Annotated in this window: 202 protein-coding genes, 1 tRNA gene, 2 rRNA genes, 8 pseudogenes and 1 riboswitch (2 of these 214 only partly in view); of the genes and pseudogenes, 105 read left to right on the top strand and 108 right to left on the bottom strand. The window is 70.2% G+C overall.

Features of this window, described 5'->3' with window-relative positions; genetic code table 11:
* Both OG883_RS30445 and rrf read left to right on the top strand, forming a co-directional pair.
* Positions 1-1,592 (top strand): 23S ribosomal RNA (locus OG883_RS30445); it begins 1,532 nt to the left of the window's first position.
* A gap of 79 nt (positions 1,593-1,671) precedes the next feature.
* A 5S ribosomal RNA gene (gene rrf, locus OG883_RS30440) occupies positions 1,672-1,788 on the top strand.
* A gap of 98 nt (positions 1,789-1,886) precedes the next feature.
* Here rrf and OG883_RS30435 read toward each other — a convergent pair.
* The 4 genes and pseudogenes from OG883_RS30435 to OG883_RS30420 all read right to left on the bottom strand — a co-directional run bounded on the left by OG883_RS30435 (position 1,887) and on the right by OG883_RS30420 (position 5,503).
* Positions 1,887-2,397 (bottom strand): annotated as a pseudogene (locus tag OG883_RS30435) (response regulator transcription factor).
* A 112-nt stretch (positions 2,398-2,509) separates the two neighbouring features.
* Positions 2,510-3,757 (bottom strand): annotated as a pseudogene (locus OG883_RS30430) (sensor histidine kinase); the annotation flags it as partial.
* A 25-nt stretch (positions 3,758-3,782) separates the two neighbouring features.
* Entirely contained in the window at positions 3,783-4,565 is a 783-nt protein-coding gene (locus tag OG883_RS30425) for an ABC transporter permease (RefSeq protein WP_266547421.1), read from the bottom strand.
* Positions 4,562-5,503, bottom strand: a complete 942-nt coding sequence (locus OG883_RS30420; RefSeq protein WP_266547418.1) for an ATP-binding cassette domain-containing protein — start codon at positions 5,501-5,503, stop codon at positions 4,562-4,564. The genes OG883_RS30425 and OG883_RS30420 overlap by 4 nt, the downstream gene beginning before the upstream one ends.
* A 131-nt stretch (positions 5,504-5,634) precedes the next feature.
* Between OG883_RS30420 and OG883_RS30415 the strand changes: the two genes are divergently transcribed.
* A complete protein-coding gene (locus tag OG883_RS30415) occupies positions 5,635-6,192 on the top strand; it encodes a GNAT family N-acetyltransferase (RefSeq protein WP_266547415.1) in 558 nt (185 codons plus the stop codon).
* A 51-nt stretch (positions 6,193-6,243) separates the two neighbouring features.
* Here the strand turns inward: OG883_RS30415 and OG883_RS30410 are convergent, their stop codons facing one another.
* The 8 genes from OG883_RS30410 to OG883_RS30375 form a co-directional block, all read right to left on the bottom strand.
* Positions 6,244-7,830, bottom strand: coding sequence for a hypothetical protein (locus tag OG883_RS30410; protein WP_266547412.1), 1,587 nt, complete (start codon positions 7,828-7,830; stop codon positions 6,244-6,246).
* A 133-nt stretch (positions 7,831-7,963) separates the two neighbouring features.
* Complete coding sequence (locus OG883_RS30405) at positions 7,964-9,949, bottom strand: type IV secretory system conjugative DNA transfer family protein (RefSeq protein WP_266547409.1); 1,986 nt, start codon at positions 9,947-9,949, stop codon at positions 7,964-7,966.
* A 1-nt stretch (position 9,950) separates the two neighbouring features.
* The gene (locus OG883_RS30400) at positions 9,951-11,366 is read right to left on the bottom strand and encodes an ATP-binding protein (RefSeq protein WP_266547407.1); all 1,416 of its coding nucleotides are present in this window, start codon (positions 11,364-11,366) and stop codon (positions 9,951-9,953) included.
* An 18-nt stretch (positions 11,367-11,384) separates the two neighbouring features.
* Positions 11,385-12,938, bottom strand: coding sequence for an SCO6880 family protein (locus OG883_RS30395; protein WP_266547404.1), 1,554 nt, complete (start codon positions 12,936-12,938; stop codon positions 11,385-11,387).
* Positions 12,935-14,260 (bottom strand): hypothetical protein, encoded by a 1,326-nt coding sequence (locus tag OG883_RS30390; protein WP_266547401.1) that lies wholly within the window; start codon positions 14,258-14,260, stop codon positions 12,935-12,937. Before OG883_RS30390 ends, OG883_RS30395 begins: the two co-directional genes overlap by 4 nt.
* Positions 14,250-15,107 carry a hypothetical protein gene (locus OG883_RS30385; RefSeq protein WP_266547398.1) on the bottom strand — a complete coding sequence of 286 codons (858 nt, stop codon included), beginning with the start codon at positions 15,105-15,107 and terminating at the stop codon, positions 14,250-14,252. Before OG883_RS30385 ends, OG883_RS30390 begins: the two co-directional genes overlap by 11 nt.
* Before the next feature lie 162 nt (positions 15,108-15,269).
* Positions 15,270-15,578, bottom strand: a complete 309-nt coding sequence (locus tag OG883_RS30380; protein WP_005315450.1) for a hypothetical protein — start codon at positions 15,576-15,578, stop codon at positions 15,270-15,272.
* A gap of 279 nt (positions 15,579-15,857) precedes the next feature.
* Complete coding sequence (locus OG883_RS30375) at positions 15,858-16,442, bottom strand: TetR/AcrR family transcriptional regulator (protein WP_266547394.1); 585 nt, start codon at positions 16,440-16,442, stop codon at positions 15,858-15,860.
* A gap of 99 nt (positions 16,443-16,541) precedes the next feature.
* On the opposite strand from OG883_RS30375, the gene OG883_RS30370 reads away from it, so the two are divergent.
* Positions 16,542-17,486 carry an NAD(P)-dependent oxidoreductase gene (locus OG883_RS30370; RefSeq protein ID WP_266547392.1) on the top strand — a complete coding sequence of 315 codons (945 nt, stop codon included), beginning with the start codon at positions 16,542-16,544 and terminating at the stop codon, positions 17,484-17,486.
* A gap of 117 nt (positions 17,487-17,603) precedes the next feature.
* Here the strand turns inward: OG883_RS30370 and OG883_RS30365 are convergent, their stop codons facing one another.
* Positions 17,604-17,768, bottom strand: coding sequence for a hypothetical protein (locus OG883_RS30365; protein ID WP_266547389.1), 165 nt, complete (start codon positions 17,766-17,768; stop codon positions 17,604-17,606).
* Between the two features lie 262 nt (positions 17,769-18,030).
* Here OG883_RS30365 and OG883_RS30360 point away from each other — a divergent pair, with 262 nt between their 5' ends.
* Entirely contained in the window at positions 18,031-19,050 is a 1,020-nt protein-coding gene (locus OG883_RS30360) for a bifunctional lytic transglycosylase/C40 family peptidase (RefSeq protein ID WP_266547386.1), read from the top strand.
* Positions 19,051-19,295: 245 nt separating this feature from the next.
* A complete protein-coding gene (locus OG883_RS30355) occupies positions 19,296-20,021 on the top strand; it encodes a phosphatase PAP2 family protein (RefSeq protein WP_266547384.1) in 726 nt (241 codons plus the stop codon).
* 84 nt (positions 20,022-20,105) lie between these two features.
* Here the strand turns inward: OG883_RS30355 and OG883_RS30350 are convergent, their stop codons facing one another.
* Both OG883_RS30350 and OG883_RS30345 read right to left on the bottom strand, forming a co-directional pair.
* Complete coding sequence (locus OG883_RS30350) at positions 20,106-21,680, bottom strand: FAD-binding oxidoreductase (RefSeq protein ID WP_266547381.1); 1,575 nt, start codon at positions 21,678-21,680, stop codon at positions 20,106-20,108.
* A 211-nt stretch (positions 21,681-21,891) separates the two neighbouring features.
* The gene (locus OG883_RS30345) at positions 21,892-22,056 is read right to left on the bottom strand and encodes a hypothetical protein (protein WP_266547378.1); all 165 of its coding nucleotides are present in this window, start codon (positions 22,054-22,056) and stop codon (positions 21,892-21,894) included.
* A 128-nt stretch (positions 22,057-22,184) separates the two neighbouring features.
* On the opposite strand from OG883_RS30345, the gene OG883_RS30340 reads away from it, so the two are divergent.
* Both OG883_RS30340 and OG883_RS30335 read left to right on the top strand, forming a co-directional pair.
* Positions 22,185-23,012, top strand: coding sequence for a hypothetical protein (locus OG883_RS30340; protein WP_266547375.1), 828 nt, complete (start codon positions 22,185-22,187; stop codon positions 23,010-23,012).
* Positions 23,013-23,087: 75 nt separating this feature from the next.
* The gene (locus tag OG883_RS30335) at positions 23,088-23,270 is read left to right on the top strand and encodes a hypothetical protein (RefSeq protein WP_266547372.1); all 183 of its coding nucleotides are present in this window, start codon (positions 23,088-23,090) and stop codon (positions 23,268-23,270) included.
* A gap of 167 nt (positions 23,271-23,437) precedes the next feature.
* On the opposite strand, the gene OG883_RS30330 is transcribed toward OG883_RS30335, so the two are convergent.
* Positions 23,438-23,782, bottom strand: a complete 345-nt coding sequence (locus OG883_RS30330) for a metal-sensitive transcriptional regulator (protein WP_266549597.1) — start codon at positions 23,780-23,782, stop codon at positions 23,438-23,440.
* A 194-nt stretch (positions 23,783-23,976) separates the two neighbouring features.
* On the opposite strand from OG883_RS30330, the gene OG883_RS30325 reads away from it, so the two are divergent.
* Together OG883_RS30325 and OG883_RS30320 are read left to right on the top strand one after the other, a co-directional pair.
* Positions 23,977-24,597, top strand: a complete 621-nt coding sequence (locus OG883_RS30325) for a DUF47 domain-containing protein (protein WP_266547369.1) — start codon at positions 23,977-23,979, stop codon at positions 24,595-24,597.
* 5 nt (positions 24,598-24,602) lie between these two features.
* Positions 24,603-25,601, top strand: coding sequence for an inorganic phosphate transporter (locus OG883_RS30320; RefSeq protein ID WP_266547366.1), 999 nt, complete (start codon positions 24,603-24,605; stop codon positions 25,599-25,601).
* A 228-nt stretch (positions 25,602-25,829) separates the two neighbouring features.
* Here OG883_RS30320 and pstB read toward each other — a convergent pair whose 3' ends face one another.
* From pstB to OG883_RS30285, 7 genes are all read right to left on the bottom strand, one after another.
* Positions 25,830-26,606, bottom strand: coding sequence for a phosphate ABC transporter ATP-binding protein PstB (gene pstB / locus OG883_RS30315; RefSeq protein WP_266547364.1), 777 nt, complete (start codon positions 26,604-26,606; stop codon positions 25,830-25,832).
* Between the two features lie 30 nt (positions 26,607-26,636).
* On the bottom strand, positions 26,637-27,710 hold the full coding sequence (gene pstA, locus OG883_RS30310) for a phosphate ABC transporter permease PstA (protein WP_266547361.1): 1,074 nt from the start codon (positions 27,708-27,710) through the stop codon (positions 26,637-26,639).
* The gene (gene pstC / locus OG883_RS30305) at positions 27,707-28,702 is read right to left on the bottom strand and encodes a phosphate ABC transporter permease subunit PstC (protein WP_266547358.1); all 996 of its coding nucleotides are present in this window, start codon (positions 28,700-28,702) and stop codon (positions 27,707-27,709) included. Before pstC ends, pstA begins: the two co-directional genes overlap by 4 nt.
* Before the next feature lie 104 nt (positions 28,703-28,806).
* On the bottom strand, positions 28,807-29,943 hold the full coding sequence (gene pstS / locus OG883_RS30300) for a phosphate ABC transporter substrate-binding protein PstS (protein ID WP_266547356.1): 1,137 nt from the start codon (positions 29,941-29,943) through the stop codon (positions 28,807-28,809).
* A 219-nt stretch (positions 29,944-30,162) separates the two neighbouring features.
* Entirely contained in the window at positions 30,163-30,591 is a 429-nt protein-coding gene (locus tag OG883_RS30295) for an NUDIX hydrolase (RefSeq protein WP_266547353.1), read from the bottom strand.
* 84 nt (positions 30,592-30,675) lie between these two features.
* On the bottom strand, positions 30,676-31,833 hold the full coding sequence (locus OG883_RS30290) for a CHAD domain-containing protein (protein WP_266549594.1): 1,158 nt from the start codon (positions 31,831-31,833) through the stop codon (positions 30,676-30,678).
* Positions 31,834-31,876: 43 nt separating this feature from the next.
* Positions 31,877-34,105, bottom strand: a complete 2,229-nt coding sequence (locus OG883_RS30285) for an RNA degradosome polyphosphate kinase (RefSeq protein WP_266547351.1) — start codon at positions 34,103-34,105, stop codon at positions 31,877-31,879.
* A gap of 344 nt (positions 34,106-34,449) precedes the next feature.
* Here OG883_RS30285 and OG883_RS30280 point away from each other — a divergent pair, with 344 nt between their 5' ends.
* Positions 34,450-34,707, top strand: coding sequence for a hypothetical protein (locus OG883_RS30280; RefSeq protein ID WP_266549709.1), 258 nt, complete (start codon positions 34,450-34,452; stop codon positions 34,705-34,707).
* A 242-nt stretch (positions 34,708-34,949) separates the two neighbouring features.
* On the opposite strand, the gene mshD is transcribed toward OG883_RS30280, so the two are convergent.
* A complete protein-coding gene (gene mshD / locus OG883_RS30275) occupies positions 34,950-35,873 on the bottom strand; it encodes a mycothiol synthase (protein ID WP_266547348.1) in 924 nt (307 codons plus the stop codon).
* 241 nt (positions 35,874-36,114) lie between these two features.
* Here mshD and OG883_RS30270 point away from each other — a divergent pair, with 241 nt between their 5' ends.
* Together OG883_RS30270 and OG883_RS30265 are read left to right on the top strand one after the other, a co-directional pair.
* Entirely contained in the window at positions 36,115-37,941 is a 1,827-nt protein-coding gene (locus tag OG883_RS30270; RefSeq protein WP_266547345.1) for a bifunctional UDP-sugar hydrolase/5'-nucleotidase, read from the top strand.
* A gap of 157 nt (positions 37,942-38,098) precedes the next feature.
* Positions 38,099-38,971 (top strand): phosphatidylinositol-specific phospholipase C, encoded by an 873-nt coding sequence (locus OG883_RS30265; protein WP_266547342.1) that lies wholly within the window; start codon positions 38,099-38,101, stop codon positions 38,969-38,971.
* Here OG883_RS30265 and abc-f read toward each other — a convergent pair.
* The 4 genes and pseudogenes from abc-f to OG883_RS30245 form a co-directional block, all read right to left on the bottom strand.
* Positions 38,952-40,576, bottom strand: a pseudogene (abc-f, locus tag OG883_RS30260) (ribosomal protection-like ABC-F family protein). The gene OG883_RS30265 and the pseudogene abc-f sit on opposite strands and share 20 nt — an antisense overlap.
* A 117-nt stretch (positions 40,577-40,693) precedes the next feature.
* Entirely contained in the window at positions 40,694-42,097 is a 1,404-nt protein-coding gene (locus OG883_RS30255; RefSeq protein ID WP_266547339.1) for a HAMP domain-containing sensor histidine kinase, read from the bottom strand.
* Positions 42,094-42,810, bottom strand: coding sequence for a response regulator transcription factor (locus OG883_RS30250; RefSeq protein WP_266547336.1), 717 nt, complete (start codon positions 42,808-42,810; stop codon positions 42,094-42,096). Before OG883_RS30250 ends, OG883_RS30255 begins: the two co-directional genes overlap by 4 nt.
* 56 nt (positions 42,811-42,866) lie before the next feature.
* A complete protein-coding gene (locus OG883_RS30245; protein ID WP_323181007.1) occupies positions 42,867-43,967 on the bottom strand; it encodes a trypsin-like peptidase domain-containing protein in 1,101 nt (366 codons plus the stop codon).
* A 313-nt stretch (positions 43,968-44,280) separates the two neighbouring features.
* Here OG883_RS30245 and OG883_RS30240 point away from each other — a divergent pair, with 313 nt between their 5' ends.
* A complete protein-coding gene (locus OG883_RS30240; protein WP_266547333.1) occupies positions 44,281-44,589 on the top strand; it encodes a helix-turn-helix domain-containing protein in 309 nt (102 codons plus the stop codon).
* Between the two features lie 218 nt (positions 44,590-44,807).
* On the opposite strand, the gene OG883_RS30235 is transcribed toward OG883_RS30240, so the two are convergent.
* Entirely contained in the window at positions 44,808-45,830 is a 1,023-nt protein-coding gene (locus OG883_RS30235) for a LacI family DNA-binding transcriptional regulator (protein ID WP_266547331.1), read from the bottom strand.
* A gap of 24 nt (positions 45,831-45,854) precedes the next feature.
* A complete protein-coding gene (locus tag OG883_RS30230) occupies positions 45,855-46,634 on the bottom strand; it encodes a response regulator transcription factor (protein ID WP_266547328.1) in 780 nt (259 codons plus the stop codon).
* A 219-nt stretch (positions 46,635-46,853) separates the two neighbouring features.
* Here OG883_RS30230 and OG883_RS30225 point away from each other — a divergent pair, with 219 nt between their 5' ends.
* The 8 genes from OG883_RS30225 (at position 46,854) to OG883_RS30195 (ending at position 52,131) form a co-directional block, all read left to right on the top strand.
* Positions 46,854-47,693, top strand: a complete 840-nt coding sequence (locus tag OG883_RS30225) for an alpha/beta hydrolase (protein WP_266547326.1) — start codon at positions 46,854-46,856, stop codon at positions 47,691-47,693.
* A gap of 43 nt (positions 47,694-47,736) precedes the next feature.
* Positions 47,737-47,991 carry a MoaD/ThiS family protein gene (locus tag OG883_RS30220; RefSeq protein WP_266547325.1) on the top strand — a complete coding sequence of 85 codons (255 nt, stop codon included), beginning with the start codon at positions 47,737-47,739 and terminating at the stop codon, positions 47,989-47,991.
* A 10-nt stretch (positions 47,992-48,001) separates the two neighbouring features.
* Positions 48,002-49,150, top strand: a complete 1,149-nt coding sequence (locus OG883_RS30215) for a hypothetical protein (protein ID WP_266547322.1) — start codon at positions 48,002-48,004, stop codon at positions 49,148-49,150.
* Between the two features lie 123 nt (positions 49,151-49,273).
* A complete protein-coding gene (locus OG883_RS30210; RefSeq protein ID WP_266547319.1) occupies positions 49,274-49,963 on the top strand; it encodes a DUF2993 domain-containing protein in 690 nt (229 codons plus the stop codon).
* A 343-nt stretch (positions 49,964-50,306) separates the two neighbouring features.
* On the top strand, positions 50,307-50,387 hold the full coding sequence (locus OG883_RS47040; protein WP_350310325.1) for a putative leader peptide: 81 nt from the start codon (positions 50,307-50,309) through the stop codon (positions 50,385-50,387).
* 138 nt (positions 50,388-50,525) lie between these two features.
* Entirely contained in the window at positions 50,526-51,365 is an 840-nt protein-coding gene (locus tag OG883_RS30205; protein WP_266547316.1) for a sulfurtransferase, read from the top strand.
* A gap of 31 nt (positions 51,366-51,396) precedes the next feature.
* Complete coding sequence (locus tag OG883_RS30200; RefSeq protein WP_150488563.1) at positions 51,397-51,684, top strand: DUF1416 domain-containing protein; 288 nt, start codon at positions 51,397-51,399, stop codon at positions 51,682-51,684.
* Positions 51,685-51,789: 105 nt separating this feature from the next.
* The gene (locus OG883_RS30195; protein ID WP_266547311.1) at positions 51,790-52,131 is read left to right on the top strand and encodes a DUF3099 domain-containing protein; all 342 of its coding nucleotides are present in this window, start codon (positions 51,790-51,792) and stop codon (positions 52,129-52,131) included.
* Positions 52,132-52,144: 13 nt separating this feature from the next.
* Here the strand turns inward: OG883_RS30195 and OG883_RS30190 are convergent, their stop codons facing one another.
* Positions 52,145-52,507, bottom strand: coding sequence for a DsrE family protein (locus OG883_RS30190; protein WP_266547308.1), 363 nt, complete (start codon positions 52,505-52,507; stop codon positions 52,145-52,147).
* A gap of 415 nt (positions 52,508-52,922) precedes the next feature.
* Here OG883_RS30190 and OG883_RS30185 point away from each other — a divergent pair, with 415 nt between their 5' ends.
* From OG883_RS30185 to OG883_RS30175, 3 genes are all read left to right on the top strand, one after another.
* On the top strand, positions 52,923-53,495 hold the full coding sequence (locus OG883_RS30185; RefSeq protein WP_266547305.1) for an FABP family protein: 573 nt from the start codon (positions 52,923-52,925) through the stop codon (positions 53,493-53,495).
* 148 nt (positions 53,496-53,643) lie between these two features.
* Positions 53,644-54,081 (top strand): Fur family transcriptional regulator, encoded by a 438-nt coding sequence (locus tag OG883_RS30180; protein ID WP_266547302.1) that lies wholly within the window; start codon positions 53,644-53,646, stop codon positions 54,079-54,081.
* Between the two features lie 10 nt (positions 54,082-54,091).
* Positions 54,092-55,057 (top strand): folate-binding protein YgfZ, encoded by a 966-nt coding sequence (locus OG883_RS30175; RefSeq protein ID WP_266547299.1) that lies wholly within the window; start codon positions 54,092-54,094, stop codon positions 55,055-55,057.
* A 161-nt stretch (positions 55,058-55,218) separates the two neighbouring features.
* Here the strand turns inward: OG883_RS30175 and dtd are convergent, their stop codons facing one another.
* A complete protein-coding gene (gene dtd, locus OG883_RS30170; protein ID WP_266547296.1) occupies positions 55,219-55,644 on the bottom strand; it encodes a D-aminoacyl-tRNA deacylase in 426 nt (141 codons plus the stop codon).
* 116 nt (positions 55,645-55,760) lie between these two features.
* Between dtd and OG883_RS30165 the strand changes: the two genes are divergently transcribed.
* From OG883_RS30165 to OG883_RS30155, 3 genes are all read left to right on the top strand, one after another.
* A complete protein-coding gene (locus tag OG883_RS30165) occupies positions 55,761-56,360 on the top strand; it encodes a hypothetical protein (protein WP_266547294.1) in 600 nt (199 codons plus the stop codon).
* A 57-nt stretch (positions 56,361-56,417) separates the two neighbouring features.
* On the top strand, positions 56,418-57,383 hold the full coding sequence (locus tag OG883_RS30160; RefSeq protein ID WP_266547291.1) for an asparaginase: 966 nt from the start codon (positions 56,418-56,420) through the stop codon (positions 57,381-57,383).
* 230 nt (positions 57,384-57,613) lie between these two features.
* Complete coding sequence (locus OG883_RS30155) at positions 57,614-58,858, top strand: GNAT family N-acetyltransferase (RefSeq protein WP_266547288.1); 1,245 nt, start codon at positions 57,614-57,616, stop codon at positions 58,856-58,858.
* Positions 58,859-58,993: 135 nt separating this feature from the next.
* Here OG883_RS30155 and OG883_RS30150 read toward each other — a convergent pair whose 3' ends face one another.
* The gene (locus OG883_RS30150; RefSeq protein ID WP_266547285.1) at positions 58,994-59,182 is read right to left on the bottom strand and encodes a hypothetical protein; all 189 of its coding nucleotides are present in this window, start codon (positions 59,180-59,182) and stop codon (positions 58,994-58,996) included.
* 279 nt (positions 59,183-59,461) lie between these two features.
* On the opposite strand from OG883_RS30150, the gene OG883_RS30145 reads away from it, so the two are divergent.
* From OG883_RS30145 to OG883_RS30135, 3 genes are all read left to right on the top strand, one after another.
* A complete protein-coding gene (locus tag OG883_RS30145) occupies positions 59,462-60,355 on the top strand; it encodes a winged helix-turn-helix domain-containing protein (protein ID WP_266547283.1) in 894 nt (297 codons plus the stop codon).
* 2 nt (positions 60,356-60,357) lie between these two features.
* Entirely contained in the window at positions 60,358-61,059 is a 702-nt protein-coding gene (locus tag OG883_RS30140) for an HAD family hydrolase (protein WP_266547280.1), read from the top strand.
* A gap of 158 nt (positions 61,060-61,217) precedes the next feature.
* Positions 61,218-62,441 carry a phosphotransferase gene (locus tag OG883_RS30135; protein ID WP_266547277.1) on the top strand — a complete coding sequence of 408 codons (1,224 nt, stop codon included), beginning with the start codon at positions 61,218-61,220 and terminating at the stop codon, positions 62,439-62,441.
* 76 nt (positions 62,442-62,517) lie between these two features.
* Here OG883_RS30135 and OG883_RS30130 read toward each other — a convergent pair whose 3' ends face one another.
* On the bottom strand, positions 62,518-63,489 hold the full coding sequence (locus OG883_RS30130) for a zinc-binding dehydrogenase (RefSeq protein ID WP_266547275.1): 972 nt from the start codon (positions 63,487-63,489) through the stop codon (positions 62,518-62,520).
* Positions 63,490-63,648: 159 nt separating this feature from the next.
* Between OG883_RS30130 and OG883_RS30125 the strand changes: the two genes are divergently transcribed.
* From OG883_RS30125 to OG883_RS30115, 3 genes are all read left to right on the top strand, one after another.
* Positions 63,649-64,269, top strand: a complete 621-nt coding sequence (locus tag OG883_RS30125) for a TetR family transcriptional regulator (protein ID WP_266547272.1) — start codon at positions 63,649-63,651, stop codon at positions 64,267-64,269.
* 43 nt (positions 64,270-64,312) lie between these two features.
* Positions 64,313-66,445 carry an AAA family ATPase gene (locus OG883_RS30120; protein ID WP_266547269.1) on the top strand — a complete coding sequence of 711 codons (2,133 nt, stop codon included), beginning with the start codon at positions 64,313-64,315 and terminating at the stop codon, positions 66,443-66,445.
* Positions 66,446-66,507: 62 nt separating this feature from the next.
* A complete protein-coding gene (locus tag OG883_RS30115) occupies positions 66,508-67,482 on the top strand; it encodes an SDR family NAD(P)-dependent oxidoreductase (RefSeq protein ID WP_266547267.1) in 975 nt (324 codons plus the stop codon).
* 101 nt (positions 67,483-67,583) lie between these two features.
* On the opposite strand, the gene OG883_RS30110 is transcribed toward OG883_RS30115, so the two are convergent.
* On the bottom strand, positions 67,584-68,471 hold the full coding sequence (locus tag OG883_RS30110; protein WP_266547264.1) for an NAD(P)-dependent oxidoreductase: 888 nt from the start codon (positions 68,469-68,471) through the stop codon (positions 67,584-67,586).
* Between the two features lie 48 nt (positions 68,472-68,519).
* Here OG883_RS30110 and OG883_RS30105 point away from each other — a divergent pair, with 48 nt between their 5' ends.
* A complete protein-coding gene (locus OG883_RS30105) occupies positions 68,520-68,870 on the top strand; it encodes a helix-turn-helix domain-containing protein (protein ID WP_266547262.1) in 351 nt (116 codons plus the stop codon).
* A gap of 811 nt (positions 68,871-69,681) precedes the next feature.
* Complete coding sequence (gene rox / locus OG883_RS30100; protein WP_266547259.1) at positions 69,682-71,121, top strand: rifampin monooxygenase; 1,440 nt, start codon at positions 69,682-69,684, stop codon at positions 71,119-71,121.
* A gap of 127 nt (positions 71,122-71,248) precedes the next feature.
* Here rox and OG883_RS30095 read toward each other — a convergent pair.
* Positions 71,249-71,848: pseudogene (locus OG883_RS30095) on the bottom strand (GNAT family N-acetyltransferase); the annotation flags it as partial.
* Positions 71,849-72,068: 220 nt separating this feature from the next.
* Here OG883_RS30095 and OG883_RS30090 point away from each other — a divergent pair.
* The 6 genes and pseudogenes from OG883_RS30090 to OG883_RS30065 all read left to right on the top strand — a co-directional run bounded on the left by OG883_RS30090 (position 72,069) and on the right by OG883_RS30065 (position 76,450).
* The gene (locus tag OG883_RS30090; RefSeq protein ID WP_266547256.1) at positions 72,069-73,055 is read left to right on the top strand and encodes a LysR family transcriptional regulator; all 987 of its coding nucleotides are present in this window, start codon (positions 72,069-72,071) and stop codon (positions 73,053-73,055) included.
* Between the two features lie 82 nt (positions 73,056-73,137).
* Positions 73,138-73,680 carry a DapH/DapD/GlmU-related protein gene (locus OG883_RS30085; protein ID WP_266547253.1) on the top strand — a complete coding sequence of 181 codons (543 nt, stop codon included), beginning with the start codon at positions 73,138-73,140 and terminating at the stop codon, positions 73,678-73,680.
* A gap of 93 nt (positions 73,681-73,773) precedes the next feature.
* Positions 73,774-73,973, top strand: a pseudogene (locus tag OG883_RS30080) (MFS transporter); the annotation flags it as partial.
* Between the two features lie 910 nt (positions 73,974-74,883).
* The gene (locus OG883_RS30075; RefSeq protein ID WP_266547250.1) at positions 74,884-75,387 is read left to right on the top strand and encodes a helix-turn-helix domain-containing protein; all 504 of its coding nucleotides are present in this window, start codon (positions 74,884-74,886) and stop codon (positions 75,385-75,387) included.
* Positions 75,388-75,412: 25 nt separating this feature from the next.
* Entirely contained in the window at positions 75,413-76,003 is a 591-nt protein-coding gene (locus OG883_RS30070; protein WP_266547247.1) for a hypothetical protein, read from the top strand.
* 111 nt (positions 76,004-76,114) lie between these two features.
* Entirely contained in the window at positions 76,115-76,450 is a 336-nt protein-coding gene (locus OG883_RS30065) for a DUF2516 family protein (RefSeq protein ID WP_266547242.1), read from the top strand.
* Between the two features lie 72 nt (positions 76,451-76,522).
* On the opposite strand, the gene OG883_RS30060 is transcribed toward OG883_RS30065, so the two are convergent.
* The 3 genes from OG883_RS30060 to OG883_RS30050 form a co-directional block, all read right to left on the bottom strand.
* The gene (locus OG883_RS30060; protein ID WP_266547239.1) at positions 76,523-77,845 is read right to left on the bottom strand and encodes a PP2C family protein-serine/threonine phosphatase; all 1,323 of its coding nucleotides are present in this window, start codon (positions 77,843-77,845) and stop codon (positions 76,523-76,525) included.
* 257 nt (positions 77,846-78,102) lie between these two features.
* Positions 78,103-79,185, bottom strand: coding sequence for an NlpC/P60 family protein (locus tag OG883_RS30055; protein ID WP_266547236.1), 1,083 nt, complete (start codon positions 79,183-79,185; stop codon positions 78,103-78,105).
* 239 nt (positions 79,186-79,424) lie between these two features.
* Entirely contained in the window at positions 79,425-80,207 is a 783-nt protein-coding gene (locus OG883_RS30050) for a trans-aconitate 2-methyltransferase (RefSeq protein WP_266547233.1), read from the bottom strand.
* Positions 80,208-80,368: 161 nt separating this feature from the next.
* Here OG883_RS30050 and mshA point away from each other — a divergent pair, with 161 nt between their 5' ends.
* Both mshA and OG883_RS30040 read left to right on the top strand, forming a co-directional pair.
* Positions 80,369-81,709 (top strand): D-inositol-3-phosphate glycosyltransferase, encoded by a 1,341-nt coding sequence (gene mshA / locus OG883_RS30045; RefSeq protein WP_266547230.1) that lies wholly within the window; start codon positions 80,369-80,371, stop codon positions 81,707-81,709.
* Between the two features lie 14 nt (positions 81,710-81,723).
* Positions 81,724-82,212 (top strand): YbjN domain-containing protein, encoded by a 489-nt coding sequence (locus OG883_RS30040; RefSeq protein WP_266547227.1) that lies wholly within the window; start codon positions 81,724-81,726, stop codon positions 82,210-82,212.
* A gap of 405 nt (positions 82,213-82,617) precedes the next feature.
* Here the strand turns inward: OG883_RS30040 and OG883_RS30030 are convergent, their stop codons facing one another.
* A complete protein-coding gene (locus OG883_RS30030) occupies positions 82,618-84,030 on the bottom strand; it encodes an MFS transporter (protein ID WP_266547224.1) in 1,413 nt (470 codons plus the stop codon).
* Between the two features lie 133 nt (positions 84,031-84,163).
* Between OG883_RS30030 and OG883_RS30025 the strand changes: the two genes are divergently transcribed.
* Entirely contained in the window at positions 84,164-84,922 is a 759-nt protein-coding gene (locus OG883_RS30025; protein WP_266547221.1) for a phosphoglyceromutase, read from the top strand.
* Between the two features lie 185 nt (positions 84,923-85,107).
* Here the strand turns inward: OG883_RS30025 and OG883_RS30020 are convergent, their stop codons facing one another.
* A complete protein-coding gene (locus OG883_RS30020) occupies positions 85,108-85,524 on the bottom strand; it encodes a hypothetical protein (protein ID WP_266547218.1) in 417 nt (138 codons plus the stop codon).
* A gap of 241 nt (positions 85,525-85,765) precedes the next feature.
* Between OG883_RS30020 and OG883_RS30015 the strand changes: the two genes are divergently transcribed.
* Together OG883_RS30015 and OG883_RS30010 are read left to right on the top strand one after the other, a co-directional pair.
* Complete coding sequence (locus tag OG883_RS30015; RefSeq protein WP_266547215.1) at positions 85,766-86,119, top strand: hypothetical protein; 354 nt, start codon at positions 85,766-85,768, stop codon at positions 86,117-86,119.
* A gap of 273 nt (positions 86,120-86,392) precedes the next feature.
* Positions 86,393-87,202 (top strand): MBL fold metallo-hydrolase, encoded by an 810-nt coding sequence (locus OG883_RS30010; RefSeq protein ID WP_266547212.1) that lies wholly within the window; start codon positions 86,393-86,395, stop codon positions 87,200-87,202.
* Between the two features lie 364 nt (positions 87,203-87,566).
* On the opposite strand, the gene phoU is transcribed toward OG883_RS30010, so the two are convergent.
* Positions 87,567-88,244: a phosphate signaling complex protein PhoU gene (gene phoU, locus OG883_RS30005; RefSeq protein ID WP_266547199.1), complete on the bottom strand. Its 678-nt coding sequence runs from the start codon at positions 88,242-88,244 to the stop codon at positions 87,567-87,569.
* A 198-nt stretch (positions 88,245-88,442) separates the two neighbouring features.
* Here phoU and OG883_RS30000 point away from each other — a divergent pair, with 198 nt between their 5' ends.
* Both OG883_RS30000 and OG883_RS29995 read left to right on the top strand, forming a co-directional pair.
* Complete coding sequence (locus OG883_RS30000) at positions 88,443-89,699, top strand: cell wall metabolism sensor histidine kinase WalK (RefSeq protein WP_266547197.1); 1,257 nt, start codon at positions 88,443-88,445, stop codon at positions 89,697-89,699.
* Positions 89,696-90,376, top strand: coding sequence for a response regulator transcription factor (locus tag OG883_RS29995; RefSeq protein WP_142217884.1), 681 nt, complete (start codon positions 89,696-89,698; stop codon positions 90,374-90,376). Before OG883_RS30000 ends, OG883_RS29995 begins: the two co-directional genes overlap by 4 nt.
* Positions 90,377-90,451: 75 nt before the next feature.
* On the opposite strand, the gene OG883_RS29990 is transcribed toward OG883_RS29995, so the two are convergent.
* Entirely contained in the window at positions 90,452-91,159 is a 708-nt protein-coding gene (locus OG883_RS29990; protein WP_266547194.1) for a DUF461 domain-containing protein, read from the bottom strand.
* Between the two features lie 668 nt (positions 91,160-91,827).
* Between OG883_RS29990 and OG883_RS29985 the strand changes: the two genes are divergently transcribed.
* The 6 genes from OG883_RS29985 to OG883_RS29960 all read left to right on the top strand — a co-directional run bounded on the left by OG883_RS29985 (position 91,828) and on the right by OG883_RS29960 (position 98,487).
* Positions 91,828-92,310, top strand: coding sequence for a CarD family transcriptional regulator (locus OG883_RS29985; RefSeq protein ID WP_003953493.1), 483 nt, complete (start codon positions 91,828-91,830; stop codon positions 92,308-92,310).
* A 311-nt stretch (positions 92,311-92,621) separates the two neighbouring features.
* Positions 92,622-93,368 carry a 2-C-methyl-D-erythritol 4-phosphate cytidylyltransferase gene (gene ispD, locus OG883_RS29980; RefSeq protein WP_266547191.1) on the top strand — a complete coding sequence of 249 codons (747 nt, stop codon included), beginning with the start codon at positions 92,622-92,624 and terminating at the stop codon, positions 93,366-93,368.
* Positions 93,358-93,843 carry a 2-C-methyl-D-erythritol 2,4-cyclodiphosphate synthase gene (gene ispF / locus OG883_RS29975; protein ID WP_266547189.1) on the top strand — a complete coding sequence of 162 codons (486 nt, stop codon included), beginning with the start codon at positions 93,358-93,360 and terminating at the stop codon, positions 93,841-93,843. Before ispD ends, ispF begins: the two co-directional genes overlap by 11 nt.
* Before the next feature lie 256 nt (positions 93,844-94,099).
* Positions 94,100-95,500 carry a cysteine--tRNA ligase gene (gene cysS / locus OG883_RS29970; RefSeq protein ID WP_266547187.1) on the top strand — a complete coding sequence of 467 codons (1,401 nt, stop codon included), beginning with the start codon at positions 94,100-94,102 and terminating at the stop codon, positions 95,498-95,500.
* Between the two features lie 104 nt (positions 95,501-95,604).
* On the top strand, positions 95,605-96,558 hold the full coding sequence (gene rlmB / locus OG883_RS29965; RefSeq protein WP_266547184.1) for a 23S rRNA (guanosine(2251)-2'-O)-methyltransferase RlmB: 954 nt from the start codon (positions 95,605-95,607) through the stop codon (positions 96,556-96,558).
* Between the two features lie 219 nt (positions 96,559-96,777).
* Positions 96,778-98,487, top strand: a complete 1,710-nt coding sequence (locus OG883_RS29960) for a DoxX family membrane protein (protein ID WP_266547181.1) — start codon at positions 96,778-96,780, stop codon at positions 98,485-98,487.
* A gap of 120 nt (positions 98,488-98,607) precedes the next feature.
* Here OG883_RS29960 and OG883_RS29955 read toward each other — a convergent pair whose 3' ends face one another.
* From OG883_RS29955 to OG883_RS29945, 3 genes are all read right to left on the bottom strand, one after another.
* On the bottom strand, positions 98,608-99,330 hold the full coding sequence (locus OG883_RS29955; protein WP_266547178.1) for a nucleotidyltransferase family protein: 723 nt from the start codon (positions 99,328-99,330) through the stop codon (positions 98,608-98,610).
* A 38-nt stretch (positions 99,331-99,368) separates the two neighbouring features.
* A complete protein-coding gene (locus tag OG883_RS29950; protein WP_266547175.1) occupies positions 99,369-99,791 on the bottom strand; it encodes a hypothetical protein in 423 nt (140 codons plus the stop codon).
* A 187-nt stretch (positions 99,792-99,978) separates the two neighbouring features.
* Positions 99,979-101,115 carry an ABC transporter ATP-binding protein gene (locus OG883_RS29945; RefSeq protein WP_266547172.1) on the bottom strand — a complete coding sequence of 379 codons (1,137 nt, stop codon included), beginning with the start codon at positions 101,113-101,115 and terminating at the stop codon, positions 99,979-99,981.
* Positions 101,116-101,293: 178 nt separating this feature from the next.
* On the opposite strand from OG883_RS29945, the gene OG883_RS29940 reads away from it, so the two are divergent.
* Positions 101,294-101,367, top strand: a tRNA-Thr gene (locus OG883_RS29940).
* Between the two features lie 92 nt (positions 101,368-101,459).
* On the opposite strand, the gene OG883_RS29935 is transcribed toward OG883_RS29940, so the two are convergent.
* The gene (locus tag OG883_RS29935) at positions 101,460-101,675 is read right to left on the bottom strand and encodes a tyrosine-type recombinase/integrase (RefSeq protein WP_266547169.1); all 216 of its coding nucleotides are present in this window, start codon (positions 101,673-101,675) and stop codon (positions 101,460-101,462) included.
* Between the two features lie 39 nt (positions 101,676-101,714).
* On the opposite strand from OG883_RS29935, the pseudogene OG883_RS29930 reads away from it, so the two are divergent.
* Positions 101,715-101,879: pseudogene (locus OG883_RS29930) on the top strand (GntR family transcriptional regulator); the annotation flags it as partial.
* Entirely contained in the window at positions 101,876-102,541 is a 666-nt protein-coding gene (locus OG883_RS29925) for a YdcF family protein (protein ID WP_266547166.1), read from the top strand. The pseudogene OG883_RS29930 and the gene OG883_RS29925, both read left to right, overlap by 4 nt.
* A 1,360-nt stretch (positions 102,542-103,901) precedes the next feature.
* Here OG883_RS29925 and OG883_RS29920 read toward each other — a convergent pair.
* Positions 103,902-105,295, bottom strand: a pseudogene (locus tag OG883_RS29920) (NAD(P)/FAD-dependent oxidoreductase).
* 90 nt (positions 105,296-105,385) lie between these two features.
* Between OG883_RS29920 and OG883_RS29915 the strand changes: the two are divergent.
* Both OG883_RS29915 and OG883_RS29910 read left to right on the top strand, forming a co-directional pair.
* Positions 105,386-106,270 carry an aminoglycoside phosphotransferase family protein gene (locus OG883_RS29915; RefSeq protein WP_266547163.1) on the top strand — a complete coding sequence of 295 codons (885 nt, stop codon included), beginning with the start codon at positions 105,386-105,388 and terminating at the stop codon, positions 106,268-106,270.
* A 4-nt stretch (positions 106,271-106,274) separates the two neighbouring features.
* Complete coding sequence (locus tag OG883_RS29910) at positions 106,275-106,769, top strand: GNAT family N-acetyltransferase (protein ID WP_266547160.1); 495 nt, start codon at positions 106,275-106,277, stop codon at positions 106,767-106,769.
* 64 nt (positions 106,770-106,833) lie between these two features.
* On the opposite strand, the gene OG883_RS29905 is transcribed toward OG883_RS29910, so the two are convergent.
* Together OG883_RS29905 and OG883_RS29900 are read right to left on the bottom strand one after the other, a co-directional pair.
* Positions 106,834-107,832 carry a zinc-binding dehydrogenase gene (locus OG883_RS29905; protein ID WP_266547157.1) on the bottom strand — a complete coding sequence of 333 codons (999 nt, stop codon included), beginning with the start codon at positions 107,830-107,832 and terminating at the stop codon, positions 106,834-106,836.
* A 59-nt stretch (positions 107,833-107,891) separates the two neighbouring features.
* Entirely contained in the window at positions 107,892-109,142 is a 1,251-nt protein-coding gene (locus OG883_RS29900) for an NAD(P)-binding protein (RefSeq protein WP_266547155.1), read from the bottom strand.
* Between the two features lie 142 nt (positions 109,143-109,284).
* Here OG883_RS29900 and OG883_RS29895 point away from each other — a divergent pair, with 142 nt between their 5' ends.
* Entirely contained in the window at positions 109,285-109,968 is a 684-nt protein-coding gene (locus OG883_RS29895) for a pentapeptide repeat-containing protein (protein WP_266547152.1), read from the top strand.
* A 41-nt stretch (positions 109,969-110,009) separates the two neighbouring features.
* On the opposite strand, the gene OG883_RS29890 is transcribed toward OG883_RS29895, so the two are convergent.
* From OG883_RS29890 to OG883_RS29875, 4 genes are all read right to left on the bottom strand, one after another.
* Positions 110,010-110,534, bottom strand: a complete 525-nt coding sequence (locus OG883_RS29890) for a hypothetical protein (RefSeq protein ID WP_266547149.1) — start codon at positions 110,532-110,534, stop codon at positions 110,010-110,012.
* A 13-nt stretch (positions 110,535-110,547) separates the two neighbouring features.
* The gene (locus tag OG883_RS29885) at positions 110,548-111,063 is read right to left on the bottom strand and encodes a hypothetical protein (protein WP_266547146.1); all 516 of its coding nucleotides are present in this window, start codon (positions 111,061-111,063) and stop codon (positions 110,548-110,550) included.
* A gap of 209 nt (positions 111,064-111,272) precedes the next feature.
* Positions 111,273-111,896: a response regulator transcription factor gene (locus tag OG883_RS29880; protein WP_266549591.1), complete on the bottom strand. Its 624-nt coding sequence runs from the start codon at positions 111,894-111,896 to the stop codon at positions 111,273-111,275.
* A gap of 5 nt (positions 111,897-111,901) precedes the next feature.
* Complete coding sequence (locus OG883_RS29875) at positions 111,902-113,098, bottom strand: sensor histidine kinase (protein ID WP_266547143.1); 1,197 nt, start codon at positions 113,096-113,098, stop codon at positions 111,902-111,904.
* A gap of 318 nt (positions 113,099-113,416) precedes the next feature.
* Between OG883_RS29875 and OG883_RS29870 the strand changes: the two genes are divergently transcribed.
* Both OG883_RS29870 and OG883_RS29865 read left to right on the top strand, forming a co-directional pair.
* Complete coding sequence (locus OG883_RS29870) at positions 113,417-113,974, top strand: heme-binding protein (RefSeq protein ID WP_266547140.1); 558 nt, start codon at positions 113,417-113,419, stop codon at positions 113,972-113,974.
* 296 nt (positions 113,975-114,270) lie between these two features.
* A complete protein-coding gene (locus tag OG883_RS29865) occupies positions 114,271-115,647 on the top strand; it encodes a M1 family metallopeptidase (RefSeq protein WP_266549588.1) in 1,377 nt (458 codons plus the stop codon).
* A gap of 135 nt (positions 115,648-115,782) precedes the next feature.
* Here OG883_RS29865 and OG883_RS29860 read toward each other — a convergent pair whose 3' ends face one another.
* The gene (locus OG883_RS29860; RefSeq protein WP_266547139.1) at positions 115,783-116,358 is read right to left on the bottom strand and encodes a TerD family protein; all 576 of its coding nucleotides are present in this window, start codon (positions 116,356-116,358) and stop codon (positions 115,783-115,785) included.
* 197 nt (positions 116,359-116,555) lie between these two features.
* Here OG883_RS29860 and arfB point away from each other — a divergent pair, with 197 nt between their 5' ends.
* Positions 116,556-116,990, top strand: a complete 435-nt coding sequence (arfB, locus tag OG883_RS29855) for an alternative ribosome rescue aminoacyl-tRNA hydrolase ArfB (protein ID WP_266547137.1) — start codon at positions 116,556-116,558, stop codon at positions 116,988-116,990.
* 105 nt (positions 116,991-117,095) lie between these two features.
* On the opposite strand, the gene OG883_RS29850 is transcribed toward arfB, so the two are convergent.
* The gene (locus OG883_RS29850; protein WP_266547135.1) at positions 117,096-117,650 is read right to left on the bottom strand and encodes a flavin reductase family protein; all 555 of its coding nucleotides are present in this window, start codon (positions 117,648-117,650) and stop codon (positions 117,096-117,098) included.
* Positions 117,651-118,034: 384 nt separating this feature from the next.
* Here OG883_RS29850 and cdgB point away from each other — a divergent pair, with 384 nt between their 5' ends.
* Together cdgB and OG883_RS29840 are read left to right on the top strand one after the other, a co-directional pair.
* Positions 118,035-119,690 (top strand): diguanylate cyclase CdgB, encoded by a 1,656-nt coding sequence (gene cdgB / locus OG883_RS29845; protein WP_266547133.1) that lies wholly within the window; start codon positions 118,035-118,037, stop codon positions 119,688-119,690.
* An 87-nt stretch (positions 119,691-119,777) separates the two neighbouring features.
* Positions 119,778-120,755 (top strand): CBM35 domain-containing protein, encoded by a 978-nt coding sequence (locus OG883_RS29840; RefSeq protein WP_266547131.1) that lies wholly within the window; start codon positions 119,778-119,780, stop codon positions 120,753-120,755.
* A gap of 148 nt (positions 120,756-120,903) precedes the next feature.
* Here the strand turns inward: OG883_RS29840 and OG883_RS29835 are convergent, their stop codons facing one another.
* From OG883_RS29835 to OG883_RS29795, 9 genes and pseudogenes are all read right to left on the bottom strand, one after another.
* Positions 120,904-121,083 (bottom strand): hypothetical protein, encoded by a 180-nt coding sequence (locus OG883_RS29835; protein WP_266547119.1) that lies wholly within the window; start codon positions 121,081-121,083, stop codon positions 120,904-120,906.
* A 70-nt stretch (positions 121,084-121,153) separates the two neighbouring features.
* The gene (locus tag OG883_RS29830) at positions 121,154-122,266 is read right to left on the bottom strand and encodes an IS630 family transposase (RefSeq protein ID WP_266540984.1); all 1,113 of its coding nucleotides are present in this window, start codon (positions 122,264-122,266) and stop codon (positions 121,154-121,156) included.
* A 365-nt stretch (positions 122,267-122,631) separates the two neighbouring features.
* Positions 122,632-122,796, bottom strand: a pseudogene (locus OG883_RS29825) (transposase); the annotation flags it as partial.
* Between the two features lie 19 nt (positions 122,797-122,815).
* A complete protein-coding gene (locus tag OG883_RS29820; RefSeq protein ID WP_266547116.1) occupies positions 122,816-123,082 on the bottom strand; it encodes a hypothetical protein in 267 nt (88 codons plus the stop codon).
* Positions 123,083-123,223: 141 nt separating this feature from the next.
* Positions 123,224-124,084: a class II fructose-bisphosphate aldolase gene (locus tag OG883_RS29815; RefSeq protein WP_266547113.1), complete on the bottom strand. Its 861-nt coding sequence runs from the start codon at positions 124,082-124,084 to the stop codon at positions 123,224-123,226.
* 36 nt (positions 124,085-124,120) lie between these two features.
* Entirely contained in the window at positions 124,121-125,047 is a 927-nt protein-coding gene (locus OG883_RS29810) for a 1-phosphofructokinase family hexose kinase (protein WP_266547110.1), read from the bottom strand.
* 128 nt (positions 125,048-125,175) lie between these two features.
* Entirely contained in the window at positions 125,176-126,357 is a 1,182-nt protein-coding gene (gene nagA / locus OG883_RS29805) for an N-acetylglucosamine-6-phosphate deacetylase (protein WP_266547107.1), read from the bottom strand.
* Positions 126,357-127,295 carry an ROK family protein gene (locus OG883_RS29800; protein WP_266547104.1) on the bottom strand — a complete coding sequence of 313 codons (939 nt, stop codon included), beginning with the start codon at positions 127,293-127,295 and terminating at the stop codon, positions 126,357-126,359. The genes nagA and OG883_RS29800 overlap by 1 nt, the downstream gene beginning before the upstream one ends.
* Positions 127,296-128,500: 1,205 nt before the next feature.
* Positions 128,501-129,397 carry an SIS domain-containing protein gene (locus OG883_RS29795; protein WP_266547101.1) on the bottom strand — a complete coding sequence of 299 codons (897 nt, stop codon included), beginning with the start codon at positions 129,395-129,397 and terminating at the stop codon, positions 128,501-128,503.
* 335 nt (positions 129,398-129,732) lie between these two features.
* On the opposite strand from OG883_RS29795, the gene OG883_RS29790 reads away from it, so the two are divergent.
* Genes OG883_RS29790 through otsB form a run of 3 tightly spaced genes read left to right on the top strand, consistent with a single transcriptional unit; the run spans position 129,733 to position 132,180 of the window.
* Positions 129,733-130,989, top strand: a complete 1,257-nt coding sequence (locus OG883_RS29790; protein WP_266547098.1) for an extracellular solute-binding protein — start codon at positions 129,733-129,735, stop codon at positions 130,987-130,989.
* A gap of 47 nt (positions 130,990-131,036) precedes the next feature.
* Complete coding sequence (locus OG883_RS29785; protein WP_266547096.1) at positions 131,037-131,300, top strand: DUF3263 domain-containing protein; 264 nt, start codon at positions 131,037-131,039, stop codon at positions 131,298-131,300.
* A 10-nt stretch (positions 131,301-131,310) separates the two neighbouring features.
* Positions 131,311-132,180, top strand: coding sequence for a trehalose-phosphatase (otsB, locus tag OG883_RS29780; RefSeq protein ID WP_266547093.1), 870 nt, complete (start codon positions 131,311-131,313; stop codon positions 132,178-132,180).
* A 262-nt stretch (positions 132,181-132,442) separates the two neighbouring features.
* On the opposite strand, the gene OG883_RS29775 is transcribed toward otsB, so the two are convergent.
* The 3 genes from OG883_RS29775 to OG883_RS29765 all read right to left on the bottom strand — a co-directional run bounded on the left by OG883_RS29775 (position 132,443) and on the right by OG883_RS29765 (position 135,371).
* Positions 132,443-133,900, bottom strand: a complete 1,458-nt coding sequence (locus OG883_RS29775; protein ID WP_266547090.1) for a trehalose-6-phosphate synthase — start codon at positions 133,898-133,900, stop codon at positions 132,443-132,445.
* A 77-nt stretch (positions 133,901-133,977) separates the two neighbouring features.
* The gene (locus tag OG883_RS29770) at positions 133,978-134,310 is read right to left on the bottom strand and encodes a hypothetical protein (protein ID WP_266547087.1); all 333 of its coding nucleotides are present in this window, start codon (positions 134,308-134,310) and stop codon (positions 133,978-133,980) included.
* A gap of 122 nt (positions 134,311-134,432) precedes the next feature.
* Positions 134,433-135,371 (bottom strand): glucosyl-3-phosphoglycerate synthase, encoded by a 939-nt coding sequence (locus OG883_RS29765; RefSeq protein WP_266547084.1) that lies wholly within the window; start codon positions 135,369-135,371, stop codon positions 134,433-134,435.
* A 144-nt stretch (positions 135,372-135,515) separates the two neighbouring features.
* Positions 135,516-135,643, top strand: a riboswitch (SAM riboswitch).
* Between the two features lie 17 nt (positions 135,644-135,660).
* On the opposite strand from OG883_RS29765, the gene thrC reads away from it, so the two are divergent.
* The 6 genes from thrC (at position 135,661) to OG883_RS29735 (ending at position 141,246) form a co-directional block, all read left to right on the top strand.
* A complete protein-coding gene (thrC, locus tag OG883_RS29760) occupies positions 135,661-136,947 on the top strand; it encodes a threonine synthase (protein ID WP_266547082.1) in 1,287 nt (428 codons plus the stop codon).
* 47 nt (positions 136,948-136,994) lie between these two features.
* Positions 136,995-137,270 (top strand): MoaD/ThiS family protein, encoded by a 276-nt coding sequence (locus tag OG883_RS29755; protein WP_266547079.1) that lies wholly within the window; start codon positions 136,995-136,997, stop codon positions 137,268-137,270.
* 461 nt (positions 137,271-137,731) lie between these two features.
* Positions 137,732-137,935, top strand: coding sequence for a cold-shock protein (locus OG883_RS29750; RefSeq protein ID WP_005315736.1), 204 nt, complete (start codon positions 137,732-137,734; stop codon positions 137,933-137,935).
* Positions 137,936-138,254: 319 nt separating this feature from the next.
* Complete coding sequence (groL, locus tag OG883_RS29745) at positions 138,255-139,877, top strand: chaperonin GroEL (protein ID WP_266547076.1); 1,623 nt, start codon at positions 138,255-138,257, stop codon at positions 139,875-139,877.
* A gap of 293 nt (positions 139,878-140,170) precedes the next feature.
* A complete protein-coding gene (locus tag OG883_RS29740) occupies positions 140,171-140,602 on the top strand; it encodes an RNA polymerase sigma factor (protein WP_266547073.1) in 432 nt (143 codons plus the stop codon).
* The gene (locus OG883_RS29735) at positions 140,599-141,246 is read left to right on the top strand and encodes a hypothetical protein (RefSeq protein ID WP_266547070.1); all 648 of its coding nucleotides are present in this window, start codon (positions 140,599-140,601) and stop codon (positions 141,244-141,246) included. Before OG883_RS29740 ends, OG883_RS29735 begins: the two co-directional genes overlap by 4 nt.
* Before the next feature lie 59 nt (positions 141,247-141,305).
* Here OG883_RS29735 and OG883_RS29730 read toward each other — a convergent pair whose 3' ends face one another.
* The 4 genes from OG883_RS29730 to OG883_RS29715 all read right to left on the bottom strand — a co-directional run bounded on the left by OG883_RS29730 (position 141,306) and on the right by OG883_RS29715 (position 144,277).
* Positions 141,306-141,965: a hypothetical protein gene (locus tag OG883_RS29730; RefSeq protein WP_266547057.1), complete on the bottom strand. Its 660-nt coding sequence runs from the start codon at positions 141,963-141,965 to the stop codon at positions 141,306-141,308.
* Positions 141,965-142,459, bottom strand: a complete 495-nt coding sequence (locus tag OG883_RS29725) for a hypothetical protein (RefSeq protein ID WP_266547054.1) — start codon at positions 142,457-142,459, stop codon at positions 141,965-141,967. Before OG883_RS29725 ends, OG883_RS29730 begins: the two co-directional genes overlap by 1 nt.
* Before the next feature lie 349 nt (positions 142,460-142,808).
* Complete coding sequence (locus OG883_RS29720; protein WP_266547051.1) at positions 142,809-143,294, bottom strand: Uma2 family endonuclease; 486 nt, start codon at positions 143,292-143,294, stop codon at positions 142,809-142,811.
* A gap of 332 nt (positions 143,295-143,626) precedes the next feature.
* Positions 143,627-144,277, bottom strand: a complete 651-nt coding sequence (locus OG883_RS29715; RefSeq protein ID WP_266549586.1) for a MerR family transcriptional regulator — start codon at positions 144,275-144,277, stop codon at positions 143,627-143,629.
* Between the two features lie 199 nt (positions 144,278-144,476).
* Between OG883_RS29715 and OG883_RS29710 the strand changes: the two genes are divergently transcribed.
* Complete coding sequence (locus tag OG883_RS29710; RefSeq protein WP_266549584.1) at positions 144,477-145,391, top strand: hypothetical protein; 915 nt, start codon at positions 144,477-144,479, stop codon at positions 145,389-145,391.
* Positions 145,388-145,870, top strand: coding sequence for an ABA4-like family protein (locus tag OG883_RS29705; RefSeq protein ID WP_266547048.1), 483 nt, complete (start codon positions 145,388-145,390; stop codon positions 145,868-145,870). Before OG883_RS29710 ends, OG883_RS29705 begins: the two co-directional genes overlap by 4 nt.
* Here the strand turns inward: OG883_RS29705 and OG883_RS29700 are convergent.
* A complete protein-coding gene (locus OG883_RS29700; RefSeq protein WP_266547045.1) occupies positions 145,857-146,120 on the bottom strand; it encodes a DUF397 domain-containing protein in 264 nt (87 codons plus the stop codon). The two genes, OG883_RS29705 and OG883_RS29700, sit on opposite strands and share 14 nt — an antisense overlap.
* Complete coding sequence (locus tag OG883_RS29695; protein ID WP_266547042.1) at positions 146,104-146,943, bottom strand: helix-turn-helix transcriptional regulator; 840 nt, start codon at positions 146,941-146,943, stop codon at positions 146,104-146,106. The genes OG883_RS29700 and OG883_RS29695 overlap by 17 nt, the downstream gene beginning before the upstream one ends.
* 116 nt (positions 146,944-147,059) lie before the next feature.
* Between OG883_RS29695 and OG883_RS29690 the strand changes: the two genes are divergently transcribed.
* Together OG883_RS29690 and OG883_RS29685 are read left to right on the top strand one after the other, a co-directional pair.
* A complete protein-coding gene (locus tag OG883_RS29690; protein ID WP_266547040.1) occupies positions 147,060-147,275 on the top strand; it encodes a hypothetical protein in 216 nt (71 codons plus the stop codon).
* Positions 147,272-147,493 (top strand): hypothetical protein, encoded by a 222-nt coding sequence (locus tag OG883_RS29685; RefSeq protein ID WP_266547037.1) that lies wholly within the window; start codon positions 147,272-147,274, stop codon positions 147,491-147,493. Before OG883_RS29690 ends, OG883_RS29685 begins: the two co-directional genes overlap by 4 nt.
* Positions 147,494-147,616: 123 nt before the next feature.
* Here OG883_RS29685 and OG883_RS29680 read toward each other — a convergent pair whose 3' ends face one another.
* The 5 genes from OG883_RS29680 to OG883_RS29660 form a co-directional block, all read right to left on the bottom strand.
* The gene (locus tag OG883_RS29680) at positions 147,617-149,326 is read right to left on the bottom strand and encodes a hypothetical protein (RefSeq protein WP_266547034.1); all 1,710 of its coding nucleotides are present in this window, start codon (positions 149,324-149,326) and stop codon (positions 147,617-147,619) included.
* Positions 149,316-151,052 (bottom strand): hypothetical protein, encoded by a 1,737-nt coding sequence (locus tag OG883_RS29675; protein WP_266547032.1) that lies wholly within the window; start codon positions 151,050-151,052, stop codon positions 149,316-149,318. The genes OG883_RS29680 and OG883_RS29675 overlap by 11 nt, the downstream gene beginning before the upstream one ends.
* A 241-nt stretch (positions 151,053-151,293) precedes the next feature.
* The gene (locus OG883_RS29670; protein ID WP_266547029.1) at positions 151,294-151,698 is read right to left on the bottom strand and encodes a hypothetical protein; all 405 of its coding nucleotides are present in this window, start codon (positions 151,696-151,698) and stop codon (positions 151,294-151,296) included.
* On the bottom strand, positions 151,695-153,188 hold the full coding sequence (locus OG883_RS29665) for a transposase (RefSeq protein ID WP_266541001.1): 1,494 nt from the start codon (positions 153,186-153,188) through the stop codon (positions 151,695-151,697). Before OG883_RS29665 ends, OG883_RS29670 begins: the two co-directional genes overlap by 4 nt.
* A gap of 105 nt (positions 153,189-153,293) precedes the next feature.
* Complete coding sequence (locus tag OG883_RS29660) at positions 153,294-154,292, bottom strand: alpha/beta fold hydrolase (protein ID WP_266547027.1); 999 nt, start codon at positions 154,290-154,292, stop codon at positions 153,294-153,296.
* A 66-nt stretch (positions 154,293-154,358) separates the two neighbouring features.
* Between OG883_RS29660 and OG883_RS29655 the strand changes: the two genes are divergently transcribed.
* The gene (locus OG883_RS29655) at positions 154,359-154,976 is read left to right on the top strand and encodes a TetR/AcrR family transcriptional regulator (RefSeq protein WP_266547024.1); all 618 of its coding nucleotides are present in this window, start codon (positions 154,359-154,361) and stop codon (positions 154,974-154,976) included.
* A gap of 167 nt (positions 154,977-155,143) precedes the next feature.
* Here OG883_RS29655 and OG883_RS29650 read toward each other — a convergent pair whose 3' ends face one another.
* Together OG883_RS29650 and OG883_RS29645 are read right to left on the bottom strand one after the other, a co-directional pair.
* Positions 155,144-155,842 carry a copper homeostasis protein CutC gene (locus OG883_RS29650; RefSeq protein ID WP_266547021.1) on the bottom strand — a complete coding sequence of 233 codons (699 nt, stop codon included), beginning with the start codon at positions 155,840-155,842 and terminating at the stop codon, positions 155,144-155,146.
* A gap of 157 nt (positions 155,843-155,999) precedes the next feature.
* Entirely contained in the window at positions 156,000-156,380 is a 381-nt protein-coding gene (locus tag OG883_RS29645) for a DUF6479 family protein (protein ID WP_266547018.1), read from the bottom strand.
* A 148-nt stretch (positions 156,381-156,528) separates the two neighbouring features.
* Here OG883_RS29645 and OG883_RS29640 point away from each other — a divergent pair, with 148 nt between their 5' ends.
* Positions 156,529-157,179 carry a hypothetical protein gene (locus tag OG883_RS29640; protein ID WP_266547016.1) on the top strand — a complete coding sequence of 217 codons (651 nt, stop codon included), beginning with the start codon at positions 156,529-156,531 and terminating at the stop codon, positions 157,177-157,179.
* Here the strand turns inward: OG883_RS29640 and OG883_RS29635 are convergent.
* From OG883_RS29635 to OG883_RS29625, 3 genes are read right to left on the bottom strand one after another with little or no spacing between them, the layout of a single operon-like run.
* Positions 157,167-157,802: a hypothetical protein gene (locus OG883_RS29635; RefSeq protein WP_266547013.1), complete on the bottom strand. Its 636-nt coding sequence runs from the start codon at positions 157,800-157,802 to the stop codon at positions 157,167-157,169. The two genes, OG883_RS29640 and OG883_RS29635, sit on opposite strands and share 13 nt — an antisense overlap.
* Positions 157,803-157,813: 11 nt before the next feature.
* Entirely contained in the window at positions 157,814-158,083 is a 270-nt protein-coding gene (locus OG883_RS29630) for a DUF4031 domain-containing protein (RefSeq protein ID WP_266547010.1), read from the bottom strand.
* Positions 158,080-158,439 (bottom strand): hypothetical protein, encoded by a 360-nt coding sequence (locus OG883_RS29625; RefSeq protein WP_266547008.1) that lies wholly within the window; start codon positions 158,437-158,439, stop codon positions 158,080-158,082. Before OG883_RS29625 ends, OG883_RS29630 begins: the two co-directional genes overlap by 4 nt.
* A 79-nt stretch (positions 158,440-158,518) precedes the next feature.
* Here OG883_RS29625 and OG883_RS29620 point away from each other — a divergent pair, with 79 nt between their 5' ends.
* On the top strand, positions 158,519-159,436 hold the full coding sequence (locus tag OG883_RS29620; RefSeq protein WP_266547006.1) for a MurR/RpiR family transcriptional regulator: 918 nt from the start codon (positions 158,519-158,521) through the stop codon (positions 159,434-159,436).
* On the opposite strand, the gene OG883_RS29615 is transcribed toward OG883_RS29620, so the two are convergent.
* Positions 159,433-159,639, bottom strand: a complete 207-nt coding sequence (locus OG883_RS29615) for a hypothetical protein (protein ID WP_266549706.1) — start codon at positions 159,637-159,639, stop codon at positions 159,433-159,435. The two genes, OG883_RS29620 and OG883_RS29615, sit on opposite strands and share 4 nt — an antisense overlap.
* Here OG883_RS29615 and murQ point away from each other — a divergent pair.
* Complete coding sequence (gene murQ / locus OG883_RS29610; protein ID WP_266549581.1) at positions 159,593-160,492, top strand: N-acetylmuramic acid 6-phosphate etherase; 900 nt, start codon at positions 159,593-159,595, stop codon at positions 160,490-160,492. The two genes, OG883_RS29615 and murQ, sit on opposite strands and share 47 nt — an antisense overlap.
* Before the next feature lie 105 nt (positions 160,493-160,597).
* Here murQ and OG883_RS29605 read toward each other — a convergent pair whose 3' ends face one another.
* Positions 160,598-162,643: a UvrD-helicase domain-containing protein gene (locus tag OG883_RS29605; RefSeq protein WP_266547003.1), complete on the bottom strand. Its 2,046-nt coding sequence runs from the start codon at positions 162,641-162,643 to the stop codon at positions 160,598-160,600.
* A 287-nt stretch (positions 162,644-162,930) separates the two neighbouring features.
* Between OG883_RS29605 and OG883_RS29600 the strand changes: the two genes are divergently transcribed.
* From OG883_RS29600 to OG883_RS29575, 6 genes are all read left to right on the top strand, one after another.
* Positions 162,931-163,125, top strand: a complete 195-nt coding sequence (locus tag OG883_RS29600; protein WP_266547001.1) for a hypothetical protein — start codon at positions 162,931-162,933, stop codon at positions 163,123-163,125.
* A gap of 161 nt (positions 163,126-163,286) precedes the next feature.
* Positions 163,287-164,387 carry a glycosyltransferase 87 family protein gene (locus tag OG883_RS29595; protein WP_266549579.1) on the top strand — a complete coding sequence of 367 codons (1,101 nt, stop codon included), beginning with the start codon at positions 163,287-163,289 and terminating at the stop codon, positions 164,385-164,387.
* Positions 164,388-164,529: 142 nt separating this feature from the next.
* Positions 164,530-165,039, top strand: coding sequence for a SigE family RNA polymerase sigma factor (locus tag OG883_RS29590; RefSeq protein ID WP_266546998.1), 510 nt, complete (start codon positions 164,530-164,532; stop codon positions 165,037-165,039).
* The gene (locus OG883_RS29585) at positions 165,032-165,670 is read left to right on the top strand and encodes a hypothetical protein (RefSeq protein ID WP_266546996.1); all 639 of its coding nucleotides are present in this window, start codon (positions 165,032-165,034) and stop codon (positions 165,668-165,670) included. The genes OG883_RS29590 and OG883_RS29585 overlap by 8 nt, the downstream gene beginning before the upstream one ends.
* Positions 165,671-165,918: 248 nt before the next feature.
* Positions 165,919-166,860 (top strand): NAD-dependent epimerase/dehydratase family protein, encoded by a 942-nt coding sequence (locus OG883_RS29580; protein ID WP_266546994.1) that lies wholly within the window; start codon positions 165,919-165,921, stop codon positions 166,858-166,860.
* Entirely contained in the window at positions 166,835-166,999 is a 165-nt protein-coding gene (locus tag OG883_RS29575) for a hypothetical protein (RefSeq protein ID WP_266546991.1), read from the top strand. The genes OG883_RS29580 and OG883_RS29575 overlap by 26 nt, the downstream gene beginning before the upstream one ends.
* On the opposite strand, the gene OG883_RS29570 is transcribed toward OG883_RS29575, so the two are convergent.
* From OG883_RS29570 to OG883_RS29560, 3 genes are read right to left on the bottom strand one after another with little or no spacing between them, the layout of a single operon-like run.
* Positions 166,989-167,486, bottom strand: a complete 498-nt coding sequence (locus OG883_RS29570; RefSeq protein ID WP_266546988.1) for a hypothetical protein — start codon at positions 167,484-167,486, stop codon at positions 166,989-166,991. The genes OG883_RS29575 and OG883_RS29570 overlap by 11 nt on opposite strands.
* Positions 167,483-168,994: a HAMP domain-containing sensor histidine kinase gene (locus tag OG883_RS29565; RefSeq protein ID WP_266546986.1), complete on the bottom strand. Its 1,512-nt coding sequence runs from the start codon at positions 168,992-168,994 to the stop codon at positions 167,483-167,485. The genes OG883_RS29570 and OG883_RS29565 overlap by 4 nt, the downstream gene beginning before the upstream one ends.
* A complete protein-coding gene (locus OG883_RS29560; protein WP_266546983.1) occupies positions 168,991-169,686 on the bottom strand; it encodes a response regulator transcription factor in 696 nt (231 codons plus the stop codon). Before OG883_RS29560 ends, OG883_RS29565 begins: the two co-directional genes overlap by 4 nt.
* A gap of 134 nt (positions 169,687-169,820) precedes the next feature.
* Here OG883_RS29560 and OG883_RS29555 point away from each other — a divergent pair, with 134 nt between their 5' ends.
* The 4 genes from OG883_RS29555 to OG883_RS29540 are packed head-to-tail and all read left to right on the top strand — an operon-like array spanning position 169,821 to position 173,459.
* Entirely contained in the window at positions 169,821-170,471 is a 651-nt protein-coding gene (locus OG883_RS29555; RefSeq protein ID WP_266546981.1) for a hypothetical protein, read from the top strand.
* On the top strand, positions 170,468-171,547 hold the full coding sequence (locus OG883_RS29550; RefSeq protein WP_266546978.1) for a peptidoglycan-binding domain-containing protein: 1,080 nt from the start codon (positions 170,468-170,470) through the stop codon (positions 171,545-171,547). The genes OG883_RS29555 and OG883_RS29550 overlap by 4 nt, the downstream gene beginning before the upstream one ends.
* On the top strand, positions 171,544-172,269 hold the full coding sequence (locus OG883_RS29545) for an ABC transporter ATP-binding protein (protein ID WP_266546976.1): 726 nt from the start codon (positions 171,544-171,546) through the stop codon (positions 172,267-172,269). Before OG883_RS29550 ends, OG883_RS29545 begins: the two co-directional genes overlap by 4 nt.
* Positions 172,266-173,459, top strand: a complete 1,194-nt coding sequence (locus OG883_RS29540; protein ID WP_266546974.1) for an ABC transporter permease — start codon at positions 172,266-172,268, stop codon at positions 173,457-173,459. The genes OG883_RS29545 and OG883_RS29540 overlap by 4 nt, the downstream gene beginning before the upstream one ends.
* A 129-nt stretch (positions 173,460-173,588) precedes the next feature.
* Here the strand turns inward: OG883_RS29540 and OG883_RS29535 are convergent, their stop codons facing one another.
* Together OG883_RS29535 and OG883_RS29530 are read right to left on the bottom strand one after the other, a co-directional pair.
* Positions 173,589-175,229: a DNA repair helicase XPB gene (locus OG883_RS29535; RefSeq protein ID WP_266546971.1), complete on the bottom strand. Its 1,641-nt coding sequence runs from the start codon at positions 175,227-175,229 to the stop codon at positions 173,589-173,591.
* 317 nt (positions 175,230-175,546) lie between these two features.
* Positions 175,547-175,831, bottom strand: a complete 285-nt coding sequence (locus OG883_RS29530; RefSeq protein ID WP_266546969.1) for a hypothetical protein — start codon at positions 175,829-175,831, stop codon at positions 175,547-175,549.
* 270 nt (positions 175,832-176,101) lie between these two features.
* On the opposite strand from OG883_RS29530, the gene OG883_RS29525 reads away from it, so the two are divergent.
* Positions 176,102-176,872: a VanZ family protein gene (locus OG883_RS29525; protein ID WP_266546967.1), complete on the top strand. Its 771-nt coding sequence runs from the start codon at positions 176,102-176,104 to the stop codon at positions 176,870-176,872.
* Here OG883_RS29525 and OG883_RS29520 read toward each other — a convergent pair.
* Positions 176,835-179,651: a helicase-associated domain-containing protein gene (locus OG883_RS29520; protein WP_266546965.1), complete on the bottom strand. Its 2,817-nt coding sequence runs from the start codon at positions 179,649-179,651 to the stop codon at positions 176,835-176,837. The two genes, OG883_RS29525 and OG883_RS29520, sit on opposite strands and share 38 nt — an antisense overlap.
* Positions 179,652-179,743: 92 nt before the next feature.
* Here OG883_RS29520 and OG883_RS29515 point away from each other — a divergent pair, with 92 nt between their 5' ends.
* Both OG883_RS29515 and OG883_RS29505 read left to right on the top strand, forming a co-directional pair.
* On the top strand, positions 179,744-180,850 hold the full coding sequence (locus OG883_RS29515; RefSeq protein ID WP_266546963.1) for a hypothetical protein: 1,107 nt from the start codon (positions 179,744-179,746) through the stop codon (positions 180,848-180,850).
* A gap of 485 nt (positions 180,851-181,335) precedes the next feature.
* Complete coding sequence (locus tag OG883_RS29505; RefSeq protein WP_266546960.1) at positions 181,336-181,971, top strand: HAD family hydrolase; 636 nt, start codon at positions 181,336-181,338, stop codon at positions 181,969-181,971.
* A gap of 22 nt (positions 181,972-181,993) precedes the next feature.
* Here OG883_RS29505 and OG883_RS29500 read toward each other — a convergent pair whose 3' ends face one another.
* Positions 181,994-182,230 (bottom strand): hypothetical protein, encoded by a 237-nt coding sequence (locus OG883_RS29500; RefSeq protein WP_266546957.1) that lies wholly within the window; start codon positions 182,228-182,230, stop codon positions 181,994-181,996.
* A 179-nt stretch (positions 182,231-182,409) separates the two neighbouring features.
* On the opposite strand from OG883_RS29500, the gene OG883_RS46855 reads away from it, so the two are divergent.
* Positions 182,410-182,793 (top strand): cold-shock protein, encoded by a 384-nt coding sequence (locus OG883_RS46855; RefSeq protein ID WP_323181004.1) that lies wholly within the window; start codon positions 182,410-182,412, stop codon positions 182,791-182,793.
* Between the two features lie 27 nt (positions 182,794-182,820).
* Here OG883_RS46855 and OG883_RS29490 read toward each other — a convergent pair whose 3' ends face one another.
* The 4 genes from OG883_RS29490 to OG883_RS29475 form a co-directional block, all read right to left on the bottom strand.
* On the bottom strand, positions 182,821-183,693 hold the full coding sequence (locus tag OG883_RS29490; RefSeq protein WP_266546954.1) for a 1,4-dihydroxy-6-naphthoate synthase: 873 nt from the start codon (positions 183,691-183,693) through the stop codon (positions 182,821-182,823).
* Positions 183,690-184,385: a futalosine hydrolase gene (locus tag OG883_RS29485; RefSeq protein ID WP_266546951.1), complete on the bottom strand. Its 696-nt coding sequence runs from the start codon at positions 184,383-184,385 to the stop codon at positions 183,690-183,692. Before OG883_RS29485 ends, OG883_RS29490 begins: the two co-directional genes overlap by 4 nt.
* A 16-nt stretch (positions 184,386-184,401) precedes the next feature.
* Positions 184,402-184,881: a DUF2771 domain-containing protein gene (locus OG883_RS29480; RefSeq protein WP_266546948.1), complete on the bottom strand. Its 480-nt coding sequence runs from the start codon at positions 184,879-184,881 to the stop codon at positions 184,402-184,404.
* A 424-nt stretch (positions 184,882-185,305) separates the two neighbouring features.
* The gene (locus tag OG883_RS29475) at positions 185,306-186,661 is read right to left on the bottom strand and encodes an MFS transporter (RefSeq protein WP_266546945.1); all 1,356 of its coding nucleotides are present in this window, start codon (positions 186,659-186,661) and stop codon (positions 185,306-185,308) included.
* Positions 186,662-186,984: 323 nt separating this feature from the next.
* On the opposite strand from OG883_RS29475, the gene OG883_RS29470 reads away from it, so the two are divergent.
* Together OG883_RS29470 and OG883_RS29465 are read left to right on the top strand one after the other, a co-directional pair.
* A complete protein-coding gene (locus tag OG883_RS29470; protein ID WP_266546942.1) occupies positions 186,985-187,929 on the top strand; it encodes a DUF3027 domain-containing protein in 945 nt (314 codons plus the stop codon).
* Between the two features lie 118 nt (positions 187,930-188,047).
* On the top strand, positions 188,048-191,218 hold the full coding sequence (locus OG883_RS29465; RefSeq protein ID WP_266546939.1) for a sacsin N-terminal ATP-binding-like domain-containing protein: 3,171 nt from the start codon (positions 188,048-188,050) through the stop codon (positions 191,216-191,218).
* Between the two features lie 19 nt (positions 191,219-191,237).
* Here OG883_RS29465 and OG883_RS29460 read toward each other — a convergent pair whose 3' ends face one another.
* The 5 genes from OG883_RS29460 to OG883_RS29440 all read right to left on the bottom strand — a co-directional run bounded on the left by OG883_RS29460 (position 191,238) and on the right by OG883_RS29440 (position 194,611).
* The gene (locus OG883_RS29460) at positions 191,238-191,624 is read right to left on the bottom strand and encodes a toxin-antitoxin system, toxin component, PIN family protein (protein ID WP_266546937.1); all 387 of its coding nucleotides are present in this window, start codon (positions 191,622-191,624) and stop codon (positions 191,238-191,240) included.
* Complete coding sequence (locus tag OG883_RS29455) at positions 191,614-192,270, bottom strand: DUF433 domain-containing protein (protein ID WP_266546934.1); 657 nt, start codon at positions 192,268-192,270, stop codon at positions 191,614-191,616. Before OG883_RS29455 ends, OG883_RS29460 begins: the two co-directional genes overlap by 11 nt.
* Positions 192,271-192,350: 80 nt before the next feature.
* Positions 192,351-193,331 carry a hypothetical protein gene (locus OG883_RS29450; protein ID WP_266546931.1) on the bottom strand — a complete coding sequence of 327 codons (981 nt, stop codon included), beginning with the start codon at positions 193,329-193,331 and terminating at the stop codon, positions 192,351-192,353.
* 274 nt (positions 193,332-193,605) lie between these two features.
* The gene (locus OG883_RS29445; protein WP_266549577.1) at positions 193,606-193,734 is read right to left on the bottom strand and encodes a DUF397 domain-containing protein; all 129 of its coding nucleotides are present in this window, start codon (positions 193,732-193,734) and stop codon (positions 193,606-193,608) included.
* Entirely contained in the window at positions 193,697-194,611 is a 915-nt protein-coding gene (locus OG883_RS29440; protein WP_266549576.1) for a helix-turn-helix transcriptional regulator, read from the bottom strand. The genes OG883_RS29445 and OG883_RS29440 overlap by 38 nt, the downstream gene beginning before the upstream one ends.
* Before the next feature lie 178 nt (positions 194,612-194,789).
* Between OG883_RS29440 and OG883_RS29435 the strand changes: the two genes are divergently transcribed.
* Positions 194,790-195,296, top strand: coding sequence for an ATP-binding protein (locus OG883_RS29435; RefSeq protein ID WP_266546928.1), 507 nt, complete (start codon positions 194,790-194,792; stop codon positions 195,294-195,296).
* A 338-nt stretch (positions 195,297-195,634) separates the two neighbouring features.
* The gene (locus tag OG883_RS29430; protein WP_266546927.1) at positions 195,635-196,207 is read left to right on the top strand and encodes a hypothetical protein; all 573 of its coding nucleotides are present in this window, start codon (positions 195,635-195,637) and stop codon (positions 196,205-196,207) included.
* Positions 196,208-196,390: 183 nt separating this feature from the next.
* On the opposite strand, the gene OG883_RS29425 is transcribed toward OG883_RS29430, so the two are convergent.
* Complete coding sequence (locus OG883_RS29425) at positions 196,391-196,771, bottom strand: hypothetical protein (RefSeq protein ID WP_266546926.1); 381 nt, start codon at positions 196,769-196,771, stop codon at positions 196,391-196,393.
* Between OG883_RS29425 and OG883_RS29420 the strand changes: the two genes are divergently transcribed.
* Both OG883_RS29420 and OG883_RS29415 read left to right on the top strand, forming a co-directional pair.
* Positions 196,742-196,960: a hypothetical protein gene (locus OG883_RS29420; protein ID WP_266546923.1), complete on the top strand. Its 219-nt coding sequence runs from the start codon at positions 196,742-196,744 to the stop codon at positions 196,958-196,960. The two genes, OG883_RS29425 and OG883_RS29420, sit on opposite strands and share 30 nt — an antisense overlap.
* A 439-nt stretch (positions 196,961-197,399) precedes the next feature.
* On the top strand, positions 197,400-197,813 hold the full coding sequence (locus OG883_RS29415; protein WP_266546920.1) for a hypothetical protein: 414 nt from the start codon (positions 197,400-197,402) through the stop codon (positions 197,811-197,813).
* Between the two features lie 226 nt (positions 197,814-198,039).
* Here OG883_RS29415 and OG883_RS29410 read toward each other — a convergent pair whose 3' ends face one another.
* From OG883_RS29410 to OG883_RS29395, 4 genes are all read right to left on the bottom strand, one after another.
* Positions 198,040-198,360 carry a transcriptional regulator gene (locus OG883_RS29410; RefSeq protein WP_266546918.1) on the bottom strand — a complete coding sequence of 107 codons (321 nt, stop codon included), beginning with the start codon at positions 198,358-198,360 and terminating at the stop codon, positions 198,040-198,042.
* Positions 198,357-198,848: a hypothetical protein gene (locus tag OG883_RS29405; protein ID WP_266546916.1), complete on the bottom strand. Its 492-nt coding sequence runs from the start codon at positions 198,846-198,848 to the stop codon at positions 198,357-198,359. Before OG883_RS29405 ends, OG883_RS29410 begins: the two co-directional genes overlap by 4 nt.
* A 126-nt stretch (positions 198,849-198,974) precedes the next feature.
* Positions 198,975-201,434 (bottom strand): HAD-IC family P-type ATPase, encoded by a 2,460-nt coding sequence (locus OG883_RS29400; protein WP_266546913.1) that lies wholly within the window; start codon positions 201,432-201,434, stop codon positions 198,975-198,977.
* Positions 201,435-201,568: 134 nt separating this feature from the next.
* Positions 201,569-201,937 (bottom strand): DUF2530 domain-containing protein, encoded by a 369-nt coding sequence (locus tag OG883_RS29395; protein ID WP_266546911.1) that lies wholly within the window; start codon positions 201,935-201,937, stop codon positions 201,569-201,571.
* A 214-nt stretch (positions 201,938-202,151) separates the two neighbouring features.
* Here OG883_RS29395 and OG883_RS29390 point away from each other — a divergent pair, with 214 nt between their 5' ends.
* Positions 202,152-203,609, top strand: coding sequence for an NCS2 family permease (locus tag OG883_RS29390; protein WP_266546908.1), 1,458 nt, complete (start codon positions 202,152-202,154; stop codon positions 203,607-203,609).
* Positions 203,610-203,621: 12 nt separating this feature from the next.
* Here the strand turns inward: OG883_RS29390 and OG883_RS29385 are convergent, their stop codons facing one another.
* Complete coding sequence (locus OG883_RS29385; protein ID WP_266546906.1) at positions 203,622-203,804, bottom strand: ribbon-helix-helix protein, CopG family; 183 nt, start codon at positions 203,802-203,804, stop codon at positions 203,622-203,624.
* Positions 203,805-203,937: 133 nt separating this feature from the next.
* Here OG883_RS29385 and OG883_RS29380 point away from each other — a divergent pair, with 133 nt between their 5' ends.
* A protein-coding gene (locus tag OG883_RS29380) for a MarR family winged helix-turn-helix transcriptional regulator (RefSeq protein ID WP_266546903.1) crosses the window boundary here: on the top strand, positions 203,938-204,035 show its start. 346 nt of this gene lie beyond the right edge of the window; 98 of the gene's 444 nt are visible here — the first part of the coding sequence; it begins with the start codon at positions 203,938-203,940; the stop codon falls past the right edge of the window.

Raw genomic sequence — 204,035 nt, 5'->3', positions numbered from 1 at the left:
CGCCCAATATCGAGCCCATTAATGCTAAGGCCGTGAAGCCGCCCTGGAGCCTTCGGGCAAAGGGGAGTGGTGGAGCCGCCGGTCCAAGGTGGTAGTAGGTAAGCGATGGGGTGACGCAGGAAGGTAGTCCAGCCCGGGCGGTGGTTGTCCCGGGGTAAGGGTGTAGGCCGTGTGATAGGCAAATCCGTCACACATTAAGGCTGAGACCTGATGCCGAGCCGATTGTGGTGAAGTGGATGATCCTATGCTGTCGAGAAAAGCCTCTAGCGAGTTTCATGGCGGCCCGTACCCTAAACCGACTCAGGTGGTCAGGTAGAGAATACCGAGGCGTTCGGGTGAACTATGGTTAAGGAACTCGGCAAAATGCCCCCGTAACTTCGGGAGAAGGGGGGCCATCACTGGTGAGAGGACTTGCTCCTTGAGCTGGGGGTGGCCGCAGAGACCAGCGAGAAGCGACTGTTTACTAAAAACACAGGTCCGTGCGAAGCCGTAAGGCGATGTATACGGACTGACGCCTGCCCGGTGCTGGAACGTTAAGGGGACCGGTTAGTCACATTTCGGTGTGGCGAAGCTGAGAACTTAAGCGCCAGTAAACGGCGGTGGTAACTATAACCATCCTAAGGTAGCGAAATTCCTTGTCGGGTAAGTTCCGACCTGCACGAATGGCGTAACGACTTCTCGACTGTCTCAACCATAGGCCCGGTGAAATTGCACTACGAGTAAAGATGCTCGTTTCGCGCAGCAGGACGGAAAGACCCCGGGACCTTTACTACAGTTTGATATTGGTGTTCGGTTCGGCTTGTGTAGGATAGGTGGGAGACTGTGAACTCTGGACGCCAGTTCAGGGGGAGTCATCGTTGAAATACCACTCTGGTCGTGCTGGATGTCTAACCTGGGTCCGTGATCCGGATCAGGGACAGTGTCTGATGGGTAGTTTAACTGGGGCGGTTGCCTCCTAAAGAGTAACGGAGGCGCCCAAAGGTTCCCTCAGCCTGGTTGGCAATCAGGTGTTGAGTGTAAGTGCACAAGGGAGCTTGACTGTGAGACCGACGGGTCGAGCAGGGACGAAAGTCGGGACTAGTGATCCGGCGGTGGCTTGTGGAAGCGCCGTCGCTCAACGGATAAAAGGTACCCCGGGGATAACAGGCTGATCTTCCCCAAGAGTCCATATCGACGGGATGGTTTGGCACCTCGATGTCGGCTCGTCGCATCCTGGGGCTGGAGTCGGTCCCAAGGGTTGGGCTGTTCGCCCATTAAAGCGGTACGCGAGCTGGGTTTAGAACGTCGTGAGACAGTTCGGTCCCTATCCGCTGCGCGCGCAGGAGTCTTGAGAAGGGCTGTCCCTAGTACGAGAGGACCGGGACGGACGAACCTCTGGTGTGCCAGTTGTCCTGCCAAGGGCATGGCTGGTTGGCTACGTTCGGAAAGGATAACCGCTGAAAGCATCTAAGCGGGAAGCCTGCTTCGAGATGAGGACTCCCACCTCCTAGAGAGGGTAAGGCTCCCAGTAGACGACTGGGTTGATAGGCCAGATGTGGAAGCCGGGCAACCGGTGAAGCTGACTGGTACTAATAGGCCGAGGGCTTGTCCTCAGTTGCTCGCGTCCACTGTGTCAGTTCTGAAGTAACGACCGTATTTGTAGCTGTTGCTCCGGTCAGAATTTCATAGAGTTTCGGTGGTCATTGCGTTAGGGAAACGCCCGGTTACATTCCGAACCCGGAAGCTAAGCCTTTCAGCGCCGATGGTACTGCAGGGGGGACCCTGTGGGAGAGTAGGACGCCGCCGAACAATCATTGTGGGAAAGCCCCGCACCTTATGGTGCGGGGCTTTTCTGCGTTCAGGGGCAATTCTGTGGCCCATTCCGGCAGGCGATGGTCGATTTCATCTCATGCCGGGTTCACCAGCCGGGCGTCGTACGCCAGAATCACTGCCTGCACTCTGTCCCTGGCGCCCGTCTTCGACAGGATTCTGCTGACGTGCGTCTTCACTGTCGATTCGGCGAGGTGGAGACGGGACGCGATCTCGGTGTTCGTCCAGCCCTGGCCGATGACGGTGAGGATTTCCCGTTCGCGTTCGGTGAGACCTGCCAGCCGTGGATCGGGGGACAGGGGCGCGTCCGGGGCGATCGGCAGATGATGGGCGTACATGTCGAGGAGACGACGCGTGAGGCTCGGCGCGACCACCGCGTCGCCGCTCGCCACCGCACGGATTGCCGTCCAGGCCCGGCATACGGACGTCCATCAGGACCACGTCCGGGTGGAGCCGGGACACCAGACGCACCGCCTCGGCGCCGTCCGCGGCCTCGCCGAGGAGCTCCATGTCGTCCTGGCTCTCGAGCAGCATGCGGAAGCCGAAACGCTGCATCGGCTGGTCGTCGACGATCAGTACGGTCGTCACGGGGTGGTGCCCTCCGGCAGAGGCGAGGGGTGCGAGGGATGGTGCGGGGGATGTGGCAGATGTGAGAGAGGCGGTAGGTGTGACAGGGGCGGGAGAGGCGAGTGCGGCAGATCATATGGACGCGCCAGCCGACGGCCGGCACCGGCAGCGGACCGGCCTCAAGTGTCCCGTCGTACAGGGCCGTTCGCTCCCGCATGCCGGTGATGCCGCGGCCTTCGACGCCACGGTTCGCACCTTCCGTTCTGCCGGTCCCCGTGTCCGTGACCGTCACCGTTACCCCCTCCTGTGCGTACGCCACTTCCACCTCCGCGGTCGCCGGCCGGCCCCCGTGCTTCAGGGTGTTCGTCAATGCCTCCTGAACAACCCGGTAGACGGTGAGCTGCATCCCGGCCGGCACCGAATCCGGGCTGCCCGTGACCGTCATACGGACCGGCAGGCCCGCCGCGTCCACTCCCTCCACCAACTGGTCGAGGTCGGAGAGCGAAGGCTGCGGGGCGAGTTCGGCTGTCGGGGAGTCCTCGCGCAGGACCCCCAGCAGTCGGCGCAGTTCGGAGAGGGCCTGCCGGCTGGTGGTGGCGATGGCGTCGAGAGCCTGTCCGGCGCGCTCGGGGTTCTTGGCCGCCGCGTAGGTGCCGCCGTCCGCCAGGCCCGTGATCACCGACAGGTTGTGGCCGATGATGTCGTGCATCTCCCTGGCGATACGGGTGCGTTCGGCGGCCGCGGCGAGCCGGGCCTGCTGGTCGCGCTCGACCTCGAGCTGGCGGGCACGCTCCACCAGGGAGGCGGTGTACTCCCTGCGCGTACGGACCGCGATGCCCAGCAGCGAGGCGATCACGGCCGACCACATCGTCGGGATGATCTGCTGGTCCCAACTGCCCTGCGGATGGCGCACCGCACCCACGATCAGCGGCACGGCAGCCAGCCCCACAGTCCAGGCCAGTACCTTCAGCGGCAGCCGCAGCGCGACATGGAACACGACCAGCAGCTGGATCAGAGCAGCCTGCAGGACGGCGCCGGTCCCGCTGTTGACCACCGCGAGCGGGGCCATGACGAGGAAGACGGCGAACGGGTGCGTACGCCGCCACAGCAGCGGCACGGTGAAGCCGACGGTCAGCACGGCCAGCAGCCAGGTCGGCGCATTCGGGTTCTGCGTGATGTTGCGCCAGCCGCCGCTGGTGAGGTCGATGCCCGCGACCGTCACATAGAAGCCGGTCAGCAGTACGTCCCAGACCAGCGGGCGGCGCCGGTCGAAGGTGCGTATGCGCTGGAGGCGGCCCTGGATGTACCGGGTGAGCGGCGGGGCGCCCGCGGACCAGTCCTGGTCCGGGGCGCCCCGGCTCTCCTCAGACTCGTGCGTCACGTGGCCATCCTCGTACGGGAGCGGGTCATACGTCGCGTCGTTTGAGCAGCAGCCCGGCCGCGCCCACCGCTGCCGCCGCCCAGAGAATCAGGGCGAGCAGCGCCGCACCCGGCGAGGCGGTGCCCGGCAGCTGCTGGGAGGTGGTGAGCGCCTCGACCGCCTTGGTGGGGAAGTACCTCATGGCGGTGCTCACGGCGTCGTACGGCAGCATGGCCAGCACCTCGGGCAGGATCAGTACGCCGCCGATGTAGGCGCCGATGGCGCCGGGCACCGACCGCACCAGCGCTCCGAGGCCCAGGGCCAGCAGACCCAGCAGAGTGAGGGCGGCCGCGCTGCCGAACAGCGCCCGTGCGATGCCGGGATCACCCAGGGAGCGGGCCTGTTCCGTGCCCGCCAGGAAGATCTGCGCGATGAGGAACGTGGCGAAGACCGTCACGAGGGACAGCCCGAACACGAGGGCGCCGAAGACCGCCGCCTTGGACCAGAGCACCGGCAGCCTGCGGGGCACCGCCATGAGGGACGCCCGGATCATGCCTGTTGAGTACTCGCCGGCGGTGACCAGGATGCCGAGCACCGCGAGGAAGATCTGTGCGAGCTGGGTGCCGAGCAGGACCAGGGTGATGGTGTCGACGTCGGAGTCGTCGCCGTCGTAGGTGGTGCCCATCAGGATGCCGATGCCGAGGATCAGCATGTACGCGGAGATCAGCGTGATCCAGGTCGAGCGCAGCGACCACAACTTGTGCCATTCGGAGCGCATGACCCGGGCGGGCGTCACACGGTAGGCCGTGGGGATGACCGGGGTGCTCATGTCGCTGCTCCCGTCAGGGCCGCGGTGGCCCGGTACTGGACCGTGTCGCGGGTCAGGTCCATGAAGGCCTGCTCCAGCGAGGCGGTGTGCGGGGTGAGTTCATGGAGCGGGATGGCGTGGGCGGCGGCGGTGCGGCCGATGTGCTCGCTGTTGGTGCCTCGGACTTCGAGGGTGCCCGGCGGGCCGCCGGCGATCTCGATGCCGGGGCCGGCGAGGAGCTCGGCCAGCAGGCCCGCCTCGGGGGTGACGACCTTGACCGCCGCGGCGCCGGATTCGCGTACGAAGTCCGAAACCGTGGTGTCGGCAAGCAGTCGGCCGCGGCCGATGATGACCAAGTGGTCCGCGGTGAGTGCCATCTCGCTCATGAGGTGGGAGGAGACGAGGACCGTACGGCCTTCCGCGGCAAGGGACTTGAGGAGGTTTCGGATCCACAGCACGCCCTCGGGGTCGAGGCCGTTGACGGGCTCGTCGAGGATGACGGTGGCCGGGTCGCCCAGCAGGGCGGCGGCGATGCCGAGCCGCTGGCCCATGCCGAGCGAGAAGCCCTTCACCCGCCTGCCCGCCACCTGGCTGATCCCGGCGAGGTCCAGGACGCGCAGGACGCGGCTCTTGGGGATGCCGTGGGTGTGGGCCAGCGCCATCAGATGATGGTGGGCGGAACGGCCCGGGTGGACGGAGCGGGCCTCGAGGAGCGCGCCCACCTGGTGCAGCGGCGCGGCATGGGTGACGTACGCGCGGCCGCCGATGGTGGAGTGGCCGCGGGTCGGCGCGTCCAGGCCGAGCAGCATCCGCATGGTGGTGGACTTCCCGGCACCGTTCGGGCCGAGGAAGCCGGTGACAGTGCCGGGCCTGACGGTGAAGCTCAGGTCCTGGACGACGGTCTTGTCGCCGTACCGCTTGGTGAGTCCGGCTGCTTCGATTCCGGGTGGCTTGATCATGTCTTCGACGCTACGGAGCGGGCGGCGGCGGGACATCCGACCGGGGGCGGGAGCGGGGTACGGCGAGTAGTACCGGGGTACGACGGCCAAACCGCGTTGCTCAGGGATGGGGTCCGGGTCAGTATCGGCGAATGGACTATGTCATCCGCGCCGTGCGCGCCGAGGAGTGGGCGAAGGCCCGGGAGATCCGGCTTGCCGCCCTGCGGGATCCGGCCGCGCCGCTTGCCTTCCTGGAGACGTACGAGCAGGCCGTCGAGAAGCCCGATCCGTTCTGGCAGGACCGGACCTCGGCGGCCGCTGAGGGGGTTGTGTCGCGCCAGTTCATCGCCGAGAGCCCGGATGCCCCGGACGGGCAGTGGGTGGGGACGCTCACCGTACTGGTCGAGCGGCCGGCCGGGGAGGTGCGGTTCGGTGAGGCGGCGAAGATGGACCAGACGCATGTGGTCGGGGTGTTCGTACGGCCCGAGGCGCGCGGCGCGGGTGTGGCGGAGGGGCTGTTCGAGGCGGCCCTGGAGTGGTCCTGGGCGCTGGAGGGGCCGCGTATCCAGCGGGTGCGGCTGTATGTGCACGAGCGCAATGCGCGTGCGGCCGCCTTCTACCGGCGCATCGGGTTCCTGCCGAGCGGTGATGCGGTTCCCATGCCGGGGGATCCCACGGCATGGGAACGGGAGATGGAGGTTCTGCGCTAGGGCGGCGTGCCGGCGAAGCCGTGTGCGCGGGCGTGGGCAAGAGGCGGGTGGCTAGCAGCAGGGGCGGAGGCCGGTTGCGGTGGCGGCGCCGGCGGGCGGCCGGCTCGCCGCCGCGGCCTTCTTGACCTGCGCCAGCAGCCGCCCGCGCTCCGTCCGGTCGATATAGCGGCCGGCGACGACCACCGAGTCGATACGGCGAGTGTGCCGGATGTCGGTGAGCGGGTTCGCGTCCAGCACCACCAGATCGGCCCTGCGGTCGTCGAGTCCCAGCATCCGGGAGGGCGCGGTCGTCGCGGACTCCAGCACCCGGTGGGCGGGCAGGCCGGCCCCGGCGAGCAGCGCCATCTCGTCATGGAGCGAGAAGCCGGGCACGAGATAGCCGGTGCCGCTGTCGGTGCCTGCCAGCAACTCCACGCCCGCGCCGTGCAGTTCCGCGACCAGACGCAGCCGGTGCGCGTAGATCTGCCGGATACGGGTCGCCTCGCGAGGGGTGCGGCCGCCGATCAGGGCCTCCCATGTGACCGGCCAGCTCTTCACCATCCAGGACGGCAGGTACTGCGACTGAGCCGTCCCCTCCTGCGTGGCCGGGAGCTCGTCCGGGCGCTCCAGGGTGTGGTGGACCGACAGGGTCGGCACGACACGGGTGCCGTTGGCGGCGAGGCGGTCGAAGAGGGCGCGGGCCCGGCCGGGGTCGTAGCTGCGTACGGCTTCGTACTCCAGCTCGTGCACCTGGCGGAACCAGGAGTTGTAGCGGGCCAGGCTGGAGGGCTCGTTCGGGTCGAGCCGTACGTCCGCGAGGCGGCGGCGGATCTCCTTCTCCTTCGAGGAGGTCGCCAGCAGGAGCGCGTGCAGATGCTCGATGGTCTGCTGCCCGGCGTCGCTGCACTCCGCGATGGTCATGGAGTCCGGGCAGTGGCCCGCGAACCGGATGCCCTGCCGGCGGGCCTCGTCCGCGAGGGCGAGGTAGGCGGGGCGCGAGAGGCGGGAGTAGACCTTGACGAAGTCCGCGCCGGCCCGCTTGACCTGTCGTACGGCGCGGCGGGCCGAGGCCTCGTCGCGCACCTCGATCACCGCGTTGCCGGTGTCCTGCGTGAAGAGGGTGGGCGGGCCGTCGACGAGCGGGCCGGCGATCACCCAGCGGGGGCCGAGGAGTTTGCCGCTGGTGACCCGCTGCCGCCACGCGTGGTGCTCGGGCGTGCCCCACATCTCCCGTACGGACGTGACGCCGGTCAGCGGGAAGAGCGGTGCGAGGACCTCTTCGGGGCCCGAGGTGTGGACGTGGGACTCGACCAGGCCGGGGATGACGTACTTGCCGCGCAGATCGACGGTCCGTGCGCTGCGCGGGACCACGACCTCCGCGCTGCTGCCGGAGCGGACGATACGGCCGGCGCGGACGAGGAGGGTCTGGCCGGGGAGGGTGCGCGCGCCCTCGACGAGCGTGGCGTGGGTGAGGGCGAGGAGCGCGTCGGGGTGGGGAGTGGTGGTCCCGGTCCCGGTCGCGGTCGCCGTTGCGGTGGCGGTCCCGGTCGCCGTTGCGGTGGCTGTCGCGGTCGCGGTCGCGGGGGTGGGCGTCCCGCCGACGAGCGCCGTGCCGGTCAGTGCGGCTGCGGTACCGAGGACTTGACGTCGAGTAGGCATGGGCGGGACCCCCTGAGTCGTAGTGCCGAGCGGGGCTTCGTCGCTGGGCTTGGCTATGACTCTGCCGTGCCGGGGGGCGCGGGTCAGTGGGCGTAGCAGGCAGGTTGGGGGGTGTCGCTGGCACCACCCCCGGCTACTGGTTGAGTGCCTCGCTCCAGCGGGCGCGCGCCTGTTCCGCGGAACGGAGCAGGACGAGGGCCGGCAGGCCGTGGTCCTGACCGGTTGCCAGCAGCTCCGGGAGACGGGGGAGGGGAGCCACGGCCGCGACGTCGTCGAGGACGAGCGTCATTGGTGGGTCGAGGCGACCGTCGGATGACCGTGCGGCCATGCGGCGGCCGCGCTCGACCACGTCTGAGGCGAGTGCGGTGAGCAGGGGCATCGCCCCGGGGTGCGCCCTGGGGTCCTCGATGGGTTCACCGACCACATAAAGCGTGCCCCCTTCGTTCACGAATGATTCCAGGATGAGCGAATCGGTTCGGTTCGGGGTGCACGCCTCACGGATGTGGACCGAGGAGAGCGCGGAGAGCGCGCGGACCACCAACTGCTGAGCGATTTCGCGGCGTTCGGGGTGCGCGGTGAGGGCGGACTCGAGCAGCCCGGCGAGTCCGGCGGTGGCCTTGGGGTGCGTACGGAGGATCCGTACGGCGTCATGGGCACTGCCGCCCTGCGCCCAGCGGTGGAGCTGCTTGAACGGACGCCCGTCCACGGCCGCGGCGTGCAGCCAGCAATGGAGGAGTGTTTCCGCCGTGTCCGCCATGGCGGCGTCGAGGAGGGCGCGGGGCCGTACGGGCGCGAGGAGGGCGTGGGCGCGTTCCTGGGCCCTGGCGGGGTCCTCGCAGTGCGCGGTGGGCGACCAGTGGAGGCGGGCGGGGGTGTCGCACAGATGCCCGGGGTCGTACACGAGGACGGGCCCGAGCTTGGCCCGCGCGTCCTTGGTCTCCGCCCACACCGTGGGGTCGGAGGTGACGACGAGCGCGGGTCCTTCGGCGTCCAGGACGGCCTGGACGGTGGCGGGGCGGCGGGTGGCGGGGTCGCCGTAGAGGACACGGGGGGCGCGGGGGGCGGGGACGGCGGGATGGGAGCCGAGGGGGTCCCGCGCGCTCGCCCCTTGTCCGGCGAGGGGGTGGGGGCCTGCGGTGGCGGAGTCCGCGTGGGTGCCGGGTCCGTGGGTGGCGGGTCTGTGGGCGCCGTGGGCGCTGTGGAGGCCCCGCCCTGCTCCGCGGTCGGCGAGCTGCGGGTGGCCTGCGGGCGCGGTGTACGGGCCGGGGTGGGCCGGGTCCGCGGGGTGCACGGACCCGTGGGTGTCGTTCAGGTCCCACCCGCTCGCTCCCTGTTCGGCGAGGGGCTCTCCGAGGGGGTGGGGGCCTGCGGAGATGCTCGGCCCGTAGGCGTCGTGGCGGTCCCGCTCGCTCGCCCCGTGGTCGGCCGTCCGGGGTTGGCGGGGGCTGTCACCCGTGTGCGCCGGGTCCGGGGCGGCGTCCTGTGGGTGGCCGGGGCGGCGTCCTTCTGAGCGGTACCCGCCGTCCGCGCCCGCGCCCGCACTCATGCCCGTGGCTGCGTCCCGGTCGGCCGTGGTGCCGGGCTCGGGGGCGGTGGGGAAGTCCCACTCGGCCGCCCGCTGCTCCGTGCGCGGACGGGCGGGGGCGCGGCGGTTCCGGCCGGGCGCCCCCTTCTTCGTACGCAGGCTCTCCCGCTTCGTGTGCAGGCTCTCCCGGGCCTCGGTTGGGACATGGGCGCCGGCGCGGGCCCGGACCGCGCGCCAGCGTGCCAGGGTGCCCAGGACGAATACCGTGAGGACCACCAGGACCATCAACTCGCCGATGGCCAGGCCCCAGAACAGCCCGTACCCCGACAGTTCTGCCTTGGGTGTGTTCGGCCAGGCGGACGCGAGGTCGTGGGGCTCGGACGCGAGCGCGCGCATCGCGGGCGGCGTGTTGCCGAACGTGACCCCCGCCGGCCAGGCGCCGTGCGACAGCACGCCTGCCAGCCCCGTGGCCGTCCAGACGAGCAGCGTCAGTCCGAGTACGAAGCCGAGCAGCCCCACCAACAGGCCGTCAGGGATGCCGCGCTCGTCGTCCCGCTGAGGGCGGCGGTCGTGACGGTTGTGACGTTCGCGCATGTCACGCCACCGTCGACTCGGAGGACTCCGCGTCCATCTTCTGCCGCTCGATCAGGGCCGCGCGCTCCTCCGCCTCCCACTCCGCGGCCGCTACGTCCTCGGGCAGCGCAGGTCCGGACGACTCCGTCATCGCCCGGTCGGTGAAGACCAGTGGTCGCTCCGCCTCCGTCACCAGGTGTTTGACCACTTGGACGTTGCCGTTGACGTCCCAGACCGCGATGCCGGGGGTGAGCGTAGGGATGATCTCCACAGCCCAGCGCGGCAGGCCGAGCACCCGTCCCGTCGCCCGGGCCTCGTCCGCCTTCTGTGCGTAGATCGTCCGTGTCGACGCCATTTTCAGGATCGCCGCAGCTTCCCGCGCCGCCGCCCCGTCGACCACATCGCTCAGGTGGTGGACGACCGCGACGAACGACAGACCCAGCCGGCGGCCGAACTTCAGCAGCCGCTGGAAGAGCTGGGCGACGAAGGGGCTGTTGATGATGTGCCATGCCTCTTCCACCAGGAAGATGCGTTTCTTTCGGTCGGGACGGATCCAGGTGTGCTCCAGCCACACCCCCACGATCGCCATCAGGATCGGCATCGCGATGGAGTTCCGGTCGATGTGCGACAGGTCGAAGACGATCAGCGGCGCGTCCAGGTCGATCCCGACCGTCGTCGGACCGTCGAACATGCCCCGCAGGTCACCGTCGACCAGCCGGTCCAGCACCAGCGCGACATCCAGGCCCCACGCCCGTACGTCGTCGATGTCGACGTTCATCGCCTCGGCGGACTCCGGCTCCGGGTGCCGCAGCTGGTCCACGATGTCGGTGAGCACCGGCTGCCGGTCGAGGATCGTCTCGTTGACGTACGCGTGCGCCACCTTCAGCGCGAAGCCGGACCGCTCGTCGAGCCCGTGCCCCATCGCGACCTCGATGATCGTACGGAGCAGAGCCAGCTGGCCGGTCGTGGTGATCGACGGGTCCAGTGGGTTGAGTCGGATGCCGCCGTCCAGCGCCGTCATGGGGTCGAGCCGGATGGGGGTTATTCCCAGCTCCTGCGCGATGAGGTTCCACTCGCCGACGCCGTCCTCGCCCTGCGCGTCCAGCACCACCACCTGGCGGTCCCTGAAGCGCAACTGCCGGAGGACGTACGTCTTCTCCAGCGCCGACTTGCCGTTGCCCGACTCGCCGAGCACCAGCCAGTGGGGGGCCGGGAGCTGCTGGCCGTACAGCTGGAACGGGTCGTAGATGTAGCCCTTGCCGCTGTACACCTCGCGGCCGATGATGACGCCCGAGTCGCCGAGGCCCGGCGCGGCGGTGGGGAGGTAGACGGCCTGCGCCTGCCCCGTGGACGTACGGACGGGAAGGCGCGTCGTCTCCACCTTCCCGAAGAGGAAGGAGGTGAAGGCATCCGTGAAGACGGACAGCGGATCTCGCATGGCGGACTGCCCTCTCGTTCAGCGTCGGATGCCGGTCGCGAACGGCAAGGTGTTCACAAAGGCACGGTGGTGCTCGCGGTCGCACCACTCCAGCTTCAGATAGGACTTGCCGGCCGAGGCCCTGATCGTGCGCTTGTCCCGGGCCAGGGCTTCGGGCGAACGCGCCGACACAGTGATGTACCCGACAAGGTTGACCCCCGCCGCACCGCTCGCGAGATCTTCACCCCGCTGGTCGAGCCGTCCGTGCGCGGCGATGTCGCGCGGGTCGATCGTCCGGTTCATCTTGGCGGCGCGGCTCGCGTCCGCCTCGTCGTTGGTCTTCTCGGTGAGCATCCTCTCGATGGCGACCTCGGTGGGCTCCAGGTCCATGCAGACCGCGACCGTACGGATCACGTCGGGGGTGTGAACGAGCAGCGGTGCCAGGAAGTTGACGCCGACCGGGGTCATCGGCCACTCCTTCACCCAGGCGGTGGAGTGGCACCAGGGCGCGCGGGTGGAGGACTCGCGGGTTTTCGCCTGGAGGTACGTCGCCTCCATGGCGTCCAGCTCGGCGGGCCAGGTGTTCCGTTTCGTCATCGCCTGGATGTGGTCGATGGGGTGGTCGGGGTCGTACATCGAGTGGACGAGGGAGGCGAGCCTGCCCTGGCCCAGCGGCTGGCGGACGCGGATGTCGGCCTCGGCGAGGCGGGCGCAGATGTCGGTGAGTTCGCGCGCCATGACGACGGCGAGGCCCGCGTCCTTGTCGAGCTTCTTGGTGCCGGCGGTGTGGCGGGCGGCGCGGGCCATGGCATGGGCTTCGGCCGCCAGTTCGCGGCTGTAGTGCATACAGGCGACGAGGTAGGCGCGGTGCTGCTCGCTGGAGGTGGAGACCATCGACTGAAGCTGGTCGTACGACTCGCGCAGCCAGCCGGGCGACTGCTGGTCGCCGCGCTGGGCGACGTCCTTGGCGTGTGCGTCGGGGTCGGCGGGGAGCGTACGGGCGAGCATCTGAAGGCGTGTCACGAAGCCGTCGCCGTTGGCCACATGCTTCAGCAGGGTGCCGAAACGGTCCACCAGGGCTTCCTGGTCCTCGCTGTCGCGCAGTCCGACGCCCGGGCCCTCGATCTCGATGGCGGCGGTGACGGTGCGGCGGTCGGCGTGCAGCAGGACGGCGATCTCGTCCGGGCCGAAGGGCGCGGCGAGCCAGTTGATCCGGCCGATGCCGGGGGGCGGGCCGACCTCGATCTCCCGGCCGTCGAACCGGGTGCCGGCTTCGGCGGCCGGGGAGCGGTAGAGGGTGCCGCTGCGCAGGGTGCGCTTGTAGCTGCGGTTGATCTCGTACCACTTGTAGAAGGTGCGGTGTTTGAACGGGACGTACACGGCGGCGAGCGCGAGGAGCGGGAAGCCCATCAGCAGCACGATCCGCAGGGACAGGACGGGGACCAGCAGCCCGCTCATCATGCCGAGGAACGCGCCGGCGATGATCAGCGCGATCTCGCCGGTCTCGCGGTTCTTGCCGACGATCGCGTTCGGCCGGGCACGGCCGATGAGATACGTACGGCGGGGCGTGATCGGTTGGGACTGGGTGGTCAACGCCCTCCACCTCCTGTGCTCTTGCGGTTGCTGTGCGGGGTGCCGCTGGTGGGACTGCTGCTACGCGGTGGGGGTGCGGCGGAGGGGGCAGTTCCGCCGCCCCCTCCGGGGGTGCGGTTGCTGTGCGCGGCGACGCCTCCGCTGAGGGGGTTGGAGGGGCGGCCGCTGCCGCTGTTGTTGCCGCCGCCGCCTTGGTTTCCGCGGCTGCTGTGGGTCTTGATGCCTTGGGAGACGAGGGCGGCGGGGGAGCTGATGACGGCGGCCGCGGCGTTCTCGGCGCCGTTCTGGAGGCGGTTGTTGCGGGAGTTGGCGATCTCGTCGCCGAAGCCGGGGACGAAACGGTAGATCATCGCGGAGGCGAAGATGGCGAGCAGGATGATCGCCAGGCCGGAGACGACCGCGGAGAAGGAGTCGGGGCCCTTGCCGGCGGAGAGCGCGCCGGCGAGTCCGAGGACGATCACGATCACCGGCTTGACCAGGATGATCGCGATCATGATCCCGGCCCAGCGGCGGACGTGCCCCCACATGTTCTTGTCGACGAGTCCGGAGTAGACGACGACGCCGAGGAGGGCGCCGACGTAGAGGAGCACGGCGCGGATGAACAGCTCGAGGTAGAGCACGCCGGCGGCGAGGATCGTGACGAGCGAGACGACGATCAGCATGATCGGCCCGCCGCCGATGTCGGTGCCCTTCTTCAGGGCGCCGGAGAAGTTCCCGAAGAACATCTCCGTCTGGCCGCTGGTGCCGCCGGCGATGACCTCGGTGACGCCGTCGGTCACGGAGACGAGGGTGAAGAGGATCAGCGGGGTGAAGGCGGAGGCGAGAACGGTGAGCCAGAGGAAGCCGATGGCTTCGGAGATGGCGGTGGTGAGGGGGACGCCGCGGATGGCGCGCTTGGTGACGGCGAGGAGCCAGAGGACGAGGGTGAGGATGGTGGCGGCGGCGAAGACGATGGCGTACTGGGAGAGGAAGGCGGTGTTGGTGAAGTCGACGGTGGCGGTGGACTTCACGGCCTTGGAGAGCGTGTCGACGGTCCAGGCGGCGGCGTCGGCACAGCCACGGGCGAGGGAGGCGAGGGGGTCGAGGGCGTCGGCGGGCTCGGGGGGGCCGGAGCGGGGGGCGCCGCCGGCCTTTTCGCCGTCCTCGCAGTAGTCCTTGGCGAGCCCGACGATGAGGTCGCAGGGGTTGTCGCTCTTGCTGGGGCTGGGCGTCGGGGGAGGGGTCGGTGCCGCTGAGGACCGCGATGCCAACAGGACGATTGACGTCGGAAGACTGGCCAGGGCGGTGATCGCGAGGGCACGGGGGTGCCGACTAGCGGGCATAGGTGAAGCCTCCGTATCCCTGGACAGCTCCCGCGATCTCGTCTGCGGAGGAGGCGCGGTTGTCGCCGTTGACCGGTGTCGGGCCTTCCTTCTGGCTCGACGACCCGATCTTCCAGTCGTTGCCGACCCACTTCAGGTTCTGGGTGATCGTGAACCAGGTCTCGGTCACGGGCTTGGTGGACTTCGGGCCCGCGAGCCCCACGAGGCCGGTGCACCAGACCTCGACGGTTGCCTTGTCACCGGCGAAACTTGTCGTCTTCGTGCCGACGGGCACGGTACGAGAAACGAAGGTCAGGCCGGCGGGCGCGCTGCCGTCTCCGGTCAGGCCGACGTTTGCCAGAAAGTCTGCGGAGTAGGCCTTGTCCAGATCACTCAGGAGGCCGTCGGTGACGGCGGGATCGTGAACGGTCTGCACGATGTCGCGTCTGGTCGCGGACTTGAACATGCCGTCAGAACCGAGCGCCACCGCGTAGTTCGCCGCCGCGCTCTGCGCCCCCTGCTCATCCTTTGCGTACCCCGTCGGAATCTGCCCGTTCTTCCCCGTCACCGGTTTCACCCCCGTCGCCGCCGTCGGTTGCGACCCCGTCCCCTTCGCCCCGTCCCCCGACGGGCCCTCCTCGCCCCCGCCCTGGTTCGCGAATGCGATAGCCGCGATCAGCAGCACCACGACGCCCACCACCGTGATGAGGGAGCGCGAGTTCCGCACGGGGCGGCGCGCTCCGCCGTAGACGTCGGTGTCGCCACCGCCGGGCAGGCGGGTGCGGGTCTGGCCCGAGCCGCCGAAGCTGTCGTCCGAACGGCGGTCGCCCGACTCGCTTCCGAAGCCGTGTTCGTCACCGAGGCTCATCTCGCGTACGCCCCCTCAACCCGTTGCAGTTCCGCGTAGTACGCCGCGTAGTACGACGGTAGTCGTGCTGCTTGCCTCGCGGGCGCGGTGTGGTGACTCGACATCAGGGAAACGCAACCTCAAAGGGTGGGCCGGGCGCGCCCGGAGAGGACTGGCGGGCGGCTAGACGGCCATCCCGTACACGATGGTGAACAAGGTCCCCAGTGAGCCGATGATGAAGACGCCGGTCAGTCCGGCGACGATCAGGCCCTTTCCCTGCTCTGCGCTGAACGTGTCACGCAGGGCCGTTGCTCCGATGCGCTGTTTGGCCGCGCCCCAGATCGCGATGCCGAGGCAGAGGAGGATGGCAATGGCCATCACGACCTCGATCATCACTCGAGCCTCGTTCCCCAGGCTCCCGAACGGCCCCCAGTTCGGGGCGATTCCGCCGATGATGGTGGTGATGTCGCCCTTTTCGGCTGCCAGGATCATGTAACTCACCGCCCCTGTTGGGTTGTTCAGTGCCCTTGCCCCTCGGCATGGGCTGTCGTTCTATCTTCGCTGATGAAATCGCCCGCGTATGCCGACTCGGCGGGTCTCTTTACCCGATCTCCGCACGTTTGACCGACCCCACCGTTCTGACCTGCGACGGCGCGGACCGGACCAGTACGGGTATGCCTATGGTAACTCTGTGTATCACGCAGGGTGACTCCGGGCAATGACTGTCGTTGTTCCACCTTTGGGGCCGCCGTATGCATGACGCCCCGCCGTTCAGCGGTACGAGCCCACCAGGCGCGCCAGGTGACGGCCCGCCAGGAGGAGAGGTTCCTCGCTGCGGTTGACCTGGGCGGTCACCTCCGCGCCCTCCAGGGTGCTGATCACCGTGCAGGCCAGGTCGCGCGCGACGGCCGCGGGGAATCCGCAGCGGAGCAGTTTGTCGGACACCATGTCCTGCCAGCTCTGCAGTGCCCGGGCGCAGGCCTGCTGGATCTCGGAGTCGGTGCCGAGCGTCTCCAGGGCCGCGGCCGTGACCGGGCAGCCGTCGGTCCAGCCCGATGCGCGCAGCCCCTGGGCGAGGTCGCCGGCGCAGGCCTCGATGGCGCGGGCCGGGTCGTCCTCGAGCTCCAGTGCCGTGTGCAACGTCGCCGCGAATTCCTTGCCGCTGTAGGTGATGGCCGCGACCGCGACGGCCTCCTTCCCGCCGGGGAAGAAGTGGTAGACGGAGCCGAGCGTGGCCTCCGCCTCCTTGGCGATCTGTTTGATGCCTGTGCCGACGTACCCCTGGCGCTGCAGCAGGCGGGCGGCGGCGATGACGATCCGGTCGCGGGTGCCCGGGCGTGGGGTGTCGGTCGGCATGCCGCGATCCTAATACCCAGTGAGTAGAGCGTTCGTTCTAGTGCTGTGTTACGTTTTCTTCGCTCTAGATAGAACGTTCTAGTCAATCGAGGGGATCCCATGAGCAGCAACGTGAGCCAACCGTCGGTGACCGTCATCGGGCTCGGGCCGATGGGGCAGGCCATGGTGAACGCGTTCCTGGACCGGGGGCACGGCGTCACGGTCTGGAACCGCACGGCGAGTCGTGCCGACGCGCTCGTGGCGCGCGGTGCGGTGCGGGCCGACAGCATCGAAGAGGCGCTTGCCGCCCACGAGCTGGTGGTGCTGAGCCTGACGGACTACGACGCGATGTACGCGATCCTCGGCTCCGTCGACCCGCAGGTGCTGGCCGGCCGGGTCCTGGTCAATCTCAGCTCGGACACCCCCGAAAAGGCGAGGGCGGCGGCACGCTGGGCCGCCGAGCGCGGAGCCGTACAGCTCACGGGTGGCGTGATGGCCGCGCCGTACATGATCGGGACCTCCGGCGCATCGACCGTCTACAGCGGCCCGCGCGAGGTCTTCGACGCGCACCGCACGACTCTGGAGGCGCTGACCGGTACGGACCACAAGGGCGAGGATCCTGGGCTCGCCGCGCTCTTCTACCAGCTCAGCATGGCCATGTTCTGGACGTCCATGGTGAGTTACTGGCAGGCGATCGCCATGGCGCAGGCGCATGGCCTGACGGCGGCGGACATCCTGCCGTACGCCAATAGCACGCTCGGCGGGATCGGGAGCTTCCTGGACCTCTATGCCGAGCGCATCGACGCGGGTGACCACCGTGGGGACGTGGACCGGCTGGCGATGGGTCTCGCGAGCATGGAGCACGTGGTTCGTACAGCGGCCGACGCGGGCGTCGACACGGCGATCCCGGCTGCGGTCACGGCGCTTGCCCGGCGAGGGCTGGACGCCGGACACGCGGAGGACAGTTTCTCCAGCCTGGTGGAGCTGCTCAAGGCGGTGCGTCCTGTGGATGCGGCCGAGCCGGAGGAGGTCGCGATGGGCGGCGCCGTGGGGCGCAAGCCGTAGCGGTCCCCATGAGGTGGGTCGTTGTGGCAGGGCAGGCGGCCGGACGGTTCGAGCGGGCCGGGGATTTCGGCCCCGGGCTCGGCCGGGTCGGGTGGCCGCCTGCCCGACAGCCGCTTGTCAGGCCAGGGTCACCATGTATCCGAGCAGAGCCACGGCAATGGCGATGAGTGCGATGAACGTCACTGTCGCCGCCGTACCTCCGGCGTCGCCGTTTCGGCGTGACGCCTTGCGCTCCCCGTTTTGTGTGCTCTCCGCGCCGGCTGTGTTCGCCAGGTTCTTCACGTGCTTCTCCTGTGTTGCTGTGTTGCTTGCCCCACCGTGGTCGCCGGTGGGGTTCTCGCCTCAGCCTTCCTGGCTGCGTGACACACAGTAGTCATGCCTGGTCCAGACCACTTGACGGGGGGTCCGTTCTCGGGCCGGATGCGCCCCCGCCCCCTCGTCCGCCCCTTGTCCGCCCTCTCGTCCACCCCCTGAACCCGCCGCCCCGCACCTACACTGTCTGACGTCTGACGGTGGACTGCCTTGAGGCGAAGGGTGGCTGACGGTGCGTAAGGCGTGGCTCGTCGGGGGAGCCTGCTTCGGGCTCTGCCTGAGCTTCGTCGCGCTGCTCGTCGTCGGGACCTACTCCGCGGCCGCGGGGCTGATCGGCGGAGCGAGCGGAGGCGGCGGACGAGCGGTCGGTCTGGTGAAGGGTGCCGTACCGGCGCTCTATCAGCCGCTCGTACAGAAGTGGGGCAATCTCTGCCCGGCCATCAACCCCGCGCTGCTCGCCGCACAGCTCTACCAGGAGAGCGGCTGGAACCCGAAGGCCCAGAGCCCCGCCGCCGCTCAGGGCATCGCGCAGTTCATCCCCGGCACCTGGGCCACGCACGGCGTCGACGGGGACAAGGACGGTGACCGTGACGTATGGGACCCGGCCGACGCGATTCCGTCCGCCGCCTCGTACGACTGTGAACTGGCCGGATACGTCAAGAAGGCGCCCGGCGACCCCACCGACAACATGCTCGCCGCGTACAACGCGGGCGCGTACGCCGTCATCAAGTACGGCGGCGTGCCTCCGTACCGGGAGACGAAGAACTATGTGAAGGTCATCCGCACCCTGGAGAAGAGCTTCGCGAAGCCCGTCGGCCGGGTCGAGCCGTCGCGGCAGGCCGCCGGGGCCATCTACTTCGCGCAGCAGAGGCTCGGTACGAAGTATCTGTGGGGCGGCAACGGAACGCCCGAGCAGGGCGGGCGGTTCGACTGTTCCGGGCTGACCCAGGCCGCGTACCGCACCGTGGGGATCGAGCTGCCGCGTGTCGCGAACGACCAGTACAACGCGGGCAAGCATCCCTCCCGCGACGAGCTGCTCCCGGGCGATCTGGTCTTCTTCTCGGACGACCTCACCAACTCGCGGGAGATCCGGCACGTCGGTCTCTACGTCGGCGGCGGGTACATGATCAACGCTCCGTACACTGGTGCCGTGATCCGCTTCGACAAGATCGACACCCCGGACTACTTCGGTGCGACGCGGGTCACCAAGGATGGCGCGAAGGCGTTGCCCACCGCCCGACCGGAAGCCTGACAGGGCGTCGGCGATGGCCGGAACTCTCCGCTGCGCCAAGCCTCTGAGCTGCGACGATGTGTCACTCTTCGATAACGTCATCGTGATCATTCGGTGGAGAGTGGAACGTACGCGGGGAATAGGCCGTTCCCTGGACAGGGACAGCCGCACTGACCATGCAGCAGACACCGCACTGACCACGGGGGTTGGTAGAGGCGGCGCACACGGAAGTGTGCCGCGCCAGGCAACAAGGCAAGGGGCAGCAGATGGCTGGACTCGCAGCGGATGGGTCGAACCCCGACGTCAGCCTGCTCTATGACATCAACGGTCTCGCCAAGGACGCGCCCCCGTGGCTCGACCGCACCATGGAGTTCATCGGCGAGTACGGAATCATGCTCGCGATGGTGCTGCTGGTGCTCTGGTGCTGGTGGAGCGTGCGCCGGCGCGGGACCACCGAGGACTCGGTGGCGGCCGTCGCCGGGCTGGTCTGGGCGCCGCTGGGTGCCGCGATCGCGCTGCTCGTCAACATCCCGATCCGCGGGTTCGTGGAGAGACCACGGCCGTTCCTGGACCATCACGGGCTCGAGGTCCTGGTGGCCGGCAAGACCGACTACTCCTTCGTGAGCGACCACGCGACGATGGCGATGGCGATCGGGGCCGGACTCTTCGTCGCGCACCGGAAGTTCGGCTTCGCCGCGATCGGGCTCGCGCTGGCCGAAGGCTTCTGCCGCGTCTACATGGGCGTGCACTACCCGACCGACGTCGTGGGCGGATTCGCGCTCGGTACGGCGGTGGCGCTGCTGCTCGCGCCCCTCGCGCTGGCCCTGCTGACGCCGGTGGTGTCGGCGGCCGCCGCGTCGGGGCGGATCGGCCGCCTCGTACGGTCAAGGCGGGTGGTGGCGGGCGGATATGCGGAAAGGCACGAGACGCTCGACATCCCGGAGCCGAGGACCGAGGGGGCCGGGAACGGGGAGAACGACCTCGCGGCCTGACCGTACGGCCCCGGGATGCGGGTACGCGTGCAGATGCGGGTACGGGTACCGGGCGGGCTACAGCGCCTGTACCGGGCCGGGCGGCTACAGCGCCTGCGGGAAGTCGAAGACCCTGCCCGGGTCGTACTGCTTCTTCAGGCGCGTGAGGCGGTCAGCGGCGGGTCCGTAGTACGCCCGTCGCCAGTCGGCGAGGGCGGGATCGATGTAGTTCTGGTACGCCGCCCCCGAGGCGTAGCGGCGCATGGACCCATGGGCGGTTTTCAGCCACGCCTGCTGGGCGGAGCCCGCGGTTCCCGGGCGCCAGGCGGCGATGTACTGCGCGAGCATCCGTGAACGCCGGTGCACGAACGACGTCGCGAGCGGGTCCACGCGGTTGATCGCGCCGCCGAGTGCGGTGAGCGCGACGGAACCGCCGCCACCGCCCTGGCCGGGCGAGATCCGGGTGAACGCCTCGACCGAGGAGAGCAGGGCGCGCCGCCCGGCGGGGGACAGACCGCGGTCGAAGAAGTCGGAGGCGGCGGCGTACGTCTCCCGCTGGAGCACGCCCTGGGGCGTACGGCCCGGAGTGGTGCCCGGCAGATGGCACTGGGCCTCGGTGAATGTCGAGCAGCCGGCGTAGAGGCGCATCGCCTCGAGGTAGCTGCGGCGGCGCACGGACACCGAGCGGGCGGGGGAGCCGGCCTTGTCGGCAAGGCGGTCGAGGGCGTTCTTGAGGTCGCCCTCGGTGCCGAGGGTGAAGGCGGAGACGGAGAGAGTGGGGGTCCTGCCACCCGGACCGGCGGCCAGGTGGAGCGCCGACCATATCTCGTCCGGCTGAGCCGGGCCCCACTGCTGCCAGGCGGCGAGTACGGCATCCGCCTTCGACCAGGGCCAGCTGAGGTAGGCGGTCACGCTCGGGGGCGTGGGATGCGTACGGAAGCGGAGGCGGGTCACGACACCGAAGTTGCCGTTGCCCGCGCCGCGCAGCGCCCAGAAGAGGTCCTTGTTCTCGGTGGCGCTCGCGGTCAGCTTCTTGCCGTCGGCCGTGACGATCGTGGCGGAGGTGAGGCTGTCGCAGGTCAGGCCGTAGGCGCGGGAGGTGACGCCATGGCCGCCGCCGAGGGTCAGGCCGGAGACGCCGACGGTGGGGCAGGAACCGGCGGGGATGGTGCGGTTGTGGCGGCCGAGGGTGTTGTAGACGTCGATGAGTTTGGCGCCGGCGCCGATGGAGCCGTCCGCGGTGACGCGGTTCAGCCGGGAGACGTCGATGACGAGACGGCCGTTGCCGGAGGACCAGCCGGCGTAGGAGTGGCCGCCGTTGCGGATGGAGACCGGGGTGCGGTGGGCCCGGGCGTAGGCCAGGCACTCCTTGACGTCGTCCTCGCCGGCGACATAGGCGACGGCGGCGGGCTTCAGGGAGTCGAAGCGGGTGTTGTAGAGCTGTCGGGCGGTGGGATAGGCGGCGTCGGCGGGCCGCACGAGCGTCCCGTCGAGCCCACGCCCGAGGGCGCCCCAGTCGGGAGCCGCTGAGGGTGCGGGTCCACGGGTGGGGGTGCGGGCGAGCGTGGCCGCGGGCGGGGGTGTGGCGAGGGGTGCCGCGGTGGCGCCGTCGCCGCCCTTGCCTGTGCAGGCGGTAGCGGTGAGGGCTACAGCGGTGGTGAGCAGTGTGCGCCGGTCCATGGGGCCTCCTGGAGAGGGAGACGGTTCCAGGGGGTGGGGGGTTCCGGGAGTGGGCGGTGTTTCCACTCCCGCGCCTTTGCGTGGCAACACTCTGCGGTTCCGCCGCGTGGATGGCGGCTCCGGTATCGGGTGGTTTGCCCCCAACTGCCCGCGCTGGGATGCGGAAGCGCGCGGGGATCCTCCACTGCCCTCGGGAGGGTCGCGGCGCAGGTCAGGGGGTTGATCCGTGCAACTCGGCGTCCGTACGTGCCCGTTCGCGGGAACGGCGGGCCGGGCCCGACCACCCGCAGGTGCAGCGGGCCGTGCAGAAGGAGCCGCGGTCCGTGGTGGTGGTGTGGTGGTGGCGGGCTTCGGCAGGCGGGTCTTGGTGGAGCACGTCTCCACGGTACTGGGGCGCGCAAGTGCGCGGGAGAGGCCGCGTGACGAGGGGCCACGGCCGTCGTTATGCGGGACGGGTGGGGGTCTCCGTAGACGCAGCCGTTCCGTGTTGGGGGTTGGCAGGTCATGGTGGTGCAGCAGCACAGGCGCAGGGACGGAGCGTTCGCCGTCGCGGCCGCCCTACTGGGGGTCGTCGCCGCCAGCGGATGCTCCGGCGGGGGCGCCGTCGCCGAGGACTGGCGGGTCGTCGGCTCCGTGGACCAGGTGCGCAACGCCGCCGACGCCCTCGCTGTGGCCGGGAGCTCCAAGGCCCGCACGTCCATGGAGATGGCCACCGGCGGGACCCGTGTGACCATCCGCGGCGAGGGCGCGTACGACTTCGAGCGGCGGATGGGCCGGCTCGTCGTCGTCCTGCCCAAGGATCCCGCCGGCGCGGACGAGCACCGGCCGGTCACCGAACTGCTGACCTCCGGCGCGTTGTACATGAAGAACCGCGGCGCGGGTGTGCCCGCCGACAAGTGGGTCCGCGTCGACACGACCACCCTCGAGGACGGGAACCTGGTCACCGGCGGCGCCACCGATCCCCTCGCCGCCGCCGAACTGCTGCGCGGCGCGCGTGACGTCACCTACCTCGGCGACGAGGAGCTGGCCGGGACCAAGGTGCGCCACTACCGCGGAACCGCCGACATCGCGTACGCCGCCCGTATCGCCGAGCCGCATGCCCGCGCTTCGCTCGCCGCCGCGGCGAAAGGGTTCGCCGAGGACACCGTGCCCTTCGACGCGTATCTCGACGAGGCGGGCCGGCTGCGCAAGGTGCGCCACGAGTTCAGCTTCGCCAGTCAGGGCCGTACGGCCGCCGTGACATCGACCACCCTGCTGTACGACTTCGGTACGCCCGTCGCTGTGCGTCTGCCGGAAGAACGGGACATCTACGCCGGGAAGATCAGGGCCTAAATGGTCCGGACGTGCCATGCGCGGTCCGTGCATCACTCCCTACGCTAGGAAGTCGACACCGGCAGGAAGAGGTGATTGCACGTGGCTCCGCCCAGTACGACAACCGTCCAGGACTACGTGGCCCTCGCCGAGATCGAGCTGTGTGGCGAGTTGATGATCGCGGCATCGGCCGCGGACGAGGATCGGCTCAGCCCGGACCGTATCGACGAGGTGCTGATGGTGGCAGCCGAGCGGTCCGTACTCCCACGGCAGGAGTGACGGGAAACACCGGCCGGGCGGCATGGCGGTCGGGCGGCATGGCGGTCGAGCAGCGGGGTGGCTGAGCGGCCCGGGCAGCCGGGCAGCTCAGCGGTCGCGGACGCCGGGCAGCCGGGACGCCGTCGGCGCGCCCCGGCGCTGCGGGAGGGGAGGTCAGGTGAGCGTGCTCACGTACGGAGAAGGCGGGCGATCGCCTTCGTCGCCTCCTCCACCTTCGCGTCGATCTCCTCGCCGCCCTTCACCGCCGCATCCGCGACGCAGTGCCGCAGGTGCTCCTCCAGCAGCTGGAGCGCGAAGGACTGCAGGGCCTTCGTGGAGGCAGAGACCTGGGTGAGTATGTCGATGCAGTAGACGTCCTCGTCGACCATCCGCTGCAGCCCGCGGATCTGTCCCTCGATCCGGCGCAGCCGCTTGAGATGCTCGTCCTTCTGCTTGTGGTAGCCGTGCGTCCCCCCGTCATGGCTGCCGGTGTGGTCCGTGCCCGGGGGGCCGGCCGCCTCGGTGGTCGTCATCGCGTCCTCCCGTTGTCCGCCAAGGGGCTTGATACCCCTCATGGGTATATGGTAACGAATCGTTTCGGATCGGGACGGGGCCCCGTGCTGATCCCTGTGCTCGATGGGCGACACTGAACAACGCCGGTTAGCCGTGGCCGGATGATGCGCCTAGCATCACCCTGACCGAATCCAGAGCACCCCGAGGACCCCACGTGCGATTTCGTCTGACCCCCAGGGAGACGAGCTTCTACGACATGTTTGCCGCATCCGCGGACAACATCGTCACGGGCTCCAAGCTCCTGATGGAACTGCTCGGGGCGGACTCCTCCGCCCGGGCCGAGATCGCGGAGCGGATGCGGGCAGCAGAGCATGCGGGGGACGATGCGACTCACGCGATCTTCCACCAGCTGAACTCCTCCTTCATCACGCCGTTCGACCGCGAGGACATCTACAACCTCGCGTCGTCGCTCGACGACATCATGGACTTTATGGAGGAGGCCGTCGACCTGGTCGTGCTGTACCAGGTCGAGGAGCTGCCCAAGGGTGTCGAGCAGCAGATCGAGGTCCTGGCGCGGGCGGCCGAGCTGACCGCCGAGGCGATGCCGCACCTGCGGACCATGGACAACCTCACCGAGTACTGGATCGAGGTCAACCGTCTCGAGAACCAGGCCGACCAGATCCACCGCAAGCTGCTGGCCCACCTCTTCAACGGCAAGTACGACGCCATGGAGGTGCTGAAGCTCAAGCAGATCGTGGATGTGCTGGAAGAGGCCGCTGACGCCTTCGAGCATGTCGCGAACACCGTGGAGACCATCGCGGTCAAGGAGTCCTGAACCACGTGGACACCTTTGCGCTGATCGTGACCATTGGTGTCGCGCTCGGATTCACCTACACCAACGGCTTTCACGACTCCGCGAACGCCATCGCGACCTCCGTCTCCACCCGCGCGCTGACGCCGCGCGCCGCCCTGGCGATGGCCGCGGTGATGAACCTCGCCGGCGCCTTCCTCGGCCAGGGTGTGGCCAAGACCGTCAGCGAGGGGCTCATCGAGACGCCCCAGGGCTCGCGTGGCATGGGCATTCTCTTCGCCGCGCTGGTCGGCGCGATCGTGTGGAACCTGGTCACCTGGTACTTCGGACTGCCCTCGTCCTCGTCCCACGCGCTGTTCGGCGGCATGGTGGGCGCGGCGCTCGCGGGCGGGACCGAGGTCATCTGGACCGGCGTGCTCGAGAAGGTCGTCATCCCGATGTTCATCTCGCCGGTCGTCGGCCTGGTCTGCGGCTATCTGGTGATGGTCGCGATCATGTGGATGTTCCGCAAGTCCAATCCGAGCAAGGCCAAGCGCGGTTTCCGGATAGCGCAGACGGTCTCGGCGGCGGGCATGGCCCTCGGTCACGGTCTGCAGGACGCGCAGAAGACGATGGGCATCGTGGTGATGGCGCTGGTCATCGCCGATGTCGAGGGCCAGGGCGACGCGATCCCGGTCTGGGTGAAGATCGCCTGTGCGCTGATGCTCTCGCTCGGTACGTACGCGGGCGGCTGGCGCATCATGCGTACGCTCGGCCGCAAGATCATCGAGCTGGACCCGCCGCAGGGCTTCGCGGCGGAGACGACAGGTGCGTCGATCATGTTCGGCTCGGCGTTCCTGTTCCACGCGCCGATCTCGACGACGCATGTGATCACCTCGGCGATCATGGGAGTGGGCGCCACGAAGCGGGTGAACGCGGTTCGCTGGGGCGTCGCCAAGAACATCATTCTGGGCTGGTTCATTACGATGCCGGCGGCCGCGGCTGTGGCGGCGATGAGTTACGGGGTCGTGTACCTGACCTTCGGCTGACGGCCGCGGGTCGGCACGCCCTTCGGGCGAGGACAGAGGTCCAGGAACAGGTGTGGGCCCGCCCCTCTGGGAGAGAGGGGCGGGCCCTTCGCCTTGCGGTGGCACCGCCATGCAGCACCGCGAGACGGCTTGGGGGCGCCGGAGGAGTTCGGCGGTCCGCCCGGGTGAACCCACCACCGGCAGTAACCGCCAACGCCCCCGGCCCGGGTCCACCACGGGACCGGCCGGTTATCCGAAGCGGCCCGAGATGTAGTCCTCCGTCGCCTGCACCGACGGGTTGGCGAAGATCCGCTCGGTCTCGTCGATCTCGATCAGCTTGCCGGGCTGGCCGACCGCCGACAGGTTGAAGAAGGCCGTACGGTCCGAGACGCGCGCTGCCTGCTGCATGTTGTGCGTCACGATGACGATCGTGAAGCGCTCCTTCAGCTCGCCGATGAGGTCCTCGATCGCGAGCGTGGAGATCGGGTCCAGCGCCGAGCACGGCTCGTCCATCAGCAGCACATCCGGCTCGACCGCGATCGCGCGGGCGATGCACAGACGCTGCTGCTGGCCGCCGGAGAGCCCGGAGCCCGGCTTGTTCAGGCGGTCCTTGACCTCGTTCCAGAGGTTCGCGCCCTTGAGGGACTTCTCGACGACGTCCGCCAGCTGGCTCTTCTTGTACGAGCCGTTCAGCCGGAGGCCCGCCGCGACGTTGTCGAAGATCGACATCGTCGGGAAGGGGTTCGGGCGCTGGAAGACCATGCCGACCGTACGGCGCACGGCGACGGGGTCGACGCTCGATGCGTACAGGTTCTCGTCGTCCAGCAGCACCTTGCCCTCGACGCGGCCACCGGGGGTGACCTCGTGCATACGGTTCAGGGTGCGCAGGAAGGTGGACTTGCCGCAGCCGGACGGGCCGATGAAGGCCGTCACGGAGCGGGGCTCCACGGTCATCGAGATGTCCTCGATGGCCTTGTGGGAGCCGTAGTACGCGGTGAGGCCGCTGACGTCGATGCGCTTGGCCATGTGAATCACTTCGCTTTCAGAAGGCCGCGGTCAGCGACCGGTCTTCGGGGCCTTCCAGCGGGCGATGCCGCGGGCCACCAGATTGAGGATCATGACGAAGGCGATCAGGACCAGGGCGGCGGCCCAGGCGCGGTCGACCGCTGCGTCGGTGCCGACGGCGTACTGCTCGTACACATACAGCGGCAGCGAGGACTGGGCACCTTCGAAGGGGTTGTTGTTGATCAGCTTCGTACCGAAGACGAGCAGCAGCACGGGGGCCGTTTCGCCGGCGATACGGGCCACCGCGAGCATGACGCCCGTCGTGATGCCGCCGATCGCGGTGGGCAGGACCACCTTGAGGATCGTGCGCCACTTGGGGATGCCCAGGGCGAGGGAAGCCTCGCGCAGCTCGTTGGGGACGAGCTTGAGCATCTCCTCGGTGGAGCGGACGACCACCGGCATCATCAGGATGGCGAGCGCCAGCGAGCCGGCGAACCCGGAGGGCCCGAAGCCCAGCATCAGGTTCCAGGTGGCGAGGATGAACAGGCCCGCGACGATCGACGGAATGCCGGTCATGACGTCGACGAAGAAGGTGACGGCCTTCGCGAGCTTTCCGCGTCCGTACTCGACCAGGTAGATCGCGGTCAGCATGCCGATGGGGGCGGCGATGACGGTGGCGATGAGGACCTGCTCGATGGTGCCGAGCAGCGCGTGGTAGATGCCGCCGCCGGCTTCGGCGTCGAGCACACCGCCCATCGAGTGACTCAGGAAGTACGTGTCGAGGACCTTGACGCCCTTGCTGATCGTGACCCACGCCAGCGAGAGCAGGGGGATGACGGCGAGGATGAAGCAGACCCAGACGAGGCTGGTGGCGAAACGATCCTTCGCCTGGCGGCTGCCCTCGACCTTGGTGGTGATCAGGTAGCTCGCGATCAGGAAGAAGAGCGCGGACAGAAGGCCCCACTGGATCCGGCTGTGCCAGCCGGCGGCGAGGCCGGCGCCGCAGCCCGCGGCGATCGACCCGGCGGCGATGGCGGCCGGGGCCCAGCGGGGGAGGCGGGCGTGGGACAGGGGGTCGTGGCGCACGACGGCAACCGGCCGCTTGTCCTGGACGACGTTGCTCATGCGTTGGCCCCCGAGTACTCCTTGCGGCGCGCGATGATCCACCGTGCCGCGCCGTTGACCAGCAGCGTGATGAAGAAGAGCACCAGACCGGAGGCGATCAGCGCGTCCCGGCCGAACTCATCGGCTTCGTTGAACTTCGCCGCGATGTTCTGGGCGAAGGTGCCGCCACCCGGGTCGAGCAGGTGGCCGGAGATGATGAAGCTCGGGGAGAGCACCACGGCCACGGCCATCGTCTCGCCGAGCGCACGGCCGAGGCCGAGCATCGAGGCGCTGATGATGCCGGAGCGGGCGAAGGGGAGCACGGACATCCGGATGACTTCCCAGCGCGTGGCGCCGAGGGCGAGAGCGGCCTCTTCGTGCATCTTCGGCACCTGGAGGAAGACCTCACGGGTGACGTTGGTGATGATCGGCAGGATCATGATCGCCAGCAGGATGCCCACGGTGAAGAGGTTGCGGGCGGGGCCGTCGGTGGCCTTGTCGAAGATGTACGTCCAGCCGAGGTACTCGTTCAGCCACTGGTTGAGGCCGTCGAGGTACGGGACCAGGAAGATGGCGCCCCAGAGGCCGTAGATGATGCTCGGTACGGCGGCGAGCAGGTCGACGACGTACGAGATCGGCGCGGCCAGCTTCCGCGGCGCGTAGTGCGAGACGAACAGCGCGATGCCGATCGCCACGGGCACGGCGAGGAGCATCGCGATGACCGAGCTGACGACCGTGCCGAAGGCCAGTACGGCGATGCCGAAGACCGGCGGGTCACCGGCCGGGTTCCACTCGGAGGTGGTGAGGAAGTTCGCGTCGTCCTTCGAGATGGCGATCGCGGCGCGGTAGGCGAGGAACCCCGCTATCGCGGCCATGATCACCAGCAGGGTGATGCCGGATCCGCGGGACAGGCCCAGGAAGATCCGGTCACCGGGGCGGGTGCTGCCCCTGGACGCGCGTGTGTCGCCGCGCCTGTCGGGCGGCGGTGTTTCGGTGGTGGTTGGTGTAACCATCGGGTCTCTCCGGTCTGCGGAGCCGGTGGGCTCCTGGCGGCGGTGCACCGGATGCCGAGGCCGGTCCGGCCCGTGCTGCGGCACGGACCGGCCTCGGCCGGAAATCAGGACAGGGTCGGGACGATCTCGCGGACCTTGGCCGCGATCTCGGCCGGGAGCGGGGCGTAGCCGGCCTCGGCGAGGACCTTCTGGCCGTCCTCGCTGACCGTGTAGTTCAGGAACGACTTGAGGGTCGGCAGGGTCTCCGCCTTGTTGCCCTTGTCGCAGGCGATCTCGTACGTGACCAGGACGATCGGGTACGCGCCCTCGGCCTTGGTCTTGTAGTCGAGGGACAGGGCGAGGTCGCTGCCGGTGCCCTTGACCTTGGCGGCGGCGATGGCCTTGGAGGCGTTCTCGGTGGTCGCCTCGACCGGGGCAGCGGCACCCGTGTTCAGCTTGACGGTACTCATCTTGCTGGCGGTCGCGTAGGAGAGCTCGAAGTAGCCGATCGCGCCTTCGGCGTCCTTGACCGCGGTGGCGACGCCGGAGGAGCCGTTGGCGGCCTGGCCACCCTCGGCCGGCCAGGACTTCGTCTTCGGGTCGTACTTCCAGTCGGCCGGGGCGGCCTCGCTGAGGTACTTGCCGAGGTTCTGGGTGGTGCCGGACTCGTCCGAGCGGTGGAAGGCCTGGATGCTGGTGCTGGGCAGCTTGGCGTCCGGGTTGAGCTTCTTGATCGCCTCGTCGTCCCACTTCTTGATCTTCGAGTCGAAGATCTTGGCGAGGGTCGGGGCGTCCAGGACCAGGTTGTCCACGCCGCTCAGCTTGTAGCCGATGGCGACCGGGCCGCCCACCATGGGCAGGTTGATGCCCTGGCCGGTCTTGCAGATCTTCTTCGACTCGGTGACCTCTTCGGGCTTGAGCGCGGAGTCGGAGCCCGCGAAGGCGACCTGGCCCTGATTGAACTTGGTGATGCCGCCGCCGGAGCCGATGGCCTGGTAGTTGATCTCCACGCCGGAGCAGGCCGCCTGGAAGTTCTTCACCCAGAGGTCCATGGCGTTCTTCTGTGCGGTCGAGCCCGCCGCGAGGAGCTGGCCCTTGGCGTCCTCGCACTTGATGTTCGAGGCGGCGCTGGTCTTGCTGCCGTTGCCGCCGGTGGAGCCGGCGTTGTCGTCCGAACCACACGCCGTGAGGACCAGGGCGCCGGAAACGGCGAGGGCGCCGAGCGCGGTGGCGCGAAGCCCGTTCTTGCTCTGAAGCTTCACTTTCGGGTGTTCCTTCCAGAAGCCGCCGGACGCTGACTGGGGTGTCTGAACGTTCCGTGGCGGCGTGTGATCGGGGTGGGGGGACCGACGCTGTGCCGGTCACCGTGTAGGGCCGAAATTAGGCAGATCAGATGAAGCGGCCAACGGGAGAGAGTGAACGGAAGGTGAACCGTGTCGGGCGGCTAAGTGCCACCCTTCGATCTGTACACCGTGTGTGACTCACCCGCCGTCCCAGGCCGAGTGCAGAGCCTCCAGCAGCGCGTCTACGAGGAGGCGGTCGCGGGGCTGGGTGAGCCGGTCGCGCGCGGCAGCAGGAGGCAGCCACAGCAGCCGGTCGACCTCCCTGTTCGGCTCGAACGAGCCGCCGGTGGCCTCCGCCGCCCAGTAGCGGACTTCCTTGGGCCGGCCCTCGGCCCGGTAGAGGACGGTGGGCAGCTCAGGTCCCAGGTCGCACGCCATGCCGGTTTCCTCCAGCACCTCGCGTACCGCTCCCTGCCGTGCGTCCTCGCCGCGCTTCAGTTTGCCTTTCGGGTGCGACCAGTCCGCCCATTTCGGCCGATGGACCAGGGCGAGCTCGATCCCGTCGACAGAGGGCGAGCGACGCCACAGCACGCAGCCCGCAGCGAGAATCACAGAGTCGTCGTTCATCCGGCTCCTCCCGACTGAAACCGCGCTTGGTCTGCGGCTTCCTTGATCGTGGTTACCGTCCGTGCGGAGGGTCGGTCCGCTCCCTCATGGGGCCGCCACCGCCGTCCGATGCCATACCTGCTGGAAGGCGAAGCGGGCCGCCTCGACCTCGTGCCGCTGGTCGGCGTGGAGCACCCCCAGGGCGTACGCCGTCGCCGGAGCGATGCGCGGGGTCCTGGCCGCGACCGCGGCCGCGGTCGCGGCCTCGGCGGCGTCACGGTGGCGGTCCAGGACCAGCCCCGCGTGGCGGAGCACCGGGTCCGCGTCCGGGTACAGCACCTCCTGTGCGTACCGGTGCAGCCTCAGCAGCAGCCGCACCTGGTGCCAGGGGGCATCCTGCGCCTCGCCGGCCGAGGCGGTGGCGAGACCGTTGACCAGGGCTTCCGCGTTGTACGGGTGGGCCGCGCGGCCCAGTGGCAGCGCGGCCACGGCCTCCAGCAGGCGCCGCTCGGCGGTCTCGGCGGGCAGCGAGAGGGTCTCGGCGGCCGGGGCCGCGGCCACGGCACCCAGGGGCAGCTCGGAGGCGAGTACGGCGACGGCGTCGGCGACCGCGTGGAACCGGGACGAGCCGAGCGCCTGGAGCGCGGCAGAGTGGGCGCGGGTCCGGGCGAGGGTCAGCTGCCGCTCCAGCAGGGCACCGGCCCGCGCGGCCCCCACGGTGAGCGCCCCCGTGGCCCGCCGGGCCTCGACGCCGTCGGCGGGGCTGCGGGGTCCGGCGGAGCTTCCGGGGCCGCCGTCTGCGGCCCGCCGGCCGGAGCCGGCCAGGGCGTCGGCGCTGCCGGGAGCGCCCGGCTCCACCGGCCCGCCTGCCGTTCCCGGGTCTGCCGGTTCGGCAGCCGGGCTGCCCGCCGTCAGTCCGCGGAGCTCTCCCCTCGCCGGGGGCAGCGGCGACGCCCCCGACAGGCGCGACAGCGCGTCCAGCAGTCTGGCCAGGCGTGAGGTGCAGGCGTGTTCCTGGGCCAGGGTGGCGGACAGCCAGGCCAGTTCGCCGCGCAGACCGTCCGCCCACGCCGGGTCGAGGAGCGGCCGGAACGTGTGCAGCGTTCCGCTGATACGGCGGGACGCCTGGCGCAGCGCGCGGGCCGCCTCCGCCACGCTCGCCGTGTCCGCGCCGCTCTCGCTGTGCAGTCGCAGGCTGCGCAGGAAGGTGCCCGCCTGCGCATGAAGATACCGGGCCAGAGCTTCGCCGGCCGTGACCGGCACCGCGAAGGCGGCCGGGACGGCGGCAGTGTCCTGCCGGGAGAGATCAGGGCTGTGCACGCCGGCGCCTCCGGGCGTCTATGAGCATCTCCTGTACATGCCGCTGCGGCTGGCCGTCCGGATCCGCGGCATGCCGGGTCCAGGCGCCGTCCGGGCCGAGGTGCCAGGAGGCGGTGGTGTCGGACATGCCCGTCTCCAGCAGCCGGGTGAGGGCCGCGCGGTGGGCCGGGTCGGTGACCCGTATCAGTGCCTCGATACGGCGATCGAGGTTGCGGTGCATCATGTCGGCGCTGCCGAGCCACACCTCGGGCTCGCCGCCGTTGCCGAAGGCGAAGACCCGGGAGTGTTCCAGGAAGCGCCCGAGGATCGAGCGGACCCGGATGTTCTCGGAGAGCCCGGTCACTCCGGGGCGTATCGCACAGATGCCGCGCACCCAGATGTCCACCGGCACCCCCGCCATCGCCGCCCGGTAGCAGGCGTCGATGATCGCCTCGTCCACCATGGAGTTGACCTTGAAGCGTACGTAGGCGGGGCGCCCTGCGCGGTGGTGCGCGGCTTCCTTGTTTATTCGCGAAATGAGGCCGTCCCGAAGGGACTTGGGGGCGACGAGCAGACGGCGGTACGTCTCGCGGCGCGAATATCCCGACAGCCGGTTGAACAGGTCCGACAGATCCGCGCCGACCTGCGGGTCCGCGGTCAGCAGCCCCAGGTCCTCGTAGAGCCTGGCCGTCTTCGGGTGGTAGTTCCCGGTCCCCACATGCGAGTAGCGGCGCAGTGTCTCGCCCTCCTGGCGGACCACCAGCGAGAGCTTGCAGTGGGTCTTCAGCCCGATCAGGCCGTAGACGACATGGCAGCCGGACTCCTCCAGCTTGCGCGCCCACTTGATGTTGGCCTGCTCGTCGAAGCGGGCCTTGATCTCCACGAGTACGAGCACCTGCTTGCCCGACTCCGCGGCGTCGATCAGCGCGTCCACTATCGGGGAGTCGCCCGAGGTCCGGTACAGCGTCTGCTTGATCGCCAGCACGTCCGGGTCGCCCGCGGCCTGCTCCAGGAAGGCCTGGACGGACGTGGAGAACGAGTCGTACGGGTGGTGCAGCAGCACGTCCCGCTCGCGCAGCGCCATGAAGATGTCGGGTGCGGAGGCGGACTCCACCTCGGCGAGGTCCCGGTGGGTGCCCGCGACGAACTTCGGGAACTTCAGCTCGGGCCGGTCCAGCGCCGCGATGCCGAAGAGACCGGTCAGATCCAGCGGCCCCGGCAGCGGGTACACCTCGGCGTCGGAGACCTTCAGCTCGCGGACCAGCAGATCGAGGACGTACGGGTCGATGGACTCCTCGACCTCGAGCCGTACCGGCGGGCCGAAGCGGCGCCGCATGAGCTCCTTCTCCAGGGCCTGGAGAAGGTTCTCGGCGTCGTCCTCCTCCACCTCCAGGTCCTCGTTGCGCGTCACCCGGAACATATGGGTCGCCAGGACCTCCATGCCGGGGAACAGCTCTTCCAGATGCGCCGCTATGACGTCCTCGAGGGGGACGTACCGCTGCGGCGAGGCCTCCAGGAAGCGGGACAGCAGCGGCGGGACCTTCACCCGGGCGAAGTGGCGGTGGCCGCTGACGGGGTTGCGCACGACAACCGCGAGGTTCAGGGACAGACCGGAGATGTACGGGAAGGGGTGCGCCGGGTCCACGGCCAGCGGGGTGAGGACCGGGAAGATCTGCTGCCGGAAGAGCGTGAAGAGGCGGGCCTGCTCCTTCTCGGTGAGCTCGGGCCAGCGGATGAGGTGGATGGACTCCTCGGCGAGTGCCGGGGCCACGTCCTGCTGGTAGCAGGCGGCGTGCCGGGCCATGAGCTCGCGGGAGCGCGTCCAGATCAGGTCGAGGACCTCGCGGGGCTGCAGGCCGGAGGCGGAACGGGTGGCGACACCGGTAGCGATACGGCGCTTCAGACCGGCCACCCGGACCATGAAGAACTCGTCCAGGTTGGACGCGAAGATGGCCAGGAAATTCGCTCGTTCGAGGAGCGGGGTGGCGGGATCCTCGGCGAGCTCGAGCACCCGCTCGTTGAACGCCAACCAGCTGCGCTCACGGTCCAGGAACCGCCCCGCGGGCAGCTCGCCGCCCTCTCCCTCGTGATCCTCCTCGTAACCGTCGAGGTCGGCATCGAGGTCGGGCTCCAGATCGGAGACGGTGGCCGCGACCGTGTGCGGCCGGTGCGCGGCTATGGAACCGACGGACGGCTGGGGGTGCTGGACCGGTACCTCGGCGGGCTGCTGGTTCATGGACCCATTCTTCCGCGTGGAAGGCAGAACGGGCGCGTCGGAGAGTGCCGGGGTGAGGGGGATTCTCCCATTGGCGAGGGGGACTCTCCCGTTGGGGGAGGCGGGCACAGCGGGCTGCATTGAGAGAGGGTCGCAAGGGTGTCTGAATGCCCGGTAACGACGACATGACATGCAGGCGCGGTCGGGATGAGCGGCGGTCGGCCGGATGGCTCCACGGACCCGGCCGACGTCCTTCCCGGGCGTGGAGATTCCCGTTCACCACGCCCGGGAAGGCCGCTCGGGCGTGGCGTCGGCGCAGAATCCGGAACGCCGCACCCACCACATCCGCCGCGACGGCCGGCCCGGTGCCCGTCTCGACCAGCTGGATCGGCCAGACGTGTGAGGCGGGGTGGCAGACGGCGTACGAGTCGGTGATCCCCGCCCCGGCCCTGCACCGCGCGGGCTCCCGCACGGTCTCCCGCGCGGCCTCCGGCCGTACCACTCCCGGCACAGGGGCCCTGGACGCGCGCCTGCCGGAGGTGGACACCTCGCCGTTGTCGAGCGGCCGGACGCTGCCGGAGGCGGCCGGACGCTGCTGGGCAGCTCGAGGCGGGTGGCGATGACGCGGTCCGCGGGCGCCCGCAGCAGCTCCCGGCAGCGGGCGGCGGCCACCCTCAGGAACCCGGTGACGAAGGCGAGCCCGCCGGCGGGCAGGGCGCGCAGCAGCAGGACCGGTTGAGCAGGGAAAGGGTGTGCAGGAGAGGGGCCGGTGTCAACTGCCACCGGCCCCTGGGCCGTTCGTCGGATCAGGCGATGTGCCTGGTGATCTGCCGGGCGTGTGCCGGGCGATGTGCCGGGCGCCCTGTCAGGACTCCGTGCGGTACATCAGGTCCACCTCGTGGGTGACGAAGCCGAGACGCTCGTACACCGTCAGCGCCGCCGTGTTGTCCGCGTCGACATAGAGCATCGCGGTGGGCAGGCCCTGCGCGGCCAGATGCCGCAGGCCGATGGCGGTGAGGGCCTTGCCGAGACCGCCGCCCTGCGCGTCGGGCCGGACGCCGACGACGTACACCTCGCCGAGGCGCTCCTCGGCGTGCACCTTCGTCCAGTGGAAGCCGACGAGCTCCCCGTCTCGCTCGGCGAGGAAGAATCCCTTGGGGTCGAACCACGGCTCGGCCTTGCGGTCGTCGAGGTCGCGCTGCGTCAGCGATCCCTGCTCGGGATGGTGCGCAAAGGCGAGGGCATTCACGGCGAGCCAGGCGGCGTCGTCCTGCCCGGGTACGAAGGTGCGTACGGTGACGCCGGCCGGGAACACCGGTTCGGAGATGTCCAGCGGGCTCAACGGCCGCCGCAGCTGGCGCAGTTCACGGAAGAGGGTCAGCCCGAGCACCTGGGCCAGATGCCGGGCGGCGGACCTCCCGCCGTGCGCCCACACCCGCAGCCGCTTCCCGGACGCCCCCAGCAACGCGGCCCCGAGCGCCCGCCCGTGCCCACGCCCCCGGTGCGAGGGATGCACGACGAGCTCGGCGGCCGGGGCCTCGACGGGGTCGGTGTCCTCGAGCTGGCCGTACCCGATGAGATCCCCGTCGACGGTGAGGAGGAAGTGGCGTACGCCCTCCCGCTTCCCGCCGCGCAGTTGCAGCCGCCCCTGCTCGGAGACGGCCTGCATCCCGTCGGACCGGGCGGCGTCACCGAGCATGCCCAGTACGGCCTGTGCCTGGTCGGCGGTGAGCTCGTCAAGGGTCTGAATGTGCCGGCCGGGCTCCAGGGCTGGTACGTCAATCGTCATGTGTCGAGGGTACGGCGGGGGTGGCCCGGCGCGGGATCTGCGCGGCTCGGCGATTGGCCCGCGCATGCGGTGGACGATCCTGCTCGTCCATGTCCGCCCCTGCGGGGGTGATACGCCAGGAACGACCCGTTGACGTGCGAAGGCAACCAGGTTGTAACCCGTCACCCCCTGTCGCGCTACGCGCGTTGACTCTAGGCTGCCGCTCGCACCCTCACGCCACGCTGAACTGACAAGGGGACAGATGTCAGCGACACAACAGAAGAACCGCGCGGCCCGGCGGACCCGGCGGATACTCGCCACCGCCGCGGGACTGGCCACCGTCGGCGCGCTCGTCGCCGCGATGCCGGCCGGTGCCACGGACGGGGAGCGTCACGGAGACCGGCACCACAAGCACAAGCCGCGCACCGTCGATGTGCAACTGCTCTCCTTCAACGACCTCCACGGGAACCTGGAGCCGCCCGCCGGCTCGGCCGGGGCGGTCAGTGAGACGCAGGCCGACGGCACGGTCAAGAGCATCCCGGCCGGCGGCGTCGAGTACCTGGCCACCTCGCTGCGCACCGCGCGCAAGGGGAACCCGTACTCCATCACCGCGGCCGGCGGCGACATGGTGGGCGCCAGCCCGCTGCTGTCCGGTCTCTTCCACGACGAGCCGACCATCGAGGCGCTCAACAAGATCGATCTCGATGTGACGTCCGTGGGCAACCACGAGTTCGACGAGGGCGCGGTCGAGCTCGCCCGACTGCAGAACGGCGGCTGCCACCCGGTCGAGGGCTGTTTCGAGAAGGGGAAGAAGTTCCGGGGCGCGGACTTCCCCTACCTCGCGGCCAACGTCACCAAGGAGAAGACCGGCAGGCCGATCCTCAAGCCGTACACGGTCTGGAAGAAGAACGGCGTCAAGATCGGCTTCATCGGAGTGACCCTCGAGGGCACCCCGGACATCGTCAACGCCAACGGCATCAAGGGCCTCGCCTTCCGCGACGAGGTCGAGACGATCAACAAGTACGCCCGTGAGCTGGACCGCCAGGGCGTGAAGTCGATCGTCGCGCTGATCCACGAGGGCGGCTCGCCCGCCTCCCCCTCGTACAACTACAACTGCGACTCGCCGGGCGCCGGTGACGGCATCTCCGGCCCGATCGTCGACATCGCCAAGGGCATCACGCCGAAGGTGGACGCGCTGGTCACCGGCCACACCCACCAGGCGTACGTGTGCACCATCCCGGACCCGTCCGGCAAGCCGCGCATGGTCACCTCGGCGTCCTCGTACGGCAAGCTCTACACGGACACCACCCTCACGTACGACCGTCGCACCAAGGACATCGTCCGTACGTCGGTGAAGTCCGCGAACCACATCGTCAGCCGCGACCAGGCCAAGGCCGCGGACATGACCTCCCTCATCGAGCGCTGGAGCAAGCTGGCCGCGCCGATTGCGAACCGCCCGCAGGGCTGGATCTCCGGCGACATCAACGGCCGTGGCTCGACGGCGCCCGAGAAGCCGCTCGGAGACCTGATCGCGGATGCCCAGCTCGAGGGCCTGGCTCCGGCGGACAAGGGCGGGGCGCAGCTCGCGCTGATGAACCCGGGCGGCATCCGGTCCGATCTGGTCTTCAAGGCGTCGGGCAGCGAGGGCGACGGGGTGGTGACGTACGGCGAGTCCTTCACCGTGCAGCCGTTCACCAACATGATGAACGTCGTCGACCTGACCGGCGCCCAGCTGATCACCACGCTCCAGCAGCAGGTCAGCGGCCCGAACGAGGCCTCGCCGAAGATCCTTCAGGTCTCGAAGGGCTTCACGTACACCCTGGACATGACGAAGACGGGCGCGGCCCGGATCGTCGTCGACTCGGTGAAGCTGAACGGTGAGGCGATCGACCCGGCGAAGACGTACCGCGTCGCGATGAACGAGTTCCTGGCGGGTGGCGGTGACGGCTTCCCCGTGCTGAAGGAGCACAAGAACAAGCTGGTCGGCGCTTCCGACCTGGATGTCTTCAACGCCTACCTGGCGGCGAAGTCCACGGCGGCCGCGCCGATCACGCCGCCGGTCGCGGACCGGATCACGGTGGTGAAGTAGGGCGCTGCCCGGCTTCACGGTGGTGAAGCCGGGCTGCCCGGCGGACAGTTGGTGGGGCGGTGGGCCAGGTGCCTGCCGCCCCACCGGCGTTGTGCGGGCGGGATTCCGTGGGTCGCGGCACTGTAGCTTTTGACGTGAACCCGCCATACTCCGGGCCATGGACCGACGGAGTTTTCTCGCGGGTGCGGCAGCCGTCTCCGCCACCGCCCTCATCGGCGCACCGGCCGCTGCCGCCGCGCCGCGGCGCACGCTGTCCGCACAGGACTGGATGGCGGGCGCCGCCGACGCGACCCCCCTGCAACGGCTGACGATCCCCGGCACCCACGACTCGGGCGCGCGCTTCGGCGGTCTGTGGGTGCAGTGCCAGAACATCACCATCGCCGACCAGTTGAACAGCGGTATCCGCTTTCTGGACGTACGGTGCCGGGTCACCGGCGACTCGTTCGCCATCCACCACGGGGCGTACTACCAGAACCTGATGTTCGGCGATGTCCTCATCGCCTGCCGCGACTTCCTCGCGGTGCACCCCTCCGAGACGGTCCTGATGCGGGTCAAGCAGGAGTACTCGGGGGACAGTGACGCCACCTTCCGGCGCATCTTCGACCTCTATCTGGACGGCAAGGGCTGGCGTCCGCACTTCCGGATCGGCGACGGGCTGCCGGCGCTGGGCGAGGCGCGCGGCAAGGTCGTGCTGCTCGGCGACAACGGCGGGCTGCCGGGCGTGCGGTACGGGGACGGGAACCTGTTCGACATCCAGGACGACTGGAACGCGGAGCCCGGCGCCAAGTACCCCAAGATCGAGGCGCACTTCCGCAAGGCGGCGCAGCAGCCCGGAAAGCTGTACGTCAACTACGTCAGCACATCCGCACTGCTGCCGCCCCGCTGGAACTCCGACCGGTTGAACCCGAGGGTCCACTCCTTCCTCGACGGCTCCGAGGCAGGCGGCTGGCGCGGGCTGGGGATCGTCCCGATGGACTTCCCCAACACCCGCTCCGGCCTGGTCGATTCACTCATTCGCCACAACCTGTGATCACCAGTTCCGAGCCGGTGAAGCCCGCCCGTATGCGCCGGTCGTGCGTGACGATCACCAGCGCCCCGGCATAGCCGGCCAGCGCGGTCTCCAGCTCCTCCACCAGGGCGGGGGAGAGGTGGTTCGTGGGTTCGTCGAGGAGGAGCAGGTCGACAGGTTCGACGACCAGCCGGGCCAGCTCCAGCTTGCGGCGCTGCCCGGTGGACAGTGCCCGTACGGGGACGGTGAGGTCCTCCCCGCGGAACAGGCCGAGGGCGAGCAGTTCGTCCACGCGGTCGTGGCCGAAGACCTCGGCGACCGTGCGCCCGTCGTCCGCCGGGGAGTTGTTCTGGCGCAGGAACCCGACCCGGGCCGGACGGCGGACCGTACCGGTCTGCGGGACCAGCTCTCCGGCCAGCACCTGGAGCAGCGTGGACTTGCCGGCTCCGTTCGGTCCGGTGATCAGCAGGCGCTCGCCCGGTGCGATGCGCAGTGCGTCGAGCGAGAGCCGGCCCGGGACACGTACACCGGAAAGCTCCACCTCGTGCGAGGTCCCGCCCTCGATACGGGCGGTGAAACGCAGCGGCTCCGGGGGCGGCGGCACCGGGTTCTCGGTCAGCCGGTGCACCCGCTCCCGGGCGTTGCGGATTCTGCTCATCGCGCCGTGCGCCCGTGACCTGGCCCGGAACGCGCCCGCACCGCTGAAGGCCGACGGGGCCTTGCGCGGGATCGCGGACAGCAGCCCGATGTTCGACTCGGCCAGCGCCGAGTGGCGGGCAGGTCGGCGCGCCACTCCTCGTGCTCCCGGACCCGGCGTGCACGGGCCGCGGCCCTGGCGGCGAGGAAGCCGGCGTAGCCGTTGCCGTACCGGCGTACCGTGCGCAGATCCTGGTCCACCTCCAGCACGGTGGAGGTGACCCGGTCCAGGAACGTCCGGTCGTGGGTGACCGCGACCACCGTGCCGCGGTGGGCTCTCAGCTGCCCCTCCAGCCAGCCGACGGCCTCGTCGTCGAGGTCGTTGGTCGGCTCGTCGAGCAGCAGCAGCTCGGGCGCGGAGGCGAGCGTCGCTGCCAGCGCGAGGCGGGAGCGCTGCCCGCCCGAGAGGGTGCCCAGCGGGCGGGTCCGGTCCAGGCGCTGCTTCTCGCCCAGCCGGCGCAGGGTGATCTCGACCCGCCGGTCGGCCTCGTGGCCGTCGCGCGCCTCGAACTCGGCGACGAGTTCCGCGTATTCGGTGTACGCCGCCTCGTCCGCCCGGTGCAGCTCCGCCTCCGCGGTACGGATCCGCCGCTCCAGCGCCCGCAGTTCGGCGAGTGCGAGGTCGACGGCGTCACCGACGAGAGCGGTGCCGGGAAGCTCCAGGGTCTGGGCGAGATGGCCGACGCCGCCGGGAGCGGTGACGGTGAGCGTGCCGTTGTCGGGCTGCTCCTGTCCGGCGAGCAGCCGGAGCAGGGTGGACTTGCCGGAGCCGTTGTCGCCGACGACGCCGACTTTCTCGCCCGGACGGACGGTGAAGGAGACCCGGTCGAGGACGACACGATCGTCGTAGCGTTTGGTGACGTCGGACAGGGTGAGCTGCGAAACGGCAGCGGCAGCGGTGGTGGCGGCTGAGGCGGTGACTGGGAACAAGTGTGTCTTCTTTCGTGGACGACAGGACGACAGGACGACGCGATGGAGACGGGACGTGCCGTCTCGTTGTATCGACCGTAGCGCCGCTTCCGATGTCCCGCAAGACGCACCGTCTCGTTAAATTCCGGAGGGGGGCGGAGTCGCCGCCCCCGGCAGCCGGATCACCGCCCGCGTGCCACCGTCCGCCGCCGGCCCGAGCGCGATCTCGCCGCCCGCCTGCTGGACCGTACGCGCCACGATCGACAGCCCGAGCCCCGAACCCGGCAGCGCCCGCGCGGACGGTGAACGCCAGAACCGCTCGAAGACATGCGGGAGTTCATCGGCGGGGATGCCGGGCCCGTGGTCCCGTACCGCCAGCTCGCCGCCCCGCAGGGACACCTCGATCGTCCCGCCCGGCGGGGAGAACTTCACCGCGTTGTCCAGGACGTTGACCAGCGCCCGCTCCAGCGCGGCCGGCTCCGCCCGTACGTACCAGGGCTCCAGCTCCGCCGCGATGGTCAGCTCGGGACCGCGCAGCCGGGCCCGCTCCAGCGCGGCCGCGACGATCTCGTGCAGGGCGATGACCTGCAACGGCCCCGGGCCGACGGCATCCGGCCGCGACAGCTCCTGCAGGTCGCCGATGAGCGCGGCCAGTTCGGTCATCTGCGCCGTGACCGAGGCCAACAGCGCCGCACGGTCCCCGGGCGGGAGCGCCCGGCCCGTCTCCTCGCTGCGCGCCAGCAGCTCGATGTTCGTACGCAGCGACGTCAGCGGCGTACGCAGCTCGTGCCCGGCGTCCGCGATCAGCTGGGCCTGGCGGTCGCGGGAGGAGGCGAGCGCGGCGGTCATCGAGTTGAAGGAGCGGGACAGACGGGCGATCTCGTCCTCGCCCTCGACCGGGATGCGTACGGTCAGATCCTCCGTCCTGGCGACATGCTCGACGGCTCCGGTGAGCCGGTCGACCGGCTGCAGACCGGTCCGCGCGACCCACAGGCCGGCCGCCCCGGCGCCGAGCACACCGATCCCGGCGAGCACGGTCAGCACCAGCGCGAGCCGGTTCAGGGCGGAGTCGATCTCCTCCAGCGGGCGGGACACGGAGACGGCCACCGGCTGCGGGCCGATGTCGACCACCGTGGTGTGGACGCGCACCAGGTCACCCCGGTCGGTGGTGCTGTCGTGCAGGGTGTCGTGCCGGGTGAGCAGCGCGACGTCGATGTCGGGCTGCTGGACCTTCACCGGCTGCGAGTCCGGGGCGACGCAGCGGTTGCCGGTCGGCCCGACGATCTGCACATAGGCGAAGCCGGAGCCCTTCGTCGACCTGCTCTCGCGGGCGCCGCACGTGGCCAGCGCCTGCTGCACCGCACTGGGCGGCGCGCTGGTGTTCTGCAGCGAGGTGTCGAGCTCATCGTGCAACTGGGCGCGGGTCAGCAGCCAGCAGGCGACGGACACGGCCGCGACGGCGACCGCGACGGCCGTGGCCACCAGCAGTGCCAGCCGGGACCGCAGGGGCAGCGTACGGAACCGGCTGACCAGGCCTCTCACGCCTCACCGCCGGTGCGCAGCGCGTACCCCACGCCACGCACCGTGTGGACCAGGCGCGGCTCTCCCTCGGCCTCCGTCTTGCGGCGCAGATACATCACATACACATCCAGCGAGTTCGAACTCGGCTCGAAGTCGAAGCCCCAGACGGCCTTCAGGATCTGCTCCCGGGTGAGCACCTGGCGCGGATGCGCCAGGAACAGTTCGAGCAGCGTGAACTCGGTACGGGTCAGCTCGACCCGGCGCGTGCCGCGGTGGACCTCGCGGGTCGCCAGGTCCATCCGCAGATCGGCGAAGGCCAGTACGTCGTCGTCGTCGGCGCCGCCGCCGCTCGCCGTCGTGTACGAACTGCGCCGCAGCAGCGCCCTTACCCGGGCGAACAGCTCGTCCAGCTCGAACGGCTTGACCAGATAGTCGTCGGCACCCGCGTCCAGACCCGTCACCCGGTCGCCGACCGTGTCCCGCGCGGTCAGCATCAGGATCGGCACCCTCGACCCGGTGGCCCGCAGCCGGCGGGCCGCGGTCAGGCCGTCCATCCGGGGCATCTGGATGTCGAGGACGATCAGATCGGGTGCGTACGTCTCCGCCCGGGTGAGGGCGTCAATGCCGTCGACGGCGACCTCGGTCCCGTACCCCTCGAAGGCGAGACTGCGCTGGAGCGCCTCGCGCACGGCGGGCTCGTCGTCGACGATCAGGATGCGCTCGGCGGCACTCATCTGCGGTCTCTCTTCGGGTGCGGGGGGTTCTCTGCCTGCCTCAGCCTCGCACGGGCTCAGCCGGTGCCGCCGTCACGCAGCTCGCCGAGGACGTCCTTGACCGTGTCGACGGGGATGGCGAAGCCGAGACCGACGCTGCCGGCCGTCGATCCGGTGGCCGAACTGGGCGAGTACATCGCGGAGTTGATACCGATGATCTCGCCGTTCATATTGATGAGCGCGCCGCCGGAGTTGCCGGGGTTGAGCGAGGCGTCGGTCTGGATGGCCTTGTACGTCGTCTTCGACGATCCCGTGTCGCCGTTGAACTCCTGCCCGCCGAACTCGAAGGGCCAGCCGCCTCCGCCACCCTGCTGCTGACCCTGACCCTGACCCTGACCCTGACCCTGACCCTGCCCCTGACCCTGGCCCTGGTCCTTCGCGACCGTGACGTCGCGGTCGAGGGCGGAGACGATCCCACTGGTGACGGTGCCGGTCAGCCCCTCGGGAGAGCCGATTGCCACGACCTCGTCACCCACCTTGACCTTGCCCGAGTCGCCGAGGGCCGCCGCCTTGAGGCCGCTCGCGCCCTCCAGCTTGATGAGGGCGAGGTCCTTGCCGGGGTCGGTGCCGACAACCTCGGCGGTGTAGGTCTTGCCGTCGCTGAGCCGCACCTTGACGGAGTCGGCCCCGGAGACGACGTGGTTGTTGGTGATGATCTCGCCGTTCGCCGTGATGATCACGCCGGAGCCGGTGGACTGCCCGGAGGCGGAGCTCGCGCTGATCTCGACGATGCTCGGCGACACGGCCTGAGCGACACCGGCGACGCTGCCCTTGCTGCTCTGCGCCACGGTGGTGCCGGTCACGCCGTTGCCGCCGGCGCTCGTACCGCCCCCGGTGAGCTCCCCGACGAGCACGGAGGCGCCGCCGCCGATGAGGGCGGCGGCGATGGCGACGGCGACGATCAGCGCAACGGGCCGCCTGGTCCTGGCCCGGTGTCCGGGCGCCCCGGCGGCCTGCACGACCCCACCGGGGGGCGTGTACCCCGCCCCACCGCCCCCCGGCCACACGGTGACCGGAGGCCTGGGGGGCTCGAAGGGAGGCGGGGGCGGGTAGGCACCCGTCTCGTACGGCTGCTGCTGGGTTCCGTCGTCGCCGCTTCGGCGGTGGTGGTCGGTCATGGGAACGACTCTCGGGCCTGGAGATGAGAGGGGTCTGAGGGAGCCCTGAGAAGCCCGACAGAACAACGTATGCCCGACATGAAGGAGCCGGTGGGGGCTGACGCCCAGGCACCCCGCCACTCCAGCGGATCTGCCGCGGAGCCCGAGAAGCGGGCCGATCACCGGTGCCGTGCGGCGGCTTCGGGCGGCTCCGGTGGCGGGCCGGGGGTTGTTCCCCGGACCACCGGAGGGGGAGGGAGAGGTGGGGCCGGCCTGCCGCCCCACACCCCACCGCTCCGGCGGCTACGCCGCGGGGCCCGAGAAGCGGGGTCGCGTGCAGAGCCGCGTGTCGCTGGGAGCGTTGGCGCTGCTCGCACAGGTACCCCAGGACATCGCGCGAGACAACGCCGACGTGGCCGCGATCGCCCGCATCGCCGGCAATCCGGAAGATCTGGAGACCCTGGACGCCTACTGCGCCACCGGCTCCCTGCGCCGGGCCGCCGACCTCCTCCATCTGCACCACAGCAGCGTTGCCCGCCGGCTCGAACAGATCGCAAAGACCCTGGGCATCGAACTCACCGAACCCACCGGACTGATACGGGCCGGGCTCGCCCTCACCGCATGGCGGCTGCTCGACGACTGAGGAAGATCCGCCTCGCCACTCCGGGAACCCGAGCCACACGCCCGAGCCACACGCCCGAGCTACACGCCGGAGTGACCCGCATTCCGCGCCAGGGTGGGAACCCACGCCAGGGCGGGAACCCGCGCCAGGGCGGGAACCCGCGCCACGGGCCCGAGCCGCAGGCGCCCGCACCAAGCACGGGCCGAGGTCACACGCGTCCGCGTCCTCGCCCGGGCGGCTCAGCCGCAGCCGCAGGAGCGGCGGATCACCAGGCCCGAGGGGAACTGCTTCACCCTCTCCCGGCGCGAACCCGCCACCCTCAGCGCGTCGTCCAGGACCAGGTCCACCGCGGCCCGTGCCATCGCCGGGCGGTCCGAGGAGACCGTCGTCAGCGGCGGGTCTGTGAGCGCCGCCTCCTTGACGTCGTCGAAGCCCGCCACCGCCAGCTCGCCCGGGACGTCTATCCGCAGTTCACGCGCCGCACGCAGGACGCCGATCGCCTGGTCATCCGTCGCGCAGAAGATCGCCGGCGGACGCTCCGGGCCCGAGAGCAGTTTCAGGGCGACGAGATACGCGTCGTAGCGGTTGAACGGGGCCTGAAAGAGCCGGCCCTCCACCGGGCGGCCGGATTCCAGCATCGCCCGCCGCCAGCCCTCGACGTGGTCCGTCACCGGGTCACCGACCGCCGGGGTCGACTCGATGCCGCCGAGGCAGGCGACATACGGGTGCCCGTGCTCCAGCAGATGCCGCGTCGCCAGCTGCGCGCCGCCGATGTCGTCGGTGACAACCGCAACGTCATCGATGGCCTCCGGGCGCTCGTGCAGCAGCACCACCCGCGCGTCCCACGCCTCGATCTCCGCGGCCGCCCGCTCGCTCGGTCCCTGGCTGACCAGGATCAGCCCGGAGACCCGCATCCCGAGGAACGCCCGCAGATAGTGGACCTCGCGCTCGTCGCGGTAGTCGGAGTTGCCGACGAGCACCATTTTTCCGCGCTCGGCCGCGGCCTGTTCGACCGCGTGCGCCATCTCCGCGAAGAACGGCTGCCGCGCGTCCGGCACGATCATGCCTATGAGGTCGGTCCGCCGCGACGCCATGGCCTGGGCAACCCGGTCGGGCCGGTACCCCAGCTCCTTGATCGCGGCGAGTACCCGCTCGCGCGTGGCCGGGGCAACCGGCCTGGGTCCGTTGTTGATGACGTAGCTCACGACCGCGGTCGAAGTTCCCGCCAGTCGCGCCACATCGTCCCGCGTCACCTTGGCCACGCGCGGCAGTCTACGCGGGGTGACCTACCTCTGGGCAGGGCGTACGGCCTCTTCCTGTACGTCGGTCGTGTGCTCCGGACGGGCTACCGACGCTGCGGCCTTCGCCTTGGCCTCCTCGGCCGCGCGTTCGACCTTCTCCGGGGTGACGAAGCGGTATCCCACGTTGCGTACGGTCCCGATGAGCGACTCGTGCTCGGGGCCGAGCTTCGCCCGCAGCCGCCGCACATGGACGTCGACCGTCCGCGTGCCGCCGAAGTAGTCGTAGCCCCAGACCTCCTGGAGCAGCTGGGCCCGGGTGAAGACCCGGCCCGGGTGCTGCGCGAGGTATTTCAGCAGCTCGAACTCCTTGAAGGTCAGATCCAGGACCCGGCCCTTCAGCTTCGCGCTGTACGTCGCCTCGTCGACCGACAGATCGCCGTTGCGGATTTCCATCGGGCTGTCGTCCGAGGTGATCTGCTGGCGGCCCATCGCGAGCCGCAGCCGGGCCTCGACCTCGGCCGGACCGGCCGTGTCGAGCAGTACGTCGTCGATGCCCCAGTCCGCGGTGACGGCGGCGAGCCCGCCCTCCGTCACCACCAGGATCAGCGGGCAGCCGGGTCCGGTGGACCGCAGCAGCTGGCACAGCGACCGCACCTGCGGCAGATCGCGGCGGCCGTCGATCAGGATGACGTCGGCACCGGGGGTGTCGACGAGGGCCGGGCCCTCGGCAGGCGCCACCCGTACGTTGTGCAGCAGCAGTCCGAGGGCGGGAAGCACCTCCGTCGACGGCTGGAGGGCATTGGTCAGGAGCAGCAGAGAGCTCATCGCGCCCCACCTGCCCGGGTCGTCCTTCTGTCGTGCACGGTTCGCTCGCCCATAACGTCGGTTCCTCCTCGGTCCCTGCGAGGACGTTGCGGCACTGCTTCGTACGGTGGCGGCCCCGCGCCCTGGGTCCGCCGTTCACCTGCCTGTAACAACGGGCAGAAAACACAAAAGGACCCGGGGGCTTCGTTGCCCGGATCCTCTGCAAGCAGAATAACCCACATGAGTTCCGTGTCAGAGGGATCTTTCCGCAGATCATCTGTTCCCTCGCTCACGCCGGCACCCCGCCGCACCCTGCTCCGTACGGACGACGGCGTCCGGATCGAGGCGGTGTACGCGCCGTGTACGGCAGGTGCCGGGGGTACCGCGATCGTGGTCGCGCACGGTTTCACGGGGTCCGTGGACCGCCCGGCCGTACGCCGCGCGGCGCAGGTGTTCGCACAGCGTGCAGCGGTAGTCACCTTCTCCTTCCGAGGTCATGGCGGCTCGGGCGGCCGCTCCACGGTCGGCGACCGCGAGGTGCTCGACCTGGCCGCGGCGGTGGCATGGGCGCGTTCCCTCGGCCACTCCCGGGTGGTGACGGTCGGCTTCTCGATGGGCGGCTCGGTGGTGCTCCGCCATGCGGCGATGTACGCCGCGCAGGGCGCGGTGCAGGGCACGATGCACGGGGGGCGCACAGAAGCGCGCACCGATGCCGTGGCCGCTGTCAGCGCCCCCGCCCGCTGGTACTACCGGGGTACGCCCCCGATGCGACGCGTGCACTGGGTCATCACCCGCCCGCTCGGCCGGATCGTCGGCCGCTACGGCCTCCGCACCCGCATCCACCACGAGTCATGGGACCCGGTCCCGCTCTCCCCGGTCGAGTCCGTCCCGCTCATCGCCCCGACCCCGCTGCTCATCGTCCACGGCGACCGGGATCCGTACTTCCCGCTGGACCATCCGCGCATGCTGGCGGCGGCAGGTCCGGCCGAGCTGTGGCTGGAGCCGGGCATGGGCCACGCCGAGAACGCCGCGGACGACGAGCTGCTCGGCCGCCTCGCGGACTGGCTGGCCGGCGAGTAGCCCATCATGGAAGCCGACGAATGCCGAGGAAAGGAGTGCCGCCATGGCAGCGGGAACCATCCGCTACTGGGCCGCGGCCAAGGCAGCAGCCGGGATCGCCGAGGAACCGTACGCCGCGGGAACGCTCGCCGAGGCGCTCGATGCGGTACGCGAACGGCACCCCGGGGAGCTGACGCGTGTACTGCAACGGTGTTCGTTCCTCATCGACGGTGACCCCGTCGGGACCCGCGGCCATGAGACCGTACGGCTTGCCGAGGGCGGCACGGTCGAGGTGCTCCCGCCGTTCGCAGGAGGGTGAACCGCACAGCATGAGCAGCGATCAGCAGTATCCGTACGGGCAACCGCAGCAACCGCAGCAGCCGTACCAGGAGCCGCAGCAGCAGTACCAGCAGTACCAGGAGCCGCAGCAGCAGGCCTATCAGCAGCCGCACCAGCAGCCGTTCCACGACCCCGGCGCGACGCAGACCTGGCAGGCCGAGACCTGGGACACGCAGTACCAGCCGGTCGTGCAGCCGGAACAGCCGCAGCCGCAGCATCCCTACGGGCAGTCGCAGCCGCAGCAGCCTGTCGTCTCGGCGGACACCGCGTATCTGCCGCCTCAGCACGCGTACCCGCCGCCGACAGCCCCGGTGGACACGGCCCCCGCGCCCGACGCCGCGCCCGACGGGTACAGCGCTCCCACCACCCTCGGCAACGCCCGCATCACCGACGCCCAGCGCGCCCGCGCCGAGGGACGTTCGCCGATCATCGCGCCCGGTCTGCAGCCCGCCGGGCTGACCGCCGCTCTCGGACTGCTGCTCGCCGTCGGCGCGGCCGTGGGCCAGTACGCCCTGCTCGTACCGCTCGTTCTGCTGCAGGCCGTCACCGCCGCCGGATGGTTCCGGCTGAACGGCATGTGGCCCGCCCGGCAGGGCATCGCGCTGGCCTTCGCGGGCGGCCTCGCCGCGGACGTCGTACTGCTCGCCGTCGGCCGGGAGAACGCCCCCGCCGCGATCATCGGCACGCTCGGGGTCTGGGTACTGCTCACCCTCGTACTGCAGCTGCGCAGCCGGGCGGGCGCCGACGAGCGGATGTACGGCCTGATGGCGACCGTCGCGTCGGCCGCCCTCGCCGTCCTCGCGACCGGGTATCTCGCGGCCGCCGCCGACGCCGTGGTGGTGGGCGGCATCGCCGTCGCCGTGGCCGTCGTGGCCCGCGCGCTGCCGCTGCCGGGCGTCGCGTCCGTCGTACTGTCGCTGCTGGCCGCAACCGGGGCCGGTATCGCGGCGGGCGGCCTGACCGGCATCGGGCCGCAGGGCGCGCTGCTCGGCCTCGCCGCCGGCGGGTGTGCGCTGATCGGCCTGCGGGTGGCCAGCTACGACTACCCGTCCCGCTTCGTCCACATGACAGCGGGTGTGGCCCTGCCGCTGACCGCCGCGGCGCCCGCGGTCTATCTGATCGGCCGCGCCCTGGTGTGACCCGGCCCGGAACCAAAGCCCCCACCCGGACGTCGATCATTTACGAAGAGGCGTCGTCCGGACTGGTTTAGGCTCGCGGGCGTCACGGGGGCCGGATACACCAGGGTGGGGGAACACCGAGCAATGCGTGCACTGCGAATACTGCTGATCATCGCTGTGATCCTCGGCGGCATTTTCGTCGCCGTGGACCGGATCGCGGTCAACATGGCCGAGTCCAAGGCAGCGGACCGCATCAAGTTCCAGCAGGGGACGGCCGGTTCGACGGAGGTCTCCATCAAGGGCTTCCCCTTCCTGACCCAGGTTGCGGGCAAGGAACTCGACGAGGTCGGGATCGAGTTGACCGGGATCGAGACGAGCGCCGCCGGCCGCATGGTGCGGATCAGCGAGATGTCCGCCGATCTCTTCCAAGTGCGCCTGGGTGAGGGCTACTCCAGCGCCACCGCCGCCCGTGCCGAGGGCACCGCCCGGATCTCCTACGAGGACCTCACCAAGGCCTCGGACGACGGTGTCACCGTCGCCTACGGGCAGAACGGCAAGCTCAAGGTCACCGGCACCGCCGAGATCCTCGGCCGGACGGTCACGCGCAGCGTCTTCTCCACCGTCAGCCTCGTCGACGGCGACACGATCCGGGTACGGGCGGACAAGGTCCCGGGTGAGGACATCCCGGGGCTCGAGAACCTGATTCGCAAGAAGACCGACTTCGACCGCCAGATCGGCGGACTGCCGACCGGGCTGAAGCTCGAGAAGGTCGAGGCGAAGTCCGACGGCGTCGTCTTCACCGTCACCGGCAAGGACGTCGCGCTCGCCGGATAACCGCTTTCCACCGCGCCCGGCCTGCCGCGCCTGCCGTGCCTGCCGTGCCTGCCGCGCCTGCCACGCATGGCGCGCATGGCCCGCCGGGCGCGACAGGCGCGGACCGCTTTCCCTGCCTGCCCGGACCGCCCCTTCCGTGTCCGCCCCGGACCGCCTTCCGCGTCCGCCCGGCCACATGCTGAGACGGCCGAGTCCGCTGAGCAGAAGGCAGAAGCGCGCAGACCACCGGGGAAACGGGGAGGGGCCGTCCGGGGCACCCATCCGTCCCGCATAGTGGACGATCGCGTCTCAGTATGCGACACGCCGGTGACATTGTCGTCGTTTCGTCCCTACGATCGGACGCATGAAGCGACAGGCGGATCTCACGAAGCGGCGGGCAGTAGACCTGTGCCGCGTCGCCGCCATGCTCTGTCGCACCTTCTGAGCGGGAGCTCGACTTCCGTATCCCCCGGGCCCTTCGACCGTTTGTCAGGGCCACCGTGCACGTACGCCGCGCGTTCCGCGTACCCCGCACACCTCTCTTCGCACCACCCGCCGCACACTGCCCCGGAGGAGAAAGCGCATGAGCCGCAGCGACGTCCTGGTAGACGCCGACTGGGTCGAGGCCCACATCGACGACCCGAAGGTCGTTATCGTCGAGGTTGACGAAGACACCTCGGCGTACGAGAAGAACCACATCAAGAACGCCGTACGGATCGACTGGAAGGCCGACCTCCAGGACCCGGTCCGCCGCGACTTCGTGGACCAGGAGGGCTTCGAGAAGCTCCTCTCCGCGAAGGGCATCGCCAACGACGACCTCGTCGTCCTCTACGGCGGCAACAACAACTGGTTCGCCTCGTACGCCTACTGGTACTTCAAGCTCTACGGCCACGACAGCGTCAAGCTGCTCGACGGCGGTCGCAAGAAGTGGGAGCTCGACTCCCGCGACCTGGTCGCCGAGGTGCCGCAGCGCGCCGCGACGGAGTACAAGGCCAAGCCCCAGGACACCTCGATCCGTGCCTTCCGTGACGAGGTCGTGGCCGCGATCGGCAACCTGAACATCGTCGACGTCCGGTCGCCCGACGAGTTCAGCGGCAAGCTGCTCGCCCCTGCCCACCTGCCGCAGGAGCAGTCGCAGCGCCCCGGCCACGTGCCGAGCGCGCGCAACATCCCCTGGTCCAAGAACGCCAACGACGACGGCACCTTCAAGTCGGACGACGAGCTCAAGGCCCTCTACGAGGCCGAGCAGGTCGATCTGTCGAAGGACACCATCGCCTACTGCCGCATCGGCGAGCGCTCCGCGCTGACCTGGTTCGTCCTGCACCAGCTGCTCGGCCAGGAGAACGTCAAGAACTACGACGGCTCGTGGACCGAGTACGGCTCCCTCGTCGGCGTGCCGATCGAGCTCGGCGCCAGCAAGTAACCCCTCCTCCCGACCCCGAAGGACTACCCCTATGTGTGGAGCACAGGCCGGCGGCCCCGACGCTTCGACGATCAAGCCCGGTGAGACCACCATCCAGGGCAGCGTGACCCGCGACGGCGAGCCCGTCACCGGCTACGTCCGCCTGCTGGACTCGACCGGCGAGTTCACCGCCGAGGTCCCGACCTCGGCGACCGGACAGTTCCGCTTCTACGCGGCCGAGGGCACGTGGACGGTGCGCGCACTCGTCCCGGGTGGCACGGCGGACCGTACGGTCGTCGCGCAGACGGGCGGCCTCGCCGAGGTCGCGATCGCCGTCTGAGTTTTCGACGCCCCCTCGCACCGTTCGGTGCGGGGGGCGCGTCCCGGGCTTCGAGCCGCTGCGCCGGACTCTGTCCGTCGGATCCCACGCAGCTCGTAGCTCTGTTTGCCGGCCGCAGGGCCGCACCCCAGGGGTTGGACGCTCACTGGTAGGGGTGCGGCCCTTCGGTCGTACGCTGGAGACATGTACGAGCGGCGCCGGCGCCGGTACTTCCTGATGATGGGCGGATGCGTCTTCCTCTTCGTCTCCGCCTGGGGTTTCGTACGTCTCTGGTCGATACCCGTCGCCGTCGGCATGTGCGTCGTCGCCATGGTCATCCCGCCGCTGGCCGCGATGCTCGCCAATGCGCGCGGGCCCGACGACCGCTGGTGGGACGATCCGTCCGGGGATCCGAAGTCCGACGAGTGGTGGGACGAGCTGGACGGCAAGAAGCGCCGCCAGCCCTGAGGCGTGTCAGGTGTCAGTAGACGAGAGCCTGGACGCCGTCCGCCATGATCTCGCTGACGAAGACCTGGGCACCCGCGATCCGTACGCCGTCCAGCACGTCCTTCTCGGTGATGTCGCGACGGGCCGCGCACTGCGTGCAGAGGGTGATCAGCCCGGCCGCCCGGATCGAGTCGAGCAGATCGGGCAGCGGCGCGGCATGCGGCAGCTCGAACTCGGCCGCGCGGCCCGGCAGTGCGAACCACGCGGACTCGCCGGTCAGCCAGAGCGAGACCTCCACGCCGCTGGCCACGGCAACCGCCGCCACCGTAAAGGCCTGTGAGCAGCGCTCGGGTGCATCGGTCCCGGCGGTCACCTTGATCACGAGCTTCTTCGCCATATGCCGAACTGTAATGCGCGGCGTGACGACGGCCCCGTCTGCTGGAAGGGGACCTCGGCCGCGCCGTCCTTCTTGGCGTGGCCGACCGGCGCGAGGGTGTCCCGGGCCAGGACGTGCGCCTGCCGGACCTGCTGCGCGTCGTACGGCTTCGGCTCCCCGCAGACGCCGATCCTCCGGAACCAGCTGCTGGGCCGACCTCACAGAGAGAGCCGGGGCCCCAGCCTATTAAGCTGGGGCCCCGGCCCGTTCTGCCTTCACGCTCATTCGAGGAGCACTCCCGTGATCGTTTTCTTCGAAGCCCTGCTGGTCCTGGTCTGCGTCGGCGTCCTCGCCTTCACCGGACTGGCCGTGAAGAAGCTGTACCAGGGCCAGCGCTAATCACCACTCGTCTCCCTACGGATCGACAGAGCTGCTCATGATCGAGATTCCGTCCGACCTGAACCCGGACCTCGTCCCCCTCGCCTTCCTTCTCGGTACCTGGGAGGGTGTGGGCGTTTCCGACTTTCCCGGCGCCGAGAAGTGCAACTTCGGCCAGGAGGTCACCTTCAGCCACGACGGGCGGGACTTCCTCGAGTACGTCTCGCACTCCTGGGTGCTCGACGCCGAGGGCAAGAAGGTGCGCCCCCTGGAGTCCGAGTCCGGCTACTGGCGTATCGACTCCGACCGCAAGGTCGAGATCGTCATGGTGCGTGACCAGGGCGTCGTGGAGATCTGGTACGGCGAGCTCGCCGACCAGAAGCCGCAGATCGACCTGGTGACGGACGCGGTGGCGCGCACCGCGGCCTCCGGCCCGTACAGCGGTGGCAAGCGGCTCTACGGCTATGTGAAGAGCGACCTGATGTGGGTGGGCGAGAAGTCCACTCCGGAGATCCCGCTGCGGCCGTACATGTCGGCGCATCTGAAGAAGGTCGTCTCCGCGGAGCAGGTCGAGGCGTGGGCCAAGGACCTCGGCGACCTCCCCGACGACGGCATCGCCTTCTTCAAGTAGCCTCCGGCCTCCTCACGTAACCCCGGCATCTGCACGCAACGCCGAGCACAACGCCGAGCGCACGCACTTCGAAGCCTTCTGCGCCCCCAGTGGCAGGAACACGCCCACAACCGCCCCGGCGGCCAGGGTGCCTGCCTACACTGGGGGCGTGGTGAGCATCGACTGGAAGAGCGATCTGCGGCAGCGCGGCTACCGGCTGACCCCGCAGCGGCAGCTTGTCCTCGAGGCCGTCGACACGCTTGAGCACGCGACCCCCGACGACATCCTCTCCGAAGTGCGCAAGACCGCGTCCGGGGTGAACGTCTCCACCGTCTACCGGACCTTGGAGCTCCTGGAGGAGCTGGGCCTGGTCTCGCACGCCCACCTCGGCCACGGCGCCCCGACCTACCATCTCGCCGACCGCCACCACCACATACACCTGGTCTGCCGGGACTGTACGAACGTGATCGAGGCGGATGTCGGCGTCGCCGCGGACTTCACCGCGAAGCTGCGCGAGACCTTCGGTTTCGAGACGGACATGAAGCACTTCGCGATCTTCGGCCGCTGTAAGAAGTGCGCCGCGGATGCTTCAACTACCGGGTCGTAGGCTGGACGGCATGAAGAGCCCCCTGCTGTTGCTGCCCGGTGCCGTCGCTGCCGAAGGACGTGACGAAGGAGTCGCTGCGCACTACGGCGATCTGTTTCGCGAGCAGCGCGCTCTCGCGGACGGCACCGGCCTTGTCGATCTCTCGCACCGCGGTGTCGTCTCCGTCACCGGCGACGACCGGCTGAGCTGGCTGCACCTGTTGCTGACCCAGCATGTGAGCGACCTCCCCGTGGGGCAGGCGACCGAGGCGCTGATCCTGTCCGCGCACGGCCATATCGAGCACGCCCTCTATCTCGTCGACGACGGCGAGACCGTCTGGGCCCATGTCGAGCCCGGTACGCAGGAGGCGCTGATCGGCTATCTGGAGTCGATGAAGTTCTTCTACCGGGTCGAAGTGGCGGATCGCACAGAGGAGTTCGCGGTCGTACACCTGCCCGCGGGCTCCATCGCCGAGGTGCCGGAGGGCGTGGTCGTACGGGAGACCCCGCACGGCCGCGATCTGTTCCTGCCGCGCGCCGACCTCGAGTCGTACGCCGCCCAGAGCGGCCCGGCCGCCGGGATCCTGGCCTACGAGGCGCTGCGGATCGAGAGCCACCGCCCCCGCGTCGGTTTCGAGACCGACCACCGCACCATCCCGCACGAGCTGGGCTGGATCGGCAGCGCGGTCCATCTCCAGAAGGGCTGCTACCGCGGTCAGGAGACCGTCGCGCGCGTCCACAACCTGGGGAAGCCGCCGCGCCGCCTGGTCTTTCTGCACCTGGACGGCAGCGAGGTGCACCTGCCGGGCCACGGCACCCCGGTCCGGCTCGCCGCGGACGGCGAGGACGGCCGCCAGCTGGGCTTCATCACCACGTCCGCCCGCCATCACGAACTCGGCCCGATCGCGCTGGCGCTGGTCAAGCGCAATGTGCCGCTGGACGCGGAGCTGCTGGCGGGGGACACGGCGGCGGCGCAGGAGCCCGTGGTCGAGCCCTGATCCGTACGCCCCCGGAGCCGTACACCGCCCCCTGATCCGTAGGCCCCCTGCCCGTATGCCGCCCGGATCCAGACCTTCCTGGGTCTGGGCAGCGGGGCCCCCGGAGCCAGGGGGTGTCGTTTGGATCTTGCCGGGCTCGCGTGCCCCTGGCACGACACCCCCTAGACCTCCACGATCACCGTGAACGGGCCGTGGTTGGTGAGCGAGACGCGCATGTCCGCCCCGAACCTGCCCGTTTCCACCTGCGCTCCCAGCGCCCGCAGTTGCGCCACCACCTCGTCGACGAGCGGCTCGGCCACGTCGCCCGGCGCCGCGGCGTTCCAGGTGGGCCGGCGTCCCTTGCGGGCGTCCCCGTAGAGAGTGAACTGTGAAATCACCAACAAGGGTGCATTCACGTCCGAGCAGGACTTCTCACCGTTCAGAATCCGGACCGACCAGAGCTTGCGCGCCAGCTGCGCCGCCTTCTCCCCGGTGTCCTCGTGGGTGACTCCCACCAGCACACACAGTCCTTCGCCGACAATTTCGCCGACCGTTTCGCCGGCCACGACGACGCTCGCGCCGTCGACTCTCTGCACCACTGCACGCATACAGGCCAACCTATCTGCGGCTGAACGGGTGCAGAGCAACTGCGTCGGGACCTTCCGGAGTGGCACGATGCACGGAGGCGGTGCGCCGCACCGGTCGAGGGGACGGACAAACGCATATGAGTACATCTGGAGCCGGGCGTCCGCCCGGTCCCGTAACCACGCCCGCATCTCCGGTCACTACTGCCCGACCCGTGTGGCCGCCCCCGCAACGGTCCACCGGAGTCCCGTCCCAGGACTCGCAGCACGACCTCGCCGCGCTCCGCCTGCCGGAGCTGCGCACGCTGCGCCGCGACTCGCAGCGCGACGAGGCGGACCTGAGCTATGTACGGCGGCTGGTGCAGGGCCGGGTCGACATCCTGCGGGCCGAGCTGGCCCGGCGTACGGCCCCGGAGACGCCGGTCGTCGACCGGCTCTCGGAGATCCTGGCCGACGCCCCCTCGCAGCACCGCTCGTCGGCCCGCCATGTGACGCTCTCCACGCCGCACAGCGAGGAGTACCGGCGGCTGGCCGCCGACATGCTGGCCGAGGTCGAGCTCTCCGACCTCGATGCCCGTACGGACGAGGAGCTGCATACGGCCATGGGGCGGCTGATCCGCTACGAGCAGCAGGTCTCGCGCGGGCGCCAGGTGCTGCAGCGGACGGCCGACGATTGCAGTGCGGAGATCGCCCGCAGGTACCGTGAAGGCGAAGCACAAGTAGACGACCTGCTCACCTGAAGCGATGGTGTGAACCAATCCTTCCGGGAGTGGGCCCACGCCCCGGAAGGCCCCGCGATGAGCGCCACCCCCGCCAGCACCGCCATACCCCCGGTCCTCGCCGAAGTCGTACGTTCCGGCTTTGTCGAGGGCCATCACCGGGGATCGCTCGTCGTTCTGGCGGCGGACGGCAGTGTGGAGCTGGCGCTCGGAGACCCCTCCGTGCCGGTCTTCCCGCGCTCCAGCAACAAGCCCATGCAGGCGGCGGCGGTGCTGCGCGCCGGGCTCGACCTCTCCGGGGAGCGGCTGGCACTGGCCGCCGCGAGCCACTCGGGGGAGGGCTTCCACCTCGATCTCGTACGCACGATGCTCGGGGAGTACTCGCTCGAGGCCGGGGATCTGCAGACTCCGCCGGACCTGCCGCTGGACCCGGCGGAGGCGGAGACGTATCTGGCCGCCGGCCATGTGCGGGACCGGGTCACCATGAACTGCTCCGGCAAGCACGCGGCGATGCTCGCGGCCTGCGCCCTGAACGACTGGGATCTTGCCTCCTACCTCGCCCCGTCCCACCCCCTCCAGCAACTGGTCCACGAGGTGGTCGAGTCCGCGTCCGGCGAGCGGGTCACCGCGGTGGGTACGGACGGCTGCGGCGCCCCGCTGATGGCGATCAGCCTGACCGGCCTGGCCCGCGCCTTCCGCCACTTCGTACTGGCCGAGCCGGACTCCGCCGAACGCCGCGTCGCGGACGCGATGCGCGCCCACCCCGAGTACGTCGCGGGCACGCGCCGCCCCGACACCTGGCTGATGCGCGAGCTCCCGGGCACGCTCTCCAAGATGGGCGCGGAGGCGGTCCAGGCGGTGGCCCTGGCGGACGGCCGCGCCCTGGCTTTCAAGGTCGACGACGGCGCCACCCGCGCTCTGGGCCCGGTCCTGGCGCGCGCGCTCGAGCTGCTGGGCGTGGATGCTCCGGTGGTGACCCGCATCGGACACACGCCGCTGCTGGGTGGCGGCACCCAGGTCGGCGAAATCCGCGCGGCGTTCTGACCCCGGGCGGGCGGCATTCCGGCCCGGGACCGGCGGGATTCCGCTCTGGGGCCGGCGGGATTCCGACCCCGGGGTCGGCGGGGTTCCGACCTGGGACCGATGGGATTCCGACCCCGGGAGCCTGACTCTTTCCCCCACCCGGGGGCACCCCGTACCCCCGGGGAAAGGGCGCGACGGAGTGGGAAGAAAACCGGGTGCGGGGGCGTCGGCGGGGCGCATAGCGTGGGCGGATGAGCGTTGAAACCCGTACCGTCACCGCGTCCGAGTTTCCCGACTGGCTGCGGGCTCTGGCCACCGGGTTTCTGCGGCCGCCGGTCGTCTCCGACGAGGAGGCCGCCGAGCGGCTCGCGCACATTGATCTTCCCCGGGTCCGCGGCGCCTTCGACAGCGGACGGTGCGTGGCCACGTTCCGTTCCTTCGCGCAGCAGCTCACCACGGTGGGCGGCGCCGCGCTCACCGCGAGCGCCGTCTCCAATGTCACCGTCTCGCCCACGCACCGCCGCCGCGGGCTGCTCAGTACGCTGATGACCGCCGACCTGGCCGAGGCCAAGGAGCGCGGCGACGTCGTGTCCACGCTGATAGCCGCCGAGTACCCCATCTACGGGCGATACGGCTTCGGCCCCGCCGCCCAGACCACCGAGTGGGCCATCGACGTCCCGCGCGCCGGCCTCGACCCGCGCTGGTCGGGCCCGGGCGACGGCGGCCGGATCGAGCTGGTCGACGGCTCGGACGTACGCAAGCTCGGACCCGAGCTGCACGAGCGCCTCGCCGCCCGGCAGCACGGCGTCGTCAGCCGTGACGAGCTCTGGTGGCAGGTCAACACCGGCGAGACGCAGTATCCGAGCCAACCCTGGACGGAGCCGTTCTACGCGGTCTACCGCGCGGCGGGCGGAGAGATCGAGGGCCTGATGGCCTACCGGGCCGACGACAAGTGGGGCGATGCCAAGCAGCCGCTGAACACCGCGTCCGTGCGCGACTTGATCGCGCTGACGCCCGCGGCCGAGCGTGCGCTGTGGCACTACGTCTGCTCGGTGGACTGGATCACCACGGTGAAGTCCGGCTACCGCGCCCCCGACGATCTGCTCCCCCTCCTCCTCCCGGACCCCCGCGCCGCCAGGATCCTGACCCAGGCGGACTTCCTGTGGGTCCGCATCCTGGATGTCGTACGAGCTCTGGAAGCACGTACGTACGCGACGTCCGCCACCCTCGTCCTCGAGCTCCACGACGCGGCGGGCCTGGCCGGCGGCCGCTTCCGGCTGGACGCCTCGCCCGACGGGGCGGTCTGTGCTCCATCGGCACAGTCGCCCGATCTGACTCTGGACGTGCGGGAGTTGGGGACTCTCTACCTGGGCGACGAGTCGGCGGTCCGCCTCGCGGCGCTGGGCCGTATCGAGGAGGAGGCGCCGGGCGCGGCGGCCGTCGCGGACGCGGTGTTCCGTACGTCCAGGCGCCCGTGGTGCCCGGACGTCTTCTGACCCGGACGTTTTCCGACCCGGACGTTTTCCGACCCGTCCGTCTGTTGACCCGTCCGCCTGTTGGCCCGTCCGCCTGTTGGCCCGTCCGTCTGTTGGCCCGTCCGTCTGTTGGCCGGAGGCCTTCCGGTCACTGGGTCACTGGCCGGGTTGTGCCAGCAGCAGGACGAGGATGACCGCTCCGATGCTGGTGCAGGTGGTGTTCCTCGCCTTGACGCCGATGGTCAGCATGGCAAGCCCCACCACGCCCATGGCGCCGAACTGCCATTCGATGAGCTGCTCGAAGCCGAGGGCGAAGGTGGCGAGTACAAGTGCGAGCAAGGGCATGGGGGTCCCCTCCTTCAATGGGCGGGGAGCGCCTGTGCCCGCACGTCGTTGTACCCGCTCGGGCGCCCCGTGAGAGAGCCGGTCAAGCGGTCAACTTGCAGACAAATTAGTCTGGTTGACCTGTCTGTTGTCTTCCCGTTCGCCAGGTACCGGCAAACTTGTATGACTATTGGTCCGGATAGTTGACCGGAAATTGTCCGGTCGTCCTGAAGTGGCTCGAACATGTCTGTCGTGACAGGTCAATTACGCTCAGAGGTAGGGGAGTTGTACGGTGGGGCGGTGGCAACTCGCGAACCCGCAGGCGAAGACGGCAGGAAGTACGAGATCGTCGCTGCCCGGCTGAGGGAGGGCATCGGCAGCGGTGAGTACGGAGCGGGCAAGCTGCTGCCACCGCAACGGGAGTTGAGGGAAACCTTCGAGGTGTCCCGCGCGACGGTGACCAAGGCCCTGGACCTGCTCAAGGACGAAGGTCTGATCGAGTCACGTCAGGGCAGCGGCGCGCGGGTGCTGCCCGCCGGGGGGCGACCCGCCGGAGCCGTCCCGCCGGCCGGACCGGCCACCGCGCGGCCCGCCCTGGAGACGCTCCAGCCCCATCTTCAAGCAGCCTTCGAAGCCGATGACATCACCATGGACGTCTTCTCCCTCACCTCGGAGACCATGAATCGGCAACTGGGGGCGCAGATCACCCGCATCCACGACGGCAGGATCCGGCCGCGGAGCATCTCGCTGCGCCTGATGCTGCCCGACCCCGACATCAAGCTCGCCTTCCCCGTATCCCTGCACGACCCTGGTGACGAGCGGCCGCGTCTGCGGCACCGCGACACCCTGATCAGCTGTTCCAAGTCGTTGCGCCACGAATTGCGTACCCTCAAGCGACAGCGGCTCGTGCCTGCGGTCTCGGTCCAGATCAGGACCGTACGCCTCACGCCGACCAGCAAGATGTATCTCCTCAACAACGATCTGCTGCTCGAGGGCTACTACACCCTGGAGGAGACGGATCCGGATCCTGTCGAGGGAGAGGAGCAGGAGGGCACAACCCTCAACTCGCTCGGTCTCGGCGCCACGCTCTTTCCGTACTCCAAGCCTGACCAGGCACTGAAGGTGGAGACAGCGCAATCGTTCTTCGACTCCTACTGGGACCTCCTGGCCCGAGATACGGACTTTGGCGACTGATCGTGTTGCTCACCTCCCCCACCCAGTTGCGGGATCTGCTGTCCCGCGCCTCCCTTGTCCTGTGGGACTTCGACGGTCCTGTCTGTGATCTCTTCGCGCACCGCGAGGCCTCGAGCATCGCCGTGGCGCTGCGCGACATCGTCGGCGCCGCCGCCGGCCCGAGCATCGGCATCGAGGGCGTGACAGACCCGCTCGAAGTGATGCTGCGGACGTACGACGCCTGCCCCGACGACCCGCTCGGCCTGGTCAGAGCGGTGCGCAAGCACCTCGAGGAGGCGGAGACCGAGGCCGCCGATACGGCCAGGCCCACCGCCGCGGCCGAGCCGCTGATGGCGCAGCTGCGCGGCGAGGGCAAGCTGCTTGCCATCGCCTCCAACAACTGCGAGGCGGCGATCCGTGCCTACCTCCACCGCCAGGGCATCCAGGAGTACTTCCAGGACCGGATCGTCGGCAGGCCCGACGATCCCGCCCTGATGAAGCCCGACCCGCACAGTCTGCTGCGGCTGCTCCACGGCACCGGTACGGCCGCCGGGGACAGCGTGATGATCGGCGACTCGCCCGCCGACGCCCGGGCGGCCGCGGCGGCCGGCGTCCCTTTCATCGGGTACCACCCGGACCGGAAGAAACTTCTGCGGCTCAAGGCGGCCGGAGCCGCACACTTTGCTGCGGATCTGAGCGTCATGCAGGTGGCCGCCGTCGGGTAGGGATGACAGACGGGTCCGGTCGTTCGGCAGCAGGGTGGCGTCAACTTTCCTTCACCGCAAGGGGTTTGATGCTGTCACTACTCTTGGGTATGAAGGTGAGCGGCGGCCCGGGACGTGCCCGTCCGTTGTGTCTTCGGCCTCGAGAGCGCAGGAGCCGCATGCCCGATGTAGCCCGCAGCGCCTCCGGCCGTGTCGTCGACAGCTGGGAGTCGCTGTACCGAGCAGCCGGTGAGGGGGCACCCCTGACCGGCTACTACCACCGCAACTACTGCGTGGAGCTGCCGCATGCGCTCGCGGCGTCGGTCTCCCTGCCCGCGGGCACGCCCGTGAAGCTCCGGGCCCCGATCACCGATGCCGTGCAGTTCAATCTGCGGATCTGGCCCGAGGGGGAACTGCTCGGCGCCATCGCGGGCCGGGTGAACGGAAGCCCCCGGGTCCTGGCGGACCGCCCCGGCTTCACCGTGCACTCCTTCGCCGAGGGCGATCCGCTGTCGGAAGCCGTGGGGCATGAGGGGCCGGTGGGGCTTCCGTACATCGACTCGCTGGGCGAACTCTTCCGGCAGACGACCGCCGTCCCGTCCCGGCTGCTGCCGCCCTGCCCCGAGGACTGGCCGGTGGACGGCGACTGCCCGGGCTTTCTCCATACTCTGGTCGACTTCACCGTGAGCGAGGTGAAGGGGCGTCACGGCAAGGAGTACGAGTCGCTGTTCGCCGCACTGAAGGTGCCGGACGACGCGTTCGGGCGGCTGAAGGAGCGTGCGGAGGGGCTGGGAGAGCGGCCGTTCGTCCTTCTTCACACCGATGTCCACCGGGGCAATCTCATCGCCGGCGCGGACGGCAGGCTCTCCCTGATCGACTGGGAGCTCGCCCTCTTCGGCGATCCTGTCTACGAGATCGCCTCGCATCTGTCGCGGATGCGTTACGCGAAGCGAGCCGAGCGGCGGGCGGCGCTGCGGGCCTGGTGTACGGCCGTCGCCGACAGCCGTCCCGCGGCCCTCGCCGGACATCGCGACGCGCTGCGGATCTATCTGGACTTCGAGCGGCTGCAGTCGGTCTACATCGATGTGATCCGGCTGGCGCTCGCTTTCGCGCGCCATCCCGACCGTGCCGGGCTCGAGCGGACCGCGTCGGGGATCGAGGCGGTGCTGCGCGCGGCGCGCCGGCCGCTCGGGCTGCGGCGGGTGCCGAGCGCGGGGCGCATCACGTCGGCGTGTGTCTCCTGGCGGCACGCCGCGGAGGCGGGGCGGGACTCGGGGCCGGACTCGGGGCCGGACTCGAGGGCGGGAGGGGGCGCAAGGACGGGCGCGGACCCGGGCGAGAGCGGGTCGGCGGGGACCGGGTCGGGGGAGAGCGAACCGGACGCGGCGCGGCGCGTGGCATGAGCCGCTGCCGGCCGGGGGCCGTAGGCCCTATGCCGTACGCCCCCTGAACAGCACCCCCGTCTGAACAGCACCCCCGTCAGATCGTCAGCAGGACCTTGCCCAGCAGCGTCCGGGCCTCGATCGTGCGGTGGGCCTCCGATGCCTGGTCCAGCGGGAACGTGCCGCCGATCACCGGGTGCAGCCGCCCCGTGGCCGCCGCCTCCAGAGCTTTCGCCGCCAGGCGTGTGTAGTCCTCGTCCGACAGCTGCAGGTCGGCGATGCCGGTCAACTTGATGCCCCTGCGGTCGGCCTCGTCCGTGTCGACCGGGGCGAAGCCGCCCGTCGACGCGCCGTGGGCCGAGAAACGCCCGCCGTCGGCCGTCAAGGCGAAGGCAGCCAGGCCCAGTTCGCCACCGACCCCGTCGAGCACCACATCCGCGCCGGCCGGGCCCAGCGCGGCGCGGGCCTGCTCGGTCCAGTCCCCGTGCGTGGCGTCCACGACGGCGTCCGCGCCCAACTCCCGTACCAGGGACGTTTTCCGCTCGCCCCGCGCCACCCCGACCACCTGCGCGCCCGCGGCCTTCGCCAGCTGCACCAGCAGGGTGCCCATGCCGCCCGACGCGCCCAGGATCAGGACACGGTCGTCCGCGCCCAGGCCGGTGGCCTCCAGCAGGGCGGTGGCGGTCACGCCGTCGTGGACCAGGGCCGCGGCCTCGCGCAGTGCGAGCCCGTCCGGGACGGGGACCAGCTTCTCGGCGCGGGCCGCCGCCTGTTCGGCGTACCCGCCGGAGAAGCCGAGCGCGGTGACGACGCGGCGGCCGATCCACGCCTCGTCCACCCCCTCGCCGACCGCCCGCACCGTGCCGGCGATGCCGCCGCCCGCTACGTACGGCGCCTGGATCGGGAAGTGGTCGCTGAACGCACCCGCCCGCACCTGCGTCTCCACGAAGATCGTGTCGACCGTCGAGACCTCGACCACGGCCTCGCCGGGACCCGCCACGGGATCCGGCACCTCGACCGTGACCAGCACCTCCGGGCCGCCGAACTCCGTCACCTGTGCCACGCGCATGCCGTCCACACCCCATCTGTCCGGGCGTTCCCGGCCTCTCCGGCGCCCGTGGTACGAGTCTGGAACCTGAAGTCCGGTTGAGGTCAAGCGGCCACCGCTCCGATGCCGTCGCTCCGATGCCGTTGCTCCTGCCGTCGCTCCGATGCGTACGCTCGGGGCATGAGCACGAGCATGGGTCTGCGGGAGCGCAAGAAGCTGCTGACGTACCGGGCGATCTCCGACGCCGCCATCGCGCTCTTCCTCGAGAAGGGCTTCGACCGGGTCTCGGTCGCCGAGGTCGCGGCCGCCGCGGACGTGTCCAAGCCGACCCTCTTCCGGTACTTCCCGGCCAAGGAGGATCTGGCCCTGCACCGGTTCGCCGACCATGAGGACGAGGCGGCCCGCGTGGTGGCGGCCCGGCCGGCCGGGGTGTCCCCGCTGGATGCCCTGCACCGGCACTTTCTCGACGGTCTGGAGCGGCGCGACCCGGTGACCGGGCTCAATGACCACGCGGCCGTACTCGCCTACCACCGGCTGCTGTACGGGACGCCGAGCCTGGTGGCGCGGCTGTACGCCTACCAGGGCAGGTCGGAGGAGGCGCTCGCGCAATCGCTGGCCGAGGCGCGGCCCGATGGCCTCGGGGCGCGCCTCGCCGCCGGCCAGATCGTCGCCGCGCAGCGCATCCTCGCCGAGGAGAACTGGCGGCGGATCGCGGCGGGCGAGAGCGCCGACGACGTCCACCAGGATGCCGTCACCGCCGCCGATCTCGCCTTCGCGCAGCTCCGCGGCGGCCTCGAATGAGTCTCGGTTAAAAATGTAACTCGGTTACGTTATTCTCGATGGAATGACGTCACTCGAGCACGCACTCAGCGAGGAACGCGACTACCACGACGCCTGCCGCACCGCGATGACCGGCATGGTCGACGGCGCGGCCCATCACGTCGTCACCGGCGCGGACGTCTCCGCATCCGGCGCCGACGCCGAAGCCCTCGGCCACTACCTGCGCAGCTACGCCAAGGAACTGCGCGAGCTGCCCGACAGCCCCCTCTTCTTCGGCCGCCTCGACTTCGGACGTGACGCGAGCGCCCGCGACCACGCCGGGCAGAGCTACCACATCGGCCGGCGCCGCATCACCGAACAGTCCCGACACGGCACAGCCCCGCCCCTCGTCGTCGACTGGCGCGCCCCCGTCTCGCGCGCCTTCTACCGGGCGAGCGCCCGCGACCCGCAGGGCGTGGCCGTACGCCGCCGCTTCGGCTGGGCGCCCTGGAGCAAGGGCGACTCCGGCGACCTGACCAGCCTCGAGGACGAGCACCTGGCCGCCGGTGAGCCCAACCCGCAGCCGACGTCGGCGTCGGACCCGGTGTCCGTATCGGCGTCGGACCCGGCATCCGACCCGGCGTCGGCGTTCGTCTCGGCCCCGGCGCCGACCGGGAGCCGGATCCTGGCCGGCGAGATCGAGCGGCCCCGCGTCGGCCCCATGCGCGACATCGCCGCCACCATCCAGCCCGAGCAGGACGACCTCGTACGGTCTCCACTCGCCGAATCCGTCTGTGTCCAGGGCGCCCCCGGTACGGGGAAGACCGCCGTCGGTCTGCACCGCGCCGCGTACCTCCTCTACACCTACCCCCAGCGCATCCAGCGCCGCGGACTGCTGATCCTCGGCCCCAACCGCACCTTCCTCTCGTACATCTCCGCGGTGCTGCCCTCCCTCGGTGAGATCGACATCAGGCAGTCGACGGTCGACGACGAGATCGCACGCCATCCGGTGCGTACGCGGGACAGCGAGGAGGCCGCGGCCGTCAAGCACGACGCCCGTATGGCAGCCGTTCTGCACCGCGCGCTGTACGCCAGGGTGTCGCCGCCCGCCGAACCGGTCGTCGTCCCCGACGGGTCGTACCGCTGGCGCATCCCGCTCGACGAGCTCGAGCGGATCGTCGCCGAAGTGCGCGCCGAGGCGCCGCCGTACGCCGTCGGCCGTGAACGCGTCCGCACGCGTGCCGTGCGCGCCCTCCAGCTCCAGGCGGAACGGCGGGCCGGTCCGGTGAGCAACTCCTGGGTGCAGAAGGCCGGCCGGGCCCGCGCGGTCTCCGCCTTCGTCGACACCGTCTGGCCCAGGACGCAGCCGGAGGAGGTGCTCGCCGCGCTGCTCACCGACCCCGCCGACCCCCTCCTCGCGCCGGCGGAGCAGGAGGCGATCCGCTGGACGAGGCCCCCGCGGTCGTACAGGTCCGCGGGGTGGTCGGCGGCCGATCTCGTCCTCCTCGACGAGCTCGCGGGCCTGATCGAACGCCCCGACGGCTACGGCCATATCGTCGTCGACGAGGCGCAGGACCTCTCCCCGATGCAGTGCCGCGCGATCGCCCGCCGGGCCGGCTTCGGCTCGCTGACGGTGCTCGGCGACCTCGCCCAGGGCACGACGCCGTGGGCCGCCCGCAACTGGCCCGAGCAACTGGCCCACCTCGGCAAGGAGCAGGCCGCCGTGGTCCCGCTGACCGCCGGGTTCCGTGTCCCGGCCGCGATCGTCGCCCTCGCCAACCGGCTGGTCGCCGCGCTGGACGTCGACGTACCGCCCGCCCGGTCACTGCGCAGGGACGGTGAGCTGACGGTTCGTGAGGTCGGCGATCTCGCCGCGGCGACGGTCGGCGCGGTACGGGCGGCGCTGACCCACGAGGGCTCGATCGGAGTGATCGCGGACGAGCCGGACACGGCCCGGCTCCGCGCGGCTCTCGCCGCGGCGGGCATCGCAACCGCCACGGCGGACGACCTCACGGCCGAGGCGCGGGTCACGGTCCTGCCGGCGAGCATCGCCAAGGGCCTGGAGTACGACCATGTCGTCGTCGCCGAACCGGCGGCGATCGCCGGGGCGGAGGCGCGCGGACTGCACCGGCTGTACGTCGTCCTCACCCGCGCGGTCTCCCGGCTGGACGTACTGCACAGCCGCCCGCTGCCACCGGAGCTCGGCTCGCCGGAGTGAACCCGGCGAGGGCTTGGCCACGTGTTCGATGCCGAGCGCGTTCCGACTCGTAGCGTGGAAGCATGGCAACTCCTCAGCGCATGATCGGGTCAGGCTTCGGAGCCCGGAGCACCACGGAGGAGGTCCTGCGCGGGATCGACCTCACCGGAAAGCTCGCGATCGTCACCGGCGGCTACTCGGGCATCGGACTGGAGACGACGCGAGCGCTCGCCGGCGCCGGCGCCCATGTCGTGGTGCCCGCCCGTCGCCGCGCGGCCGCCCAGGAGGCGGTCGCCGGCATCGACAGCGTGGAGGTCGACGAACTGGATCTCTCCGACCTCGAAAGTGTCCGCGGTTTCGCCGAACGCTTCATCGCCTCCGGCCGCAGCATCGACTTGCTGATCAACAACGCCGGGATCATGGCCTCGCCGGAGACACGAGTCGGACCGGGCTGGGAGGCGCAGTTCGCGACCAACCACCTCGGCCACTACGCGCTCGTCAACCGGCTCTGGCCGGCGATCGCGCGGGACGGGGCGCGCGTCGTCACGGTGTCCTCCAGCGGCCACCAGTTCTCGGGCATCCACTGGGACGACGTGCAGTTCGAGCACGGCTACGACAAATGGCAGGCATACGGGCAGGCGAAGACCGCCAACGCACTGTTCGCCGTACAGCTCGACGCGCTCGGCCGGGACGCCGGTGTGCGAGCGTTCTCGGTGCACCCCGGCGCCATTGCCACCCGGCTGGCGCGCCACGTCCCCAGGGAGGAGATGCTCGCCGCCGGCTGGATCGACGAGGACGGCAACCCGACGAACGCCGGGTTCAAGACCCCGGGCCAGGGAGCGGCGACGCAGGTGTGGGCGGCGACGTCCCCGCAGCTGGCGGGCATGGGCGGCGTCTACTGCGAGGACTGCGACATCGCGGAGCCCGCGGGCGAGGGTGAGCTCTCCGGGGGCGTACGCGCCTACGCGACGGACCCCGGGCAGGCGGCGCGGCTGTGGCAGCTCTCGGCCGAGCTCACAGGTGTCGACGCGTTCGCGGCAACTGACCCGTCTCAGTGAAGGTGAACCAGCGTGATGCTGTGACCTGTGGTGTTCGGATCGACTGAGACAGCGGCTGCTCGGCTGTCTCAGTCAATCCGAGTAGACCCGCGGGGTTTTCCTCAGCGACGACCCAGCAGCTCGGTGATCCGGATGAACCCGTCAGCGCCGTGGCCCTGTCCGATGGCTCGGCGGGCCAGACCTTCCGCCGCGCGCATCACGCCCGCGTCGATGCCGTGGGCCTCGGCGGTGTGGACGATATGGGCCATGGACGACGCCGCTGAGGTGAGAGGGTTGCCCTCGCCGGAGAACGTTCCGTTGTCCACTTCCTCCGCGAGCCCTTCGAAGATCGGCGGGAGTATGGCGCCGATACCCTTGGCGAACGGTGTCAGCTGTCGCGCGGTGACCCCTTCCGCTCGCGCCACCGCCAACGCGTGGGCATAGCCCGTCATGGCGGTCCAGAAGATGTCGAGCAGCGCGATGTCGTATGCCGCCGCCCGGCCGATCTCCTCGCCGAGGTGGGTGTGGGTGCCTCCCAGCGCCGCCAGGACGGGCTGGTGCTCGTGGTAGAGACCTTCCGGGCCGCTGTGGATAAACACTGCGGCCGGAGTGCCGATGGTCGTGATCGGCGTCATGATCGCACCGTCCAGGTAGCGAACGCCGTGCTCAGCCGCCCACGCTGCGGTATCCCGGGCTCGGTCCGGCGTGTCTGCGGTCAGGTTGACCACCGTGCGCCCCTTGAGCGCGTCGGTGACCGCATCGCGCCGCAGAATGCCATCCACCGCGTCGTAGTTCAGCACGCAGACCACGGTCAGCCTGCTTGCGGCAACCGCTTCCTCGGCCGACTGGACGCTGACCGCGCCCCGCTCGACCAGCTCCCGGTCCCGGTCGGGCGTCCGGTTCCAGACCGTGGTTCGCAGGCCGGCATCCAGGAACGCGCCCGCCAGGGATCGGCCCATCGGGCCCAAACCGAGGACGGTGACGGCAGACTGTTCGGCGTGTAAGGACATGGCTCAACTCCAAAGAAATATCGGCAACATGCAAGGAATGGGGTGGATGTGACACGCAGTCGTGCCCAGGACCCGAATGTCTGTGGGGTAACCGCCGCGATCGCTGTGATCGACGGAAAGTGGAAGACGATTCTGCTCTGGCTGCTGGAATCCGGTCCGCACCGCCCGGGCGAGCTGCGTCGGCGGCTGCCGGGCCTCAGCGAGAAGGTGCTGACTCAGGCGCTCCGCGAGATGGAGACCGACGGATTGGTGCACCGGGAGGTGCACGACGTGCTTCCGCTGAAGACCATGTACTCCTTGACCGAGTTCGGTCGAGAACTCTCCGAGGCCTTGGCTCCCCTCTCCGACTGGGGCCACCGCCGCCTGGAGAAGCTCACCGACGCCCAGTCAGCCTCCTGACGCATCGCACAGCCACCCATGTCTCACCCCGATCCGGTGGCCGTCCGACCGGCCTTCACCAGGATCGGTCCGTCGCTGACCGCCGCCAAGTACCCACAAAAAGGTGGCTACTGCGGGTGGCGAGGGAGTTCACCAGGTTGCTGAGCTCGACCCGCTGAGCTCGACCCACACCCGCCGGCCCCGCCGGCCCCTCCGGCCTGACCGGCATCGTTCGACGTCTCCACGACGTGGCGCTCGTCGACGGCCGACAAGAGGTCGCCAACGTGTCGACCTACGCCTTCGGCGATGCGACCTGCCCGGACTGCGGGGCGGACTTCTCAGTGGCTGCTCGGATCAGCGCCGACCGGTCGGCCGCGCTGGGATGATTCTGCCGCTGCTTCGATGCGCATGGCGGTTCGCTCGTGTTCGAGCAGATCCTCGGGAGCGCTGCTCCCCGGCCTCAACCACGTGGTTACCGGGGCACTCCAGCCGCCGACGGGCTTGGTCACTCTGGCTGAAAGCCTGGCCGTGGTCGCCCGCGACGAGGGCAAGGAGGCTACCCACTCCTTGCCACTCTCAACGTATAGCGCACCAGGGGGCTTGCGGCAAGACCCGGGTCGTACCGCAGAATCGTCGGCCAAGGCCAGGACCTGCGGAAACAACAGATTCGCGAAGTGCGTGTGTGGTTGTCGACGTAGGGGTCGCGCGGGGACGCCGAACCGACGGTGGGACTCGCGGTGCGGTTGCGGGCACTCGGCGCGGAGGTGCGGTCTGCGCGCCGCCGGACTGCGCGCGGCCGGCCGGAATTCAATATCGTTAAATGGGGGTTTTCATGATTGACGTGATCGTGGTCGGCGGCGGACCGACCGGCTTGATGCTGGCCGGCGAGTTGCGGCTGCACGGTGTGCACGTGGTCGTGCTGGAGAGGTTGACCGAGCAGACCGAGCAGTCCCGCGGGCAGGGCCTGCACACGCGCAGCGTCGAGATGATGGACCAGCGCGGCCTGCTGGACCGGTTCCTCGCGGTCAGTGAGAAGTTCCAGGTCGGCGGTCTCTTCGGCGGCATCCTCAAGCCGTGGCCGGACCGGTTGGACACGGCTCACCCGTACGGCGTCGCCAGCCCGCAGCCGGTCACCGAGCGGCTGCTCAACGAGCGTGCCCTCGAAGTCGGTGCCGAGATCCGGCGCGGCTGCGAAGTGGTCGGGCTGAGCCAGTACGAAGACGGGGCCGGGGCCGGAGTGACCGTCGAGCTGGCGGACGGGACGCAGCTGCGCTCGCGCTACCTCGTCGGGTGCGACGGCGGCCGCAGTGCGGTGCGCAAGCTGCTCGGCGTCGGTTTCCCCGGCGAGCCCGCCAAGGTCGAGACGCTGCTGGGTGAGATGGAGGTGACCGAGGATCCGGCGACGATTGCCGCCGTCGTCGAGGAAGTCCGCAAGACCCAACTGCGGTTCGGCGTCAGCCCCGCCGAGGACGGGGTGTGCCGCGTTGTCGTGCCCGCCGACGGGGTGGCCGAGGACCGCGCGACCGAGCCGACCCTCGAGGATTTCAAGCAGCAGTTGCGGGCGTTCGCCGGCACCGACTTCGGCGTGCACTCGCCGCGCTGGCTGTCCCGGTTCGGCGACGCCACCCGGCAGGCCGAGCGTTACCGGGTCGGCCGGGTGCTGCTGGCCGGCGACGCGGCGCACATCCACCCGCCGACCGGCGGGCAGGGGCTCAACCTCGGCGTGCAGGACGCGTTCAACCTCGGCTGGAAGCTGGCCGCCGCGGTCAACGGCTGGGCACCTGAGGGGCTGCTGGACAGCTACCACGCCGAACGGCACCCGGTGGGCGCCCGCGTGCTGGACAACACCCGCGCGCAGATCGCCCTGCTGGGGACCGATCCGGGTGCGACCGCGCTGCGGGAGCTGTTCTCGAAGCTGATGGACTTCGCGGAGGTGAACCGGTACGTGACCGAGATGATCACCGCGGTCGGGGTCCGCTACGACTTCGGCGAGGGCCACGAGCTGCTCGGCCGACGGATGCGGGACGTGGGGCTGAAGCGGGGGCGCCTCTACACGCTGATGCACGGCGGCCGCGGCCTGCTGCTCGACCAGACCGGCCGGCTGTCGGTGGCGGGCTGGGCAGATCGGGTCGACCACGTCGTCGACGTCAGCGAGGAACTGGACGTGCCCGCGGTGCTGCTGCGGCCGGACGGCCATGTGGCGTGGGTCGGTGAAGATCAGCAGGATCTGCTCAGCCGGCTGCCCAAGTGGTTCGGCGCTGCCGTCGGCTGAGCGCGCGGTAGTGGCCCGAAGGGGTGGGCCGTTGTGATCGCGTGAGACGGGACACGACAGGTGTTCTGCACATACGACACCTGTCGTTGTCCTGTCTCAGACAACTGTGGGCATGGTGGGGGACGAGCTACCGAGGCGGCTCGCAGCCTTGGCTGTGCCTGTCGCGTTCCTGACTGACTTCGGGTTCGGCATCCGCGAAGTCGTACACGGCCCAGTCGGTGAGCGGGAGGCAACCGATTCGTTGGTAGAGGGCGTTGCTGGTGGGGTTGGCCGGGTTCGCGTACAGCACGACCTCCGTGGCACCTGCGGCGAGCGCGGCCCGGCTCACCTCGACCGTTACGGCGCCCGCGTAGCCGCGACCGCGTAGGTGGGCCGGGGTGTAGACGGGGTCCACCCGGATCTGGCCGCCGACCATCGAGGTCGCGCCTGCCATGGAGACAGGAGTGCCGTCCGGGGTCTCCCAGAAGGTGAAGTGTTTGTCGGCGAAGCGTGTGTCGGCCCAGGTGTCGGCGTCTATGGAGACGATTTCCCCGACGTCAGTGGCGAACTCGCGGAGCCAGACCATGAGTTGCTCACGGTCTTGCCCGCCCATGAGTCGACCCCGGCCCGCTGGGACAGGCTGCGGTGGGGTGAGCGTGCCGAGGCGGTACAGGCGGAGGCGGTCGCGGAGTGTCGGCGTTGCGCCTGTGTGCCGCTGCCAGGCCCCGGCGAAAGCAGTGGCTGTGTCGTGGGCCGCGCGCTGATGGCAGCTGCCGGCGAGGGCGGCGCTGAAAGACGATGCACGGTTCGAACCAGGCGACCCGCGGCCCGAGTGTTGACCGCGACGATCGCGGCAACGGCAAGGCCGGCAGGTTCCAGGAGCGAGAGGGCAGCCACGCTGGAGCGTGATCGGACAACCGATCCTCGGCGAGCCACAACGATCAGTTGTGCACACCTAAGGTGAACCGGTGGACACCGAGGCATTGCGATCGTTCGTCCGGGCGGCCGAGCTCGGACAGTTGCAACATGCGGCCAATGAGCTGGGTGTGACGCAGCAGGCAGTCTCCAAGCGGATCGCCGCCCTGGAGCGCGAGCTGGAAGTCCGTCTGTTCACACGGACCGCCCGAGGAGTTGAGCTGACGCTCGATGGCCAGGCACTTCTCCCCCACGCGCGGAGCATCGTCGCGGGTGTCGAGCGCGCCATCACCGCGGTCAGGCCGGGCTCCCGGGCCCTTCGGATCGACGTTCTCGGCCTGCGAAGCGCACAGGCCGTTGTTCTGCACGACTATTGGCGGTCGCATCCCGAAACCAACCTCGACGTGGTGACCCTCCGGGTCAACGACCCACGCGTGGCGGTCGCCGCCGTCGAAGCAGGCGATATCGACGCCTCGTTCCGTACCGTCACTGCCCCGGACACACTGCCGCCCGACGTGCAAATGATTCACGCGTTCGACTCTCCGCTGGAACTTCTCGTCGGCCCGAGACATCCGCTCGCCTCCGCGCGAAGACTGACGCCACCGCAGTTGCGTAAGCACCGGATATGGGTGCCGGGTATCACGCCCCGAAGCGAATGGGCAGAGTTCTACGATCAGCTCGTCACCGAATTCGACCTACGCATCGACGCGGCAGGCCCGCACTTTGGAGACGAAGTGCTCCTGGACACCCTCGCGGATTCCGCGGACGTGGCCACCCTCGTCGGGGCACGCGACCGGTACATCTGGCCGACGAACTACGACCTACGCCGCATCCCTATCGTGAATCCGACCCTCGCATACCCACTCTCTCTCATCCTCCCCAGAACGAATCCGCATCCAGGACTCCGTGGAATCATCACCCACCTCGGAAGCCTGCCAAGGCTCCCTGAGACGGTCTGGCTCCCGTCCTGGGCAACGACGCCACGGCGCGGCGACAGCGACATCGCAAATGCTCACAGGTCCCAACCCCGACAAAGGTGACTCGACCGGCTGCTGACAGCAGCGTCCACCAGCGCCTGGTGAGTCCTACCCAGTCACCGGTACACCAGAAAGGGATCGTGGCATGTCCAGCGACCGTCTCATGCGCATCCGTAGCGCCGAGTTCCAGGCCATGGCCGAGAGGGTCCTGCGGGTCACCGAGCTCACCTCCCGCCTGAACGTCCTGCCCTTCGAGCACGAAGCGGGCAGGGCGGAACTGTTCGAACAGATCCTCGGCAGGCCGCTGTCGACGAGAGTCACGATCTATCCGCCCTTCTATACGGACCACGGCCTTCACCTGGACCTCGCGGAACGCGTGTTCATCAACCAGAACTGCACGTTCCTGGACTACGCCGGCATCCGGCTCGGCGAGCGCGTGATGGTCGGACCAAAGGCCACGTTCATCACCGTCGGTCACCCGGTCGATCCTGAGGAGCGACGGGGGTGGCTGAGCGGCGCGCCCATCGATGTGGCGGAGAACGTGTGGATCGGCGCCGGTGCCACGATCCTTCCTGGCGTCAGCATTGGCCGTGACGCCGTGGTCGCCGCCGGCGCGGTCGTGACCGATGACGTTCCGCCGGCAAGCCTGGTGACCGGCAGTAAGGCAACCGTGCACCGAAGGTGGTGACGACCTCTCCGGGGCCACACCGAGCCACGGACTACGGGCAGTCATCAACCACATCGGAAGCGAAGGCGGCCGGTGATGCGGGCACGGGGCGCTGTCTTCGGGACCTTCAGACAGCTGGTGAATGTCACGGTCATGGCCGTCCGGCAGACCGTCGCTCCGGACGGGATGCAAGGCTGCGCGGCCGCGACGATCAATTTTGTCGGCATGGGCTGACCTCGCTCGGCTTGCTGCTCGGCGGCTTTCTCGCGGAAGTGTGGGGGACGCGCACCAGCCTCCTGGTAACAGCGGCTGGATGCTGCTACCCAGTGTCCGGGGAGGGTGGCGCAGAGCGACTCCAGGTCGGCCGGCGTCCTTCCCCGGACGTGCAGCCAGCTGTGGTCACTCAGGCCGTCGAGCCGCAGGAGCTTCCCCGGTGCGGAGAACCAGCACACGGGTGACTCTTCCTTCCGGGTCCACATCGGGTACTCGGGAAACTCCACCCGCGAGAACTGGCTCGGCAGCTCTCGGATCAGTCCGGCGGGTAGTTCACAGGCGTTGTAGAGCCGTTCTTCGCGGCCGAGTAGCGTCTCGCTGAGGACGAGCTCGACCCAGGCCAGGGAAACTCGCTCCAGGAAGAGAACCCAGCCGTCCCGCGACTGGACGAACACCGGCGGATCGTCCTGGTCGAGATCCCGCAGTCGGACTCCCCAGAATGCGCACCCCTGGTTCTCGCTGCGGAAGACGAGCACTCCGCCGAACTCGTCATGCACGAACAATTCGGAGGGCCGAAGCAGAGGGTCCTGGTTGCCGGTGAGATCGCGGCGCGTGCCGAGAAGCAAGTAGGCCTCACGCAACGCGGTCGGCAGTGCGAGCCCCAGCGTCTCTTCGGCTCGCTCCAGCTCCTCCATTCGCGCACCGGTGTCGTCGGCGAGCGGCTCCGCCCACGTTGCGGCAAAGTCCCGAACGAAGGCCCAGGCTCGCGCCCTGTCGGGTACCCCGCCGCGCAGAGCTTGAGCCACATCGAACTCGTCAACCATGCGGTGGACCGTACAGGCCGGCTTCGCCGGGACTCCGCCAGGTCGTCTGCCAGAACCACTGGGACTCGCCACATCTGCTGAGAACGGACAGTTGGCGTGACGAGTCACATTGCCTCGGCATGTTGGATGGAACACTATTGCAAGCGTCTGCTTGCAATAGTTAGCGACGATGCGGCAGTATCCGGGTATGGCATCACTCAACGTCGGCAATCTCGGTGAGTACCTGCGCGAGCAGCGGCGCACTGCGCAGCTCTCGCTCCGGCAGCTCGCCGAAGCCGCCGGGGTGTCCAATCCGTATCTGAGCCAGATCGAGCGCGGGCTGCGCAAGCCGAGCGCGGAGGTGCTGCAGCAGGTCGCCAAGGCCCTGCGGATCTCCGCCGAGACGCTGTACGTCCGCGCCGGGATTCTCGATGAGCGGGAACGGGACGAGCTGGAGACGCGTGCCGTCATCCTCGCCGACCCCTCGATCAACGAGCGGCAGAAGCAAGTTCTGCTGCAGATCTACGAATCCTTCCGCAAGGAGAACGGGCTCGAGGACGGGAACGGACTCGAGCACGAGGCCGGATCCGATGCCGTGGCCGAGGCCGTGACCGAGGTCTCGGACACCGCGGACATAGCGGATACTACGGACGCCACCGCTGACGGCCCCCGCACGGCCGACGGCAGTAATGCCGGACAACCCTCAAACTGACCTGCGATCCGGGAGGACCACAGTCATGGCCATCACCGATGACCTGCGTAAGACCCTCACCGACCCCACCCCCCTCTACTTCGCCGCCGGTACCGCCGACCTCGCCGTACAGCAGGCGAAGAAGGTGCCCGCGCTGATCGAGCAGCTCAAGGCCGAGGCCCCGAGCCGTATCGAGGCCGTGCGCAACACCGACCCCAAGGCCGTGCAGGAGAAGGTGACCACCCAGGCCAAGGAGGCCCAGGCCACCGTGCAGGCCAAGGTCACCGAGGTGCTCGGGACCTTCGACACCGATCTGAAGAAGTTCGGCGAGACCGCCCAGGACATCGCGCTGCGTGGCGTGGGCGTGGCCGCCGAGTACGCGGTCAAGGCCCGTGAGACGTACGAGAAGGTCGCCGAGCAGGGCGAGCAGGCCGTGCGGTCGTGGCGCGGCGAGGCGGCCGAGGAGATCGCCGAGATCGCCGTCGCCGTCGAGCCGGACGCCCAGCAGGCCAAGCCGGCCGGGAACGGGGCGGCGGAGGAGCCGAAGGCCGAGGCCAAGAAGTCCGCTCCGGGCCCCCGCAAGGCCCCCGCCCGCAAGGCGACGGCGAAGAAGCCCACCTCGCAGTCCGCCAAGTAGGCAGGTCACGCATCGAGGAGAACGGGCCGGGCACCAGGTGAGGTGCCCGGCCCGTTATCCCGGTACCTTGGCCGCGAGGCGCTACAAACCACTCATTAGGCGGTGTTCAGCATGCGCGAGGGATTCGACCTCACACTCTGGCTGGTCCTCGACGTCGTCTTCGTCGTCTCGTCCGTGACCGCGCTGATCCTGGCGGCCATGGCGCGCGAGGACGCCTACCGCGCCGCTGACAAGAAGACCAAGTCCTTCTGGCTGATGATCCTGGCTGTGACGGTCGCGCTGAACCTGTTCGTCGAGGTGCTGTTCCTGTCGCTCGCCGGGCTGATCGCGACCATCGTTTTCTTCGTGGACGTACGTCCCGCCCTCAAGAAGGTCTCCGGCGGCGGTGGCCGCCGCGGCGGCTCCAGCAGCGACGGGCCCTACGGTCCGTACAACGGCGGACGCTGACCAGGGGACCGGGCAAACAAGCACACCGCCGGCACACCGCCGGCACGCAGCAAGAACACGCAGGGGCACGCGCTAGCCGCGGGCCCCTGCTCTGCTGAGCAGCAGCACCGCCACATCGTCGGTCAGGTCCCCGCCGTTCAGATCGCGTACCTCCGCGACCGCCGCCTCCAGCAGCGCCTCGCCGTCCAGCCCCGCCGCCAGCTGCCGGTTGATCATCTCGACCATGCCGTCCTGGCCCAGACGCTGTCTGGTGTCCGGCCCCTGCCGGCCCTCGATCAGCCCGTCGGTGTACATCATCAGGCTCCACGCGGAGCCCAGCTCCACCTGGCGGCGCGGCCAGCGGGCGCGCGGCAGCAGGCCGAGCGCCGGGCCGCCGTCGTCGTACGGAAGCAGCTGCGCCGCGCGCCCGTGCCGGGCGATCAGCGGCGTCGGGTGACCCGCCAGGCAGAGGCCGGCCCGCCGCCCGTCCGGCGCGATGTCCACCGTGCAGAGCGTCGCGAAGATCTCCTCGCTCTCCCGCTCGTGCTCCAGGACCTGCTGCAGCGTGGAGAGCAGCTCGTCCCCGCACAGGCCCGCGAACGTCAGCGCCCGCCAGGCAATCCGCAGCTCGACGCCGAGCGCCGCCTCGTCCGGGCCGTGCCCGCAGACGTCGCCGATCATCGCGTGGACCGTGCCGTCGGGGGTACGGACCGTGTCGTAGAAGTCCCCGCCCAGCAGCGCCCGTGAGCGGCCCGGCCGGTAACGCGCGGCGAACCGCAGATCCGAACCGTCCAGTAGGGGAGTGGGCAGCAGACCACGCTCCAGGCGGGCGTTCTCCTGGGCGCGCAGCCGGGACTCGGCCAGCTTCACCTGGGCCGTGTCGGCGCGCTTGCGCTCGACGGCGTACCGGACAGCGCGGCTGAGCAGCCGTCCGTCCAGTTCGTCGCGCAGCAGATAGTCCTGGGCCCCGACCCGTACCGCCGCTGCCGCCCGCTCGCTGTCCGCCTCGGAGGTCAGTGCGAGGACGGCATGGCGGGGCGCGAGGCGCAGGACGTGCCGCAGCACGCCCAGCTCGTCGTCGTCCTGCCCGGACGTGCCGGACGGGCCGGACAGCGCGAGGTCCACGAGGATGCAGTGGACATCGTCCGTGAGCAGCCGCTCCGCCTCGGTCAGATTGCGGGCACTGCGGATACGGACCCGGGTTCCGGCCGCGTCCAGCAGCTCGGGCACGGTGAACGTGCCCGCCGGGTCGTCCTCGATCACCAGGAGCGTGAGGTCGCCGCCGCTGGTGCTCCCGCCGGTGCTCCCGCCGGATCTGGCGCCGGCCATGCCACCGGAGCCCACGCCGGGGCGGGTGCTCCCACTGGTGGTCTCCGCGGCGGGGACGCCCCTCTGTCGCGGTACGGGTACGGGCATCGGTCTGGGTTTCCTTCCCTCCCCCCGAGGGCGCGGTGGAGCGACGATCGACGCCCCACCAGACCGGGACCATAGCGGTACACGACGTCCGAACGGAATGCTGTGACGCGAAGAGCCACTGTCATATGCCGCGCATGGGGAGGTACTTGCTCAGGGGCCCATGACGAACATCACGCCATCGTCACCCCGTGGTCACATTCCTTCACACCTGCCCGTGCGGCGTGGGTCACTTCTTCACATCCGCCGTGCGACGTGGGTCACTTGTCGGGGCGTACGACACCGAGAATCGCCATCGAGCCCGCCCCCGCAATCGTCACATTCCGCCCAGGGCGCGGTGCGTGCACGATCGCGCCGTCGCCGATGTACATCCCGACATGGCTCGCGTCGGCGTGATAGATGATCAAGTCGCCGGGGCGCATGTCCTTGACGTCGATCCGGGGCAGCAGCCGCCACTGCTCCTGCGAGGTGCGCGGGATGGTCCGCCCGGCCGCTGCCCAGGCCTTCGATGTCAGCCCCGAGCAGTCGTACGATCCCGGGCCCTCCGCTCCCCACACGTACGGCTTGCCGATCTGCGCCGTCGCGAACTCGATCGCCTTCTTGCCCGGCTCGCTCGCGTCGGCACTGATGTCCTTCAGTACGCCCGAACTCAGCCAGGACGTCTGCGCCTTGTACTCGGCCTGCTGCTCCAGCTTGATCAGGCGGGCGCGCTCCGCCTTCTCCAGCCGGTCCTCCAGCTTCTTGGCCGCGGCGATCCGGTCGTTGATCTCCTTCTTGGCCTTCTCCCGCTTGACCCGGCTCGCCTCGAGCTTCTTCCACTGGGAGCCGGCGTCCTTGCTGTACGCCGCCAAGTCGGCCTGGGCCCTGGTCAGTTCTCCGAGGAGGTCCTTGGTCGCCTTGTGGCCCTGCTGGATCCGGCCGGCGCCGTCCAGGAAGAGCTGCGGGTCGTCGGTGAGCACCAGTTCGGCCTCGGGCGGCAGTCCGCCGCCGCGGTACTGGGCGCGGGCCGCGGCGCCCGCGCGGTTCTTGAGGTCGTCGATCCGGGCCTCGCCCTTGACGATCTCCTGAGCCAGTCTGACGATTTCGGCCGACTGCTTCTCGGCCCGCTCCTCGGCGAGGTTGTACGCGTCGGTCGCGGAGGCGGCCTTGCGGTAGAGGGCGTCGATCTCCTTGCGCACCTCTTCGAGCGACTTCTTCGGCGCGCCCGGCGTACCGGGCGCCGTGGCGCCAGTTCCCGCCGTCGGTGGTGGCTCCGGGGCCGCGAAGGCCTGGCCGGTCGACGCCAGCACGGTCAGTGCGCAGACCACAGTGATCGCAGCAGTGGCACAGCGGCGTCGGTTCACGACTCCCCCTCCGGACGAACGCCAGGACACGTGAAAGTGATTTACCGTCAGTAACTTATTGCCGACGCCGAGATGGTGCCACGGTGTCCGCAAAAGCGACAGGGCCAGTCGGCGGATCCCGGCAGATCCCTGTTGCCCCGCCCGTCCCGCTCTCGCCCCGGCCTTCCCCCGTCCGGTCGATCACTCTCACCCGTCTGGGACGAACAAGGTCCCGCCCGCGTTCCCTTGTTCGCTCCTCTTCATCCGGAATTGGGTGCGAGTGCCGCCCAGTTCACCGTGACTTCCCCCTGCCGCCACCGCCGCGGGTCGTCCGTCAGCGGCCAGTCGCCCGCCAGATCCCGTACGGCTCTGATCCAGCGCTGCCGTGCGCCCAGGGAGGCGTACGGAGCGGCTGCCGCCCAGGCCCGGTCGAAATCGCGCAGGAAGGCGTGCACCGGCTCGCCCGGCACATTGCGGTGGATCAGTGCCTTCGGGAGGCGTTCGGCAAGGTCGGAGGGGCGCCCCAGGGAACCGAGCCGGGTCGCGAAGGTGACCGTGCGCGGACCCTCCGGTCCGAGCGCGACCCACACGTGCCTCCGCCCGATCTCGTCGCAGGTGCCCTCGACGAGCAGCCCGCCGGGGGCCAGGCGGGCGCAGAGCCGCGCCCAGACGGCGGCGACCTCGCCCTCGTCGTACTGGCGCAGCACATTGGCCGCCCGGATGAGCGCCGGGCGTGTCCGGAGGGGGATCTCGAAGCCGCCGTGCCGGAAGGTGAGCCCCTCGCGCTCGTACGGCTTCGCGGCCGCGACCCGGGCGGGGTCGATCTCGATGCCGACGACCTCGCAGCGAGGCTCGGCGGTGCGCAGCCGGACCAGCAGCTCCAGTGCGGTCCAGGGGGCGGCCCCGTAGCCGAGGTCCACGGCGAGGGGACTGCCGGAGCGGCGCAGAGCCGGGCCGTGCGTGGCGGCGATCCAGCGGTCCATGCGGCGCAGGCGGTTGGGGTTGGTCGTCCCGCGGGTCGCGGTGCCGACGGGGCGGGTCATAAAAGGGAGCGTATGCGGTCGCGACACGACCTCCGAACGGCAATGATTTGGCAAAGCGGAAGTGGGCCGGAAATGGAAGGGCAGGGTCCACTGTTGTGAGCCTGTGCAGGGCCGCTTACGCCCCGCAACTTGTTGTGCCCGAAGCGAGGAGGAACGCCGACGTGAGCCAGTACGTCTCCCGCCTCGGCGGCAGCCTCGTGGCGCCGCGCATCCGGTTTCCCGGTGGCCACCGCAAGCCCCGCAGGATCGCCATGCTCAGCGTCCACACCTCCCCGCTGCACCAGCCGGGTACGGGCGACGCGGGCGGCATGAACGTCTACATCGTCGAGCTCGCCAAGCGCCTCGCCGCCCTCAACATCGAGGTCGAGATCTTCACGCGGGCGACCGCGGGCGGCCTGCCGCCGGCCGTGGAGCTGGCGCCCGGCGTGCTGGTGCGGCACGTCGACGCCGGGCCGTACGAGGGCCTCGCCAAGGAGGAGCTCCCCGGCCAGCTGTGTGCCTTCACGCACGGCGTGATGCAGGCCTGGGCAGGTCACCGCCCCGGCTACTACGACCTCGTCCACTCCCACTACTGGCTCTCCGGCCATGTCGGCTGGCTCGCTGCCGAGCGGTGGGGCGTGCCGCTCGTCCATGCCATGCACACCATGGCCAAGGTCAAGAACGCCGCCCTCGCCGAAGGGGACACCCCCGAGCCGGCCTCCCGCGTCATCGGCGAGACCCAGATCGTGCGCGCCGCGGACCGGCTGATCGCCAACACTGCGGAGGAGGCCGACGAGCTCGTCCGCTTCTACGACGCCGAATCGGCGAAGGTCGCCGTCGTCCACCCGGGCGTGAACCTGGAACGCTTCCGGCCCGCGGACGGCCGGGCCGCCGCCCGGGCCCGCCTCGGTCTGCCCCAGGAGGCCTTCGTGCCTCTCTTCGCGGGCCGCATCCAGCCGTTGAAGGCCCCGGACATCCTGCTCCGCGCGGTCGCCCTGCTGCTGGAACGTGAACCTTCGCTGCGCTCCCGGGTCTTCGTCCCGGTTGTCGGCGGCCCGAGCGGCAGCGGCCTCGCCAAGCCGGAAGGCCTGCAGAAACTGGCCGCGCGCCTCGGTATCGCGGACGTCGTCCACTTCCAGCCGCCGGTGGACCAGGACCTGCTCGCGGACTGGTTCCGGGCCGCGTCCACGCTCGTCATGCCCTCGTACAGCGAATCCTTCGGCCTGGTGGCGATCGAGGCCCAGGCGGCCGGCACCCCGGTGGTGGCGGCAGCCGTCGGAGGGCTCCCGGTCGCGGTGCGCGACGAGCTGAGCGGCTTCCTGATCCCTGGCCACAACCCGCAGGACTACGCGGATGCGCTGCACCAGTTCGTACGCGACCCGTCCCTGTCCGACCGGATGGGCGCGGCGGCGGCCCGGCACGCCCAGTCCTTCGGCTGGGACACGGCGGCGTCGGCCACGGCGGACGTCTACACGGCGGCGATGTACGAACACCGCCGCCGCGGACACGCGCACCACGGCTGACGTACGCTCGCACCATGGCTGACGTACAGCAGGCTGCCCAGGTCATCGAGCAGACCCTCAAGGACGCAGAGCTCGAGTGGGAGAGCCCGCAGCCCGGCTCGTACGTGGTGAAACTCCCCGGCACGCGCAAGCTGTCGACGACGTGCTCGCTGCTCGTCGGCAAGCACTCGCTGTCGGTCAACGCGTTCGTCATCCGCCATCCCGACGAGAACGACGCGGCGGTGCATCGCTGGCTGCTGGAGCGCAATCTGCGGCTGTACGGCGTGAGTTACGCGATCGACCGGCTCGGCGACATCTACCTGGTCGGCAAACTTCCGCTCTGCGTGGTCACCCCGGAGGAGCTGGACCGCCTCCTGGGCACGGTCCTGGAGGCGGCGGACGGCTCGTTCAACACGCTGCTGGAGCTGGGGTTCGCGAGCGCGATCCGCAAGGAGTACGCGTGGCGGGTGTCGCGGGGGGAATCGACGCGCAACCTGGACGCGTTCACGAACCTGACCAAGTAGGGGCGTTCCCGCACCCCCACCGCTCCGGCGGCTTCGCCGCGGAGCCGGAGCCGGAGCAACGGCGCCGGGTGCGGCTTCGAGTTCGACCAGATCGACGTACCGGGCTCCGGGCCTCACCGGCCCGCTCGGCTCGCGCGTCGAGGCGTACGGACAGCCGGGCGGGGTGCGTCCGGGCAATCCGTGCGAGGCCCAGCGGACGCTCGACGCCTGACGAGTGCGCCCTGGACAGCCCAGCGGATCCGGCCGGATCGCGCAGCCCGTGCGCGAGGCGATGGACGCGATCCGGCTGGACTTCGCCGAGGCCGACCAGTGGGTCGTTCTACGGAGTGGCGGGCGCGCCGGCCGTGGCCTTCGTGTGCTCGCTGCTGCACCCGGGGACGCGGGTGACGGCGGCGCCGGCGGACGCTACGGAACCGCGGCAGACGGAACCACGGCGGGCGCAACCGCCGCAGGCGGAGTGACGCCAGACGGAGTGACAGCACCGGCGGCGGGCACCTTGGCGGGCACGTCGGCGTCAGGAACCTCGGCGGACACGTCACCACCGGACACGTCACCGCCAGACACGTCACCACCGGACACGACGCCGGCGGCCACCTCGTCCGGGGCGGCCTCCGCCGGAAGGTTCCGCATCAGCAGCCAGTAACCGAGCCCCGCCACCGTCCCCAGCACCGCGCACATGCCCCACAGCCACTCGGCGCCGTACCGGTCGATGACGAACCCGGACATCAGCGGGGCGACGAGCGCCGCCACCGACCAGGACAGGGTGTACATGCCCTGGTAGCGGCCGCGCCCGTGCAGCGGGGAAAGCCGCACCACGAGCCCGGTCTGCGTCGGCGCATTGACGATCTCGGCCAGGGTCCAGACGCAGACGGTCAGCGCGTAGATGCCGATCGACCCGGCGAACGCGGTCAGCCCGAAGCCGTACCCGGCCAGCAGCGAGGAGATGATCAGCAGCCGGCGGGGATCGCGGTGCTCGATGAAGCGCGTGACGGGGATCTGCAGGGCCACGATCAGTACGCCGTTGACCGCGATCGCCATGCCGAAGTCGGCGCTGGAGAAGCCGTCCGCGCCCATTGCCAGCGGCAGTCCGACGTGCCCCTGCATAAAGATCAGCGCGATGAGGAACGACAGCCCGACGACGCTCATGAAGCGCCCGTCGCGCAGCACGGTTCCCAGGCCGACCTCCGGCTCGGCCGCCTTGCCTGCCGGGCTCTTCGCGCGCTCGGGCCGCGACTCGGGCAGTTTGACGAAGATGACGATCGCGCAGATCAGGGTCATCGCGGCCTCGCCCAGGAAGCCGGCGAGATAGCTGTACTCGGCGATGAAGCCCGCCGCCATGGAGGAGGTGGCGAAGCCGAGGTTGATCGCCCAGTAGTTGAGCGAGAACGCCCGTACCCGGTCCTCGGGCCTGACGATGTCGGCAATCATCGCCTGCACGGCGGGCCGGGAGGCGTTGGACGCCATGCCCACGACGAAGGCGACGGCCGCGATCGCGACGGGGTGCTGCATGAAGCCGAGCACCGCCACCGAGACAGCCGTCGAACTCTGCGCGATCAACAGGGTGGGCCGCCGCCCGAGCCGGTCGGCCATCACGCCCGCGCCGAGCGAGGAGACAACGCCGCCGAGCCCGTGCAGGGCGGCCACCAGCCCCGCGTACGAAGCCGAATAGCCCCGGTCCAAGGTCAGATACAGCGCCATGAAGGTCGCGACGAACGCCCCGAGCCGGTTGACCAGCGTGCTCGTCCACAGCCACCAGAACTCACGGGGGAGCCCCGAGACGCTCTCTCTTGCGGCACGTCTCAGACCGGCGACGGACATACGGATTCCCCCAGGGGTGTAAGTGCCTTGACGGGCATCCGCAAGTTACATACGCCCCGGCCCCGGTCGCCAGTCAATTGACGCCCACCGTCAACTGTCGTCCACGTCCATAGCCTCGGATAGGCTCGGACGCATGGCCGACGCACCGTACAAGCTGATCCTCCTCCGCCACGGCGAGAGCGAGTGGAATGCGAAGAATCTGTTCACCGGATGGGTGGACGTCAACCTGACGGAGAAGGGCGAGAAGGAGGCAGTCCGCGGCGGTGAGCTGCTGAAGGACGCCGGCCTGCTCCCCGACGTACTGCACACCTCCCTCCAGAAGCGCGCCATCCGCACGGCGCAGCTCGCGCTGGAGTCCGCGGACCGCCACTGGATCCCGGTCCACCGCTCCTGGCGGCTGAACGAGCGTCACTACGGTGCGCTTCAGGGCAAGGACAAGGCGCAGACGCTGGCCGAGTTCGGCGAGGAGCAGTTCATGCTCTGGCGCCGCTCGTACGACACCCCGCCGCCGGCCCTCGAGGACGGCACCGAGTTCTCGCAGAGCGACGACCCGCGCTACGCCACGATCCCGAGCGAGCTGCGTCCGCGCACCGAGTGCCTCAAGGACGTCGTCGAGCGCATGCTGCCGTACTGGTACGACGGCATCGTCCCGGACCTGCTGACCGGCCGCACCGTTCTGGTCGCCGCCCACGGCAACAGCCTGCGCGGGCTGGTCAAGCACCTCGACGGCATCTCCGACGCCGACATCACGGGCCTGAACATCCCGACCGGTATCCCGCTCGTCTACGAGCTCGACGGCGACTTCCACCCCCTCAAGCCGGGCGGTACGTACCTCGACCCGGACGCGGCCGCGGCGGCGATCGAGGCGGTCAAGAACCAGGGCAAGAAGTAGCGACAAGGCGCGATCAAGCCCCCTACCTGCGTTTTCTCCGGAGGGTAGGGGGCTCGTCGCTGTCCTGGGGCTGTTTGTGGGCCGTTTGTGGGCCGTCTGTGCGTTCTCCGACGCCCTGCGAACGTTCCTGATGCCGGGCGCGTCCCATGGACCACGGCGTCAGCCAGCTGTCCTGCGGTTCCTGCTCAGCGGCGACCGGGGGGCCCTTCTCGTTTCACAGAGGTGATCACAGAGGCGGTCACGGCGGCAACGAGGGCGGTCACGGCGAGGCTCCCCACCATGACCATCCCCACGCCGACCACAAAGAGGCCGCTGGAGTCGTCCGACCAGTCGTAAAAGGCGGCCGCGGTCAGGCCGACCGGGACGCCGAGCACAGCGCCCGCGAAGTAGCGCCGGGATGCCGCCCAGTACACCGGCGCCAGCAGAGTCAGCACCAGCCCGATCACCTGCCACGCCTCGTACGGGCCGGTCGTCGTTCCATCGGGTTGCACGTCACGATGCTGGTCCCAGCCCAGCCAGGCAGCCCACACCGCCAGCGTCACCAGAGCCAGCACGAGGACCGCCAACAGCTGGGGATCGAGTTTCGGTAGTCGTTGTCGCATGGCCCAAGCGTTCCGCCTCACGCCATGACCGACCAGCGCGCAAGTACTCAGCCCTGCCTGAGTGCTTTGGCCGAGTACGGCCCCTTCCTCGCAGGCCGGCACTCCCGCAGCTCGGGCAGGAACCGCGTACGGGGTCTTCCGAACTGGTCGTCCAGGACCCGCGCGGTTGCGCTGGACCGGGCACCTGAGACTCCACCGACCTCCCGCGTGCGCGAACGGCCGGCCTGGCAGCATGCTCACCATGGACCAGGCATTGAAGACACTGGAGCACGAGTTCCGTTCCGAGCCCGGAAGCTTCTTGCTGGGACTGCGCAGTGATCTGGTCTGGGACCAGGACGCATTCTCTCGGTTGGAGAGGGCCATGCGCACTGTCTGCGAACGCTTGCAGGAGGCAGAGCAGCTTCCTCGATGGCTGGCAGAGGGGTACTACCACGTTGCCACCGACGTGCCCTCATGGACGACCCATCCCCACTTCCCCCGGCCGGAGCCTGACGACTACTACGCCGCGTGCACAGAGCGGCTGACAGATCTGACGGACTGGTTCTTCCGTGGAGAGCATGCCTACCTGGAGCCGCACACCTGGGTGGAGCTGTAGGTCTGGGCCGTCTGTGGGCCGTGGGACGGTGACCATCGGCGACCAGCAATGGCAATCACTGACGGCGAGACCGCAGGTCAGAACAAGGGCACCCGGTGGTGCGGCAGAACGCAGCCCCTCGACGTCAAGGCCCCCACCTGTGGGTTTTCCGCCGGGTAGCGGGCCCCGCGTGCGTCAGCTCCCGGACTGCTCCACTGTGGAGGTAGTGGAGGTAGGTGCTTCACCGACGGCCGCGACCCTTCCCTGCCCCGGGGGGACTCAGGGAGGTCCACCATGAGCACTCACAAGGTCGGAAGCGACGTCACCGTACTCGGCGACTGCATCGAAGTGCCCGGGATCGGCTTCCTCCCCGTCAACGCCTTCGTCCTGCACGCCGTCCAGCCGGTTGTCGTCGACACCGGCCTCGGGCTCCCCGACCGGGACTTCCTGAACACGCTCGGTTCGGTCCTCGACCCCGCCGATGTGCGCTGGATCTGGCTCACCCACCCCGACCGCGACCACACCGGCGGGCTGTTCGATCTGCTGGCCGCGGCTCCCCGGGCGCGCTTGGTGACCACGTTCATCGGCGCCGGGATCATGTCCACCGAGCGGCCCCTGCCGCTCGACCGTGTCTACCTGCTGAACCCCGGCCAGACCCTGGACGTCGGCGACCGCACTCTCAGGGGCTTCCGGCCGCCGCTGTACGACAATCCCGCCACCGTCGGCTTCTACGACGACCGGTCGCGGGCCTGCTTCAGCTCCGACTGCTTCGGCGCCCCCATGCCCAGCGCGGAGCTCGCCGTCGGCGACGACGCCGGTGCCGTCACGGACGACGAGCTGCGCGACGCCCAGCTGCTGTGGGCCTCCGTCGACAGCCCCTGGGTCCACTCCGTCGACACCGACAAGTTCCTCGCCAGCGTGCAGCCCCTGCAGGCCATGGATGCCGACGTCATCCTCTGTACCCATCTGCCGCCCGCCACCGGCCTCGGCCCGCAGATGCTGGCGACGATCACGACGGCGCCCGACGCGGACCCCTTCGTCGGCCCGGATCAGCAGGCGCTGGAGCAGATGCTCGCCGGCTTCGAGCCGGGCGGCCATGTGTGACCAGGGCTCCCGGCACGTACGCACGCAAAGGGCCCCGCCCCCCGTGGACGGGGCCTTTCGCGTACGTACGAAGGCTCGGCTACCGGTGCTACGCGCAGCCGCCGCACTGGCACGGCCCGCCGGACTGGCAGCCGCAGCCGCAGCCCGGGCCGCAGCTGCAGGCACCGAGGACGGGCAGAAACACCACTTCAGCAGGGGTGACCTGCTGAGGTTCGGACGTGGGGGATTCGGCCATGGGTCCCTCCTCATGGGCGTACAGGACGTGCCGCCTCTGCCCATTGCATGCCCACTGCGGCAGGCGCATCAACAGCGCGCGGAGGCACGCGCCGGATGCGCCGCTCGCGCCGGCTGTGCCGAGCCGGACTTATGCGCCCTCCACCTGGGTCGGAGGCTGGAGCTCGTCCGCGTGCTCGCCCGTGACCAGATACACGACTCGCTTGGCCACCGACACCGCGTGGTCCGCGAAGCGCTCGTAGTAGCGGCCGAGCAGCGTCACATCCACCGCCGTCTCGATGCCGTGCTTCCAGCGGTCGTCCATCAGGTGCTGGAAGAGCGTCCGGTGCAGCAGGTCCATCTCGTCGTCGTCCTGCTCCAGCTGGAGCGCCAGGTCGACGTCCTTGGTGATGATGACCTCGGCGGCCTTGGCCATCAGCCGCTGCGCCAGCTGCCCCATCTCCAGGATGGTGGCGTGCAGGTCGTTCGGTACTGCCTTGTCGGGGAAGCGGAGCCGCGCCAGCTTGGCCACGTGCTGGGCCAGGTCGCCCGAGCGCTCGAGGTCCGCGCTCATCCGCAGGGAGGTCACCACGATCCGCAGATCCGTTGCGACCGGCTGCTGCCGGGCCAGCAGGGCGATCGCCCGTGCCTCGAGGTCGTGCTGCAGATCGTCGACCTTCTGGTCGGCGGCGATCACCGTTTCGGCCAGCTTGAGGTCGGCGTCGAGCATGGCCGTCGTGGCGCGCCCGATCGCCGACCCGACCAGCCGGGCCATCTCGACCAGGCCCTCGCCGATCGAGTCCAGTTCCTCGTGGTACGCGTCCCGCATGGGTGTCCCTCTCTAGATGCGACCGGGGGTCCGGGTGGGGCTCGGACCCTCACGCTCCCACGTTCTGTCCGTTACGCGTCCGCCGCCTCCCGCTCAAGTGAACCGGCACTTTCCCCTTGGTGAACTCTGGGCGACGACTGTTCGAGCTGCCACCCGTTTGGCTGGGAGAGTGTCCGTGGCCCCGCATAACCTTGAGGCATGGACGTGAACGCGGCGGTTGCCGCAGCGGCAGCGATCGCCGGGCTGTGCACCGGTGTGATCGCCATGCTGGCGTTCCGCTGGAGCGAACGCGACCAGGCGAGACCCACCCGCACCTCCCTGCACACAGACGCCGTACTGCCGCCCGGCGTCGATACTGTCCTGTCCGTACTCCGCTCCTCCGCGGTCGTCCTCGACGAGAGCGACTCCGTCGTCAAGGCCAGTTCCGCGGCGTACGCCCTCGGTCTGGTCCGCGGTGGCAAGCTCGCCGTCGAGCCGATGCTGCACATGGCCCGCGACACTCGCCGTGACGGCGAGATACGACAAGTGGAACTGGACCTGCCGCGGCGCGGCACCGGCCGTGGCGAGGCCCTCGCCGTCTCCGCCCGGGTCGCTCCCCTCGGCTCCCGCCTCGTCCTGCTTCTGGTCGAGGACCTCACCGAGGCCCGCCGTATCGAAGCGGTACGGCGCGACTTCGTCGCGAACGTCAGCCATGAGCTCAAGACCCCGGTCGGGGCGCTCTCCCTGCTCTCCGAGGCGGTCATGGACGCCTCGGACGACCCCGAAGCGGTCACCCGCTTCGCCGGCCGGATGCAGATCGAGGCGACCCGGCTCACCAATCTCGTACAGGAGCTCATCGACCTCTCCCGGGTCCAGAACGACGACCCGCTGGAGGACGCCGAGCCGGTACGGGTGGACGAACTGGTCGCCGAGGCCATCGACCGCTCCCGGCACCCCGCGTCCACCAAACAGATCACCATGGCCGCGGGCGGCACCGCCGATCTGCGAATCTGGGGTCATCGTGGCCAGCTCGCCGCGGCCCTCGGCAACCTCGTCGAGAACGCCGTCAACTACTCTCCGGCCCGCACCCGGGTCGGTGTATCAGCGCGCCGGGTCACCGCGCCCGGCGGTGATCTGATCGAGATAGCCGTCACCGACCAGGGCATCGGTATCTCCGAGAAGGACCGTGAGCGGGTCTTCGAGCGGTTCTACCGCGTCGATCCCGCCCGCTCCCGGGCCACCGGAGGTACGGGCCTGGGACTGGCCATCGTCAAGCATGTGGCCGCCTCGCACGGCGGGGAGGTCACCGTGTGGAGCTCCGAGGGCCAGGGCTCCACCTTCACCCTGCGGCTGCCCGAAGCGGGTGCCGGCCGGGACCGCTCAACCACCGGACCGGATCGCGTCGACGAGGACGACGACCGGCCTTACGACACCGATCCCAACGCCGAAATCCCTGCCCCGGAGGTCCTTCCGTGACCCGAGTGCTCGTCGTCGAGGATGAGGAATCCTTCAGCGACGCCCTGTCCTACATGCTCCGAAAGGAGGGCTTCGAGGTCGCCATCGCGACCACGGGGCCCGAGGGGCTCGACGAGTTCGAGCGCAATGGCGCCGACCTCGTCCTCCTCGACCTGATGCTGCCCGGCCTGCCGGGCACCGAGGTCTGCCGTCAGCTGCGTGGCCGCTCGAATGTCCCGGTGATCATGGTGACCGCCAAGGACAGCGAGATCGACAAGGTCGTCGGGCTGGAAATAGGAGCCGATGACTACGTCACCAAGCCCTTCTCCTCACGGGAGCTGGTCGCCCGCATCCGCGCGGTCCTGCGCCGCCGCGGCGAACCGGAGGAGGTCACCCCGGCGGCACTGGAGGCAGGGCCGGTCCGGATGGACGTGGACCGCCATGTCGTCACTGTCTCCGGCGGCAAGGTCGATCTCCCGCTGAAGGAGTTCGACCTGCTGGAAATGCTGCTGCGCAACGCGGGCAGGGTGCTGACCCGTATGCAGCTGATCGACCGCGTCTGGGGCGCGGACTACGTGGGCGACACCAAGACGCTGGACGTCCATGTCAAGCGGCTCCGCGCCAAGATCGAACCTGACCCGGGCGCACCGCGCTATCTGGTGACGGTCCGCGGCCTGGGCTACAAGTTCGAGCCGTAAACCGGCGACACACGACGAGGGCGCCCTACCGGAAATCTCCGGTGGGGCGCCCTCGTCGTGCTGCTCGCGCGTGTGTCAGTGACCCGCGTCCGCACCCGCGTCGTGCGAGGCCGAGGCCGCGTCCGACGGCGTGCCCGCGGCACCGGACTGGCCGTTGCCCGGCGTGCCCGCCTCGGCGTTCGCCGCCCCTGACGGGGAGCCGGACGGGGAGCCGGACGGGGTGCCGGACGGGGTGACCGACGGCTTCTGGGCCGGGGGCGTGGGAAGCGCGCTCGGTCCGTAGGCCGCGAAGTAGCCGGACGCCGGAACGACGAACGCGTCCAGCTTCACATCGCCGGTCTCGCTGAACCGGAAGACGACCTCCTGCACGTCGCCGCCCTTCGAGGCCTCGCGGCCGTTCTCGATCTCGGCGGAGGCGTTGCCCGCGCCGCCGATGACGACCGAGCCCTGGGCCGGCACGGTGATCGGGCCGGCCGAGCCCTTGGCGGGGCTCAGCTTCACCTCGAGGTTCGTCCCGGGCAGCGTGATCGAGTCGAGGGTCTGACTCTCGGTGCCGTCGTTGAAGAGCGTCGCGGAGACGACCGCGGGTCCCTCCGCTTCCAGCTTCGGCTGGGTGATCACCGTTGCGTTCTGGACCTTGAGGCTGTCGACCGACGTGGCGGCGTTGTCCGGCTTGACGCCGAGGGTCTGCGCGTCGTTGCCCGCACCGCAGGCGGAGAGCGAGGCGATCGAGAACACGATGGCAGTGGCGGCGAGGGCGCCGCGTCGAAGGCTGCGGCTCACGGCGGCGGCATCTCCTAGGACGTACGGATGGCTACGGACGGGCTTCGGAAGAACTGAGCGCGGGCCGAAGGGGTGTCAGCTCGCGGTCGGATCGCGCTTAGGTTACCGAGCCGCCGTCCTCGCCCCGCACCCGACCCGCCCCTTCACCCGCCCGCGCCGCCGGCCGCCCTCCCGGCCGGTGCGCAGGGCACCCCGCACGGCAGGCCGTCACGAGATCCCCCGCCGGTCCGTCAGCACGTCCGCAACGTGATCTGCGACGCGGCCCGATCCTGTCGTTTCGTACTCCGTTCACATAAGCACGGTGATCAATTCCCCGGGTCGCCACACATTCCTTACGAATACCCTCTGATGATCAATTCCGGATTCGGCGGCACGTCCGTCCGTACGGGTGACCGGCCGCCGAACGGAGTACGGGAAGTTCACCACTTGGAACCCGGCAAATCGGGACGTTCGCCCTCCTGGAGGGGGGTTGTGTTGCGTGTATCGTGCGCGTTTCCGTCCGCCCGCGTAGCCGCTCCGACCTGCGAATACCCCCCTCCGGAAGCCCTCCGCAGCACGTTCGTGTTGTCGTTGTCAAGCCCCGAGATGCGCCCTGACCTGCGAAAACGCCATTCAGAAGAAGCCGTTCTCGTGTTACTCTGGATAGCCACGGAAGGGGTACCTGTCACATGACGTTCAAGGTTGGCGACACCGTGGTCTATCCCCATCACGGGGCCGCGCTGATCGAGGCCATCGAAACTCGCCAGATCAAAGGCGTGGACAAGACCTACTTGGTGCTCAAGGTCGCCCAGGGCGACTTGACGGTTCGCGTGCCAGCGGACAATGCGGAGTTCGTCGGCGTACGCGATGTGGTCGGTCAGGACGGGTTGGACCGGGTCTTCGAGGTGCTGCGCGCACCGTATGCAGAAGAGCCGACGAACTGGTCCCGTCGCTACAAGGCAAATCTCGAGAAGCTCGCCTCCGGCGATGTCATCAAGGTCGCCGAAGTAGTGCGTGACCTGTGGCGTCGTGAGCGCGAGCGTGGGCTTTCCGCAGGTGAGAAGCGGATGCTCGCCAAGGCGCGCCAGATCCTGGTGAGCGAGCTGGCTCTCGCGGAGAACACCAACGAAGACAAGGCCGAGGCTCTGCTCGACGAGGTCCTCGCGTCCTGACGCACCGGCGTTGGATTCAGCAGTCTTGGATTCAGCGGTGTCGGATTCAATAATGTGCCGCGGTGCCCGCTGACATGCTGTGAAAACAGTCCTTGTCGCCGGGCGCTGCGGCATGTTCGTCTCTGCTCAATGTTTGCCTGCCCACAGCACGCCCCCCAAACCTGTGATGTGACGCACCCCCGAACTCGCGACGTGTCCGGGCGGCTGGCGCAGACCAGTTGTCACGGAAGGGTCCGGTCAAGGCGTCGCGCCCGGCACGCTGTGGCCATACCCATGTCGGCCGAGGAAACAAACCTGCCGGAGTGCAACCGATGTCAGACCAATCGCGCCCGTACCGCACCGCCGCCGTGATCCCGGCCGCCGGGCGGGGTGTACGGCTGGGGCCGGGCGCCCCCAAGGCGCTCCGCGCGCTGAACGGCACGCCCATGCTCATCCACGCCGTACGCGCCATGGCGGCCTCCCGGGCCGTATCCCTCGTCGTGGTGGTGGCCCCGCCGGACGGCGCCCCCGAAGTGAAGAACCTCCTCGACGAGCACGCCCTTCCGGAGCGCACCGACTATCTGGTCGTGCCGGGCGGCGACACCCGGCAGGAGTCCGTACGGCTCGGCCTCGAGGCGCTCCCGGACAACATCACCGTCGTTCTCGTCCATGACGCGGCCCGCCCGCTGGTGCCCGTCGACACGGTCGACGCGGTCGTCGAGGCGGTACGGGACGGGGCTCCGGCGGTCGTGCCGGCGCTGCCGCTCGCGGACACCGTCAAGCAGGTCGAACCGCGGCCGAAGGGCGAGCCCGAACCGGTCGTCGCCACGCCCGAGCGGGCGCAGCTGCGCGCCGTGCAGACCCCGCAGGGCTTCGACCGGGACACGCTCGTGCGCGCGCACGAGACGGTCGCGGTCGACGGCGAGGGCGCGACGGACGACGCCGGCCTGGTCGAGCGGCTCGGTGCGCCCGTCGTGGTCGTGCCGGGCCACGAAGAGGCGTTCAAGGTGACCCGCCCCCTCGATCTCGTACTGGCCGAGGCGGTTCTTGCCCGCAGGAGGGCCAACGATGGCTTCTGACATTCCCCGTATCGGCATCGGCACGGACGTGCACGCCTTCGAGGCCGGGCGTGAGCTCTGGTGTGCCGGTCTCCTCTGGGAGGGGGAGGACGGCCTCGCCGGGCACTCCGACGGCGATGTCGCCGCCCACGCCGCGTGCGACGCACTCTTCTCCGCCGCCGGGGTCGGTGACCTCGGCGCCCACTTCGGCACCTCCCGGCCCGAGTGGTCCGGCGCCTCCGGCGTCGCCCTGCTCGCCGAGGCGGCGCGGATCGTACGGGCCGAGGGCTTCGAGATCGGCAATGTGTCCGTCCAGGTCATCGGCGTACGCCCGAAGATCGGTAAGCGGCGCGACGAGGCGCAGAAGGCGCTCTCGGCCGCGGCCGGCGCGCCGGTCTCCGTGTCGGGGACGACGACGGACGGCCTTGGTCTGACCGGGCGGGCCGAGGGGCTGGCCGCGATCGCCACGGCGCTGGTGGTCCGCGCGGCCGGCTGATGCTCCACGCCTCCCGCCGACCCTGCGCGTCGCTGTCCGGATCACCCCGTGAACGGCCGTCCCGATCACTCGCGAACGATTGTCCGGATCACCCCGTGAACGGCTGTCCCGATCACTCGCGGACCGCTGTCCGGATCACCCCGTGCAAGGTCGTCGGCGGGATACGGCTCAATTCCGACTCGTAGCAACGTCACAAACTGGTCCCGCGGCCCGGAAGGGTCGCAGGGCACTGGTATTGGGCCACTACCCTTGATGCGTGACTATTCGCCTGTACGACACCAGCGCCCGGCAGATCCGTGACTTCACCCCGCTCGTGCCGGGTTGTGTCTCGATCTACCTGTGTGGCGCCACGGTGCAGGCTGCCCCGCACATCGGGCACATCAGGTCCGGTCTGAATTTCGACATCATGCGCCGCTGGTTCGAGCACCGCGGCTATGACGTGACGTTCGTGCGCAATGTGACGGACATCGACGACAAGATCATCAAGAAGTCGGGGGAGCAGAAGCGCCCCTGGTGGGCTATCGGGTACGAGAACGAGCGTGCCTTCAACGCCGGTTACGACGCGCTCGGCTGCCTGCCCGCCACGTACGAACCGCGTGCCACCGGTCACATCACCGAGATGGTCGAGTTGATGCGCGGCCTCATCGAGCGCGGGCACGCCTACGAGGCCGACGGCAACGTCTACTTCGACGTGCGTTCCTTCCCCGGCTATCTGGAGCTGTCCAACCAGGACCTGGACGATCTGCGCCAGCCGTCCGGCGACGGCGAGACCGGCAAGCGGGACCCGCGCGACTTCGCCATGTGGAAGGCCGTGAAGCCGGGCGAGCCGAGCTGGGAGACCCCCTGGGGCCGCGGCCGGCCGGGCTGGCACCTTGAGTGCTCGGCGATGGCGCACAAGTACCTGGGCGCCGCGTTCGACATCCACGGCGGCGGGATCGACCTGATCTTCCCGCACCACGAGAACGAGATCGCGCAGGCCAAGGCCTTCGGTGACGACTTCGCGAAGTACTGGGTGCACAACGCCTGGGTCACCATGAGCGGCGAGAAGATGTCGAAGTCGCTCGGCAATTCGGTGCTGGTCTCCGAGATGGTCAAGCACTGGCGTCCGATCGTCCTGCGCTACTACCTGGGAACTCCGCACTACCGCTCGATGATCGAGTACAGCGAGGAGGCCCTGCGGGAGGCCGAGTCCGCGTTCGCGCGGATCGAGGGCTTCATCCAGCGCGTGGTGGAGAAGGCCGGGGGTCCGGTCGAGCCCGCCGCCGAGGTGCCACCCGCCTTCGCCGAGGCGATGGACGACGACCTGGGAGTGCCGCAGGCGCTCGCGATCGTGCACACCACGGTCCGGCAGGGCAACTCCGCACTCGCCGCCGACGACAAGGAAGCGGCCATCGCCCGGCTGGCCGAGGTACGGGCCATGCTGGCTGTCCTCGGTCTCGACCCGCTGGACGAGCACTGGGCGGGCGAGAGCGACCGCGGCGACGATCTCCACGGGGCGGTCGACACGCTGGTGCGGCTGGTGCTGCAGCAGCGCGAGGCCGCCCGCAGCCGCAAGGACTGGACGACCGCCGACGCCATCCGCGACCAGCTGCAGCAGTCCGGTCTGGTCATCGAGGACGGTCCTGAAGGGCCGCGGTGGACACTCGGCCCCCGATGAGCCCACGGGTTGCCCCGGAGGAAGATGTGCCGCCCGGACGTCTGGGCGGCACACTTTCCATTACGTACATACTTTTGAGCGAGCTTTACAGAAACAGGTAGGTCATGGCCGGGAACAGCCAGCGCAGGAACCGCCGTACGTCCAACAAGAAGGGCGCGCAGGTCGGCAGCGGTGGCAAGCGACGCCGCGGGCTGGAGGGCAAGGGCCCGACGCCGCCCGCGTCCGAGCGCAAGGGACACAAGAAGAACCGGGTCGCCAACGCCCAGGCGAAGCAGGCCGCGGCCCGCCGCCCGGCACCGCGCCGCGGTGGCGCCAAGGGCACGTCCGAGATGGTCGTCGGCCGCAACCCGGTCTACGAGGCCCTGCGCGACGGCGTCCCGGCGACCACGCTGTACGTCCAGCAGTACATCGACAACGACGAGCGGGTGCGCGAGGCGCTCCAGCTGGCGGGCCAGCGCGGCAACATCAATCTGATGGAGGCCCCGCGGCCCGAGCTCGACCGGATGACGAACGGGCTCAACCACCAGGGTCTCGTCCTCCAGGTCCCGCCGTACGAGTACGCGCAGCCCGAGGACCTCGCGGCCGCCGCCTACGACAACGGCGAGGATCCGCTGATCGTCGCCCTCGACGGGGTCACCGACCCGCGGAACCTGGGCGCGATCGTCCGCTCCGTCTCCGCCTTCGGCGGCCACGGTGTGGTCGTGCCGGAGCGGCGCGCGGCCGGTATGACGGCCGGCGCCTGGAAGTCGTCGGCGGGCACCGCGGCCCGTACGCCGGTGTCCCGCGTCACCAACCTCACCCGCGCGCTGGAGAGCTACAAGAAGGCCGGCATCACGGTCGTGGGCCTGGCGGCGGACGGCGATGCCACGGTCGAGGACCTGGAGGCCCTGCACGGCCCGGTCGTCATCGTCATCGGCAGCGAGGGCAAGGGCCTGGGCCGCCTGGTCGGCGAGACCTGCGACCACCTGGTGCGTATCTCGATGCCGGGCGGCGCGGAGTCGCTGAACGCGGGCGTCGCGGCGGGCATCGTGCTCTACGAGGCGGCCAAGAGGCGCTGACGGACTGCGGCGCCGGCGGTCGGCGGTCGGCGGTCGGCAGTACGTCCGGGCAGGGCGGGAACGGGCATGGGTCCGTTCCCGCCCTGCCCGTCTGTCCGGCTGCCTGTGTGCCTGTGTGCCTGTGTGCGGGGTCAAATCGGAAGAATTTGGCACGCTTGACGGGTCTCGGACAGATCGGGTCCGTCAGGGCAGTGTCCTAAACACGAGTCACTCGGTTAGATGAGTGTGGACACCAGAACGCCCCGGCCCGGGTTCGATGATCAGCCTGCGCTGAGCACGGTCAAGGTGGACTGCGATCCCGCGCAGGTCATCGTGAACCACGCCAGCTTCCGGGTGCGGCTCGCCCAGAGCCCGCGCCCCGCACGTGCGCTGGCGGACACTGCACGGATTCCCGCCGTCGGCGGAGCGGGGACGGCGGTGCGGCGGCGAGCGCCGGTTGTGTGGAGCGGCAGGTCGGCGCCCGGGGACATCGGTGCGACCGGGCTGCTCCAGGCCGTGCGCAACTCCACCGCGGAGCGCGACACGTACGACCGCGACACGTACGACCGCGACACGTACGACCGCGAAAGCTACGACGCGAGGGCCACTCAGGTCATCCCGCGGATCGATCTGGCCGACGACACCGCACAGACGCCCGTCGTCGGCGGCCCCGGCGGCCCGCGCGGCTCCGGCAGGCCGTTGCTGCCGCCGATGCGACAGGCGGTCGGCGCCTACGACTCGTACCCCTCTCCCTCTCCCGCCCCCGCTCCCTCCTACGGTGACCAGGAGCCGTACGAGGACGAGGAGTTCGAGGACGAGGAGACCGAGGGCGAGGTGCGCGCCCGGAGTCAGCACGCCGACGCGGTGCGCCACGCCTACTACCCCGGGCGGCGGATGAACCTCGGAGTGGTGCTGCTGCCGCTGCGCGTGTTCCTCGGCTTCATCTCCATCTACGCGGGCATGGGCAAGCTCTGCGACCCGGTCTACTTCGACGGCGGCGACCGCGGCTCCATGGTCAAGTGGCTCAACTCGCTGCACCCGTGGGCACTTGCCGAGCCGCTGCGCGACTTCGCGCTCTCCCACCCGGTGGGGGCGGGGCTCACCGTCGCCTTCCTCCAGGTGGTCGTCGGCGTGCTCACGGTGCTGGGGCTCTGGCAGCGGGTCGCCGCGGTCATCGGCGTGCTGCTGTCGGCCTCGCTGATGCTCACGGTGACCTGGAAGACCGTACCGGCGTACGACGCGCCCGACATCATCTACCTCGCCGCCTGGTCCCCGCTGATCATCGCGGGCGCCCCGGTCTACTCGGCCGACGGCCGTCTCGCGGGCGAGGCATGGCGCAAGCTCGGTCCGCGCTCCGAGCTGTGGGAGCTGCGGCGGCGCGTGCTGCGGCGCGGCAGTGTCGTCGCCGCGGTGGTGGTCGGCCTCACTCTGCTGATCGGCTCGATGCTCGGCGGGGCCGTACGTTCCACGGAGATGGTGACCGTACCCGGACCGAACGGGGACCCGACCAACCACCTGCCCGGGTCCTCGCTCCCGCAGGAGCCCGGCGGCGAGCGCAGCTCCGCGAGCAGCCGCGGCGAGGACGGGAAGCCGTCACCGTCCGCGACCCGCTCCGACACCCCGAAGGCCGAGGAGTCCACGCCGGCCGGCGAGGCGGTCCGTGAGACGGGCCAGGTGGACGCAGGACAGCCCAGCCAGACCCAGGGCACGGGTCAGCAGCCTCCCGGGCAGTCGCAGCCCGTGCAGCCCCCTTCCAGCAGCTCCGGTCCCTCGTCGAGCGGCGGCTCGGGCGGCGGCGGAAGCGGCGGTGGCGGCTCGGGAGGCGGCTCCGGCGGCGGTTCCGGCGGCAGCGGGAGTGGTGGCGGCAGCGGGAGCGGCGGAGGCAGCGGCGGCGGGAGCAGCAGTGGCGGCTCGGGCGGCGGCCGGGTGATCGGCGGCCTGCTGGGCTGAGTACGGAAGCGAGAGGGGCGGCCACCGGTATCCGGTGGCTGCCCCTCTCCGTACGGCGACGCGTTCGTACGACGACGCGCCCGACTGACGACGCGGCTCGTCAAGGCCCGTCAGCGCACGTCAACGGACTTGCGTCGAAAGCTCCTTGGCGGCCTCGGTGAGGTCCTTGGCGGTGTCGATCGCCCGCCAGTACGCGCCGTTCGGCAGCGGGAAACCGGCCAGCCGGCGCTCGCGGGCGAGGCGGGGGAAAGTGGTGCGCTCATGGTCTCCGCGGTCGGGCAGCAGCGTGGTGAAGTCCGAGGAGAAGACGTACACACCCGCGTTGATGAGGTACGGCGACGGCGGGGACTCGATGAAGTCCGTGATGTGGCCGAAGGCGTCCGTCTCGACGGCGCCCCAGGGGATCCGGGGGCGGGCGAGGGCGAGGGTGGCGGTGGCGTCGCGTTCGGCGTGGAAGGCGGCCATCTCGCGCAGCGAGAAACGGGTCCAGATGTCGCCGTTGGTGGCGTACCAGGGCTGGTCCGGATGCGGGAGCCGGGCGGCGGCGTACTTGAGGCCGCCGCCGCGGCCCAGCGGCTCCGTCTCGACGACGGTGGTGACGCGCAGGGGCAGCACGGCGCTCTCCAGCCACTCCTGGAGCACCTCGGCCAGATGGCCGCAGGAGACGACCGCGTCGGTCACACCCTCGGCGGCCAGCCAGGAAAGCTGATGGCCGATGATCGGTGTCCCGGTTCCCGGGATCTCGACCATCGGCTTGGGGCGGTCGTCGGTGTACGGGCGCAGCCGAGAGCCCTGGCCGCCCGCCAGGACCACGGCCTGCGTCGGATACGTAGGCGTATGCATGCCGTGAACGATATGCGGCGCGGGCCGGGACCCGGAGGTCAGCTCCCCTGGGCCTGCTGGAACACGCCCGTGGCGAAGGAGGTGTCGCAGACGGGGCGCGAGAAGGACTGGGCGCGGACGGGGCCGAACTTCTCGACGGCGGCGCGGCCGAGGGCGCGGGCGATCGACATGCAGTGCCTGGCGAGCGAGGGTCGCTCCTCGACCGCGCGCTGGAGGTGGGTGAGGGCGACGTCCGGGTCCTGCTCCTGCAGTTCGGTCAGCAGCCGGTCGCGCAGAACGTCCTGCGGGGTGCGGGGCTTGGCGCGTACGGAGACATTCTCCGAGGAGGCGGTGAGCATCTGCGACTCGGTGGCCCGGCCTGCCCACGGCACGCTGGTGACGGCGAGGGTTCCGGAGAGCACCAGAACGACGGGCAGAACAAGGGCGAGAGTGCGGCCGATTCGGCGGGCTGAGTGGGTCACGCGAGCGAGCGTAGCGGGCAGTGATGATTTGGCGACATTTAGTCACTCGTGCGGGGGATGGTTCGACGAACCTTTTCGAATCGGGCGTTGACGTACAGAATCGAAATGACGGGTCTGTCAGGGTATTTATCGACATACGAGAAAAGCCCCGCACCGAAGTGCGGGGCTTTCCGGGGGCGATGTGACGTCAGTCGCTCAGGCGCTCGCCCGTGGAGGTCGAGAACACGTGGATCTCGCCCGGACGCGGCACGACGTGCAGCTCGGCTCCCTTGGCCGGGACGGAGCGGCCGCCGACGCGGACGACGAGGTCCTTGTGCTCACCGCCGACCTGGGCGGAGCCGTAGACATAACCGTCGGCGCCGAGCTCCTCGACGACATTGACGGAGACGGCGAGCCCGGCCGGGGCGTCCTCGGAGTCCTTGGAGAGGGACGCTGCGGCGGAGCCGCCCAGCTCGACGACGTCGAAGTGCTCGGGGCGGACGCCGACGGTGACCGTGGTGTCGCCCTTGTCGGCGGCGGCGCTGAGGGCAGCGCGGGAGACCGGGACGACGCTGTTGCCGAACTTCACGCCGCCGTCGGTGATCGGGACCTCGACCAGGTTCATGGCCGGGGAGCCGATGAAGCCGGCGACGAAGAGGTTGGCGGGCCGGTCGTACATGTTGCGCGGCGAGTCGACCTGCTGCAGCAGCCCGTCCTTGAGGACCGCCACCCGGTCGCCCATGGTCATGGCCTCGACCTGGTCGTGGGTGACGTACACCGTGGTGATGCCCAGACGGCGCTGGAGGCTCGCGATCTGCGTACGGGTGGAGACACGGAGCTTGGCGTCGAGGTTCGACAGCGGCTCGTCCATGAGGAAGACCTGCGGCTCACGGACGATGGCACGGCCCATCGCGACACGCTGACGCTGACCGCCGGAGAGGGCCTTGGGCTTGCGGTCGAGGTACTCGGTGAGGTCGAGGATCTTCGCGGCCTCTTCGACCTTCTTGCGGATCTCGCTCTTGTTGACGCCGGCGATCTTGAGGGCGAAGCCCATGTTGTCGGCGACGGACATGTGCGGGTAGAGCGCGTAGTTCTGGAACACCATGGCGATGTCCCGGTCCTTGGGCGGCAGGTGCGTGACGTCGCGGTCACCGATGCGGATGGACCCGCCGTTGACGTCCTCGAGACCGGCGAGCATGCGCAGGGAGGTCGACTTTCCGCAGCCGGAGGGGCCGACGAGTACGAGGAACTCGCCGTCCTCGGTCTCGATCTCGAGCTGGTCGACCGCGGGCTTGGTGGAGCCCGGGTAGATCCGGGTCGCCTTGTCGAACGTGACTGTAGCCATGGTGATGTTCTCCTTCACCGGCAGGAACGTGCCGGACGATCCGAGTAAGGGAGTGGTGTAGTCCACCTGTGTGAACCTGTCGCGACGCTACCGGGCGTTGTCCGATCTGTCAGTAGCCGTAGGGCAACGAAATTTTCGACCGGGGCGCGCGATGGATCCGGTTAGACTGCTCGGACGCGCCTCCTTAGCTCAGCTGGCCAGAGCAACGCACTTGTAATGCGTAGGTCGTCGGTTCGAATCCGACAGGGGGCTCTTCGCGAAGAAGCCCCGGTCTCGTTTGACCGGGGCTTTCTCACTTGACGCGCCGGCGACGGCGAGCGCGCGCTGCTCTGCTGTCCGTGGTCTCAGTTGAGGGAAGGCGTCTCCCATGCGGCGCTGTGCCTGAGGATCTCCATGATGGTCGGCATGCCCACGCCTAACTCGTTCAGGATCGTGCCTGCGGTGTGGCGGCTGCCGTCGTACGACCGACGATCACTGATACCGGCCTCTTCGAGCAGCTCCTTGAGCTCTTCCCAGTCGGCCCGGGGGTCGAGCGGCCGGCCGTCCGGCCTCGTGAACACTGCGTTGTGCTCTTGCCACGCCTCTCCCGCAGTGGCCCGCAGCTCTCACCTGGGGAGTGGATTGTGGAGCTGCACCGCACCACGTACACCGCCGACGGGACTGTGATGGAGTTCGCTGTCGAGGTTCGCGCCGCCGCGCGCTTCTCGTGGATCTACGACTTCAAGGTGCCCGACTCGGCGAACGCGGAAGGCGAAAGCAAGTGATCTCTGCGCAGGCGTGGGCGGATGCACAACGGCTCTGGGACTTCCAACAGATGGGCCATGAGCCGCGCCCCTGCTCCGTGGCGATCGGACTCGGCAGTCACGACTTGGGGGTGGCCGACACCACGGTCGACCTGTACCAGCGCGGGATGATGCCGCTCATCGTCTTTACCGGGGCGACCAGCCGTACGACGCGCGAGCGCATGCCCCGTGGTGAAGCCGAGCACTACCGAGAGCGGGCGATCGAACTGGGTGTCCCCGCGGACGCCATCATTGTCGAGCCGCAAGCCCAGAACACGGGCGAGAACATCCGCTTCTCTCGTGCTCTGCTCGAAGACCGGGGCGTCCCCGTGTCCTCGGTCCTCTTGGTCAGCAAGCCGTACGAGGAGCGACGTGCGTACGCCACGGCGCGGAAGCTCTGGCCGGATGTCGAGTGGGTGAGCGCATCCACCCCCATGACGCTTGCCGAGTACGTCGATTCGATCCAGGACCCGCGTCTCGTCATCGACATGCTGGTCGGAGCCCAGCAGAGGCTCATGGTGTACCCCCGGCAGGGGTTCATGATCGAGCAGACGGTCCCCGACGATGTGGCGGCGGCGTACAAGCGCCTGGGCGCTGAAGGCTTCACCAGTCGTCTCCTGGCGGACAAGGCGACTCGAGGCTGACGGCCACTCATGGGGCCCTTCGCGTACCGGCTGCTCATGGATTCGATGATTGCGCAGGTCCCCGCCACCAGATCCTCGTGCGTCCGCCGAGTGATGTGTGAATGGCGGGCCTGCGCCGATCCATCCATGTGCCCCATGACGCCTCACGGGCTGCGTCACAGGCACAAGACGGTCATGGAGGGGTTCCGCATTCCGCCGAACTCATGGATGAGGCAGCAGGCCTGAATCTAGGCATTTCTCGGAACGCCAAGTGCCTAGAGCGCCTAACCTCCCGTAGGCCGTGGAGCTGGGTTCGTGCGGACTACCCGACGGGGGCTCAACTTACGACGACTGCGCTTTGCGATTTCGCGGGTTATTACGCCACCCTGCAGGCGAGAAAACGGGTGGCAAAAGTCACACGTGCATTCTCAAGCAAGTCCATGCACCTGCCATTGGGTATCGATCCCCAAGTGGGTGCAGCCTGATTGCAGGCGTCTCTCGTTTTCGGCCCTACGGGATAGCCGGCGTCGGCAACATGTTTGACGCACTCGCTCTGAGTGGCCGATGCCGGCGTGGCGGTTACCAGTGGCACTGCGGCAACTGCTGCAGTCAGGCAAAGCGTTGAAACGAGGTGGCTGACTTTCGAACGAGCCATCAGAATATTCCATTCGTAAGTGGTTGTTTGGTTGCAGCTAATTCGATCATGTGGGGACAGCTGTTGCCATGGCTCACCAAAAAGTTGGCTGGAATTGTGTGCTCTGTCGTGCCAGTCGCTATTCGTCCCCACGCAACCGGGCGTCCCGTCGTATGCAGCAACGCCTCCTTGTGCAGCAGGGAAATGCAGTGACCACTACGAGCGCTGGCGGCCCGTGGTAGCTCCAGGAGAACGGTTGCCGAGCCAAACAATCTGAGGTGGCTGTCCCACCGGTAGTTGGCATCGAGAGGGCCAGCCGTGCCAGAACTGGCGGCGAACCACGGGGAGCGCTGGGAGTGAGCGGGGAGTGGATCTTGGAAGGCGCGCCTTTCCGTACCTAGTTCGGGACGAAGGCGTCGTAGTCTCATTTGTAGTCTCAACGAGTGCTCGTTCGAGGGTGATCCGCTGATGTCTACGGAAGTCCGGCAGGCGCTCTGACCAGGTATGCGAGGCGCACGGCGGACGCTCGTGGATGTACCTGGACCAAGATCGGACAACTTGTAACTTGTAATGCGTAGGTCGTCGGTTCGAATCCGACAGGGGGCTCTTCGACGCCGAGGCCCCGGACTGCTGTCCGGGGCCTCAGCTGTTCTGACCGGCGATCAGTGCTCATTCAGTGCTCATTCGCGACGAGCGCTCAGTGGCGACGAGTGCTCGTTCGCGTGAGTGCTCAGTGGCGGTGCGCCCTCAGTGGCGGCCGGAGACGCGGTCCGCGAGTTGGGCGATGCGGTGCGTTTCTGCCGTCCGGCCGGTGGCCTCCTGGCGGTCTGCGGTGCGGTAGGCCGCGTACATGCCCTGCACGCCCAGCCAGCGCAGCGGCTCCGGTTCCCATTTGCGGACCTTGTGGTTCACCCAGGGCAGGGCGGTCAGGTCGGTGGGGCCCGACTGGCCCGAGTCCTGTTGGAGCAGGTCGCGCAGGGTGCGGGCCGCCAGGTTTGCGGTGGCCACGCCGGAGCCGACGTAGCCGCCTGCCCAGCCCAGGCCGGTGGAGCGGTCCAGGGTGACGGTGGCGCACCAGTCGCGGGGGACGCCGAGTACGCCCGACCAGGCGTGGTCGATGCGGACGCCCGCGGTGGTCGGGAAGAAGCGGATCAGGATCTCGCGCAGTTCCTCGATGGTGGCCGGCTGGGTGCGGCCGTCGTTGTCCGTGCGCGAGCCGAAGCGGTACGGGACGCCTCGGCCGCCGAGGGCGATCCGGTCGTCCGCGGTGCGCTGGGCGTACATATAGGCGTGTGCCATGTCGCCGAGCGTCTCGCGGCCGTTCCAGCCGATGGTGTCCCAGACGGACTGGGGGAGGGGCTCCGTCGCGATCATGGAGGAGTTCATCGGGAGCCAGGAGCGCTTCTGGCCCTTGAGGCTCGCCGTGAAGCCCTCCGTGCAGCGCAGGATGTACGGGGCGCGGACCGTGCCGTAGGCGGTCACCGCGTGCTTCGGTCTGATCTCGGTGACGGGTGTCGATTCGTGGATGGTGACGCCGAGCGCCTCGACGGCTGCCGCGAGGCCCGTGACCAGCTTGACCGGGTGCGTGCGCCGTGCGGGGTCCAGCTGGAGGCGACGGCGCCGGTGACGCGTACCCGCTCGGCGGTTTCACGGGCGCCGAGCATGACCCGGTCCTTCTCGCCGAAGGCGATCTCGACGGCGTGGAAAGCCTTGAGGCGGGTCAACTGGGCGGGGGTGTTGGCGACTTCGAGTACGCCGCCCCGGTGGATGTCGGCGTCGATGCCTTCGTCCTCCGCGACCCGTACGACCTCGTCGACCGTGTCGTTCATGGCCTGCTGGAGGCGGACGGCTGCCTCGTGGCCGTGGAGTTTTGCGTAGCGGCCGCGGCCGGCGATGCCGTTGTAGAGCCAGCCGCCGTTGCGGCCGGAGGCGCCGTAGCCGCAGAACTTGGCTTCCAGGACCGTGATGTTCAGGAAGGGGACGGCCTTCTTGAGGTAGTACGCAGTCCATAGACCGGTGTATCCGCCGCCGACGATGCAGACGTCCGCGGTGGCGTCGCCGGGGAGGGGCTCGCGCGGGGCGGGGACGCCCTCCTGCGCGTACCAGAACGACAGTCCGCCGTTGACGGTGCTCGTGCTCATGATGCCCCTGCTGCTCTGGTGAATGCGTGTGGCCGGAGGCTACTCGCACGGGCTCGGGCAGGGGCAGTGAGGGTCCGTACGATCCGCATTGTGATCGATATTCCGGAAGAGCTGGCGGCCTCACAGATCAAGTACAACGGGGAGGCCGGACGGGCCTTCGTCGACGGGCTGCCGGAGCGGGCCGCGCAGTTCCTGGAGCGCTGGTCGCTGCGGCGCACCGGGCCCTCGATGCATGGGATGGCCTCGCTCGTCCTGCCCGTGGAGCGGGCGGACGGGACGGCTGCCGCGCTCAAGATGCAGCTGCTGGACGAGGAGAGCGAGGGGGAGCCGCTCGCGCTGCGGGTGTGGGACGGCGACGGGGTCGTACATCTGCTGGAGCACGACCCGGAGACCGGCACCATGCTGCTGGAGCGGCTCGACTCCTCACGTCATCTGTCTGCCGTGACGGACGCGCGCGTGGCGGTGCGGATTCTCGCGGAGCTGCTGGCGAGGCTGGTGGCCGTTCCCGCGCCCGAAGGGCTCCGGCGGCTCGGCGACATCGCGGCCGCGATGCTGGAGGAGGTACCGCGGGCGGTGACCTCCCTCCCGGACGAGGGCGAGCGGCGGCTGTTGCTGGACTGTGCGGCGGCGGTACGGGAAGTGGCGGGCGAGCCCGGTGACCGCCTGCTGCACTGGGATCTGCACTACGACAACGTGCTGGCGGGCGGGCGTGAGGCATGGCTGGCCATCGACCCCAAGCCGCTGGCCGGTGACCCGGGGTTCGACCTGATGCCCGCGCTCGCCAACCGCTTCGACGCCTCCGAGGTGCTGTGGCGCTTCGATCTGCTGACCGAGGTGCTGGGGCTGGACCGGGAACGGGCGCGGGCCTGGACGCTGGGGCGCGTACTGCAGAACAGCCTGTGGGACGTGGAGGACGGGGAGAACCGGCTTCAGGAAACCCAGGTGCTCGTCGCCCGGGCGCTGCTGGCACGCTGACCTCATGATTCGTACTGCCACATCTGCCGATGTCCCCGTGATGCACACGCTGGTCCGCGAGCTCGCCGCGTACGAGAAGTCCCTGGCCGAGGTCCGGCTGAGCGAGGAGCAGCTGCACGAGGCACTGTTCGGGGAGCGGCCCGCCGCCTTCGCGCACATCGCGGAGACGGCGGACGGGGAAGTGGCGGGCTTCTCGCTCTGGTTCCTCAACTTCTCGACGTGGCGCGGGACGCACGGCATCTATCTCGAGGATCTGTACGTACGGCCCGAGCAGCGCGGCGGCGGCCACGGCAAGGCGCTGCTGGCCGAGCTGGCGCGGATCTGTGTGGAGCGGGGCTATGAGCGCCTGGAGTGGTCCGTCCTGAACTGGAACACCCCGTCGATCAACTTCTACAAGTCGCTGGGCGCGAAGCCGCAGGACGAGTGGACGGTGTACCGGCTGACCGACGAGGCGCTCGCTTCCCTGGGTGGTGCGGTTCAAGGACCAGGGCAGAGCTAGGCCGGAGCCAGGCCAGGGCCGGGAGGGTTCAGGCAAGGCCGGGGGCTCGGGCCAGGACCAGGGTTCAGGGAACGAGGACGACCTTGCCGACCGTGCCGCGGGACTCCAGGGCCCGGTGGGCTGCCGCGGCGTCGGCGAGGGCGTAGCGCTGTACGGCGGGGCGCAGTCGGCCGGCACCGGCCTCCGCGAGGGCGCGTGTCTCGAGGTTGCGTACGTCGCCGCCGGCCTTCTGGAGCATGGCCGGGCCGAGTACGTCCTCGGAGGTGATGCCGCGCTCGGCCAGCTCCTCTTCGGTGAAGGTCAACGGGGAGTTGCTCCGCAGCCCCTGGCTGGACCAGCCGAAGACGATGTGCCGGCCGCCCTTGCCGAGCAGGTCGACGGCCGCGCGGCCGGTGTCTCCGCCGACCGAGTCGTAGACGATGGTGGCGCGCCGGTCCCCGAGGTAGGCGCGGACCTGGCCTGCCCAGTCGGCCTGCTGGTAGTCGACGGCGAGGTCGGCGCCGTTCTCGACGACACGGGAGACCTTGGCGGGGCCGCCCGCAAGGCCGATGACGAGGGCGCCGGCGTTCTTCGCGTACTGCACGAGGAGGGTGCCGATGCCGCCGGCCGCGGCGGGGACGATGACGATGTCGTCGGTGCCCAGTTCGGTGAACTGCACGATGCCCATCGCCGTACGGCCGGTGCCGATCATCGCGACCGCCTCGCCCGCGTCGAGACCGCCCGGGATCTCGTGGAGTCTTCCCGCGTCGGTCACCGCGAGTTCGGCGTAGCCTCCCGGGACCATGCCGAGGTGGGCGACGACGTGCTTGCCGAGCCAGTGGGCGTCGGTGCCCTCGCCGAGGGACTCGACGACGCCGGCCACCTCGCGGCCGGGGACGGTGGGCAGTTCGGCGGGGGCGGGGAAGGGGCCCTGCATGCCCTCGCGCAGGGCGGTGTCGAGGAGGTGGACGCCAGCCGCGGCGACGGCGATCCGCACCTGGCCCGGGCCGGGGAGCGGAGTCTCGGTCTCCTCGTAGGTGAGGTTCTCGGCGGGGCCGAACGCGTGGAGGCGGATGGCGTGCATGGCTGACTCCCCTGGGCTGTACCGGTGATCTCTGCGGCTACGAGGGACACTCTTCAATCTCAAGTGCGCTTGAGGTCAAGGGGACTCCCTGCCTCTGCTGCCCGTGCTGCCGCTGATGCTTCCGCTGCCGCTGACGCTTCTGCTGCTCGGCCCGCAACGGCTGCGTACTTTGCGGTACGCAGGGCCAGCGAGACGGCCTCGAGCCCGCTGTTGAACGACACCTCCGAGAGCAGGCCGGGTGCCGCGACCTGGTCGCCCGCGAGATAGACCCCCTCTCCGCGGTCGATCGCGGGCCGGTCCCGCCAGGTGGTGCCCGGCAGATCGACCGCTCCCGTACGCCCCTGGGCGAGGGCTTCGCGCCGCCAGACGGTGCGCTCGCGCCAGCCGGGGAAGCCCAGGTCGAGCAGGGCCTCGGCGTGCGCGATGCCGTCGGCCTTGGACTGGCCGGGGGTGATGGGGAGTTGGCCCTGGACGAGCTGCTGACCGGACGGTGCGAGCGAGGGGTCCTGGGCAGTGAACCGCTCCAGCCAGCCCGGGGCGTCGAGGTCGGACACGGCGAACGGGTCGCCCTTGCGGGTACGCAGCGCCAGATCGATCAGGGTCGTACGGCCGCTGTCCCAGCGGAGTGTGCCGTCGCCGAGGAGGTGGCGTGCCGCGTCGAGGGAGGTGGCCACGATCACCGGTCCGCGCCGCTCGGGGAGTGCGTCGACGCGGGACGTGGTCTCGATCCGTACGCCCAGATTCCAGGCGTGCCCGGCCATCCGGTCGATGACCTCGCCCCAGCCGCCGCGCGGGTAGCGGGCCTCGGGCGGGAGCGCGGTGGCGCGCCGCAGCCGTTCCTGGACGAACGCGGCCGAGAGCGAGCCCGGGTCGTGGTGGAAGAGGGCGACGCCCATGAAGTGGGCCGCGGCGCGCGCGCCTTCCTCCCCCACCTGGCCCGTCGCCCAGGTCAGGAAGTCCGTGTCCACCGGGGCCTGTTCGGCCTTGCGGCGGGTGAGCCTGAGCATGGCGAGGGGCGGGGTCCTGCGCAGTACGCCGCCGCGGCGGAAGCGGAAGCGGGCGCCTTCGAGGGGCGGCAGAGAGGCTAGCGGGCCGAGGAGGTTGCGCTGCTTGAGCCAGGTCCAGTGGGGGCCGCGGCAGTAGAGGGCGTGCGGGCCTTCATTGGTCCGGTACGGGCCTTCGCCGGTGCGGGCGCGGCCGCCGAGGGTGTGGTGGGCCTCGTACAGGGACACCCTGGCGCCCGACTCGGCGGCGGTGATGGCGGCGGTGAGCCCGGCGAAGCCGCCGCCGATGACGGTGATCTCGTGCATGGCTGTCTCTCCCTTGGTTCGCTCTCAGGGAGGGGACGGATCGCGGCTCCCGGTTTGTGACATGCGGCTTCGGCGGGGCTTCCGGGGCTTCGGCGGTGCTCCGCCAGGGGCGTTGTCAGTGGGAGGGGGCACGATGGGGGACATGGCACGGAAGTCGGAGAAAACGCAGGTGGCGGCACGGCGGCCGGAGGTGCGGCTGCCTCCGCTCGTTCCGTTCGACGGCGAGGACGGCGGCGTCGGGCTGGAGCCGGACGGCGACTACGACGGAGTGGAGTTCAGGGACCTGGACTTCGCCGGGCAGTCGGGGCGCGGGGCCCGGTTCATCGACTGCGCGCTGCGCGAGTGCGGTCTTGACGAGACCGAGCTGCTGCGCGCCCGCTTCATCGACTCCGTGCTCAGCGGCATCCGGGGTGTGGGCACCGATCTCGCGGGTGCCTCGCTGCGCGATGTGGAGGTGACGGACGCGCGGCTGGGTGGGGTGCAGCTGCACGGCGCCGTGCTGGAGCGGGTGCTGATCCGGGGCGGGAAGATCGACTACCTGAATCTGCGCACGGCGAAGCTGAAGGACGTCGTCTTCGAGGGGTGTGTGCTGACGGAGACGGACTTCGGGGGTGCGCAGCTGGAGCGGGTGGAGTTCCGCGACTGTGTGCTGCGGCGGGCGGACTTCAGCGGGGCGCAGATGAAGAACGTCGATCTGCGGACGGTCGCCGAGCTGGACATCGCCCGGGGCGTGGACCGGCTGGCCGGTGCGGTGATCAGTCCGGCCCAACTGCTGGATCTGGCGCCGGCTTTCGCGGCGCAGATCGGAGTGCGGGTGGAGGGGTGACGTAGGGCGCCCGCCCTCGTGGTGCCCCCGCCGAGGGGCTTTCAGCCGCGGCGGCCGCGCTTTCGGACCGGCATACGGGGGAAGCGGGCCTGCAGATCCCAGACCACCGGGTTGTCGGCGAGGCCCTCGTGCATGTCGGACAGGTCCGCGATCAGGTCGTGCAGAAAGTCGCGGGCCTCGTGGCGCAGCTCGCTGTGGCTGAAACTGAGCGGCGGCTCGTCGCCCGGCATCCAGTCGGACTCCACGTCCACCCAGCCGAAGCGGCGCTCGAAGAGCATGCGGTCGGCGGACTCGGTGAAGTCCAGCTCGGCGTACTGCGGATTCGCGGCCCGGCCGCCGAGCGGGTCGCGGTCGAGCTGCTCGACGATGTCGCACAGCGCCCAGGCGAAGTCCAGCACCGGAACCCATCCCCAGCCTGTGGACACCTCGCGGTCCTCCTTGGTGTCCGCGAGGTACACGTCGCCGCAGAAGAGGTCGTGGCGCAGCGCCTGGACGTCCGCGCGCCGGTAGTCGGTCTGCGGGGGGTCGGGGAAGCGGCGGGAGAGGGAGTAGCCGATGTCGAGCACGTGCTCGATGGTGTCATGCCCGGTGCCGCTTCCAGTACGACCGGGTCACGGCCCCGAGCAGCGGGCCGATGACGAACAGCGGAGCGAAGACGAAGCCCGCCACGGTGTTCGCGGTGTCGGACATGAAGGTCTGGCTCTCGACGGTGAAGTAGACCACCACCTGGCTCAGTGCCAGCAGGGTTGCGAAGGCCGAGGCGGAAGCGGCCGTGATGGCGACGGCCTTCGGGCGGCGGAACCGCCGCCGGTCGGTGACGAGGAGGAGGGGCAGCAGAGAGGCGATCTCCTGGAGGACGGTCAGGCCGACGACGTACGCGATGCCCCAGCCGGGGATGCCGAACTCGTCCCGCAGGACCTCGTCGCTGTAGCCCACGTAGATCCCCGAGGCCATCGCGAGGCGCCACAGTCCGGAGGGGAGGGCGCAGAGCGCGATGGCGTGTGCGGTCCGGCGGGCCCAGCGGGGGGCGGGAGCGGGAGTGGCGGTGGCGGCGGTGGTGGTGGCGCTGGGTGAGGGCGCGGTCGCTGGCGTCATGGAGAACAGACTGGCCGTGGACATGGCGCCGTCGCGTCGGCGCCGAGGGCGGACCGTCTCCGCCGCGCGGGGGAGGTGGAACGGCCGGCGGGTGGAGGACCGGCCGCCGGACGCCGCCGGACGCCGCCGGACGCCGGAGGACCCGGGCTCCGCGGCAGCCGCCCGCGCCGCGGACAGCCGCGGCCGGACACCAGAGGCCACGATCGGACTTACGGCAGAAGGCGCTGTTCCTTCGCCACCGCCACCGCGCCCGCCCGCGTGTCCACGCCCAACTTGGTGTAGATCCGGCCCAGATGGGTCTTCACCGTCGCCTCGCTGATGAACAGCGCGCGGGCGATCTCGCGGTTGCCCAGGCCCCGTGCCAGCTGGCCCAGAATGTCCTGTTCCCGCTCGGTCAGGGCCGGCCGGCCCGTGCCCCGCATCCGGTCCATGACGCGGCTCGCGACCGGAGGCGAGAGCGCCGTGCGGCCCTGCGCGGCCGCGTGGATCGCCGAGAACAGCTCCTCCGGGCGCTCGGCCTTCAGCAGATAGCCGGTCGCGCCCGCCTCGATGGCACGGGTGATGTCGGCATCGGTGTCGTACGTCGTCAGGACGAGGACGTGCACCTCGGGTGTCGCGATACGGCGGGTGGCCTCCACCCCGTCGATGCCCGCGCCCAGCTGGAGGTCCATCAGTACGACGTCCGGCTTCAGCTTGCCGGCCATCGCGACCGCCTCCTCCCCGCTGCCCGCCTCGCCGACGACCTCGATGTCGCCCTCGCTGCCGAGGAGGGCGAGCAGCCCGGCACGTACCACCGCGTGGTCGTCGCAGAGCAGGATGCGTACGGGGGGCACAGCGTTCACGGGGCGGGCTCCAAGGGGATCGCGGCGGACAGGACCGTGCCCTCGCCCGGTGCGGACTCGATGGTCAGGGTGCCGCCCAGCTGCCGTACGCGGGCGCGCATCGCGGGCAGTCCGTGGCCGCGTACGCCGGAGGTCTGTGGCGAGTCCGGCACGAGGCCGCGGCCGTCGTCGGCGACGTCCAGCACCACCTGGTCGTCGAGATGGCTGAGGGTGAGCGCGGCGGTGGTGGCGCCGGCGTGTTCCCGTACGTTTGCCAGCGCGCCCTGGGCGATCCGCAGCAGCGCCGACTGGACCCGGTCGGGCAGCGGGGCCGGCGCCCCGTCCAGATGGAAGTGGACCTGGAGGGAGCCGGTGGACTCGCGCTCGGCCAGCGTACGCAGGGCCTCGGCCAGGCCCCCGCCCTCGGCCAGATCGGCCGGGGCCAGGTCGTGCACGAAGCGCCGCGCCTCGGCGAGGCTGCGTTCGGCGATCGACTCGGCGGTACGGACATGGCGGCGGGCGGCCCCCGGGTCGCTGTCCCAGGTGCGCTCCGCGGCCTGGAGCAGCATCTGCTGGCTGGACAGGCTCTGGGCGAGGGTGTCGTGGATCTCCATGGACAGCCGCTGGCGTTCGGCGAGGGTGCCCTCGCGCCGCTCGGTGGCCGCCAGTTCGCGGCGGGTGCGGGTCAGATCGTCGACGGTCCCCCGCAGCCGGTCGGACTGGCGCCGCATGTAGAGGAAGACGGTGGTGGCGAGGACCGCGACGGTCGGGGGCAGCAGGAAGAGGTTCGGGTCCACCCCGTCCGCCAGCCGCCACTCCGCGATCATGACCAGGGCGCAGAGCACCGCGACGAGCGCGACGGCGGCCCGGGTGGGCAGGGACCGCAGAGAGGTGTAGATCAGCGGCACGGCGCACCAGGCGAAACTCGGCGCGAGCAGAACGATCACGACCCAGCACCCGACGACGGAGCCGAGCAGGAACAGGCTGCTGCGGCGGCCCGGTCGCTGTCCCCGCCCCAGCCAGTGGCCGGCGAGCTGGAGTGCGGCGAGCGCGATGCTCAGGCCGACGACCCACGGCAGCCGGGGGCTGTCCGGATGCTTGAGGAGGTAGCGCAGGAGGGAGCCGGCGAGGAGGGCGAGGAAGGCGGTGTTCATCACCGTCACCAGCCACCGGGCGTCCGGATCCCGGTCGGCGTCGGACAGTGGGGCGGCCATCTTCTTCTCTCCCTGAGCGGTCTCTGGGCGGTGCCTGAGCGGTCTCTGGGCGGTGCCTGAGCGGTGCCTGGGCGGCGCCTGAGCGGTCCCTGGGCGGTCGCGTTCTCTCCCCGAGCGGTCGCGCGCGCCGGGTCTTCCTCTGCATCGTGACCCGGCGGGACCACACCCGCATCAACCGATCGGCTGACCCGGCCGTCCACCATCATGCCTGCGCCGAGCAGCCGGTACGTCGACCGTCCGGCCCCGGATCCGGCCCCAGGATCGGTGGCAGAGCGGGAACGCAGCAGCTTCCCGGACCAGCCCAAGGAGTCAACGATCATGAAGAAGATGTCTCTGCGCGCCCGTGTCCTGACCGGTGCTGTCGCCGCTGCCGCGCTGGGCGCCGGCACCTTCGGAGCCGTGTCCGCCAACGCTTCCGCCCCCGCCGCGGAGTCCCTGGCCGCGGTCGGGGCCGACACCGCGAACGGCAATCTCCAGCAGTCCACCCACCTGACCGTGGCGGCCGCCACCAAGGCCGCGCAGGCCACCCTGGACGCCGCCGAGAAGGCGAACCAGCGGGTCACCGTCGCCGTCGTCGACCGCAACGGCAACACCATCGTCACCCTGCGCGGCGACGGCGCCGGCCCGCAGTCGTACGAGTCGGCCGAGAAGAAGGCGTTCACCGCCGTCTCCTGGAACGCGCCGACCTCCGAGCTCGTCAAGCGCCTCGAGCAGGCCCCGAACCTGAAGGACATCCCCGGCACCCTGTTCCTCGGGGGCGGCGCGCCGGTGCAGGTCAAGGGCGCTCCGATCGCGGGCATCGGCGTGGCGGGCGCGCCGAGCGGTGCCCAGGACGAGGAGTTCGCGAGGGCGGGCGTCGCGGCGCTCGCCCGGTAGCGCCGTAACGCCCCGACGGACGCCCCGACGGACGCCCCGACGGACGCCCCGACGGACGCCCGGACGGAGGCCCGGACGGGACGTACGGGACGGGATGTACGGACGGGATGTACGGACGGGGACGGGACGTACGGACGGGGACGGGATGTACGGACTCCGGGCACGAACGTACGGATGCCGGGCCGGCCCGGACCGTTGGGCACGCTCCGCGGTACCGGAGATCACCCAGGGCCCGGGGAGTCCGCCCGCATAGGATCAAGGATGTGGACCAGCGAACTCTCGTACGCATACGTGCCCTGGCGCCCGCCGCCGCCCTGCTGCTCCTGACGGGCTGCACGGACGGCGCTACCGGCGTCCAGGGAAAGCCGGGCGCCGCGGGCGTCCGCGATCCGTACTTCCCCAAGCTCGGCAACGGCGGTTACGACGTCCAGCACTACGCCCTGACCCTCGACGTCGACCCGGACACGGGCCGTCTGAAGGGCACCGCCGAGATCACCGCCCGCGCCACCCAGGACCTGAGCGCCTTCAACCTCGACCTGCACGGGATGACGGTCGACGGCGCGACCGTCGACGGTGAGAAGGCCGCCGCCAACCGGGCCGGCGACGAGCTGACACTGCGCCCGCACCGCGACCTCGACAAGGGCAGGACCTTCCGCACCGTCGTCCGCTACTCCGGCGTCCCGAAGACGATCACGGACGACGACGACACGGAGGAAGGCTGGCTGAAGACCGCGGACGGCGCGCTCGCGGTCGGGGAGCCCACCGGGTCGATGGCCTGGTTCCCCGGCAATCACCACCCGTCGGACAAGGCGACGTACGACATCACGGTGACGGTGCCCAAGGAGCTGGAGGCCATCTCCAACGGTGAGTTGAAGAGCCGGCGGACGAAGAGCGAGGGGGCGAAGGGCGAGCGCACCACCTTCGCCTGGCACACGGGGGAGCCGATGGCGAGCTATCTCGCCACGCTCGCGATCGGCGACTACCGGGTCAAGGCTTCCCGTACCCCCGCCGGACTGCCGGTCCTCACCGCCGCCGACCCGGCCGTGGCCGGACGCAGCGCGGCTCTCCTCGCCAGGATCCCCGAGATCATGGAGTGGGGTACGGAGAACTTCGGCCCGTACCCCTTCTCCTCCACCGGCGCGATCGTCGTGCCGGACGGCGAGGTCGGCTACGCCCTGGAGACCCAGAACAGGCCCGTCTTCCCCGAGGGACAGTTCGACACCGAGACCCTCGTCCATGAGCTGGCCCACCAGTGGTACGGCAACTCCGTGACCCCCGAGTCATGGAAGGACATGTGGCTCAACGAAGGCTTCGCCACCTACGCGGAGTGGATCTGGGCCGAGGACTTCGAGGACGTACCGGCCCAGAAGAGCTTTGACAAGGAATTCGCAAAAGCGGACAACTGGGCTTTCCCGCCCGCCGATCCGCCCACCGCGGCGGACATCTCCGAGTCTCCGGTGTACGGGCGCGGCGCGATGGTGCTGCACAAGGTGCGTCAGGCGGTCGGTGACGACGCGTTCTACGAGATCCTGCAGGGCTGGGCGAAGAAGAACCGCCACGCCAACGCCTCCACCGACGACTTCACGGCGTACGTCGAGGAGAAGGCCGGCAAGGATCTGACCGGGCTCTGGGACACCTGGCTCTACGGCAAGGACAAGCCGGAACAGCCCTAGGGAATGACAGGGCCCCGGCCGCCGCGTCTCCGTGGCGGCCGGGGCCCTGTCACCGATACGTCTGTCTGTACGTCGATCTGTGCCTCGACCGGTACGGCGCAGGCGTCAGACGTGTCAGACGTTGACTCGGACGGGTCAGAGGTTGACGCCGAAGTCGCGGGCGATGCCCTCCAGGCCCGAGGCGTAACCCTGGCCGACGGCACGGAACTTCCACTCCGCGCCGTTGCGGTAGAGCTCGCCGAAGACCATCGCGGTCTCGGTGGCGGCGTCCTCGCTGAGGTCGTAGCGGGCGAGCTCGGCGCCACCGGCCTGGTTGACGATGCGGATGTAGGCGTTCCGCACCTGGCCGAAGTTCTGGCTGCGGGTCACGGCGTCGTAGATCGAGACCGGGAAGACGATCTTGTCGACGTCGGCCGGCAGACCCGCCAGGTTGACGTTGATCTGCTCGTCGTCGCCGCCGCCCTCGCCGGTGCGGTTGTCACCGGTGTGGACGATGGTCTGGTCCGGCGTGGCCTTGTTGTTGAAGAAGACGAAGTGGGCGTCGGAGGCCACCTTGCCGCCGGGGTTCACACCGATCGCCGAGGCGTCGAGGTCGAAGTCGGTGCCGGTGGTGGTGCGGACGTCCCAGCCGAGGCCGACCGTGACGGCGGTCAGGCCCGGTGCCTCCTTGGTGAGCGAGACGTTGCCGCCCTTGGACAGGCTTACTGCCATGGGGAAGTCCCCTTCGTGATCGAGTGCGCGGGCTATGAGCCCTTTCCGAAAGCTACCGTCACCCGTCATAACGCAGGCAGGGGACCGCGAGGTTCCACCCCGTCTTTGCTTTCTTTACCGGGCTTTCGGGGTGTTCCGGTCTATTTTGGCCGGGAGTGCCGAAAAGAGAGTGACGCGAACGGCGCGGGCACGCGACCATGGGACACATGTCCGGGCCCTACATCATCCGCGGTTCGGTCTCCCTGCCGGAGGCCGAGCTCATCTGGCGTTTCTCGCGGTCGTCGGGGCCCGGCGGCCAGCACGTCAACACCAGCGACTCGCAGGTGGAGCTCCGCTTCGACCTCGCCAGGACCGAGGCGCTGCCGCCGGTGTGGAAGGAGCGGGCGCTGGAGCGCCTCGCGAGCCGGCTGGTGGGTGGGGTCGTCGCCGTACGGGCGTCGGAACACCGCTCCCAGTGGCGCAACCGTGAGACCGCCGCGGTCCGACTCGCCTCGCTGCTGGCCGAGGCGACGGCGCCGCCGCCGCGGCCGCGCCGCCCCACGAGGATCCCGCGGGGCATCAACGAACGCCGCCTGCGCGAGAAGAAGCAGCGCGCCGAGACGAAGCGCGGCCGCACGGGCCGCGACTGGTAGCCGGGTCCGCACCGGCCCTACTCCGCACCGGCCCACCCGCACCGGCCCCCCGCGGCCGGGAGCCTCACCCGCGGTCGGCCGAGTCCGGCCGGGCTCGCGCGAGGCTTACCCCAACTGCCGGTACCGGCCCTGGAAATACGTCAGCGGGCCGCCGTCCCCGCTCGGCAGGTCCACGTTCAGCACCCGGCCGATCACCAGCGTGTGGTCGCCCGCCTCCATCCGCTGTTCCGTACGGCACTCCAGCGTTGCCAGCGCGCCCCGGACCAGCAGTGCCCCGGACACCTCGCCCCTTGTGTACGGGATGTCCTCGAAGAGCAGCCGATCGCTGACCCGCCCCTTCATGGAGAAGCGCCCGGCGATGTGCCGCTGGCTCTCCGAGAGCACCGAGACGCCCCACAACGGCTGTTCGGCCAGCAGGTCGTCCATGCGGGAGCCGTTGCGCAGGCTCACCAGCACCAGAGGTGGGTCCAGGGACACCGACATGAACGCTGTCGCGGTCATGCCGGCGTCCGCGCCGTGCGGGCCGTCGTCGGGGTCGTGCGCGGTCACCAGCACCACACCGGCGGCCAGTCGCGACATGGCCGCGCGGAACTCCTCGTTGCTCACCCCCTCAGCATGGGGGATGGCAACAGGGGCGGGAGTGGGGGTCGTCTGCAACACACGAGGAACGCTAGTCCCGGCCGTCCGGCGCCCGCATCGGGCCAGGGAACCAGCCGGGTCCTAGGACCAAGGGCACGCCCCGGCCGGACCACAGGCACGCGCCCCGGCCGGACCAAGGGCACGCCCCGCCGGACAACGGGCACGCGCCCCGGTCGTGCCCTCGTACTGCCCCGGTATCGTTTCGCGTTCAAGAAACCGATGGAGCGCTCCCATGTGACGCTCGCAACCCTTCATCATCTGATGTGACTTGAGTCACAGAGTGCGGTAATTGTTGACCCTGTGTACCGAGTGAGCAGCTCGCTGTGATTCAGTGGCCGTGATACCGCATCAAGAACGCTGATGAGAACCCTGGAGTTGCTGTCGAGGTCTCGGGGAGAGCGAGCAATGGAGACCGAGTCGGAGCCCTACGTCCGTCTTGCGACCCTGCGGCAGCTGCATCAGGTCGTCGCTGAGCTCAACACGGCCCGGAGCCTGGCCGACACTCTGCAGACCGTCGCCGACGGCGTCATCGCCGGACTCGGCTACGAGCTGGCCTGCGTCAATCTCGTACGCCCCGACGGCGATCTCGTGGTCGCCGCGTTCGCCGGCAGCGCCGCCGCCGAAGCCCTGATCACCGGACGCGTCGGCTCCCGCCCCTCCTGGGAACGCCGTCTGTCCATGGGCGAGGCCTGGGGCGAGCTCCGCTTCATACCGCACACCGAGGGCTGGGTCCTCATAGAGGACGACGTCCCGCAGTGGCACACCGAGGGCCCCGACCCCCGCTTCGAGGACGAGTGGCACCCGCAGGACCGTCTCTACGCCCCCATGTACGCATCGGGCGGCGGCCGTGAACTGCTCGGCGTGATATCCGTCGACCGGCCGCGCAACGGCCGCAGGCCCGGGCCCTGGGGTCAGGAAGCGCTCCAGATGTACGCCTCCCAGGCGGCGATCGCGATCAGCAACGCCCGGCTGCGCTCCAACATGCAGCGCGCCCTGGTCCGCCTCGAGCGTGAGCAGCAGGCTCTGCGCGCCAGTGAGGAATCCTTCCGCCAGGCCTTCGAGTACGCACCCAGCGGTATGGCCATCGCCGAGATGGGCGGCGACCAGCACGGCCGGCTGCTGCGCACGAACGACGCGCTCTGCCGGCTGCTCGGCCGCCCCGCCTCCGCGATGCGCCGCTACTCCTTCGCCGACCTCGTCCACCCCGAGGACGTCGGCACTCTGCTGCGTACGTCCGCCGAGGGCGGGCGTGCCGAGCTGCGTCTCGGCCGCCGCGACGGCACCTATGTCTGGGTCTCGCTGCGCAACTCCGTCGTCGCCGACACCGCGGACGGCCCCCGGTTTCTCCTCACCCACGTCGAGGACATCGAGGAGCGCAAGCGCCACGAGCTGCAGCTCGCCCACCGTGCCTCGCACGACTCGCTCACCGGCCTGCCCAACAGCGCCGAGCTGCGCGCCCGGCTCAGCTCCCGGCTGTGCGAGCGGCCGCACGCGGCCCGCGCCACGGCGATCGAGGCGCTGGACGCGGCGTACGACGGGTACGACGGCGCGGATGCCGCTGACGGCGGGCGCATCTTCCGCAGTGACGGATTCGACATCGAACCGGCGGGTCCGTACGACCATGTCCACACCGTCGCGCCCGACACCGAGGTGGACGACGGGGCCAAGGGGCTCGCCGTCCTCTTCTGTGATCTTGACGGCTTCAAGTCGATCAACGACCGCTTCGGGCACCAGACGGGTGATGCGGTGCTGGTGGAGGTCGCGCGCCGGCTCACCACCGGCGTACGCGACAACGACACCGTCGCCCGGCTCGGCGGTGACGAGTTCGTCGTTCTGGCCGACGGCCTGGGCGCGGCCGACGCCGCCGACCTGGCAGTACGTCTGCGGAACGCGATCATCGTGCCGATCAGGGTGGGCGGCCGCGGAGTCCGGGTCGGGGCCAGCTTCGGTATCGGATGGGCAAGTTGCGGGATGTCCGTCGAGGAGGTCCTGCAATCCGCGGATCAGCGGATGTATATCGAGAAGCGATCCCGGGCGAAGGTGCACCGGCGGGCGGGCTGAGGCCGACGCCACCCTTTTGCTTACGCCGAACCGGGTAGGCTCGCCGCGTCGGCGATGTGCTGACGACATGGTGAGGAGTGACTAGGGATGACGGCCGCGAACAACGGCGCGAGCACGCCCGAGGACGACGATCCGTTCGGCTATCTGTACGAGGACGGGCAGGCGGCGGGCGCAACACCGCCCGGCCAGGGCCGCGGCTACGGCTACCCGGGTCCGGCAGCGCAGCCGGGGGTCCCCAGAACCTCGTACAACCAGGTACGGACGGTCGGCGAGCGCCAGTACGGCGGTCCGCAGCAGCAGTACGGCCAGCAGGTCCCGCACCAGCAGGCCTACGGCCAGCAGGGTGCCCAGCAGCCGACCGCGCACTACGCGGCACCCGAGACGTACCCCGGTGGCGCCCCCACCCGCCAGACGCCGCAGCAGCAGGGCGGTGGCCGCAGCGGCGGCCCCAACACCAGGGGCCTGCTGATCGGCGCGGTCGCGGTGGTCGCGGTGGTCGTCATCGGCATCGCCGCGGCGCTCATGACGAGCGGCGACAAGGACGACAAGGGCGGCGCCCAGGCCGGGAACACCGGCGGGGGCTCGACCGCGGGCCAGTCGGTGAAGCCCAGCGACAAGCCGAAGCCCGAGGAGAAGCCGCAGGAGCTGCCGAAGCAGGACGCGGCGACGCTGAAGCTGGGGCCGCCCGCGGCCCTGGCGACGGACATCAAGGGCGCGGAGGGCGCGGACGGCGCGTATGTGACGTTCAACGGGGTCGGCGGCTCGGCCAGCTGGTCGGTCGACGTGCCCGAGGCGGGCGAGTACACGATGTTCATCACGTACAGCGTGCCGGGCAAGGATGCCAAGACCTCGCTCACGATCAACGGTCAGACGCCCCGCTCCATCAACATGTCGAATTTCGCGAAGGCTGCAGAGGGCGACTGGGAGAAGGGCTGGACGCGCACGTACGCCTACGTGAACCTGCAGCAGGGGAAGAACGACCTCAAGATCTCCTGCGAGCAGGGTGATCAGTGCGAGGCCTTCCTCGACCAGGTCGCCCTGAAGCAGGGCCAGGTCGGAAGCTGAAACATCACTCGGTGAGTGCGCGGAAGCTCGGTTGCCCCGTCGGGATGTACGGACGGGGCAACCATGAGCACTGAGGATGTTGCGAACGAGCTCAGTCGGTAGTGCCTGAGCTCCCCTTTTCCCGCTACCCCGTTTTCTTCGCTGGTGTCTACCAGTCAGTGCAGTAGTTCACGAGCTTGTCCCCCTTGAACCGGGCCGTCTGTACTCCGATGACGAAGAGGCCTCTGTCATAGGAAGCCGTCGTCTTCCATCTCTTCGTGGTGTCGGTGGCGCCGGTGTTGGAGCGCCACGGCCAATTCTTGACGGTTCCCCGCACGTCCTTGGACACGAGGCGAACTCGAACGTGAGCCCCGTCGGCCGTCGTGTCGGTCGCGTAGTGTCTCGTGATTCTGTTCATGTCAGTTCGAGTTGTTATTGACGAGTTTCTTCACGTTGGTCGCGACGAGTCGGACCTTCGCGAGGACCTCGCCGGAGGTCGCGGTCCAGGTGAACGGTTTCGCTGTCGTGTTCCAGGAGTTGATGTAGTCGCGGATCTGTTTGATCAGGACGTTGACGCTGGAGAACGTGCCGCGGCGGATGGATTGCCGGGTGAGGATTCCGAACCAGATCTCGATCTGGTTCAGCCACGAAGAACCGACGGGAGTGAAATGGAAGTGGACTTGCCGGTTCTTGACCAGCCACTCCTTGACCTCGGGTGTGGTGTGCGTCGAGAGGTTGTCCAGGACGACATGGATGTCCTTCCCGGCGTACGGTTTCACCGCCTTCTTCAAGAAGGCCAGGAAATCCTTGCCGTTCCGGGTCGGCCTGCACTCGCCGAGCACTTCACCGGTGGTCACGTTCAGGGCGGCGAACAGGTTCGTGGTGCCGTGCCGGACGTAGTCGGCGGTGCGCTGCTCGCTCGCCGCGAAGGCGACCGGCAGCACCGGCTGGGTCCGGTCCAGAGCCTGGATCTGCGTCTTCTCGTCGATCGAGAGGACCACCGCGCCACCCGGCGGAGCCAGATACAGGCCGATCACATCGGCCACTTTCTCCGCGAACGCGGGGTCTTTGGAAATCTTGAAGGTACCCAACCGGTGCGGCTTCAGGCTCTCCTCCCGCCAGACGCGCGCAATGTAGTGCCAGGACACGGTGATGTTCTCGGCCCGCTCCAGATACTTCGCCAACTCCCGCGTGGACCAGTGCGAAAGCCCCGTACGGTCCGGCGGCGTCATGCGCGTCAGCGCAATCACCCGGGCCCGCACCCGCGCCGGCACCTGCTCCCGCGCGCCACCAGGACGCTCACCTTCCAGCCCGGCCAGGCCCTGCTCGGCATAGCGGATCTTCCAGCGGTCCACGGTCGGCAGCGACACCCCGAGCAGCTCGGCAATGTCCTTGCGCCGACGCCCCTCACTCGACCACAGCACGATCCGGCCCCGCGTTGCCATGTCCGCAGGAACATCCCGACTGTTCACCAACTCCCGCAACTCGGCGGCCTGTTCCACGGAGAGCTCCACACCAGAAGACCCTGCCATACAAGATCAAGTAACGCTGACGGAATCACGAGACAGTAGATGGAGAGGTTTATCTTGGCGTCCGGCCCGTGCCAATTGCTGAACTCGTAGCCGCCGGAAGCGCCCGTTGTGCTGCACCCCCGGTATCCACTGAATCCCGCCGCCTGGGCGGAGCCCGCCATTGACACGGTCAGCGCCAACGCCGCAGTGGCCGCTGCTCCCGCTGTGAGGACTTTCCCGCGCATCAGTTCCCCTTGGTAGAACGCTTGGTCGATCATGATCCTATTGGGAAGATCAAATGACACGTAACTGTTTAGGGGTTTGAGCTGGTTGCGGGCAGCATCCATGGCTATCCGGCGGACAGGCCGCGTAGGGCGGTGAGGGGGGTTGATGCCGTGTTTGCGGACGGTGGAGATGTGGGAGCGGATCCGGGCGAAGCGCCTGGCGCCGGTCAGGGTCCGCCAGGATCCGGAGATCTTCTGTTGTGTCTTGATCATCCGTAGATCGCGTTCGGCCTGGTTGTTGTCGAAGGGGACGGTGAAGTCGGTCATGCCGGGTGGTGATCGAGTATCACGTCGGGATCGGCGACCTGCTCCAGCCAGCCGCCCGGATCGCCCTTGGCCCGGCCCGGTTTGCAGCCCGAACGATGCCGCGGAGATTTCGGCGCGGGCTTCTTGCCGAGCCCGTCAAATGGACGGCGGCTTGGAGGAGTTGCGCGAGAGCCGATGCGACCTGCCGCTCCAGCTCCGCGATCCGCTCCGCCTGCTCGGCGTTCCTCGCGGTCAGCTCCGCGATCGTCGCCGCTTGGGCGGACACCAACAGCTTCAGCTCCACCACCAGCGCGGCAAGCTCCTCGTACGAGGGCGGCGGCGGGGCCTACCCGACCGTCAACAACTTCCTGACACCGCATCACCTCAGCTCATACGCGGTCCAAAACAGTCACAATGACACCGCGTCCGTAAGCGGGGCGGCGAGTCCTCAGCGATGGAGCCCTGGGAGCAGCGCCAGGAAGCCCGCCACCGTCCCGGCCATCGCCTCGCGAGCCGGGACGAGGTATTTCCGGGGGTCGACCGTCGAGGGACTGGCCTCCAGGTAGGCCCGTACGGCGCCGGTGAAGGCGGTGTTCAGGGCCGTACCGACGTTTATCTTGACCATGCCGGCGGCGACCGCCTTCCGGATCTCCTCGTCCGGTACACCGCTCGAACCGTGCAGCACCAGCGGTACGGGGACGGCGTCGCGCAGCTGGCCGATCAGTGCGTGGTCCAGGGCCGCCGTGCGCTCCGTCATCGCGTGCGAGGAGCCCACCGCGACGGCCAGGGCGTCCACACCGGTGTCCGCGACGTAGGACACGGCCTCGTCCGGGTCCGTGCGGACGCCCGGGGTGTGGGCGTCCAGGGGTGCCTCGCCCTCCTTGCCGCCGACCTTGCCCAGTTCCGCCTCGACCCAGATGCCGCGCTCGTGGCCCCAGCGGACCGCGTCCGCCGTGGCCTTGATGTTCTCGGCGTACGACAGCCTCGAGGCGTCGAACATCACCGAGCTGAAGCCCGCGTCGTGTGCCGCTCGCAGCAGGTCCGCGGAGACCACATGGTCGAGGTGGAGGGAGAGCGGGGCGGAGGAGGCGCGGGCGACCGCGGCCATGGCGGCGGCGATCGCGGAGAGGGCACCGCCGTGGAACTTCACCGCGTTCTCCGACACCTGCAGGATCGCGGGTGCGCCCGCCTGCTCGGCGCCGGCGGCGATGGCCTCCGCGTGTTCGAGCGTGATGACGTTGAACGCGGCGACAGCGCGGGATTCGGCCGCGGCGGCAGAGACGAGGTCACCTGTGCTGACGAGTGGCATGGCGCCTTCCCATTCCGGGGCCGTACGGCCCCCTTGTCACGCTGCTTCCGCGTGCTCGGTCACCGCGATGCGCGGCAGCAGGTCCTCGTACGCGGCGAGGTCGAACTCGCCCGCCGCCGGGGCCAGTACGGTCGCCGCCGACAGTGCGACCGCCCGGGAGAGGCGTTCGGGCCAGGGGAGTCGTTCCACCAGCCCGGAGAGCAGACCGGCCACCGCGGAGTCGCCCGCGCCCGTCGGATTGCCCTTCACCGGCGCGGGCGGGACCGCCTGCCAGACGCCGTCCGGGGTGGCGGCGAGTACGCCCTGCGGGCCGAGCGAGGAGACGACCGCGTGCGCCCCGCGGCGGCGGGCGTCGCGGGTGGCGCGCAGCGGTTCGCGGGAGCCGGTGAGCTGGGCGAGCTCGTCGGCGTTGGGCTTGACCAGGTCCGGGCGGGCGGCGATGCCGCGGCGCAGCGGTTCGCCGCTGGTGTCGAGGAGCACGGGGACGTGTGCGGCGCGGGCCCGGCGGATCAGGTCGGCGTACGCGCCCACATGGATGCCGGGCGGCAGGCTGCCGCACAGCGCGACGGCGTCGGCCTCCCGCAGCAGCGATCCGTACGTCTCCAGGAAGGCGGCCCACTCCTCGGTGGTGACGGTGGGGCCGGGCTCGTTCAGCTGGGTGGTGTCGCCGCTCGCGTCGTCGACGACGGCCAGGGTACGGCGGGTGCTCCCGGCGATCGGGACGAGCGCGTCATGGGGTGCGAGAGGGGCCAGCAGATCGCGCAGTACGGCCCCGGTGGCCCCGCCGGCGTAGCCGGTGACGACACTCTCGTGGCCGAGCGCGGCGAGCACACGGGCGACGTTGAGGCCCTTGCCGCCGGGGCGCTCGCGGACCTCGCGGACGCGGTGGCTCGCGTGCGGGGTCAGCGCGGGGACCCGGTAGGTGATGTCGAGAGCGGTGTTGAGCGTGACCGTCAGGATCACCCGTAGACACCCCCCGGAGACGTGCTGGCCGTGTTCGTACGGGGCCTGATCATGCCAAACGGAAGGCGGTTGGCCCAGCCCCCGACGCAGTCCCGGTCCAACCCGCCTTGCCCTAACATGCCGCTAAATCACCCTACTTGTGGGTCAATCACCCATTCGCCCTTGCGCATCACGCCCTTGAGCGTGAACGTCGCGTCGAGAACCACCAGGTCGGCGTCTTTGCCGGGCTCCAGTGAGCCGACCGTGTCGTACATGCCGAGCAGCTTCGCCGGGTTGGCGGAGATGGCCCGGACGATGTCCTCGACCGGCAGCCGGTCGATGGTGGCCGCGCGCCTGAAGGCGGTGTCCAGGGTGAGCGTGGAGCCCGCGATCGAGCCGCCCTCCACCAGCCGGGCCACCCCGTCCTTGACCTCGACGGCGAGCGGGCCGAGTTCGTAGCGGCCGTCGCCGAAGCCCGCCGCGTCCATGGCGTCCGTGATGAAGGCGACCCGGCCCGCGCCCGCGCGGTGGAAGGCGAGCTCCAGGGCGGCGGGGTGCAGATGCGTGCCGTCGTTGATCAGCTCGACCGTGATCCGCTCGTCCTCGAGGAGCGCGGCGATCGGGCCCGGCGCGCGATGGCCGAGGGCGGGCATCGCGTTGAAGAGATGGGTCGCCACGGTCGCGCCCGCGTCGATCGCCTCGACGGTCTGTTCGTACGTCGCGTCCGTGTGGCCGATCGCGGCGATCACGCCGTGCTCGGCGAGCAGCCGTACGGAGTCGATGCCGCCGGGCAGTTCGGTGGCGAGGGTCACCATCCTCGCCGTACCGCGCGCCGCGTCGATCAGCTTCCTGACCTCCGCCGGGTCGGGGTCGCGCAGTAGTTCCTCGCTGTGCGCGCCCTTGCGGCACGGCGAGATGAACGGTCCCTCGAAGTGGATGCCCGCCAGGTCGCCCTGCTCGACGAGCTCGGACAGGAATCCGGCCCGGTGGGCGAGGAAGTCCATCTCACCGGTGACGGTGGAGGCCACGAGGGTGGTGGTGCCATGCTCGCGGTGGGTTGCCACGCCCTTCAGTACGTCCTCGGCGCCGCCGGAGGTGAAGGAGGCGCCGCCGCCGCCGTGGTTGTGGATGTCGACGAAGCCGGGGACGACCCAGTGGCCGGACAGGTCGCGGGCGGGGGCGTCGGCGGGCGCCGCGCCGACGATCTTCCGGCCTTCGACGATGACCCGCCCGTTCTCGACGACCCCGGTCGGCAGTACCACCCGGGCGCCGGCGAGAACGGTGCTTCCGGCGCGGGCGGCGCTTGCGGCGCGTGCGGCGCGTGCGGCCATTAGTCGGTTACCTCCGAGTCGATGGCGAGCAGATCCCAGGCGAGCAGCCCTGCGCCCAGGCAGCCGGCAGTGTCCCCGAGGGCCGCCGGGACGATGGCGGGCAGCTTCTGGAACGTGACTCGCTCCTCGACCGCGGCCCGAAGTGGTGTGAACAAGGTTTCCCCTGCCTCGGCGAGACCGCCACCGATGATCAGGGTGCGGGGGTCGAGGAGGGTGAGCGCGGTGACGAGCCCGTCGGCGAGGGCGCCGATGGCGTTCTGCCAGACCCGTACGGCCCTCTCGTCGCCCGACGCGACGGCCTTCGCGCAGTCGGCGGCGTCCGCGTCCGCGTCGCCGGAGGCCTCCGCCCAGGCCTTTGTCACCGCGGCGGCGGAGGCGAGGGTCTCGAGGCAGCCGCGTTGGCCGCAGCCGCAGGCGGGGCCCTGTGGCCGCACCACGATGTGGCCGATCTCGCCGGCAGACCCGTGGGCGCCGGCCTCGATCGCCCCGGCGACACCGATGGCCCCGGCGATGCCGGTGCCGAGCGCCACGAACAGGAACCGGTCGGCGCCCTTGCCGGCCCCGATCCGGCCCTCGGCGAGGCCGCCGGTCCGGACGTCGTGCCCGAGGGCGACGGGTACGCCGCCGAGCCGCTCGGCGAGTTGCGCTCTGAGCGGCACATCGCGCCAGCCGAGGTTGGCGGCGTAGACGGCGATGCCGCGGTCGGCGTCGACGATGCCGGGGACGGCGACTCCGGCGGCCTCGGCGGGCTCGCCGAGGTGTTCGGAGCCGTGCGCGTGCAGCTCGGCGGCGAAACCGAGGACGGAATCGACGACGGCGTCGGCCCCGCGCTCCCGCCCGGTCGCGCGCCGCGCCTCGTACAGCAGCGTCCCGTCCACCCCGACGAGGGCGGCCTTCATCCCGGTGCCGCCCACATCGAGGGCGATGACGTGTCTCACGTGCACAGTCTGGCGCGTACACCCAGGAAAGGTCTAGTCCACTACGACGGATTGTTGCGGACGCATACAAAACGGGGCCCTGGAGGGGGAAGCGTGTTCGGTGACCGTGGGCTTGTTCCCCCACCCCGCCCCTTCCCGAACTGGGGGCGGTGCCCCCAGCCCCCCGTGGGGGTGCGGGGGCTGACGCCCGCACCCCCACCGCTCCGGCGGCTTCGCCGCGGAGCCCGAGAAACAGGGGCCGCTGGTGCCGTGCGGCGGGGCGTGGCGGTTGACGCTCCCGCACCCCCCACCACGCTGCGGCTTCGCGTCGCCGCATCCGGCTCGGCGGGGACTTTCGAGGTGTGAGGGCTGCCGGACCCGCACCACAGGGGCGGGCCCACACCCATTTCCCGTTCTGGTAGGGAGGGGCCGTGGAGGGTCGTCCCCGCAGGGGATTGGCGGCAGGACCGGGCCCACTAAGACAGGGCCCTGTATGCCGCCGACTCCGAGGAGTCGAGCCCGGAGGGGCCCCGGAGCCCGCACTGGACAGGGCCCCGCGCCACGGGCCCGAGCCACCCGCGCCCGCGCCAAGGCAGGCCCCCGAGCCACGGGCTGGCCCACGCCCGTCCCGTTCCGCTGGGGGAGGGGCCGTGCAGGGTCGTCCCCGCAGGGGATTGGCGGCAGGACCCGGCCCGCGAAATCGGGGCCCTGTATGCCGCCGACTCCGAGGAGTCGAGCCCGGAGGGGCCCCGGAGCCCGCACTGGACAGGGCCCCGCGCCACGGGCCCGAGCCGGATGCGCCCGCGCCAAGGCAGGACCCCGCGCCACAGGCCCGAGCCACCCGCGCCCGCACCGGACGGGACCCCGCACCACGGGCCCGAGTCACATGCGCCCGCACCGGACAGGCCCCCGAGCCACGGGCTGGCCCACGCCCGTCCCGTTCCGCTGGGGGAGGGGCCGTGCAGGGTCGTCCCCGCAGGGGATTGGCGGCAGGACCCGGCCCGCGAAATCGGGGCCCTGTATGCCGCCGACTCCGAGGAGTCGAGCCCGGAGGGGCCCCGGAGCCCGCACCGGACAGGACCCCGCACCACGAGCCCGAGCCACCCGCGCCCGCAGCGAGCAGGGGCCCGAGCCGGATGCGCCCGCGCCAAGGCAGGACCCCGCGCCACAGGCCCGAGCCGCACGCCGAAGGGACCCGTGCCGGAGGCCGCCCGCGGCCCCCGTGCTCAGGAGGTGAGGATGACGCTGCGCGTCAGGTTGCGGGGGTGGTCCGGGTCGAAGCCCCGCGACTCCGCAAGCGTCACCGCCAGGCGCTGCGCGCGGATCAGGTCCGCCAGCGGGTCCGCCTCCTGGCGGGCCACCAGCGTGCCGCCCACCCGGGCCACATCCCCGGCCAGGCCTTCCGGAAGCGGCCCGAAGACCCAGGTCACCCGCCCCGGGCCGGTGATCGAGATCGGGCCGTGGCGGTACTCCATCGCGGGGTACGACTCCGTCCACGCGCCCGCCGCCTCGCGCATCTTCAGGCCCGCCTCCAGCGCCAGCCCGTACGTCCAGCCGCGGCCCAGGAACGTCCACTGCTCCGCCGCCACGACCGCTTCCGGCAGCGGCTCGGTGATCGCGAGCTCCGCGTCGACCGCCGCGTCCGTGAGGGACTTCACGCCCGGGATGTCGCCGAGCCCCGCCCGCAGGAACGCCAGCGCCGTCGTCGCGAACCGGGTCTGGACGACCGACTCCTCGTCCGCCCAGTCGAGCACCGCCACCGCGTCCGCCGCCTCCATGACGGGCGTCTTCGGATCGGCCGTCAGGGCCAGCGTGGGGACCTTGCCCCGCAGGGCGTCCAGCAGCTCAAGCACCTCCGTCGTGGTGCCGGAACGGGTGATCGCGACGACCCGGTCGTAGGACCGGCCCGCCGGGAACTCGGACGACGCGAACGCGTCGGTCTCCCCCTGCCCCGCAGCCTCACGCAGCGCCGCGTAGGCGATCGCCATGAACCAGGACGTCCCGCATCCGGTGACGGCCACGCGCTCACCCGGCTTCGGCAGTCCCTCGAAGGCGGCGGCGGCCTCGGCCGCTCGGCGCCAGCAGGTGGGCTGGGTGGCTATCTCTGCTGCGGTACGGGACATGCGGCAAGACTCCTAGCGATGTACGCGTAACTCAGGGACTCGGGACTCGGGACTCGGGACTTGGGGCTCGGGGCTCGGGGCTCGGGGCTCGGGACTCAGGACGGGCACCGCCCACTGCGTGCCGGGACGGGACGTGCTTAGCAGCCCGCGCCGTACGCGGGCAATGCCGCCCCACTTTGGTGGTGACGTTGCAGAAGTGATACCACCGGTGGTGTAGACCTCATACCCCGTCATGAGGAAATATCGCAGCTCATCTCACAGGACGTCACGGGGGACCCTGGAACAAACGGGCAATCAACAGCAGAGGGTGGGGAAGAGCTGTGCAGCGGCGCTTCTTGGGTTTGACCGCGGTATTCGCCGCACTGGGTACGACGGTGGCGCTCTCGGGCTGTGGCAGCTCGAGCGGCTCCGGCGAGGTCACTCTCAAGTTGGTGGCGGCCGACTACGACGTGGCCGGTGGCGAGAGCAGCAAGAAGTACTGGGCCGATCTGGCCGGCGCCTTCGAGTCCGAGAACCCCGGCATCAAGATCGACGTTCAGATCGAGTCCTGGAACGACGTCGACCGCAAGGTCGCCGAGATGGTCAAGGCCGGCGACGCCCCGGACATCGCTCAGATCGGCGCGTATGCCGACTACGCCGCTGCGGACAAGCTCTACACCGCCGACCAGATGCTCTCCATCCCGGTGCAGTCCAACTTCCTCGGCCCGCTCGTCGACGCCGGCGAGCAGCGGCGCGTGCAGTACGGACTGCCGTTCGTCGCCTCCACCCGGCTGCTCTTCTACAACAAGAAGCTCTTCACCGAGGCCGGTATCACCGAGGACCCCGAGACCTGGGACGACCTGCGGGCCGACGCCGAGAAGCTGAAGCTGAACACGGACGTGAAGTTCCCCTTCGCGCTGCCGCTGGGGCCGGAAGAGGCCCAGGCCGAGACCATGATGTGGCTGCTCAGCGGCGGTGACGGGTACACCGACGCGGTCGACAAGTACTCCATCGACTCGCCGCAGAACATAGAGACCTTCGACTGGCTGAAGGACAACCTGGTCGACCAGAAGCTCACCGGCCCGGTCGCTCCCTCCAAGCTGAACCGCAAGGATGCCTTCGCCGCCTTCACCCGCGGCGAGGTCGGCATGCTCAACGGCCACCCCTCGCTGATGCAGGCCGCCAAGAAGGCGGGCGTGGAGGTCGGCAAGGTGCCGCTGCCCGGCAAGGAGGGCGAGGCCAAGGCGGCGATGGGCGTCGCCGACTGGATCATGGGCTTCAAGCAGAACGACCACCGGGCCGAGATCGGCAAGTTCCTGGACTTCGTCTTCAGTGACAAGAACGTCCTGGAGTTTGCGGGCCAGAACGACCTGCTGCCGGTGACGATCTCCGCGTCCGAGGCGATGGAGAAGAACCCGGAGCACAAGGACCTGAAGAAGTTCCTCGAGGAGCTCCCGACCTCGGTGCTTCCGCCGGTCGGCAAGACGTCGTGGGCCGCGGTCAGCGAGAACATCAAGAAGAACATCGGCACTGCGGTGGAGAAGGACGGCAGCCCGGCGGCCACCCTGGGCCGGATAGCCCGTGACGCCACCGCCGCGGAGAACGCCGAGTAGGTCAGCGGCAGGGCAGCGAGCCTCGCCGCGCGGATATGTTGGTTCGTATGACCGATGAGCCGGCCGACGAGCAGCGGGCCGACAACGAGGTGCTCTCCGAGCGCGACCGTGCCGTACTGGCCATGGAGCGTCACTCCTGGCCGGGGCCCGGCGCGAAGGAGCGGGCCATCAGGGAGCAGCTCGGCATCTCCCCGGTCCGCTACTACCAGCTCCTGAACGCCCTCATCGACGACGAGCGCGCCCTGGTCCACGATCCGGTCACGGTCAACCGGCTCCGCCGTGTGAGAGACGCGCGCCGAAGTCGCCGATAGGGTCGGGTGCATGGGCAGCTCCCCGTACGCGCACCCTTTGCCGACGCCGTCCACCCCGGCGGGCCGTGACGGTCTGGCCGCACTTCTTGCCCGGCCGGGCACAGCCGTCGTCGCCCTCGACTTCGACGGCACCCTCGCCGAGATCGTGCCCGACCCCGAGCGGGCCCGCGCCCACCCCGGTGCCGTTCCCGCGCTCGCCGCGCTCGCGCCGCAGGTCGCCTCCGTCGCCGTGGTCACCGGCCGGCCCGCCGGTGTCGCCGTCCGGTACGGCGGCTTCGCCGGGGTGCCGGGCCTCGATCACCTCGTCGTCCTCGGCCACTACGGCGCCGAGCGGTGGGATGCGGTCAGCGGCACCGTCCGTACGCCCACTCCCTTCCCCGGGGTCGCGGCCGCCCGCGCCGAACTGCCGGGGTTCCTGGACCGGATCGGGTCCTGGAGCGGCACCTGGATCGAGGAGAAGGGGCAGGCCGTCGCGGTCCACACCCGCCGCGCGTCCGACCCGCAGGCCGCCTTCGAGGCCCTGCGCGAACCGCTCGCCGCGCTCGCCGCGCGCCACGGTCTGATCGTGGAGCCGGGCCGCATGGTCCTGGAGCTGCGCCCGCCCGGCATGGACAAGGGCGTGGCACTGCTGGAGTACGTACGGGAGGTGGACGCCCAGGCCGTGCTCTACGCCGGGGACGACCTCGGCGACCTGCCCGCCTTCGGGGCGGTCGAGAAGCTTCGCTCGGACGGCGTCCCCGGCCTGCTGGTGTGCAGCGGCAGCGCGGAGGTCCCGGAGCTGGCGGACCGCGCGGATCTGCTGCTGCCGGGCGGCCCCGTCGCGGTGGTCAAGTTCCTCGCGGCGCTGGCGGCGGCCATCTCGCCCCCGGCCCGGGGCTGACCGCGCCCGGCGCCTGCCACCGCGCACGCGGCCCGGCGCCGGCCGTCTCCCACCGCGCCGTTCGCCGGGGCTGGACCGTCTCCCACCGCGCCCTTCGCCGGGGCTGGACCGTCTCCCACGCCGCCCGCGGCCAGGAGGTGTGTTCGCCTTGCGACGGACGCACCACGCCAGATCCCGCTCACTGATCCGGCACGCTGCCGAGGACACCCCGAGGCACCCGCAAGACACTCGAAAGCACCCGCAAGACACCCGAAAGACACGCCTACGCGCGCAGCGCCTCCAGCTGCTCCAGGAACCACCGCTGCGGTGGCAGCGCGGTCGCCGCCGCGGCCAGCCGCTTGGTGTGTTCCGCCCGCTCGGCCTCCGGCATGGTCAGGGCCTTGTGGAGCGCCGCCGCCGTGCCCGTCACGTCGTACGGGTTCACCGTGATCGCGTCCTCGCGCAGCTCCTCGTGGGCGCCCGCCTCGCGCGAGAGGACCAGGGCGACGCCGTGGTCCGAGACGATCGGGATCTCCTTGGCGACCAGATTCATGCCGTCGCGGATCGGGTTGACCAGGGCCACGTCCGCCAGCCGGTATGCGGCCAGCGAGCGGGCGAAGTCGTCCTTCACATGGAGGACGACCGGGGTCCAGTCGCCCGTTCCGTAAAGGGAGTTGATCTCCTCCGCGACCCGGGACACCTCGGCCGTGTACTCCCGGTAGACGGCCAGGTCCTGCCGCGACGGGTACGCGAAGGCGACATGGACGACCCGGCCCCGCCACTCGGGGTGGTCGTCGAGCAGGGCCCGGTAGGCCAGCATGCCCCGCACGATGTTCTTCGACAGCTCCGTACGGTCCACCCGGACGATCGTCTTCCGTCCCGGGCCCACCTGCTCGCGCAGCGCGGCCAGCCGCTCCTCCACATCGGCCCGCCGCGACCGCTCCCGCAGGAAGTCCGCGTCCGCGCCGAGCCCGTGCACGCCGATCACCGTCCGCTTGCGCTGCTGCCCGTGCGGCCGGAACTCGACGCTGGGCGGCTCGTCCTTCGGCCAGTACGTCGTCACGTCGTGCGCCGTCAGCGCCGCCCCGCAGCAGCCCTGGAACGCCTGCGCCCACCGCCAGGTCAGGAATCCCACCCGGTCGGCGCCGAGCATTCCGAGCAGCAACTGCTCGCCGATGTCGTCCGGCAGCATCCTGAAGTACTCGATGGGCGCCCACGGCGTGTGCGAGAAGTGCCCGATCCGCAGGTCGGGCCGCAGCTCCCGGAGCATCCCCGGGACCAGCGCCAGGTGGTAGTCCTGCACCAGGACCGCCGCGCCCTCGGCCGCGCTCTCGGCCAGCGCCTCGGCGAAGGCCCGGTTGTACGTCTCGTACGCACCCCACTGCCGCCGGAACTCGGCGTCGAAGACCGGTTCCAGCGGGGTCTGGTACAGCATGTGGTGGACGAACCAGAGCACGGAGTTCGCGATGCCGTTGTACGCGTCGGAGTGGACGGACGCGTCGATGTCGAGCATCCGCACGCCGGGCTCGCCGACCCCGCTCCGGACCGCCTCGCGGTCTCCGTCGCTCAGCGCGGCGCACACCCACAGCGCCTCTGCTTCGGAGCCGATGGCGGAGAGTCCGGAAACCAGCCCGCCCCCGCCGCGGCGGGCACCCAGCGAGCCGTCCTCGCTCAGTGTGTACGAGACCGGGCCGCGGTTGGACGCGACGAGGACCTGGGCAGCAGTGTGCTCGGAGACCATGTGCCGAAACCTAGCCCGTCCCGTAAACCCTCAAACGTGCGTGCGGCTCTCAGGGGGCGACGATCGTGGCAAACAGGTCATGGGTTGCGGCGCACGCGCGTGGCGGCGATGGCGACCACTCCGGCCGCGGCCAGGCTCAGCGCCACACCGCCCAGCAGCCACAGCCGCTCGGCCGCGCTGCTGCTCCTGGCCATCTCGCCGGCGGGACTCGGCGCGGGCAGGGGAGGGGCGTTCCGGCCCGGGACCCGGTCCGAATCCGAATCAGGGACCCGGTCCGAATCCGAATCCGAATCAGGTTCCGGGACCGGGTCCGGCGACGCGACGGCGGGAGCCACGCGGCCGCCGAGGGGGGAGACGACCTCGGCCGCGGCCTGCCCCGGAACCACCACCCCGGTCACGGCGGTGGTCATGACCGCCAGGGCCCCGAGGAGTCGGGGCAGCCCGGCACTGCGGCGCGGAGCGCCCGTACGAAGTCTCAAGCCTCTCAAGCCCATAAATGCGAAATTAAGACAGAAAGACCGAATAGATACGGTTAGGCCGCGCGACGCGCCGCGTACTCACCGATCTCGCGCATCGGCGGCCGCTCCTCCGTGTCCACCGGGTGCGTCCGCGGTACGAAGCCGTCCTCGCCCCGCTCGAACTGGATGAGCGAAGGCCGCACCAAGTGGCCCCGGGAGAGCCGCAGTTGGGCCGTACGGTAGATCGCGGCGGCCATCCTGCCCAGCGCCTGCCCGTCCTGGTGGCGGTGCTTGCGCGAGCCGACGTCCACCTGGGCCAGCGCGTCCAGGCCCACCGTGTGCAGCGCGTCGACGAGCAGGCCCAGCTCCACGCCGTAACCGACCGGGAAGGGCAGCCGCTCCAGCAGCGAGCGCCGCGCCGCGTACTCACCGCCCAGCGGCTGGACGAACCCGGCCAGCTGCGGCCAGTGCAGATTGAGCAGCGGGCGGGCCACCAGCTCGGTCACCCGGCCGCCCTGACCGGCCACGTCCCCCAGCGGCCGGTCGTACATCGCCTTGACGAACTGCACCTCGGGGTCGGTCAGCAGCGGCCCCACGATCCCGGAGACGAAGTTGGCCGAGAACTCCCGCAGATCCGCGTCGATGAAACAGACGATGTCGCCGGTGGTCACCATCAGTGACCGCCACAGCACCTCGCCCTTGCCGGGGACGGCCGGTATCCGGGGCAGGATCACGTCCCGGTGCACCACGCGCGCGCCCGCGGCAGCGGCCACCTCGGCCGTACGGTCGCTCGAGCCCGAGTCGACGACGACCAGCTCGTCGACGAGCGGGACCGCCTCCATCAGCTCGCGGCGGATCGCGGTGACGATGTCGCCGACGGTCGCTTCCTCGTCGAGCGCAGGCAGGACGACGCTGACGGTCGTGCCGCGTTTGGCGGCCATCAGCCGGTCGAGCGGGCGGTCGGCCGCCGACCAGGAACGCCTGGTCAGCCAACGCTCCACCTCTTCCAGCACGTGCGCGTCTCCCTTGACATCCGGACCTTGTGATCCATCTCGCGGTTCGGACGACTATCTCAAGCGTCCGGGCCTTCGGTTACAGTCTTGAACAACGCGGATGACCGTCGCATGTCGGGGGTCTTCACGCTGATAACCGAATAGCGCTCATCCAGAGGGACAGAGGGAACGGCCCGTTGAAGTCCCGGCAACCCTCCCGCCGACCGCGAGGTCACGGTGGGGAAGGTGCCAATTCCGTCTTGTGGCGAAATGCGTCACGAGGAAGATGAGGAGAAAGGGCCTCGCCACCATGGCTGTGCAGACTGTTTCGAGCACCACGACCCCTGTGAACCTGGGTCCCGCCGCCGCACTCTCCTGCCGCGAATGCGGAGAGCGATTCGAACTCGGCCCGATCTTCGCCTGCGCCCTGTGTTTCGGGCCGCTCGAAGTCGCGTACGACCTGCCGAGCGGCAACCCGGAAGAGCTTCGCAAGCAGATCGAATCGGGCCCCGACAACATCTGGCGCTACGCCCCGCTGCTGCCCGTCCCCGCCGACGTGGCCGACAAGCCGAACATCAACCCCGGCTTCACCAAGCTGGTCAAGGCCGACAACCTCGCCCGTGAACTGGGTGTCACCGGCGGCCTGTACGTCAAGGACGACTCCGGCAACCCGACGCACTCCTTCAAGGACCGTGTCGTCGCGATCGCCGTCGAGGCCGCCCGCGCCTTCGGCTTCACCACCCTTTCCTGCTCCTCCACCGGCAACCTCGCGGGCGCGGTCGGCGCGGCCGCCGCACGCGCCGGCTTCCGCTCCTGCGTCTTCATCCCGCACGACCTGGAGCAGGGCAAGGTCGTCATGGCCGCGGTGTACGGCGGTGAGCTGGTCGGCATCGAGGGCAACTACGACGACGTCAACCGCTTCTGCTCCGAGCTCATCGGCGACCCGCTCGGCGAGGGCTGGGGCTTCGTCAACGTCAACCTCCGCCCGTACTACGGCGAGGGCTCCAAGACGCTGGCGTACGAGATCTGCGAGCAGCTCGGCTGGCAGCTGCCCGACCAGATCGTGATCCCGATCGCCTCCGGCTCGCAGCTCACGAAGATCGACAAGGGTCTGCAGGAGCTGATCAGGCTCGGGCTGGTCGAGGACAAGCCGTACAAGATCTTCGGCGCCCAGGCGGAGGGCTGCTCGCCGGTGTCGACGGCCTTCAAGGCCGGGCACGACGTCGTACGGCCCCAGAAGCCGGACACCATCGCCAAGTCGCTGGCGATCGGCAACCCGGCCGACGGTCCGTACGTGCTGGACATCGCGCGCCGCACCGGCGGTGCGGTCGAGGACGTCGACGACGAGCAGATCGTCGACGCGATCAAGCTGCTGGCCCGCACCGAGGGCATCTTCGCGGAGACCGCCGGCGGCGTGACCGTGGGTGTCACCAAGAAGCTGATCGACGCGGGCGTGCTCGACCCGACGCTCACCACCGTCGTCCTCAACACCGGCGACGGGCTCAAGACGCTGGACGCGGTGGCGCCGACGACCGGTCCGACCGCGACGATCCGCCCCAGCCTGGACGCGTTCCGCGACGCCGGCCTGGCCCGCTGACCACCCGGGACTCCCCGGACTCCTGAGACTCAAGGAAGGCACGCACCATGAGCGTCAACGTCCGCATCCCCACCATTCTCCGCACGTACACGGGCGGCAAGGCCGAGGTTCCGGCTCAGGGCGAGACCCTCTCCGAGGTGATCGCGGACCTGGAGAAGAACCACACCGGTATCGCCGCACGCGTCCTGGACGACCAGGGCAAGCTGCGCCGCTTCGTGAACGTGTACGTCAATGACGACGATGTGCGCTTCGAGCAGGGTCTGGAGACCGCGACCCCGGACGGGGCCGGCGTCTCGATCATCCCGGCCGTTGCCGGAGGCTGATCCCCCCTCAGGCGCCTCAGGAGCCTCACGCGCCTCAAGCGCGGCCCCGACGGATGCTACGCAGAGTTATACGAATTGCCCCCTCCGCAAGAGAAGCGGAGGGGGCAATTCTGTATGGTTGAGCGCGGTACAGTTGGGGAAGCCCCCTCCGCTGCTTGTGCCGCGCGCATATGAGAATGCGCCCGGGCGCGACAAGAAGCAGCCAAAGTACGCGATCGAATTGCCTCTTAGGCGTCATTTGCCGGGCCCGACTTGCCCCGGAATTCACTGAATTCAGCGTAATAATCCGTTCTCGCGTGCTCGGATTTCTCGTCCGACTGACCTGTTGCAGAGGGCAGTTGGGCAGATACATTCAGCCGCGGTCGACGCGTTCCGGCGCACACCCCTCCTGTCGGGGTGAGGTCTGACCCGGGTCCGCGAAGTGCGGTCCTGCGCAAGGGCCAGTAATAGGGGAGTTAGGCATGGCTCAGGGCACCGTCAAGTGGTTCAACGCGGAGAAGGGGTACGGCTTCATCGCGGTCGACGGTGGTGCGGATGTTTTCGTCCACTACAGCGCGATCCAGATGGATGGGTACCGCACCCTTGAAGAGGGTCAGCGAGTCGAATTCGAGATCTCGCAGGGCCAGAAGGGTCCGCAGGCGGACATGGTCAAGCTCGCCGTCTGATTCTCGGCGCGATCGGCCACCGACGCACTCACGCCGAGGGGCCCGCATCCCACCAGGGATGCGGGCCCCTCGTGCGTCTGCGGACCGTCTGCGGACTGTCTGCCGACCGCCGCCGGTCCGTGAGAGCCGCTTGCACTCTCATGGGTCGAGTGCTAATCATTGGCGTTAGCACTCTGCAGGTGAGAGTGACAACTTAAGGACCGGGTCGGTGAGGCCCGAAGAGCCGCCGGGGCAAGGAACCGTACGGCTCTCAGGCCGTCCGTCGCGGGCGCCAGCGCGGTCCGGAGCAATCCACCCCAGTCCGGGAGGACCACTTCACATGGCCAAGATCATCGCGTTCGACGAGGAGGCACGGCGCGGTCTCGAGCGCGGGATGAACCAGCTCGCCGACGCCGTCAAGGTCACCCTTGGCCCCAAGGGCCGCAACGTCGTCCTCGAGAAGAAGTGGGGCGCCCCCACGATCACCAACGATGGTGTTTCCATCGCCAAGGAGATCGAGCTCGAGGACCCGTACGAGAAGATCGGCGCCGAGCTGGTCAAGGAAGTCGCCAAGAAGACGGACGACGTCGCCGGTGACGGTACGACCACCGCGACCGTCCTGGCCCAGGCGCTCGTCCGCGAGGGCCTGCGCAACGTGGCCGCCGGCGCCAACCCGATGGCCCTCAAGCGCGGTATCGAGAAGGCCGTCGAGGCCGTCTCCGGTGCCCTGCTCGAGCAGGCCAAGGACGTGGAGACCAAGGAGCAGATCGCTTCGACCGCCTCCATCTCCGCCGCCGACACCCAGATCGGCGAGCTCATCGCCGAGGCCATGGACAAGGTCGGCAAGGAAGGCGTCATCACCGTCGAGGAGTCCCAGACCTTCGGTCTGGAGCTCGAGCTCACCGAGGGTATGCGCTTTGACAAGGGCTACATCTCGGCGTACTTCGCCACCGACATGGAGCGTATGGAGGCGTCGCTCGACGACCCGTACGTCCTGATCGTCAACTCCAAGATCGGCAACGTGAAGGACCTCCTTCCGCTGCTCGAGAAGGTCATGCAGTCCGGCAAGCCGCTGCTGATCATCGCGGAGGACGTCGAGGGCGAGGCCCTGTCGACCCTGGTCGTCAACAAGATCCGTGGCACCTTCAAGTCCGTCGCCGTCAAGGCCCCGGGCTTCGGTGACCGCCGCAAGGCCATGCTCAACGACATCGCCATCCTCACGGGCGGCACGGTCATCTCCGAGGAGGTCGGTCTCAAGCTCGAGAACGCCGGCCTGGACCTGCTGGGCCGCGCCCGCAAGGTCGTCATCACCAAGGACGAGACCACGATCGTCGACGGTGCCGGTGAGAGCGACCAGGTTCAGGGTCGCGTCAACCAGATCCGTGCCGAGATCGAGAACTCCGACTCGGACTACGACCGCGAGAAGCTCCAGGAGCGCCTCGCGAAGCTGGCCGGCGGCGTGGCCGTCATCAAGGCCGGCGCGGCGACCGAGGTGGAGCTCAAGGAGCGCAAGCACCGCATCGAGGACGCGGTGCGCAACGCCAAGGCCGCCGTCGAGGAGGGCATCGTCGCCGGTGGTGGCGTGGCTCTGCTCCAGGCTTCCTCGGTCTTCGAGAAGCTCGAGCTCACGGGCGACGAGGCGACCGGCGCGAACGCCGTGAAGCTCGCGCTGGAGGCCCCGCTCAAGCAGATCGCCGTCAACGGTGGTCTCGAGGGTGGCGTCATCGTCGAGAAGGTGCGCAACCTGCCTGTCGGCCACGGCCTGAACGCCGCGACCGGCGAGTACGTCGACATGATCGCCGAGGGCATCATCGACCCCGCGAAGGTGACCCGCTCTGCTCTGCAGAACGCGGCCTCCATCGCGGCGCTGTTCCTCACCACCGAGGCTGTTATCGCCGACAAGCCCGAGAAGGCCGGTGCCCCCGCGGGCGGCGGCATGCCGGGCGGTGACATGGACTTCTGAGCCTGACGGCTCGGACCCGGTCCTGACCGAGGGCGGCACCCCCACTTCCAGGGGGGTGCCGCCCTCGGGCGTTTTCGGACGCGCGTGCACGGCCAACGACTGACGACCGACGGCCAACGGCCCTGCCGGGCAGGTGAGGTGACGAGGCGTGAGGAGGGTGAGGAGAGAGGAGAGTGCGCTGTAAGGATCTGCCAGGCGCATGACATATACAGGGTGTGGAGAGCATTCAGACCGGGAGCGACCGGGACCGCGCCGCGCGGTTCACGGCCTTGTACGTTCGTGAGTACCCTCGCGTGTCCGCCTTCGTCTACCGAAGAGTGGGCGACCGAAGTGCGGCGGAGGAAGTCACCGCGGAGGTCTTCCGGATCGCGTGGGAGCACGCCCTCGGCGGCGGAGACAGCTCGGCGGGCCGGCTCTTCGTCACCGCCCGCAACCTGCTGAGCAACCACTACCGCGCCATGGCACGTCTGAGAGAGCTGCACGGCCGTATCGGCGAAGAGCTGGACCGTATGCCGGCGGCCGTACAGGACTCCACCGTTCTCGACACCCTCGACCGTCTCCCCGCCCCGCACCGGGACGTACTGCTCCTGAGCTACTGGGACGGCCTCAGTGCCGCCGAGGCCGGCGAGGTACTTCAGTGCAGCGCGCCCGCCGTCTGGGTCCGGCTGCACCGTGCCCGCAAAGCGTTCCGTGAGATCTACACCTCGCCCGAGGAGTCAGCATGATCCGTGTGAAGTCCCTGATCAAGCGCGCGAATCCGGTCCCGGACACCACGGCGGACGGCATGCCGGCGCGCGCGTCCGACGAGCTCGCCTCTCTGGTCGGGTCCGGTCCGGCGCTTCCCCTGCCGAGCCGCCGCTCACCCCGGCGCAGGCTCCTCCTGGCCGCCGCCGTCTGCGGTGCCGCCGCCGTGGTCGCGGGCGTCGCCGTCCTGACCCTGCAAGGTCCCGAGGAGCCGGGCGGCGGGCGACTCGTCGCGGACGAGCCGTACTACGGAAGCACGGCGCAGCTGGAAGGGGCGGCCGACCTGATCGTCCGGGCGCGGCTCGGTGCCGGACGCGAGGAGAGTGCCGACGACTACAGCGAAACCGTTGCCGCGGCGGATGTGCTGGCGATCGCCAAGGGCGAAGCCCCGGGCCGTTCCATCGAACTGGCCTACACGACCCCCGGGTCCGGGCCCGAGACGGCCGCGCTGACCGAGGGGAAGGAGTATGTCTTCCTGCTCGAGCGGCAGGACGACGGGCGTTTCACCCTGGTGAACAGCACGCAGGGCTCGTACGGGATCGAGGGTGGCCGCGCCCGCGCCGGAGCCGACAACGACGTGGCGCTGAGCGAGAAGGCACGCACGGCGCTGCGGCTGGAACGCTGACAGGGCGGGCCCCGCGGACGATGATCCGCGGGGCCCGCCTTCTCGTCCGGCCCGGCAGGCTACCGGCGGTCCGACTTCTTGATCTTTTCGGCCTTGGCGGCCAGTCGGCCGACCTCGCCCACGTTGTCGAATCCTCCCTCGGACACCGGCTCGACCCGGGCACCGGGCTTGACGGTGTAGAGCGCCTGCTCCGGGTTGAGCAGGTCGTACGGAGCCTTGCTGCCGTGGTCGGCGAGCAGCAGCACGTACTCGGTGCTGCCCTTGGCCAGGAAGGTGGTCGTCTTGTCCCGGTACGTGACGCCGCCGAGGGTGCCGCCGAGCTGGCTGACTTCGACCGTGTCTCCGACCGCTACGTCTCCGGACAGCACTGCGGAGACCTTGACGGTGGAGACAGTGACGACGACCGGTTCCGCTTCGGCGGCTTCTTCGGGAGAAAGCCCGGCCTGCGGATCGGAGGCCGGGTCGCCGCCGGTCGACGCCTCGGGCCGCATCTCCTCGACACGGGAGCCCATGACGGTCCCCCTGACGATGACGTCGGACTTCTTGATGACCTCGTCGATGGAGTCGAAGGAGGGGTAGTCCGCTTCGTAGGCCACGACGTCCGGCTCGCCCTTGGGCTCGGACGTGGCCTTGGACGCGCCGTTCGTGGAGCAGCCGGCGGCGGCGAGAACGGCGATCAGCGCCGATCCGCCGACGAGGGCCTTCCGTATCGCGCTCATCAGTAGATCCTCTTCACTTCGGCCACGTCGTATGCCAGGGGCTTTTGTACTGTCGCCCGGTTCCTGCTGTGCTTCATCAGCGACGCCTTACGCGTGCCCGGGTTGTCATCGAGGCTGAGCGCGTGCCCCAGCTCGTGCGTGACGGTGCTGCGGCACCACTCGGTCATCTTCGAACCGGAGTCTCTGTCCAGCGTCCTCGCGTTGACCTTGATCTTGAAGACGCGGTTGATCGGCCGGAGGCCGGACGGCGAATACACGCCGTACCAGCTGGCGTTGTAGCGTGCGGCCGTGAACGTGGCCTTGGCGCTGGACTTGCGCCCGATGTTCGCCCCGGCGCCGGAGCCGTTCCAGTTCTTGCGCCCGGTGTCGAGGAACCCGACCCAGGTGGGGTTGATGCCGACGGCCTTGACGTTGAACGACCGCCCCGGCATGCCGCCGCTGTAGTAGTCGGCCTCGGCTGTTGTTGCTCCACCCAGGGCTATGGCGACGGCCACAGCGGTACAGGACGCTACTCTTCCAGTTGCGCGTGCGTATTTGCTTGTCAAAGTGTCTTCCCCGTGCGATCGGCGCGCGGCAGGGCCGCGCGCATCGTCGATTCCCTCGTGGCTGGAGCATGGGTGGTCGATCCATGTCCTGGAAAAACCGCATAAGGAGGCCGGATTGCGGCATCTCCACCGCATCCGTGAACGGGCTGAACTCCCCCTCGTCCCCAGTCAGCCAACGGGTTCGACCGTATGATCGAATGTGTACGGGGTCAATATGTTTGCAGAATGAAATTCTCTGAATGTAGGGGAGTTGTACGGGAGCTGTAGGGAAGCCGGTGGGCCGGAGACGCCCTGGGGGTCAGTGGGCGTAGCCCTTGAGCCTCTCGGTTTCCAGGGTGACGGCGACCGGGTGCGGAATCCTGACCGTCGCTCCGTACGAGTGCTCGGGGTTGTGCCGGTACACCCCGTTCTCCGGATCGCTGTACACGGTGAGCGTCTCCTTGTCGCGGTCGACGAGGAGGAACACGGGGATGCCCGCCGCCGCGTAGGCCTCACGCTTCTCGGTGTCGCACCGGCTGTCGTCGCCGGAGTGGGGGGAGGTGACTTCGACGACCATGAGGACGCCGTCCGGGTCGGCCCACTCGCCGGGCTGCTTCACGAAGTGATCGAGTGGCGCGAGGGCGCCGTCCGCCCGGGTGCGGCCCTCGCGGTAGGTCTTGATCGTCAGGCCCTGCCCCGGATACAGCGCGAGTTCGGGCCGCTGGTGCATGCACTGGCGCAGAAGCCACATGATGATGGCCCCGTGGAGCTGGTCCGGCAGGGGCTTGGCGGTGCTGGGGGTCATGGCGTCGCCTCCTCCCCTTCCATCGTGCCCCGCTTCCGGAGTGAGTGAGCCGAATTGTCACGCATGGACCCTTTGGGGTGCCTTGGGAAGAGGTTCGGGGCTCGGGGCTTGAGCGCGGGCCGTCCGGTGGCTGGTCCGGTTTCGTTCGGGTCGGTCAGGTGCATGGTCGCGGTCTTCTCGTAGCGTGCCGCGATGCCGCGATGCCGCTTCAAGTGGTTGATGCACCGTTCGGCGGTGTTGCGTTGTTTGTGTGCCCGTTCGAAGGCGGGTGGCCCGCCTGCGCGTTCCCCACCGCTGGGGACCGCCCCCACCCGACCCCCAGTGGGCCGCGCTCAGTCGGCCGGCCTGCCGCCCTCGTCACCGAAAGCGCGTGCCGAAACGTCGACGTGGGCCAGACGGCGCAGGGATGCGAATACCGCGTCCCCCAGCACCGTGCCGATCACCGCCCGCTCCACCACGTCGTCCCGGCCCGCCCAACGTCCGACATACGCGATGTCGACCCCCGCGACCTGTTCTGCGGCGTCCGCGTAGTCGTCGAGCAGCCCGGTGAACTCCCCGTGCCCGACCCCTTCCAGCGCGGCCAGCGCACCCGCGAGCGCCTCTGCGGCCGGGTTGTCGTGGTCGACCCGCCAGCCGCGCCGCCCGATCAGCTCGGACACCTCCTCGCGGGCGGCCTCCAGTTCCTCGTCCTGCGCGCTGTCGCCGTACCGCGGGACGATCCGGTCCGTAGCCGCGCCCAGCACCTTGTGCACAGACCTGCCGGGGTCGTCGATCGCCGCGAGGACCGCCGCGACGGCCGCCACCTTGAGCCCGCCCACCTCCAGCAGCGCGCGGATCAGCCGCAGCCTGCGCTCGTGCGCGTCGTCGTAGCTCGCCTGGTTCGGGCTCGTCAGCCGCCCTGCCGGGAGCAGTCCCTCGCGTACGTAGTACTTGATCGTCGGCACCGGAACCCCGGTCCTGCGACTCAGCTCTCCGATGCGCACCGCGTGTTCACCCTTCACCTTCGGTCATCGCCTTGGCCGGTCTCTGCACTTGCCAGCCTCGCGCTCATCATAGATAGTTCCACTATCGGATAGCGGAGAGTGTCACTATCCATAATGCTCTGGGGGTAGCTCTATGTCCTCGCGGACCTCGAACTCATGGATGTCCTGGCACCGGCCGCTGATGGTCTTCGCGGCGTCGATGGCCGTGCTGGCCGTGATCTCGGCCGTCGGCATCGTGGTGGACGACCGGGTCCTGGTGGACTCGCCGATCTGGTCCAAGCCGTTCAAGTTCTCGGTGTCGTTCGTCGCCTTCTCGCTTGCCCTGGCCTGGATGCTCTCGCTGCTCACCCGCGCCCGGCGGGCCGGATGGTGGGCGGGCACGGTGGTCGCCGGGGCGAGTCTGATCGAGATGATCGCCATCACCGGCCAGGTGGTCCGCGGCAAGCGCAGCCACTTCAACCAGGAAACGCCCTTCGACTCGCTCGTGTTCAACGTGATGGGCGCGTCCGTCGTCGTCCTGTGGACCGGCACGCTGGTCATCGCGCTGCTGCTGTTCCGGGCGCGCATCGCCGACCGGGCGTCCGCCTGGGCGGTACGGCTCGGTGCGGTCCTCGCACTGGTCGGCGCGGGCATCGGCTTCCTGATGACGCGGCCCACGCCCGAGCAGGCGGAGGCGGCCGAAGCCGGCGTCGCCGATGTGATCGGGGCGCACAGCGTCGGCGTGGCGGACGGCGGGCCGTCGATGCCGCTGACCGGCTGGTCGACCACCGGGGGCGATCTGCGCATCCCGCACTTCTTCGGCATGCACGCGCTACAGGTGCTCCCCTTTCTCCTGCTCGCGCTCCTCGTCCTGGCGCCGCGGTTCGCCCGACTGCGCGACGAGCGCATACGGCTGCGACTGGTACTGGTGGCCTCGGGGACGTACGCCGCCGTGCTCGCCCTCCTCATCTGGCAGGCGCTGCGCGGTCAGCCGCTGATCCACCCGGACGGCGCGACGCTCGGCGCCGCCGCGGTGATCCTGGTCGGCTGCGCCGTCGGCGTACTCATGGCGCTGCGCACACCTCCCGCATCCGCAGTCACAGACGTCGACCACGGCAAGGAGCTTGTGGCATGACCGGCTTCCTCTTCGAACTGGCCTTCTGGCTCGCCGCACCCATCTGGCTGCTGCTGATCCTCGCTCCGCACGCGCGCGTCACGGCACGGATCGCCGCCACACCACTGACCGTCATCCCGGTACTGGTCGTCTACTTCGCCATGGCGATCCCCGTGTTCCCCGAACTGTGGGCAGCCGTACGCAGCCCCGATATCGACGGATTCCGGGATCTGGCGATCCTGGCCAACGGCGCCGGGGCCGTCTGGGCCCAGATCATCGCCTGGGACCTGCTGCTCGGTCAGTGGATGTTCCTCGAGGCGCGGCGGCTGGGGATCCATCCGCTGGTGATGGGGCCGCTGTTGGTCGCAACGATCCTGCTGTCGCCGTTCGCGCTGCCCGTTTTCCTGGTGGTGCGCGCGGTAAAGACCCGGTCCGTGGCGGAGCGGCCGGAGCCGGGGACCGGGTCTTCGGCGTCCCTCGAAGGAACTAGCCGTGCTTGAGGTCCGTGACGAATGTGGACCAGGAGGCTGTCCGGAACACGAGCGCCGGGCCGTCGGGGTTCTTCGAGTCGCGGACGGGGACGACGCCGGGGTGGCCGTCGGCGACTTCGAGGCAGTCGCCGCCGCTACCGTCGCTGTGCGTGGACTTGCGCCAAGTGGCGACCTCCAGGCAGTCGCCGCCGCTGCCCCCGCTGTAGCTGGACTTGTGCCAGGTCACCGTGGTCAGGTCGTACTCAGGGCTGATCTTCATGCGCGTAATCCTCCGCCACTGATCCGATCAGGGCCAGGGATTCCTTGGGTGACAGCGCCATGGCCCCGACCAAATCGTATGTCAGTTCGTGGCGGGCGACGGTAGCCGGATCGTCCTCCAACTGACCTGTACCCAGGCCTTGGAGGTAGGCGAGCGGGGGTCCGTCGGAGAAGGTCATCAGCTTGAGACCGCCCTCTAGTGCCGCGTGACCGCCTGCCTCGAACGGCAGCACCTGCACGATGACGCGATGACGCCGGATCATCCCCGCCACACGGCGCAGCGCCTCCGCCATCTCCGCGGCGCCGCCGACCTCGCGTCGCAGTACCGCCTCGTCCAGCACCGCCCACAACAACGGCGTTGTTGGATCGTCGAGGAGACGCGCACGCTCCAGTCTGGCCGCGACGAGTTCGTCGATGACGTCCTCCGTCGCCGTCGGCTGATACGCCCGGAAGATCGCTCTCGCGTAAGCCTGCGTCTGCAACAGCCCGGGAATCAGCAGCGGCGCGTACTCCTTGATCGTCGTCGCGGTCGCTTCCGCCTCCGCCGCCACGGCGAAGTGGTCCGGATACCTCGATCTGCTCGACGCTGTGCAGTTCCGCCTGAAGAACCCGTTCGTTCTCAGGATCTCGTCTATCTGCGCGGCGTATTCCGGCATCATCCGTCTCGTGCCGGCCTCCAACTGGCCGATGAACGAGCCGCTCACGAAGAGCGGTCTGCCGAGTTCCTCCTGCGTGAGGCCCGCATTTTCGCGGGCGTGGCGCAGTTCCGCGCCGAGCAGCGCGCGCGGGGACGACGACGGATCCAGATCCTTGGGACCGGGCATATGTCAACTCCGGTTAGGACAGATGGGGTTGTTGGGCGTCCGTTACTGGCCAGGCTAGCCCGCACTCGACCACTCTGTGTAGAGAAAGCACACACTCAGCGTGGAGGTGCCTGATCATGGTGGTGCGAGCGGCGGAGCGGCTGCGGACCGCGGAAGAGGTGGTGTCCCAACTGCGGGACGGGCTGGGTGTGGTGGCGGTGACTCTGCCGTCCTTACGGGTCGACCCGGTGTCGCTCGCGAGCGACACGCCCTATCCGCTGGTGGATCTGGGGCGGTGCAACCTCGATACGGCCTTGCGGCTGGCCGCCGCGCTCGAGGGGCTGAGGCCATGACGGGGGACGGGGTGCCGGATACGGGGACGTACGCCGTCGACGCCCGTGACGGGCGCCTCGGACAGGTGATGGGGCATGTGGGTATGTACATCCAGCTCCGGCCGCCGGGCGGGGGCAAGGAGTGGGACTGTCCACCCGGGGACGTGCGGCCGGCTCCGCCGGGGGAGGTGCTGCGGGCACGGGTGCGGGAGATCAACGCTGCGCGGCGATTGCCGTGAGGGCGGCACCCCCATTCCACGGAGGTGCCGCCCTCTCACGGTCGGCCTCACGGTCGGCGTGCGTCGGCGTGCCTCGGCGTGCGTCGGCGTGCCTCGGCGCGCGTCGCCGCGCGCCGGGGCGGGTCAGCGTACGTCGACGAAATCGGCGGTCGCCGTGCTGTCGAAGTGCGTGCCGTCGCCCAGGTAGCGGATCACCCAGGAGCCGTCCTTGCTCGCCTTGCCCTTGAGCGTGGCCTTGCCGTTGGCGGCGGTCCTGCCCGAGGCGACCGGGGTCCAGGTCTTGGAGCCCTTGGCCTGGAAGTAGAGCTTCACCGGCTGGGACGCGTACGCCTTCCAGCTCCCGGAGTTCTGCTGGAGCGTGCCCGTGACCGTGACGGTGGCGCCCTTCTTCACCGGCTCGGGAGCGGCGTTGACCGATGTCACGCGGGTCTGGGTCCGGGTGAGGCGGGCGACCGGGCCGAAGCTCTCGGTGAACGCGTTGTTGAGCACGTGGTGCACCCGGTAGTAGCCGCCCGTGGTGGTCGTCGTGTTGAGGGTGAACGTCGAGTAGTAGTAGCTCGGCTTGGCGCTCGCGACCTTCTTCCAGCCGGACTTGCCGTCCGTGGAGAACTCGAGCTGGACCGGCTCCGCGTCGAACCGGTCCTCGCGGTCGTACCTGTTCCGGAACGTGCCCGTGACCGTCACCTTGCCGTTGGCCGCCAGCTTGGAGGTCACGCCGTCGATCCGCGACTCCGCGGGCATGACGAGCGGCCCCGACGTCGCCCCGGAGACGTAGAACTCGCTCGCCTCCGCGACCCAGCCATTGAGCCGGACACCGGGTGTGCCGGTCAGTTTCGCCGTGAACCGGCCCTCGGCGTCCGTGGTGACCGTCTCGCCCCACGGGGTCCCGCGGCCGTCGGTGCCGAGGCTGACGCGGACCGTGGTGCCGGGCACCGCCGCCCCCTCGTGTGTCACCCGGCCGGTGATCGTGACCGTCTCGCCGGGCAGGGCGCGGGTCTTGTCGGCCGTGGCGGTCACGGTCACGGGGTACGACTGCCAGGCGTACGACGCGTACTCCTCGCCGGCCACGCCGCGCACGGTCGTGTTGTTCTCGGCGAACGCGGCCTTGAAGGTCGCGTGTTCCGGCAGAGCGAACACCGGGCTGAGTACGTTGCCCTGGTCGTCGCTGAGCGCGGACTCGGTGATCGTGGCGGAGCCCGGCTTCTTGAACGTACGGGTGAAGTCCACCGTCCGGCCCGCGAGCGGCACCAGGTCGCCGCTGCCGGGCTGGACGGCCCGGAGCTGCGTCTTCATCCGCACGTTCGGGTTCTCCCGGCTGGGGAGCGCGTCGTGCGTCATCGTCTCGAAGTACGGGCGCAGCGTGAAGTCGAGGACGCCCGCGCCCTCGCGGGTGGTGGTGCCGCCCTTGCTGTCGGTGGCGGTCACGTCGATCGTGTACCGGCCGAGCTCCGGGATGGTCCCGCCGTCCTCGGTGAGCTTGAGGAGGGCGCTGTCCGGCACCAGGAACCTGCCCTTGTTCCAGGACTGTTCGGTCAGCGAGGGCACTTCGGAGACCACGGTGCCGCCCTGGCGCACCTTCGCGGAGACGGACACGATGTCCGCTCCCGCGGTGTCGGTCCAGGCGGTCACGGAGAACTGTCCGCGCTGGGTGTCGACCGTTCTGGCCGGGCCGATGCCGACCGGGGAGGCGTCCGCGGCGAAGGCGGCCGGGGCCAGTGGGCCGAGCGGGAGTACGGACACGGACATCGCCGCGACCGCGGTCAGCAGGGTGAGAGCGCGCTTGGGCACGTGGGTGTTCTCCGGTCGGGGAAGGCGGTGGCGGTCAGCGGACATCGACGTACTTCATCTTCGACTCGCTGTAGAAGTGCTTGGAGTCCGGCTGGAGAGCCATGGCCCAGTGGCCGTCGCCGTATGCCGTGCCCTTGAGGCTGTACTTGCCGCTGCTGCCGGTGGTGCCCTTGGCCACCCAGTACCACTGGTTCTCGCCCTTGGGCTTGAAGAGCAGTGTCACCTTTGCGCCCTTGTAGCCCTGCCACTTGCCGCCGGTGTGCTGCTGGAGCGTGCCGGACGCGGTGAACCTGGCGTCCTTGTGCGGGCGGGTCGGGGAGACCGAGAAGGACGAGAACCGGGTGAGGGTGCGGGTCAGACGTACCGGCGCGCTGTTCTGGGCGAGGAAGTTGTCGTTCTCGGCGTGCGCGATGCGGTAGTACGCGTTGACGAAGCCGTCGTTCTCGATGGTGAAGGGGCAGTATCCCGCGGTGCCGCCCTCGGCGACCCCGTGGCGCAGGTTCACCCACGTCTTGCCGTCCGCCGAGTACTGGAGGGTGACCCGCTCGTCCCAGCACCAGTCGGCGGCCAGCCGGCCGGTGGCCCTGACCTTGCCGTACGGGCTGAGCTCGATCTTGACGTTGGTGTACTTGAACGCCTTCGGGACCGCGATGTCGCCGCGGTCGTACGGCAGGTCCGCGTAGTACACGCTCGGCTTGAGGTAGGTGTGGACGCCGGTCGTGTACGCGGCCTTCGCCGGGTACGTGAACGTGCCGTCCTCGCCGACCGTGGAGCTGCCCATCACGGTGCCGACCTCGTGGCGCGAGGTGTCCGGCTCGCGCGGGGTGGAGATCACGGTCGCCCCGGTGAACGGCTTCCAGCCGCCCGGGGTCAGCCGCTCGGCGCGGCCGGTGACCGTGACGGAGTCGCCCTTGTGGACCCGCTTCTTGCTGAGGTCGGCGGAGATCCGGTACTTCGTCTTGGAGATGGGCAGATCGGGGACCTCGGCCGCGTCGTCCGGGTCGGTGTCGGCGGTCGCCTCGACGGTGGCCCCGCCGCCGCGCACGTCGGCGCCCGGAGTGAGGGGCAGTGAGAAGCCGCCGCCGTTCCCGGTGACGGTCGCCGTCTTCGCGAGATCCGTCCAGTCCGTCCCGTACATACGGAAGCCGACCTTGACCTTTGTGCCCTCATGGGCCGGTGTGCGCAGGCCCGTCGACGGGTCGAGGGTGGTCGCGGTGCCGGTCAGGACGGCGTCGCGGTGCTCGTAGTCGGTGGACTCGCGGTCGAAGGCGAGGCCGGAGACGCCGGTGTGCAGCCGGTAGCTGAGCTTGCCGCCGCCCTCCCAGTGCTGAATCGTTCCGCCGGGCATGCGGTAGTCCACGGTCACCGGGTAGTCGCCGAACGCGCTGCCTTCGGGCAGCCGCAGCGGCTGGTCGGTGGCCCAGCCACCGGGCCTGCTGCTGGTGTAGTCGTGCCAGGACAGCTCGTCGGTGGAGAGCAGCGGCGCGGCGCCGGGCTGCTGCCCGGGCGCGAACACATTGACCTTCACCCAGAGGGCGTTGTACGGAAGGCCGATGTCGAGCCGGCCGTCGTCGAAGGTGTCGGTACGGGTGACCGGCACGGGAGCCGCGGCGGCGGCCCCGGCAGTCCTGGCGGCCGTGGTGGCAGTGCCGGTGCCGACCGCGAAGGCGGCGGGTGCCGTCGCCAGGGCGGGGAGCGTCAGCCCCGCCGAGAGTGCGAATACAGCTGCCGCACGCACCGAGGCATGCGGAAACAGGCGCGCTGGGCGCATGAAAGGGACCCCCCACAGGTCATGAAGCGGTCGCCGGGAAACGGCACACCGCGAGCGATGCTGAGTGATCGCGTAGGGAGGCAGAATAACCGGCCGCGCGGCCGGGCTGCCAGATGAAATCCGGGCACGGCATCCCAGTTGTCTCTCGTCCCTTTGGTGAACACTCGGTGGCTGTACCTGGCGCAGGGCCCAGGCGGCTTCGAGCGTTCGTCCGCCGATGCCGGAGACGGGCGGCAGGTCTTCACTTGTGGTCGCGCAGGAAGGCGGGGATCTCGTCACGGGTCGGGTAGTTCGGCACAGGTGCCGGCTTGGCTTGAAGGAACGCGGTGATGACGGCGGCGGCTCGGTCGTTGTTGTCGTCGAGGCCGTTCCACATGCGGTGCCCGACTCCGGGCATGTACTGCGCGCGCTGGATGGCGGGGTCATCAGCGAGGACGGCGGTCGCCCACTGCCGGACCTGGGAAGAGCACTCGGCGATCATCAGCATCGCGGGGGTTCGGGAGCGCCTCAGTTGCGGAGCGATGGAGGGGGAGTCCTTGATCGTCTGCTGGACGCGGAGGCTGGCGGCGGCGCTGAAGGAGAAGTTCTGCGCCGTGTCCTCGGTCGGGATGAGGCTGTCGCACGGCTCCTGCCCGGTGAAGGTCAAGAGTGCTTCTTGGGCGTGTGGTTGATGAGCTTGTTGAGGTTGTGCACCGTGCCGAGGAGCTTGATCTCGGCGTCCACCGCCTGGCGGCCGCGGTAGTTGAGGTGCCGTCCGAAGCGTTGGAAGATCTGGGCGAATCCCGGCTCGACCAGGGCACTGCGTTGACGGTACTGGGCCCGTCCTGTTGGGGTGGCGAGGCGGGCCGCCATGTCCTGCTGGCCGGCAGGGGCCTGCTGACGTTTCGCGGGAAAGCCTGCCTGGTCGGCATCGCTGGTGACCGAGACCAGTAGCGGGAGGTCGGCGAGGGCCTCGAAGGACGCGGCGGAAGCGTACCCGCTGTCGGCGAGCCAGAGTTGGATGTCGCCGGGGAGCCGTGCGGCCTGGTGATTGTGCTGGGTCTTCTTCACCATCGGAACGAGGGCCGTCCTGTCCGAGGGATTGTCGTGCGCTTCGATGGCCAGCAAGAATTGACGGCGGGCGCACACGATCTGGATGTTGTATCCCTGCAGGTAGCCGCCGCGTTTGCCGGGAATCAGCCGGGAGTCGGGATCGCTCAGGCAGGAACGGGACTCCGGGGAGGGGGCCGGTCGGGGTGTGCGGGCCCGCTCCAGCCAGGCCCGCATCTTCACCAGTCGCGTTCGCTGGCGAACGAGGACGGTCTTGTGCTCCATCGGGACCGGCGGCCGTCCGTTCGCTCCACGACGTCCTGCCGCCCGGTCCTCTCGGACGCGGAGCTCGTACTTCTTCAGCTTCTCCTGGTGAGCCTCGGTCTCGGCGGCCAGGCGCTTCTCCGCGCGGGCCACCATCCGCTCGGCGGCTTCGACCTTGATCCGGATCTCGGTGGGTGAAGGCATAGCCCGTTCATGCAGTCTGTCCCTGGCCAAGTGGGCCCGGGTGAGCCGGTCGCACAGCCGGGACAGGCGAGGCCAGTTGTCGCACGCGTCCTCGCCATCTCCCTGTGCTGCCGAGTCATCGGCCTCGACGCTCAGCGCGTGGTCGACTACATCCTCCATCAACGCGTGGATCTCTTTCTCGTACTGGGAGATGGTCTCCTCCAGGCGCTGGAGCCGCTGGTTGGCGTCGCGTGAGGCGTTCGCCTCCATCGGTGAGCCGTCCACGGCCACCGCCGAAAGATCGACCAGGCCACGTCGGCCGCACAGCGACAACACCTGCACGAACAGTGAGTTCAAGGCGGCACGGTGGCGTCGTACGAACCGCGCGACGGTGGAGTGGTCCACTCGGCGGTTCGCGGTGATGATTCGGCAGCCCACGTCGTCCCAGCAAGCCTGCTCGATGCGACGGGAGGAACGCACTCCCTTGCTGTAGCAGTACAGGAGCAGCGCAATCAGGCTCGCGGGAGGGTAGGCCACCCCGCCCCGCCCGTCGTCACGGTAGCTGTTCTCGAACGCCGACAGGTCAAGTAGCTCGACGACGTCGAGCACCTTCCAGCACAGGTGCTCGGGCGGCAGCCACTCCCGGACATCCCGCGGCATCTCAAGATCACGTTCACGGTCGCACGACCAGAAGTTCCGCCCCACCAGCCAAGATTCCGACGCCTCCTGGATCCTCGGAACCGAACAACGAATCGCTCTTGACCTTCACCGGGCAGGAGCCGTGCGACAGCCTCGGATGCGCTGCGCGTCGCGCGCGCAATAGGCGGACGCGGTGTCGCTGCCGAGGTCAGCGGCCGTGAACGCGTTGTCGCCTTCGGCCTGTCCGATCAGCCCGGTGTCGGGAGTGAGGAGTCCGAGGCGCATGAGGCCGAATCCGACGGCGTACCGGGGAACCGTTGTCGACTTCGGTCCGGTCACGGCCGGCGCGAGGCCGCGCGCGGAGGGGCGGCCCTTGTGCCCGGTGTTCTGCGCGGTGGGGCCGTCCATCGGGCCGGGTTCGGCGACGATCGCCCGGTGCAGGTGTGCGGCGACCCGCGGATCAGCCAGGGCTCGCGTGAGCACGACCCCGCCTGAGGAGAATCCGAGGATGTCGACCCTGCCCTTGTCCAGACGGTCGATGAAGGCGGCGAGATCGCGGACCGACCGGGAGATCGTGTACTGGTCCATGGGGAGAAGGCCGCTTCGTCCGCCGCCGGCCTGTTCGTAGGCGTAGACGTCGTAGCCCTGGCGCGCCAGGAGTTGCAGGAACCGGTGGTCGAGCAGCGAGATGCCGCGGACCGGTCCGCCGTTGAGGTACACGAACGGGATGGGATGCCGGGTGCCGGGGTTCGCGGGCGGGTAGTGGTACACCGCGACCCGGCTGCCTGTGGCCAGGCTCCAGTGCTGCGTGGCCACGAAAGGCAGGTCGGGCGGGTACCGCCGGGCCGTGGGCACGGTCGGGATGCAGACCGACGCCGTCAACGCTGCCGCGACAACCACCGGCAGGAACGGCACGAGCCGCGCCGCCCGGGTACGACGCCGACCCCGCCACAGTGCGGCGACAGTCCCGACTCCAAGGATCGTCAGCCATGCGCCGAACCCCGAGCCTGCCCCGTCCGTGAGGACGATCAGAACGAGAAAGGCGACGACCAGCGCCGAGACGGCGGCCAGGGCCAGCAGTAAGCGACCGGTAAGGCGGGCAAGGCGTATGGCGAACGTGGGCACGGCGGACCTCCGAAGTTTCAAAACGCTGTTTCAAAACGACGTTATCAAAGAGGTAGGATTCTCGTCATGGGTAGGCCGAGAACAAACGACGAGACCGTCAAAGAGCGACTCGTGGAGTGCGCGACCGAGATGCTCGCCACCCGTCCGCAGGAGTCGCTCACAGTCCGCGCCGTGGCCACGGCCGCCGACACGTCAACGGCGGCGGTGTACTCCCTGTTCGGCGGCAAGGACGGACTGATCGGAGCGGTACGCGACAGAGCCGTCGCCAGTCTGTTCCAGGCGCTGACGGCGGTGGCGACCTCCGAGGATCCCCTCGCCGACATCTACGCACTGGCCGCCGCATACCGACGATGGGGACGCGAACACAGCCACCTGTACTCGGTGCTGTTCGGTGGGGTGCAATCCTTCAAGCCGTCGGGGGCGGTCGGTACGAGTGACCCCATCCGGCCGCTCATCGCGGCGATCGATCGCGCCGTGACAGAGTCCGTCCTCGACGGCCACGTGACGTCGATCGCTGTCTCGCTCTGGGTGACCCTGCACGGGCTCGTGACACTCGAACTCGCCGGGGCCCTCGACGCCCCCACAGCAGAGGCCGCATTCCGATCGACGATCCACGCCGCGCTGCGCGGCTGGACGACCCCCGCGGTGTTCCGCAGCCTTCGGCACGACGAACCCGCCCCTTGACGGGGATCGCGACCAACTGGCTGACCCCCAGCGCGCCGCTCAGTGCCCGGGGCGGCCGCCCCCGACCTCCCGGCAGTCCCTGGATGCGCCGCTCGACTCCCTCGCCGCGGCCGGGGTCGCAGCGCCGGTGAGCGCATGACCGCGGCGGTCATGCGCCCCCGCCTTCCCTACGCGTCCAGCGCCTCGCGCCACCCGCGTACCGCCCCCGCCTCGACCCCCGCCGACCACCCTCCCGGCCGCGCCGCGCCGCCGATGTGGAACGCGTCCACCCCTCCCGACCTGAGCGCCGGAAGGTGGTCCAGGCGCAGGCCCCCTCCCACCAGGATCTGGGCCTCGTAACCCGGTTCACCCCGCCGCGCCGCCTCCGCCAGGAGCGTGGGGAGACCGTCGTCCACGCCCGCCGCGGACCCGGCGGTCAGATACGTGTCCAGACCCGGCATGTCCGCGAGGTGCTTGCGCAGGGCGTCGCGGTCGACCGCCCGGTCGATCGCCCGGTGGAATGTCCACCGGCAGCCCTCGAGCTCCGCCATCAGCCGCTCCACCGTGACCAGGTCCGCGTTTCCGGCTTCGTCCAGGAACCCGAGCACGAACTCCTCCGCGCCCTCCGCCCGCATCTCCCCCGCGACCCGCACCAGCGCGTCCACGTCGCCCGGGCCGCCCGCGCCGAAGCCGTTCGCCCGCCGCAGCATCACCCGCAGCGGGATGTCGACCGCCGCGCGAATGCGTGCGAACGTCTCGCGCGTCGGGGTCAGCCCATCCGACGCCATGTCGGTGACGAGCTCCAGGCGGTCGGCCCCTCCGGACTGGGCGGCGACCGCGTCCTCCGCGTCGAGAGCGATGACCTCCAGGACTGCACGGTTGCTCATGTGACCCCATTCCTTCGGCGAGACTGCTACAGGTCTAGTCCAATATCCAGACTAAGGGATCACCGTCCCCCCACATCAGCCGCATCCGGAGCGGCTCAGAGACTCAGCGGCTCAGCGGCTCGGACTCAGCGGCTCGGAGACGCAGCAACTCAGCGACTCAGCCGCCCGGGCCGCCGCCCCCGACGGCGCCTCCGCCTTCACCGCCGCGCGGCGGCCCGCTCTCGCGCCCCTGCCCCGCGCCGTGAGTGCTGTGAGTCTTCAGGTTGTAAGGGAGAAGGCGCCCCCCGTCGTGCGGGAAGTCGTCCTCGTCCGGCACCCGTACCTCCTCGATGTGCGTGGGGTGGTCGGGCGGCTTCGGCTGCTCCGCGGGGGGCGGCGCGGGCGCCTGCTGGTCCCGGCGCCTCCCGTCCCACCACATGGCGCCCGCCAGCAGGGCCGCGAGGACGATCCCGATGATGAAGGGACCGGCTCCGGTCAGATGCTCACCGGCCGTGACGTCGGAAGCCGAGATGCTCTGGACTGTCAGCAAGGCGTTCATGGCGTCTGCCTCCGCGCATGGGGGATGGCACACATGCCGTTATGTTTCGTTCATACCCATTTACCACCACTCGATACGCGACTGCCAACCGCCCCCTCCGGAGTCACCCCGTACCCCTCCGGAGTCACCGCATGTCTAGAGTCACCGCATGACCGATCGCTCCCAGGTTCTTCGCGACCGCTGGACGCAGACCCTCCTCGCCGCCCGCGACGGCGCGAGCACGCCGGACCCTCTGCCGTACGCGGAGAATCTGCTCGCCCGCTGGGCCGAGCCGCAGCGGCGCTACCACACCACCGCCCACCTGGCCGCGGTCCTCGACCACATCGACACCCTCGCCGGGCATGCCGACGATCCCGACCTCGTCCGCCTCGCCGCCTGGTTCCACGACGCGGTCTACCATCCCGACCGTTCGGAGAACGAGGAACGCTCGGCCCGACTCGCCGAACGCGCCCTTGCCGAAGCCGGACTGGACCCCGGCCGCACCGCCGAGGTCGCCCGGCTGGTCCGTCTCACGGTCACCCACGCCGCCGAGGAGGGCGACGCCAACGGCGCGGTCCTGTGCGACGCGGACCTGGCGATCCTGGCCGCGGCCCCTCAGCCGTACGCCGCGTACGCCGCCGCCGTGCGCGAGGAGTACGGATTCGTCCCGGACGACGCCTTCCGCGAGGGCCGGGCGGCGGTGCTGCGCCAACTCCTGGAACTGCCCCGGCTGTTCCGCACGCCGCACGGAGAACGCGCGTGGGAGTCCGCGGCCCGCCGGAACCTGGCGGCGGAGCTGGAGTCGCTTCAGCAGAAGTAGACGACCAGTCGGATGTTGTCGTCACCGTGCAGCCCGGCCAGGGTGCGCATGACCGAAAGGACCGGCTCCCACTTGCCGGTGTCCTCGAAGACGAGCCGGCGGCGGGTGAAGACCAACGGCCGGTAGACGTACTCGCCCAGCTCGACCTCGGCGCCTTCGGGCCAGTCGTACGGGGCCGTGTTGTCCTTGCCGAAGCGGTCCCACGCCTCGTCGTAGACGTCGGTCGACGCCCGCGCGAAGCCGTCGTACGCAAGCGTGCCGTCAGGCTGCCTGCGCCACTGCTCCACGTGGTAGAAGGCCGCCCTGCCGTCCTCCATGCACGGCTCGTCCCAGTCGACCGCCGCGAGTTCGGCCCAGGTGGCGTACGAGTAGCTGTGCCCGGCATCCTCCGGGTCCTCGGCGTCCGGGCGGAGCGGCGAGTCGGCGGGCACGCCCCGCTGGTCGAAGAGCGGCACGATGTCCTCGAGGTACGAGTACCCGAAGAGACAGTGCCAGGAGAGCTGGTCGCCCCTGCCGGTCCGCAGCTCGTGCAGCCCCAGAATCACGTCCCACTGCGCATCTCTCGCCCATGACTCATTGCCCCACAGCCGGCCCTCGACGACCCCGTGTATGTCCACTCCCATGAGCGGCAACTCTAGGGAACGCGCCGGTGCTTGGGCCTGCGCAGCCCCGCCTCCGTGAGCCGCCGTACGAGTTCCTTGGGGCCGATCTCCACCGCGCCCGCCCGCACCGCGTCCCGGTAGCGGGACTCCGGGACGTCGTAGTGGTCCCGCTCGAAGGCGCGGGGCGGGCAGCCGATCGACGCGGCGAAGGCGTGCAGCTCCTCGTACGAGACGTCGCTGACCAGGTGCGACCACAGCCTGCCATGGCCCGGCCAGGTCGGCGGGTCGATATAGATCGTCACGGGGTCAGCCCGCCGACGGGGGCCACGATCACGCCGGCCTTCGCGCAGACCCAGTGCGGATCGGGTCCCAGCTCCGGGTCCACATCCAGCGCGTGCGGGTCACCGGCGTCACAGACGGGGCACAGCGGCCAGCGGCCGTGCCGCTCCAGCAGCGCGTCCTGGACGTCCTGGGCGACCAGACCGGCGACGTACTCGACGCCCTCCGGCCACTGCTCGACCCACCAGCGGCGGTGCGTCACCGCGTCCTCGACCATCGAGACGACCCCGGCATCGGCCACATCGCGGGCGGCCAGATCGGCGAGGACCAGCGCGCGCGCCGCGTGCAGGGCCTGCTCGAGGGGGTTCATGTCGTCCATGCAGCCATTGTCGCCCCACCGGCCCCAGCCGGAACCGAAGGGGTTGACGATGAACAACCGCCGAAAATATCTTTCAAGGGTGACCAATCCAGTGAAGGAAATTTTCAGCGGTGCCGCTCCGCCCGCCCCGGCCGCTCTCGCGGCCAAGGTGCGGACCCTCGCGCCGTCCATGACCCGCTCCATGCAGCGGGTCGCCGAAGCCGTCGCCGACGACCCGGCCGGCTGCGCGGCCCTCACGGTCACCGGTCTCGCCGAGCTCACCGGCACCAGCGAGGCCACCGTGGTCCGCACCGCCCGGCTCCTCGGCTACCCCGGCTACCGCGACCTGCGCCTCGCGCTCGCCGGGCTCGCCGCCCACCAGCTGTCCGGCCGGGCTCCGGCGGTCACCGCCGACATCGCCGTCGACGACCCCATCGCGGACGTGGTCGCCAAGCTGGCCTACGACGAGCAGCAGACCCTCGCCGACACGGCAGCCGGACTCGACACCGTCCAGCTGGGAGCGGCCGTGACGGCCGCATCGACCGCCCGCAGGATCGATATCTACGGCGTCGGCGCATCCTCGCTCGTCGGCATGGACCTCGCCCAGAAGCTGCTCCGGATCGGCCTGATCGCGCACGCCCACGCCGACCCGCACCTTGCCGTCACCAACGCCGTGCAACTGCGCTCCGGCGATGTGGCCATCGCTATCACCCACTCCGGCTCCACCGGCGATGTGATCGAACCACTGCGGGTCGCCTTCGATCGCGGCGCGACGACGATCGCGATCACCGGCCGTCCGGACGGCCCGGTCTCGCAGTACGCCGACCATGTGCTGACCACCTCCACCGCCCGCGAGAGCGAGCTGCGGCCGGCCGCCATGTCGTCCCGTACCAGCCAGCTCCTCGTCGTGGACTGCCTGTTCATAGGGGTTGCGCAGCGTACGTACGAGACGGCGGCCCCTGCCCTGGCCGCTTCGTACGAGGCGCTCGCCCATCGCCACAGCCCGCGCACCCGCTAGAAAGCCGAGCCGCTCTTCATGACCTCCACGTCCTCTGCGTCGTCCGCGTCCTCGGCTTCGTCCGCGGCGGGGTCCTCGGCTTCGTCGGCGGCAGCTTCGGCTTCGGCTGCGACTTCGACTTCGGCTTCGGCTGCGTACGGTGAACTCCGTGCCCAGCTGGCCACGCTCACCACCGAGGCGTTCCGGCCCGAGCTCGCCGACATCGACCAGCTCCCCACCCTCGAGATCGCCCGGATCATGAACGGCGAGGACCGGTCCGTCCCCGACGCCGTCGCCGCGCAACTGCCGCAGATCGCCGCCGCGATCGACGGCACCGCCGAGCGGATGTCCCGCGGCGGCCGGCTGATCTACGCGGGCGCGGGCACGGCGGGCCGCCTCGGCGTGCTGGACGCGAGCGAGTGCCCGCCCACCTTCAACACCGACCCCGCAGAGGTCGTGGGCCTGATCGCGGGCGGCCCGGCCGCCATGGTCCGGGCGAGCGAGGGCGCCGAGGACAGCAAGGAACTGGCCGCGGCCGACCTGGACGCGCTCAAGCTGACCGCGAACGACACGGTGGTCGGGATCTCGGCCTCGGGCCGTACTCCGTACGCGATCGGCGCGGTCGAGCACGCCCGCGCCGGCGGTGCGCTCACCATCGGCCTGTCCTGCAACGCGGGCAGCGCGCTCGGCGCGGCCGCCGATCACGGCATCGAGGTCGTCGTCGGCCCCGAACTCCTCACCGGTTCCACCCGGTTGAAGGCGGGCACGGCGCAGAAGCTGGTCCTCAACATGATCTCGACGATCACGATGATCCGGCTCGGCAAGACGTACGGAAACCTGATGGTGGACGTCCGCGCCTCCAACGAGAAGCTGCGCGCCCGCTCGCACCGGATCGTCGCCCTTGCCACGGGCGCGCCCGACGAGGAGATCGAGGCGGCCCTGGCGGCCACGGACGGCGAGGTGAAGAACGCGATCCTGACGATCCTGGGCGAGGTCGACGGCCCGACGGCCGCGCGTCTCCTGACGGAGAGCGAGGGTCACCTGCGCGCGGCGCTCCGGTCACGCCGGAGGGGCTGACGTTTCAGCGGGTCACCTCCTGGCCGTGGTCCTGGCGCCCCGGAGCGGACCCGGAACCCGCACCCCCAGGACCGGACACCCCGGAAACCCGCCGCCCCCTCGGGGCTACCCGAGCTGGTGCGGCAGAGGGGACGCGTGGAGGAGCGTCAGGCCGGAGACCGCGCGGGTCAGGGAGACGTACAGGCGGCGCAGGCCCGTGCGTTCGTCGGGTTCCGCGTCGATCACCGCCGCGGGCTCGTCCAGGACCACGTAGTCGTATTCGAGGCCCTTGGCCAGCGACGCCGGGACCAGCGTCAGGCGGGACTCGGCCGTCGTCTCCTCGCCGGGGGAGAGGTACGCGTGGCCCGCCGACATCAGGGCCTCGGCCAGGGCCGGGATCCGGGCGTCCGCGGCGATCAGGCCGATCGAACCCTCCTGGCGCAGCGAGTCCTCGCACGCCGCGACGACCGCCACGTCCAGCTCCGCGACATCCGTGACCTCGCGGACCTCCAGGGAGCCGGGGGCCTCACGGACCGATCCGACCTCCGCCAGGCCCGGTGCGATGTCCGGGAGCAGACGGGACGCGTACGCGATCACCTCGCGCGGCACACGGAAGCCCGCCGTCAGCTCTTCGACGGCCGCGCCCGGCTTGCCGAGGTGGGTCAGGGCCTGCTGCCAGCTCTCCGTCGCCCACGGGGTGGTGCCCTGCGCCAGGTCGCCGAGGACGGTCGCCGAGCCGGTCGTGCAGCGGCGGCCCACCGCGCGGTACTGCATCGGGGACAGGTCCTGCGCCTCGTCCAGTACGACATGGCCCAGCGAGTGCGTGCGCTGCACCAGGTCGTTCGCCTCGTCGATCAGCACCGCGTCCGCCGAGGACCACTTGGCGGCCCGGACACTGCGGGCCGGCTTGGTCCACAGGACGGTCTTCTGTTCCTCCGCGGTCAGCAGGCCCTCCGCCTGCTCCGCAAGGAAGTCCGGGTCGGACAGCAGCCGGAGCACCAGCTTCGCCGGGTCCACCGGGGGCCAGACCGTCTTCACCGCCGCCTTCACCGCGGGGTTGCGGGCCACCGCGTCCTGCACCCGGTCGTCGGGTGCCTCGCCCGCCTGCTCCATGCGGACCAGGACCGCGTGCGCGATCCGCTGCGGAAGCGCCTCGCGCGCCGCGCCGTACCGGATGTCCCGGTCCAGCAACTCCCGCACCATCTCCTCGAGTTCGTACGCCGGTACGCGCCACCGCCGCGAGCCGCGCACCACCATCAGCGGCTCCGCCGGCATCGTCACGTGCGAGCGGACGGCCCGCCGCAGCACCTCCGCCATCCGCGCGTCACCCTTGATCACGGCGGCGTCGGAGGGATCGGTTCCGCGTACCTCCACATGGGCCACGAGGTCGTCGACCGTCGACTGCTTGACCTCGAGCTCGCCCAGCGCGGGCAGGACTTGCTCGATGTAGTGCAGGAAGGACCTGTTCGGCCCGATCACCAGCGTGCCGGTACGGGCGAGCCGCTCCCGGTGTGCGTACAGCAGATACGCGACCCGGTGCAGACCCACCGCGGTCTTTCCGGTGCCCGGGCCGCCCTGCACGCACACCGTGCCGCCGAGCCCCGACCGTACGATCTCGTCCTGCTCCGGCTGGATCGTGGCGACGATGTCCCGCATCGGGCCCACGCGCGGGCGCTCGATCTCCGCCTGGAGCAGCTTGCTGGTCTGTTCCCGCTCGGCGGGGTCGGTCAGATGCTCGTCCTCGTACGCCGTGAGCTCGCCGCCCGTGTAGCCGAAGCGCCGCCGCAGCCCGACGTCCAGCGGGTCCTTCCGGGACGCCCGGTAGAAGGGCTGCGAGACGGGTGCGCGCCAGTCGATGACCATCGGGTCGCCGTCCGCGTCATGGACGTGGCGGCGGCCGATGTAGAAGCGCTCGCCCTCCGCGCCCTCCGCCCGGTCCGCGCCGACCCGGTGCAGATAGTCGAGGCGGCCGAAGAAGAGCGGCGTGTGGGAGAGATCGGCGAGTGCCTTGATGCGCTCCTCGATCTGCGACTCCAGGACGGCGGCGTTGACCCAGTTCGCGGTGACGTCGCGGATGTCGAGGGCCTGGACGTCCTCGCGCATCGTGCGGAGGGCGGCGCGCGAGGCGGTGAGATGGGCGCGTTCGCGCCCGAGCGGGTCGGGTTCGGACATGGGTTGCCTCCGGCGGACACGGCGGGATCACGGCATGACGGACCGGCCGGTTTCCGTCCGGGCGGCGGCACTCCACGAGGGGAGGCGGGCAAGACGGGCGATTGTAGCCAGAGGGTGGATCGCGGGCGAATGGTTTTTCTCGGGGTCGGTTCGCGCAGGTCCTCCCCGGGCGCTCGGGCGGTCCTTCCCGTAGGGGACGGCGTATGCCTGGAGTCGTACACGCGCGGTCCCGCGGTTCCGTCCGCAGATCGATGTGGCGCGCGGTGCCGGCGAGCCATCATGGAGGTATGAGCACAGCAACCTTCACCCCAGGCACCCACGTCCCCCACCCCCGTCACGGCGCCACCGCCACCGGCGCCGCCCCCCACCCGCCCCACCGCGTCGGCAACGCTCTGCGCGCGGTCAAGGTCTTCGCCGAGGCCGTGTTCAGCGTCGCCGTCCTCGGGGAGTACGCCGAGGAGGCAGGTGTCCACCGCCGCTGACCTCCGGGGCTGCTGACCCCCTGGGCCGTCGACCCCCTAGTAGGGTCGCGCCCGTGAAGTACCGGAATGTGACTCTTCGTTCACTCACCGCATTCAGCGCCCTGACCCTCGCGCTCTCCCTGGCCGCGCTCGCCGCGCTCTGCGTCACCCAGCGCATTCCGATGGCCGACACGCTCGTGTACCGGGCCGAGGGGGCCGCCGTCGCAAACGGCACCGCTCTCTACGGGTTCAGCGTCACCGAGTGGCGGCTGCCCGCCACGTACCCGCCCTTCGCGGCGATCCTCTTCGTACCGACCACCTGGCTGCCCGTCCCGGCGCTCAAGGTGGTCTTTGTCGTCGGGAACGCGCTGCTGCTCGCTCTGCTCGTGCGCCTGTCCTGCCGGTTCGCCGGGCTTCCCGCGCGGCCCCCGCTGATCATCGCCGCGGTCGCCGTCGGCCTCTGGCTCGAACCGGTCTTCCAGACTCTCCTCTTCGGGCAGATCAACCTCGCCCTCGTCTGCCTGGTCCTGTGGGACCTGTCGCGGGACGAGGAAGCCCTCGGCAAGGGCTTCGCGCTCGGCGTCGCGGCCGGCGTCAAGCTCACGCCCGCCGTTTTCATCGTGTACCTGCTGATCACCGGACGGGTACGGGCCGGGCTCACCGCCCTCGCCTCCTTCACCGGCACGGTGCTGCTGGGAGCGCTCGTGCTCCCGTACGCCAGCGTCGACTTCTGGACCCGGCGCATCTTCGAGACCGGCCGGGTCGGCAAGGTGTGGATCGTCGACAACCAGTCGCTGCAGGGGCTGCTGGCCCGGCTGCTGCACACCCCGGAACCGGGGCCTGTCTGGATCGCCACCGCCGCGTTCACCGCCGTCGCCGGGCTGTGGATCGCCCGCCGCTCCACGAGCACGGCCTGGGGAGTGCTGGTCACCGCGATGACCGCGCTCCTCGTCTCGCCGATCAGCTGGTCGCACCACTGGGTGTGGTGCGTACCGCTGCTGGCCGTACTGATCGCGGAGGGCCGTCTCCGTACGGCCGCGGCCGTGACCGCGCTCTTCCTGGCCCGCACCCTGTGGCTGGTCCCCCACCAGGGAGAGCAGGATCTGAAGCTCCCCTGGTGGCAGCAGCCCCTGGCGTCCCCCTATCCGCTGCTGGGCCTGGCGGTGCTGGCCCTGGCCCTGTCCCTGGGGAACCGGCGCGCGGCAGTACCGGGGCCACGCGCCACAGCACCGCGGAAGCAGAGTGAGCCGAGTGACATGAGTACGCGCCTGGGGGCGAATTGAGTTCCGGGACCGGTCGCGCCGCGGCGCACGAATCGCCGGCTCGGATGTGCGCCCGGGCCGGTTTGTAACATCGCGGGCTGCCCGGGCGTGCTGATGACAGGAAGCGCTACGGGCACGGACCGGAAAACGGGAACAGAGGCATATGTCGACCGACGCAGAGTTCGACGCCTTCTACACCGCCACGGCCAAACGGCTTGTCGCCACGGTCTACGCAATGACCGGGGACCTGGCCGAGGCCGAGGACGCGGTGCAGGAGGCGTATGCACGGGCCTGGCAGCGATGGAGCCGGCTCACACGGGAGGGGGACCCGCTGCCGTGGGTGCGCACCGTCGCGTCCCGGCTGGCCATCAGCACCTGGCGGCGTACCCGCAACCGGCTGCGCGCCCAACTGCGGCACGGCCCTGCGCCGGACGTGCCCGGGCTGTCCGAGGATCGCGTCGCCCTGGTAGCGGCGCTGCGCGAGCTGAGCCCGGACCAGCGGCGGGCGGTGGTGCTGCACCACCTGCTCGACCTGCCGGTGGAAGAGGTGGCGCGCGAAACGGGCGCCTCGAGCGGCGCCGTGAGAACCAGGCTCAGCAGGGCGCGCAAACTGCTCGGCGCGCAGCTCACGAACATCGACACATACGACGAGGGGGTCGTCACGAATGGCTGACGTCGAGGAACTGCTGGACGGTGTCCCGGTGCGGCTTGCGCCCGCACAGGCCGTACGCGCCCGTGGTGAGCGCCGCCGGGCACGGCAGCGGATGGGCGGCGTGGTCGCAGTGGCGGTGATCGCCGCGACGGCGGTGGGCATCGGCTCGTGGACGGATCCGACACCGGGGCCGCGCGGTTCGCAGGTGGCCTCGGAAGGCGAAAACCCGTTCATGTCGCACGGGGTGGTGCAGGACCTGAAGCCCTCGGAGCTGCCGAGGTACGCGGCCCTGCACTGGAAAGGCGACGAAAAGGCATCCGATGCAAGCGCCCTGCCGCAGGCCGGGCTGGACAGCGTCTGCAACGGCCGGCCCGGTGGCGTCCGGGCCCCCGAGCAGCAGTTCACCCACACCTACAGCGGCAAGGGCGACGCGAGGGCCCGGCACCGCGTGGCCCAGTACGCGAACACCGCCGAAGCCCTCGACGCGGTCCGCCGGCTCGGGGAGACACTCGGCGACTGCGGCCTCAAGGAGCACAAGGGCGGCGGCTACAGCGGGCCGACGAACGGCAACGGCCGCCGGCTCGAGGTCAGCGTGCAGCGCTGGGGAGCATGGGTGAGGGTGGTCGAGACGCAGTACAGCCCGCCCTCCTGAGGAGAGCAAGGACAGCGCCCGCCCACCCCCGGGGAGAGGCCACCATGAGTGCCACTCGCCCCCGCGGCGGGTTGACCGCCCTGATTCTCCCGAAGGACCCGCGGGTTCGTGCCAAGACACGGGTCCACCCGGGCTGTTCAGGAAGGCGCGGAACCTCCGCGGCGATCATCAGCCGGCCCCGGCGGTCACCGGCCTCCGGGGTGCGGAGATCCACCACATGAGCAACACACTCGCGCTAGTGTTCGTACGTGAGCCTTTATGTCGTTATAGGATTCGGGCCCGCCGGGGCGGCCACTGCTCGGCTGCTGGCCGAGAAGGGTCACTCGGTACGGGTCGTCACCAGGTCGGGCCGAAGCCCGGAACCCGGCATCGAGCACGTCGCGTTGGACGCGACGGACAGCAAGCGACTGATCGAGGTGTCGCAGGGCGCGGCCGCGATCTACAGCTGCGCCGCACCGCCCTACCATCGCTGGGCGAGTGAATGGCCGCCGCTGGCCTCGTCCCTCTGCGCGGCGGCCGAGGCGACCGGGGCCGTCCTGGTCATGCTGGGCAACCTCTACGGCTACGGTCCGGTGGACGGTCCCATGACCGAGAAGCTGCCGCTCGCGGCGACCGGTCCCAAGGGGCGGGTGCGCGCCGCCGTTTGGGAGCAGGCGCAGAAACTGCACGAGCAGGGTCGTATCAAGGCGGTCGAGCTTCGGGCCTCGGACTTCTTCGGGCCCGGTGTGACCGATGGCGGGCACCTGGCCGCGCGGGTCGTGCCACGACTGCTGCGCGGCAAGCAGGTCTCCACGCTCGGGGATCCGGACGCCCCGCACAGCTGGAGCTATCTCCCCGATGTGGCCAGGGCCCTGGTCGAGGTCGCGGGCGAGGAGCGGGCCTGGGGACGGGCCTGGCACGTCCCGACGGAGCCCGCGCTGTCCACCCGCGAGATGGTCGACCGCCTTGCCGCTCAGTCGGGAACGGGTCCGGTCGCGGTGCGAAGGCTCCCGCCGGCCGTACTGGGTGTCGTGTCGGTCTTCTCTCGGCTGATCCGCGAACTGAAGGAGATCCGCTATCAGTTCGACCGACCGTTCGTAGTTGACTCAACGGCTTACGAAGCCGAGTTCGCGGTACGAGCCACCCCCGTCGATGAGCAGGTCAAGACAACGGTGGACTGGTGGCGTGAGCGACTGGCCACCACGGGATGACCTCTGCGGCGGCGACGGATGCGGTCTCGGACTGCTCCCGTTCCTCCTGCTGATGGCGCTGTACGGGACGGTGTGGGCGGCGGCGCGGCCGCTCACCCGGCACGCCGCCGCGAACTCACCTGCCCACCTCACCCGTTGAGGAACTCCGCACACCGGTAGGGGCCCAGCGCGGCGCTTTCGGACGGCCGCAGGGTGACCTCGACGTCGTCGGCCCGGACCTTCGGGTCGAGTACGGACTGGGCGCGCGCCAGGGTGCACACCAGCTGCCCCGTGCCCTGGTCGCGCCCCGTCGCCGTATAGGGGCCGTCGAGGCGCACCGTGACGCGGGAACCCGTTCCCGTCACCGAGTAGCCGCCGAGCTCCTGGACGAGAGAGGTGAGCCCGTCGCGCTGCTCGGCGGGCGGCGGCCCCCCGGCGAGCAGCTTCACCACCGCGTTGAGGTCCTTGACCTCCCTGTCGAGCAGGGGCACCCCGCGCAGTCCGCTGTCGGACGCGTAGTACAGCCGCATCCCGCGCGTCAGCCCGGACGCGGGCTCGCCCGCGCCTATCACTCCGGTCGGCTGGACGCCGCAGCCCATGAGGGCAATCCCCAGCGCGGCGACCACGACCCCTTGCCGGACCTTCACTCCGTGCCCTCTCCGGTACGTCGCAGGGGCAGGCGCAGCGTGAACACTGCGCCGCCCTGCGGTCCGTCGGCGACGTCGATCGTGCCGCCGTGCAGCCGCGCGTTCTCCAGCGCGATCGCCGTGCCGAGGCCGCTGCCCTGTCCGCTGTCGTCGGCCGCGCCACGCGTGCGGGCCGCGTCCGCCTTGTAGAACCGGTCGAACACCCGCTCCCGAGCCCCCGGCGGCAGCCCGGGACCGTGGTCGGCGACCTCCAGCGTCACCCACTCCCCGTCCGCCGCGAGGGCCGTCCCGAGGGTCACGGTGACCGGCGGGGCTCCGTGCCGCAGCGCGTTGCCCACAAGGTTCGCGACGATCACGTCGATGCGGCGCCGGTCGACCACCGCCCGTACGCCCTCATCGAGGTGCGTCCGCACCCGGTCCGTCCAGCCGCGCAGCGCCAGCGACGCCCGTACGGTGTCGGCGAGGTCCGTCTCGGCCGCGTTCAGCCGTACCGCCTTGGCGTCGAAGCGGGAGATCTCCATCAGGTCCTCGACCAGCCGGGACAGCCGTGCGGTCTCCGTGCCGACGGTACGGGCCGCCCGCGCCGCGTCCGGCGGCAGCTGGTCGGCGTCCTCCTCCAGGACGGTCGCCACCATCGTCATCGCCGCGAGGGGCGTACGCAGTTCGTGCGACACGTCCGCCACGAAGCGGCGTGCCTTCGCCTCCTGCTCGCGCAGTTCCGCGTCGGAGGCCTGGAGCGCGTCGGCGGTCTCGTTGAACGTCCTCGCCAGGTCGGCGAGTTCGTCGTGCCCGGTGACGGCGACCCGGCTGCCGAGGTCTCCGGCCGCGAGCTCGCGGGTGGCCCGGCCCAGCTTGCGTACCGGACGAAGGACCGTCCCCGCGGCCAGCAGCGCCAGGACGGCGGCCAGCAGCACCACCGGCACGATGCCCGCCCGTACGGAGTCCAGCAGGGCGGCAGTGTCGTCGCGCTCGGCCCGCAGATCGGCGATCGCGAAGACCTCCAGGCCGGAGGTGCGGCGGTCCCCGTCGGCGTACGTCACGGGCATGCCGACGACCAGATAGGGCTCGCCCCGCCACACCACCCGCTGGAACCGGGCCCCGTCCCCGGTGCGCACGGCGGTGCGCAGCTCGGCGGTGATCCGGCCCTCCGTCTCGGCGAGGGAGTCGGAGACCGCGACGAGGTCCTGGTAGCGGGCGACAACGATGCGGGCGCCGATGCCCTCCGAGACCTTCGCCGCGAACCGGGACAGCGACCGCTGGTCGGGCGGTACGTCGAAGTCGGCGGCGACCGCGGTGACCCGCTCCCGGAGGTCGTTCACGGCGGCGTTCTGGGTGCGCTGGAGGACGGCGGTGCGGGCGTCCCGGTAGGCGAGGGCGGTCGCGGTCACCGCGCTGATGAGGGCGACGACGACGAAGGTGACGACGAGCCGGGTGCGCAGCCCGCCGACGAGCCGCCGGGAGCGCCTCTTCGCGGCGGTGCCGCGCTTGCCTTCGTCCGTACGGCTCACAGCGGCCCGAAGCGGTAGCCGAAGCCCCGCACCGTCTGTATGTACCGCGGCTTCGCCGGTACGTCCTCGAGCTTGGCCCGCAGCCGTCCGACCGCCGCGTCCACCAGCCGGGAGTCGCCCAGGAAGGTGTGGTCCCAGATGGATTCGAGGAGCTGCTCGCGGCTGAAGACCCGGCCGGGGGAGGCCGACAGCTCCAGCAGCAGCCGCAGCTCGGTGGGCGGCAGTGCGATCGGGGCGCCGTGCTTGGTGACGGTCAGCCCGGCGCGGTCGATCACCAGCCCGGCGCGGTCGGCGTCCGCCCCCTGCGCATGCCCGGACGGTTCCGCGCGCCGCAGCGCGGCCCGGATGCGGGCCTCCAGCACGGGTGCGGTGACCGGCTTGACCACGTAGTCGTCGGCGCCCGCCTCCAGGCCCGTCACGATGTCCTGGTCGTCGCCGCGCGCGGTCAGCATGATGACCGGCAGGGCGGTGGTCCTGGCGCGGATGCGGCGGCACACCTCGAAGCCGTCCATGCCGGGCAGCATCAGGTCCAGCACGGCCAGCTCGACCTTCCCGCCGCCCGGGCCGTCCAGCAGGGCGAGGGCTTCCTCGCCGGTGGCCGCCGTGTCGACGTCGTACCCGTGCCGGCGCAGCACGAGCTCCATTCCGTCCCGTACGGACGCGTCGTCCTCGATGAGCAGCACATGCGGCATGCGGTCGATTATGGGCGCCACGACCGCTGGTCCGCTGCCCGGGCAGGGGGTCGATGTGCAGGTCGGGGGCATTGTTACGTTCTCATCATGTGGCCATGGAGGGGCCATCATGTGGCGTGGCGAAGGTTGCGGGCATGAACCTGAAGACGACCTCCCGCGCCACTGCCCGGCTGCGCCTGACCGCGCTCGTCGCGGTGCCCGTCCTCGCCTTCTCGGCGGCCTGCGGCGTCGGTGACGACGCCGGCGGCGCGAGGGAGAGTGACGACATCGCCTCGGTGCCGGACGCCCCGTCGGCCTCGCAGCCCGCGAACAGCGACACCGGCCCGAGCTCCCGACCCGCCGGGAAGAGCGCCTTCTACGACGCCCAGGTGAAGTACGTCCAGTGCATGCGTACCAAGGGCGGCTACAAGGACTTCCCGGACCCGAAGCTCAGCGGCCACCTCGACTGGGCGAAGGTCGACGAGATCGCGTCCCAGCCCGGCCAGATGGAGGCCGCCAAGGGCGGCAAGAACGCCGTCTGCGGCCCCGAACTCCAGAACGCCATGACGGCCGAGCCCAAGCGCGACCAGCAGAAGGACTACGAGTCGATGCTCGCGCACGCCAAGTGCATGCGGGACAACGGCGTCTCCAAGTTCACCAACCCGACCATGAGCGGCGGCAACGCCCAGCCGGGCGGCGACCCGAACCCGGCGTCCCCGTCCATCGACCATGAGTCGCCGTCGTACAAGCAGGCCCGCGAGGCGTGCAAGACGAAGCTGCTCGACGGTCTGGACGGCATGCAGTGAAGCGCCGCACCATCTTCCTCACGCTCGGCGCGGTGAGCGTTGCCGTCGCCGTCACCGGGGGCGGCCTGCTCCTCGGCGACGGCGGCGACGCGGGCGCCTCCGGGAGAGGCGGCGACCTGCCGCCCGCCACCGCGACCGTCGTCCGCACCGACCTCGTGCAGTCCAAGACGGTCGACGGCAAGCTCGACTTCGCGCAGCGCCGCGCCGTCAAGTCGGCCGTCGAGGGCACGGTCACGGTGGCCGCTTCCGAAGGGAGGACGCTGACCATGGGGCAGGCACTGTACGAGCTGAACGACAAGCCCGTCACCCTCCTCTACGGCCCGGTCCCGATGTTCCGCGAGATGAAGGCGGGCGACCGGGGCAGTGACGTACTTCAACTGGAGCGCAATCTGCGCGACTTGGGGTACGGGTCGAAGCTGTACGTCGACACGCGGTACGACAAGGGCACCGAGGCCGCCGTCAAGCAGTGGCAGAAGTCCCTGAACCGCGACAGCACCGGCAGGGTCGGCAGGGGCGACGTCGTCTTCCAGCCCGGCCAGGTCAAGGTGGTCTCCGCCGACTCCGCGCTCGCCGACCAGGTCGGCCCGGACAAGCCGGTCCTGACGATCGCCTCCACCAAGCCCGTCGTACGGGCGGAACTGGAGCAGACCGACGGCGCGCTCACCGCAAAGGGCACCAAGGTCGAGGTCACCCTGCCGAGCGGGAAGACCGTGGCCGGCCGGGTCGTCGGGACGGTGCGTCCCGAGGAGCTTGCCTCCGAAGGCGGTGCGGGCGCCCAGGAGGGCATCACCGTCGAGGTCGTCCTGGACGGCGGGGTGAGCGCCGCGTCCGGCGAGGACGCCAAGGCGTCGGCGAGCGTGAAGTTCGTCAGCGAGGCGCGCAAGGGAGTCCTCGCGGTCCCCGTCGAGGCGGTCGTCGCCCTGCGCGGCGAGAACGGCGGCTACGGCCTCCAAGTCGTCCGGGGCGCCACCTCGAAGATGGTGCGGGTGGAGACGGGCATGACCGCCGACGGGCAGATCGAGGTCAGCGGCCCGGACGTGCGCGAGGGCCTGAAGGTCGGAGTGGCGACGTCATGACGGTCTCATCGGACGCGGTGATCGAACTGCGGGACGCCACCAAGTCGTACCCCGGCGGCGTCCACGCCCTGCGCGGAGTGAACCTCACCGTCGCAGAGGGCGAACTGCTCGCCGTCGTCGGCCCGTCCGGCTCCGGCAAGTCCACGATGCTCCACATCATGGGCACCCTCGACAAGCCCACCACGGGCACCGTCCGGGTCGCCGGGTACGACGTGTCCGCGCTCTCCGACTCCCGGCTGTCCGCACTGCGCGCCCGCCACATCGGCTTCGTGTTCCAGCACTTCCACCTGGCGGCGGGGCGCGACGCGGTGGACAACGTCGCCGACGGGCTGCTGTACGCGGGCGTACCGCTGAAGGAACGGCGCACGCGTGCGCGGGAAGCGCTCGCCAAGGTGCGACTGGACCACCGCTGCTCGCACACGCCGAACGAGCTGTCCGGCGGCGAGAAGCAGCGCGTGGCCATCGCCCGCGCCCTGGTGGGAGACCCCCGGCTGCTGCTGGCGGACGAACCGACCGGGGCGCTGGACACCGCGTCCGGCGAGATCGTCATGGAGCTGCTGCACGAGCTGAACGCATCCGGCACCACCATCTGCGTGATCACCCACGACAACGAGATCGCGGACTCGCTGCCGCGCCGGGTCCGCTTCAAGGACGGCGAGATCGTCTCGGACGCGCGCTGCGACGCGCGCTCCGCCTCCCGTACGGAAGAGGTCGGTTCATGAGGAACGACCTCAAGCCCTCCCGCCTCTCCCCCCGCGACATCCTCCGCGTCGGTGCGGTCGGCCTGCGTGCGCGTCGCGCGCGCGTGGTGCTCTCGGCGCTCGGCATCGCCATCGGTATCGCGACCATGGTCGCGGTCGTCGGCCTGTCCGAGTCGAGCCGCGCGGACCTGATGGCCCAGCTCGACCGCCTCGGCACCAACCTCCTCACCGCCGAGGCGGGCAAGGACGCCATGGGGCAGGAGGTCAAGCTCCCCAAGAACGCGGTCGCGATGGTCGAGCGCGTCGGTCCGGTGCAGCACGCCACGGCCACCGCCAACGTCGACGCCCGCATCCGCCGCAGCGACGTGGTCCCCGAGGAGCGCACCGCCGGCGTCACCACCCAGGCGGCCCGCCTCGACCTGCTGTCCGCGCTGGGCGGCGAGGTCGACAAGGGCGCCTGGCTGAATCCGGCCGGCGAACGCCTTCCGGCGACGGTCCTCGGCGCGGTGGCGGCGGACCGCCTCGGCATCACCCGCGCCGGCGAGACGATCATGATGAACGACACGCGCGTGGTCGTCGTCGGCATCCTCAAACCGCTCGAACTGGTCCCCAACCTGGACCGGGTGGCCATGGTCGGATTCCCCGCCGCCGAGCGCTACTTCGGCTTCGACGGCCACCCCACCACCATCTTCGAGCGCTCCACGGACGCCTCGGTGGAGGACGTACGGGCGGTCCTGGCCCGCACCATCAGCCCCGGCAACGAGGCGGGCGTCAAGGTCTCCCGCCCCTCGGACGCGCTGGCCGCCAAGGCCGCCACCGACGAAAGCCTGACGACCCTGATGCTCGGCCTGGGCGCGGTGGCCCTCCTGGTCGGCGGTGTGGGCGTCGCCAACACCATGGTCATCTCCGTCCTGGAGCGTCGCCAGGAGATCGGCCTGCGCCGCTCGCTCGGCGCGACCCGCAACGCGATCCGGCTCCAGTTCCTGACCGAGTCGCTGCTGCTGTCGGCGCTGGGCGGGGCGACGGGCGCGCTGCTGGGCGCGGCGGCGACGTTCGTCTTCGCGCGGGTCCAGGGGTGGACGGCGGTGGTCCCGCCCTGGTCCCTGGCGGGAGGCCTGGCCGCCACCCTCCTGATCGGCGTGGTCGCGGGCCTCTATCCGGCGATCCGCGCCTCCCGTCTCCACCCGACGGTGGCGCTGAACGCGACGTGATGCGGCGGCGTACGGGGCGCCCTCTTGCGGCGGCGCCCCGTACGCCCCCTGAGCATGCGACGTCACCGGTCCCGAGGCCCTCGAGGCCGTAGCCGAGGCCGGAGGCGTCCCGGCAGCCCGAGCCTTGTCTCAGTCGTCGGCCAGCAGCTCGTCCGCGTCCACGATCCGGTACGCGTACCCCTGCTCCGCCAGGAACCGCTGGCGGTGTGCCGCGAAGTCCTGGTCGATCGTGTCCCGCGCGACCACCGAGTAGAACCGCGCCTCGTGACCGTCCGCCTTCGGCCGCAGCACCCGGCCGAGGCGCTGGGCCTCCTCCTGCCGGGAGCCGAAGGTGCCCGACACCTGGATGGCGACCGTCGCCTCCGGCAGGTCGATCGAGAAGTTCGCGACCTTGGACACGACCAGGACCGAGATCTCGCCCTGGCGGAAGGATTCGAAGAGCTTCTCGCGCTGCGCGTTCGGCGTCTCGCCCTTGATGACCGGCGCGTCCAGATGCTCGCCGAGCTCGTCGAGCTGGTCGATGTACTGGCCGATGACCAGGGTCTGCTCGCCCTGATGCTTGGCGACCAGCGCCTCCGTCACCTTCCGCTTGGTCGCGGTCGTCGCGCAGAAGCGGTACTTCTCCTCCGTCTCGGCGGTCGCGTACGCGAGCCGCTCGGAGTCGGTGAGGTTGACCCGTACCTCCACACAGTCGGCGGGCGCGATATAGCCCTGCGCCTCGATCTCCTTCCACGGCGCGTCGAAACGCTTCGGCCCGATGAGAGAGAAGACGTCCGACTCCCGGCCGTCCTCGCGCACCAGCGTCGCCGTCAGGCCGAGCCGCCGCCTGGCCTGCAGATCCGCGGTGAACTTGAAGACCGGCGCGGGCAGCAGATGCACCTCGTCGTAGACGACCAGGCCCCAGTCGCGGGAGTCGAAGAGCTCCAGGTGGGGATAGATCCCCTTCCGCCTCGTCGTCAGCACCTGGTACGTGGCGATGGTGACCGGCCGGATCTCCTTCTTCGTACCGCTGTACTCGCCGATCTCCTCCTCGGTCAGCGAGGTGCGCTTGACCAGCTCGTGCTTCCACTGCCTGGCGGAGACCGTATTGGTCACCAGGATCAGGGTCGTCGCCTTGGCCTGCGCCATCGCACCGGCCCCGACCAGCGTCTTTCCGGCGCCACAGGGCAGCACGACCACACCCGAGCCGCCGTGCCAGAAGCCCTCGACGGCCTGCTTCTGGTACGGGCGCAGCGCCCAGCCGGACTCGTCCAGCTCGATGGGGTGCGCCTCGCCGTCGACGTACCCGGCGAGGTCCTCGGCCGGCCAGCCCAGCCGCAGCAGGGTCTGCTTGATCTGACCGCGCTCGGAGGGGTGCACGGCGACCGTGTCCGGGTCGATCCGGGGCCCGACCAGCGGCTGGACCTTCTTGGACCGGAGGATCTCCTCCAGCACAGGGCGGTCGGTGCTGGTCAGCACGAGCCCGTGGACGGGGTGCTTGGAGAGCGTGAGGCGGCCGTATCGGGCCATCGTCTCGGCGACGTCGACGAGGAGAGCGTGCGGGACGGGATAGCGGGAGTACTCCACGAGGGCGTCGACGACCTGCTCGGCGTCGTGTCCGGCGGCGCGGGCGTTCCACAGGCCGAGCGGGGTGAGCCGGTAGGTGTGGATGTGTTCCGGGGCACGCTCCAGCTCCGCGAAGGGCGCGATGGCGCGACGGCAGGCGTCCGCCTGCTCGTGGTCCACTTCGAGGAGGAGGGTCTTGTCGCTCTGGACGATCAGGCAGGACACGCATACCTCACAGTTGGGCTCGCCCACATGGACACCGAACCCACCAGGGTACGCGCTCTGCCCGGAGCCAGGCGCGCTACGGGAGTCCCGACCAGTGCGCCCGGCATGCGTGCTGCCATCTGAGTCCGTCCCTCCAGGGAGAGGGAGGAGTCGACGTCACAGTCGACGTCACCTGAGCGCCGGCGCGCAGCGTGCGAAGCCCTGTGCAAGCCGCGTGGCTGGGACGACCGTCTTGCACGTTCCACGGTCGACTTCGCAGAGATCATGCGCATCACGGAGAACGCCCTGTGCTGGTGTACGCACGGTTGCTACCGCTGTCATGCGGAAGCCACAACCTCCCCGGCCATGACCTGGGGAGCGTTGGGGAGCAGTGACGCAAGGTTGTCCCGTACGAAGTCCGCCGCCCTCGAGATCGATTCCTCGGCACCCGCCTGGTCTTGGAAGACGCTGGTCGAGACCATCACTCCGTCCCCGGCATCGACCCAGTAGTAGGCCACGAAGCCGGAGACCTGGCGCATGAGCGGCACGAACCCCTCGTTCACGAGGCGTCCCGCCTCGGCCGGCTCGGTCACCCCTTCGTACCGCCGGACCGCTGCGTACATCGCCAAGCTCCTCACGGGGTTCTGGGTTCGCTTTCTGCTGAGACCTCGTACCCCTGCGACAGCTGCCTGGCTCATGAGGCGTCCGGCAATCACCTGAAGGGCCGCCTCAGCTGATCCGAACGGTGGCTTTCAGCGGCGTCCGCAGCGCAGGGCGCTGGGCGTCCGGGCTGCCTCTTCGCCCTCTTCTGCACGAGGGCACTCATGGTGTTCGTCCGGGTCGTCTTCAGACCGTCAGGCCTGATCGCGGCGGCCGGGGGCATCCGGGAACGCATGACGACACAAGCGGAAGACGCCGGGGCCCGCCGGGCTCCGGTTCGGGTCTCATGGGGCAGAACCGTCCTGCGGGCACTGATCGTGGTGGTGGGGTTCGTCGCGCTGGTCGCCTTCTCCGCCGTACTGGCCAGGCTGACCCTCACACCCTCGCAGACCTCCGCGGACATCGCGGGAGCCAATCTCCGGCCGGGGCACTCGCTGCGGCAGTACGCCGAGGACTACACGTTCCTCGCCGCCTGCAAGCAGATCGGCGGCAACCTGGTGCTCGGCGCGCCGTTCGGGCTGATCCTGCCCGTGCTGGTGCCGCGCAGGCTGCGGATGGTGCGGGTCGTTGTGCTGACCGGTCTGGTGATGGTGCTGGTGGAGCTGGCGCAGGGCGCCATCGTCGAGGGGCGTGCCTTCGACGTGGACGACGTGATCCTCAACACCGGCGGTGCGCTGATCGCGTACCTCCTGCTGGGACGCCGGATCGGGCACCGCTTCCACGCGCTCGCCGTGCCGCGCGCCGCGGTCGCGGACGCGGACCCCGACGAGCGTGCGGACGTGGACGAGCGTGTGCACGCCGACGAGCGTGCGGACGTGGACGAGCGTGTGCACGCCGACGAGCGTGCGGACGTGGACGAACGTGCGGAGGGGGACCGGAAGCCGAAGGCCGCGCCGTACTGGATGAAGGCCCGGGTACGGCCGGGGGCCGGGTGGCCGGCCGCGCGGACCGGGGTCGTGGACCGGTTCAGGCGGGGTCGTCCGCGAGTTCGGCGACGCCCGTGATGCGGTGCAGCGCGAACGTACGGACTTCGTCGGCCGTGTGGTCGTACGCCGTGACGAAGCCGCCCTCGACACGGACGGGTGCGATGACGCGCTGGCTGGCCGCGCCGTCCGCGTTGACGTAGCCGATCCAGACGGCGGAGCCGGTCATCGCCGCGGCCTGGACGGTGGCCAGGGTCTCGGCGGAGGTGGTGCGGGGGAGTTCGCCGTTCTTCGCCGGCTCGGGCACGGGCTTGCGTACGACGGTGGCCGCGAGGTCGCCCGCGCGGATCGCCTTCACCGCGGCGCCGAGCAGCGTCCCGCCGGGCACCGGCGGCCCGTCGGGCACGGGCGCGGGCGCCGTACGGGGCGGGGTGCGGCGGGCGTGGGCGCGGGTGATCAGTACATCGCCCTCCAGGGACTCGGCGGCGGGCGCGTAGCCCATGGCGCGCAGCCCTTCGAGCAGCGACGCCGGGTCGACCTGAGCGGCCAGGACGGTGGGCGCGATGCGGCGCAGCCGCAGGCCCTGGGACCGCTTGTCGGCGAGGATCTCGCCGAGCATCGCGTCGTCGTCGCAGCGTACGTAGGCGGAGGCGGCGCCGATCCGCAGATGGCCGTGGCGGCGGGCGACGTCGTCGATGAGGTAGCTGAGCGGCTGCGGCACGGGGGTGCGGGAGTGCGTGGCCAGGAAGATGTGCAGGTCGGAGGCGGACTGTCCGGCGTCCAGGGCGCGGCGTACGGAGCCGGGCGTGAAGCGGTAGACGGTCGCGCCGCCCTTGGACTCGATGTCGGCGAGGACGGCGAGCGTCTCGGCGAGGGGCCGTTCGAGGGGGCCGGGGGCGACGGCGGTGAGGTCGGCCTGGAGGAGGACGTGGTCGAGGGGCTGGGGGAGGAGGGGCGCGAGCGCGGCGGCCGCGCGTGCGGCGGCTTGCGCGGAGGGCCCGTCGGGCACGGAGACGTGCGGTGCGTGGGTGGCGGGGCGGGTCAGCGGGTCGGCGGGGTACTCGGGCGCGGGGGACAGCAGGCCGGACGACGCGGTGGCGCCCGGCGCGGGCCCGGCAGTTGCGGCGGCAGCTGTTCCGCCAGCTGTTCCGCCAGTTGATCCGGTCGCTGTTCCGAAAGCTGTTCCGAAAGCTGTTTCGGGCGCGCCGGTCGTCGGGGCGCCCACGCCCGCCGCGGCGGCAGAGACGCCCGTGCCGGCAGAGACCCCCGTGCCGGCAGAGGCGTCGGGCTTCCGCTCCGGCGAGGCTCCCGGGCCCGGCGGGCCCAGCAGTTCCCGCGCATGCGTCGCGAGCGCACCCCGGCCCGTGATGCCCAGCAGCTCCGTCTCCCTCAGCGTCCACGCCGCGATACGGGAGCGCAGGTCGGCCGGACCGCCCGCCGCGCTTCTGGCGGCTCTCGCGTCGCCGCCCGTCACCCCGATCCCGCCGCTGCGCAGCGGGCGCTCCCAGCGCAGGCGGTCCAGCACCGTCTCCGGGTCCGGGGCCGTGCCCGGCGGGAGGGTGGCCAGCAGGTCGAGGACCCGGCGGCGGACCTCCAGTGCCGCCGAGCGGTCAAGGTCCGGGCCGAGGGCGGAGAGCGTACGGCCCTTGGCGTCCTGACTGCCGATCAGGCCCGGCGTACGGGTCGCGGTGAGCCAGGCCGTGGCGAGGACCGTCCACCGTTCCGGCGCCGGGAGCGTGAGCCAGTCGTCGTACGCGGGCGTCGGCGCGTACCGTTCGTCCGCCTCGCCGTCCGGCGCCAGCAGGCCTGCCGCATAGGCCAGTTCGAGCCAGAAGCCGGCCATTTGCTCGGTGGTGTCCAGCGCCGTGGCCGTGCGCTTGAGGTCGCGTACCGCAAGGCCGCCCGAGCGCAGCACGGCCGGGCCGCCCTCGTGCCAGTCCTTCAGCAGGTCCTCGACCGTCGAGAGCGCGGTGAAGGCCTGGCCCGCCGCCGTACTGTCCACAACCTGTGGACGGCCCTGGGTGATCGACGCGGTCGCGGCAGGCGTGATCGCGGGCGGCACCGGCTCCGGCATCCGGTGCGCGCGCCCACCGCGCAGATGGAGCGCCGCCTCGCGCGGCAGCACGACCGTGCGCGGCGACGCGGGCAGCAGCAGCCCCCGGTCGCGCAGCCACCGCACCGGCGGGGTCGGGCTGGCCGTCACCTCGCCGTACGGCGGACCCCACACCAGCCGGTCCAGGACCGTCAGCGCCTCCGGCGGGGCGGTGTCCAGGAGCGCCGCCATCCGCGTCCGGTCGGTGAACAGCGAGGTCAGCGCGGCGACCGCGGAGACCGGGTCATGCGTCGTCGCCAGCCCGGCGGCCGCCAGGATTTCCTGCAGCCGGCCCGGCGACATCCCGGCGGTGGCCTCGGCGACGGTCGGGCCGAGGCCCGTCGGGGAGGGGCGGGTGGGGGACGGGGCGAGGAGTTCGCGCGCGGTGCGCACCAGCCGCAACCGGTCGCCGCCGCCCCAGATCAGGGCCTGGGTGCGCAGCACACCCACGGCGTGCCGCAGGGCCGCCTCGATCGTCGCGTTGCCCTCGTCGCCGGTCAGCAGCGCCTGGAGGGTGGCGTACGGGGCGGGTTCGGGGGCCACGGCAAGCGCCTCGGCGGTCTGCAGGGTGAAGCGGTCGAGCCGTTCCAGTGCCCGTACGACGGAGGCCCGGGTACCGGCCCGGGTGGCCAGCTGGGACAGGTCGTTCGGTACCGGGTTCAGCAGATCGGGGCGGGCGCGCAGCAAGGCGGCCAGCTCCTCGTCGCCGCGGGCGCGCAGGGCTTCGGCAAGCGTGCGTGGACTGCTTCCTTCGGGCATGGTCCCCATCCGCCCCACGGTAGTCGCTGGAACGCTACCGTCGGGGACAGGTCGGCCCGGGAAGAGCGGGCGGCCCGGCAGGGAACGTCAGGGGAACGCCGGTGGGGATCGAGAGTGATCAGCTCGTCTACGACTATCTGAGCCAGGTCGGCGACCTGGCCCAGCAGTATCAGCTGCCGTCCGGCACCCGTATGCGGCTGGTGTCGACGCTGCGCACCGAGATCGACCGGCAGCGGGCCGGATTCGGCGGTGACAGCCCGGCAGCCGTACGCCGCATCCTCGGCAGGATCGGTACGCCGGACGAAGTGGTCGCGGCCGCGTCGGAGGACGGCGACGGAGCTCTGCCGAAGGCGCCGAAGCCTTCGCAGGCGGCGGTGCCGAAGCCCGAACCGGCCGCTCTGCCGCTGCAGCGCGGGCGTCGTCGCATTCCGCGGCCGCGCAGATCGGCGGCTCCGGAACAGTCCGGGACCCCGTCGAACCCGGGGATGCCGCCCGGCGCGTCGCCGCCGCATCTGGCCGGGATGGACGAGCTGGGGCCCTCGGGCAGCGAGCCCGACTGGTGGCGGATCGAGCCGGGGCCGTTCGGGGCGGGCGAGTCCGTGGCCGGGTTCCAGGGTGGTGTGGAGATCCCGGAAATACTGAAACCCCCGCCGTCCAAGGAGGAACTCGAGGAGGAGGACCGGCAGGACGCGGAGAATCCGGAGGACCTGGAGGGCCCGGAGGGCTCGTACGCGCACGAGGAGTACGAGAACGGCGAGTACGCAAACGAGGAGTACGGGGACGGGGACGGCGGTGGCGCGGCGCAGGCCTGGGCCGTACCGCGCCGGTGGCGTTTGCGGCTCCGCCGCGGTACCGAGCAGCAGCCCGAACGGGCGGGCCCGGGTAACCCGTTCCTGCTGTTCGCCGCCACGCTGCTGGTCGCCGGGGCCCTCCTCGGCTCCTGGCTGGCGCTCGGCGGCGGCTGGCTCCTCGCGTACGCCTCGCGCCGGCTGTCCCGTGCCGAGGCGAAATGGGCGGTGGCCGGTCTGCCGGGTGCGGCCGCGGCCGGGGGCCTCCTCTGGCTGTGGGGCCGGATCAACGGCCGCTGGGGCGAGCCGATCCCGGAGGAGGGCATGCGCGAGGCGCTGAGCGGCACCTGGCCGTGGGTGGTGCGGGGCGCGGCCGTCGCCTCCGCGCTCTACCTGGTGTGGCGGGCACGGAGGCGCTGACCCGGCCTGCTGGGTACCGGCCATCGGGCCGACGGCCGGCGTGGGTGCGTGCGTGCGTGCGGGCCGCAGCCGCAGTTCGCGTACGACTTCGGCGTGGTCGCTGTGCCTGCCGTGCAGCACGGTGTCGAAGACGGCGGACGGCGGACGGCGCGAGGGTGCGAGGGTGTGACCGGCCTCGACCGCGAGGCCGGTCAGGACCGCGAGCAGCGGGGCCACGACGGCTGCCGCCGTCCAGCCGGTGCGGCGAGGCCGCGAAGCCCCTGGTCCGAGCCGGGCAGCCGGATCCAGCTCCTCCTGGCGTACGCACCCGTACCTGTCCGGGGCGGCGGCATCGGGTGCGCCCGGCGCGAGGCAGCCGGCGCCCCCTCGCAGCGCTGTCCCTCCTCCTCGGCGGTCGCGCAGCCGTACGCTCGCGCGCTCCAGGCGCGGGGCCGGGCGCGCATCGGACATCGGGGCCGCGCGGCCCCCTGGGCACAATGGCCCCTATGGCTTCGCACACGGCATCGCACCCGCTGACGGTCGGCTTCGACCTCGACATGACGCTCATCGACTCGCGGCCGGGCATCCATGCCGCCTATCGGGAGCTGTCCGCCGAGACCGGAGTGTGGATCGACGCCGACCTGGCCGTCACCCGCCTCGGCCCGCCCCTCGAACAGGAGATGGCGCACTGGTTCCCGGACGAGAAGATCCAGGAGATGAGCGACCGGTACCGCGAGATCTATCCCGCCCACGCGATCGAGCCGACCCTCGCGATGCCCGGCGCCCGCGAATCCATCGCCGCCGTACAGGCCCTCGGCGGCCGCGCGATCGTCGTCACCGCCAAGCACGAGCCGAACGCCAAGCTCCATCTCGCCCATCTCGGGATCAATCCGGACGAGGTCATCGGCTGGCTGTGGGCGGAGGCCAAGGCGGAGGCGCTGCGCGAGCACGGCGCGAGCGTGTACGTCGGTGACCACACCGGAGACGTACGCGGCGCGCACACGGCCGAGGCGCTGGCGGTCGTCGTGCCGACGGGGCCGTGCGACGCGGCGGAGCTGCGTGCGGCCGGGGCGGACGTGATCCTTCAGGATCTGACGGCGTTCCCGGCCTGGCTGCGTACGTATCGGGCGGATCCGTCCTGAGCCGGCCGCCGCGACTCTGCGGCTACAGCGCGGTTCTGGCCTGACGCCGCTGCGCCGCGATCGAGCGCAGTACGCCCGCGGCCGCGATCAGGAACCCGGCGCCCATCAGCATGCAGACCGCGTACGCGATCGACGGGAACGGCTCGGTGCCGAGGAACAGCGGGGCCACGGTGATCAGAGTGGCCACGGCGCCGACGATGAAGACGATCGCGCCGACGCGCACCAGCCCGTCACCGGGGGCGGGAGGAGTAGCAGTCATCAGGCCAGGGTAGTTCCCTGCGCAGAGGAACCAACCGGCGACGTCTTGTCACCAGCTCCTGGACCATTAGCCTTGGGGGTGGCGGGTCAGGCGACCCGCTGTAGTGCTATCCAGAGCCGTTTTTGCGGTGCCCAAGTTCGGTGCCCAGCGCCCCAACGAGTACGAGGACGAGGACAGACGTGCCTACCGGCAAGGTCAAGTGGTTCAACAATGAGAAAGGCTTCGGCTTTCTCTCCCGTGACGACGGCGGCGACGTCTTCGTTCACTCGTCGGTGCTCCCCGCCGGAGTCGACTCACTCAAGCCGGGCCAGCGCGTCGAGTTCGGCGTGGTGGCAGGCCAACGTGGTGACCAGGCGCTTTCCGTGACGGTTCTCGACCCGACCCCGTCCGTGGCGGCGGCTCAGCGGCGCAAGCCGGACGAGCTGGCGTCCATCGTGCAGGACCTGACGACCCTGTTGGAGAACATCACGCCGATGCTGGAGCGCGGCCGGTACCCCGACAAGGTCCACGGCGGGAAGATCGCGGGCCTTCTGCGGGCGGTGGCGGACCAGCTCGACGTCTAGGCGCTGCCCGTAGGTGTCGCCCGGCATTCAGACGAAACTCAGCGCATCGCGGCCGAGGGGCGGAACCAGCCCCTCGGCCGCGGCGCGTGTCAGCAGTCCGCGCACCGCCGCGTATCCGGCGTCGCCGAGGTCGGCCGTGAACTCATTGACGTAGAGGCCGATGTGCTGGTCGGCGACGGCCGGGTCCATCTCCTGGGCATGCTCCAGTACGTACGGACGCGACGCCTCCGGGTCGTCCCAGGCCATGCGTACGGACGTACGGGCGGAATCGGCCAGCAGCTTCAGGGTCTCGGCGCCCAGCGACCGCTTGGCGATGATCGCGCCCAGCGGGATGGGCAGCCGGGTCGTGGACTCCCAGTGCTCGCCCATGTCGGCGAGGCAGTGCAGTCCGTAGCGCTGATAGGTGAACCGGGCCTCGTGGATGACGAGTCCGGCGTCGACCACGCCGTCGCGCACCGCCGGCATGATCTCGTGGAACGGCATCACGACGACTTCGCCGACCTCGCCGGGGACGACGTCCGCCGCCCACTGCCGGAACAGCAGGTACGCCGTCGAGCGCTCGCTCGGGACGGCAATGGTCTTGCCCGTCAGTCCCCCGGGGCCTTCGGTCCGGAAGGCGGGCCCGCCGGCCCCGGGCTCGCGCGTCAGGACGAGAGGCCCACAGCCCCGCCCCAGCGCGCCGCCGCACGGCAGCAGCGCGTACTCGTCGAGGACCCAGGGCAGAACGGCGTACGACACCTTCAGTACGTCGAACTCGCCGCGCTCCGCCATGCCGTTGGTGATGTCGATGTCCGCGAACGTCACATCGAGGGCGGGCGCGCCCGGCACCCTGCCGTGTGCCCACGCGTCGAAGACGAAAGTGTCGTTCGGGCAGGGCGAGTACGCGATCTGCAAGGTCACGGCGACTCCTCGAGTACGGGAACGAGCAGCTGGAAGGCGTACCGCAGCGAGCCCAGCGCTTCGCCGATACGCCAGGCGGCGCGGTCGCGCGGGCCGACGGCGTTGGAGACCGCACGGATTTCGAGGACGGGTACGCAGTGGGCGGCGGCGGCCTCCGCCACCCCGAAGCCCTCCATCGCCTCGGCGGCGGCGCGGGGGTGACGGGCGCTCAGCTCGGCGGCGCGGGCGGCGGTGCCGGTCACGGTGGAGACGGTGAGGACGGGCGCGTACACGGCGCCGAGGGACTTGGCGATGCGTGCGGAGAGCTCGGCGGGCGGACGGTGCACGGAACGGCCGAAGCCGAGCTCGTCGACGGGCAGATAGCCGTCGGGGGTCTCGGCACCCAGATCGGCGGCGACGATCGCGTCGGCGACGACGAGGGAGCCGAGGGGGGCGTGGGGCGCGAAGCCGCCGCCGATGCCTGCGGAGACGACGAGGTCGTACGCGTCCAGGGCGAGCGCGGTGGCGGCGGAGGCGGCGGCCGCCGCGGGGCCGACCCCGCCCGCGAGCACGTCCACCTCCACGAGGGAGGGGGAGTGGCGGGACAGGGCGTACCCGCCGGGCAGCCGGCGCGCGTCCGGTGCGGGGCCGGTGAGGCCCGCGGCGACGGAGTCGGCCTCCGCCGCCACCGCGGTCACGACGAGTACGCGCACAGTACGGCCCTCCGGGTCAGGAGGCCTTCTCGAACTGGAAGTGCCAGATGCCGATGACCTTCTTGCCGCTGGTCTCCATGATGCTGACGATGGTCTTGCTCGTGGGCGCGCCGGTCTGGGAGGAGAAGAAGGCGTTGCCCGGGATGGTCCGGTACGTCTTCTTGTACGGCTCCTGCTCGACGGGCTGACCGCCGAAGAGGAGCGTCCAGCCGTTGTCCGCGATCTCCGGGTCGACGCCCATGCGGACCTTGTCGTCCATGGCGACCTTGATGGTCTTTGCGGGCTTCTCGGTGAGGCAGCCCTGGAGCAGCGATTCCTTGATCTGCTTTCCGTCGTTGTAGCAGGCCGCCTCGGTGGTGACAGTGTCCGTCCCGACCGTCACGGTCGCGAGCGGTGTCGGCTTGTCGCAGGCGGAGAGGACGAGGAGCCCGGCGGAGACGGCACCGAGAGCGGCAGCGGCCCGGCGGCGCTTGCCCGAGAAGAACGCAACGGTCATGTGCCGAAGGCTATCGGGCGCCGTCTGTCCTGCCACGCGGGGGTGCGGCGTGCCGGACGGGCCGTTGCTCTGTTGGGCCAGGCGGGGCGCGGCACCGGCGGCCGGGCGGGGGTGCGGTTTCTGCCGTGGGGCGCGGGCTTCGGGTGGTGCTGCCCGGTGCCGGTACCGGCCGTGCGTCGCCCGGGTGCCTCGGCGTGCCCCGGGCCCGGGCAGGTGCGGTGTCTGCCGCGCGGGGCGGCCTTCAGCCGGGGCTCCCCGGCGCCCGGACGGCCGTGCGTCGCCGGGGGGGTTGCCCAGGCCGTGCCCCGGGCGCGGGGGTGCGGTTTCTGCCGTGGGGCGCGGGCTTCGGGTGGTGCTGCCCGGTGCCGGGACGGCCGTGTGGCGCCGGGGGTGCCCAGGCCGTGCGGCCCGGCTGCCGCGGCGCCTACGCCACCCGCGTCCGCGGCGACGCGCTGCCGGCCCGTCTTGCCGCGCCCAGCAGACCTTTCATCGTCGTCAGGACGCCGAGCGCGACGATTCCCGCCGCCACCCACATGCCCAGCGCGCCGTTCAGCGGCAGCGCGATGCCGATCGCGCCGCCCACCACCCATGCCATCTGCAGCAGCGTCTCCGAGCGGGCGAAGGCCGACGTACGTACCTCCTCCGGGACGTCCCGCTGGATCAGCGCGTCCAGCGACAGTTTCGCCAGCGCCTGCGAGAAGCCCGCCGACGCGCCCAGGACCGGCACCATGCCCGCGCCGAAGAACACCGCCGTGGTGATCGCCGCGCCCAGCACCAGCAGCTGCACCGTGGCGATGATCACTTCCGGGCCGCGCGCCTTGAGCCAGGCGCCGACCGTCGTGCCCAGCGCGTTGCCGACGCCCGCCGCGACGCCCACAATCCCCAGCGAGACCGCCGCGCTCTGCCCGGCGAGCGGATGCACGCGCAGCAGGAAGGCGAGGAAGAAGATCAGGAAGCCGGACAGTGCACGGAACGCGGCGTTGGCCTGGAGCCCGTGCAGTACGGAGGGGCCGACCGTACGGAGACTGGGCTTCTTCTCCCCGTGCGTCAGCATGTGCGCCTTGCTCTCGCCCTTCGCCGAGTCGACCTTGTGCGGCATCCTGAACGCCAGGAACGTCCCGAGGACGAAGAGCGCGCACGCCCCGTACAGCGGCCACTGGGGCCCGATGTTCTGCAGCCCCACCCCGATCGGCGCCGCGATCCCGGTCGCCAGCAGCCCCGCGAGCGTCACCCGGGAGTTCGCCTTCACCAGGGAGAAGCGTGGCGGCAGCAGCCGGGGCACGACGGCGCTGCGCACCACTCCGTACGCCTTCGATGCCACGAGCACGCCCAGCGCCGCGGGATACAGCTCCAGGCCCCCCGTGGCGACCGCCCCCGACATGGTCAGGGCGAGCAGCGCGCGGGTGAGCATCGCGCCCGCCATCGCCGCGCGGCGGCCGTGCGGGAGGCGGTCCAGGAGCGGGCCGATGACGGGGGCGAGCAGGATGAAGGGCGCCATCGTGACGGCCAGATACAGCGCGACGCGGCCGCGTGCCTCGTCCGTCGGCACGGAGAAGAAGACCGTGGACGCCAGTGCGACGGTGATCATGACGTCACCCGCGCCGTTCACGGCGTGCAGCTCGATCAGCTTGCCGAGGCCGGACTCGCCCGCGCCGTGCGCATGGGTCGCTTTCCGGATACCGCGTGCCGTGCCGGTGAAGGGAAGATGCAGGGCGCGGCCCACCGTCCGGCCCGCTCTGCCCAGCGGTCCGGCTTCCTCGGACGACCTCGCGGCTGCCACCCCGTCATAGTGCCCCAACCCCTGCCGGGGCGAACCGTGATACGCCGGGTTCGCCCCGGTGGATGCGGCGTGTTCGCCCCTTGTTGGGGCAGGCAGGTGGGCGGGGGGCGGCGGAGAGGGTAGCGTGCGTAGCGCGCCACCGGCGGTTGTTCTCGGCCGCGCGCCTCTTCGGCATCCCGCAGAATGGATGACGTTAGGTGTGCCCGAGACAGGTTGGTCCGGGCGCGGACGTCGATGCGGCCCCCTGGTCCGCTCCGCCTGCGCCCCGTACCTCGGAATCGGCCGGCGCACCCGTGAGACGGCGTAGGAGAGAAGCGAGACCTGTGAGTGCAGCGACGACGCGAAGCCGGACCCCTGACCGCCTGTGCGCCGAGGCGGTAGACCTTGCCCGGTCGGCGGCCGAGGAGGCCGCGGCCCCTGGGGTGGTCGGCGAGCATGTATCCCTTGTCTCGGAGGGTGACCGAGTCGTCACGCACTTCTTCGAGGCCAAGGAAGCCGGATACCGGGGCTGGCGCTGGGCGGTGACCGTCACGCGGGCCTCCCGCGCCAAGGTCGTCACGCTCGACGAGACCGTGCTGCTGCCCGGATCGGACGCGCTGCTGGCACCGGAGTGGGTGCCGTGGAGCGAGCGGCTGCGGCCCGGTGACCTGGGCCCGGGCGACCTGCTGCCCACCGAGGCGGAGGATCTGCGGCTCGAGCCCGGCTTCACGGGTGAGGACATTCCCCCGCCGAACTCCGTGTTCGGCGACGCCGTGCCCTCGCACGACCTGGCCGAGCGCGTCGAGGCGGAGGACGCGGAGCTCACCGACCGCCGGGCCGGCACGGACACCACCATCGACAACGGACGCGGCGCCATCGCGGCCCTCGCCGAGGAGCTCGGCATGCGCCGGGCGCGCGTGCTGTCCCGGTACGGGCTGCATGTTGCCGCGGACCGCTGGGAGGAGTCCTTCGGGGCGAAGACCCCCATGGCCCAGGCTGCCCCTGCCGCCTGTGTCACCTGCGGGTTCCTGGTCCCGATGGCGGGCTCCCTGCGGCAGGCCTTCGGTGTGTGTGCGAACGAGTTCTCCCCGGCGGACGGGCGTGTCGTCTCGCTGACGTACGGCTGCGGCGCGCACTCCGAGGCGGCCGTCATGCCGAAGCCGCCGACACCGGCGCCGCACGTGTTCGACTCGATGGGCACGGACGAGTTCCCGCTGCGTCCGGCGCGTGACGGCGGCTCGGTCTCCTCCGAGCCGGACGGCGAGTCGGAGGATCTCGGCCACTCGTAGCCCCTTCCGGCAGCTCTCCACGATGCCTGCGGCGTGCTGAACGCGCCGCAGGGGGTACCTTCGGCCGCAAGGCAGTACGCGGGTGAAGCGGGTACACCGGAGAGAGCGGAGTCACAGCGTGAGCGTCAGGACGACCGAGTGGGCCGACCCGTTCGGGACGGCACGGCTGCGGCGCGGGGTGCTCGACGCGTGGGGGGCCAGTCCCGCCCGCTTCCGTGAGGACGCCAACGCCGAGGAGGATCTCGCCCTCGGCGGGTACCGCGACCGTCTTGTCGTCGAACTCGCACAGAACGCCGCCGACGCCGCCGCCCGCGCCAAGGTGCCCGGCCGGCTCCGGCTGACCCTGCGGCCCGCCACCGGCGACGAGCCCGCCGTCCTCGCCGCCGCGAACACCGGTGCGCCCCTGGACGCGACCGGCGTCGAATCGCTCTCCACCCTGCGGGCCTCCGCCAAGCGCGAGGGCCACGAGTCCGCCGTCGGCCGTTTCGGCGTCGGCTTCGCGGCCGTCCTCGCGGTGAGCGACGAGCCCGCCGTCGTCGGCCGGCACGGCGGTGTGCGCTGGTCGCTCGCGGAGGCCAGGGAACTGGCCGGGCGGACGGCCCAGGCGAGCCCCGGCCTCGGCGACGAGCTGCGGCGCCGCGACGGGCACGTACCGCTGCTGCGTCTGCCGCTGCCCGCCGAGGGGACGGCCCCCGACGGGTACGACACCGTGGTCGTCCTGCCCCTGCGGGACGGGGCGGCGGTCGACCTGGTGGAGCGGCTGCTCGCCGGGATCGACGACGCGCTGCTGCTGACCCTGGCCGGGCTCTCCGAGATCGTCGTCGAAACCCCGGACGGCGTACGGGTGTTGAAGCGCTCCCAGCGCGACGCATATGTGCACATCGAGGACAGTGCGCAGGGTGACCGGCGCTGGCGGGTCGTGAGCCACGGCGGTGCCATCGAGCCCGCGCTGCTCGCGGACCGGCCCACCGAGGAGCGGCTGCGGCCCTTCTGGTCCGTCACCTGGGCCGTGCCCGTGGACGAGGAGGGCGCGCCGGCCCGGCCGCGTACGGCCCCGGTCGTGCACGCGCCCACCCCCACCGACGAACCCCTCGGCGTGCCCGCGCTGCTGATCGCCTCGCTGCCGCTGGACACCACCCGCCGCCATCCGGCCACCGGGCGGCTCACCGACTTCCTGGTGCAGCGTGCGGCCGACGCGTACGCCGAGCTGCTCGGCAACTGGCAGCCGGTGAGCGTCGGCACCATCGATCTGGTGCCTGGCCCGCTCGGCAAGGGGCAGCTGGACGGCGCGCTGCGGGCGGAGATCCTTCAGCGGCTGCCGCGTACGGCGTTCCTCGAGGCAGCGGCGCCGCGCGACGTGTCCGGCGAGTGGTCCGCCGACACCGGGCTGCCGGATCGCCAGGATGTCTCCGCCGGGCTGCGCCCGATCGAGGCGGAGGTTCTGGAGGGCGCGGGCGCGGAGACCGTGCAGGTGCTGGCCGAGGTGCTGCCGTGCCTGCTCCCCGCGGGTCTCGAGCGCCGCGTGGAGCTGCGTACGCTCGGTGTCGCGCGGGTGCCGCTGACCGAGGCGGTCGACCGGCTCGCCGGCCTCGAGCGCGAGCCCGGCTGGTGGCGGCGGCTGTACGACAGCCTGGCCGGGGTCGACCCGGACCGGCTGTCCGGGCTGCCCGTGCCGCTGGCCGACGGCCGTACGACGATCGGGCCCCGCCAGACGCTGCTGCCGATGCCTCAGACCCCGCCGAATCTGGCCCGTCTCGGGCTGAAGGTCGTCCACCCCGATGCCGCGCATCCGCTGCTCGAGAAGCTGGGCGCGCTGCCCGCGACACCGCGCGCCGTACTGAGGACTCCGCAGGTGCGGGCCGCGGTCGCCGGATCGATGGAGTCGGGGGAGGTGTGGTACGACGAAGTCGGGGACGGTGCCGCCCTGGACGCCGACGAACTCGCGGACACCGTGCTGGCGCTGGTACGGGATGCGCATCTCGAGCCCGGCGACGAGCCGTGGCTGGGCGCGCTGGCGCTCACCGACGAGGACGGGGAGCTGGCGCCGGCCGGTGAACTGGTGCTGCCCGGCAGCCCGTTCGCCTCGGTGATGCGCGAGGGCGAGCTGGCGCTCTGCGACGGGGAACTGGCCGAACGCTGGGGCGAGGAGCCGCTGGCCGCGTGCGGAGTGCTGGCGAACTTCGCACTGGTGCGGGCCACGGACGTCGTCCTGGACCCCGATGAACTGGAGCCCCGCGACGGGGACTTCGCCGAGCCCGACGACACGGGTCTGCTGGACGCGGTCGACGTGTGGTGCGAGGACGTGCTCGACCGGCTGCCGGACACGCCCGTGCCGCCGGTCGCCACGGAGCTCGTGGCCGTACGGGACCTGGATCTGGTGGACGACGACCGCTGGCCGCAGGCGCTGACGCTGCTGGCGCAGCCGCCGCTGCGGGACGCGCTCACCCAGTCCGTACGGATCCTCCTTCCGGACGGGACGACGGAGACGGTGCGCCCGTACACCGCATGGTGGCTGCGCGACCATCCGGTGCTGGACGGGCGGCGGCCGGCGGGGCTGCGGGCGGCGGGCGGGGACCCGTTGCTGGACGGCCTGTACGACACGGTGGACGCGACGGGCTTCGACGATGTGCAGGTACTGCGGGCACTGGGCGTACGCACCTCGGTCGCCGCGCTGCTCGACGAACCGGGCGGCGGGGCGGAGCTCCTGGGCCGCCTCGCAGACCCCTCCCGCAGCGTGTCCGGCGCTCAACTGCACGCCCTGTACACGGCTTTGGCGGACCTCGACCCGGAGCAGGTCACGCTCCCCGACGACCTGCGGGCGGTCGTGGACGGCGAGGTCCGGGTGGTCGACGCGGCGGACGCGGTCGTCGCGGACGCGCCCGATCTGCTCCCGCTGACCGAGGGCCTGCCGCTGCTCCCGGTCTCCCCGGCGCGCGCGGCGGAGCTGGCGGAGCTGTTCCAGGTCCGGCGCCTGAGCGAGACGGTCGAGGCGGAGGTGACGACGGAGGGCGAGGAACACGAGGTCCCGGAGTCGGTCCACGTCCTGCTCGGCCGCGGCACCCCTGCGACGTACGTCGAGCACGAGGAGCTGGTGGCGGGCGGCGTCGAACTGGACTGGCGCCGCACCCCGGACGGTGTGATCCACGCGTCGACCCTGGAGGGCGTGGCGGCGGGCCTGGCCTGGGCGGCGGGCCAGTGGCCGCGCCGCTTCGAGGTGGCGGCGCTGCTGGAGGACCCGTCCCGCACGGAGGAACTGGCCCGCGACCGCTGGTTCGACGCCTCTTCCTGACGGGGGCGTCGTGCCGCCGTCAGGGCCAGGTGCGCTCGACGCGGGGGCGTTGTGCCGCATACGCGGCGGGGCCGCCCTTCTCGATGGCCCGGTATATCGCGCTGCGGTGTGCGTCGAGCCGCTCGACCATCTCGATACTGCGTAGCTGCTGGTTGTCGAGGTAGAAGAAGACGGCTTCCAGGTCCAGCACGGGCCGGATCTCCAGATCCCGCGTCTTGATCCGGCCGTCTTTCGACAGGGGGACCCAGGACTGGTCGAGGCCGTGGGAGATCCACTGCTCATCGGGGATGTCCTGCGCGTCTGTCGGAAAGACGTCGGCGATGCAGTGAACCGCCCATCCGCGCGCTCTCAGTTCCTCCGCGACTCGCCGCCCGAGGTTGCGATCGAGAAAGAACTCAGGCGGCAAGATGCACCACTGCGTGGCACAACGAGTCGACCTGCTCAGGGGTCATGTCGAACTCGTAGGCGATGTCCTCGACGGTCTCGCCGGCTTCCCAGAGGTCGGTGACGGCCTTGACCGGGACGCGATTGGCCGCGATGACGGGAAGACCACGACCGAACCTCGGGTCGATCACGATCGGAACGGAATCCGGGTACTGCCTCAGCCGCAGACTCGAAGGGAAATCGTCGTCCGCGTCCCAGGTCAGGTAGCGGAGGTACTCGGACACCACGTCGTGGATGGGGGCCTGTCCGTCCCGGGCTCTGCGCAGATCGCCGAAACCGTGCTCGACGAAGATGTCCACGCCGTCGGTGGCGATCCGCTTCGAGACGAGGCCGTAGGGGGTGTCGAAGGCGTCCCGCACCGCGGCCGCCGCTTCTCTGATCTCGCTCATCCGCAGGCCGAGGGAGCGCAGGGAGCGCAGGACGTGGGCCTCGGCCACGGCGATGAACGGCACCGAGGGTCGGCCATTGCGCACGGGCTCCACCTGATGCACGAGAGGGGCCCCGGCGGCTCTGCCCTTCAGCCAGGAGGTGAGAGTCGACGACGGAATCTCAAGGTAGGCGGACGTTTCCGCAGGTGTGAGGAGCCCGTCCCTGAACCTGTCGACCATGATCCACCTCCCGCTGCTGTCAGGTCCCGCATCGTCGCACAACCAGGCTCCCACGAGGGGAGCGGCGGCACACGCCTGGCTCAGCATGCCGCTCGCAGGTGATCGTCGTGGGTGATGGCGGGATCTGCCGGGGTCACGTCGTCGGGCGGGCAGTCGCGGCAGCGGCCGGGTTCCGCGGCGCGGAAGGCGCGTTCGCAGCCGCCGTCGCAGGTCTGCCAGGGCAGGACAGGAGGCGTGGCGGCCTGGGTGGGCGCGGCGACGGGCAGGTCGCGGAGCCGGAAGCCCAGGATCCGAGCCGGTCGACAACGGAAGCGGTCCGGGAGGCCGGTGGTGAGGAACTCGGTGATCTCCTCGGGTCCGGTGCCCTGCGCGAGCCACTGGCTGACGGCCGGGGCGAGTTCGGCGACCTCCCGCCGGGACAGGATCAGCCGTCGGTCGCGGATACGCAGCGAGGCGAGGATGGCGACGGCTTGCGGGTCGTCCTCGGCGAGTTGGGGAGGGGGCGCGGTGTCCGGGGCGTCCCCTGCCTCCGGTGCCGTGGGAGGCGTCAGCCCTTGTGCGGGCTCGGGCCGAGGCACAGGACCGGCTTGAGTGGGGGCTGCGGGGCGAGTGCCCGGGGCGGCCTCCGGCCGGGGTGTCTGCGCGGGTACCGGCTCCGCCGCGGGCCTTCGACGATGTGGCGGCGTCGGCGGTGGCGGGCTGGGCAGGCCCCGGCCCGGTACATCGTAGAAGTACGTCCTGGTACGGATCAGTCCGCCGGGCCCGCGCTCGCGGCGCCGCTCCAGGTAGCCGGCGGCCTCCAACTCCCGGAGCGCCCGCGAGATCAGGATCTCGCCCTCCGTGAAGTGATCGCACAGCGTGGCGATGCTCACGGACGCGCCGTCCGGCAGCGAGGCGATGTAGGCCGCGACGCCGACCGTGACCGCGCTTCCGCGGCGCTGCGCAAGGGCGTTGGCGATCACCGTGAAGTCGACGGTGAGGCGCGTACGGACGTGGATCACGCCGGAGGTCGGTGCTCCGGCGTCGGCGCGCAGGCGCGCGTTAGACTGCGGTTCAGCCATCGGGAAGCTACTTCTTCCTGATCGGTCAGGCCCTCGATCGGGATTGCCGTCCCGGCCGGGGGCCGTCATATGTCTGGGGTTGTTGCGGCGAACGTAACCGCCAACTTCCCGCCCCCGCAAGCCAGTCACCCGTCTGGGTGACGCGGGGGAGGGGAGGGAGGGCAGGTGGTTCTTCACCCCAGGTTCTTTGGGGGAGTTCGTTGCGGCCCGGACCCCCGCGCACGAGGTTCCGGAGGCTCGGGGAGGCCGACGCCCGCACCGGTCCCCGGGTGGCTCAGTGCCGGTCGGCGGCCTTCAACTCGCCTATGAACGAGGTCCAGCAGGCTTCGGGGAAGACGAGAGGGGGCCGGTTCGGGGCCTTGCTGTCACGGACGGGCACGACGCCGGGGAATCCGTCCGCCACCTCCACGCAGTCGCCCCCCTCCTGATTGCTGTAGCTGCTCTTGCGCCAGGCGGCGGCGTTCAGATCGGGACGGGACAGTCGCTGCACGGTAGTTGTCCTCCATCACGGATCGGATCATGTCGAGCGACATGAGCGGGGGCAGTGCTGCTGCCCGCAGCCGATCGTAGGTCACCGTGAAGCGCCTGACTTCGGCTGGATCCTCGACGAGTTGGCCGTAGTGCGCGCCTTCCGTGTAGGCGACCTCTGAGCCGTCCGGCTGCGTCAGAACGGTCAGTGAGCCGCCCATCGCGTCGTGCTCGCCCTGGTCGAAGGGGAGCACCTGCACGGTGATGTGGGGCGCGGCAGCGGTATCCAGCAGCCGGGCCAACTGGCCTTGCATGACAGCTCTGCCACCGACTGGCCGCCTGAGCACCGCCTCATCCAGGACCGCCCACAGCTCCGGGTGATCCGGCGAACCGAGCCGTTCCTGCCGCGCGAGGCGGGCGGCAAGACGTTCCTCCAACTGTTCCTCGCCGGTGAGCGAGCGCCCGACGCTCAGAACGGCCCGCGCATAGTCCTCCGTCTGCAAGAGGCCAGGCACGACGTGCGCCGCGTACTGCCCGATGGTCACCGCCCGCGCCGAGTGCGCCATGAACGCCCGTGACCAGTCCGGGAACGCCTCGCGGTAGACGTACGGCCACAGGTCGACCAGCAGGTTGTCCGCCCCGAGGGCCTCGTCGAGCGCCCGTGCCAGCTCCAGCGTCGGCTTGGCTCCCGACGATCGCTCGATCTGTGTGATTCGGGTGCTCACCACGTGCGTCTTCGCGCCCAGTTCGGCCTGGGTCAGTCCGGCGGCCGTACGGAGTCTGCGGACACGTGAGCCGAAGAGCGCGGCCATCGACTCCTCGGGCTGAATTCCTTTGGCCATGGGCTCACTTCCGTTCCTTACCGCTTGCGATGTAAGGCTTCGTCACCTTCCGAGCGTAGGCGCGCCGGACGATTCTTGAGCACGGAACGTCACGACCCGTACACGCTGCGGGTTGGGCGAAGGATCGACGGACTGGGATGGACGGCACGTGCTGAAGACCATGGCCATGTCGGGCGACGGCCCGGAGCGCGAGACGGAATCGGCCGTAGGGGTGCTCGGAGAGGAAGCGCAAGACTCCGGGGCCGAAGACCACGAGTTCGCCGCGCAGTTCAGCTCGTCAGCCCGTGGGGCGCGGCTGGCCCGACGGCTGGCAGTGCGGCGTCTGGAGGAGTGGGGGTATCCGCCCGCGTCGGACCTCTCGTGCACCGTTGCCCTGCTGAGCGCCGAGCTTGCCGCCAACGCCGTATGCCACGGCCGTGTCCCCGGACGCTGCTTCCACCTCCGCCTGACCTTCGAAGCGCGGACGCGCCTGATCCGTATCGAGCTCTCGGACGCTTCCTCGGACCGGCCCCCGACCAATCCGCCCGCGCCTTCTCCCGGCGACGAGTCGGGCCGCGGTCTGCTCCTCGTGGACGTCTTGGCCAGTCGATGGGGTACGACGCCCCGTGTCCCCATCGGCAAGACCGTTTGGGCGGAGGTGGCGACGTCTTCCTAGAAGTGTCCTGAAGATCTTGAAATCGCGCCTGGCTTGCCCAAGTTCATGGCGATTGACATTTACCGGCAATCCGGGGTGAGTCAGGCGGTCAGAGCAAGATCTTCATCGGTCTTCTAGCGGCTTCCAGTGCTGGCTGGGCAGGTAGTCGTCCGGCGTGGCCAGCTGCTGGCCGCAAAGTCTCCACACAGCCCCGTAGGTACCGGGTCGCGCAACCCGGCGATTCAGTCCAATTTAAGCCATTTGAAATGAAAGCTGCTTCTCGGTCCCAACTGGTGGATAGCTTCCCGATCGGCGCGCGGCCCTTCCATGGGGCTGTGCAGGGAGCACAAGGGAGAGTTATGACCAATGAGCTGAAGTACGGGGACGCGGTCTCGCTGCAGAACGGATACTCGAACTGGGCGGGCGGCTTCCTGGACGTCACTGCGGGCGGGCCGTCCGGTGCTGCCTACGCGGTCCAAACGGCCTCGACTTCCACGCGCGGCGGCCTCAGCGGCACCTGGAAGATCGCTTCAGCGAGCCCCACGCCCAAGCCTGTCGGAGCAACGGTGCTCTCGGGAGACCTCGTCCACCTGGTGAACCAGTTCGGCAACACGAGCTACCTGGACGTGAACGGAGGCCCGGTCGCGGGCTCCACCGGCGGAAAATACGGCGTCTACACGTCGGCGGCACCGAACCGCGGAGCCTCTACCGGCGAGTGGTTCCTCTTCGCCGAGTCCTCCTCGCCCCAAGACGGCGCCATCCGCACCGGCGATGTGGTGCACCTCCTGAGCAACTACAGCAACGCCAACGGCGGCTGGCTGGACATCAGCGGCGGCGGCGCCCCCAGTGGGGGCGGCCTGCACACTGCCCTCACCAGCTACTACTCCAACCGCCAAACCGACTCTGGGGCCTGGCGCTTCGCCCAGGCATAGCCCCTGGGGTCTGTCTGACGGGTCGGGTGACGTGCCCACCGGAAGATCGTTCCGTTCGACGTGGGCGGGGCGGAGAAGCTGGAACCGCCCTGCCAGAGCGATGGGTGGCGACAGAGTATGCGGTGAAGAAGGCTGGGCCCCGGCCGCTGGCAGCGGCCGGGGCCCAGGAGCCGCAGGGGCGGGTTACGCCGTGTGGATCTTCCAGTCGGCGACGTTGCCTCCGCGGTTGAAGTAGGCGTTGGTGCAGACGTCGAGCTGGTCGCCCGCCGTGTTGTTCGCGGCGTTCTGGTTGACCTCCAGGAACCCGCCGTTGTCGTCGTAGGTGTTCCACAGATGGACCACGTCCCCCGCCCGGACGTTCTGGTCGAAAGGCGTGGAGGTCTGGGCGAAGATCCGCCATCGGCCGCTGCCAGGGGTACGGTCCTTGGAATCGGCGGTGGCCACGCCGTACTTGCCGCCGCCGCCCAGCTGCGCCGGGGTGGCGGCGTTGACGGTGTCGAGATAGCCGCCGTCGCCAGCGTAGAGGTTGCGCAGGTGGACCAGGTCCCCGCTCAGATCAACCACACTCTGCCGAGAACCGCCGACCGTCTGTACCTGGTGCTGTCCGAACCGCCCGCCGAAGGCTGGGCAGCCGACACCGTGAGAGGGGTGTTCGGGGTCCACGTCGTATGGAGTACGACGGACGGCTGGGGCGGAGAGGAGAAGGAGATCGCGCTCGGCGCGGGCAACAGCCCGGTGGCCCCCGCGCTCTGAGGCAGCGCCGGTTCGACGCGAGAAGTTCCCGGTCCACGCCGGGAACTTCCTGTCGATCGACCGCCACACCACCTCCAGCAGCCCCGCCCCCGCCGGCCCACGAAGACCGTGGTGACGAAGTCCTGACCGCTACTTTGCGGCTGGTGTCCGAGCCAGGACTCCGGGGCCGTTTCATGGCGGCTGTCAACGCCCCGGGCCACCCGTCCTTCTCGTATTATCCGACTGGCTTGCTGTTGAAATACCCGTCCGGCGGCGCAGCGAAACAGCGCAATGATGCAGTGAGGGGATGTGTGAGTCGCAGCTGATTTACCTTCAAAAATGCTCTGCTTCCTTCGGGTTGTCCTCAGCTATGACCATCGAGGCCCAAGTGTGTCCATCATAAGAACCAACCGCATGGGCCGAATTGCAGCCCTTGCAATGATGGGACGGGAGATCGCACATGGCTGAAGAAGTCGTGGCCACATTCGCTGGTCCGCTGGACTCATTCTCCATCAACCTCAATCTCGGCAACGCGAGCAGCTCTGAGGTTCAATCGGTGGGCATCAGCGGCCGTACGGCCAAGTTCCCCGTCACCTGGGACAGCATGGGCACTTTCGCAGGCCCCGCGACGCTCGCGAGCACGGTCGGTGTGGACACCGAGGTCGTGGTTGTGAATTTCTCCGGTTTCTCTCCCGGAGAGCAGGTGTCTTTCACCGGAATCGATCCCGATTTCACCGGCGCCTCGTCAGCCGGGGTGAGGGTCCTCGACATGTCCGGAGCCCGGGCTTTCGTGCAGTTCGCGGACGGTACAACTGGCTTCGGTGAGTTCGAGGCGACCACCGCGGGAGCACTCCGCGCGGTCATCTCGAAGTAGCCGAGCAGGCGAGTGGCCGAGGGGGATCTCCCCCTCGGCCTTTGGGTGGGCGGCAGCCGTCGAGTTCCGCGTCGGCCCACTGGCCTCAGGAACATGAAGTGAGGTCTGGCGCACGATCACTTTCGGGATTTTTGCGCTGTCCTCGGCGCCGGCTGAAGCGCGATGGCCGGGCACGGTGACCAGCGGCAGCGGGTGCGCGCGCAGATCCGGCGGAGGTGGCGGTGGATCAGAGAGCCGGATCCGGCGGTCCCACGATCGCCCGCAGCGCCGCAAGGTGCCCCCGGTAGGCATCCCGGCCTCGCCGGGTCAGGCGGAGCCACACGCGCTGCCGGGTGTCGCGGACGGCCTTGCGCTGCTCGACGTAGCCGGCGTCCATCAGCACGGTGACGTGCTTGCTCAGCACGGAGGCGGAGACCTCGAGTTGCTTCTGGACCAGGCCGAACTCCGCCTCGCCCGCGGTGTCCAGCAAGGCGCAGATACGCAGCCGGTTCGGGGCGTGGATGGTGGCGTCGAATCCCTCCGGCAGGTCGTGGGTGTTGGCGCTCACGCGGTCTTCCGGTGCAGGCGGACGAAGGTGAGGTGGAAGCCGACGGACACAGCGGCACTGATCAGCGAGGCCGCGATCAGCCACACCGGCCGTCCCGTGACGCGGAACGCGAACGCTGCCCCCACCAGCAGCAGGGGCAGGCCGGCCATGAGCGGCACGGTTGCCCGCTTCGGCAGCACGTCGAACCGCAGCGCCACCCCGGTCTTGTTGCGCCAGGTCTTGGCCGCGACGACGAAGAGCGCCCCGTACGCCGCGGTGATCGCCAGCATGATGCCCGTCCAGGCCGGGCGCGGCAGCAGCCAGTCCGAGTCGGCCATGACACCTCCGTAGGTGATCGGGAGCGCGGCAGCGTAGAGCGTGAGCGTGATGAAGAACCAGTTCGGCCACGGTGTGGCCGACAGCGCTGCGGCGGAGGCCCGGACGTGCTCGGTGTTGGCCAGGGCGGAGCGGGCCTGCTCCGGCGTCAGTCGTACCCCGTTTGTTTCCATGACGGAAAGAGTAGCCGATAGTTTCCGATGCGGAAAGAGACGAGTTTCCGGTACGGCAAGTTGCCGGTCCGCAGGCGACCGCCTCGGGGCCGGAGCAGGTGGGACGCCTGTCGGCCCAGGCGTCCCCTACGCCGGGAACTTCCTGTCCACCAAGCGCCAGGACAGTTCCAGCAGCACCGCCCCCACCGCCGCGATGGCCACCGCTGCCCAGGGCATCGTCGTGCCCACCAGCTTCAGGGCGAAGAAGTCCTGGAGCCAGGGCACCACCAGCACGATCAGGAAGCACAGGCTCATCGCCGCCACCAGGCACACCCGCCACCAGGTGTACGGGCGGGCAACGATCGCCAGGACCCACATCGAGACCAGGAACAGCGTCATCGTCGCTGCGCTCGTCTCCGCGTCGAGCGCGCCCGGCCCGCTGTAGTGGGAGCGGGCCAGCAGGTACGTCGAGAACGTCGCCGCCGCCGCGATCACGCCCGCCGGGATCGCGTACCGCATCACCCTGCGTACGAAGTGCGGCTTCGCGCGCTCCTTGTTGGGCGCCAGTGCCAGGAAGAACGCCGGGACGCCGATCGTCAGGGTCGAGAGCAGGGTCAGGTGCCGCGGCAGGAACGGGTACTCCACCTGGCTGCACACCACCAGTACCGCCAGCAGCACCGAGTACACCGTCTTCGTCAGAAACAGTGTCGCCACCCGCGTGATGTTGCCGATCACGCGGCGGCCCTCCGCCACCACCGAAGGCAGCGTCGCGAAGCTGTTGTTGAGCAGCACGATCTGCGCGACCGCCCGCGTCGCCTCCGACCCCGATCCCATCGAGACGCCGATGTCCGCGTCCTTCAGTGCCAGGACGTCGTTCACGCCGTCGCCCGTCATCGCGACCGTATGACCCTGCGACTGGAGCGCGCCGACCATGTCGCGCTTCTGCTGCGGGGTGACCCGGCCGAAGACCGAGTTGGAGTCCAGGGCTGCCGCCATCTCCGCCTGCTCGGTCGGCAGGCGGCGCGCGTCCACCGTGTTCTCCGCGCCCGGCAGGCCGAGCTTTCCGGCCACCGCGCCCACCGAGACCGCGTTGTCGCCGGAGATGACCTTCGCCGCGACGTTCTGGTCCTCGAAGTACCGGAGCGTGTCGGCCGCGTCGGGCCGCAGCCGCTGCTCCAGCACGACCAGCGCGGTCGGCCTGGCCCCCACGGCGAGGGGCTCGGTGTCGAGTTCGCCCGCCGCCTGCGCCAGCAGCAGCACCCTCAGCCCCTGCTCATTGAGCTGCTCGATCTCCAGCAGCGCCGAGTCGTCGGCCGGCAGGAGTACATCGGGCGCGCCCAGCAGCCACGCGGAGCGGTCGCCGTTGCCCTCGCTGAAGGCCGCTCCGCTGTACTTGCGGGCCGAGGAGAAGGGCAGCGACTGCGTGCAGCGCCACTCCTCGCTGTCCGGGTACGCGTCGATGATCGCCTGGAGCGAGGCGTTCGGCCGGGGGTCGGACTCGCCGAGCGCCCCCAGCACCTTCCGTACGTACGCCTCGTCCGCCCCGCCCAGCGGCCGCAGCTCCGTGACGTCCATCCCGCCCTCGGTCAGCGTGCCCGTCTTGTCCAGACAGACCACGTTCACCCGCGCCAGGCCCTCGATCGCCGGCAGCTCCTGCACCAGGCACTGTTTGCGGCCGAGCCGGATGACCCCGATCGCGAAGGCCACCGATGTCAGCAGCACAAGGCCCTCGGGGATCATCGGCACGATGCCGCCGACGGTCCTGGCCACCGAGTCCTTGAAGTTGTTGTCCTTGACGACGAGCTGGCTGATGACGAGCCCGATCGCGGTCGGGATCATCATCCAGGTCACGTACTTCAGGATCGTGCTGATGCCGCTGCGCAGCTCGGAGTGGACGAGCGTGAAGCGCGACGCCTCCTCCGCGAGCTGGGCGGCGTACGCCTCGCGCCCCACCTTCGTCGCCGTGAACGCCCCGCCGCCCGCGACCACGAAGCTCCCCGACATCACCAGGTCGCCCGGCCGTTTGAGGACCGGGTCGGCCTCGCCCGTCAGCAGTGACTCGTCGATCTCGAGACTGTCGGCCTCCGCCACCGCGCCGTCCACGACGACCTTGTCGCCGGGGCCGAGTTCGACGAGATCACCGAGCACGATCTCGGAGGTGGAGATCTCGGCGGCGGCGCCGTCCCGCCGTACCGTCGGCCTGGCTTCGCCGATGACCGCGAGCCCGTCGAGGGTCTTCTTGGCGCGCAGCTCCTGGATGATGCCGATTCCGGTGTTGGCGATGATCACAAAGCCGAAGAGGCTGTCCTGGATCGGCGCGACGCAGAGCATGATCACCCAGAGCACGCCGATGATGGCGTTGAAGCGGGTGAAGACATTGCCGCGGACGATGTCGGCGGTGGAGCGGGAGCTGCGTACGGGAACGTCGTTGACCTCGCCCCGGGCGACCCGCTCGGCGACCTCGGCCGTCGTCAGCCCGGTGACCGGGGCGACGATCGCGGACCGCGGTGGCTTCATGGGGTGTACGGGGTCGAGCTCGGCCCCCGCGTCGATGACGGGTCCGCCCCGCTCGGGGCCGTCCGTGTCGGTCCTCGCCCGCTGAGTCATGGTTTCGACGGTACGGCCGGAAGGGCCGGTTCACCCGCCGAGTACGGAGATGATCAGACCCCGGTAGGAGACGAATCAGACCGCGGGAGGACGGGCATGGTCCTGCGGGGGTACGGACGGGGTACGGGTGCGGGTCACTTGCTCTCGTCGCCTGCCGGGTCCGTGCCGGTACCGGTCTGCGCCTCGGTCTCAGCGACGGTCTGAGTCCCGGTCTGCGCCTCGGTCTGAGTCCCGGTCTGAGCCCCGGCCTCCGCCTCGGCGGCCTCCGCGCGCTTGATCGCCGCGTCCCGCCCCCGCACGTACCAGATGCCGATGAGCCCGAGCCCGGCGCCGGCCAGGCAGGTCCACACCCACCAGGCCAGATCGCGGTCGTCGAACCAGCTGTAGAAGGGGACCTGGACGAGGAAGAGGACGAACCAGAGGATCGTGCCGCCGATGATGGTGGCGACGACGGGCCCCTCCAGGGGCTCGGGTGCCTCGTGCTTGGGGGTCCACTTCGCCATGCGCACAGTGTAGGCGGCACCTGCACAGGGGCCGCCGGGGCCGACGGGCCCGGTCCTGCCGCACGGCCCAAGGGTCTACGCGCGGAGATAGCGATCTTCGTCTGATGTATTCATACTGAAACCACTTACGGCTGGCTCGTTTGATTCGTTGGAACATCCAAGTCCAGCCGGTTTTTTCTGTCCCGCCGTCTCCCCTCCCCGACTGAGGTTCCGCATGCCCTCCCCGGCCACCGCCAAGGTCGACTCCTCGGGTCAGCCGCCACGTCCGCAGCCTTCCGGTGTGCTGGACCGCTACTTCAAGATCTCGGAGCGCGGCTCCAGCGTCGCCCGCGAGATCCGCGGCGGCTTCGCCACCTTCTTCGCGATGGCCTACATCATCGTGCTGAACCCGATCATCCTCGGCAGCGCGAAGGACATGTACGGGCACCAGCTCGAGGGCGGGCAGCTCGTCACCGCCACCGTGCTGACCGCGGCCTTCTCCACCCTCCTCATGGGTGTCATCGGCAACGTCCCGATCGCGCTCGCGGCCGGCCTCGGGGTGAACACCGTCGTCGCCCTCCAGCTCGCGCCCCGGATGTCGTGGGCGGACGCCATGGGCATGGTCGTCATCGCCGGCTTCATCGTGATGCTGCTGGTCGCCACCGGTCTGCGTGAGCGCGTGATGAACGCGGTGCCGCTCGGTCTGCGCAAGGGCATCGCGATCGGTATCGGCCTCTTCATCATGCTGATCGGCCTGGTCGACGCGGGCTTCGTCTCCCGTATCCCGGACATCGCCCATACCACCGTCCCGCTGCAGCTCGGCGCCGACGGTCATCTCGGCGGCTGGCCGGTCCTCGTCTTCGTCCTCGGCGCGCTGCTCACGCTCGTGCTGATCATCCGCAGGGTGCCGGGCGCGATCCTGATCTCCATCGTGGTGATGACGGTCGTCGCCCTCGCCATCCAGGCGATCACGGACCTGCCCGCGGGCGCCTGGGGCCTGACCACGCCCGAGTGGCCGGGCAATCCGGTCGCCTCGCCCGACTTCGGTCTGGTCGGCGAGGTCAGCGTCTTCGGCGGCTTCGCGAAGGTCGGCTATCTGACGGGCGTGCTCTTTGTCTTCACCGTGCTGCTGTCCTGCTTCTTCGACGCGATGGGCACGATCCTCGGCGTCGGCGACGAGGCCAAGCTGACGGACAAGGACGGCTACTTCCCCGGCATCAACAAGGTCCTGCTGGTGGACGGCCTGGCCGTCGCCTCGGGCGGCGCGACCTCGTCCTCGGCCGCCACCTGCTTCGTGGAGTCCACGGCGGGCGTCGGCGAGGGGGCGCGTACGGGGCTGGCCTCCGTCGTCACCGGCGGGCTGTTCTCGGTGGCGTTGTTCCTCACTCCGCTCGCCACGATGGTCCCGTCCCAGGCGGCGACGCCCGCCCTGCTGGCGGTCGGCTTCCTGATCCTGGCCGGTTCCGTGCGGGACATCGACTGGGGCGACTACACCATCGCCGTTCCCGCGTTCCTGGCGATGGTGATGATGCCGTTCACGTACTCGATCACCAACGGCATCGGCATCGGCTTCATCGCCTTCAGCGTGCTGCGGCTCGCGGCCGGGCGCGGCCGCGAGGTTCCCATCCCGATGTACGTGGTGTCGGCGGTCTTCGTCTTCTACTACGCCATGCCGGCCCTGGGTCTCACCTGAGACTGAGGTCTCTCACGCAAGGCCGTAGAACTTCTCCGTCTCGTCGACGGCCGCCTTGAAGCGTTCGTCGAAGTCATCGCGGATGAGCGTCCGGACCACATAGTCCTGGACGCTCATTCCGCGTTTGGCGGCATGCTGGCGGAGCCGGTCGAGCAGCTCACCGTCCATCCGCAGGCTGAGCACTGTCGATCCCATGGCAGCCAGGGTTGCCGGACAGTCGTGGCCGATGCGTCACTTTCCGGATGCTTCTCACTCATATGGGTGACGAAGCCGGCTCCGGATCATCCGGACTGGTCTTTAGGCTGGGTAATGAGTTACGCTAACGAACATGCCAGACCTGTCCCACGGCTCTGACGTCGACGTCGCCGCCGTGAACTCCCTGCGCTCGGCCGTGATGCGGCTGGGCCGGCGCCTGAAACACCAGCG

The organism is Streptomyces sp. NBC_01142 (genome assembly GCF_026341125.1).
Classification (GTDB): domain Bacteria; phylum Actinomycetota; class Actinomycetes; order Streptomycetales; family Streptomycetaceae; genus Streptomyces.
This window is presented reverse-complemented; position numbering and strand designations above follow the sequence as displayed.

What these genes read in the sequence shown, in the direction of transcription:
- OG883_RS30030 (WP_266547224.1), bottom strand. Translation starts at nt 84,030, where the DNA reads ATGTCCGTCGCCGGTCTGAGACGTGCCGCAAGAGAGAGCGTCTCGGGG.
- OG883_RS30245 (WP_323181007.1), bottom strand. Translation starts at nt 43,967, where the DNA reads ATGACCGACCACCACCGCCGAAGCGGCGACGACGGAACCCAGCAGCAG.
- OG883_RS29555 (WP_266546981.1), top strand. Translation starts at nt 169,821, where the DNA reads ATGAACCTGAAGACGACCTCCCGCGCCACTGCCCGGCTGCGCCTGACC.
- OG883_RS30385 (WP_266547398.1), bottom strand. Translation starts at nt 15,107, where the DNA reads ATGAGCCTCGGTGACGAACACGGCTTCGGAAGCGAGTCGGGCGACCGC.
- OG883_RS30165 (WP_266547294.1), top strand. Translation starts at nt 55,761, where the DNA reads ATGAGTACATCTGGAGCCGGGCGTCCGCCCGGTCCCGTAACCACGCCC.
- rlmB (WP_266547184.1), top strand. Translation starts at nt 95,605, where the DNA reads ATGGCCGGGAACAGCCAGCGCAGGAACCGCCGTACGTCCAACAAGAAG.
- OG883_RS30285 (WP_266547351.1), bottom strand. Translation starts at nt 34,105, where the DNA reads ATGAACCAGCAGCCCGCCGAGGTACCGGTCCAGCACCCCCAGCCGTCC.
- OG883_RS30400 (WP_266547407.1), bottom strand. Translation starts at nt 11,366, where the DNA reads ATGCGAGATCCGCTGTCCGTCTTCACGGATGCCTTCACCTCCTTCCTC.
- OG883_RS29390 (WP_266546908.1), top strand. Translation starts at nt 202,152, where the DNA reads ATGCCCTCCCCGGCCACCGCCAAGGTCGACTCCTCGGGTCAGCCGCCA.
- OG883_RS30110 (WP_266547264.1), bottom strand. Translation starts at nt 68,471, where the DNA reads ATGTCCTTACACGCCGAACAGTCTGCCGTCACCGTCCTCGGTTTGGGC.
- nagA (WP_266547107.1), bottom strand. Translation starts at nt 126,357, where the DNA reads ATGGCCGCACGCGCCGCACGCGCCGCAAGCGCCGCCCGCGCCGGAAGC.
- OG883_RS29830 (WP_266540984.1), bottom strand. Translation starts at nt 122,266, where the DNA reads ATGGCAGGGTCTTCTGGTGTGGAGCTCTCCGTGGAACAGGCCGCCGAG.
- OG883_RS29705 (WP_266547048.1), top strand. Translation starts at nt 145,388, where the DNA reads ATGACCGGCTTCCTCTTCGAACTGGCCTTCTGGCTCGCCGCACCCATC.
- OG883_RS30155 (WP_266547288.1), top strand. Translation starts at nt 57,614, where the DNA reads ATGAGCGTTGAAACCCGTACCGTCACCGCGTCCGAGTTTCCCGACTGG.
- otsB (WP_266547093.1), top strand. Translation starts at nt 131,311, where the DNA reads ATGGGCAGCTCCCCGTACGCGCACCCTTTGCCGACGCCGTCCACCCCG.
- OG883_RS30020 (WP_266547218.1), bottom strand. Translation starts at nt 85,524, where the DNA reads ATGCGACAACGACTACCGAAACTCGATCCCCAGCTGTTGGCGGTCCTC.
- OG883_RS29985 (WP_003953493.1), top strand. Translation starts at nt 91,828, where the DNA reads ATGACGTTCAAGGTTGGCGACACCGTGGTCTATCCCCATCACGGGGCC.
- OG883_RS29595 (WP_266549579.1), top strand. Translation starts at nt 163,287, where the DNA reads ATGGCCGACACGCTCGTGTACCGGGCCGAGGGGGCCGCCGTCGCAAAC.
- OG883_RS29690 (WP_266547040.1), top strand. Translation starts at nt 147,060, where the DNA reads ATGGTGGTGCGAGCGGCGGAGCGGCTGCGGACCGCGGAAGAGGTGGTG.
- OG883_RS30150 (WP_266547285.1), bottom strand. Translation starts at nt 59,182, where the DNA reads ATGCCCTTGCTCGCACTTGTACTCGCCACCTTCGCCCTCGGCTTCGAG.
- OG883_RS29665 (WP_266541001.1), bottom strand. Translation starts at nt 153,188, where the DNA reads ATGCCGCGGGATGTCCGGGAGTGGCTGCCGCCCGAGCACCTGTGCTGG.
- ispD (WP_266547191.1), top strand. Translation starts at nt 92,622, where the DNA reads ATGTCAGACCAATCGCGCCCGTACCGCACCGCCGCCGTGATCCCGGCC.
- OG883_RS29505 (WP_266546960.1), top strand. Translation starts at nt 181,336, where the DNA reads ATGGCTTCGCACACGGCATCGCACCCGCTGACGGTCGGCTTCGACCTC.
- OG883_RS29500 (WP_266546957.1), bottom strand. Translation starts at nt 182,230, where the DNA reads ATGACTGCTACTCCTCCCGCCCCCGGTGACGGGCTGGTGCGCGTCGGC.
- OG883_RS29860 (WP_266547139.1), bottom strand. Translation starts at nt 116,358, where the DNA reads ATGGCAGTAAGCCTGTCCAAGGGCGGCAACGTCTCGCTCACCAAGGAG.
- OG883_RS29450 (WP_266546931.1), bottom strand. Translation starts at nt 193,331, where the DNA reads ATGGCTGAACCGCAGTCTAACGCGCGCCTGCGCGCCGACGCCGGAGCA.
- OG883_RS30065 (WP_266547242.1), top strand. Translation starts at nt 76,115, where the DNA reads ATGCGCGAGGGATTCGACCTCACACTCTGGCTGGTCCTCGACGTCGTC.
- dtd (WP_266547296.1), bottom strand. Translation starts at nt 55,644, where the DNA reads ATGCGTGCAGTGGTGCAGAGAGTCGACGGCGCGAGCGTCGTCGTGGCC.
- arfB (WP_266547137.1), top strand. Translation starts at nt 116,556, where the DNA reads ATGGGACACATGTCCGGGCCCTACATCATCCGCGGTTCGGTCTCCCTG.
- OG883_RS29960 (WP_266547181.1), top strand. Translation starts at nt 96,778, where the DNA reads ATGAGTGTGGACACCAGAACGCCCCGGCCCGGGTTCGATGATCAGCCT.
- OG883_RS30355 (WP_266547384.1), top strand. Translation starts at nt 19,296, where the DNA reads ATGGCTGGACTCGCAGCGGATGGGTCGAACCCCGACGTCAGCCTGCTC.
- OG883_RS29395 (WP_266546911.1), bottom strand. Translation starts at nt 201,937, where the DNA reads ATGGCGAAGTGGACCCCCAAGCACGAGGCACCCGAGCCCCTGGAGGGG.
- OG883_RS29600 (WP_266547001.1), top strand. Translation starts at nt 162,931, where the DNA reads ATGAGCACAGCAACCTTCACCCCAGGCACCCACGTCCCCCACCCCCGT.
- OG883_RS29455 (WP_266546934.1), bottom strand. Translation starts at nt 192,270, where the DNA reads ATGGTCGACAGGTTCAGGGACGGGCTCCTCACACCTGCGGAAACGTCC.
- OG883_RS29680 (WP_266547034.1), bottom strand. Translation starts at nt 149,326, where the DNA reads ATGTCCGCTGACCGCCACCGCCTTCCCCGACCGGAGAACACCCACGTG.
- OG883_RS29415 (WP_266546920.1), top strand. Translation starts at nt 197,400, where the DNA reads ATGGCTGAAGAAGTCGTGGCCACATTCGCTGGTCCGCTGGACTCATTC.
- OG883_RS29385 (WP_266546906.1), bottom strand. Translation starts at nt 203,804, where the DNA reads ATGGGATCGACAGTGCTCAGCCTGCGGATGGACGGTGAGCTGCTCGAC.
- OG883_RS29685 (WP_266547037.1), top strand. Translation starts at nt 147,272, where the DNA reads ATGACGGGGGACGGGGTGCCGGATACGGGGACGTACGCCGTCGACGCC.
- OG883_RS29905 (WP_266547157.1), bottom strand. Translation starts at nt 107,832, where the DNA reads ATGCACGCCATCCGCCTCCACGCGTTCGGCCCCGCCGAGAACCTCACC.
- OG883_RS29635 (WP_266547013.1), bottom strand. Translation starts at nt 157,802, where the DNA reads ATGGGAGTGGACATACACGGGGTCGTCGAGGGCCGGCTGTGGGGCAAT.
- OG883_RS29545 (WP_266546976.1), top strand. Translation starts at nt 171,544, where the DNA reads ATGACGGTCTCATCGGACGCGGTGATCGAACTGCGGGACGCCACCAAG.
- OG883_RS29900 (WP_266547155.1), bottom strand. Translation starts at nt 109,142, where the DNA reads ATGCACGAGATCACCGTCATCGGCGGCGGCTTCGCCGGGCTCACCGCC.
- OG883_RS30220 (WP_266547325.1), top strand. Translation starts at nt 47,737, where the DNA reads ATGGCAGCGGGAACCATCCGCTACTGGGCCGCGGCCAAGGCAGCAGCC.
- OG883_RS30175 (WP_266547299.1), top strand. Translation starts at nt 54,092, where the DNA reads ATGAAGAGCCCCCTGCTGTTGCTGCCCGGTGCCGTCGCTGCCGAAGGA.
- thrC (WP_266547082.1), top strand. Translation starts at nt 135,661, where the DNA reads ATGGCTGTGCAGACTGTTTCGAGCACCACGACCCCTGTGAACCTGGGT.
- OG883_RS30380 (WP_005315450.1), bottom strand. Translation starts at nt 15,578, where the DNA reads ATGATCCTGGCAGCCGAAAAGGGCGACATCACCACCATCATCGGCGGA.
- OG883_RS29520 (WP_266546965.1), bottom strand. Translation starts at nt 179,651, where the DNA reads ATGGGGACCATGCCCGAAGGAAGCAGTCCACGCACGCTTGCCGAAGCC.
- OG883_RS29605 (WP_266547003.1), bottom strand. Translation starts at nt 162,643, where the DNA reads ATGTCCGAACCCGACCCGCTCGGGCGCGAACGCGCCCATCTCACCGCC.
- OG883_RS30125 (WP_266547272.1), top strand. Translation starts at nt 63,649, where the DNA reads ATGAGCACGAGCATGGGTCTGCGGGAGCGCAAGAAGCTGCTGACGTAC.
- OG883_RS29795 (WP_266547101.1), bottom strand. Translation starts at nt 129,397, where the DNA reads ATGTCCCGTACCGCAGCAGAGATAGCCACCCAGCCCACCTGCTGGCGC.
- OG883_RS29735 (WP_266547070.1), top strand. Translation starts at nt 140,599, where the DNA reads ATGATCCGTGTGAAGTCCCTGATCAAGCGCGCGAATCCGGTCCCGGAC.
- OG883_RS30405 (WP_266547409.1), bottom strand. Translation starts at nt 9,949, where the DNA reads ATGCGCGAACGTCACAACCGTCACGACCGCCGCCCTCAGCGGGACGAC.
- OG883_RS29945 (WP_266547172.1), bottom strand. Translation starts at nt 101,115, where the DNA reads ATGGCTACAGTCACGTTCGACAAGGCGACCCGGATCTACCCGGGCTCC.
- OG883_RS29875 (WP_266547143.1), bottom strand. Translation starts at nt 113,098, where the DNA reads ATGGCCGCCCCACTGTCCGACGCCGACCGGGATCCGGACGCCCGGTGG.
- OG883_RS29840 (WP_266547131.1), top strand. Translation starts at nt 119,778, where the DNA reads ATGACGGCCGCGAACAACGGCGCGAGCACGCCCGAGGACGACGATCCG.
- OG883_RS30075 (WP_266547250.1), top strand. Translation starts at nt 74,884, where the DNA reads ATGGCATCACTCAACGTCGGCAATCTCGGTGAGTACCTGCGCGAGCAG.
- OG883_RS29625 (WP_266547008.1), bottom strand. Translation starts at nt 158,439, where the DNA reads ATGGACGACATGAACCCCCTCGAGCAGGCCCTGCACGCGGCGCGCGCG.
- OG883_RS30040 (WP_266547227.1), top strand. Translation starts at nt 81,724, where the DNA reads ATGGCTGACGTACAGCAGGCTGCCCAGGTCATCGAGCAGACCCTCAAG.
- OG883_RS29775 (WP_266547090.1), bottom strand. Translation starts at nt 133,900, where the DNA reads ATGGTCTCCGAGCACACTGCTGCCCAGGTCCTCGTCGCGTCCAACCGC.
- OG883_RS30085 (WP_266547253.1), top strand. Translation starts at nt 73,138, where the DNA reads ATGTCCAGCGACCGTCTCATGCGCATCCGTAGCGCCGAGTTCCAGGCC.
- OG883_RS30330 (WP_266549597.1), bottom strand. Translation starts at nt 23,782, where the DNA reads ATGACGACCACCGAGGCGGCCGGCCCCCCGGGCACGGACCACACCGGC.
- OG883_RS29955 (WP_266547178.1), bottom strand. Translation starts at nt 99,330, where the DNA reads ATGCATACGCCTACGTATCCGACGCAGGCCGTGGTCCTGGCGGGCGGC.
- OG883_RS29405 (WP_266546916.1), bottom strand. Translation starts at nt 198,848, where the DNA reads ATGGAAACAAACGGGGTACGACTGACGCCGGAGCAGGCCCGCTCCGCC.
- OG883_RS30390 (WP_266547401.1), bottom strand. Translation starts at nt 14,260, where the DNA reads ATGCCCGCTAGTCGGCACCCCCGTGCCCTCGCGATCACCGCCCTGGCC.
- OG883_RS30015 (WP_266547215.1), top strand. Translation starts at nt 85,766, where the DNA reads ATGGACCAGGCATTGAAGACACTGGAGCACGAGTTCCGTTCCGAGCCC.
- pstA (WP_266547361.1), bottom strand. Translation starts at nt 27,710, where the DNA reads ATGAGCAACGTCGTCCAGGACAAGCGGCCGGTTGCCGTCGTGCGCCAC.
- OG883_RS29400 (WP_266546913.1), bottom strand. Translation starts at nt 201,434, where the DNA reads ATGACTCAGCGGGCGAGGACCGACACGGACGGCCCCGAGCGGGGCGGA.
- OG883_RS30115 (WP_266547267.1), top strand. Translation starts at nt 66,508, where the DNA reads ATGGCAACTCCTCAGCGCATGATCGGGTCAGGCTTCGGAGCCCGGAGC.
- OG883_RS30025 (WP_266547221.1), top strand. Translation starts at nt 84,164, where the DNA reads ATGGCCGACGCACCGTACAAGCTGATCCTCCTCCGCCACGGCGAGAGC.
- OG883_RS30135 (WP_266547277.1), top strand. Translation starts at nt 61,218, where the DNA reads ATGCCCGATGTAGCCCGCAGCGCCTCCGGCCGTGTCGTCGACAGCTGG.
- OG883_RS29910 (WP_266547160.1), top strand. Translation starts at nt 106,275, where the DNA reads ATGATTCGTACTGCCACATCTGCCGATGTCCCCGTGATGCACACGCTG.
- OG883_RS29885 (WP_266547146.1), bottom strand. Translation starts at nt 111,063, where the DNA reads ATGACGCCAGCGACCGCGCCCTCACCCAGCGCCACCACCACCGCCGCC.
- OG883_RS29785 (WP_266547096.1), top strand. Translation starts at nt 131,037, where the DNA reads ATGACCGATGAGCCGGCCGACGAGCAGCGGGCCGACAACGAGGTGCTC.
- OG883_RS30415 (WP_266547415.1), top strand. Translation starts at nt 5,635, where the DNA reads ATGGACTATGTCATCCGCGCCGTGCGCGCCGAGGAGTGGGCGAAGGCC.
- OG883_RS29730 (WP_266547057.1), bottom strand. Translation starts at nt 141,965, where the DNA reads ATGAGCGCGATACGGAAGGCCCTCGTCGGCGGATCGGCGCTGATCGCC.
- OG883_RS30420 (WP_266547418.1), bottom strand. Translation starts at nt 5,503, where the DNA reads ATGATCAAGCCACCCGGAATCGAAGCAGCCGGACTCACCAAGCGGTAC.
- OG883_RS29585 (WP_266546996.1), top strand. Translation starts at nt 165,032, where the DNA reads ATGGCTGACGTCGAGGAACTGCTGGACGGTGTCCCGGTGCGGCTTGCG.
- OG883_RS29720 (WP_266547051.1), bottom strand. Translation starts at nt 143,294, where the DNA reads ATGACCCCCAGCACCGCCAAGCCCCTGCCGGACCAGCTCCACGGGGCC.
- OG883_RS29560 (WP_266546983.1), bottom strand. Translation starts at nt 169,686, where the DNA reads ATGCCGCATGTGCTGCTCATCGAGGACGACGCGTCCGTACGGGACGGA.
- OG883_RS29590 (WP_266546998.1), top strand. Translation starts at nt 164,530, where the DNA reads ATGTCGACCGACGCAGAGTTCGACGCCTTCTACACCGCCACGGCCAAA.
- OG883_RS30050 (WP_266547233.1), bottom strand. Translation starts at nt 80,207, where the DNA reads ATGACCCGCCCCGTCGGCACCGCGACCCGCGGGACGACCAACCCCAAC.
- OG883_RS29530 (WP_266546969.1), bottom strand. Translation starts at nt 175,831, where the DNA reads ATGTACGCAGCGGTCCGGCGGTACGAAGGGGTGACCGAGCCGGCCGAG.
- OG883_RS29770 (WP_266547087.1), bottom strand. Translation starts at nt 134,310, where the DNA reads ATGACCACCGCCGTGACCGGGGTGGTGGTTCCGGGGCAGGCCGCGGCC.
- OG883_RS29675 (WP_266547032.1), bottom strand. Translation starts at nt 151,052, where the DNA reads ATGCGCCCAGCGCGCCTGTTTCCGCATGCCTCGGTGCGTGCGGCAGCT.
- OG883_RS30190 (WP_266547308.1), bottom strand. Translation starts at nt 52,507, where the DNA reads ATGGCGAAGAAGCTCGTGATCAAGGTGACCGCCGGGACCGATGCACCC.
- OG883_RS30060 (WP_266547239.1), bottom strand. Translation starts at nt 77,845, where the DNA reads ATGCCCGTACCCGTACCGCGACAGAGGGGCGTCCCCGCCGCGGAGACC.
- OG883_RS30225 (WP_266547326.1), top strand. Translation starts at nt 46,854, where the DNA reads ATGAGTTCCGTGTCAGAGGGATCTTTCCGCAGATCATCTGTTCCCTCG.
- OG883_RS29710 (WP_266549584.1), top strand. Translation starts at nt 144,477, where the DNA reads ATGGCCGTGCTGGCCGTGATCTCGGCCGTCGGCATCGTGGTGGACGAC.
- OG883_RS29655 (WP_266547024.1), top strand. Translation starts at nt 154,359, where the DNA reads ATGGGTAGGCCGAGAACAAACGACGAGACCGTCAAAGAGCGACTCGTG.
- phoU (WP_266547199.1), bottom strand. Translation starts at nt 88,244, where the DNA reads ATGCGGGACGCGTACCACGAGGAACTGGACTCGATCGGCGAGGGCCTG.
- OG883_RS30340 (WP_266547375.1), top strand. Translation starts at nt 22,185, where the DNA reads ATGGTGGTGCAGCAGCACAGGCGCAGGGACGGAGCGTTCGCCGTCGCG.
- OG883_RS30185 (WP_266547305.1), top strand. Translation starts at nt 52,923, where the DNA reads ATGATCGAGATTCCGTCCGACCTGAACCCGGACCTCGTCCCCCTCGCC.
- OG883_RS29755 (WP_266547079.1), top strand. Translation starts at nt 136,995, where the DNA reads ATGAGCGTCAACGTCCGCATCCCCACCATTCTCCGCACGTACACGGGC.
- OG883_RS30270 (WP_266547345.1), top strand. Translation starts at nt 36,115, where the DNA reads ATGTCAGCGACACAACAGAAGAACCGCGCGGCCCGGCGGACCCGGCGG.
- OG883_RS29480 (WP_266546948.1), bottom strand. Translation starts at nt 184,881, where the DNA reads ATGACCGTTGCGTTCTTCTCGGGCAAGCGCCGCCGGGCCGCTGCCGCT.
- OG883_RS29440 (WP_266549576.1), bottom strand. Translation starts at nt 194,611, where the DNA reads ATGGCCGCGCTCTTCGGCTCACGTGTCCGCAGACTCCGTACGGCCGCC.
- OG883_RS30215 (WP_266547322.1), top strand. Translation starts at nt 48,002, where the DNA reads ATGAGCAGCGATCAGCAGTATCCGTACGGGCAACCGCAGCAACCGCAG.
- pstB (WP_266547364.1), bottom strand. Translation starts at nt 26,606, where the DNA reads ATGGCCAAGCGCATCGACGTCAGCGGCCTCACCGCGTACTACGGCTCC.
- OG883_RS47040 (WP_350310325.1), top strand. Translation starts at nt 50,307, where the DNA reads ATGAAGCGACAGGCGGATCTCACGAAGCGGCGGGCAGTAGACCTGTGC.
- OG883_RS29695 (WP_266547042.1), bottom strand. Translation starts at nt 146,943, where the DNA reads ATGCCCGGTCCCAAGGATCTGGATCCGTCGTCGTCCCCGCGCGCGCTG.
- OG883_RS29640 (WP_266547016.1), top strand. Translation starts at nt 156,529, where the DNA reads ATGACCGATCGCTCCCAGGTTCTTCGCGACCGCTGGACGCAGACCCTC.
- OG883_RS29645 (WP_266547018.1), bottom strand. Translation starts at nt 156,380, where the DNA reads ATGAACGCCTTGCTGACAGTCCAGAGCATCTCGGCTTCCGACGTCACG.
- OG883_RS30265 (WP_266547342.1), top strand. Translation starts at nt 38,099, where the DNA reads ATGGACCGACGGAGTTTTCTCGCGGGTGCGGCAGCCGTCTCCGCCACC.
- OG883_RS30425 (WP_266547421.1), bottom strand. Translation starts at nt 4,565, where the DNA reads ATGAGCACCCCGGTCATCCCCACGGCCTACCGTGTGACGCCCGCCCGG.
- OG883_RS30375 (WP_266547394.1), bottom strand. Translation starts at nt 16,442, where the DNA reads ATGCCGACCGACACCCCACGCCCGGGCACCCGCGACCGGATCGTCATC.
- OG883_RS30120 (WP_266547269.1), top strand. Translation starts at nt 64,313, where the DNA reads ATGACGTCACTCGAGCACGCACTCAGCGAGGAACGCGACTACCACGAC.
- OG883_RS30200 (WP_150488563.1), top strand. Translation starts at nt 51,397, where the DNA reads ATGTGTGGAGCACAGGCCGGCGGCCCCGACGCTTCGACGATCAAGCCC.
- OG883_RS30370 (WP_266547392.1), top strand. Translation starts at nt 16,542, where the DNA reads ATGAGCAGCAACGTGAGCCAACCGTCGGTGACCGTCATCGGGCTCGGG.
- OG883_RS29870 (WP_266547140.1), top strand. Translation starts at nt 113,417, where the DNA reads ATGAAGAAGATGTCTCTGCGCGCCCGTGTCCTGACCGGTGCTGTCGCC.
- OG883_RS30350 (WP_266547381.1), bottom strand. Translation starts at nt 21,680, where the DNA reads ATGGACCGGCGCACACTGCTCACCACCGCTGTAGCCCTCACCGCTACC.
- OG883_RS29540 (WP_266546974.1), top strand. Translation starts at nt 172,266, where the DNA reads ATGAGGAACGACCTCAAGCCCTCCCGCCTCTCCCCCCGCGACATCCTC.
- ispF (WP_266547189.1), top strand. Translation starts at nt 93,358, where the DNA reads ATGGCTTCTGACATTCCCCGTATCGGCATCGGCACGGACGTGCACGCC.
- rox (WP_266547259.1), top strand. Translation starts at nt 69,682, where the DNA reads ATGATTGACGTGATCGTGGTCGGCGGCGGACCGACCGGCTTGATGCTG.
- OG883_RS30010 (WP_266547212.1), top strand. Translation starts at nt 86,393, where the DNA reads ATGAGCACTCACAAGGTCGGAAGCGACGTCACCGTACTCGGCGACTGC.
- OG883_RS30070 (WP_266547247.1), top strand. Translation starts at nt 75,413, where the DNA reads ATGGCCATCACCGATGACCTGCGTAAGACCCTCACCGACCCCACCCCC.
- OG883_RS30160 (WP_266547291.1), top strand. Translation starts at nt 56,418, where the DNA reads ATGAGCGCCACCCCCGCCAGCACCGCCATACCCCCGGTCCTCGCCGAA.
- pstC (WP_266547358.1), bottom strand. Translation starts at nt 28,702, where the DNA reads ATGGTTACACCAACCACCACCGAAACACCGCCGCCCGACAGGCGCGGC.
- OG883_RS29615 (WP_266549706.1), bottom strand. Translation starts at nt 159,639, where the DNA reads ATGTCGGCGAGCTCGGGCCGGAACGCCTCGGTGGTGAGCGTGGCCAGC.
- OG883_RS30295 (WP_266547353.1), bottom strand. Translation starts at nt 30,591, where the DNA reads ATGAACGACGACTCTGTGATTCTCGCTGCGGGCTGCGTGCTGTGGCGT.
- OG883_RS29700 (WP_266547045.1), bottom strand. Translation starts at nt 146,120, where the DNA reads ATGAAGATCAGCCCTGAGTACGACCTGACCACGGTGACCTGGCACAAG.
- OG883_RS30230 (WP_266547328.1), bottom strand. Translation starts at nt 46,634, where the DNA reads ATGAGCTCTCTGCTGCTCCTGACCAATGCCCTCCAGCCGTCGACGGAG.
- cdgB (WP_266547133.1), top strand. Translation starts at nt 118,035, where the DNA reads ATGGAGACCGAGTCGGAGCCCTACGTCCGTCTTGCGACCCTGCGGCAG.
- OG883_RS30205 (WP_266547316.1), top strand. Translation starts at nt 50,526, where the DNA reads ATGAGCCGCAGCGACGTCCTGGTAGACGCCGACTGGGTCGAGGCCCAC.
- OG883_RS29815 (WP_266547113.1), bottom strand. Translation starts at nt 124,084, where the DNA reads ATGCCACTCGTCAGCACAGGTGACCTCGTCTCTGCCGCCGCGGCCGAA.
- OG883_RS29430 (WP_266546927.1), top strand. Translation starts at nt 195,635, where the DNA reads ATGACCAATGAGCTGAAGTACGGGGACGCGGTCTCGCTGCAGAACGGA.
- OG883_RS30250 (WP_266547336.1), bottom strand. Translation starts at nt 42,810, where the DNA reads ATGAGTGCCGCCGAGCGCATCCTGATCGTCGACGACGAGCCCGCCGTG.
- OG883_RS29750 (WP_005315736.1), top strand. Translation starts at nt 137,732, where the DNA reads ATGGCTCAGGGCACCGTCAAGTGGTTCAACGCGGAGAAGGGGTACGGC.
- OG883_RS29650 (WP_266547021.1), bottom strand. Translation starts at nt 155,842, where the DNA reads ATGAGCAACCGTGCAGTCCTGGAGGTCATCGCTCTCGACGCGGAGGAC.
- groL (WP_266547076.1), top strand. Translation starts at nt 138,255, where the DNA reads ATGGCCAAGATCATCGCGTTCGACGAGGAGGCACGGCGCGGTCTCGAG.
- OG883_RS30410 (WP_266547412.1), bottom strand. Translation starts at nt 7,830, where the DNA reads ATGCCTACTCGACGTCAAGTCCTCGGTACCGCAGCCGCACTGACCGGC.
- mshD (WP_266547348.1), bottom strand. Translation starts at nt 35,873, where the DNA reads ATGACGATTGACGTACCAGCCCTGGAGCCCGGCCGGCACATTCAGACC.
- OG883_RS30130 (WP_266547275.1), bottom strand. Translation starts at nt 63,489, where the DNA reads ATGCGCGTGGCACAGGTGACGGAGTTCGGCGGCCCGGAGGTGCTGGTC.
- OG883_RS30000 (WP_266547197.1), top strand. Translation starts at nt 88,443, where the DNA reads ATGGACGTGAACGCGGCGGTTGCCGCAGCGGCAGCGATCGCCGGGCTG.
- OG883_RS29895 (WP_266547152.1), top strand. Translation starts at nt 109,285, where the DNA reads ATGGCACGGAAGTCGGAGAAAACGCAGGTGGCGGCACGGCGGCCGGAG.
- OG883_RS30210 (WP_266547319.1), top strand. Translation starts at nt 49,274, where the DNA reads ATGCGTGCACTGCGAATACTGCTGATCATCGCTGTGATCCTCGGCGGC.
- OG883_RS29525 (WP_266546967.1), top strand. Translation starts at nt 176,102, where the DNA reads ATGACGACACAAGCGGAAGACGCCGGGGCCCGCCGGGCTCCGGTTCGG.